The following is a 204,205-nucleotide window of genomic DNA, read 5'->3' as shown; positions in this document are numbered from 1 at the left end:
TGCCGAACTCAGAAGTGAAACGCCGTAGTGCCGATGGTAGTGTGGGTATTACCCATGTGAGAGTAGGGTGCCGCCAGACTTTTAAATTAGAGCGAAAGCCCAGCAGCAATGCTGGGCTTTTTTGCATTCTAAGGTTATTTAATTCTTCTGAGGATAGAATGAGTTCATTAATCGCTTTTAATAAACCATTTAATGTCGTGACACAGTTTTCTGCTCATGAAAAATATCAGACATTAAAAGATTATATATCCATGCCTAGATTTTATCCTGCTGGTCGTTTAGATACTGACAGTGAAGGATTATTATTACTGACCAATGATGGTAAATTGCAGTCTAAAATTAGTTCTCCAAAATTTAAATTACCTAAAACCTATTGGGTACAAGTTGAAGGGTTAATTGATAAGCAAGCGATTGATAAATTAATCAGTGGTGTACAATTAAAGGAATTTCACACCGCACCTGCAATCGTGGATTTTTTGGAAGAGCCTATTAATTTGTGGCAACGAGTCCCACCTATTCGAGAACGCAAAACAATTCCCACTTCATGGATAAGTATTACTATAACAGAAGGAAAAAATCGACAAGTTAGAAGAATGTGTGCCGCCGTTGGATTTCCTTGCTTACGTTTAATTCGAGTTCAGATTGGCAAGTATAATTTATTTACTCACAACCTACCCCAAGGCGAATGGCGATCTATTACTCTCAACGATCTTTATATTAAATAATTAAATTTAATTCACGATCCTTAAAAGATTCAAGGATCAAATAGATCAATAATATGACTCTCTTTGATCGAATACGTTGGGCTTTATAATAAAATAAGATAAAATGATCATTGATATTGATCATGGGATAAGTTATTTATGATTGAACAAAAAAAAGAAGGTTTTTTTTCTCGTTTAAAAAAAGGTCTTTTTAAAACTAAACAAAATATAGGATCTGGTTTTCTTAGCTTATTTAAAGGAAAAAAGATCGATGATCAACTGTTTGAAGAATTAGAAGAGCAATTGATCATTGCTGATGTTGGTTTCGATACCACACAAAAATTAATAAGCACATTAACACAACAAGCTTCAAGAAAAGAATTAAAAGATGCTGATGCATTACATGATCTATTAAAAAATGAAATGAAATCTATTTTAGATGGTGCTCAACAACCTCTAAATATAGAAAGTCATAAACCTTTTGTTATATTGATGGTTGGTGTAAACGGTGTTGGAAAAACGACGACAATTGGCAAATTAGCTCGTCAATTTCAACAACAAGGTAAATCAGTTATGCTTGCAGCTGGCGATACTTTTCGTGCTGCTGCTGTTGAACAATTACAGGTTTGGGGTGAACGTAATAATATCCCAGTAATCGCACAACACATTAATGCTGATTCTGCATCGGTAATTTTTGATGCCATTCAAGCTGCAAAAGCGAAAAATATTGATGTATTAATTGCTGATACTGCAGGACGTTTGCAAAATAAATCACATCTGATGGATGAATTAAAAAAGATTGTACGAGTAATTAAAAAACAAGATGAAACTGCTCCTCACGAAATCATGTTAACAATAGATGCTGGAACAGGCCAAAATGCTATTAGCCAAACTAAATTATTTAATGAAGCTGTTGGTGTAACAGGGATGACATTGACTAAATTAGATGGTACTGCGAAAGGTGGTATTATATTCAGCATTGCTGATCAGTTTAATATTCCAATCCGTTATATCGGTGTCGGTGAAAAAATAGAAGACCTAAGACCATTTGTAGCTGATGATTTTATTAACGCACTGTTTGATGAAGCAGAAGAATAGAGATAAATCATGATTCGATTTGAACGTGTTAGTAAAGTTTATTCTGGTGGAAAGCCAGCTTTGCAAAATATAACATTTACTTTATCGCAAGGGGAAATGGCTTTCTTAACAGGCCATTCAGGTGCAGGTAAAAGCACATTAATGCGTTTGATTTGTGGTTTAGAAAAAGCGAATGATGGTAAAGTATTACTTAATGGTGTTGATGTTTCTCGTTTAAAAAAACATCAAGTGCCGTTTTTGCGTCGTACAATAGGTATGATATTTCAAGATCACCAATTATTATTAGATCATACTGTTTATGAGAATGTGGCTTTTCCATTAATCATTTTAGGAAAGCCAGCCGAAGAAATTAAAAGACGAGTTTCAGCAGCATTAGATAAAGTTGGATTGATTGATAAAATGAAATTTTATCCAATACAGTTATCTGGCGGGGAGCAGCAACGCGTAGGAATAGCTCGAGCTATTGTTAATCGCCCAACCGTATTACTTGCTGATGAACCTACTGGTAATTTAGATGATAAACTTTCAAAAGATATATTGAAATTATTTGAAGAGTTTAACCAGACTGGTGTAACTGTACTGATGGCAACGCATAACATGGGGCTTATTCGTCGAAAACACCATCGAATACTCAATTTAAATCAAGGACGTTTAGAGGTTAAAAGTTGATGATAAAGGCCAAGATTAAACCATCTAAACAAAAAAAGAATAATAGCTTTTTAGGGCGTTGGAAAAGGCAGATTGGCTATGCATGGCATAATGTATTTAACTATTTTTATCAAAATATATTTGCCTCTTTGCTGACTATTTTTGTTATTGCTATTTCAATTACTTTACCGACAATAGGCTATTTACTATTGAAAAATGCAAATCAAGCAGCAGAGCAATGGTATCCAACTCCTAACGTAACAGTTTATATAAACAAAACACTAACGCCAGAGCAAACTAATAATTTAATTGACCAATTTAAAACGATTCCTGAAGTTCAAAATGTGACTTATCTTTCTCGAGATGAAACACGCGATGAATTCAAAACTTGGTCAGGATTTGATGATGCACTTGATTTACTTGCTGACAATCCATTGCCTGCAGTTGCTATCATTTTTCCAGTTGAAGAAGCTAAACAAACTAATAAATTACACAATCTACAAGCACAATTGCGAAATATAGATGGTGTCGATGATGTACAGCTTGATGACAGCTGGTTTACGCGATTAACGGCATTAACCAATATGGTCAAATCAATAGTATGGACGATTTCAATCTTTATGATCATTGCTGTGTCACTGGTTATTGGGAACAGCATTCGGTTAAATATATTTGCTCGCAGGCAAACGATTACGGTTATGCAATTGATTGGGGCAACGGAAGGCTTTATTTTACGACCATTTTTATATAATGGTATTTTTACTGGATTAATTAGTGCTATTTTGGCTTTGGTTCTATCGAAAGTATTTATCCTTCAAATAGATTCAACCATGTTGCATGTATCGGATGTTTTTGGAACAATAGTTAATATAAATGGTCTTTCATGGGATGAAAGCTTATTAATTATTTTATTCTCGATGATTATAGGTTGGTTTTCAGCATTTATTGCTACTAAAAAGTATTTGAATAAAATGGTTATAGCTTCATAATGGTGGATTAAATATTTGCCATTTTTACCAGATCCTACATAATAAAAATTATGATAAAAATGTGAACTAAATCACATTTTAGTGGTCTAAATTAAAAGAAAGAATTTAACTTGTTACACAAGTAAGATGTAACAAAATTAGTCTAATTTAAGGGGGGAATTAAATGAGTACTGATTTAAAAATGCAAGCAGGTGCTTTAATCCCACAAGGAAATATTGAATCATATCTTCGTATGATAAATACTTATCCGATGCTAACAGCTGAGGAAGAAAAGTCTCTAGGTGAAAGACTTTATTATTATGATGATGTTGATGCAGCAAGACAATTAATTTTGTCTCACTTACGCTTTGTTGCGCATATTGCGCGTGGATATTCTGGTTACGGTCTACCACAAGCTGATTTGATTCAAGAAGGTAACATTGGTTTAATGAAAGCGGTACGTCGTTTTAATCCAGGAATGGGAGTACGTTTAGTCTCTTTTGCGGTACACTGGATAAAAGCTGAAATTCACGAATACGTACTAAAAAACTGGCGTATTGTAAAAGTCGCAACCACTAAAGCGCAAAGAAAATTATTTTTTAATTTGAGAAAAAATAAACAACGTTTAGGTTGGTTTAATAGTGCTGAAGTTGATATGGTTGCTGATGAGCTTGGCGTAAGTCGTAAAGATGTACTAGAGATGGAATCACGAATGTCAGCGCAAGATATGTCATTTGATATTGATAGTGATGACGATGATAATTCAATTGTTGCTCCTGCGCTTTATTTAGAAGATGTTAATTCTGATTTTTCTAAATCAATTGAAAATGATAATTGGGAAAATGATGCAACTGATAAATTACATGATGCATTATCTCAATTAGACGAGCGTAGCCAAGATATTATTAAAGCGCGTTGGTTAGATGCTGATGATAGCAAATCAACATTGCAGGTTTTGGCTGATAAATATAGTGTTTCGGCTGAGCGTATACGCCAACTCGAAAAAAATGCAATGAAAAAACTACGTGTTGCTATTGAAGCATAAATAATTAGTTAATTTTTTGAAGCCTTGCCGTTAAACAGCAAGGCTTTTTTATAATCACAAATAAGTGAATAGCGATAAATTATTATCGTTTCACTTTAATAAATTGTTGTTTTTTTATTTCCCTCAGCTTATACTCTATTTGGTAAATTTAACCAAAAGGAAATAAAAATGAACACAGATATAGCTAAAAATCAGACTCGCTTAAATCAATATTGTAAATTGATGTCAGTATTAATTTTGATCCCTATCTTATTATGTATGCTGATTGGAACGATATCGCCTTTGTTATTTTACTTTTTTGATAAGAACAATATTGGGTTTGGATCGGATGGATATTCTTTTTTCATTTCCACGACAATGGATGATAGCATCGACATTTCTACAGACCTAAACTTTTGGCAAGCTGCCTTAGCAACACTTATTGATACCGGCAGAATTGTTATTTTAATTTATGCTTTTAATCAACTACGATTAATGCTGGTTAATTTTGCGCAAGCAGACTATTTTTCTGTTAAATCAACAAAATACTGTTATAACTTTGGTAAATTTTTGGTGATTTGGGCGGTAATGGGCGTACTTTCAGAACCGGTAATAACGGCAATATTAAGTTACAATCAACCTGAGCGTTATTTTACGGTATCGTTTACTAGCGAAGATTTTATGACATTACTTTTAGCAATCAGTATTATGCTAATTGGTCAGATCTTAAAAAAGGCCTGTCAGATCGCTGAAGAAAATAGACAGTTTATCTAAATATGGCATATAAATAATAACGTTGAGTACGATACAATGACGTTAACCTAGAAAACGATTTAATAGGATCTTAATGTGGCAATTATTATAAATTTAGATGTAATGCTGGCTAAACGCAAAGTTAAATCCAAAGACTTGGCAGCCGCAATCGGTATTACTGAACAAAATTTATCATTACTAAAGCAAGGTAAAGTAAAAGGATTCAGACTGGCAACCCTCGAGGCAATCTGTAAACACTTAGATTGCCAACCGGGTGATATATTAGAATATACTGATAAAGAGTAAATGATTAACTTATTGCAAATAAGGCGGCTTCCTCGGCATGCAATAAAGCGGTATCAAAAAATGGCGTCAGGCAATCTGCCTGTTGGATTAACAAGCCAATTTCAGTGCAACCCAGTATAACGCCTTGTGCTCCTTGCTTAACAAGTTTATCAATAATATCAAGATAAGCTTGTTTAGCGCTTGGCTTAATTATGCCATGGCAGAGTTCATCATAGATAATTTGATTGATGATCATTCTATCTTGCTCATCGGGAATAAGCACTTTTAAACCTTTATTAATCAGTTTTGATTTATAAAAGTCTTGTTCCATCGTATATTTTGTTCCAAGTAAAGCAACGGTTTGAATATTTTCTTTGATTAAGTGCTGTGCCGTAACATCAGCAATATGAAGAATGGGAATATCAATGGCAGCTTTAATCTGATCTGCGACTTTATGCATAGTATTAGTACAAATCACGATGAAATCTGCCCCAGCTAATGCTAGTCTTTTCGCTGCATCAATTAAAATAAGCGCACTTTTATCCCACTCACCATTGGACTGACAATGTTCAATTTCTTGAAAGTCGACACTATATAAAAGCGTCTTGGCTGAATGTAATCTTCCTAATGATTTTCCTACCATTTGATTGATCACTTGATAATAAGTCACTGTGCTTTCCCAGCTCATCCCGCCGATTAAACCTATTGTTTTCATTTTATCCATTTCCTAAAAGTATTAAGCGAACTGTATGATTAAAATTATGTCGAAAAGATTAAATTTGTTTAATGTTAAGGTATTTTGGTAAATAAACCAAAGCGTCTTGTAACAATCTTTTAAACTTAAGAAACTTATATAACATAGTATATAAATCTTTTGATGCTATAATCGATATTAGTAGAATATAAGGAAAAAGCAATAATGCGAAAGCCGTTATCCAGTTATCATCCCTTACTTTATTGGTTAAGGGTAAATCAGCGTCGCATGTTTCGTCATTTGTTCTGGTATTGTTCTTCACGTCAATATAGCTTAGAACGTAGTCATGATTTACGTTTACCATATCGCTATAAAAAACATACATCCAAATTAATACGTCGATTGGGTAACAGCGATATTCAGCTTCAATACAATAAAGTCATAAATCTAAAAATTGCAGTTGATTCGTTAAATGGAATCTTAATTAAACCAGGTGAATATTTTTCGTTTTGCCGATTAGTCGGAAAACCAACTAAAAAGCGAGGATTTGTGAATGGAATGGAACTTTCATTTGGTGTAGCTCGTTCAGGTATTGGCGGTGGTATATGTCAGATCAGTAATTTAATTCATTGGTTAGCTCTCCATTCAGAACTCCAAATAGTTGAGCGAGCAAATCATAGCTTTGATCCTTTTCCTGATGATGGTCGAGTGTTACCTTTTGGTTCGGGTGCTGCTATTTTTTATAATTATATTGATCTTATTATTCATAATCCTACCGATAAAACGTTTCAAATTATGCTTCATGTTGGCGATCACCAACTAGAGGGTGAGCTATTATGTGATGCAGAAAGACTATACAGTTATCATGTTTATGAAAAGCAGCATGTCTTTATTAAAAGGCAAGGTGTTATCTATAGAAAAAATGAAATCTGGAGAGACACCATGACCAAAAACAATGTCGGTGGTGCCCCGGCATGTATTCGTTCTGAAATGATGTATAAAAATAATGTAATTGTAAAATACGAAGTGAATGGAGATTTGATAATAAATGGAGAAAATGAGTAAATATCTATTATTAATACCAATAATGTGTTTAGTTTTATCTTTTTCATGTTTTGCTGATTCAAAAGTGATTCATGTTGTTGTCGCTTTATGTGATAACAAATATCAGCGAATAGCTCCGGTTCCTAAAGCAATTGGTAATGGTCAAGATCCAAAAAATAATCTTTATTGGGGGGCGGCCTATGGTTTTAAAACCTATTTTGATAAACAAAAAGAGTGGCAACAGATAAAAATAAATAAACCAGAGAATAGTAAAATTTTGGAAGAAATAATTTATAAACATAAAACAAAAGATGTTTATATTATAGCACAGGCTTATGATGGTAAATATATTGATGATGCTGTTAATGATTTTATAACCTATTCAGCTGGGAAGAAAGAAGCGTCTTATTCAATCGATAATACTCAAATTATCGCAGGGGGAAAAGCCAATTTAGTTATTTATATTGGTCATGACTCCTTAATGGAGTGGTCATGGCGAAATTATTTACCCGATAATTTACGCTGGGACACTTTGCCCAAAAATGTACAAGAAAAACAAAAATCACGCTATGCGGCAGTATTTGCTTGTAAAAGTCAGAAATATTTTACACCACCACTATCTCGTTTAGGTATTAAACCGTTGATCTTAACCTTGCACCGTATGGCGCCAGAAGCTTATAGTATTCATGCTATGATAAATAGTTGGTTGGATGGTAAATCAAAAGATGAAATAAAATTTGAAGTAGCAACAGCTTATAGTCAATATCAAAAGTTAAGCAAACCAGCCTTACATATATTTACGACAGAATATAGTCAATAATCTGTTTCATTGATAATAAGGCTTATTAATAAGAAGGAAGATAGATATGCTGCAAAAACCTAAATTTGTTATCTTAACTGGTGCGGGTATTTCTGCGGAATCTGGACTATCGACATTCCGTGCACAAAATGGATTGTGGGAAGGGTATGATGTTAATGATGTTGCAACCTATGAAGGTTATAGTCGCGATCCCATTGCGGTCCATTCTTTCTATAATATGCTACGAAAAAAATTACAAAGCCCTGAGGTAAAACCAAACTTAGCGCATTTTGCTTTAGCTGAGCTTGAACATAAGCTCGGCAGTGAAAATGTATTAATTGTGACACAAAATGTTGATAATCTTCATGAGCGGGCGGGTTCTAAAAATATTATTCACATGCATGGCGAATTATTGAAAGTTCGTAATGAGCAAACCGGGCAAATTATTGATTGTCATCAAGATGTGGATTATGTAAAAAATAAGCTTATTCGTCCTCACATAGTATGGTTTGGTGAAATCCCATTAGAGATGAATAAAATTTACCATGCGCTTTCACAAGCTGACTATTTTATTTCGATTGGTACATCGGGCAATGTTTACCCAGCAGCGGGTTTTGTAGAGGTTGCTAATCAATCGGGGGCAAAAACTTTTGAGCTCAATTTAGAGCCGAGTTTGGGGGAAAGTTTATTTCAAACCAAAATTTACGGCCCAGCAAGTAAAATTGTGCCTGAATTTGTAGAAACATTAAGCGTTAATTAATTAAGTTTCTTCAAATATTTTTTCGTATTTAAATTTTCCATTTGGCCTAGGATCCATTTTGCTTTTTTTTGTGTAAGGATATTAGGATTAACTGGACTCCATTTTCTAGGATTAGGTAAAATTGCAGCCAGTAAACTAGCTTGCTCTTTGGTTAATTGCTTTGCACTGACACCAAAGTAGTGGCGTGAGGCGGCCTCAATACCAAAAATCCCTTCCCCCCATTCAACGCTATTTAAATAAATCTCAAGTGTCCGTTGCTTTGACCAAATAAGCTCAATCCAAACTGTGAACCATGATTCAACACCTTTGCGGATCCAATTTCGCGATGACCATAAAAAAATATTTTTCGCAACTTGCTGAGTGATGGTACTGGCGCCACGGATTTTTCTATTATTTTTATTATAATTTAGCGCACGGTTTATTGCCTTAAAATCAAATCCCCAATGATTGGCAAATTGCTGATCTTCAGCAGCTATAACGGCAATCTTAATATTATCTGAAATTTGATCCCAATCTTTCCAAATTCGTTGTTGATTAATATTCCAGTTAGCGATCTTTCTTTCGACCATCAGCATGGAACCCCCAGGATTAACCCAACGCATAAGCAGAATAAGAAAAACAGAGAAAAGCATTAATCCAATTAGGACTTTCTTGGCAATGCTTATAGTTTTTCTTAGTCGAAATTTCATAATGATAATATTAGTTAAAAAAACAGTTAAGTAAAATACGATATATTAACGGCAAAATAAATAATTATTTATAAAATTCACAATTTGTTCAGGTTGATTAATATCTAATACAGGTAAAGATGTTATTAGCGGCTCATCACTAGCAACAGCGATGGTAAAATCATCAATAAATAAGGGTTTTTGACATTGTTTTAGATGACACATAATTTTAGGAATTTGTTCATCTTTAAATCCCTCAATTAATATCACATCAACATCGGTAAACCGATTAATAAGCGTTTTTAGATCTGCTGGGGTATCTGGTGTTTCCTCAATCAATGCGTAACGTTTATCGCAGGCAACAATAGTTTGTAATGCCCCCGATTTGCGTAGCTCATAACTATCCTTACCAGGGATATCTAACTCAATATCATGATGGGCATGTTTTAATGAGCCTAATTTAATATTTTGCAAAACCATTAACTGAATAATCTTTTTTAGCAAAGTGGTTTTACCACATCCACTATATCCAGTGATACCAATAATTTTTTTATTATTCATAGATTCTCAACAATAACGTGCTATATTTAAACGTAAATATTATTTTATACAAGATTAATGATATGTACGATTTTTTAAATGATTATAATCAAACAGTACACCCTAAATTGTTAGAAGAATTTATCAATATCAATAATAAAAAGTTGATTGGATATGGCTTAGATGATTGTTGTAATGATGCAATCGATCAGATTAGGAAAAGATTAAAATCCCCGAATGCAGACATACATTTTATGGCTGGTGGGACAATTACCAATTTAACAACCATTTCACATATACTAAAACCATATCAGGCTGTGATTGCAGCGGAAACTGGACACATCAATGTGCATGAAACGGGTGCAATTGAAGCCACAGGGCATAAGGTTGTAACGGTGAAAACTGAAGATGGAAAATTAACACCAGAATCCATAAAACCTGTTTTAGATTATCATTGTGACGAGCACATGGTCCAACCAAAGCTCATATACATTTCCAATACTACCGAATTAGGTACCCTATATACCAAACAAGAGCTAAAAAAACTGTATCAATTTTGTCAAAAAAATCATTTATATCTTTATTTAGATGGTGCGCGTTTAGCTATGGCATTTGGCGCTAAAGATAATGACATTACTTTCCCTGATTTAGCCAAATATACCGATGTATTTTATATTGGTGGCACTAAAGTTGGTGGTTTTGCTGGTGAAGCGTTGGTATTTAACAATCATACTATTAATCGCGACTTCCGTTTTAATATGAAACAAAAAGGAGCAATATTAGCTAAAAGTTGGATTATAGCTGTACAATTTAAAGCGTTAATGCAAAATAACCTTTATCTTTCATTAGGCAAACATAGCAATATGATGGCTGAAAAACTTACAAACTTATTTGAAAATGAGGGATTCACCTTTGCAGCCAAACCACAAACCAACCAGCTGTTTGTCAATTTACCGAATCAATTAGCCAAAAAAATTACTTCACGTTATGCTGTGGATAATTTAGGGCAAAGTGATCCAAACCATATTTGTTTACGTTTTTGCACTTCGTGGTCAACACAAGAAGTTGAAATAGAAAACTTTGCTCAAGAATTAAAAAAATTGCTTAAAAAATGGCAGTAAGTTTTTATCTATCAAACTGTTAATAATTAAAATATAAAAAAAGTTGAGGAACGGGGTTTTTAAACACAAAAATCAATAAGCTAACGTATAAAAAAGGCTCGATTTGTGATTTATTTATTCGCCTCAATTGCCAAATTGGCACTTTCTAGCATATCAACTGTATTAATATTGATAAAACTAGTAGGCGTATCGCTAAAATCAACAGCAGTTGCATGAATCTTCTTTAAAAACAGCATCAGTTTGCGATCACCGTTTTCTAAATATTTTTTTAGTTGAGTAATGACAGATTTATTGATTAATAAAATGGTTGGATGATTATCCTTACCATCAAAAGGGAAAATAGCTTGATGAGTAGCTGAAAATTTTGCTAAACGAGCGAGCAAATCATGTGGTAAAAAAGGGGTATCACAACTAACAAATAAGTTCCAATCTGTATTGCTTCGTAATAAGCCACTATAGATTCCGGCAAGCGGCCCTAAAAACCCTGTTAAATCATCACCAAAGATAGGGTAGTTTAGCGAGCCATACTGATCATCATGCCGATTACAATTAATCATTATAAAATCGACTTGAGGTTTAATGCGATCAATTACATGCTGAAAAAGTGGTTTCCCAGCTAATAACATCAAGCCTTTATCCACACCATTCATGCGGTTACTTTGACCACCAGCTAAAATAATAGCAGTAATAGGCAGTTTTTCCATAAATTCTTTCTCTTTTACATTGCCAAAAAGCAAAATAACATTACTATATAGCAAAGTTATTTTTTAGACATAAAATATATATGTTTATGAATCTCTCTAAATGGACAATTGAAATTTAAAGCCGAGTATATACTAGAAGCTTATTAATATATAGATTGTAAAGTAAAGATTAACATAAAGGTTTATGTCATCACCTATCAACTTAGTTGAATAATTAAAAGGTAGTTATTATGAAATGTCATCGTATTGATGAGTTAATTGAGTTATTACAACCAGCTTGGGAAAACGATTCAGATCTCAATTTATTACAGCTTTTAGATAAATTGGGTAAAGAAGCTGGTTTTGATGGAAATTTAAAAGATCTTAGTGATGAAGTTTTAATTTATCATTTAAAAATGCGTAATTCAGATAAAAACGAAGCTATACCTGGATTAAAAAAAGATTATGAAGATGATTTTAAATCAGCAATATTAAAAGCTCGCGGAATTATTAAAGAATAAGGAGAATAAATTAAATGAAAAAAACGCTTATTGCTATTGGAGTATTATTAACTTCTATAACCTGTTTTGCGCAAGAAGCGCCGGCAGATAATAAAAATGATACTCAACCAACTACAGCAAATGTTGCTGAGCAATTAAAACCGATTGAACAAGGTGAACAATATGGTGTTTTACCATTTGAACCCTCTCCAGATAAAGAAGTTGTAGAGTTTTTCTCATTCAATTGTCCTAGCTGTTTTAAATTTGAAAGCGAATTTCATGCAACAGACTCGATTGCTAAAGCTTTACCAAATGGTACTAAATTTAAACGTTATCATTTAGACAATTTTGGTCCGTTAGCTAAAGAGCTAGCTGAAGCATGGGCGGTGGCTAATGTATTAGGTATTGAAGATAAAGTGTCAGATGCACTTTATAAAGCTGTACAAACCGAGCGTAAATTAAAAACTGCTGATGATATTAAAGCTGTCTTTGCAGACTTAGGTGTTGATGCTGAAAAGTTTGATAAAACCAAACAAAGTTTTTTAGTTAAAGCGTTTATGACACAACAAACTGAGGCCTATAACCAATTAAGACCTGAGTCAATTCCAACTGTTGTGGTTAATCGTAAGTTTTTTGTGAACTCGCGTGGCCTTAATACTAAAAATACCACTGATTATGTCAAAGATTATGCGAGAGTTACTGCTTACTTAGTGGATTTAGATCCGCATGTTAAAATAGAAATTGATAAAAAAACTGAAAGTGAAGAACAAAATAATTAATTTTTAAACGTTTATTAACAAATTGTCATCCCTTTGCAGTTTATCGTGCAAAGGGATTTAATTTTAACAGCGCTTTTTATTCTCTTTCTAATGCATAAATTGGATCAAGTTTTGCGGCTCGTTTTGCTGGAAAATACCCAAAAATTATGCCAATTATACTTGAACAGCTAAAGGCGGCGATAATTGAAATGATTGAAAAACGCATTGCAAATGATGTGACAAAATAATTAAAAATCCCACCGACCACAAATGATAATAAAATACCTAATGTTCCGCCGATCAAACACACTAATACCGCTTCGATTAAAAACTGTTGCAATATATCACTCGAGCGTGCTCCAACAGCCATGCGCACACCAATTTCTCGAGTTCTTTCGGTAACCGATACTAGCATGATATTCATTACCCCAATACCACCGACTAACAGTGATATAAATGCAATGGTTGAGATTAATAATGTTAACACCCAAGCCGAGGAATTAACCGTTTCACGGATACTATCTGAATTAAAGATAAAAAAGTCTTTAACACCATGCCGTTGTATCATGATTTTATTAATCGCTTGTTCAGCAACTGATAAATCAACATTATCATTAATCCGAACCGTAATACTTCTTAACGATGTTTGTCCAACCATGCGATTAATGACAGTGGTATAAGGTAACCAGATATTAAGACTCTCATTATTACCAAATCCCTGTTGTTGTTTGGCGGCAACACCAATTATTCTTACCGGTAATTGACCCACCATAAGAATTTTTCCAATTGGATTTTCATTCTTAAATAACTGTTTAACGGTATTTTCATCGATAACGGCATCTTGTGCTGATGATGCAACGCTAGCTTGGTCAAAAGCAATGCCTTGGGTGATGTTATAACCACGAACGGCAAAAAATTGCTCTCCCACACCATTTACTGTACCAGTCATCGCCAAATTTTTGACTCGAAAATAGACTGATGTTGCCAGATTTGGGGTTGTGCTATGAACAAAATTCTGTTTCGCTAAAAAGTCAGCATCGGATGAGCGTAGGGTGGTAATTTTATCTGCATTACGATCCCCAAATCCGCTACCGGGATAAATCTCTAGCGTGCTTGTTCCTAATGAGTTTATATTCGAGAGTATTTTTTGTTTTGTGCCTTCTCCTAATGCAACCATGGAAACGACAGAGGCTATGCCAATGATGATACCAAGCATGGTTAGAAAAGTGCGTAATCGTTGAGAACGCATCGACAATATCGCCATATTAAAGGCATCTCGAAAGCGATTGTATTTAGCTTGAAAGTTGTCTTGGGTTTTAGTGGTTTCGATCTGTTTAACTTGGCGATTATCTTTTTTTTCTTCTACCTGATAATTAGGATTGATTGAATCTGAGATAATATTTCCGTCACTGATTTCAATAATTCGCTCTGCACTTTGGGCAATATTGCTATCATGCGTTACAATAATCACAGTATGCCCTTGTTTATGAAGTTCTCGCAAGATAGCCATAACTTCTAATCCGCTTTTACGGTCAAGTGCGCCTGTTGGTTCATCTGCTAAAATAACCTGTCCGCCATTTATTAAGGCTCGAGCAATACTGACACGCTGTTGTTGACCTCCCGATAATTGACTGGGTTTATTATTAATTTTATCTTCAAGCCCTAAACGCGTTAATATTTCAATAGCTCGTTTTTTTCGTTGTTCATTAGTGATTCCTGCATAAATGGCGGGAATTTCAACGTTACCTTGTGCAGTTAAGGCGTTTAATAAATGATAGCGTTGAAAGATAAATCCAAAATGTTCTCGACGTAATTCAGCTAATTCATCGGGTGATAATTTATTGGTGGTTCGACCTCCAATTGTATAGACTCCCGAGCTTGGTTTATCTAAACAACCTAAAATATTCATTAACGTCGATTTGCCTGAGCCAGATGCACCAATAATGGCAACCATTTCACCGGCATTAATCGTTAAATTGATATTTTTAAGCACTTGTATGGTTGAATCACCGGCTGGAAATTCACGAACAATATTTTCAAGTTTGATAAGTGGATTATTTGTCATATCAAAATCTTATCCTCGGCGTGCGTCCATTTGGATTAAATAATGCGCCATTGTTACTACCAATAATGACGACTTCACCTTCTTTAAGTCCCGATTTGATTTCCACATTGATATTATTATTGATACCTAGACTGACTTCTCGTTCTTCAACATTATTATGTTGATCAAGTAGATAAACAATCGCTTTATTATCTGCTAAATTTTTTTGAACAGCTTGGGATGGAATAGTCAGTACATTTTTCGCTTCAGCTAACACAATATATACTTGAGCTGTCATTGAAATACGTAAAAGATGATCAGGATTATCAACATCAAATAAACCATTGTAGTAAATTGCACTTTTGGTGGTAGATGATGCGTTTAACGTAGAGTTTTCAGTATTAATTGAGTCAGGTGCAGGCTCAATCGATCTTAATGTTAATCCCTCAAACCGCTTGTTTGGTTGTCCTAATATAGTGAAATAAACGGGCATACCTTTTTTAACACCAATAACATCGGCTTCCGAAATTTGTGCTTCAATGGTCATTTTATCCAATTGAGCGACTTTAACGATAGTCGGAGCACTTTGTACCGAGTTTACCGTTTGCCCTTGGTCGACAGGAATGGCAACAATAACACCATCAATTGGTGAGCGTATTTTGGTATAACCTAAATTAACTTTTGCAGTATCAACCGCCACTTGAGCGCTAACAATATCTGCATCAAGCGCTGCAATATCAGCTTTGATTGCATCAAGATCGGCTTTTGCTGAATCTAAATCTGATTGGACACCAACCCCTTTTTTAACCAGTTTTAATTGGCGTTCATAAGTTAGTTGATAGTTAACTAATTTTGCTTGCTTAGATGTACGCTGAGCTTCCAAGCTGTTTAATTTTGCTTCAGATTGTTTGAGATCGTTACTTTGTTTAAGATCATCAATCTCAGCTATCATATCTCCCTGCTTAACTTCATCGCCAAGTTCAACATACAATTTTTTGATTTGTCCAGAAACTTGTGCACCAACACTAACTTGTTTAAAAGCGCTTATAGTGCCATCAGCAAGAACCGTTTTCTCAACATTTCCTTTCGTTACTGGCGACGTAATATAATTAACGGCCTGCTCTGAAGGAAAAAAAATTAATTTTCCTAAATAAAGCACAACTAAAGTGGCAATAAAGATAACGATATATTTGAATCTAAAGAATTTTGCCAATTTTTCATCCTTTCGTTTTTGTTATTTTTTGAGCATTGTATCGTATTAATTTCATTTGCAATGATAACTAAAGATAATAAATTGTAATTTTTATGAAAATTTTTAACTGTATTAAAGATATTTCTGAATTGATAGAAAAAATCACCTTTCTTTTAATATGTACTTAAAAATTTGATTATAAATATCATTAGATAATCATACATAGGAATACTTGTTTATTGCACAAAAAAGTAGGCAATTCCTAATTAACTTACTAATGGAAATTAGTGAAGCTTTGAGCCGTTCCTTTGTTCAATTTACTAATAAAACTATTTTCGCGTCAAGCTGATAATTTTTTAAAATAATTCTAAAATTCCAATAACTATTTAGGTGGATGATATGATTAGGAACACTTATTTTGATATGCATTAGGCTTTAATTTCCAAATTTATGCAATTTTAGACCTTCAAAAACCCCGTTCCTCAAAATTTTTTGCAAAAGTTTTGTCAATACTCAATGTAAATGTAGATCCGTATTAGGATTTATTTAGGATTGCGTTATAATGGCGCAAATTTTTTATTCGTTAAAGATATTGTAGCAATGGCGTTAAAAATAACTGATAAGTGTATTAATTGTGATATGTGTGAACCTGAATGTCCAAATGAGGCCATTTCAATGGGGTTCGATACTTATGAAATTGATCCAAATAAATGCACTGAGTGTGTCGGTTATTATGATCATTCTACCTGTCAACGCGTCTGTCCAATTCAAAATGCGATTATTGCTGATCCAGAGCATGTCGAAACCCAAGAAGAGTTATTAGAAAAATTTAAGCAACTAACACATGCTTCTTAATCAGTTGTTTTAACTTCTATACGTAACTCTTTGGGAATTTCAAAAGTAATATTTTCTGAAATACCTTCGGTTTCAATCATTGATGTGCAACCTAAACTTTTTAGATGCTCAATAACTTGTTTAACTAAAATTTCTGGGGCAGAAGCGCCAGCGGTGACACCAATAGTTTGAGCATTTTCTAACCATTTAAGATTGATGTCTGAGGCGTAGTCGATTAAGTAGGCATTTTTGCTGTTTCGTCTTGCAAGCTCTGCTAATCGACTGGAGTTTGATGAATTTTTAGATCCAACCACTAAGACAATATCGGCTTGAGATGATAACTGCTTAACTGCTTGTTGGCGGTTAGTGGTGGCATAACAAATATCGTTTTTACGAGGGCTACGAATATTGGGAAATCGATTTTTTAACGCTTCAATGATTTCTGCGGTATCATCAACCGATAAGGTTGTTTGTGTTGTAAAACAGAGATGATTGTCATTTTTTACTTGCAAGTTTTGTACATCTTTAATTGATTCGACTAAATAGATTCCACCTGCTGGATTACTATATTGTCCCATCGTGCCATCTACTTCAATATGGCCAGCATGACCAATAAGAATAACCTCTTCACCTCGATAGCTTGCTCTGGCGACTTCCATATGAACTTTAGTTACTAAAGGGCATGTTGCATCGAATATTCGTAGCTGGCGACGTTTGGCTTCATCACGAACTGTTTTAGATACCCCATGGGCAGAAAAAATAAGGATACTGTCATCTGGGACATCATTGAGATCTTCGATAAATATTGCGCCAAGTTCTTTAAGACGGTTAACTACGTAGCGATTATGTACAACTTCATGGCGAACATAAACAGGAGCACCAAATAGCTCAAGCGCGCGTTCAACGATAGTAATAGCTCGATCTACTCCAGCACAAAAGCCACGAGGATTAGCGAGTATAATCTGCATATTAGTCAGTCTTTTTAGCATAATTGCTTAGGATGTAAAATCCAATACCTAAACAAATCGCACAATCAGCAATATTAAAAGTTGGGTAGTGCCAATCACCAAAATTGACATCTAGAAAGTCGACAACAAATCCATGGTAAAGACGGTCAAATAGATTTCCTAATGCACCACCTAAAATTAATGCTAATGAAAAATTTTCTAATTTTTGCTTATGGTTACTGCGATATAACATATAAACAATTACGACACTAACAGCAAAAGCTACGGCAGCAAGTATCCATCGTTGACCTTCAAAAATACTGAAAGCTGCGCCAATATTATGTACATAGGTGATAGAGAAGAAGGGTAAAAGATTCACAGATTCAAATAAGTAAAAATTATTTATAATCCAGAATTTACTTGCGATATCGATAATAAAAACTACAACCGCAAATAATAACCAGTGAAGTCCGTTATCTTTTTTCATATAGTTTATGCTCATTATTATAATACCGCCGACAATCGTCGGCGGTAAGTGTTCTTAATTGCTATAAAATTATTTTTATAGCCCTATTTATTTTTATATCACTTAGGCAAAATGTCTAACTTCACCATTACCATGAATGTTTTGTTCACAACGTTTACATAAGTGAGTGGTTGGGTTGTTATCAACTGTAAAATGCCAGCAACGAGGACATTTATCGCCTTGTGCTTTAGCAAGCTCAATTTTAAGACCTTGAATATCACTTTGTACCGCATGTTGTGGTGCATTTTCTAAAGGTTTCACCGTCGCTTGTGAAGTCAGTAATACAAAGCGTAATTCGTTTTCTAATTTAGCGAGTGCCGTTGCTATTTCGCTATTAGCATAAAGGGTTACCGCTGCTTCAAGTGATCCCCCGATAACTTTATCATTACGGCCTTGTTCTAAAACTTTATTGACTTCACTTCGAATAGCTAAGATTTGAGCCCAATAAGCACTGTTTAATGTTTCACTATCTGATAAGGTAAATAGCAAGGTATACCATTCATCTTCAAATACAAATTCAGATTTTTCAGAAGCAGGTAGATATTGCCAAATTTCATCAGCAGTGAATGATAAAACTGGTGCAATCCAACGAACCATTGCTTGAGCGATATGATATAACGCAGTTTGACAACTATGGCGCGCAACACTATCGCTTTTTGCTGTATATTGACGATCTTTGATAATATCTAAATAGAATGAGCCCATTTCGATTGAGCAAAATTGCATAATACGTTGTACGACTCTATGGAAATCGTAGTTTTCATAAGCTTGAATGATTTGCTCTTGAGCTTCTTTAGCTATACTGACAGCCCAACGATCAAGTACTACCATATCTTCTGGTTTAACCATATCTTTAGCTGGATCGAAACCATTTAAGTTAGCCAGTAAGAAGCGTGCGGTATTACGAATACGACGGTAGCTATCGGCTGCACGTTTAATGATTTCATCTGAATAACTCATTTCGCCTGAATAATCAGTCGATGCAATCCACAAACGTAAAATATCTGCCCCAAGTTTATTCATCACTTCTTGTGGGGTCACAATGTTACCAAGTGATTTAGACATCTTACGTCCTTGTCCATCGACCACAAAACCGTGAGTTAATACTTGTTTATACGGTGCTTTGTTATCAATTGCCGTTGATAGCATTAATGAAGACATAAACCAACCACGATGCTGATCTGAACCTTCTAAGTACATATCGGCTTCGTGCCCTGCAAATTCAGGACGCACGCCAACCACTGAGTAGAATGTTGAGCCTGAATCAAACCATACATCTAGTGTATCGGGCACTTTACGATAATCATCAGCATCAGGACCTAATAAATCTTTAATATCGGCATCCCACCATGCTTGAATACCGTTTTGTTCAACCAATTTAGCCACTTTCTCAACTAATTGTAGTGTGTCTGGATGTAACTCTTCAGTTTCTTTATGCACAAATAGCGTCATAGGCACGCCCCATGTGCGTTGACGTGAAATACACCAATCAGGACGGTTCGCTACCATAGTTTCAATTCGAGCTTGTCCCCAATCTGGAATCCAACGAACTTGTTTGATCTCTTTTAGTGATTGAGCACGTAAACCTTGTTTATCCATACTGATAAACCATTGTGGTGTTGCACGGTAGATAACAGGCGTTTTATGTCGCCAGCAACAAGGATAGCTATGTTCAATATTTTCAAAGTGTAGTAAAGCATTGCGTTCTTTTAATAGTTCAACTACCACTTTATTGGCTTTGAAAACAAATAAACCATCTAAACCAACACCTGTTCCAGGTAAATAACAGCCATTGCCACCAACAGGGTTAGCAACTTCAAGCCCATATTTTTGACCAACTAAAAAGTCTTCAACACCGTGACCAGGCGCAGTGTGCACTGCACCTGTACCTGCGTCAACTGTCACATGTTCACCAAGTACAATTGGTTCATCAAACTCAAGGAAAGGATGTTTAAAGCGTAATAGCTCAAGCGCATCACCTTTACAGCTGCCAAGTACTTTCCATTCTGAAATTTCGGCACGTTTCATGACTGATTCGACCAGATCAGCGGCTAAAATTAAGCATTCTTTATCGTTTATTTGTACTAGTTGATACTCAAATTCAGCATTTAAGGCAATACCTCGGCTGGCAGGTAATGTCCAAGGTGTTGTCGTCCAAATCACGGCATAAATAGTTAGGTCGGTATTAACACCAAATTTACTTGCAACAGCTTGGTTATCTACGGCTTTGAATTTTACATCTATTGCGGGCGATGATTTATCATAATATTCGACTTCAGCTTCCGCTAAAGCTGACATACAATCTGTACACCAATAAACTGGTTTAGCACCTTTGACTAAATGCCCATTTTGAATCACTCTACCTAAAGCACGAATAATATTCGCTTCAGTATCATAGTCCATTGTACGGTATGGATTTTGCCAATCCCCAAGCACACCCATGCGAATAAAATCAGCTTTTTGTAATTCAACTTGTGAAGCAGCATAATCACGACAAATTTGGCGAAACTCAGCCGGTGTTACTTTTACACCTGGTTTACCGACTTGCTCCTCGACTTTTTGCTCAATCGGCAAACCATGACAATCCCATCCTGGAATATATGGGGAGTCATAACCACTTAAGCCTTTTGATTTGATAATAATGTCTTTAATAATTTTATTAACGGCATGACCAATATGAAGTTTTCCGTTTGCATAAGGAGGGCCATCATGCAGAATAAAAGCTTTTTTGCCTTTTTTGCCTTGACGGATTTTGCGATAAAGTTCTTTATCGTACCAATTTTGCAACATCGCCGGTTCACGTTTAGCAAGATCACCTCGCATAGGGAATCCGGTTTCCGGTAAATTCAATGTGTTTTTATAGTCTGTCATGCTGATTTATTCCAGTTAATTTTTGTTGAAACTACTTTTTAATTGGTTAATTTTGCACTGATCTGTTTCGCAGTGCAAACATCTTGTGCAATTTGTTGTTTTAAATCGGTTAGCGAATCAAATTTTTTCTCGTCGCGTAACTTATGAACGAATATAACGTCTAAATATTGTCCATAAATATCACCTGAAAAGTCAAATAGATTAACCTCTAAAATAGCCTTTTTGCCTTCAATGGTTGGTCTTATACCGATATTGGCAATGCCATGATAATGCTGATTACTACAACAGTTTTTGACTTTTACAAAATAGACGCCTTGTAAAGCGGGTTTTTTTCGATTTAAATGAATATTGGCTGTCGGAAATCCTAATTTTCTGGCTAACGCATTGCCATGAACCACTTTCCCTTCAATGGCATAATTACGGCCTAAAAGGCAATGAGCCAATTTAAAATCACTATTAAATAATGCCTCACGAACAGCCGTACTGCTGATCCTTAAATCATTCCAAACAAACGTAGGCATACTCTCAACTACAAATTGATTGTTATGAGTATATTGTTGTAAAAGATTAATATCACCTTTACGCTCACGACCAAATCGGAAATCATCACCAATAACAATATATTTAGCTTGTAATTTGTTTATCAACCAATCTTGAATAAAATCTGGGGCTAACATATTGGCAAAGGTTTGGGTAAATGGCACCGCAATAATATAGTCGATACCCAATTTTTTAATTAATTCCACTTTTTCTTTAAAAGACGTTAACCTAGCGGGAGCATTTTGTTTGCAAAAAAACTCTAAAGGTTGAGGCTCAAATAACATAACCACTGTTGGTAAGTTTAATTTCTTACTTTGTTTTATTAAATGGTTAATTAATTGTTGGTGTCCTAAATGCACGCCATCAAAGTTGCCCAATGTAAGTACACATTGAGTAAATTGATTGTTTAAATTATCAATACCGCGAATGATCTTCATGAAAGCGTGCTATTAATTGTGATGTTTTAACTAAAATAGCTGTGAATTATACCAATCTTTCTTAAAGATGCACGTAATATAAAGTTGATTTGTATTTGATTTTGGGATTTTGATGAATAATCAATTCCCATACAACTGTCACAAAAATCCACTGAATTTAGATTGTTACCAAAAAATCCGACAATAAGCCAGTTCTTTTGCCCGTTTTTTATATTCAGCTTGTTGCTCATTAGGAATAAAAAATCGGTTTTTTTCTATCTCTTCGCACTCTTTTACATCGCGTTTAATGTGCTCTGCTTCTTCTTTTGAAATTCGAAAGAAATGGGTATTAAATATACCGATTTTTGTATCATCATCCATAGTCACTTTGTTTTCTAAACCAAAATTTCTTTCTGATGGATAAGCCAGTCCGTCGAAATAGTCTTGTGATTTTGTGAGTTTTCGCATCGCAATGGTTTGACCATTACCATAAACGTAGTTTTCATTGATAAAGTAATTGTCTCCTTGTTTACTTATTTCAACAAGATTGGCGATCGACGCCGTATGTTTATAATCCGGACCACCTTCAACCCAAAAACCAATAAATTTATCATTATGATTAGATTCCTGTTCAGAACATGCTGTAATAAACAGTATCATAAACATGAGTGATAAATATTTCATTCAATATCCTTATATTATTAATGATTTAATGCGCGCAAAAACTCTTGTCGGGTGCTTGGATTCGTTTTAAATCCTCCCCCTAATGCGGTCGTGGTCGTTAAACTATTGGAATCTTTAATACCTCGAGCTTTAACACAATAGTGAGTAGCATCAATTGAAACAGCAACATTAACTGTTCCTAATAGCGTTTGTAGTGCCACCAAAATTTGTTGGGTTAATCTTTCTTGCACTTGCGGGCGCTGGGAAAAAAATTCAACAATCCGATTGATTTTTGATAAACCAATCACTTTATCTTTTGGGATATAAGAAACGGTGGCTTTACCGTCAATGGTCACAAAATGGTGCTCACAAACACTGGTTAAAGTAATATCACGAACGGTAATCATTTCATCAACCTGCATTTTGTTTTCAATCAGGGTGATTTTGGGAAAGTTATGATAGTTAAGTCCGGAAAATATCTCATCAACATACATTTTTGCAACGCGATGCGGAGTTTCAGCAAGGCTATCATCACTCAAATCAAGTTCCATAAGTTTCATGATTTCTCGGAAATGCGCTTCTATTTTTGCTTTCCGTTCGCTATTGTCCATAGGTAAACGACATGATGGGGTTTCAAGATTTTTAGCTGCTAGTGCTTTTTTGACCTCTAGTGCTGCAGGACTTAATTCTGTCATTTATTTGATACTCAGACGAAAATAGATATCAGTATTATATAATAGTGATATAGCGATATACAGTATTTTTAATTAATCAATTTGACTTAAAGATCGATGCGATCTCGAATATTTTTACACTATATTATCGGTGTTCACAAGAATATTGTTACTAATTAGGTTATACTAATAATAACTGTATTAAATAACATTTGGGTAACTATTAATGCCAAATAATACGCCAATTATTTTGATTGATGGCTCTTCTTATCTTTATCGTGCTTTTTTTGCATGTCCTCCATTAACTAATTCCAAAGGTGAGCCAACAGGGGCTATTTTTGGTGTGGTCAATATGATACGCAGTCTAATGAATCAATATGATCCAACTCATATTGCTGTCGTTTTTGATGCGAGTGGCGGATCTTTCCGTAATGAACTTTATAGCGAGTATAAAGCGACTCGAGAAGAAATGCCTGAAAATTTACGGCCCCAAATCGAACCAATTCATACTATTTTAAAAGCGATGGGATTACCACTGCTTTGCGTAGATGGTGTAGAGGCTGATGATGTGATAGGCACATTGGCTAGACAAGCAGAAAAAGAAAACCTAGAGGTACTAATCAGTACTGGTGATAAAGATATGGCACAATTAGTCAGTGATAAAATCACACTAATAAATACCATGAATAACACAATTCTTGATCCAGAAGGTGTTATGAAAAAATTTGGTGTGCCGCCAGAAAAAATGATTGATTATTTAGCATTAAGAGGTGATACGTCTGATAATATTCCTGGTGTTCCGGGAATTGGTGAAAAAACGGCACTAAATTTATTAACGCATTTTGAAAGTTTAAATGATATTTATAGCCATTTGGATGAAATTGAAAAATTGCCTATTCGTGGTGCTAAATCATTGAAAAGTAAATTGGCTGATCATAAAAAAGAAGCTGACCTTTGTTATTTATTGGCGACAATTAAAACGGATGTTCCATTAGATTTCACGACAGAACAATTACTTATAGGTGATATCGATGCAACTAAATTAGTTGAATTGTTTGCTTATTATGATTTCCATCGTTGGCAAAAAGAATTAATCGCTGGTAACTTTTTAAATCAGCAAAGTCAAATTCCTGTCGAAATTGCAGGGGAATTGCCCTCAATTGACCAAGAAGAGCTAGAGACTGAAGTACACGAAAAGGATTATCAATGTATTTTAACCAATACACAATTAGATGAATGGATTGCAACATTAACTAGTTGCGAAGCCTTTGCATTTGATACGGAAACGGATAATGTCGATCATTTCCATGCTAAGCTTGTTGGAATATCGCTAAGTGTTACTCCAAATCAAGCTGCTTATATTCCTCTAGCTCATCAATACCTAGATGTTCCAGAACAGCTACCGCTTAATGATGTATTGGCAAAATTAAAACCAATATTAGAGAATCCTCAAATCAAAAAAATCGTCCAAAATGCCAAATTTGACTACAGTGTATTGGCGAACTATGGCATCCAAGTGCAGGGTATTGCTTATGACACGATGCTAGAGTCCTATGTATTAAATAGCACTCAACGACATGACATGGATAGTATGGCAAAACGCTATTTGAAATATAAAACAATTACTTATGATGAATTAACTAAAGTTGGTAGAAAGCAATCAAGTATTGATACTATTGATATTGAAAAAACAACTCAATATGCAGCAGAAGATGCGGATATTACTCTTCAATTACATCAAAAATTATGGCCACAGCTAGAAAAAAATGAAAAACTCACTAAGTTATTTTCAGACATTGAAATGCCACTAGCAATTATTTTAGCTAACATGGAAAGAACTGGGGTTCTTGTTGATGCTGAACAATTAAAAGCGTATTCAAAAGAACTTAACAAAATATTAAAGGATACTGAAGAAGAGTTACAATTCCTTGCGGGTGAAAAATTTAATCCGGGTTCACCAAAACAAATTCAAGCAATTTTATTTGATAAACACCAATTACCCGTACTCAAAAAAACGCCTAAAGGTGATCCTTCAACCAGTGAAGAAGTATTAAATGAATTAGCAAATACATATGTATTACCTCGTAAAATTTTATATTACCGAGGGTTAGCCAAATTAAAAAATACTTATACCGATAAACTACCGTTGATGATTAGCCCAATTGATCACCGAATTCACACCAATTATAACCAAATTGGTACTGTAACAGGACGATTATCATCAAACGATCCTAATTTACAAAATATTCCTGTTCGAACCGAGGAAGGTCGCCGTATTCGCCAAGCGTTTATCGCCCCAAAAGGTTATAAAATTATTTCAGCTGATTATTCACAAATTGAGCTACGTATTATGGCGCATTTATCGCAGGATAAAAGTTTGCTAAATGCTTTTGCTCATGATAAAGACATTCATCGGGTGACAGCGAGTGAAATTCTAAGTAAACCAGAGCCAGAAGTTACCGCAGAAGAGCGAAGAAGAGCTAAAGCTGTAAATTTCGGATTAATTTATGGCATGAGTGCTTTTGGGTTATCTAAACAAATTAATATTCCTCGTAAAGAAGCAAAATTCTATATTGATCGTTATTTTGAACGTTATCCTGGTGTACAAGTGTATATGGACAGAATTCGTCAACAAGCATCCGAGCAAGGCTACGTTGAAACCTTATCAGGAAGACGATTATATTTACCAAAAATTAGCTCATCTAGAGTTAATGAAAAACGAGGTGCTGAGCGTGCGGCAATCAACGGACCAATGCAAGGTACAGCAGCTGATATTATCAAAATAGCAATGATCAAAATGAGTGAATGGATTAAAACCCAGTCTAACGGTAATATCAGAATGTTAATGCAAGTACACGATGAACTTGTATTTGAGGTTAAAGAAGAGTTTGTTAGTGAATATAGTAAATCTATTAAATCTATCATGGAAAATTGTTATCAACTCTCAGTACCATTAAAAGTGGATGTCGGTATTGGTAATAATTGGGATGAAGCTCATTAATCGCTTTGATAATTTATATTTTTATACTCGATTTTATATTGAGTAACTACTTAAATTAGTTGCTAATTTTGTCTATTACTGACGGCTTGCTGAAACCTTTTGACGTGTTAAAATAAGCAACTAAATTGAACTTATTGCAATTGCCTTTCCTATCTATGGAAAGCGGTTAAATAAAAAGAGCATAAGTGATAAATTGACATTTTAGGGCTCTTTATTAATAGGATTATTTCATGAAAATTAAAACCCGTTTTGCACCAAGCCCAACTGGTTACTTACATGTTGGTGGTGCACGTACTGCGCTTTATTCTTGGCTATATACCCGCCATGCGCATGGCGCCTTTGTATTGCGTATTGAAGATACCGACCTTGAACGTTCAACACCAGAAGCGATTGACGCGATTATGGAAGGTATGAATTGGTTAAAATTATCATGGGATGAAGGCCCATATTTCCAAACTAAACGTTTTGATCGTTATAATCAAGTTATTGACGAAATGTTAGCCAATAAAACGGCTTATCGTTGTTATTGCTCAAAAGAGCGCTTAGAAAAATTGCGCGAAGAGCAAATGGCGAAAGGTGAAAAAGCCCGATATGACGGCCATTGTCGTTGTGATGAAGTGCAAAAACAGCATTCACACACTGAGCCACATGTTGTCCGCTTTGCTAACCCGGTAGATGGCGTAGTTGTTTTCAATGATCTGATACGTGGTCCAATTGAAATTGCCAATAAAGAGCTTGATGATTTAATCATACGCCGTACTGATGGTTCTCCAACTTATAACTTTTGCGTCGTTGTTGATGATTGGGATATGGAAATTACCCATGTTATTCGTGGTGAAGATCATATTAATAATACGCCTCGCCAAATTAATATTTTAAAAGCACTAGGCGCACCATTACCTGAATATGGTCATGTATCAATGATTTTAGGTGACGATGGACAAAAACTCTCTAAACGTCACGGCGCAGTGAGTGTGATGCAATACCGTGATGATGGTTATCTGCCAGAAGCCTTGCTTAACTATTTAGTTCGTCTAGGCTGGTCTCATGGCGATCAAGAGATATTTTCTGTACCAGAAATGATTGATTTCTTTTCATTGGATGCAGTAAGTAAATCTGCCAGTGCATTTAATACTGAAAAATTACTTTGGTTAAATCATCATTATATTAACCATTTAGATGCTGATTATGTTGCACAGCATTTAGTTTGGCATATAAATCAGCAAGGTTATGATTTAACACAAGGTCCTGATTTAATTACTATAGTGAAACTATTTGGTGAACGTTGTAAAACATTGAAAGAAATGGCAGAGTCATGTACTTATTGCTATCAAGATTTTGATGAGTTTGATGCTGATGCAGCTAAAAAACATTTACGACCTGTTGCAAAAGAACCTTTAGAGCTAATCAAAGCTAAAATTGCAGCAATTTCAGATTTTGATTGGCAAATTGATAAAATTCATCATGCTATTGAGGCAACAGCCACCGAGCTTGAAGTCGGGATGGGTAAAGTAGGTATGCCACTTCGTGTTGCAGTGACGGGAATTGGGCAATCGCCTTCTGTTGACGCAACTGTTTATGCTGTTGGTAAAAAACGTACATTAGCAAGAATTGACAAGGCATTGGCTTATATTGCTAACAGAGAACAGGCATAATAATCGCCGATACTATTCGGCGATCCACTTGTTGAGAGTTTATTATGGCTCGCTTAAAAAAACGTTATTGGATTCCATCTCTTATATTACTCATAATAGTGATATTAAGCTTATATGGTTGGCGATATTGGTTATCATTCAAGGATGAACATAATCTTTCTATAGATTGGCAAGGTATTGATATCGGCCTCGGCGGATTATCTTTTGATGAACTAACTATTTCACAACAGCCACAATTATCGTTAAAAGCGAGCAATGTCAAACTATCGTTGTCAACCTTTACGGCAAAAAGTATTGATATTTACTGGTCCGATTCAACTGATAAATCAGGCTTGCCAAAGGTGACAGATACACAAGAGCTCAATCAATCTTCTCCTAATTCTTCCACTGTATCGACTATCATTTATTGGCTTCCAAATAATATCAATGTTGACTCTTTAACATTTTATCAACAGAAAAAAGAGTTAGTTAACCTGAAGGTTCAGGCCACTAAAGAGCAAAATACAATACAACTTAATCTATCAAGTAATAATCAACACACATTAACTGCTAACCTTTCGTTTGATCAGTTAAATTCTTGCTTCGAAATCAAAGAGGGGGTCTTGACGACTTCCTTGAATCAATTTGGAATAGAAAAAGGTAATCTGACTTTACCATTTACTGGGGTTTTAACTAGCGATAAAGTTATTTTAAAGAGTTCAGACAACGCTTTATTTAATATTGAAAAAGCGAAATTTTCAGATGACTTAATTGTTAAACCATTAGTAGGAAAGCTGACCTTTGATGTAACAATACCTATTTCGCTTGAATCGAAACAAATTAATGCAAAATCAACATTAACAATTAATAAATTTGATGGCATATTTAAAGCGACTGAATTTAAATCCGCAGTTGGCAACATCGATATTTCATTTAATAACAATCAATTTACTATTTCAACGCCCGCATTAACTATTCAACAAGTTAATATTGGTGTTAATTTCGAGAAGATTAGATTAGCAGGTAGTTATTCAGCATCGCTAAATGCTCCGAGTAAAGGATTAGTGAAATGGACGAAAGCGCAAGCCGCTATTTTTTCTGGCTCAGTTTTTCTTGATCAGGGACAATTGAATTTAGCTAAATTACCCCAACAATTTAATTTAAGGCTAAAAAAGATACAATTGAAAGATATCTTGGCTAAATATCCTGCTGATGGTTTAGCTGGAGATGGGGCAATTGATGGCACTTTGCCAATAACATTATTACCGTCCAGTAAAAAAGGGACAGCTTTTAATGAAGTCGTCATAAAAAACGGCCAGTTAGTTACGGTTAATGAGGGATATTTACAGTTTGAAAATACGGCACTGAAAAATTATGCCCAAGCTAACCCGAATATGAAAATTCTCACTGATATAATCAAAAATTTTCATTATACTAAGTTGTCGGGTATGGTGAGTTATCAAAATGAAATTGCTAAATTAGGACTAAATATTCAAGGTAATAACCGTGATGTTGAAAATGGTAAAGCGGTGAATTTGAATATAAATCTTGAAGAGAATATTGCAAAACTATTAATAAGTTTACAACTTTCCGATCAAATTAACGAACCTATTCGTAAACGTATTGAAGCGTATTTAAAAAGGAAATCTTGATAGATAAGAGGTTATTCTATGATTAAAACTATTATTACAATTATAGTGTGTAGTGCTGTACTAATGGGTTGTACGCCAACGGTTAAAGTGCAAGCACCAAATGAACCAATTAATATCAATTTGAATGTTAAGATTGATCACGAAATTAATATCAAAGTGGACAAAGCGCTAGATAATATTATTAATAAATCAGGTTTATATTAATATTAATGAGTGCATAAACACGACTTTTATAGCTAAACATTAAAATTTCAACCGTTTTTACATATTTAATTCATCTTAATATGATGTATTTAATAAGGAGTCTGTTATGAATATCTATAAAAAAGCAACAGTAGCATTATTATCAATCCTATTAGCTTTGCCTGTTTTTGCTTTAAATTTAGATCAAGCGATTAATTCACTGCCTCAAGCAAAAGCAAACGGTCTAGTGGGAGAACAAACCGATGGTTATTTAGGCGTTGTAAAAAATGAAGGTAATGCAAGCGAAATTGCCCAATTAATTAATCAGGCTCGTAAACAAGAGTACCAAAAAGTATCAGCTGAAAGTAACGTGCCACTAGTTGAAGTTCAAAACAAAGCAGGAAGTAAAGCTCAAGAAAAAACGCCTGCTGGTCAATACATCAAACAGCAAGGGCAGTGGATAAAAAAATAAAAGCAATCTTTATTATAGGAAAAGTATAACGATATTGTACTTTAATTGTTAATCAATAATGTGTATCCTGTTATTTTTGTGATTTGCTTGCAATAATATTTAATATAAATTTTATTAGTAAATAGTATCGCTATAGCGATTTTAAATGGAGAAATTCAATGTGTTCGATTTTAGGTATTCTTGATATTAAATCAGATCCGGAACAGCTACGAACAAAAGCATTAGAGCTATCAAGCCTGCAACGTCATCGTGGCCCTGATTGGTCTGGTATTTTTGCTTCTGATAAAGCGATTTTAGCTCATGAACGTCTATCAATTGTAGATGTTAATACTGGATCTCAACCGCTTTATAATAAAGATAAAACATTAGTTTTAGCGGTTAATGGCGAAATTTATAATCATCAAGAACTCCGAAATCAGTACAAAGATCGTTATGAATTCCAAACAGGCTCTGATTGTGAAGTCATCTTAGCTTTATATCAAGAAAAAGGTATACACTGTCTTGATGACTTACAAGGTATGTTTGCGTTTATTCTTTATGATATTAATAAAGGCACCTATTTTATTGGTCGTGATCATATCGGTATCATTCCGATGTATATGGGACATGATGAAAACGGCACGTTTTACGTTGCGTCTGAAATGAAAGCATTGGTTCCGGTTTGTAAAACGATTGAGGCTTTTCCACCTGGAAGTTACTTATCAAGTACAGAAGGTGAAATTAAAACATATTACAAACGTGATTGGATGGAATATGATAACGTCAAAGATAATAAGACAGATATCAATGAACTTCGTGTTGCACTAGAAGAGTCTGTAAAAAGTCATCTTATGTCAGATGTTCCTTATGGCGTTTTATTATCTGGTGGACTTGATTCTTCTGTTATTTCAGCAATTACTAAAAAGTTTTCTGCTCGTCGCGTTGAAGATCATGAAAAATCAGAAGCATGGTGGCCACAATTGCACTCATTTGCGGTTGGTTTAAAAGGTGCCCCAGATCTTAAGGCTGCACAAGCAGTTGCTGATCATCTAGGTACTGTTCACCACGAAATTAACTTCACCATTCAAGAAGGTATTGATGCAATCCGTGATGTTATTTATTTTATCGAAACGTATGATGTAACAACGATTCGTGCCTCAACCCCAATGTATTTAATGGCAAGAAAAATTAAAGCAATGGGCATTAAAATGGTCCTATCAGGTGAAGGTGCTGATGAAGTGTTTGGTGGTTACCTCTATTTCCACAAAGCGCCAAATGCCAAAGAGTTTCATGAAGAAACTGTCCGAAAATTAGCCGCGTTACACATGTACGATTGTGCACGTGCTAATAAAGCAATGGCTGCATGGGGCGTTGAAGCGCGTGTACCTTTCTTGGATAAAAAATTCTTAGATGTGGCAATGCGTATTAATCCGAAAGATAAAATGTGTGGTAGTAACGGTAAAATGGAAAAACACATTGTTCGTGAAGCATTTGAATCTTACTTACCAGCATCAGTGGTATGGCGTCAAAAAGAACAATTCTCTGACGGTGTAGGCTACAGTTGGATCGATACCTTAAAAGAAATTGCTGAAAGCAAAATTACGGATCAACAGCTAGAAAATGCAAAATTCCGTTTCCCATACAATACGCCAACATCAAAAGAAGCGTATATGTATCGTGAGATTTTTGACGAATTATTCCCTGTTGAAAGTGCAGCACACTGTGTACCAGGTGGTCCAACCGTTGCTTGTTCAACTGCAAAAGCAATTGAATGGGATGAATCATTTAAAAATCTAAATGATCCGTCAGGCCGTGCAGCAGTTGGTGTACATAATGATGCTTATAAAAAATAGCAATCTTAAATTTTATAAAGGGCATGATTGCCCTTTTTTTATGTCTTGAACTCGCTAATGCTACATTCCTAAAGCTATATTCTTAAAGTCCTCCAGCATTATTAGTATATTTTCTGATAGAAAATAAATATCCCCTTATCAAAGCTGATTTTTATAATATTTGTTAAATATGTGATCTAAATTCACTTTTTTTAAATCATTTTAATTATAATCAATGTTACCTGTCACATTTAAGTCAGAAAAAGGATGAATAACGTTCATTTTAAATAAAAAGCAGTGACGTTTATCATTCATTGATTAGGAGTATGGAGTGGATAATTATAAAATTGCGATAATTAACTCAAGTAGTTTTGGAAAGTATTTTCCAGATCATTTAAAACGATTAGAAAAAATTGGCGAAGTAAAGCATTTTACTTTTGATAATGACATACCAGGGAAGGAATTAGCAAAGGCTTTAGAAGGTTTTAATATTTTTATTGCTAGTGTTAGACCTTTTTTTAACAAAGATTTTTTTGATAATAAAAAAGACCCTTTGTTTTTAATTTCTCGTCATGGAATAGGTTTTAATAATGTTGATGTTGCTGCTGCAAGGGAACATGGAACAATTGTAACTATTGTACCCCCTCTAGTGGAGCGAGATGCTGTAGCCGAAAATGCAGTGACTAATTTACTTGCATTAATTAGGCAAACAGTTCAGTCACAAGCTGCAGTGAAATCAAATGATTGGAAAAAAAGAGCCTCTTTTTTGGGTATCGATGTTACGGGTAAAGTTGTTGGCGTTATTGGCTGTGGGAATATTGGAAGCCGTGTGGCAGAAATTTTTAAACACGGTTTTAATGCGCGCTTACTTGTTGTAGATCCAAACGTAAATAAGCAATGGGCTAATCAACATAATATTGAAATTGTTGATTTAGAGTATTTACTAAAACATGCTGATATCATTTCTCTAAATGCTTCATTAAATGAAACTAGTTATCATATCTTAAAAGATCACCAATTTTCTTTAATGAAAAAAGGCGTTTACATCACCAATACTGCTCGAGCTGAATTGATTGATGAAAATGCACTATTACACGCATTAAATGAAGGTATTGTCGCTGGTCATGCAACTGACGTAATGTATGTCGAGCCTTCATATAACGATAATCCTTTAGTTCAACACCCAAAAGTTCTTGTTACTCCACATACATCCGCTTATGCCATTGAGTGTTTGCAAGGTATGGGGGAGAAATGTGTCGAAGATGTAGAGAAATTTGTCAATAAGCAAGAATTACAATCAATTGTTTCATAAAATTTTTTAAACATTATAAAAAAATCGAGGAGTTTATATATGCAAGAAATGCATGTAACGTTTCTTCAAGCAACCATTATTTCAATATGGGTTGCAATGGTAATGTCTCGGGGGCTGGGTGGAGCAACATTAACACTCAGATTCTCACCGATGATGACGGGGTTAATTGTTGGAATAGTCTTTAATGATATTTCAAACGCGATGATAATAACCGCAGCAATACAGTTAATTTATATGGGGGTGTTTTCTCCTGGCGGACAAATGCCATCAGAACCCGCAATTGCAACAGCTGTCGCTGTACCTGTCGCATTACTCGGCGATATGCAACCAGCAGCAGCTGTGGCGGTAGCCGTACCTGTTGGTTTGTTAGGATCGTATTTATACCAATTAAGATTTTTCCTCAATACAATGATTATGAAATTAACTGAACGATATGCTGACGAAGCTAACAGTTCGGGATTAACTTTATCAATTATTATCTTACCAATCATTTGTAGTGTCGCACTCTTTTTACCATTTATGTTTGTCGCACTCTATTTTGGTGCGCCAATAATTGCAGATATCATTAAATCCAATGCTGGTGGACTTGTTTTCCATATTCTTAATGTAATTGGTGGTGGTCTTGCAGCAGTAGGTATAGCTCTGACTATTTATGTTATCGGTAAGAAAAATTACATCATTTTCTTCTTATTAGCTTACTTCATGGCCGTAATTGCAAAACCACTGAATATCACAATGGTTACCTACGCAATTGTCGGCGCTATTGTTGCGTTTATCTTTGTCCTTGCAAAGAATGAAGCGGTTAATTCTGCGGCTGAGCAACCTAGAAGTAATTCAAATAACCAAGTAGATGATGACGATTATTAATCTTTAATTGATTAATAAATTAAAAAGAGGAATTTATAATGACTGAAATCGTACAAGAAAGTATTGATCTCAAACCAGAAGCAATAACTAAAAAAGATATCACTATTGCATGGTTACGTTGGTATTATGCAAATGAAATCCCACACTCATTTGACCGCTATCTAGCCGCTTCTTTAATGTGGGGATTGATGCCAATTCTCAAAAAATTATATAAATCAAAAAGTGAGCTTTCAGCAGCTTATCAAAGACACTTATTGTTCTTTAACACTCAATTAACCTGGGGTGGGGGAACAATTTCAGGAATTATGGCGTCACTAGAAGCTGTAAGAGCAGATGAAGTTTATCAAAAGAAACCGATCAGTATTGATAACGACGTTCTCTATAATACAAAAGCTGGTTTAATGGGGGCTTTAGCCGGAATAGGTGACGCAATCGACTCTGGAACAGTGCAATATATCTTTATTGCAATTGCGCTTCCTTGGGCTCAAGAAGGCCTAGCAATTGGTGCTTTATTTCCTTTCATTGCATTTGTTATCTATCAACTTTTTGTTGGGTACTATTTTGCTCAGTTAGGATTCAAATTGGGTAGAAATGCAGCTACTGAAGTGGTTGGTAATAAAATGCAAATGGTCATTGAGGGCTTATCCATTCTAGGTCTATTCATGATGGGGATTTTAGCTGCTAACTACATAAAAGTATCATCAAGTTTGAAATTCAATTTATCCGGTAAAGAATTTGTCATCCAAGATACGTTGGATAAAATCCTACCAGGTGTATTGCCTCTTATGGTCGTGATGGGATTATATTTCTATTTTTCTAAGAAAGGGTTAAAAGTAACTCAAGCATTAGTTGGATTAACCATAATACTTGGTGTATTAGCAGCCATTGGAATTTTATAAAATTAAAAAAATATAGAGGTAAAATTATGGGAAAAGTAGTGTTAGCGCGTGTAGATAGCCGCCTTATTCATGGTCAAGTTGCAACTAATGTCTCTAAAGCAGCTGGAGCAAATGCGTTATTTGTAGCCGATGATTACTCAGCAAATGATGAATTTACTAAAAATATTATATTAGGTGCTGGGGCAAGTACAGGACACAAAATAAGAGTATTAAAAGAAGATGGCGCGGTAAGATATTGGAATGATCGCCAGTATGATGATTTTAATGTTATTTTGATAACAAAAAATATAGAAGTTATGTATAAAATCATTAAAGCGGGTGTGCCAATAACTAATCTTAATATTGGGGGTTTACCGCTAGTACCTGGAGCAACTTCAATAATTAAAGAAGTATCGATTAATAAAGAACAACTTGATTTACTAATCGATTTACAAGACAGCTTCCCTAATATGGATATCTATTTTCAAGCGACGCCTTCGTTGAAAAAAGTCACATTAAACGAAGCGATTAAGATGTTTGAATAATATAGGTATCGAAAATATGATAGGTGTTTTATTAGTTAGTCATGGCAAAATGGCTGAAGGGATTAAAGATAGTGTATCAATGATTGTTGGAGAACAAGATAAATTTGAATCACTATCACTCAATCCAGGACAAGATATTGAACAATTAAAAGATAATTTATTTGATTGTTCAAAATCTCTAGACTCAGGGCAAGGTGTCTTAATTTTTGTTGATTTATTGGGTGCCTCGCCTTATAACGCATCAATGCGATGTTTGCCAGAATGGGAAAAATTAGGTATGAATGTCCGCGTCATTACCGGTATGAACTTGCCAATGGTAATTAATGCTGTATGTAATAGAGATTCATTATCACTACTTGATTTGGCAAAAGAGTGTGTTGAAACTGGACATGAGAATATCCAAGAAGCGATTAGCAATATGGCTAATTTCTCCCAATCTCAAAATGAAGATGATTATTGATTAAACTAACATCTTCTATAGATAATATTATTTGATAATCATTATTTTAATATTATCTATTTGTTTCGCTGTTAGTGTGACTAATATCGCACTAACAGTTTTTCTAAATTAAAATAATTATTAAAAATGGATAAATTTAAAGACCTTGTACTAAGATACTGTGTCATTTTTGGCAAAAGATTTACGTCTAAAGAAAAAATCACTTTTTTAAGAGTGATATCTAAAGAACTTACTCAATTGGGCTATATAGTTGATGCTAAATTAGCAAAATTAAAGTTAGCAACAAGACGGTATGAAAATTATTACAACGCTTATATTGGTAATTTAGATCAAGCTGAATTAATCATTTGTACCTATTATGATACTGGTATTAAAAATTTTAATTTTAATAAAAAATATGCATTCACGCCTCACTTTAGTAAATTAGGCTATTTTATAAGTATTTCGCCAATTATTTTCTTATTCATCACCTCATTGGTATTAAATTACTGGGTGTTCATACCCAAAATTCAGTCGCAGGGTTTTTTTAGTATTCCCGGCGTATCGTCTATTGTTTCGACTATTTTATTATTTTGAAATACAAAAGTGGCATTCCGAATCAAAAGAATTTTGTTTGTAACTCTTCAAGTATTATTACAATTATCAATTTAATTAATAAATTAGATAAAAAAGAAAAGAAGAAAATTGCTTTTGTTTTATATGATGATGGTAATAATGGACAATATGGCCTAAAGATGCTGGAAAGCTATGCAAAACAATTGAAAAATAAAAAATTCATATTTATAGATAGCATTGGAAATGGTGATGAATTGATTTATTTAAAACCTGAAGAGTCAAACATTCATTTAGAAAATATTTTTTTTAAACAAGGAACAATGGACATCCAATTTCCAAATTACATTATGATGACATCGGGAACAATGGATAACAGTGGTAAAATTATGATAAATAACGCTTTTAGCTCAAAAGATAATAATTTATCTGAAGAAACAATAAATAAACATACCCAGTCTCTTTTAAATGTATGTAAATCATTGATAAATTAAAATAAAAATTAAAAGCTAGATTTTTTATTTTCTTTTTCAAAAAAATCACATCTACCAATTTTGTTAGTAGATGTGATGTTCTTATCAATGCTGAGATTTTGCACCAACTGGTAAAATTGTACGTCCATATTGTTCATTAAGCGCTTCAGCCATCGCTAAATAAATAGCACTGGCACCGCAAATAATACCCTCAAAACCGGCAATATGAATGATGTCATGGTTACCACAAATGTTACCAATTGCTAATAAAGCAAATAAAACAGTTAAACTTGCAAAAACAAATTGTAATACTCGATTACCTTTTAAAGTACCGATAAACATAAATGCGGTAAAAATTCCCCATAATGCCAGGAATATACCCACAAAGGTTGCATCAGTTGGAGCGGTTGCTGGTGATGTCGGTAAATACCAAATACCAACAAGAGAGATCCAAAAGAAACCATATGAAGTAAACGCTGTAGTACCAAAAGTATTACCTTTACGAAATTCTAAAATTCCAGCGATCACCTGTGCCAGTCCACCATAAAAAATACCTATTGACACAATGGCCGTCATGACAGGAAAAAAACCTGCGTTATGAATATTTAATAAAATTGTAGTCATACCAAAACCCATTAAGCCGAGAGGGCCAGGGTTTGCTAATTTAGTTTGTTCCATAAAGATCCTATAAATTAATTCTCATAATAAAAAAGGCGGCAATAATAAGTGTAGAGAGGCCTATAATCAAGATTTAAGAAAAAATAATTTATTTTGCCCCTTGATATTAAAAATATTGTTCCCATTTATGTGAAAACAATTACATATCTTTGTCAAAATAAGGACTTGAAATTAAATATTTAAGACTTATATACAAAGAATAAAATACAGGTTTGAGGAGAAACGATTATGGGTAAAATTATTGGTATCGACTTAGGTACAACAAATTCATGTGTTGCAGTAATGGATAACGGCCAAGCAAAAGTATTAGAAAATGCCGAGGGTGATCGCACAACCCCATCGATTATTGCTTACACACAAGATGGCGAAATTCTAGTTGGTCAACCAGCTAAACGCCAAGCAGTAACCAATCCACAAAATACATTATTTGCGATTAAACGTTTAATCGGTCGTCGTTATGAAGACGCTGAAGTACAACGTGATGTTGGCATCATGCCATATAAAATTGTTAAAGCAGACAATGGCGATGCATGGGTTGATGTTAAAGGCCAAAAAATTGCTCCACCACAAATTTCTGCTGAAGTATTGAAGAAAATGAAAAAAACAGCAGAAGATTATCTTGGTGAGCCAGTAACTGAAGCAGTAATTACTGTTCCTGCTTATTTTAATGACGCACAACGTCAAGCAACTAAAGATGCTGGTCGTATTGCTGGTTTAGATGTTAAACGTATCATCAACGAACCAACAGCAGCAGCATTAGCGTATGGTTTAGATAAAGATGTCGGTAACCGCACCATTGCAGTTTATGACCTTGGTGGTGGTACATTTGATATCTCAATTATCGAAATTGATGATGTTGATGGTGAAAAAACATTCGAAGTATTAGCAACTAATGGTGATACTCACTTAGGTGGTGAAGACTTTGACTCTCGTTTAATTAACTATTTAGTTGATGAATTTAAACGTGAACAAGGATTCGATCTTAAAAATGATCCACTTGCAATGCAACGTCTAAAAGAAGCAGCTGAAAAAGCGAAAATTGAATTATCATCAGCACAACAAACTGATATTAACTTACCATATATCACTGCTGATGCAACTGGACCAAAACACTTAAATATCAAAGTGACTCGCGCTAAACTTGAATCATTAGTTGAAGATTTAGTTAAACGCTCAATGGAACCAGTTAAAACAGCATTAAAAGATGCAGGTCTTACTGTTTCTGATATTAAAGATGTGATTTTAGTTGGTGGTCAAACACGTATGCCAATGGTACAAAAAGCCGTTGCAGACTTCTTTGGCAAAGAACCACGTAAAGACGTTAACCCTGACGAAGCAGTAGCAGTAGGTGCTGCGGTACAAGGTGGTGTATTAGGTGGTGATGTTAAAGATGTATTATTACTTGACGTAACACCATTATCATTAGGTATTGAAACAATGGGTGGTGTAATGACTACCTTGATTGAGAAAAACACAACTATTCCAACTAAACATAGTCAAGTGTTCTCAACTGCTGAAGATAATCAATCTGCGGTAACCATTCATGTGTTACAAGGTGAACGTAAACGTGCAAGTGATAACAAATCATTAGGTCAATTTAACCTTGATGGAATTCAAGCTGCACCACGCGGTATGCCACAAATTGAAGTAACATTTGATATCGATGCTGATGGTATATTGCATGTATCAGCAAAAGATAAAAATACTGGTCGTGAACAAAACATTACCATTAAAGCTTCTTCAGGATTAAGTGAAGAAGAGATCCAAAAAATGGTAAATGATGCAGAAGCAAATGCTGATGCTGACCGTAAATTTGAAGAATTAGCTCAAATTCGTAACCAAGCTGATCATCTTGTTCACTCAACTCGTAAACAAGTGACTGAAGCTGGCGATCAATTATCAGCTGATGACAAAACCGCTATCGAAAGCGCCGTGAGTGATTTAGAAAATGCTGCACGCGGTGAAGATAAAGCAGAAATCGAAGCTAAAATTAATGCATTAATGGAAGCTTCAAAAAAATTACTTGAGTTAGCTCAACAACAAGCTCAAGCTGATCAATCTGCAAGCCAAGCAAATAGCGCAAACTCTGCTGATGATGTAGTTGATGCGGACTTCAAAGAAGTTGATGATGATAAAAAATAAGCATTAACTAATATGTTTTTTAATGAGTTATTTCAACGAGTTTTAAACATGTAAAACATTAAACGGGCGCGAGGTAACTCAAGCCCGTTTAGTTGTTTATATAATGACTAAAGTTAAAGGTTAATTATGGCGAAGAAAGATTATTATGAAACATTAGGCGTAAGTAAAAGTGCTACTGAAGCTGAGATAAAAAAAGCCTACAAACGCCTAGCCATGAAATATCATCCGGATAAAAATCAGGATAATAAAGCAGAAGCTGAAGCGAAATTCAAAGAAGTCAAAGAAGCTTATGAAATCTTAACCGATCCACAAAAGAAAGCTGCTTATGATCAGTATGGACATGCTGCTTTTGAACAAGGTCAAGGTGGTGCTGGAGGCGGTGGCTTCGGCGGATTTGGTGGTTTTGGTGGAGGTTCTGCATTTGATGATATCTTCAGTGATTTCTTCGGTGGTGGGCGCGGACGTGGTCAAACCGCGTCACGAGGCGATGATTTACAATACAACATCTCATTAACGCTAGAAGAAGCAGCAAGTGGCGTAAGTAAAGAGATAAAAGTACCAACATGGGTAACTTGTGATGTATGTCATGGACAAGGAACAGAAAAATCATCAGATGTCGTAACGTGTGATACATGTCATGGCGCTGGTGTTGTACAAATGCGACAAGGCTTCTTTGCTGTACAGCAAGAGTGTCCAACCTGTCACGGTCGTGGAAAAATCGTTAAAAATCCATGTAAAAAATGTCATGGTGAAGGACGTATTCAGAAAACGAAAACACTATCTGTTACCATCCCTGCTGGCGTGGATACCGGAAACCGTATTCGACTTTCAGGCGAGGGTGAAGCGGGACTTAATGGCGCCCCAGCCGGAGATTTATACGTCCAGGTACAAGTAAAACCACATGCAATCTTTGAACGTGATGGTACAAACTTACATTGTGAAATTCCAATTAACATTGTTTTAGCATCACTTGGTGGTGAAGTAGAAGTACCAACACTAAATGGTAAAGTCAGCTTAACCATACCAGCTGAAACTCAAACAGGTAAAATGTTCAGATTGCGTGGAAAAGGAATTAAATCATTACGCGGTAGCGCAGTAGGTGATCTATACTGCCACGTAGTGGTTGAAACCCCAGTAAACTTAACTGGCAAACAAAAAGAGCTACTAAAAGAATTGGGTGAAAGTTTCAAAGCTGACAAAAACTCAAAACACAGCCCAAAAGAAAAAAGCTTTTTTGATAAAGTGAAAAAGTTTTTTGGATAAAAAATATCACTTAATAGCGAAGTAGGGTTTCCTGCTTCGCTATTTTTTTGACACTCAAATAAGACTAAATGTATCTGTAAATATTGAATGTAAATTTGACACAGCGCAATATTTAACTTGGGTGCAATAAAACCTAAATTAAAAGTTAAAAAAAACCCAGCATAAAGCTGGGTGAAACTTATTGTCAAATAAGAAACTTAGATTTTAGTTGTAAAAGTACGAGCAATAACATCGCGTTGTTGTTCAGCTGTTAACGAGTTAAAACGAACAGCATAACCAGAAACACGAATAGTTAATTGTGGATATTTTTCTGGATGTTGAACTGCGTCTTCTAAAGTCTCACGACGAAGAACGTTCACATTTAAATGTTGACCACCTTCAACTTTAATTGTTGGTGCTACATCTAATGGAATTTCACGATATTCGATTTGACCAAGTTCAGCAGTTGGGACAACTTGATCTTCTTTATAAACTGATTTAGCAGCAACACAACGAGCTTCTTTTGTTGAATCATCTAATAACCAGAATGAGTTAAGTAGTGCTTTATTATCAGCTTTAGTAATTTGGATACCTGTAATCATTTTAAATCCTCCTAATGGATCTGGACGTTATTGTCCTAAACTATTGAGACTAATATAGCACTTTCAAAATTTGATTAAAATCAAAAAAAGCTATTAATCTGATAAGTTTTACCGTTGATTAGCTTTTTAGCAACTGGTCAGTAAAAATATCAATTATATCTGGGAGTTAATAATCAATATAGATATGCCTGTTCGAAAATGTTTCATTAGGTACTGCAATGGGCAGTGACTTAGAATATTACAAACAAATACCATTAACATCGATGACATATGGTCAATCCATGGCAATTTTGTGTTTAACTGAATATTTAAGAGTATTTATTTAATATCATCCAGCATTGATTAGCATTAGGTTTATTATTATTTTTAGGTATAATTATTATCAATGCAGTACCAGATAAAATAATAGTAAAGGTAAAATATGAGTAATCAATTAACCTGGAACGATGTTATTGGCTCTGAAAAAGAGAAGCCCTATTTTCAACATATAATGCAATTTGTTGCCACACAACGCGCTGAAGGTAAAACCATTTATCCTCCTCAGCGCGATGTGTTTAATGCATTTCGTTTCACTGAATTTAATAACATCAAAGTGGTAATCCTAGGGCAGGACCCTTATCATGGCCCAAACCAAGCTCATGGTTTATCCTTTTCTGTATTACCGGGAATCAAACCACCGCCATCACTACTCAATATCTATAAAGAACTCTCAACGGATATTGATGGATTTACTATTCCAAATCATGGTTACTTAGGTTACTGGGCAACTCAAGGCGTACTACTACTTAACAACGTATTAACGGTTGAAGCTGGTCAGGCCCACTCTCATGCCAAAATAGGTTGGGAAACCTTTACCGATCATGTTATTGCTGCGATCGATAAACATTTGGAAGGCGTGGTATTTTTACTTTGGGGCTCGCCGGCTCAGAAGAAAGGTCAATTTATTGATCGGCAAAAACATCATGTATTAACCGCGGTACATCCATCACCATTATCTGCACATCGTGGCTTTTTTGGATGTAAACACTTCTCAAAAGCAAATGCGATCATTATACAGCATGGTAAAACACCCATCGATTGGCAACCAAGATTACCGGAAAATAAACAATGAGTAAAAAACGTCGTCCAGGCTTACAAGAAATCGCCAATTTAATTGGCATCAGCAAAATGACAGTCAGTCGCTTTTTGCGAGATCCCAACCTAGTATCAGAATCACTTCGGTTAAAAATCTCATCGGCTATTGATAAATTAGGATATATTCCTAATAAAGCGCCTGACATGCTATCTAATGCCAAAAGTTATGCTATCGGAGTGGTATTACCCTCATTAACCAACCAAGTCTTTGCTGATATTTTAAAAGGTATCGAAATGGTTACTGATGTAAAAGGGTACCAAACCATGATCACCCACACCGGATACAGTGCGGATAAAGAAGAGCTACGGGTTCGTTCATTACTCTCATACAACATCGATGGACTCATATTAACAGAAAGAATACACAATCCGGCTACGCTCAAAATGATCGAAATATCTGGCGTACCTGTAGTTGAAATTATGGACAGTGTCTCACCCTGTATAGATATGGCTGTTGGATTTGACAACTTTACAGCCACCAAAAATATGATCCATCACATGATAGACAAAGGCCGACGCAACATAGTTTACTTCAGTGCAAGGCAAGATCAGCGAAGCATCATACGTCAGCAAGGATATGAAAAAGCCATGCAAGAGGCAGGATTAACGCCTAAAACATTAGCAACCAAAGAAGCCTCATCCTATGAACTAGGCGCAAGATTTTTACACCAAATACTAAAAGAGTACCCAAGTGTCGATGGTATATTTAGTACTAATGATGATTTGGCGCTAGGTGTGCTACTTGAATGTCAACGTATTGGTATTAAAATACCGAAACAAATAGCCATCGTTGGATTCCATGGTCATAAAATTGGTCAATATATGAATCCCAAGCTAGCCTCAATTCAAACACCAAGAATCGAAATGGGCAAAATTGCTGCTGAATTACTACTAAAGCGTATCAATGGCGAAAAAATAGACCAAAAAGTTATCGATTTACCAGTTGAATACCTCGAAGGTGAAAGTTTATAAAAAAATGACAAGCAAGTATTCACATCATCAATAATAATGCCTTTATTGGGATTTCTGGTTTTCATGATTTGATAACTCTGCTATAATTACCTCTCAGTGGTTATTTATACCTACTAATTAGATCATCGAAAAATAACACTGAGGCCCCCATGAAAATTGTTGAAGTAAAACACCCTCTAGTTCGCCATAAAATCGGCTTAATGCGTGAACACGATATTAGCACAAAAGATTTCCGAGACCTTGCTAGTGAAGTTGGTAGCTTATTAACTTATGAAGCGACAGCCAATCTACCGACTGAAAAAGTCACAATTCAAGGTTGGTGTGGACCTGTTGAAGTAGAACAAATCAAAGGTAAAAAAATCACCGTTGTGCCTATTTTACGTGCTGGTTTAGGAATGATGGATGGTGTCTTAGAACATATACCTAGTGCAAGAATTAGTGTTGTTGGTTTTTATCGTAACGAAGAAACGCTTGAACCAGTTCCTTATTTCCAAAAACTAACTTCTGATATTGAAGAACGAATGGCATTAGTCGTTGATCCAATGCTTGCTACCGGTGGTTCAATGGTTGCAACTATTGATCTGCTCAAAAAAGCAGGATGTAAAAATATCAAAGTACTTGTATTAGTTGCTGCGCCAGAAGGAATCAAAGCATTAGAACAAGCTCACCCAGATGTCGAACTTTATACCGCATCAATCGATGAACGGTTGAATGAAAAGGGCTACATTTTACCAGGACTTGGTGACGCCGGAGACAAAATATTCGGCACTAAATAAAATCTCAAATTTTAGACCGGTTTTAACCGGTTTTTTTATGCCTACTATTTGATTATAAATAGATATGATTAACATTAAGTGGAATAAGAGAGGACAATGTGTCTAAAACTACCAATATCAATAATGATGCATCACAACATTCGTGGCAAGATATTTTTACCGGCGCTCAAATGCTATTTGTTGCATTTGGTGCATTAGTACTTGTGCCATTATTAACCGGATTAAATACCAATGTTGCTTTATTCACAGCCGGATTGGGCACACTATTATTTCAACTCACCACCAAAGGAAAAGTCCCGGTATTTTTAGCATCATCCTTTGCTTTTATTGCACCGATCTCTTTTGGCGTTGCACAGTGGGGAATTCCTGCAACATTGGGTGGACTTGTTGCAGCCGGTTTTGTGTTTATGTTTTTTGCCTTTTTGGTCAAAATTAACGGAAAGCACGTAATTGATCGCATTTTACCGCCAGTGGTTACTGGACCGATCATAATGGTTATCGGTCTATCACTTGCACCGGTAGCCGTCAAAATGGCAATGGGAACCGACAGTGGAATACCCGCCGAAAACTATCAATTAATTTTGATCTCAATGGCGTCACTATTAACCACCTTAATTGTAGCAATTTGGGTCAAAGGCTTTTTTAGATTAGTCCCGATCATTGCAGGTATTGTTGTGGGATACGCATTGTCTTGCATAATGGGCATAGTCAATTTTCAACCCATTATTGATGCGCCATGGTTTAAAGTACCAGATTTCACCTTTCCAGAGTTTCACTGGCAAGCTATCTTATATATGATCCCAATTGTAATTGCACCGACGATCGAGCATGTTGGTGATATTATGGCGATCAGTGCCGTAACCGGAAAAGATTATACCCGAGATCCGGGCTTACAAAGAACATTGCTTGGTGATGGATTAGCAACCTCAAGTGCAGGCTTCTTTGGTGGTCCACCTTGTATCACTTATGCCGAAGTTATTGGCGCGGTCACATTAACCCGTAACTTCAAAACACGAGTAATGACTTGGGCGGCAATTTGGGCAATTTTCATGTCATTTGTTGGAAAGATCGGCGCTTTTTTAAGTACGATCCCAACAGTTGTTATGGGCGGGATTATGGTGCTTTTATTCGGCTCGATTGCATCAGTAGGTATTAATATATTAATTAAACATAAAGTCGATCTCTCTATACCACGCAATATGTGTATTGTTTCATTAGTATTAGTCTTTGGGATCGGTGGAATGATATTTGATTTTGGGTCTTATGCACTACAAGGCATTAGCTTATGTGGAATTTTAGCGATTTTGTTAAATTTAATTTTACCTAAAAAAAATCAACTGACTAATAACTAGCTGTCAATTATCAAATTGATTAACGGCTAAAAAGTTACTGATTTTACACAAAAAAAGTTGAGGAGCGGGGTTTTTAGCATTTACCCCCCCTTAAAATCAATAAATTGAAAAAAATTCCAAAAAAATAAAATTTTTCTAGAATTAAAAATTATGGTTTTTAAGGATTTGTAAATTTGATATTTATCAATTAAAACATAATTTAATTAACAATTGTTTAGTTCTTTTTCTGAAGAGCTTTACAAAGATTAACGATATAAAATGAAAAATTTATTGCGCCATATTTTTCCCGTTATTATACTCCCGAGTCATTTTAGCTGAGTAGCTAAAATTCAACCAATAAATATAAATTAGTAAATAAATCAAATATTTACTTGACAGGATAGTCGAATATGTATTACAATTTACAAAAGCCTAGGGCAACCTATAATTTAAATTTGCCTAATTTAAACTCTCAGTCTTTTTTTTTTCACTCTAGCTTATTAATCGACGAAAATTTAAGATCACGCATTAGATCGTCACGCGGATTATCATTCCGATCATCTCTCAGATCTAAATTACGCCGGCAGATCTTTTTACCGCTAGGCCTTTTACTAATACCTTTTTATTCAAGCCATGCATTAACTTCACAGACAACAAGAAATCATATTCAGGGCAGTGCGCCTTATTTTGTTTATAAAAATGTCGGCGCTAGCATACTTGCGGTTGATACTGATGGTTTACTCAGTATTGCTTTTAACAATGGTGTGCAATACACGCCTTCAACTAATACTTCATCTTCTTCTGCACCAATCGTCTTGCCTATTGCTAACCAACCTGTTAGTGGCATTCACATGTTTATTCCAGTTGACAAAGATTCAGTGGAATTCAGTATGCTTGGTTGGAAGGATGATGATGGCGATACAGACGTTACAGCTACAGGTACTTTAAGTTTATCTGTCACCGATAAATACAACCGAGCTGTACCACGTGATCGAACATTAGGGCCTTGTGGTGCCCCTTATCGTCTTAAATTAACCAGTACGAATGGTAATCTATCCACACGTTATGGGGTTCCTCGTAGTCGTAGTTTTAATGCAAGTACTGTGACTTATTATGTTACTCCTAACCCTGATACTGAACCAGAAGTTTGTTTTGCCAAACCTGTTTTGGTTGCAGATAAAGAAAAGAACGCTGGTCCGGCTTCTATTTGGAATCCTTATAAGGGGTTTTTCACTCATAATAAGCCAGAGTTTTATGATAGAAACTTTCCGACTACGGGTGCTAATAACATGTACTTTGATTTAGAAATTGCTGGTAATAGTCAGCTATTGGCCTGGTCTTCTGTCACTCGGGGAGGTATTACTGCTACTGTGGGCAATTTTACACCGACAAGTGTACGCATAACCTTAACCGGCCCAGTTGCGACTGCATCCCAATGGAATTCTAGTAACCCTGGTCTTATTGCTAAGCCTACTTTGCCGCAGACTTTCGAGTTAATAGGTCATTATGTCCATAATGGTAAGAAAGCTGTCAAGTATGGGTTTGAGATAAAACAATGGTTTGTCAACCGAGGTAAAGCCTATTACACCTATCCTAGTATGGAGTCCTGGTGTAATAAAATTGGTTATCGTATGCCTACGGTTAAAGATTTAACTAATGCAAAACGTTATGAAGTGACTGGTGCTACACCTTCCTCATCAGGTGATTATTATCAGCGTAGAATTGGTGCCAGCTTTATTGCGGAGTGGGGTGATCTAAGCAAATATGAAAAAGCCGACTTTGGTACTAACTGGTTCTGGACCAATGTTATAACTCCTAGCAATGAGTATAATCGGTTTATTGTTCACCCTGATGATGGTCATACACATTGGGCTTATATTGGCTCTGCTGTCACTTCGGTAGGGCTTTGCACTTATCCTTAACACTTATTTTTTCGTTCTTAATTATACTAAGGTTTAGGGGAGGGATTAGGAATGGAAACGATTTTGTGGCTTAACGACACATAAGCTTACGCTTAGGCGGGTTTATTTTTGTGATGCTTTATAACAAAAAAGTTGAGGAACGGGGTTTTGGCATTTAAAACCCCGCCTAAAAATCAATAAATTGAAAAATTCCAATAAAATAAAATTTTCCTAGAATTAAAAATTATCGTTTTTAAGGATTTGTAAAGTTGATATTTATCAATTAAAACTTAATTTAACTAACAGTTGTTTAGTTCTTTTTCTCTGAAGAGCTTTACAAAGATTAACGATATAAAATGAAAAATTTATTGCGCCATGTTTTTCCAGTTATTATACTCTCGAATAATTTTAGTTGAGTAGCTGAAATTTAACCAATAAACACAAATTAGTAAATAAATCAAATATTTACTTGACAGGATAGTCGAATATGTATTACAATTTGCAAAAGCCTAGGGCAACCTATAATTTAAATTTTCCTAATTTAAACTCTCAGTCTTTTTTTTTTCACTCTAGCTTATTAATCGACAAAAATTTAAGATCACGCATTAGATCGTCACGTGGATTATCATTCCGATCATCTCTCGGATCTAAATTATCCCGACAGATCTTTCTACCGCTTGGATTGTTACTAATACCTTTTTATTCTAGCCATGCATTAACCTCTAAAACCTCAAATATGATTCAAGGTAATGCACCTTATTTAACTTTTGATGGTGGTAAGACTCGTGCTCCTAATATTGAAGATTTGCTCGGCATTAAGCTATCTAACGGAAAGCAGTACACGACTAAAACTAATACCTCCTCATCTTCAAAACCCATTGAGTTACCTGTTGAAGGTCAAAGTTTTGCTGATATAGATATGATCTTTCCAACGAATGTCGATTTAATCACTTTAAAAACGCTTATTGGTCCGCCCAATAATTATTGGTGGGATGATGACGGTGATGGTGAGATTAATGTTAATGGTTTTTTAGAGTTATCTCTCGTTGATTATAGAAATAGAACAGTATCACGTAATACAGTGTTAAGGCCTTGTAACGCGCCTTATGAGGTTATATTAACTAGTACAAATGGTACATTAACAACGCGTTATGGTTTTCCCAATAGTAGTGATTTCAATCCTAGTCGGATCACTTATTTTGTCAAACCTAAGGGGCAGGAAATTTGTTTTGCCAGTCCAAGTCTATCTTTCGAAGGCAATGGAGGTGTAAAAGCGGGTCCACCTGAAATTTTTGATCCATCTCTTGGTTTTTTACCTCAATCAACTGACTCATATGGTAAAAACTTTCCGACTACAGGTGCTAACAACATGTACTTTGATTTAAAGATTGCAGGTAATAGTCAAGCATTGTCTTGGGGTTCTGTCTCGCGTGGTGGTATCACGGCGACTATGACCAACTCTACAGCGACAGGCGTACGGGTTACCTTAACTGGCCCTGCAGCAACTGAATCCCAATGGAATTCCAGCAATCCCGGTCCTATTACTAAGCCTACTTTGCCTCAGACCTTCGAGTTAGTTGGTCGAGATAGTAGTGGTAAAGCTATCGTTAAATATGGTTTTACGTTAAAACAATGGTTTGTTAACCGAGGTAAAACTTATTACAGCTATCCTAGCATGGAATCCTGGTGTAACAGTATTGGTTATCGCCTGCCTAAAGTTAAGGATTTAACTAATGCAAAACGTTATGAAATTGCTGGAGGTACACCTTCATCATCAGGTGATTATTATATGCGTACAATTGGTGCAGGCTTGCTTGCGGAGTGGGGTAATATAGGTAAATATGACCGAGCCAACTTTGACGCCGCCCGATGGTACTGGACCAGTGATATAAAAGGTTTAAGCCGGTTCGTTGTTTTTCCTAAAGATGGTCATGTACATTGGGCTGAGCCCTCGTATGATAAATCGGTAGGGCTTTGCACTTTGCCTTAGCATGGTCGTACAATAAAAGCAATTTTGTGGGCAATAGCCCACATAACCCCCACCTTGGTGGGGTTATTTTTGCGTTTTTTATTGCAATAAAGTTGAGGAACGAGGTTTTTGGCATTTAAAACCCCACCTAAAAATCAATAAATGAACAAAATTTAAATAAAATTATATTTTCTTGGGATTAAAAACTATAATTTCAAAGATTTGTAAAGCCCTTATTTATCAATTAAAACATAATTTAGCTAACAGTATTTTAGATCTTTTTCGGATCATTTTAGTTGGATAGCTAAAATGTAATCAAAAAACATAAAATAGTAAATAAATCATAAATATACTTGACAGGATTGTCGCATATGTTCTATAATTTTCAACAGGCAACAGGCAACAGGCAACTTGGCCAACCTATAATTTAAATTCGCCAAATTTAAACTCTCAGCCTCTTTTTTTACACTCCGGTTTATTAATTGACAAAAATTTAAGATCACGCAGTCGATCGTCGTTCCGATCGTCATTTGGATCATTTTGTCGATCTAAATTATTTCGAGAGATCTTTTTACCGCTAGGCCTTTTACTCATACCTTTTTACTCCAGCCATGCATTAACTTCACAGACGACAAAAAATCAGATTCATGGTAGTGCGCCTTATTTAACTTATGACGGTGGCCTTACACGTGCGGTTGATACTGATGGTCTGCTCAGTATTACTTTATCAAATGGTGTGCAATACACGCCTTCAACTAATACTTCATCTTCTTCAGAACCAATCGTCTTACCTGTTGCTGGTCAAAGTCTTGCTCGCGTTAACATGTTTGTTCCAGTTAATACAAATTCAGTCACATTAACTAGGCTTGTTGATACTTATAAATATTGGGGGGATAATGATGGCGATACAGATGTTACAGCTACAGGTAATTTAAGTTTATCTGTCACCGATAAATACAACCAAACTGTATCACGTCATGCAGTATTAGGGCATTGTGGTGCCCCTTATCGTCTTAAATTAACTAGTACGAATGGTACACTATCCACAAGTTATGGGGTTCCTCGTAGTCGTAGTTTCAATGCAAGTAGTGTGACTTATTATGTTACTCCTAACCCTGATACTAAACCAGAGGTTTGTTTTGCCAAACCCGTTTTGATTGCAGATAATCTAGAAGAGAACGCTGGTCCGGCTTCTATTTGGAATCCTTATAAGGGTTTTTTCACTCAGGATACTAGGCCTGATTATTATGGTAAAAACTTTCCGACTACGGGTGCTAATAACATGTACTTTGATTTAGAAATTGCTGGTAATAGTCAGAAATTGGCTTGGTCTTCTGTCACTCAGGGAGGTATCACCGCTACTATGAGCAATCCCACACCGACAAGCGTACGGGTTACCTTAACCGGTCCAGTTGCAAAGGCATCCCAATGGAATTCTAGTAACCCTGGTCTTATTGCTAAGCCTACTTTGCCACAGACTTTCGAGTTAATTGGTCATTATGTCCATAATGGTAAGGACGCTGTCAAGTATGGATTTAAGATAAAACAATGGTTTGTCAACCGAGGTAAAGGTTATTATACCTATTCTAATATGGAGTCTTGGTGTAATAAAATTGGTTACCGTATGCCTACGGTTAAAGATTTAACTAATGCAAAACGTTTTGAAGTGATTGGTGCTACACCTTCCTCACCTGATAATCATTATCAGCGTAGAATTGGTGCCAGCTTTATTGCAGAGTGGGGTAATCTAAACAAATATGAAAAAGCCGACTTTGGTACTAACAGGTTCTGGACCAATGTTATAGCTCCTGACAACGATAATCGGTATGTTGTTTTCCCTGATGATGGTCGTATACATTGGGCTTATACTGGCTATGAAAGCATTTCGGTAGGGCTTTGTACCATCACCGCTCCCGAGCAATAAAAAGCAATTTTGAGCATAACCCACATAAACCCCCACCTTGGTGGGTTTATTTTTGTCTTTTTTATAGCAAAAAAAGTTGAGGAGCGGGGTTTTTGATATAAAAAAACTCACTTATTGGTGAATAAGTGAGTTTGATTAACTTTGTCGAAACTATTTAACTGGACGCATTGTTGGGAATAAAATGACGTCCCGAATGGTATGGCTATTGGTGAATAGCATTACGGTTCGGTCAATCCCAATTCCTAGCCCTGCTGTTGGCGGTAAGCCATGTTCTAATGCGGTGATGTAATCTTCATCATAAAACATTGCTTCATCATCACCCGCGTCTTTTTGTGATACTTGGTCAGCAAAACGTTGTGCTTGGTCTTCGGCATCATTAAGTTCTGAGAAGCCGTTACCAATTTCACGTCCACCAATAAAGAATTCAAAGCGGTCTGTTACAAATGGGTTTTCATCGTTTCGACGAGCAAGTGGTGAGACTTCTGCCGGGTATTCGGTGATAAATGTTGGTTGAATGAGGTTAGCTTCAGCCACTTCTTCAAATATTTCAGTTACCACTCGACCAAGTCCCCAGCCTTTTTCCACTTTGATTCCCACTGCTTTTGCAATCGCACAAGCTTTGTCAAAATCATCTAAATCAGCATTATTGGTTTCTGGGCGATAATGGCAGATTGCTTCACGCATGGTCATTTTGATAAATGGTTTGCCGAAATCAAAAGTGTGTTCGCCATATTGCACTACTGGATTCCCCGTCACGGCAATGGCTAAACGACGGAATAACGCTTCAGTTAATACAATCAAATCTTTATAATCGGCATAAGCCATATACATTTCCATCATGGTGAATTCAGGATTATGTCTTGGCGATACCCCTTCGTTTCGGAAATTGCGGTTGATTTCAAATACACGCTCAAATCCACCTACCACTAGACGTTTTAAGTAAAGTTCTGGCGCAATTCGTAAATACATGTCTAGATCAAGCGCATTATGGTGCGTAATAAATGGTTTGGCTGATGCACCACCTGGGATGACTTGCATCATTGGGGTTTCAACTTCCATAAAGTGGTTTTCTAACATGAAGTTACGGATTTCAGTTACCACTTTTGAGCGCGCAATAAAGGTGTCACGTGATTGTTGATTAGTAATTAAATCAAGGTAACGTTGACGATAGCGCATTTCTTGATCTGCTAAACCGTGGAATTTATCGGGTAATGGGCGTAATGCTTTTGTTAGTAGGCGGATTTCTTCACAGTGGATTGATAGTTCACCTGTTTTTGTTTTGAATAAGTAGCCTTTAGCACCAACGATGTCACCAAGATCCCATTTTTTGAATTGTTCGTTGTAGTAATTTTCGGGTAGATCATCACGCGTGACATAGAGTTGGATTTGCCCTGCAACATCTTGTAATGAGACAAATGAAGCTTTACCCATAATACGGCGCATCATCATTCGACCCGCAACGGTTACAATAATTTTGTTTTCAATTAACTCTTCGTTAGTTTTTTCATCATACAATTTATGAAGATCGCTTGAAATTGCGTCACGACGGAAGTCATTCGGGAAAGCAATGCCTTGTTCGCGAATTGCAGCTAGCTTTTCACGACGTATTGTAAGCTCGTTATTTAACTCTTCAATATGGTTTTGTTGCTCTTGCTGTGTTGACATAATTTTACCTTTTATTTATTACCAGTTATAAACCGGCTTTTAAGCTTTCTTCAATAAATTGATCTAAATCGCCGTCTAATACGGCTTGAGTATTGCGTGTTTCAACGCCTGTGCGTAAGTCTTTGATTCGTGAATCATCAAGTACATACGAACGAATTTGGCTGCCCCAACCAATGTCGGATTTGTTTTCTTCCATTTGTTGTTTTTCGGCATTCTTTTTGTGCATTTCAAGCTCATACAGTTTTGCTTTTAACTGTTTCATGGCCTGATCTTTATTGCTATGTTGTGAGCGGTTATTTTGACATTGTGTCACAATTCCGGTTGGTACGTGGGTAATACGTACAGCAGATTCGGTTTTATTGACATGCTGACCACCCGCGCCCGATGCCCGATAAACGTCGATACGTAGATCGGCTGGATTGATGTCGATATCAATATTGTCATCAACCTCTGGATAGACAAATACCGATGCAAATGAAGTATGACGGCGGTTTCCTGAGTCAAATGGGCTTTTTCGTACTAAGCGGTGGACGCCGGTTTCAGTGCGTAACCAACCATAAGCATAATCGCCGGTTACTTTGATTGTGGCTGATTTTATGCCAGCTACATCGCCGTCTGATACTTCCATCACTTCGGTTGTAAAACCTTTCGATTCAGCCCAGCGTAAATACATTCGCAGTAACATTTCAGCCCAATCTTGGGCTTCAGTACCCCCTGAGCCTGATTGGATATCTAAGTAACAGTCAGCACTATCATAATCACCCGAGAACATTCGGCGAAATTCAAGACCGGCTAGCTTTTTTTCGAGTTGTTCAACTTCTTGATTGGCTTCGTCAAAAGTGTCTTGATCTTCTGCTTCAATAGCAAGTTCAAGTAGCCCTTCGACGTCGTCCAGACCTTGTTCTAAGGTATTGATGGTATTGATGATCTCTTCTAGCGCAACGCGTTCTTTGCCTAATGCTTGTGCCTTTTCTGGATCGGCCCAAACTTCGGATTGTTCTAGTTCGGCATTGACTTCCTCTAGACGCTCTTTTTTGAGGTCATAGTCAAAGATACCCCCGAATGACATTCGTTCGTTCGGTTAATTCGGTTATTTTTGATTTGATAGGATTAATTTCAAACATGTTTTGCTGTTTTTGCTGTTTTTGCTGTTTTTAACTAATCGTACATTGTAACGGATTTAAGTATAACTTAGCAATGACTTTGCTTTAGCCATTTGAGTAAATGCGATCGTTTAACGCTATGCTAAAAAATAAAAATGACGCCTAAAGCGTCATTTTTTTAGGTTTATTTGAGATGATTATTTTTTTGCTTCTGCATATAATTGAGCGACTTTGTCCCAATTGATGACATTCCAAAATGCACCAATGTAATCCGCACGGCGGTTTTGGTATTTTAAGTAGTAAGCATGTTCCCAAACATCAAGCGCTAGAATTGGTGTGCCTGAAACGCCGGCAAATTTTTCGCCCATAATTGGGGTATCTTGATTCGCGGTTGACACGACTTCAAGTTTGTCATTTTTCAATACTAACCACGCCCAACCTGAACCAAAACGGGTTGCAGCCGCTGCTGAGAATTTTTCTTTAAACGCATCAACCGAACCAAAATCTTTTTCTATTGCCGCTTTAAGTTCGCCCTTAAGCTCGGTTCCAATTTTTAGCAGTTCCCAAAATAGGGTGTGATTAACGTGACCACCGACATTGTTTTTAATTCCAGTCAATTTGTCTGCTGGTACTTTGTCTAAATTTTTTAATAATGTTTCTGGACAAAAATCGTTTAATTCAGCAGGTAGGGTTTCTAATAATGCGTTGGCATTGTTTACGTAAGTTTGATGATGTTTATCATGGTGTAGATGCATTGTTTCAGTATCAATATAAGGTTCTAAAGCATCATAAGCATAAGGTAGAGGGGGTAGTGTGTAAGCCATGGAATCGCTCCTTTCATCTAATCGGAATTATTAACTACATTATTTTATGAGTATACGAACTATCAATATATCTCACAAACTATTACTTAGATAGCTGGTGGCTATCCTAATTTTTGTTTAATTTTCGTTACTTATGATTTTTTGATGATATAGCTTTGGATTGTTTCTATATCATCATCAAATTTATTATTTTTGGGTCTGTGATAAAAGGCTTAACTTGTCTAGAAATCCAAAAAGCTTTTGATTCATTTCAGAATAGTCATGTAAACGAAGTTGCTGGGGAGTATCAATAAAACGGTATTTCTCGGCTTGTCTTAGGTCATTTTCAGAGTGAGCAATAAGTTGTTCAACCACGTCATGGGTTAACTCCATATGACATTGGAAACCATACACGAATTGACCATAGGCAATGATTTGCCGTGGACAGCCTTCACTATAGGCAATGATTTGGGCATTTGGGGTTAAACCCGGCATATCATTGTGCCAGTGGCCGACCGCCAAACTATCACCGAAATGCGCAAAAAGCGGATTTTTTTTGCCTGCTTCGGTCAACGTAATTGGGAATTTACCAATCTCTTTTTCCGGACTATGCTCGAAATGTGCACCTAAGGCTTCACCAATTAATTGCGAGCCAAGACAGACACCGATGACTATTTTTTGTGATTTGATTGCCGTAGATATGATGGCTTGCTCGGCTAATGAGTCAAAATGTGGACACTCTTTTTTGGTCGTTGCTGGTGATTGAGGACCACCCATAATAATCAACATATCAATCTTATCTATCTTATCGGGAAGCGGCTGACCAAGATAAACACGAGAATAACTAATGGTGTGTTGATGCATTTTTGCCCATTGCTCATATGCGCCAGGTGCTTCGAAATCTTCGTGGATGATAAAGTGCACATGCATTGGTAAATCTCCTTTAATCTTATCGTTCTGGGTTCTATTTTATATCGAATATGGACAATTAAACGCGAAGTTTATTATGAATCTTTTATTATGAAATGTGAAGATTTGGCATTTTGTGGGAGATATTTGGCATAAAAATCTGCTTTAGTCGGATTTAGAATTCGTAAAATTGGTTCTTGTGAGAGATTTTATGGTTTTAGCGCGAAAATGACAGTCGCTTTTGTTTGATGATAGATGCACATAATTTCTAATACGTTATTTTTGGATAATAAATACTGGGACATTTAAAAAACAATGTCATTTTTTAATTTTAAACTTTTTCTTAAACACTTTTATCCTTCTGAATTTTTATTAATAAATTTTTTAATTACTAATTAAGGTACCTAATTTAGCTAGGCAAAAGAAGCGAAAGCCAATATAAAATTATTAGATAATTTTTCGATGAAGTTCGAGTAAAAATATTGGTCAAATACAACCAATGTACAAAATTGCAATTTTGTCAATAAATTTTAAAAAATATATATATTTCATTTCACTAATAAAAAATAATGCTCTATATTTCCTCAATAGTTTGATCTTAACGATAAATAAATTAGTTGGAATTTCTTAATTAAAAAGACAAGGTTTGATTAGATGAAAAGTATAAAAATAACAGGAGCTCGCATTCACAATCTTAAAGACGTTGATATTACTATTCCCAAAAACAAATTAACCGTTGCTACCGGTATAAGTGGATCAGGAAAGTCTAGTCTGATGTTTGATATTGTGTTTGAAGAAGGACGTAAAGGGTATCTTCAATCATTAGGAATATTTCCGGGACTTGAAAATGAGAGAAAATTTGCAAGCATAGAGGGTATTGGCCCGACAATTGCAGTTAAACAAAGTGTTGTACGTCAGAATAACCCAAGATCAACAGTCGGTTCAAAAACAAATATATTCAACCTTCTTGCCCTACTGTATTCAAGTGAAGGGCAGGTTAAATGTTCAGAGTGCAACGAAACTATTGGACAAGATAAGGTCTGCGCTAAGTGTGGATATGAGGAAGAGCGCCTTGAATTAGGCTATTTTTCCTATAATAACCCTAACGGAATGTGTATGAAATGCGCTGGCAGAGGCGCATATTATCACGTTAATATGGAAAAGCTTATTGCAAATAAAAATCCCACCGTTCGAGAGTTATTCAATTTTATCGGGGTAACCCCCGGTATACTTCGCGTCTTGGAAAGGAATTTCAAAGGCTATATGGATCAGCCTTATTTAGAAATACCGGATGAAATAAAAGAAGAAGTGGTAAACGGCCATTATGTCAGCAATAACAGTGCAAATCAAAGCTTCTGCTTATCAAGAATTTTGCAAGCTAAACACAAAAGAGGCGAATATTTAAATGGTCTGTACGAAATAACCCTCTGCTCAGAATGCCACGGATATCGCATAGGTGAAGAAGCTCGCAACATATTAATTAATGATAAACATATTGGTCAAGTCGGCAAAATGACTTTAGACGAGGCTAAAACGTTTTTTGAATCGGCATTGGAACTAAACGAAATAACGCAATTTGGGAAAAATCTTCTTAAAGATATTTTGGGTAAAACAAACTCATTAATTGCTTCTCGTTTAGGTCATTTGTCACTTTATAGAGAAATGTCCTCACTAAGTGGCGGGGAAATTCAACGACTCTTCCTTAACTCGCACTTGGAATCCAAACTTGAGTCACTTATCTATATTCTTGATGAACCCACGGTAGGTCTACATGAATCAGAAAAACTTGAACTTTTACAATCTATAAAAGCGCTTAAAGATTTGGGCAACACGGTTATTGTCGTGGAACATGACAGAAGTACGATAGAAATAGCTGAACATATCATTGATATTGGCCCAAAAGCGGGGATTGAAGGCGGAGAAGTGATTTATGAAGGTGATTATGCAGGTCTGTTAAAATGCGATAAATCATTGACAGGACAATATCTTTCCGGCAAAGCAAAAATGCCGGTAAGGATGTTAAAACAAAATATCGATGATTCTGCTATTCCCCGTTTAGTCATTCGACATGCAAAAACCAACAATTTAAAAGATATTTCAGTCGCATTTCCATTAGGCGTTCTTATTGGGGTTTCGGGCGTTTCCGGAAGTGGAAAAAGCTCCTTGATATCGAACACACTTACGCCCCTGTTAAAAAGTTATTTTCGCTTAGACGCCAATAAGAACAATACCAATGGAGAAGAAGTAGATCTTGAAGAAGAATCACTGTTAATCGAAACAATAGCCGAAAGGCTTGATGGCGCAGAAAATATTTCTGGCTTTGCTGAAGTATCGCAGGCACCAATAGGAAGAAATATAAATTCGAATCCTGTTACTTTTACCAAAATATGGGACAAGATACGAAGATTATTTGCAGAACAACCCGAAGCAAAACAGTTAAATTTAACGGCAGGACACTTTTCCTTCAATTCCGAGGGCGCTTGTCGAGAGTGTCATGGTAGTGGACGTAAAGCTATTTTTCCTGAAGGTAGCTTAAAGATGTACGCAACGTGCGAAAAATGTAAAGGTAAAAGATATAACAACGAAGTTTTAACGGTCACGTATAAAGGGAAAAATATTTCAGAAATTCTTGATATGCAGATTTCTGAAGCGATAGCCCTATTTAGTGATAATGATTTCATCGTTCGTCCGTTACAGATAATGGAACGGATTGGTATGGGATATATAAAGCTTGGGCAACCCACTTCAACAATGAGCGGGGGGGAAACCCAAAGACTAAAACTCGCGAAGGAATTAGGACGGCAACGAAAAGGTCATATCTTGTATATCATGGATGAACCCACTACTGGTTTAAGCCTTTATGATACAGCTCAGCTGATAAAACTGTTGGATGAATTAATCAAAAGCGGAAACTCTGTGATTGTTGTTGAACATAATCATGAAGTTCTTGAATCGTGTGATTGGATCGTGGAGCTTGGCCCTGAAGGAGGATTAAAAGGCGGTGAAATCATTGCCGAAGGAACCCCTAAAGACTTGGTGAAAAATCCAAAATCACTAATCGGAAAATATTTAACTCCTACGACTTAAAAAGTGGATACTTGATTATGGCTAATATAAAAGAATTAGAAACCATTGATGCAGAATCGGTGGATATGAATCCAGATAAATTGAGAGAGCTGGATGTCGCCTTGAATTTTCAACTAGGTATTATTAAAGGAATCGCAATTTTGCGAAAAGGCGGCATTGTGTTTGAAAAATATTTCAAAGGTTACCATGCTGAAAATACTCATCATCTCACTTCAGTAACACAAAGCGTTACTTCCGCTTTAGTGGGAATAGCCATTGATAAAGGATATATAAAAAGCGTCGATCAACCAATACTGGATTTCTTTCCAGAAACAGAATCCAAAGCTAGTGATATGTTAAAGCGAAATCTAACAATCAAACATTTACTAACCATGACTACACCCTATTCTTGGAAAAAGAGTGAGCCATTAGATAGGTTGAGAAGGCAAAAGAATTGGACGATGTTTATGCTTGAAATGTTGGGACAAAAAGGCCAGCTTGGGGAGTTTCAATTCAATATGTCTAATGCCCACCTTCTTTCAGCGATTATTACGCGGAGTACGGGGCTATCAACCCGAGAATTTGCCAATAAATCATTATTCAGCCATTTAGGGGTGAAAGAGATCGATGACCAACAGATGAAATCCTTTTCTAAAGAAGAGGTCTATGGTGAAAATATTACCGGTTGGATAAAAGATCCTCAAAATATTAATACCGGAGGCTGGGGGCTGTCTTTAACTCTGCGTGATATGCTTCGTTTGGGATATTTGTATTTGAATAAAGTCCATTGCAATGACAAGCCAATCATTTCAGAAAACTGGATAAATGAATCGCTAAAACAGCATACGGAAGATTGTGGCTATATGTGGTGGCTTAGAGAAGATAAGGGGATTAACACTTTTCTTGCGGCAGGCATAGGCGGAACTTATCTCTATTGTGTTCCCGAAAAGGATCTGATAGTGGCAATCGTATCGAAAGTCGACAAGATGATAATCGACAGGTGGGAACTCATGGCGGATTATATCATTCCATCGATAACAGACAGTTAATTTTAAGTCGTTAACAAAATTTTGTTTCTGCAATTCATTCCACCAAAAGGCAAGAAGGTTTTACCGCCATGAACTGTCTAACAAAACGTTTTAGGTTGGGATAGGTGCTGTTCGGGCAGGTGCTATAAAGTGAAAAATATAATGGATATTTTGCTCTCGATAACATGTCGATTAGACGCTTTTTTGCGCTAGAGAAAAATAACATCACTATTTATTAAAAAATAAACTTAAAGAGAAATCTATGTCAAATTTTCAAGAAAAATTGCAAAAAGGCATGTTTGAAGGTCCAATCATGCCAATAATTATAAAAATAGGGATTCCCATTCTTATTGGTCACTTATTAAATTATGCTTACTTAATAATAAATACCTATTTTATTTCATTGATCAATCCGACTTCTTCAGCCCCATTGTCGGGAACCGGTCTTTTATTTCCATTATTTTTTGTCTTTGAAGCTATCGCCTCAGGTTTAGCCGTTGGACTCAGTACCACAACGGGGCGATTGATCGGTGAAAAAAGATTTAATCATTATCAAAATCTAGGTGTTACAGGTGTCGTCATAGCTTTACTGCTAACCGTGCCATTTATGATTATGTGTTATGCTTTTGGCCCACAAATTATTAATTTATTATCAGGTAATAAATTAAGCCTAGAAGCTACAGTCTATAGTCTACAGTTTTTATATTCATTAGCCCCAGGTTTACTGTTCATAATATTATTACAGGTTTATGGCGGTATTCTTATTGGCGAAGGCCTGACATATGTTACTGCAATATCATTTATGATTATGGTAACGCTCAATATCGTACTTGATCCGATATTGATATTTGTACTCGATATGGAAGTGGCTGGTGCAGGTTTAGCCACAACAATATCGTTATTTATGGCTTTTATCTATTTAATCCGCTTTATACACAAGGGAAAATCAAGAATTCCGTTAACATTTAACTTTGCTCACTTTAACGGAAAAATTGCCAGAGAAATCATACGGATTGGATTGCCTCAGTTTTTAATGACAGCCTCAACTTATATCATTATCGTTGCATATAACAAAATGATCACCAATACCTTTGATGAAAATGCAATGAATGCATGGACATTGGTTGGGAGAATTGATCAGATTTTAGTTATTCCGATGATTGCTATTGCTGGTGCAATGACGGTTTTTATTTCGCAAAATTATGGACGTAATCAACTTGATCGGATTAAAGAAGCTTTAAATCTAAGCTTAAGGACAATAATGATATTATGTAGCATCATTGCAGCAGTGTATGTATTACTTTCTCCTTGGTTATTTTCAATATTTACTTCAATAGCAGAAGTGATTGATCTTGCCAGAAAACAAGTGCTAATCGTATCATTTACCTTTTGTTTTATGGCAATAACGTGGATAATCGCATCATTCTTTCAAGCGACAGGAAAACCCCTACCTGCGGTAATTATCCTTTATATTAGAATGATCATTATTTTTTCTATAGGACTATATTTAGTCTATGTTCAAAAAATGGGAATGAATGGCATTTTTATCTCTATGGCAATCGGAAACCTAATTTCATGTTTATTGTCATTTTTGTGGGTGAAGAAAAGGCTGAAATCATTAAAATTCAAATCAATTTTGGAATAAGTTATTTTCGTCTATTGCTACGCTATTATCTCAAACAATATTAAGCAAATAAGCTAAGTACAAAAGTTAATCAAGTAGAAAAAAGACACATTGTAAAAAATAATTGGGTAGATATTGAATATCATTATATTATTGGAAGAAAAGAATAGGGAAAAAGTAATATTTATGAAGGATATCCCCGAATTAAAGTCGAAATTCAATCAGTTCAATAAGATTATAAATGGATGACAATATGAAATTATTAAAGATCTTAATAATACTATTACTATTAATTAAAGGTTTTACCCAAATTCTTATTTGCAACGATGATCCTACTGTCTTTTTGGCGCTAAAATTGAATCCTCTTTCTGAAAATTATAATTATATTAATTATTTAAGTCACAATAGTTATTATGTTTTGTTTTCTGATGAAAATGAAATGATAGGACAAAATATCATTGATATGATTTATAAGATTCCTTTAATTCTTTATATTTCAGTTTTACTTATACTGTTTTTTTTAAAACGTAAAAATACAAAAGAGAAAACCCTATGAAGCAATTTTTACCACATATTACTTTTTGGGGTTTAAATTTTTTTGCTTTTCCTGTCAGTCGACTTAATAGTAAAAGGAAACAATTTTAAAATGAGAATATTATTACTGATTCTATTGTCTTTGGCTAACATAGCGTGTAGTCAAAAAATTGAGAGTCAACAAGCTGATGATCATGTCACTCCCATTGAATATGATTACGTAGTTACTGAGGTTTTTTTAGAGTCTCCTCCTTCTTCTACTCCTAAGGTTTCTCCTAAGATAGATCTGCAGTCTGATACGCATTTATCTGGTCAATCAGGCTATGCCTATAAACTAAAAATCAGCGATCAAGAAGAATTAATCTTCTTAAATTATATTAAAGATTACAAACTTTATTCAGAACCAAGACTAAGTAGAAATGGTGTTATATCTAAAATCGAAGGATATGAAGGATACGATGACGTATATGCAGGTATTTATTCAATTGATTTTAAAATATCTGAAAATAAACATTATGTTGAAATGGATACTATTAGCAAAGGTTATGTTGGAACATCAGAGGAACTAAACGGAAACTATCAATGTATCATTATCGATATCAAAAACTCAAAAGTTATTAGGTCAGGGGTAGATATGTGTGACGGCGAGTGGAAAGATAATCAATGGATAAGTCAAGGAAAAGTTGAATTTGATGGCAAATGAAGTTTAAGTTCGAAAGAAAGATAAACAACTAAAAAACATGGGAATTTTAAAATGAGAATATTATTACTGATTCTATTGTCTTTGGTTAACATAGCATGTAGTCAAAAAATAGAAAATCAATCAGCAGTGACTCAAACAACCCCACATTTTGATGCTACGGTTTATCAACTTATTGACCTTTTTAATAAAAAGAATTTTAAAGAAATTAACCAATATATTGATAAAGATATAGGTCTTTTCATTGTATATAATGCGAGTACCAGTCCCACAATGAGAAGAATTGAACAATTTAAATCGAATAATAAAATAACTGAAAATACAATACCATCTTGGGTAGACGATGAATTGCTAGGGTTTTCAATATCTGGCAATCCTAAAATACAATATGAACAATATCCTACATTTGATCCATGTAGTGAAAAAGTCACTAAACTAGGTCTGTATGCCAATTCAAAAGAAAAAAATATTGAGGCTTTAAAAATAGCGCTTGATTATTATCATTGGGAACTAAAACACTATCAATTTGAAAAAAATCCTGTTTGGGAGGAATATCAAGCCATTGCCGATAAAATAGCCCCTAAAACAGTTAAAGTTGTCTATATAGAAAACTTTCCAGGTATAATACCGAATCATGAAAAAAATATTTTTATATTTTATCTAACCCGATTAGATAATAAATGGTATTTAACCATTCTAGATTTTTATACTATGGATTGCAGTGCATAAAATGCGTGGTAATAAAAAAATATATCGGCAAAAATTAGACTAAATTCCTATAATACCAAAGATGAAGATGATGAAAATGAAAATAAACCGCACTAAAATTAAAAACTATTTGATTAGTTTATTTTTAGCAATTTTTTTACCATTCAGTTGTAATGCCTACGAAAATCAATATATAGATACAAAATTTGTCTATGAAGAATATGATCGAAATAATGATTATTTTAAATCAAAAGAGTTAGACAAGCTTTTTAATCTTAATAATGAAGACTATTTGCTTCCAGATACTTTTGGTCTTGATACAGAGTTTTATTATGTTCGACCCATTGAAATTAAAGATAATCATAAAAATTATTATATTCTCTTATATGATAAAAATGACATTTTAAGAGATGTGCTCCCCGTTGCTAATAAATATGTATATTCTATTGATGTTCGATTAGAAAATAATAAAAATGGAATTTGTTTGGGGACATTTGATGAAGAAAATGTTTTTTTTGAGATTGAAAAAATTTATGAAGTCACTAAGGAAATAAAATTAAAACCTTTACCAATTGAGACCAAAATATTGGACTGCCCTATACCTGCTGATTATAATACTGAGGATAATATAGGTATGGAAGATTACTTCAAATATGGCGTATTAGGCAATAGAAAATTATAGTTTTAAAAAAGAATTAGTTTTAAATAGTTTTATAGAAAATCAACATAAAAATCCTGAATAATGATATACCAATTTATTGCGACTAAATGATATATAATTATTCAGGATTTTTTTACTATGGATTGCCGTGCATAATATGCGTGATAATAAAAAAATATTCTGGCAAAAATTGTTAATATTCATAGTAAGTTATCAATTAAAAATCCACCTAAAATAAAGCGGAAATAAATTCACTATTATCTGAAATTAGGTATATACTCTCCATAAATTCTGAAAACCGCACTCATATACTGCACCCGTTATTCTATACAAGCGTTTTTTAAAGTACGGGGGAAACATTGTAAAAAATAAACAAGGAATATTGGCAATGAGATTGATAATAGCATGTATAACCCTCTTATTTATGAGTAATCAAATAGCGAATAGCCAACCGATTAATAAAAATAAAAAAGACGATCTTATTACCCAAATTATGCAAGCTCCACTTGCCAGCCCGCCAATTGGTGATAAACATGTTTTATATCCTTTTGCCACACATTGGCAAGATGCAGAAACAGAAAATGAACGTTCGGGGAGTGAAAAAGCTTTTGATGAATTGGCCAGAAATTTATATAAGCAGTCCCAATCAGAACAATCCTATAAGATTACTTTAACCCAAGAAAATTTAAAGCAGATTGTTCAGGATTCCTATGATATCCCATTTAATATCAACGATATTTTAAACCAGAAGATTACAGTTCATGTGGAAAAAATAGCCGGCTTTCCTCAGTTTGATCTGTTTCTACTCACCACCGAGAACCTTGAGTTAGAATGCAACCATTGCGAGTATGGAAATCATCTTGTTTTTCAATCCATTATATCTATCAGCTCTCATCAAATTGTGGATAGATTAGTAGCCACTTACGAATATGGAAATGATCTGAGTAGAGGCTATCGATTTTTCTATTATGATAATGGGAAAATAATTATTAGGAGATTTGGCAGTAATGAGACAGACAGTGCTGCTAAAGAAAAAAGAACATATCAACTCACCCCCCAAGGCAAATTCATCCGTTATTATGATACTAATGGTTCTTTTCAAAATACAGATCTTAATGTTACAGAGGAAGGTTTAGTTCAAAACCATACTCGTGAGGGGGTATGGATAGAGATAACAGGCAGTAAATATGCGCCTCTAGATATCGGTTATATTTATCTCGAATCGGAATATAAAAATGGTTTACTTGATGGTGTCCGGAAATGTTATCAATTAGACTATCAAAAGAAATTAGATGGTTCTAAGGATCTATCTTCTGCTAAAAAAGGCAAACTTTTGTACACAGAAACCTATAAAGACGGTGAGCTTGTGAATCGGGTGTTTATAGATGATGAAGTGGCTAAAATTAAAAAGAGGTAATATAGTATGAAAACGATAGTTATACCCTTTATCATCATCTTCTTGATGATAGGTTGTAATCAAATGGCGAATAGCCAACCGATTAATAAAAATAAAAAAGACGATCTTATTACCCAAATTATGCAAGCTCCGCTTGCCAGCCCGCCAATTGGTGATAAACATGTTTTATATCCCTTTGCAACACATTGGCAACATGCAGAAACAGAAAGTGAACGTTCGGGGAATGAAAAGGCTTTTGATGAATTAGCCAGGAATTTATATAAGCAGTCCCAATCAGAACAATCCTATAAGATTACTTTAACCCAAGAAAATTTAAAGCAGATTGTTCAGGATTCCTATGATATCCCATTTAATATCAACGATATTTTAAACCAGAAGATTACAGTTCATGTGGAAAAAATAGCCGGCTTTCCTCAGTTTGATCTGTTTCTACTCACCACCGAGAACCTTGAGTTAGAATGCAACCATTGCGAGTATGGAAGACACCTTATTTTTCAATCCATTATCTCTATCAGCTCTGATCAAATTGTGGATAAATTAGCAGCCACTTACGAATATGGAAATGATCTGGGTAGAAGCTATCGATTTTTCTATTATGATAATGGGAAAATAATTATTAGGGATTTTGGTAGTGATGAGACAGACAGTGCTGCTAATGAAAAAAGAACATACCAACTGACACCCCAAGGCAAATTCATCCGCTATTATGATACTAATGGTTCTTTTCAAAATACAGATCTTAATGATACAGAGGAAGGTTTAGTTCAAAACCATACTCGCGAGGGGGTATGGATCGAGATAACAGGCAGTAAATATGCGCCTTTAGGTATCGGTTATATTTATCTCGAATCGGAATACAAAAATGGCCTGCCTGTTGGTATTTGGAAATGTCATCAATTAGAACAACAATATAATGAACTGTATGAACCCATCTTATCCACTCGCAAAAAAGGCAAACTTTTGTACACAGAAACCTATAAAGACGGTGAGCTTATCGAACGCAAATTTGTGGATAAAGAAATTGATGAATTGAAGTAACGATAATATATTAAACAAACAATTATTATGCTTATCACCCTCATAAATATGAACGGTGGTAAGTAAACAATAAATAAAAAAATAAACATAACAACTTAAACATCCTATAATGGAAAACGAAAGCCTTCCGACAGAAAATATAAAATCCTCTAACGATCAATCCGAAATAGTGGATTCTTATTCAGCCAATCCTAACCAAATTGTTTATGATTTGCTACATCAATCTGATTTTGATATTAATGTAACGGATGCCTATTTTGCAAAAAAAGTAAATGCTCCGAATAAACCAAATGAATATACCTATTTAAAATTAAATCAAGCCTGTTTGGGTGACAAAATTTATCTTGTAGTTAAATGTTACGGTAAGCCCCCTAAAGGATCTTTGGTTATTAGCATTCGTGAACTTGAAAAAAAAGGTAATGAGCAAAACTTATATCCACAAAAATCTATTCCCTTTTTAGTGAATGGAGTTGAAAAAACCGAACTACAATTTACCATTGATGAGAAAATTGAGTATATCCAAGAGATTGAAATTCGTCCTAAAAATGATAAAGAGTATCAGGAATTACAAAACAAATTAAATAATCTTGAAAATAAAAGTACCCGTTTAACCATAAGAACAGAAATAAAAGATACCAACGCAACTAAGGTAAATTTTAAAGGTATTCTTACAGGTGAATTCGATACGGTTAAGGGTTCAAGATATTATGATTTTTTAATCGGTGAAAATGAAAGTTTTCAAATTACCCCCATTATATGGCATGATCCAATCGATAATCCTCAAAGAACATATTATAATTCCTCAGGTGTTCATAAGGAACAAAATGGAGCATTTGGTATGGTACGAAAATACGCTGATGGTTCAGATAAAGCTCATCAAGGATTAGATATTTTTGCTAATATAAATACACCATGTAAAGCATGTTTAGATGGTGAAATAGTGAGTTATTGAAATGAAGGTCAAAAAGGTTATGGTAATGTTCTTGTTTTAAAAGTTAAAGGAAAAGATTTAAGAGCGTCTAAAAGAGACTATCAACTAGAATTTACTAAAGAAATAGAATCTGGACCAGAATTTGATATTAATGCTGATTATATTTATTTAAGATATGCTCATTTAAACTCTGCTGTATTAACATCTGGTGAAGTAAAAAGTGGAAGTATCATAGCTTATTCTGGAGATACAGGAAATGCAGAAGGTGTAATAAATCCTCATTTACATTTTGAAATCGCAAAAAAACCTTTGGGTAATGGTAAGGGTTTAATAAATAGATATAATCCTGCTTTTTTCGTAAGATTAAAAACTATAAATGAAGAAGAACAAACTAAAGTAAAAAAGGAAAGACAAAGAAAATGAATAAATTAATTATATTTCTTTATATTTTATTATTATTTGGGTGTAAAGGAAATTCTACATCCAACCAAATATCTAAAATAAATAATGACAAGCAAAAATATAGTCAGACAGCTAGAATTGATTTTAATCAATTCAAAGTGTTAGATTCTGATGAGTCCGGAAATTTATTTAAAAGTAAAAAATATAGGTTTACCTACAGTGATACAAGCGAAACCTTTAACCTGTTTACAAATAACAAAAAGATAGGGGTGATCGATTATGCTCCCCTAAAATATGACGGTCCTGGTTTCAAGATCTATCAATATTCATCTTCACAACAATCTCCTTATATAGTTTTTGTCATTGAAGCAACAGCAGATATAGGTACTGAATGGTATAAGGTTATCATAATTAAAAATGAGAAAATCATATCAGATTTTTTAATTAATGAACCAAGAAGTGACTCAAATAGATATTTATTAAAAGAATTTATGTCTATTTCATTTCAAAAAGATACATTTACCTTTAAGTTAAAGAAAAAATTAATAGTAAGTTATTCATATATACCTCAAGATTATCAGCAAGATAAAAATTACATTTATATAGATAAAGATATTAGCTTGATACAATTATCACCAACTATATCCATTGATAGTACTCCATGTCAAAAACCTATAACAGAGTATTTTCCAAATGGAAAATTAAAATTATCAGGTTGCCAAGGGATTTTTAATGGAACAGGAATCCAAGTTGGGTTATGGAAAAAATACGATGAAAAAGGCGAATTGATCGAAACGACGTATTACCACCCCGACGAGTTCGGTAAAGACTACAAAATCATTACGCAATATGAAAAAAATAAAATAATATCTAAAAAAATATACAACTTTGATGATTTGTACGAAGTCGAGTTAAAAGAACTTTCAACTATACCTAAATAATAATTCAATGTTAGGATATTAGTCCAATCAATAGGTTAATCTTAATATAAAATGATAAAAAAATAACAATGTAGATTGGAAATAATGAATAAATTTTTAATACTTTTAATTAGGTTTCGTAACTTCTCCAAAAGAACTAATGAAAGTTATTTATTCCATTTTCATACACCCGAAGGCTCTGACGCTTTAGAGGTGATAGATTAGTGATGAAAAAAATGAGCATTTTTGCTTACCCACATTTGAACCCGAAAAAATATAACACATTGACTTATAATCAAATAGAGATGTATAGATATGAGATGAAGTGAAAAGTTGGCTCCTCCAACAGGACTTGAACCTGTGACATACGGATTAACAGTCCGCCGTTCTACCGACTGAACTATGGAGGAACCGAAATGTAGCGCGCATATTATAGATTTAATCGCTCCATGTCAACTGTTAAATTTTTTTTACTGTATTTTTAACGCATTTATGATGATTCACGATTGTTTTGAATAAGGCTTTTTGTCTAAGTAATTGCTGAGGGTGTGAGCCAAGTTCGCCTTGCGGGATGGGTTGTTTTTGGTAGTATTTGATCCAATAAGGAATAATTTGACCAGTCGCAGAATCTTTGAAATTCATTGGATAGCGCTGAAAATAGTCTTCACCTGATGGGTATTTAAAGGCATAAGTAATTAATTCGCTACAGTAAAATCCTTCATCTTCAGCACGGAAACTATGGTTATAGGGCAATCCTAAACACGTTTTAACACGGGTTAATGCATTTTTGATGACTGAATCATCATAAATGGTTGCGACCAGATTATATTTAGCTCTCGCTAAAAAGTCATTAAGAGGTTGTTGAATCACGCCATGCTGTTGAGTGGCTTCTATGACGATATTATTACCAATATATAACCCAACATGGTTTATCTGTTTGATTATTTCATCCGTGTCGGCACCAGAATGCGTCACTGCGGTATTGAATTCGCTTTCTTCATTCTGGGCTTGGAAAATAATATCGCCAATTTGCATGGTTATTTGCGTGCGTGGTGGCGCCATAATGAGAACATTACGCAAGTTGCAATAATAAATTTAACTGCATCAACACCAACGAAAGGTAAGTAGCCGACTTTTAGTGCTTCGATAAGTGAAATATGCATATATCCCATTAGATAAACGACACCAAATACAAATAAGAGTTGATGTGCACAAGCGAAGGCAATTAAACCTAAAATAAAGTGACGATCGTATCCTTTTTCGGCAGCAAAACCGGCTAAATAAGCACTAAATATATAACCATACAAATAACCTGATGACGGTGAAGCTAATGCCATAATTCCACCGCTACCGTTAGCGAATAGTGGTAATCCCATTGCACCTAAAAAGAGATATTGAAGTATGGTTAATGTACCTAGTTTACGACCTAAAAAAGCGCCAATTAACAATACGGCTAACGATTGAAGTGTGAATGGTACTGGGTAGGTGGGAATACTGATATTAGCTGCTAACCCTAGCAGTAGGGCCGCCCCTGTAGTTGCACACAGTTTGCGTTGCCAAGATGATAAGTTAAATAGTGTATTGATATAAGTTGGATAATATGTTGTGAGTTTCATTATTTTCTACCATTAAAAGATAAACAGTAGTGCAATAATAATACAAAAATTTATAATGTAAACTTTTTTGTTTCAAAAATGTTTACATTATTCTTTAATCTATTTAAACAAATAGTGACGTTATAGTAAGTAAGGGTTAGTCATTCGTTCATTACCAAAGCTCGACATCGGGCCATGACCAGGTACAAAGATAAAATCGTCGCCTAATGGAAAGAGTTTATGGGTAATTGATGAGATCAGATCTGCATGATTTCCGCGAGGAAAGTCGGTTCGTCCAATACTGCTTTTGAACAGCACATCACCCACAAACGCAATTTTATCTTGTTTGTTAATAAATACGATATGACCCGGAGTATGACCTGGGCAGAATAAAACATCTAAAGTGACATTTCCTACTTTTATTTGTTCACCTTCGGTTAACCAGCGATCGGGTAAAAAGCTATCAATATGAGGAAAACCAAATTGTATGCATTGTTGTGGTAAGCCTGACAGTAAAAATTCATCTTCTTGGCTAGGTCCAATAATTTTAACGTTATAGTGTTTAGCTAATTCCACCGCTGCACCAACATGATCTAAATGACCGTGGGTAAGCAGTATTTGTTTAATATCTACATTAAGCTTTTCAACTGCTTTTTTTAGTAGTTCTGGCTCACCACCTGGGTCGATAAATGCAGCTTGATTTGTTTCATCACACCAAATAATGCTACAGTTTTCTTGAAAAGCTGTAACGGGAATGATTTGATACTGAAACATATTGTTATCTCCTTGTTGTTTAGTGCCGAGCCGTTAAATTTTGACCATCTTCTTTTGTTAATTGAGCAAAGATTATGCTTGATAGCATAGTTACCACACCTAGTATAACAAAGGATAGCTGAAATGCGTGAATAGTCGTTGTTGAGTTGCTAAATAATCTAACCAATACCGCACCAAAGCCAGTACCAAAACTGATAGCTAATTGTTGATTGACCGCCATTAAACTATTGCCACTGCTAGTGTTTTCGCCTTGTAGGTTAGCTAAAGTTATACTATTCATTGAGGTAAATTGCATTGAGTTAACGCCACCAATACAAAATAGTAAAATACCTAATATGACTAGTGGTGTGGTTAGATTTAATAATGACAGTAAAAGAATCAATATTCCCGCTAAAATAGTATTTGCAACCAACACAAAACGATAGCCTAATCGAGCCAATAATTTGGTAATAAAAAATCGCGTAAAAATTGAAGCGATTGCCATTGGTACTAACATCATTCCGGCAAACATGGCTGAATAGCCAAATCCAACTTGTAAAAATAACGGAATAAGAAAAGGTACACCTGAAATACCTAAGCGACAAACTAAATTCCCGATAATGCCAATTTTGAATGTACGGATATTGAATAATGAGAGTGGAAACAGCGGTGCTTGTCTCTTTTTGGCGTAGCTACGATAAATAAAGAGAAATACGATGCTAATAACAGCAAGCGATAGCGGTAAATAATATTGTTGGCCTTCATTTAAACATTCAATACTCAGCGTCGCGCTGATGAAGGTAATAACAATAAAAATAAATCCAAATGCGTCAAAAGGCATGTGTTCACCTTTTAGGTTCGGCATATATTTTAAGCTGACAAGTACGCCTAAAATACCAATGGGCAAATTAATCAAAAAGACCCAATGCCAACTTACCATATCAACCAAATAACCACCTAAAACAGGTCCGAGTACTGGTCCAATTAATCCGGGAATGGTGGCAGTATTTAATGCGGATAAAAACTCATTACGTTTAAATGCCTTAATTAAAACCAAACGGGAAACGGGGACCATCATTGAGCCACCAATGCCTTGAATTACTCTTGATATATCTAAGAATATTAACGAATTAGATAGCGCACAAAGCAATGATCCTAATGTAAAGAGTGCGACCGCCATGACAAACACGTTTTTGGTACCAAATTTGTCAGATAAAAACCCACTTACCGGAATAAATAGTGCTAAGGTTAATGCGTAACAAATTACCGCTGATTGCATATTTAATGGCGATTCATTGAGATCTTTAGCCATGGTTGGCAGCGCAGTATTTAAAATCGAGGTATCAAGCGATTGCATAAAAAAAGCAAAGGCTGCAATCCAAGGTAATATTCGATAGACAAAAGGAGGTAATTCGCGATTCATTTTATTCAGCCTAATATTATTAAATTGCACGAACGATATGCTTAGCGCTAAGATTATGCTCTCTTACCTTTATGATTGGGTAAGAGAGCCCATGAATGCTATTTTATGATAATTAATTATTAGCTTTTTTCTTATTTTTAACCGGTTTGCCTTGCCAATAACCCGCCAAGAGTGAGCCAGAAATATTGTGCCAAACAGAAAATACCGCAGCTGGCAGTGCTGATAAAGCTGAAAAATAGGTGGTACCCAGTGTTGCAGCTAACGCTGAGTTTTGCATTCCCACTTCTAAAGACATGGTTCGGCAGGTCGATTCATCAAATCCAAATAAACGTCCTCCCCAATAACCACCTAACAAACCAATTCCATTATGGATGATTACTGCAAAAATGACCGTGATACCGACTTGACCAATGAGCGCATGACTACCCGCTACAACTATGCAAATAATTAATAAAATACATAGCATTGAGAGTAATGGTAGGAAGCGCTCACATTTTTTTACTACTGAATATAAAAAGTGGTGAACAATTAATCCCAATAATATTGGAACAAGTACTATTTGGACAATATGCACTAACATATCCCATACTGGCACTTCAACAGTGGTGCCGACTAATAGTAGTGTAAGTAGTGGGGTGACCACGACACCAACAAGTGTTGATACTGATGAGATGGTAACCGATAAAGCCACATCACCCTTAGCTAGATAAATCATTACATTCGAGGCGGTTCCACTCGCTACACTACCAACTAAAACCATGCCAACTAATAACTCAGGTCGCATGGTAAATAATTTAGATAAGATCAATGCGGTTAGTGGCATAACAATATAATGCAGTAGGGTGCAAATTATTACCGCTTTAGGTTTGGTAACGACGCGTTTAAAATCATCAATACTTAACGTTACGCCCATGGTAAACATGACAAACATTAATAGTTGTGATGTATGAGGGCGAACTGGTAGGAATACGTTAGGTAAAAAATAGGCGATTATTGCGCAAAGCACTGCCCATAGAGGAAATAATCGAGTAAGTGAAATAAGGGATTGTACAAATAACTGACTATAGCGTCGAGACATAAGCACCACCTTGTGGCTGAATAATTTTTTAATAATTATATGGTTAAGTTTGATTTAGTATTTCCATTTTATTGATTCTATTAAATAGCGTCAAGGTATTTGTTAGAATTGTGTCGCGTATTTCTATCGGATTTTCAAGACGTAATTGACAAAGAATCTTAAAAATATCGACAATATTTTCTGGTCGATTGATTTGTCCTTGCCGGCCACTTAAAGGCATGTCAGGTGCATCGGTTTCTAACACTAAACTTTCGAGCGGTAATTTGGCGATGGTTTGACGAGTTTTATTGGCTCGCGCATAGCTTATTACGCCACCCACACCAATGTAATAGCCTAATTTAACAAATTGCATGGCTTGTTGATAACTTCCAGAAAAACCGTGGATCACGCCACGACAGGGTAAATTGGCTTGATGTAATTCATGATAGATAACATCGTGTGTTTTGCGGGAATGGATTAAAACCGGTAAATCAAAGCGCTTGGCTATACTCAATTGTGCTCGAAAAAAATCAAGTTGCTGTTGCCACGCAATCGAGTTGTCATAACGATCCAAACCGATTTCGCCAATAGCGACTATTTTTTTTGAGTGAGTACTAACTTTATCTACTAATATTTCAAGGTCAGTAGGGGAGTGTTGATATATAGGATGTAGGCCAAGTGCAGCATAAAGTTCATGATACTGTCCGCTGAGTTGCAAAATTTCGCTAAAATGATCGGCACATACGGCCGGAATAATTAAACCAGTAATCTGAGCTTGGCGAATGTGGTTGATTGAATTATCTAAATCGGTAACAAAAGCAGGAAAATTGAAATGGCAATGTGTATCAATAAACATAATGCCTCCTATTCTTCGACTTGATGTAATAATACCGGTAATAAAAATCGCTGAGCAAGATGGATTATTTGCTCAATTAATTCATTGTTCAACTCAGGGTATAATCTTGCGTAATAACTATCACATTCAGCGGAGTGAAATTGTCCACCTTGCCATGCATTTAATAATTTACTGATAGCTTTTTCACTCGGCTCAATTTCTGCTGTTTTTGGATTATATGCGGTAATTAACCAACTCCATGCACTTTGTAATGGTAACAACATCGGTTGATTAATACCTTGTATATAACCGTCAACCAAATCAGTTAATATTGCTAAAGCTTGGTTAGCATCAATGTGTGAAAAACGCCATTGATTGTCTTCTCGCCCATATAATCGACTTTGGCTTTTATCTGTATTTAAAATACAATAAATTAAATGGTCAATCCATAATGATATACCATCACGAATAGAGAGATTAGTCGGTCGCCAAGTTAAAATGCCATCTTGTTGAATATGAGTTAACCATCCTTGTAATTGATAATGTTGTTTATTTATCGAAATGGTTAAATTCACCTCTGACGTTGAAAGATCGGTTCGCTCTTTAAGGATTTTGTTAGCTAATGGCTGTAATAATTCACATTGTTCATCATAAATAATCTCACCAAAAGCCCCATCTGGTAATTCACCCGTCAATGTTAGGCGTTGATACAAATTATCAGTTGAGTCCTTAGTGATCATCTCATTTAGAATCTGTAAATTGAGTTGATAGCGTTTCAAGCTATCTAGGCTAAAGTTTTCGGCATCGGGTAATGTGTCATCTAAATAATTGATATAAAAATTAAAGCGTTTTTGTAAAAAGAATCGAATAGAGTGTTGATAAAATCGCTTTAGTTCATCCAAATTGATGTTATCAACAACCATATTGGTGATATCACTGATAAATGATTGGCTTTCCCCTGCTTTTAACGCTGCTGGTAACCACTCATCGGCATAACTTCTTGGCTCATTTAAGAAATTTAGCGGATTAAATGGGGTGCGGGTATGCAATGTTTTTAATTTATCTATTAGATGATTTTTTTTAGTGGAATTTTCATCCGTTGCATAATACTGCACAATATAATCCCAAAGTTCATCAACCAATACCGATGGATAACGTTCGCTATCATCTTTCATATCACGGCCAATATAACTGATATAGAGTTGATTTTGTGCCGATAAAATAGCTTCCAAAAATAGATAACGATCATCAATGCGTCGACTACGATCGCCGCGTCTTGGATTTTGTGCAATTAAATCAAAATCTAAAGGTAATGATGTTCTTGGGTAGTCACCATCGTTCATACCTAATAAGCAAACCAATTTAAACGGAATAGAACGCATTGGCATCATAGTACAAAAGTTTATTTTACCAACTAAGAATCGATGCGCTAAGTGGCTTTGTTCCAATCGGGTTTGCATTGCATCATGTAAGACGGTTATCGAAATATTGTCGGTAAAATTGGCATTTAAACCACTGCTGATCAGTTTTTCCCACTCTTCTTGGATCATGAGTAAAATTGATTCACGCGATGTATTGCTAACAAAGAAATCATTGATAAGCTCAATACAGCAACTTTGCCATTCAGATAACGGTTTGTCTTCACTTAAAATATTTAGCCATTTACGTACAGATTTTATAAATTCTGCTAATTGACCGATTAATTCGGCATCTAATCCTGTAGCCCCATCATAAGGTAATATCTGTTGCCAGCCACCTTGTTCACTATTCATGGTGTAACCAAGTAGTAAGCGCTCAATACCAAATAGCCAACTGTGAGCATTTTCGAGACCAAAACGAATGCCAGACTCAATAATCCAAGTATGTAATAAAGTTAGTTGTGGCTCACTTATGGCAAATTTTTCAGCAATTGCTGGGATTTCTAGCAGGTTAAATAACTCTTCGGCAGTAAAGCGACTTTCAGTAAAGTTTAAAATAGCAAAAAATCCTTGCACAATTGGATCGATGTTACGCGCTTTTTGATCGGAAATAGTGAATGGTAAATGACGTTGTCCTTCAGCATTACCAAATACGGATCGAATATAAGGTACATACTTATCAATATCTGAAACCATGACAATACAATCACGTAATTCCAGTGTAGGATCAGCATCAAATGCCGATAATAGATAATCATAAAGTACTTCGACTTCCCGCTGTTCGCTATGACAAGCATGAAATGTTATTGATCTATCTTGGTTATCGATTTCATCTACTGGTGCTTCACGGTAGAGCTCTAAAATATCTTGCTGAATAGCATGTAATAGACAATTACGTTCATTGTCGACAAAGAGATCAATATCCTGCTTATTTTGAAACTCTTGCAATAAAAATAGGTTATCGCGTCCCAATTTTCCCCACGATGTCAGTAGTGGGTTTTGTGTATCCGATATTTCAACAATATCTCCCCAATACCATTTACAAGGGTTGTTAAACATGAGGTGAACATCTATATGTTGTCCAAGTGCGGATAATAGTGATAGATAAATTGGGGGCAAAGAGGTGATGCCAAAAATATAAATCCGCTTAGGTAAATTGTTTAATCGGGCGCGATCAAAGTCACTATCTAACATAATCTCTAACATTTGTTGATAAATGTTGGCACGATGATAGGGTTGGCTAATCGAGATGAGTTGACGCCATAATTCCGCTTGCCATTTCTCATCCGGATGGTTGTTTAATTCAGTGACTGTTTGATTGGCTTCCCATTTGGCTAGCCAGTCTGGGCGATAAACTAAATACTGGTCAAATAATTTTGCTATGCGAGTTGCTAATTGGTACTGTTTTCGTTCTTCTTTATCAATATCAAGATAATATTTGATTGTTTCAAATTCTGGCCGCTCAATAATTTTTGGTAACAGATAATATAAACGCCAAGTCATTGATTCGACATTATAACTATTTTCAATTGGTGCCTCAGGCAGAAGGGCTTGGTATAACTGCCAAATAAATTGACTCGGAAAGGGAAAATCAACATTAGCCACAATACCAAGATCGTTAGCCAATTCAATTTGTAACCACTGCGCCATCCCTTGGCTTTGCACAATGACCATATCAGGTGTAAACACTTGTTCTAAGGGGTCTCTGCGCATTAATTCGCTGACTAATGATTTGAGTAAATCGACTTGATTAGAATGATAAATAGTAAACATGGTTACATTAGTTTTAATATTATTAAATTGATTATCGCCGATTGTTATTAATAAATCCAGTTACGTATAGGCGGTGTTTTTTATATCGTAATAATTCTTATAACATCCAACTCGCTTTTGTAAAAAAAGTTGAGGAGTGGGGTTTTTGGGGTCTAAATTCTGTTTTGAAATATTATCTCAAATAAATAATTCTGCTCTAACTATGGCGCTTTTTAGTAGCTGTATTTTTCCATTAAAAAAAGTTGAGGAGCGGGGTTTTTGAGGTTTTAAATTTTACTTAAAAAATTATTCAAATATCAAAATCACTGAATTTCTAATTCAAAGCTCTAAAATAAAATTTTTGAGGATCAATCGCTCTAATTTTAAAGATTTGTAATTGCAATATCTTTAATTAAAACATAAGTTAATCAAATACCGGTTAGATCCTTTTTAGATCCTATTTACAAAAGTTAACGTAAATGAGCGAAAAAAAGTGTTGCATCGTGTTTTTCCAATCACTATACTTTTTACACGGTTTTAGCTACTAGGCTAAAATTTGACAGAAAAGTATAAAATCGCAAATAAATCAAAAAATTACTTGACAAGGTAGTCTAAAATGCATTATAATTTTCAACAGGCAACAGGCAACAGGCAACCTGGCCAACCTATCTTTTAAATTCGCATAAGTCCAACACCCAGTTTAATTTTTTCACTAAAACTTATTTTTCCACTCAATCAAGTGAAATTCTGCGAATTTTAGCGCGATCGCTTCCGCGCTCCTCTTCTCGATCTTTTTTCCGATCGTTTTTCGGATCCTCTTTCAGATCCTGTTTTCGATCCTTCGGCTTTTCCAAATTATCCCGGCAGATTGTTTTTTCCGTGGTTCTTTTCCTTCCTTTTTCCAGTCATGCATTGACATCACAGACAACTAGGAATGCGATACAGGGTAGTGCACCTTATCTGACTTTCGACGGTGGTCGTACACGTGCTGTCGATGCTAACGGTCTGCTTGGGATTACACTATCTAACGGAGCTAATTACACGCCTTCTAACAATCCTTCATCTTCTTCAAGACCTATCGTCTTGCCGGCTGCGGGTCAGAGTTTTGCTGATATAGGTATGTTGGTTCCTACTGATACTAATTCAGTCGCTTTAAGTTCTCTTATCGGTCCTCCTTATAATTATTGGGGAGATGATGATGGAGATAGTGACGTTACTGCTACTGGTCGTTTAAGTTTATCTATCGTCGATAAAAACGGTCAATCTGTATCACGTAATACTGTGTTAACGACATGTACTGATTCTGCACCTTATAGGGTTACGTTATCTAGTACTAACGGTGCATTATCTACTCGTTTTGGTTTTCCTAATCGTAGTACTTTCAGTGCCAGAAGTGTGACTTATTACGTCAATCCTAAGCCTGGTTCCTCAGTTTGTGTTAAATTTGCCAGACCTAATTTGACTTACGGTACAGGTAATTATGCTGGCCCAGCTTCAATGTGGGACCCTGCTAATGGTTTTATCCCTCAGTCAACTGGCCCATCCTCTTACGGTAGAAGCTTTCCTACAACTGGCGCTAATGGATTGTCCTTTGATTTACTCATTAGTGGTAGTAGTCAGCCATTGTCTTGGTCTCCTGTTTCTCATGGAGGTATCACTGCTACTATGTCTAATCCTACTGCTACAAGCGTACACGTTACTTTAACTGGTCCTTACGCTACCCCATCCCAGCATAGTTCATCCACTCCTGGTCCTCTTCCCACTATCTCTTTGCCTCAGACATTCGAGTTGGTCGGTCGTGATAGTAATGGTGCTCCTGTCGTCAAATATGGATTTACTTTGAAGCAGTGGTTCGTCAACCGAGGTTCTGTGAGGAAAAATTATTCTAATACATTATCTTGGTGTAATAGTCTTGGTTATCGAGTGCCTAGCGTAAGGGATTTAACCAATGCATCTTGTCGTGGTACTAATTCAAGTTCTTACTGTCAGGGTTCCGTCGGCGCCACTCCTTCTTCTCCTAATAATCTTTACATGCGTCATATAGGTTCTGGCTTTTTCACGGAGTGGGGCTCTATGGACGGTTACTCTGGCGTTGGCTCCTACAGTTGGTACTGGACTAGTGACCCGCATGGTAGTAACCAGTTTGTCGTGAACACCAGCAACGGGCGCGTGACTTGGTACTACAACGGCGACTACGGGCTTTGTGCCTATCCTTAGTTCTTATTCCTTCGTCCTTAATCCTTAGGGTGGGGGTGATAAAAAATAGTGTTGAGTCATTAAAAGTAAGCTGACTCAAGGAGTCAACGTCGTTTAGCCATAAAAAGCGATTTTGCGGCTAAGCGGCAAAAATGCTGGGCACCGAGTGTGGTGGTTAAAAATATAGATATTAAAGGAGTAATATAAAATGAATATTGAAGATAAAATCGCGTTAAGTAAAAGGCCGGTTCAGTTTATTGCTGAAGGTAATTTTTTAAAGCTTTATAATCAATCATTATATGTGGTTCAGCAATTATTGGGTTTTAACTTAAAGGTAACGGCAAAGTATATAAAAAAAATTGATGAAATTATTATTTGCGGTGGATTTCCTACCCGTTCTATTACTAAACGCTATCCCAATGCCAGCCCTAATTTAACGGGTTATGAGTTATTGGGTGATTATGATTTAAGTGGTTATGAATTATGGTACCAAAAGCATTGCCAAATACCGAAGCAGAAAACACCACAATCCCTTCTCACAACATCCCAAGAGATAAACGAACAGTTAAACGAATTTCGCGATATGAATAAACCCTTAACGGTTCAGCATCTATTATTTTTACAATCATGGCAGGCAAATAAATACCCTGCCATGGTAGATAGTGCGTTTATTCAGGAGTTGAAGAATTATTTTAGCGAATTGCATTAATAGCAGAGCACACTGTGCCTGATGGCGCTATCGGATAGGATTTATCAAATCCGCTGATAGAAAAAAGGCTATAAATAAGGTCTGTATATTTTACGTAGAGCTTGATGTCGAAGATAAATCATACACCCCAACTAGGGTGTTTTTTTATGTTTTTTATCTAAAAAAAAGTTGAGGAGTGGGGTTTTTGGGAGGCTAAATTCTGCTTTGCAATGTTGTCTCAAATAAATAATTCGGCTTTAAGCTATGGCGTTTTAGCCGTTTTTTACACCAAAAAAAGTTGAGGAGCGGGGTTTTTGGGTTCAAAATTCTACTTAGCAATGTTGTCTTAAATAAATAATTCTGCTTTAAACTGTGGCTTTTTTTAGTAGCCGTTTTTTTACATCAAAAAAAGTTGAGGAACGGGGTTTTTGAAGGGAAAGTTGTGTTTTTTAGTTATCAAATGATGTGATTAAGTCGCTAATAAAAAAGGCTACAATTTATTAATTTGTAACCTTTATTGCTTTGTTGAATGATCAACGTATATTTTATTGACCCATACGACGCGTTAATTCGATAACACGTATTTTTGCTAAGGCTTTTGACAGTTCAGCAGATGCTTGAGCAAAAGACATATCATCGCTTGGGTGATTAATGTGTTCTTGTGCTTGTCTTACTGCTTCTTGCGCCCTTGCTTCATCTAAGTCTTCACCACGAATAGCGGTATCAGCTAAGATTGTGACCAAAGTTGGTTGTACTTCTAAAATACCACCTGATAGATAGATAAACTCTTCTTCACCATTGGCTTTTACAATCCCGACCATTCCCGGCTTTATGGTGGTCAGTAACGGAGTGTGACCGGGATAAATTCCGAGTTCACCTTCTCGCCCTGTGACTCTGATTCGCTGAACATCACCTGAAAAAAGGTGAGATTCAGCACTAACAACTTCTAATTGATAGGAAGTTAGTGCCATAATGCTCTCTCCGTTCTATAAATCTCTTAGAGAGATTTTGCTTTCTCAATCGCTTCGTCGATTGAACCAACCATATAAAATGCCTGTTCAGGAATATGGTCATAATCACCGTTCATAATACCTTTAAATGCACTGATGGTGTCTTTTAATGGTACGTATTTACCTGGTGAACCTGTGAACACTTCCGCAACGAAGAATGGTTGAGATAAGAAACGTTGAATCTTACGTGCACGAGCAACAGTTAATTTATCATCTTCCGATAATTCATCCATACCAAGAATTGCAATGATATCTTTTAATTCTTGATAACGTTGAAGAATTGACTGTACGCCACGAGCACAATCGTAATGTTCTTGACCAACAACAAGTGGATCTAATTGACGACTTGTTGAGTCAAGTGGGTCAACCGCTGGGTAAATACCTAATGATGCGATTTGACGACTTAATACGATTGTTGCATCTAAGTGAGCAAAGGTTGTTGCCGGTGATGGGTCAGTTAAGTCATCGGCTGGTACGTATACTGCTTGGATTGAGGTAATTGAACCGGTTTTCGTTGAGGTGATACGTTCTTGTAATAACCCCATCTCTTCTGCTAATGTCGGTTGGTAACCTACCGCAGATGGCATACGACCTAATAGTGCAGATACTTCGGTACCGGCTAAGGTATAACGGTAAATATTATCGATAAATAATAGTACGTCTTTACCTTCGTCACGGAATTTTTCAGCCATGGTTAAGCCAGTTAACGCTACGCGTAAACGGTTCCCTGGTGGCTCATTCATCTGACCATAAACTAACGATACTTTATCAAGTACGTTTGATTCTTTCATTTCATGATAGAAGTCGTTACCTTCACGAGTACGTTCACCCACACCAGTAAATACTGAGTAACCTGAGTGTTCGATCGCGATGTTACGAATTAATTCCATCATGTTAACGGTTTTACCTACACCCGCACCACCAAATAGACCAACTTTACCACCTTTTGCAAATGGACAAATTAAGTCGATTACTTTGATACCGGTTTCAAGTAATTCTGTTGAGTTAGCCAACTCTTCGTATGTTGGTGCTGCACGGTGAATCGCCCAACGCTCTTCTTCACCAATAGGACCTGCTTTATCAACAGGATCACCAAGTACGTTCATAATTCGGCCAAGTGTTTTGGTTCCTACAGGAACTTCTATGCCGTGACCTGTATTTACTACTTTAAGTCCACGTCTTAAACCATCAGATGAGCCCATTGCAATACAACATACAACGCCACCACCTAATTGTTGCTGAACTTCCAGAACTAATTTTTCAGTGCCAGTTTCCACTTCTAATGCATCATATACCTTTGGTACTGCATCTTCTGGGAATTCGACATCAACCACCGCACCGATGATCTGGACAATCTTTCCAGTAGCCATTTTTATTCCTCTACGTCTTTTTCTTAACTATAAGCCAATATTTAGCACTAACCTGAAACAGCCGCTGCACCCGATACAATATCAATTAATTCGTTGGTAATCGCACCTTGACGTGCTTTGTTATACACAATTTGTAATTCATTAATTAAATTTGCACCGTTATCGGTTGCTGCTTTCATGGCCACCATTCTTGCTGCTTGTTCACTCGCTAAATTGTCAACCACCGCTTGATAGACTTGTGATTCAATATAACGACGTAAAATCACATCTAATAATGATTTTGCATCTGGCTCATAAATATAATCCCATGATGAAGCTTTTAGCTCTTTATCTTCTGAATGTGGTAATGGTAATAATTGCTGTATTGTCGGCTTTTGGGACATGGTATTAATAAATTTATTGGTTACTATATATAATTTATCAATTTTACCGTTGTCATATGCCTCAAGCATTGTTTTTACCGGACCAATTAAATCAGATAAAGTGGGTTCGTCACCTAAATTAGTTACTTGGGTTAAAATATTCGTTTTTACTGAAGAGAAAAACGATACCCCACGTGAACCAATTAAAGCCACATCTGCTTCAACACCTTTCTCTTGCCATGCTGACATATCAGCAATGACAGTTTTGAAAAGATTGATATTTAATCCACCACACAAACCACGATCGGTTGATATGATAAGATAGCCAACTCGCTTTACATCTCTTTCTTCTAAATAGGGATGTTTGGCGCCTATTTGAGCTAACGCTAAATGTCCAATTACTTCGCGAATCATTTCAGCATATGGACGACTAGCAGCCATTCTGTCCTGCGTTTTACGCATTTTAGAGTTGGCTACCATTTCCATCGCTTTGGTGATCTTTTGCGTACTTTGGATACTGGCAATTTTCGTTCTAATCTCTTTTGCATTAGCCATTTGTTACCTCACCCTTACCAAGTTTGAGTTGATTTAAAGCTTTCAAGCAATGCTTTTAACTTACTTTCAATCTCATCGTTGTAATTGCCTGTCTCGTCGATCTGTTTTACAAAATCGGCATATTGACTATGGGCATAAGATAGAAGTGCTGTTTCAAATGATAATACTTTAGCAAGTTCAACATCTTCTAGATAACCACGCTCAGCGGCATAAAGTACAATTGATTGCTCTGCAACAGTCATTGGTGAATATTGCTTTTGTTTGAGTAATTCAGTTACTTTTTCACCGTGGCTTAATTGGTTTCTTGTTGCTTCGTCTAAGTCAGATGCAAATTGTGAGAAAGCGGCTAATTCACGATATTGTGCAAGCGCTGTACGAATACCGCCTGATAATTTTTTCATTATCTTAGTTTGAGCAGCACCACCCACACGAGAAACCGAGATACCTGGGTTTACCGCAGGACGGATACCCGAGTTGAATAAGCTGGTTTCAAGGAAGATCTGACCATCTGTAATCGAAATTACGTTAGTTGGTACGAATGCAGAAACGTCACCCGCTTGAGTTTCGATAATTGGTAACGCAGTTAATGAACCGGTTTTACCTTTTACTTCGCCTTTGGTGAACTCTTCAACATAAGCTTCGTTAACACGAGCTGCACGTTCAAGTAAACGTGAGTGAAGATAGAACACGTCACCAGGGTAAGCTTCACGCCCTGGTGGACGACGAAGTAGTAATGAAATTTGACGATAAGCAACGGCTTGTTTAGATAAATCATCATAAACAATTAGTGCATCTTGTCCGCGGTCACGGAAGTATTCTCCCATAGCACAACCCGCGTAAGGTGCTAAGTATTGTAATGCTGCTGATTCAGACGCTGATGCAACAACCACAATGGTATTTTTAAGTGCACCGTGCTCTTCAAGTTTACGCACTACGTTAGCAATAGTTGATTGTTTTTGACCGATTGCGACGTAAATACATTTAACACCAGAATCACGTTGATTAATAATGGCGTCGATGGCTAATGCGGTTTTACCGGTTTGACGGTCACCGATGATAAGTTCACGTTGACCACGACCAATTGGAATCATTGAGTCAACCGCTTTATAACCAGTTTGTAACGCTTGGTCAACAGATTGACGATCGATAACGCCTGGCGCAACAACTTCTACAGGTGAGAAGCCGTCATGTTGAATCGAACCTTTACCATCAATTGGTTCACCAAGTGTGTTAATAACACGGCCTAATAAACCATCACCTACTGGTACCTGTAAAATACGGCCAGTACATTGTACTTTCATCCCTTCAGATAAGTCTTCGTATGGTCCCATGACCACCGCACCAACAGAATCTCTTTCAAGGTTTAATGCCATTGCATATCGGTTGCCTGGTAATGCAATCATTTCGCCTTGCATGACATCAGTTAATCCGTGGATTCGAAGGATACCATCACTTACTGAGATGATCGTTCCTTCATTGTGAGCATCACTCACAATATTGAACTGAGCTATCCGCTCTTTAATTAGTTCACTTATTTCAGTTGAATTTAGCTGCATTATCAGTCCCCTTAAGACTGTAGAACGTCATTTAGTCGATTTAGACGTCCTCTGATACTACTATCAATAACCATATCGCCCGTACGAATAATAAAACCAGAAATGAGCGATTTATCAATATGACATTTTAGTTTTACTTTTCGTGATAAACGTTTTTCGACAGCGACAGAAATTTTATCAAGTTGTTCACTAGTAAGCTCATTGGCAGAAATTACATCAACGTCTGCTTGGACTTCTCTTTCTAAACAGTATTGCTCAAACAATGTTAACACTTCAGGAAGAAGGGATAAGCGTTTGTTTTCAGCCATCACTTTAATAAAATTAGTGCTAAACTCATCAAGCACATCTTTACAGATGTTGATGAGTAAGTTAGCCACTGAATCGGTTTTCATGTCAGATGTTAAAATGCTTTTTATTTGAGCATCTTTGCTCACTTCAGCAGTTAACACTAACATTTTGTGCCATGATTCGATGCTATTTTTTTCAACAGCAAAGTCGAAAGCGGCTTTAGCATAAGGGCGAGCAATCGTAATTAAGTCAGCCATTGCTCTATTCTCCTTATAGTTCAGCTACGAGTTTATCAATGATGTCGCTGTTAGCGGCTTCATTAACAGAACGTTCAATAATTTTTTCTGCACCGGCAATAGCGAGTGTAGCGACTTGTTGTTTAAGCTCTTCACGAGCGCGTTTACGCTCAGCCTCAACTTCAGCAAGTCCTTGAGCAACAATCCTTTCTTTTTCACGAGTAGCTTCTTGTTTAGCTTCTTCTAGAATGGCTGCTTTGCGTTTATTCGCTTGCTCAATAATTGCATTAGCCTCAACCTTAGCCTGTTGCATTATGTCAGATGTATTTGCTTTGGCTAATTCCAAATCTTTTTTTGCTGTTTCTGCTGAAGCTAATCCTTCCGCTATCTCTTTTTGGCGTTTTTCAATCGCTCGGATAACCGGAGGCCAAACAAACTTCATACAGAACCAAACAAACAATACAAATGTAATTGCTTGGCCGAGGAGAGTTGCGTTCATATTCATGAGACAATTCCTCTTAAATTATTATTAACCAGCAACAGCAAAAATAACATATAGCGCAATACCCACACAAATCATAGGAATCGCATCAACTAAGCCCATAACGATAAAGAATTGTGTACGTAACATAGGCATTAATTCTGGTTGACGAGCAGCACCTTCTAAGAATTTACCACCTAATAGACCGATACCAACTGCACCACCGATTGCAGCTAATCCCATCATTATGCCAGCGGCTACAAATAACATACTCATACTATCCATTATATACTCCAGTTTATTATCTAAAAAAAAGTTAAAATTAATGATCTTCTGTTGTTGAGGCCATCGCTAAATAGACGATAGTCAACACCATAAAAATAAATGCTTGTAAGGTGATTATCAAAATATGGAAGATAGCCCATGGTAGTGATAATACCCATTGTGACCACCAAGGTAATAATGCTGCTATTAAGATGAAGATAAGTTCACCAGCATACATGTTACCGAAGAGTCGTAATCCTAAAGAAACAGGTTTAGCTAATAAGCTAACAAGTTCAAGGACTAAATTGATTGGTGCAAAAGCCCAATGATTAAATGGATGCAAGGTGTATTCTTTAATAAACCCTGAAATCCCTTTATATTTGATTGAATAAATGATGATAAGTGCAAAGACACCGAGTGACATTGACATTGTGATACTCACGTCAGCTGTCGGTACGACTCTTAAATGAGATAGACCTAAATATTGTCCCGCATAAGGTAGGAAATCAACAGGAATTAGATCCATTAAGTTCATCAAAAATACCCAGATAAACACAGTAAGTGCTAAAGGGGCAATGAGTTTATTTTGACCTGTGAACATGTCTTTGACAGTATTATTTACAAATTCAAAGATCATCTCTACCGCACATTGAAGTTTACCTGGTACGCCACTCGTCGCTTTCCTTGCTACACGATGGAAAATCCATAAGAAAAGCACACCAAGTACAATTGAGAAGAACAAGGAATCAAGATTAAAGGTCCAAAAACCAGAACCAACTTGTAAGTTCTCCAGATGGTGTTTTATATAAGCTTGCGGTGAAGCTGGAGAGGAAACTGCCATATAACCCTCTTACCTATTTTAAAAATGAAAACTACAGTTTGCTTTTCCTTAAAAGGTATAAACAATCACTGCAATAACCGAAGCTATTATTTTAAACCTAATTCCCTATAATAAGTCAACAACTGATTAAAAAAATAAAGAATTTAGACACTTTTTACTAATTTTGTGTAAAGAATAACAGCTTTACCGCTCACTTTATTAGAAATATTGTTCATCAATAGCTTAATTAATGATGAAAAAACAGGCTAATTTGATGCTTTAACTGCATTGGCAATTTGTTCCGCTAATTTTTGCACTTGAGAGTGATTACTACCTTCTACCATTACGCGGATAAGCGGTTCGGTGCCGGATTTGCGTATCAATACCCGACCTTCATTGCCAAGTTGCGTTTCTGCCTGTTCAATTGCAGATTTGACCGCAGCATTGGCTAATGGGTTTCCTGTATAACGAACGTTAATTAATATTTGTGGTAGCATGGTCATGCCTTGACATAATTCAGCGAGTGACATGTTATTTCTTATCATTGCAGCCAGAACTTGTAAGCCTGCAACAATACCATCGCCTGTTGTGGTTTTATCAAGTAAAAGGACATGGCCTGAATTTTCAGCACCTAATCGCCAATTTTTTTCAACCAGCATTTCAAGCACATAACGGTCACCCACTTTTGCTCGTACAAATGGGATGCCAAGATTTTTAAGGGCGATTTCAAGTCCCATGTTGCTCATCAATGTCCCGACAACGCCACCTTTAAGTTGACCTTGCCTTAAGGCTTCACGAGCAATAATGTAAATAATTAAATCACCATCAATTTTATTGCCTTTATGATCGACCATAATGATGCGGTCACCATCACCATCAAGAGCAAAGCCCAAGTCAGCTTTTTCTTCAAGGACAGTTTTAGTTAATGCTTTTACATCAGTAGCACCACAGTTTTCATTAATATTGACTCCATCCGGTTCGCAACCAATTTTTATTACTTTAGCACCAAGTTCTCGAAGTACTTTTGGGGCAATGTGGTAAGTGGCTCCATTGGCACAATCCACAACAACTTTTAGTCCTGATAGACTTAAGTCGTGATCAAAGGTGCTTTTACAAAATTCGATATATCGGCCAGCTGCATCGGTTATTCGGCTTGCTCGGCCAAGTTGTTTTGATTCAACACAGTCGATCTGTTTTTCAAGCTCGGCTTCGATTTCTAATTCAATGGCGTCATCGAGTTTTCGCCCTTCAGTTGAGAAAAATTTAATACCGTTATCATAAAATGGGTTATGAGAGGCCGATATGACTACACCCGCATCAGCCCGAAATGTGCGAGTTAGATAAGCAATGGCAGGTGTTGGCATTGGTCCAGTAAAAGCAGCAGCGACGCCCGCGGAGGCAAATCCTGCTTCTAAAGCCGATTCAAGCATATAACCTGAAATACGAGTATCTTTACCGATGAGGACTTTTTTAACACCATCTTTAGCCAGTACTCGTCCTGCTGCCCAGCCTAACTTGAGGGCGAAATCAGGCGTGATAGGATATTCTCCAACTTTTCCACGAATACCATCTGTCCCAAAATATTTCCGATTAGACATGTTATTTCCTCATACTAAAGTTTTTTATTTGACCAATTGCCTTTCTTATAAGTCGTTTTTTATCCTATAAAAGGAAGCGAAGTAAAATTATTCTCGATTGTCATTAGCAAATTTTAATAATACTTGGCTCTCTTTTATAAAACGTTCAGCATAACTGCCAAACCATTTAGTTACTTCATTAAAATTTTCAATGAATTTAGTTTTATCTCGTTGTTCAATTAATTTAACCATTTGCCCAAAACATTCATAATAGCGTTTGATTAACTCAATATTTTCATCTGACGCCATGATGATATCGGCATAAAGAACGGGATCTTGAGCAAATAAGCGACCAACCATCATTAACTCCAAGCGATAAATAGGTGATGATAAGGTAATTAATTGTTCTAAATCAGCGTGTTCTCGTTGTAAATTTACACCATATGAGAACGAAGTAAAATGGCGTAATGCTTGAATAAACGACATACATTTGTCATGCTCTTTGGCATCAATCGCGCACAAATTGGCTCCCCAAATTCGCATCTGTTCAATTAACCATTGATATTGTTCAGGATATCGACCTTGGCAGTAGACAATGACTTGTTTGGCTAAATTTGGCACGTCCGGACCAAACATTGGATGCAATCCAACCACAGGCCCCGCGTGTTTGGCTAGCATGGCTTGTAAAGGTTTGACTTTGATTGATGTAAAATCGGTTAAAATGCAATCTTTAGGTAACGGCGGTAATTGTTCAATGATTTCGCATGTTTTGTTGATAGGTACTGTAACAATAACGGCAGCGGCATCAGCGACAACTTCGGCTGCTTGATGCATGGTTTTGGAACCTAAAGTTTTAACTTCATAACCTGATAGGGTAAATAGTTTGGCAAATAGTCTACCCATTTGTCCATTACCGCCAATGATGACAATCGAGCCTTTGCCGTTGTAAACTTTTTTAAAACCTTTGTCGTTTTCACTGATATAGGATTCACGCATTAATCGGCGTAAAATATCCTCAATTAATGCGGGTGATATACCTAAATTTTCGGCTTCTTGCTTACGTTTAGCTAACATATCGGCTTCACGTTTAGGATCATAAATCGGAATTCCATGCTCGCTTTTTACCTCACCAACTTCGGCAACTAATGCTAGTCGTTGACTAATTAAAGCTAAAATTGATTTGTCAACTTCATCAATTTTATGACGCAATGAAAGTAATTCCTTAGACATATTGTTGATCCTTTAATCACTAGTTATAGCTTTCGCTGTAATTGCTTAACAGTATAACGTATTTTTGGTAGCATGGGTCAATTGCAAAATTAAATCAAATACAATAAATTTATGATTAAAGTTTTATCTTTTAATATTAATAGTATTCGTATTCGAATCCATCAATTAGCTGCGATTATTGAAAGACATCAGCCCGATATCATTGGTTTACAAGAGACTAAAGTTCATAATGACCAATTTCCAATCGAGGAACTTAAGCAATTTGGCTACCATTTATATTATCACGGTCAAAAAGGTTATTACGGTGTAGCTTTATTGACTAAGCAAAAACCGTTATCGGTCGAGTGTGGGTTTCCGACCGATGAAGATGGTGCACAATGTCGATTAATGGTAGCTGAGTTTCCGACTAGCAAAGGTAATTTAACCGTCATTAATGGTTATTTTCCGCAAGGTGAAAGTTTGCATAATGAAATTAAATATCCAGCTAAGCGTAAATTTTATCAAGATTTAGTTGAATATATACAGGATCGACAGCTGAATAGCCAATTATCACTCGTTATGGGTGATATGAATATTTGTCCAACTGATTTAGATATTGGGATTAATGAAAATAACCGCAAACGGTGGTTAAGTGCGGGTAAATGCTCTTTTTTACCTGAAGAGCGTGAATGGATAAATAATTTAATGGCAGCAGGTTATACTGATGCTTACCGTCATGCCAACCCAGATACACAGAGATTTTCTTGGTTTGATTATCGTTCCAGAGGTTTTAGTGTAAAAACCGGATTAAGAATCGATCTTATTTTAGCTAGTGAAAAACTTATGCAGTATTGTGGTGAAACCGGTATTGATTACGATATTCGTGGTATGGAAAAACCTTCCGATCATGCGCCAATTTGGGCCGACTTTGATTTAGATTAAACTTGTTAGGATAATAGTATGCACAATAGTTCGATTTTATCGGTAAAAGATCTTAATCAAATAGTTAGAGATTTGCTTTCTGATGCTATTGGGCAAGTTTGGTTAGTTGGTGAAATTTCCAATTTTTCTCGTCCAGCTTCAGGTCATTGGTATTTCACTTTGAAAGATGATATTGCGCAAGTGCGTTGTGCCATGTTTCGTAATAATAATTATCGTACGGGATTTACCCCTCAAAATGGTCAACAAGTTTTAGTTAATGCCTCGGTAACTCTTTATGAAGCACGTGGTGATTATCAATTGGTTATTAATCAATTGCAACCAGCTGGTGCTGGTTTGTTACAACAAAAGTTTGAGCAACTGAAGCAAAAACTGTCAGAAGAAGGATTGTTTGATCCGATTTATAAAAAGTCGTTACCTGATAATATTCGTACGGTTGGGATTATTACTTCGTCAACAGGTGCAGCACTACATGATATTTGTCAGATATTAAACCGGCGCGATCCAAGTTTGAATTTGATTATTTACCCAACGTCGGTACAAGGTACCGAAGCAGCGGCACAAATTGCCAGAATGATTCAAATCGCAAATATTCGCCAAGAATGTGATGTTTTAATTGTTGGGCGAGGAGGGGGATCGCTTGAAGATCTTTGGTCATTTAATGAGGAGCTTTTAGCTAGAGCTATTTTTGCTAGTCAATTACCTATTATTAGTGCTGTTGGTCATGAAGTTGATTTCACCATTGCTGACTTTGTTGCTGATGTGCGCGCAGCTACCCCATCGGCAGCAGCTGAGTTGGTTAGCCGGGATAAGCTAGAGCAGATAAAAAGTTTACAAGTTCAAGAACAATACTTATGTATGGCGATTGATTACTATTTAGTACGTCGACGAGAATTATTAAATAAGCGTTATCAACGATTGCAATCACAACATCCTCAAACTAAATTATCTAAGCAATTAAATCGTTTATTAACTAGTCGTCATGCTTTATTTGAAAATATGCAGCACTATTTATCTAAACAATCCTATCGACATAATATGCTGGATAAATATTTGTTACGTGTTTCACCACAACATAAAGTGCTCTATTATGGTCAAAACCTAGAGAGAAAACAGCAGCAACTGATTAATCTGGTTCAAAAAAGGTTAACGGACGCTAAGCATGAATTTGTATTAAAAACATCTCAGCTTAATAGTGTTAGTCCACTTGCTACTTTAGATCGTGGTTATTCAGTAACGACTAACCAGCAACAACAAGTGATAAGAACGGTTGAACAAGTGTCTATTGGTGACTTTATTTTAACCCAGCTTAAGACAGGTAAATTAATCAGCCAAATTGTTGAGATAGATAAAAAAAATAAGTAAAACTGCTCTTTTTTCAATAATGTTTAACTCAACACATTGGATAAAATTGCACCTCAAATAGTATTAAGGATATAATATCTGACATGTTGGAAAATACTAAGAGAATAAAGTGGTTATACATCCTCCAATAGGTATTGATTTAGGTACTACCAATAGTTTAATTTGTGTTTGGCAAAATGGCCAGCCGACACTAATTCCCAATTCAATAGGTGAAGTTGTTACTCCTTCAGCTGTCAGCATTGATGAAGATAATACCATTTTGGTTGGTCATGCGGCTTTATCTCGTTTAACTACTCACCCTAGTCGTAGTGCAGCAGCATTCAAACGTTTTTTAGGTTCAAGTAAAGTTTTTGAGTTGGGCGATCAAAAATTTACCCCAACAGAACTTTCAGCATTAGTTTTAAAATCATTAAAAGCGGATGCTGAAGCTTTCTTGAAACAAGAAATTCGTGATGTCGTGATTTCCGTTCCCGCTTATTTTAATGACGAACAGCGTAAACAAACTCGCTTTGCTGCTGAGCTTGCAGGATTAAACGCAGTCCGTCTAATCAATGAGCCCACAGCTGCTTCAATGGCGTATGGATTACATGAAGAACAATCAGGAAATACGCTGGTTTTTGACTTAGGTGGTGGCACATTTGATGTGACAGTATTGGAATATGCAATGCCAATCATTGAGGTTCATGCATCAGCAGGCGATAACTACTTAGGCGGTGAAGATTTTACCCATGAAATAGTTAAAGCATGTTTGAGTGAATGGGAACTTAAACAAGAAGATATTCCTGTCGATGATTATGCGCGTTTATTGGATTTAGCTGAACAATTAAAATGTAAGCTAAGTGGCGAGCAAATGCATAATTTGACATGGTTTTGGCAAGATAAGCAATGGCAATTTTCATTAAATGAAGTAAGAGCTAAGTCAATTTGGTTGCCATTACTCAATCGATTACGAGCGCCAGTTGAACAAGCATTAAGTGATGCTCGCTTAAAGGCTAATGAACTCGAACATATTGTTTTAGTTGGTGGTTCATCGCAATTAGGTGTGGTTCGTGAGTTAGTGACAAAGTTATTTGGTAAACTGCCTTATCGTCATATCAATCCAACTACTATTGTTGCACAAGGTGCAGCTGTTCAGGCGGCATGTCGTTTGCGAAATGCCGATGTTGAAGAGGTTATTCTAACCGATGTTTGCCCATATACACTTGGTATTGAAATTTCTTCGGGTAATATTAAAGGGTTATTTTCGCCAATTATTGAGCGTAATACGATAGTTCCAACTTCAAAGGTAAAAACGTTTTACACTTCATACCCTCAACAAAAAAGTATTATGCTTTCTGTTTATCAAGGTGAGAATCCAAAGGTTGAAAATAACGTTCTAATTGATGAATTTGAAGTGCCCGTCACACCTATGGAAAAAATACAAGGTATTGATGTTCGCTTTAGTTATGATTTAAATGGTTTGCTTGAAGTCGACGTGGTATTACTTGAAACAGGGGCATTGCATGGTAAAGTGATTGATCACAGTCCGATTGGATTAACCGATAAACAAAAACAAGAAAGCCATGACCGATTAGCGGCACTTAAAATTCATCCTCGTGATGAAATGTTAAATCGTACTTTATTAGCAAGGTTAGAGAGAGCATGGGCACAATCATTGGGTGATGAACGACTACTCATTGGCTCTTATATCGAAGCTTTTATGGAAGTCTTAAATCAGCAAAATCTTGAAGAGATAGAACAGGTTCGAAGCGAAATTGAATCGAATCTTAACGATCTTAATCGATAATCAGATAGATTTAAAATATCCCCTTTGGTCATAATTAAATAGCTTTTCAAAGGGGATTGTATACAAACGAGATAGTATACAAAGATGATAGTATACAAAGAAGATAGCATAAGCCGTATCTTTGCTTAGCTATCTAACGTTGGTCCATAGCGATTAGTTTGATTAATTGAGGGTGAGAAAATAGAAAGACGATATTTTCCGCTACTATATGCATCATTTGAACGTCGCCTAATTGCAAAAATAATATTAATTATAATTAATGCAAATAATATATAGTAAATCATATGATGAGATGATTTCACCCCACTTAACTTTATTATCAAAAAACTTAATATCGTGGTGACGCAACATATTTGATTATAAAAACCTTTGCCATTGGTTCGACCATTCCAACGCCATATTTGATGCGATTTATTTTTAGGCAGTGATTTTGCTTCAAGATTTTTTTGATTTTCAATATTTTTTGCTAGAAGCAGTGTAGAGCATAAACGTAATATTAGATCATTATCCGTATCACTTCTAATATTCTCCAATTTATTACTTTTATCATCATTAAAAATCATATTATCTTCAGATAAATTTTCATTAAGGGTTTTCAATTGGTTTAATAATTGATAAATATCACGATTTTCTTTCCTAAATGAGGAGGAGATTGATAGTTTGTTCTCAAATGCTTTAGCTAATTGTTGCAATGCTTCATCATCACCAGCTAATTTTTGTAAGACCTGATGTAACTCCTCTTTTTGATTCAGTTTATTTAAGATTATTGTATGGAGTAGCATTAAATATGCTGGTGAGTGGTTAGCTAATTTAGCTTGCCATAATTGATCTATATTTTGTTTGATATCGGTAAAATTAACATCCTCAGGTATATCAATAAAATATTCAATGGCATTAGGGTAATTACATAACATACTACTAGTTAGCTTGTTATTACAATCGATCAGATTATATAACTCAACTTCATTTTGCCATTCATTAGACTTAAAAGTATTTAATAGTGGTGTGAGTTGATCATCATCAGGCAAATGAAATAACTGATTATTTTTCCTAATGAAATTTGCAGCTTTAAACGGCGAATTACCAATAGTCACGACCAATAGACAATGACGATACCATTGCCAATATGCATCTTTATTATCAGTAATTAACTCGACTGGTAATTTGGGTAAATTATCTCGCCCTCTGAAATGAAAATATATTGGCCAGTCAAACATCTCCATATTGCGATAGCTAATATTTCTATATAAATTTAGTTTAGCTGTGTCTGGAATATCATCGAATCTATCTAGCCATAAACGACCAAATAAAACATATTCACCATTTTCGTCAGGGTCAAACTGAGTTGGAATAATAGTATCATCATAATATAACCAAGCTTTAAATTCTTGGACTGGTGAAAGTTTTGTTAGCCATTCAAGGTGCTGTTTAGCCTGGCGTTGTAGATTTTGTAAGATAAATTGTTCAAATTGATCTTCAAAGTGATCATTTAAGATTGCATGTAATAATGTTTCATTACCGTGTCGTAACATAATTGCATGACGATATAAGCGATAAAAGCTACTGGTTCCATCATCATGTAATAATGTATATAACACTTGGCGATAATTCCAATTAATATCAGTTGCCCATCTAATAACATTAGCAATTTCTTCTGGGTAATCTTCTATTTTTAATTTAAACAATCGCGAGTTTGTAGATGTAGTAAGCTGGGGTATCGCATATAAATATTTATTATCAGTTTCAGCGGGTAGACAATATGATTGATTAAGTGCAAGGAGCAGTAAAGGTAAATAATTTTGATGTTTTTTGGTACACCACTCAATTAACCAAATAGTAGCTTGCTCTTGATATTGTGGTAAATGATATAACTCTATCCAGAATTGAAAGGCATTTTCTTCATCTTCAAGTAAAGAGTATTGTATTGCTGCAACAACTTTCCATTGATTAGCTTCATCTTGATTGGAATTAGCGATGCGAGTTAAAGCATACTCTAATAAACTTTTATTTTTCACTTTAGCAAAGCTATGCCAATGAGCTAAATCTTCCATCAATTCCTGGTTATTGGGTAAGTAAATCACAGTATGAATAGAAAAATACTTATTTAATTCCTTATAAGGTTTATCCCAAAAAATCCATTGCGCATTACGCACATAATTGATAGTTTCATTTTGTACTGCTTTATTATTTTTAGGTAGGCAGTTATAGTCAAACAAATCACCTCGTTCAATGTGATCGAAAAAATTCTCGTACATTTCAATCTTATCAGGATAGTGATCCATCACTTGTTGGCGCCAACGTAAATTTTCTGCCAATATTTTTAAGCAAGTAAGTGATATGGTTAATGTATCATAACTGATATTTAACATTTTCCATTTGGCAATATCTAATACAGACATTGGGTAATCAAAAAAGGAGGCAATAAACTTTTGCCATTCATCAACATCATTGCAGCGAGCAGGATCATCTAGTAAAGCTTGATAATTATCGCAGATCTCTTTGACTTGGCGTTCTTCTTCGGTAATTCTTACTTCCTCTTGCTCTTGATTGGACTGTTCATCTGTTTCTTCTGGTGACTTTGCGTATTGCATCGCCAATTCATAAGCTTCCCGTAAAGCTTTGAAGCCTACTGGATCTGTTTCGGGGTGATATTGCGGAAGTTTTGCTCGATAAGCATTACGAATTTCTGTTATATCAATGGTTTTATCAATACCCAATAATTGCCAAAAATTATTATTCATGACCAAGCATACTCCATTAAAGATTGTGGTTTTTCTATTTCTTCAAGTTCGATATACCAAGGTAAGTGATGATAGGGGGAGTCTTCATTGGAATATAACTTGGACATAGTCCAATTACGCGATGAGCGACATAATTCGCAACGTAGCTGCTCTAAATCTTCTTTATTGGATAATGATTCCCAATATTGATACCCAATAAACCATCCTGAAAAATAGTTTTGCCAAGATGAATAATAGTGTTGAGCTCGTAGCGCTATTCTATAAAAAATCCATAGTGCTTCATCTTCAGTAATGAACATATTGCTGGTGCCATTGCGTAATAGATAGCCCATTCTTGCATAATCAAAACTACGTATGCCACCAACACCACACTCGGAATAGGTTTTTTCTACATATTCAATTAAGACTTTATCGTAATCGCAGTGTTTTTCAATATATTTAAGCCAATGAGGAGCGGTTAATCTTGGGTACATAAAATAGTGTTTGGATAAAGCCGGCGCATGACCATCATCAACCATATCAAAAATCATTGATAATAGGCTTTCTCGAGAGTCAATGCCCCAATCTTTTTTCATATCAGTATAATTTCGTTCTGGATAAAAATAAGGTGAGGTATAACTTGCGCCTTCTTCTTTATTTAATGCAACCATTGGTGCAGATAATCCAAATAACCAATCGATACAATCTTGATGCATAGCTTAACTCTGTTAATGTTTATTATTAATCTGTGTAAAAAGATAGCAGATTTTATAGAAAAATAAATGTTTGTTTTAACAAGTAGAGTAATTGCTTTATTGAGATATGTTAATTAAAAATAATCAAATAACTTTTACATTTCAGAATAATAAAATTATTTTGCAAATCATTATCTACAAGGCATAATAAAAAGAATTTATCAGTATTTGAATTTTACTGAGCTGTAAATAAAAGGAGTAATAATGAAAAAAATTGTCTTAGTTGCTGTATTAGTATCGGGTGCTTTAATGCTACAAGGTTGTGTCGCGGCTGTTATTGGTGTCGGCGCTGGCGCTACAGCAAAAGTTGCAACCGATCCACGTACTACTGGAACGCAAGTTGATGATACAACGCTCAATACCAGAATGAATAATAAGCTAAGCGAAAATGGTCCTTTCTTTATAGGCTCTCGTATTTCTTCAAGTACCTATGATGGCAATATTATTTTAACTGGCCAAGCGAATGCAGAACAAATTGAAAAGGCTGAACGTCTTGCATATCAAGTTGAAGGTGTGAAGAAAGTTTACAACCAAATTCGTTCAGGTGAGCCTGTCGGTGCTGGAACTATCAGTAATGATATGTGGATAACAACAAAAGTTAAATCACAACTTGTCATGAATTCCAAAACAAAAGCACGTAATATCAAAGTGGTAACTGAAAATAGCGAAGTGTTTTTAATTGGCATTGTTACCAGTGAAGAAGGGCAAGAAGCCGCTAATGTTGCAAGTAAAGTTGCTGGCGTGAAGAAAGTTGTTACATTATTCACCCAACGCTAATCATAAATAGTTAAAAAAAGGAGAATTTATTCTCCTTTTTTTACATCATTAGTTAACAATTTAATTCGTTCAATTATTTTATCTAGTCCTTGCTGCCTGGATTGACTCAATTCATCAATAATTTTTAACTGATTTAATATCGCGTGAAAATCAAGGGCCTTAATTTGTTCTGCATTTTTATTATTGGCAATCATAATTAAAACGGCGAGTAATCCTTTAACAATTCGCCCTTCGCTGTCACCTTGAAAAATAAATGAATCATCAGGTTGTTTTTTGACTGTTAACCATACTCGGTTTTCACAGCCATCAATCTGATTAGCCTCAGTTTTTTGGTCATCAGGAAACGCTGGTAATTGCTTTGATAAAGCAATTAATTGCCGATAACGATCTTGCCAATTATGTTGCTTAGAAAATAAATCAAATAGTGGTGATAGCATAATAAAACCAGTTAATAATTAGAGAGTTTGTTAAAAGATAAGCGATTATTGTAAAACTCTAAGTTAATATCTCAATAGCATTTTCCAGTGCTGTAACAAAACTATCAATGTCTTGCTGATTATTATATGGCATTATTGAAATGCGAATAACCCCATGACAGCCAAGTTTATCCATCAACGGCTTTGCACATAATCCACCTGTTCGAATTGCTATGTTTTGTTCACTTAATAAAATAGCGATATCATTATGATGAATGTTACGCATATTAAAGCTAATTATTGGACTATTCTTAACACTGTAGAATTGGATATGGTTCAATTCACTTAATTTTGATTCAGCGTAATTTGCCAATTGTGTTATATAACAATTTAATTGTGCTTCATCCCATTTTTTTAGCCAATCTAATGTTGCTTTAAAACCAAGTATTCCTGCAATATTTTGGGTACCAGCTTCGAATTTATAAGGCAAATCTTCGACTTCAAAATCTGAAAATGTTGTATTTTTCAACATTTTACCGCCACCTTGCCAAACGTCCATCTGTTCTAAGAAATGTTTTTTTCCATATAGAACGCCAAGCCCCGTTGGGCCATATAACTTATGGGCAGAAAAAGCGTAAAAATCGATATCTAGCTTTTCAACATCAATTGGCTGATGAACAACACCTTGTGCACCATCTACCACTAAAATGGCATTATGCTGATGGACTAATTGACTAATTTTAACTAAATCTGGGCAAAAGCCAGTAACATTAGACATCTGGGTTATGGCCACAATTTTAGTTTTGGGTGATAGTAATGATGAAAGTTCATTAACATCGGCAGTCCATTTAATTACCTTTGCGCCAGTTTGTTTGGCTACGATCAGCCAAGGTAATAGGTTGCTATGGTGCTCTAATTCGCTGACAATTATTTCATCATCGGCCTGTAGTAAAGGTCTCGCATAACTTTGCGCAATTATATTTATTGATTCGGTGGTTCCACGAGTCCAAACAATTTGATGGCTTGATTGACTATGAATAAACTTAGCCACACTTTGCCGAGCTTCACTAATAGCTGTGGTAACTTTTAGTGCATCTTGGTGTAAACTGCGCTGTGCGGTTGCGGTATTATGTGCATAATATTCAACCGTTGTATCAATCATAGTTTGCGGTTTTAATGCAGTAGCAGCCGAATCAAGATAAACAGAGTTACTTAGAGCGGGGAAATCTGCTCTAAATTTTTCAGGTAGTTTATTGTGTAAGTTCAAGTCCAGCAATCCCATTCCAATAACCATTACAGTCTCGTTTATGTTCAATATGTAATGGGTTTGTGCCGTCTTCATTGGCTTTAAATTGTTTAACTATATCAAGCGTTTCAATACCAAGTGGTGAAATACGCACAATATCGACTAACCCTTTCATATCTTTAAGATTATTACCTAAATTGTAACAATAACCACTTTGAGTTTGAATGCCATTTAGTACAAACACCTTTTGTTGTTCTTGAGAAAAGACTTCTCGTCCTACAGGATATTTTATACAGCAAGTTTCACATTTATCTTTTGGTCTATCTTCTGATCTGGCTGTAAAACAACGAGCAGAATAAGCTAATGGCAAATAACCATAACTAAATACTTCAACCTCAAATTTACGATCAATTTTTAAAGAATCAAATTGGTTGAGAACATTATTTAACCAATCACGAGACAGTTCAACAGGCATACACCACCGCACCATACCTTGTTTTTGTAATAATTTTAGCGTAAATGCGTTGTAACAGTTAATCGCTGGGCCAGCGACGAAAGGTACTTTATTATCGTGGGCAATATTAATGGCAGCCAAATCATTAGCTTCAACTAAAAAGTCACCATTATTTACTAATTGTCTTAAATCGTTCAGTTCTGATGGCGCTTCCAGTAATGCAAGGGTAGAGAGTACTACTTGTTTACCAGACTTAGCAATTTCTTTGGCTAAATCTAACCAATTAGGTACTTTCATTTCACGGCGTTTGGTGCATACCGTTTCGCCCATATAAATAATATCAGCTTCACTATCTTTAGCGGCTTGATAAAAAGATTCAGTTTCAATTTTAGGCCAATAATAAAGCACTGGTCCTAATGCATATTTCATAGTTTTGCTCACTATATTTAAATTCTTGAATAGTCAATTGGCTAGCACATTAATATTGAAAACTACTAAGATTATTATATGTTTATTTTAAAATTTCAATATCAATGCTGACCAATTATTGCCATTTACGGTGATAAGCACCTAAAGTTGTTTGAGTCCCTTCTGAAACAGAGCCTAAGGTATCCATCCAATTCTTTTCAGCTTGGAATGCTTGTGGATTCGCTTTATAGCGATCAATAGCTTGTCTCCATACTTTTGTGACTTGTTCTACATAAGCTGGACTGCGTTGCCTTCCTTCAATTTTAACGGAAGCGATATTTGCAGCAAAAAGCTCCGGTAATAGTTCAATTGTATTTAAACTGGTTGGCTCTTCAATTGGATGATAAAGTGTATTTCCAACAAAATAACGTCCCTTACAAAGTGTTGGATACCCAGCATTTTCACCTTGTTTATGACAATCAATTAAAACATTGTTGAGTCTTGATTCAAGCCCTTTATCGGTCTCTTCCCAACGGACAAATTTTGCAGGAGAGCAAGCGCCAACAGTATTTGGCGATTCACCTGTTAGGTATGAAGATAAATAGCAGCGACCTTCCGCCATAATACATAAACTACCAAACGCAAAAACCTCTAAAGGTACGGGGGATACTTGTGATAACTGTTTAACTTGATGCATAGATAACACACGAGGTAAAACAATACGATGCACCTGAAAGTTATTATAATAAAACTTAATTGACTCTTCATTGGTTGATGACGCTTGCACCGAAACATGACGCTCAAGATTCGGATATTTTTCTGCAGCATAATCAAGCATTGCTAAATCAGCAATGATTAAAGCATCAGCACCAATGTTAGCTGCAGTATCAACAGCATATTGCCATCGCTCAAAGTTTTCAGGATGAGCAAAGGTATTAATAGCTATATGTAATTTTTTACCGCGCTTGTGAACATAATCTGATGCTTCAACAAGTCGCTTTTCATTAAAATTTAAACCAGCAAAATGGCGAGCATTGGTATCATCTTTTAAACCAATATAGACAGCATCAGCTCCATTATCAATCGCCACTTTTAGGGATGGTAATGAGCCAGCGGGGCAAAGAAGTTCCATAATTATTCCTAACTTAAGTTCGGTATTTTATACGCCATATATTATGCAATAATTCCTAATTTAATGCGACTAATAAGCGAATTCCCAGACAAAAAAACATGTAACTTTATTTTTAATTTAAGTGTATGTATTAAATGATATTTTTACTAAAGGAAATGATTATGATTAATAATCATATTGAATTCAAACGGTAATAGTTAATATATGATAATTTACGATGTGATGAATAAAAAACCAGATATTTATAATTTAAATTTCTGGTTTTTATAATCAAAAAAGAATTTTATAACCGATTGATTAAAATCAATTTTTTATATGGTTAGCATACTATATTGCTAATAATTAATTCTTATTTAAAAGCATCTTCAAGTTGTATGAAATTTTTTTCTGAATTTAATTGAGTTATACAATTATTGATTAATTTTGAAGTAATATTTTGGACCAACTGATAGTTATTACTTTCCCATGCATCAAAAGTTTTGGTTTTATCATCTAGCGGTAAACTATCGCTAGAACAAGTAAAAGTAAATCCATTGGTTTTAATGAATGTTTGGTAAATAAAATTGTATTTATTATCAGTTATACCATCATAAATTAGTTTAAATTTATAAGGTTGAATAGTTATGGTGTGTTCTTTTTGTTTGTTGGCTTTTATTTTTTTTAATATTGTATATAACTTAGGTTTCAAAAGCTCCATGGTTTTATTTGGTACTGAATTTACATAACTACCTTTTAAATCTGTTTTTGAAAAAGTATTTACATTTCCACCAAGGTTACCAAAAAATGCAGTGGCAAATTGAACCATTTTTACTCCAACAGCTTGTGCTGTATCACCTCGGGTAACAACATTTAAATAATTATTAGTATCATTAATTACCTGCCCATTAATGGCATTTTCAGTTATTACATTAATATTCGTGCCATTATTTAAGGTAATTACTTCTGTTTCTACAATCTTTGTTCTTGGTAATGATTCTCTATTTCCAGAACATCCAAATAATATGAACAAACTACAACTTAATAAAGCGTATTTAAAAATTTTCATAATTTTATGTTTCCTTTTGTATATTTTTATTTCATCAAATTATTTTTTATCTCCATAAATAATAAGTTAATATTTGAAGCATCTTTATTATTGTATTGAATATGACATTTGTCTAGATTTTGTTCATTATATTTCTGAAGAACATATTAGTGTGCTAGCTAAAGCAATTTAATTTGTGAGGGGTTTTATTTTTCAAAGAGCGCTAATCTTTTTTCCATATTCCGTTAATTCTTTATCTTTCCAGTTTCATTTTACCCAAGCTAGATAAGCTTTTCGTCTAGCTTTAAAACATTTAGGTTTTATGCAAATAATGTGCTTCTTTAAATGGGGAGGGGCTTAGTTTACAAGACGAGAAAGTCTAAACTTAAAATATGCATTTTCATTCGAAAACTTCACAATTTGATATTTACGCAGGTATTACACAAAATTTATAGTTTCATATTAAATCCATTAAATTCAAGTAAGTATGTTAAATTCATTAAATAGTATAATTATAACTTTTATTATTAAATTTTGTTTTTTTATTACGCACCAGCTTATTTATTGCCCAAATTTTTACTTTTGCGATTTCAAATCTAGATCCCAACATAATCTGGCAATAAATCGATAAAACCTTTATACTATGCCCTAAATTTTAGTATGACTTTGTAAGTTTGCTAAATTAACCCGTTCTTTAACATCATCAATTGGAAGAAAATTATGCATCCGATGCTTAATATTGCTATTCGTGCTGCTCGTAAAGCAGGTAATGTTGCCATTAAGGCCTATGAAAATCCTAGTTCAATCGAAATTGATACTAAAGGTGCTAATGATTTTGCGACTAATGCAGATCGTGCCGCTGAAGCTTTGATTATCGAAACAATCAAAAAAGCTTATCCAGATCATACTATTATTGCCGAAGAAAGTGGCCTTGCTAAAGGTAGTGATGCTGATACGCAATGGATAATTGACCCAATTGATGGTACTACAAATTTTATTAAAAATATTCCACATTTCGCTGTGTCTATTGCTGCTCGTGTCAAAGGTAAAACCGAAGTGGCGGTCGTTTATAATCCAATGAGTAATGAGTTGTTTACTGCTGCACGTGGTAAAGGTGCTCAACTTAATGGTTATCGTATTCGTGTAAGTAATGCTAAAGATTTAGAAGGTAGTGTGCTTGCAACAGCTTTCCCTTTTAAAGCGAAACAACATAGTGATAGTTATTTTGCGGTTTTACAAAAGTTATTTACTAAATGTGGTGATTTCCGTCGTACTGGCTCAGCTGCGTTAGATTTAGCTTATGTTGCATCTGGGCGTTTAGATGGCTTTTTTGAAATTGGTTTAAAACCATGGGATATTGCTGCTGGTGAATTGATTTTACGTGAAGCTGGTGGTGTGGTTACCGACTTTGCTGGCGGTAATAATTATATGGTTTCTGGTAATATTGTTGCAGGGAATCCGAAAATTGTTAAAGATTTGCTGGTGACGACTCAAAACGATTGGCCAGAAAAATTGCGTAATTAATTTTAATTTCTTTCTTTAAATGCAGGGATGTATTGTCCCTGTATCTATACTTGTCATTAACCACAAACAGTAATTTATTGATCTAATGCGGTCATTGAACAATTAACTTGTAAACCTTGATTATTTAAATAGTCACTGCCCCATAAATACATTGATTCAAGTACTGGTTTTATACTTTTGCCAAAATTAGTTAAAGAATATTCAACTTTAGGTGGTACCACCGGAAAAACGTGTCGATGAATTAAGCCATTTGATTCAAGTTCGCGTAGTTGTTGGGTTAGCATTTTAGCTGTGGCTGTTGGAATTTCTTTGTGTAACTCAGAAAATCTCATGGCGCTTTTGGACATCAATTTCCATAGTATTAGCGATTTATATTTACCACCAATCATATTAATTGTGACATCAACTGGGCAATAGGTAATTGTCTGGTCTTGTTTTTCACAATGGGGGTTGATAATCGAATTATTTTTCACTTGGTTATCTTTACAGTATCTTTTTGGGTAGTATATATCAAAAAGGTGCATTCTTGTTAAAAAGATAATTAATACTACAATATCTACCATACCTAAAATCAAGGAATGCCTCAAATGAAAACTATCGAATATAATTTTTTTGTTGAAGAGATGAGCTGCGCATCATGTGTTAGCCGTGTAGAAAAAGCATTAAGAAAGATTGATGGTGTGATTGATGTTAGTGTAAACCTTGCAACTGAAAAGGCCACCGTTAAGGCTAATGCTGATGTTAAATTAGAAACTTTAATGGCAGCAGTTGATAAAGCTGGTTACCATGCAGTGAAGATTTCCGAGCCGGAAATTCACGCTAAAGACGTGAGTAAGCAAGCATCAGTTTGGCCGATTATTATTTCGGTTATATTAGCACTTCCTTTTGTTTTGCCGATGTTACTTGAATTATTTGGAATTCATTGGATGATGCCCGCTTGGCTGCAATTAGTGATTGCTTCGATTGTACAATTTGGACTTGGCGCTAAATTTTATCGTAGTGGTTTTAATGCAGCTAAAGCATTGTCTGGGAATATGGATTTACTTGTTGCTATTGGTACCAGCGCTGCTTATGGACTTTCTCTTTATCAGCTTATTATTGGTCATGCCGATCACCTCTATTTTGAGTCATCAGTGGTTATTATTACTTTGATCTTGATTGGTAAATGGTTAGAGTCAAGGGCCAAACATCAAACGACTCAAGCGATTGAGGCACTTTCTGCGCTTCGCCCTGAAGTGGCATTAGTTCGACAAGGGGAGCAAGAGGTGAGTTTGCCAATAAGTCAGGTTAAGGTTAATGATGTGGTGGTTATTAAACCCGGTGAGCGAATACCCGTTGATGGTATTGTTCTTGAAGGCGCATCAAGTTGTGATGAGTCTATGTTGACTGGGGAAAGTTTTCCGGTTACTAAAACACTCAATAGTACCGTAACCGGTGGAACTATAAATTGTGAAGGACTATTAATTGTAAAAACAACCGCTATTCAAGCTGATTCTATGTTGTCTAAGATTATTGCTATGGTTGAGTCAGCCCAAGCGAAAAAAGCACCAATTCAGCGTATTGTGGATCGGATTAGTGCTATTTTTGTACCCGTCATTTTATTGATTGCTTTAATTACACTGCTTGCTTGGGGCTTTATTTCTCATGATTGGCAGCAAGCTTTACTTCATGCGGTTGCGGTGTTAGTGATTGCTTGCCCATGTGCGCTAGGGTTAGCAACGCCAACGGCCATAATGGTTGGTACGGGAGTTGCTGCCCGTCATGGTATTTTGATTAAAGATGCCGAAGCACTTGAGACCTTACACAATATTAATACTGTAGCATTTGATAAAACTGGCACATTAACAATCGGTAAACCAGAGTTAGTTGAGCTAGATGTGCTGGGCATGGAAACAGCCGATCAAATCCTTTCTGTTGCAGCATCTATGCAAGCAGGTAGTGAACACCCACTAGCTAAAGCAATATTAGCTAAGGCTAAATCCTACAGTTATGCACAAAATATTACATCAATCGCGGGTTCAGGAGTGATGGCAACGATTGATAGCCATGAATATTATTTAGGCAGTCTGCGTTGGATGAAAACGTTAAATGCCTATTTTGTAGATATGCAGGATAAAGTTAATGAGCTTACGCAAAAAGGTTACACAATCTCATTTTTAGCCAAACAGCAATCAGAAAATAGTATTGTGATATTAGCCATATTCGGTTTTTCTGATGTTATTAAGCCTGAAGCGAAAAGTGCTATTGATGCATTACGTCAATTAAAGGTAAATACGGTTATGTTAACCGGTGACAATCAACAAGCTGCTAATTATGTAGGACAGCGATTAAATTTAGATAAAGTTATTGCTGAAGTTTTGCCTCAAGATAAAGCGAACTATATTTATCAATTACAAAAAGATAGCCAAAACAATAATCAAAACAATAATAAAGTTGCCATGGTTGGTGATGGTATCAATGACGCACCGGCTTTAGCTGCCGCTGATATTGGTATTGCAATGGGGACGGGAACTGATGTGGCAATGCATACGGCCAGTATTACTTTAATGCGTGGCAATCTATTTTTAATTGCCGATGCTATCGATATTTCTCGAAGAACTTATAATAAAATTAAACAAAACCTATTTTGGGCGTTTTTCTATAATTTAATTGGCATACCTCTCGCTGCTTTAGGCTTTTTAAATCCAATGATAGCCGGTGCAGCAATGGCACTGAGCAGTGTGAGTGTGGTGACAAATACGTTGTTGTTGAAGCGATGGAAAGCTCGTTCTGAATAATTTGATATTTTATAAATTGAGGAGACGGATTGTCTCCTTATTTTTTATTTATAAGGTTAAACCCAACTTGTGATCCTTTACCTTGCTCAGTAACAAATACCCCAACTGCGGTAATGAGTTGTTCATTATAATAAATTAAGGGAATACGCGTGCGCATCCAAGGTGGAATATGATGCTCTTGCCACAATTTTTTTATCGATCGCGATCCCTTGCGTTGAACAATTTGAAATTCTCCTTGAGCATGAAATCGGACTGATACGGTTTCATCATTTTGTGGTAAACGACAAGTTAAATCGGTTTGGTTATTGAGTTGTAATATACCTAAATTATCCGGCAAGGTTAGTGAAGCGGTTAAATCCCAAGGTAAAATTTGTTGCTCAATATCTTGATACAAAGGTAACAAATACAGCTGATTTTGATATCGGCGAATTTGCCAATTATGCAAAATAAATCGCGGATTAGCATCTTGTTTAGCTTGAATAACCGTATGCCAAATTAGTGAAAGTTGCTTTTGGCTTGGCATTCCAATATGTTGCTCTTTGAACCACATTCGCAACATTGCATTACGTTTATATTCTGAATAATCATATAATGGTTGAAGGCTAAGTTGCTTCTTATCACCAATAATATTTTTAAATTCTGGAAATAAAATTTCATGTATTAATGCTTCTTGCTGTTGGCATAATTCTGCACTACGAGCAACCATTTGTGAAAAATGAGGCCAACGATGATTAAGTGTTGGTAGAACATTTAAACGTAAAAAGTTGCGATCATAATGGTCATCTTGATTACTTTCGTCCTCTATCCAACTTAATTGGTGTTGATTGGCATATTGCTCAATTTCTTGACGTGAAATTGTGAGTAATGGTCGAAGGTGTTGACCATTTTCAAGTGGCATACTTGATAATCCAGCTGGACCACTGCCACGTTTTAAGGCTAGAAAAAAAGTTTCACTCTGATCATCAAGATGCTGAGCAGTACATAAAAACTCATTATTTTTTAAATGTTGATAAATGGCTTGATAACGGGCTTCTCTAGCTTGTTCTTCAATATTGCCTGCCGTTTTATCAAGTTTGACTTTTTCAATAATCAAAGGGACTTGCCAAACTAGGCATTGTTGTTTGCAATGTTCAGCCCAATTATCGGCATTTTGACTCAAACCATGATGGATATAAATTGCTCTGAGTTGTAAATTTTGCAACTGTCGCTTTAAATTGACTAATGCTTGCATTAAAACGGTTGAATCGACCCCACCACTAAAAGCGACTAGTAGCGATTGCCGACCGTTTAGATGTTGTAAAATAGTTTGTTCAATCACATTGTCGCTCTTTGTTTGATGACCCATCTGCTATCCATTTATACTAAACTTTGTAATGCATTAACCTTGTTTTTATGTAGTTTGATTCTATCCAAACCAGCAGCCAAATCGGCAATTAAATCATCAGGATCTTCAAGACCGATATGTAATCGGATTAACGTACCAGTGAAATCAATGCCGGATATTGGTCGTATTTTTGCCAGATCTTCGGGTTGGTTGGCCAATATTAGTGATTCGAATCCACCCCATGAATATGCCATTGAGAAGTGAGTCATATTATCTAAGAAATCAGATAATTGCACTTCGCTTAAATGATCGTTAAGTACAAATGAAAATAGACCACTAGCGCCACTAAAATCACGTTTAAAAAACTCATGTCCTTTACAACTTTCAAGTGCTGGATGATTAACGGTTGCCACTTTGGGGTGATTAGCTAACCAATTTGCCACTTTTATACTGCTTTCATGATGTTGTTTTAATCTAACGGCTAAAGTTCGCAATCCTCGTGCTGCCATATAAGCGGTATCTGCATCACACATTTGCCCCATCAAATAAGAACGTTCACGTAATTTATCCCAACAGCGTTGATTAGCAACAGCCGTTCCTAGCATGGCATCTGAGTGACCAATTAAATACTTTGTACCGGCTTGAATTGAGATATCAACATCATGCTCTAATGCTTTAAATAAAACACCTGCTCCCCATGTATTATCCATCATAATTACAATTTCTGGATTCACGCTGCGGATTGCTTTAACAATTGTAGGCACATCATGCAGTTCCATGGTAATTGAGCTTGGTGATTCAAGAAATACCACTTTAGTATTCGGTTTTATATATTTAGTAATATATCGACCAATGAGTGGCGGGAAATAATCAGTTTCCACTCCAAAATCTTTAAGTATATGCTCGCAAAATTCTTGGGTTGGTTCGTAACTGGCTTCCGATACCAGAATATGATCTCCTGCTTTTACAAAAGCTAAAATGGCATTTGCAATTGCTGCTGCTCCACAAGGATATAGGTAACAGCCTGCTCCTCCCTCTATTTCTACCATGGCATCTTGCAAAGCAAAATGAGTTAAAGTGCCACGACGACCGTAAAATAGAGCCCCTTTAGTACGATTTTCCATTGCTTCTTTTTTTGCTTTGATTGAATCAAAAACTAGCGATGAAGCTCGCTGAATAACGGAATTGACTGCACCTTGGGTATAGCGTTTTTTTCGACCAGCATGAACTAATTTTGTTTGTAATGACATGATGCATCCTTAGTGATCTGATAAATTTCGATAACAGTTAGCATAGCATGCTGTTAAAATAGTAAAAAATAATTTTTGTTTAAACTGGTTTACACACATGGTAATTGTCAAACTTGCCCATTTAGATTCGGTGGAATTAAATTATTCTCTGTTATCACCACAAGTGATTAATGATGCGGAATCGTTAAATGGAACACGTAAAAAACAGTTTTTAGCTTGCCGTTCAATATTAGCGAGTTTGCTTAAACAGTATTGCCATATTGATACTTTGCCGAGGATGATAATTGCCGACAATAATCGCCCAGGCTTTTTAGATAGTCATCTTCCTGATTTTAATATCAGCCATAGCCAAGATTGGGTAGCAGTTGCAATTTCGCTTAATGGTAAAGTTGGGCTCGATATTGAAGTTTCTCGACAACGTCAAAATTATCTGAATGTTGCCAAAAGTTTTTTTGCTAATGATGAATATCAATGGATGTTAGCGCAGAGTGATACTTTAAACGCGTTTTGGCAACTTTGGACATTAAAAGAATCGGCACTTAAACTATATGCCAAAGGGGTTTGGCAAATGAAATTGGTAAAAGTAGATATTGAAAACCAATTAATTAGCGCGCCGTTTGGTCAGCATTTTTATTATCATTATCAACAACAGGCACCAGTTCATCTTGCTGTAAATCATGATAAACCTATCACAAATTTTGTCTTACAATCTTAATGCATTAGCAATTACTTACTGACAGCTTTTTGATAAACGTAAGGTGGCTGTCCAAACATTAAGCTAATTTAAATCAAATAAATATCTTGAAGAATTTTTCTGTTTTTATCGTCCAATTGATATTCTTTTGCTAACCAATTATCGATAGTGTCATAACGTTTTTTTATTTCCTCAATAGCTGCGGTTAAAAACTCTTTTTTAGCCGCAAAGATGATCTTATGTTTTTCAAGTTCTTCTGGCGATAATTTACTTTTATTTTCGCTAAGTACGGCTTCACGATAGTCGTTTAAATAGCGTTCGGTAAGCAAATAATCTTGCATAACAATTTCTTCACTCACACCTAATGCAAATAAGGTTAAAGCGACACCGATACCAGTTCTATCTTTACCTACAGCACAGTGTTGGACTAAAGGTCTTCCGTTAGCATTAAGTAATAGTGATGTTAACTTTTTATACGCAAGATTATTAAAAGGTAACAATTGATAAAGCTTAACCATAAAATCAAACGGTGAGTATTTTTTTAACACAAAAATATCCTTACCTTGTTCACTCGTTAAGCTTGCCGTAAATTCATCACTTAATGGATTGGCTGGGATATTAATATATTGGCTATTGTTCCAAAGATTATCTGGATGACGATCGATTTCATGTTGATCGCGATAATCTAAGACATAATGTAAATTAAGCTCATCAGATAAAAAATCTTTTTCATCATCACTTAGGCGTGAAAACTCACCTGAACGATACAACATTCCAGTTCGAATTTTGCGACCATCACTAGTTTTAATTCCACCTAAGTCACGAAAATTGATTCCATTTTTGATCGGTACAACTGATGTCATTATAGGTCCTTATTTATGCTTAACTTTGCTTGCTATATTAGCATGTTTCTGATTAGAATTGATTCATTGTTTTCGCATTATTATTGCTTGAGGAATTTATTATGTCGATGTTATCTATATTACTTTCGGAAAAACCTGCTCCATCAAAGTGGGGTAAAGATGCATTACTCAGTTTTTCAGAAGATGCTGTTACTATTCATTATCGACCTGAGCATCGGCATGGTGCTATTCAACGAGCTGCACGAAAACTAGATAATCAAGGTATTAGATCGGTTAAATTGAGTGGTGACAATTGGGATTTAGAGTCATGTTGGCATTTTTGGATGGGTTATCGTAATGCCAAGAATAATAATAAAATCAGTTGGCCAAAGCTAAGTAATAAAGATAAACAAGAACTAAAAAATCGCTTAGCCATTATTGATTGGTGTCGAGACATTGTTAATCAACAAGCGGAAACATTAAGCCCTTTCGAACTGGCAAAGCAAAGTGCAAACTTAATTAGCCATTATACCTCTGATGTAGCTTATAACATTATTTCAGGTGAAGCATTAAAAGAGCAAGATTATATGGGGATCTACACAGTTGGCAAAGGGTCTCAACGACCGGCTGCCTTGCTTGAGCTTGATTATAATCCTACTAAAAATCCTAAAGCACCAATCATTGCTTGCTTAGTTGGCAAAGGAATTACTTTTGATTCAGGTGGATATAGCTTAAAACCAAGCAGTTTTATGGAATCAATGCGATCGGATATGGGGGGAGCTGCATTGGTGACAGGGGCTCTAGCCCTTGCGATTGCACGTGGAGTTAAACACCGTATCAAACTTTATTTATGCTGTGCAGATAATTTGGTAAGTGGTAACGCTTTCAAACTTGGCGATATCATTCGTTATCGTAATGGTAAAACAGTGGAAGTTGATAATACCGATGCCGAAGGGCGTTTGGTTTTGGCTGATGGATTAATTAGTGCTGATAATGATAACCCCAATTATATCATTGATTGTGCAACCCTTACTGGGGCAGCAAAGATTGCTGTAGGTAATGATTATCAATCATTACTTTCATTTGATGACAAATTTGCTAATCAGTTATTAGCAAGTAGTCAAGCTGAACATGAAGCCTTTTGGCGATTACCATTAGCTGATTTTCATCGAGCCCAATTCCCATCTTCGTTTGCAGATATGGCAAATTCTGGATTACCGAACACCGCTGGTGCAAGTACGGCAGCGGCATTTTTATCCTATTTTATTAAAAATTATAAAAAAAATTGGCTCCACATTGACTGTTCAGCAACCTTTCGTAAAAGCGCAACCGCATTATGGGCAACAGGTGCAACAGGTATTGGCGTAAGAACGCTTGCTAATTTATTAAGCAAATTGAAGTAAACTGTAATAAAATTGAATCGCTAAGTTATTTATAAATATATAAGGAATGAGGAATAGTATGAAAAAGTTATTAACACTGATACCCCTTTTATTTTCAGTTTCTGTCTATGCAAGTGATTGTAAAACAGAATTTGAAAAAGAAAATTTTGAAAAAGCTTTTGAGGCATGTACAAAAGAAGCGCCGAATGGTGATTCTGTTGCACAGTTTTATTTAGGGGTTATGTATGATAAAGGCGAAGGTACTGAAGAAGATAAACAAAAAGCTTTTAATTGGTACTCTAAAAGTGCTGAACAAGGTGACTCTGATGCGCAATTTAATTTAGCAGTTCTGTATGATGATGGCGAGGGTGTAGAGCAAGATAAAGAAAAAGCTGTATTGTGGTATACAAAATCGGCAGAACAAGGTGATGCCGATGCTCAGCATAATTTAGCTATTATGTATGATGAAGGTGATGGTATAGCTCAAGACAAAAAAAAGGCAGCATTTTGGTATAAAAAAGCAGCAGATCAGGGCAAAGCTGAATCAATGAATAATTTAGCTGTTATGTACTATGAGGGCGAAGGTGTTGAAAAAGATAAAGCTTTAGCCAAAAAGTATCTAAAACAAGCTTGTTCATTGGGGCTACAAATTGCTTGTGATAATACTTTGTAGAAATAATTAAATAAATTAGAAAAACTATCTTCAATATGAAGATAGTTTTATACAAAAGCATTTATTTCAATTAATTGAAAAGCGTTTGATTATCTTTAATCTTGATAATTAAAGGTGAATTTAAGAATTGTTTATAATATTTATCAATAATTTTATAGGTACTAAATTTCTAATTAAGCTATTGTTGATTATAGTGAAATAAGGAAAGCCATGAAAAAAATATTATGGATTATATTATTATTTTTTCCCGCCGCTCACGCTAGCCAGTGTGAACTAAATTTTCATAAAATAAATTTTGAAAAGTTTTTCGCTCAATGTCATCAAGAAGCAGAACAAAATAACCCTAATGCTCAATTCAATTTAGCACTTGTATATGATGAGGGTAAAGGCGTTGGGCAAGATAAACAAAAAGCAGCTTATTGGTATACTAAAGCGGCAGAACTAGGTCACCTTGAAGCCCAATTCAATTTAGCGCAGATGTATTATCAAGGCGATGGAATTGAGCAGGATAAACAAAAAACTCTTTTTTGGTACACTAAAGCTGCAGAACAAGGTTACTTAAATGCTCAAAACAATTTAGCAGCTATGTATTTTAATGGTGAAGGAACCGAAGCGGATAAACAAAAGGCATTTTTCTGGTTTGAAAAAGCGGCAGCACAAGGTAATCCTTTTTCACAGTACAATGTCGCTATCATGTACTATAATGGTAACGGAGTGGAGCAAAATAGATCGTTAGCTAAAGAGTATTTCAAGCAGTCTTGTGATCAAGCTTTTCAAAAGGCTTGTGACGAATTAGAAAAATAATACTATTATTTGATGATTTGAGAAAAACCACCTTAAATCATTAAGATGGTTTGCATGAAATATTTATTGGTTTTAAATAAACTTATTGTTTATCTTCAACAACTGTAACTTTTTTAATATAAACTGGCTCAACAGGCACATTTTGATGTGGTCCCATACGTTTAGTTGGTACATTCACAATTTTATCAACAATATCCATTCCTTTGGTGACTTTTCCAAAAACAGCATAGCCATATTTTTCTGGTCCTTTGTAGTTGAGGAAATCGTTATTCACAACATTAATGAAGAATTGGCTAGTTGCGCTATCTACTGCATTGGTTCTTGCCATTGCGATAGTTCCACGATCATTTTTTAAGCCATTATTAGCTTCATTTTTGATGGGTTGTTTAGTTTCTTTAAATTTTAATTGATCATCAGCACCACCACCTTGAATCATAAATCCAGGAATGACACGATGGAATGTTAGATTTTCGTAATAACCACTATTAGCATAATCAAGAAAGTTTTTCGTAGTGATTGGAGCATGTTCGCTATCTAACTCAACTTCAATATCGCCCATGCTGGTTTGAATTAATACTTTAGTATCAGCCAAAGTAATGGTTGAAAAGAGGGTTAATAATATTCCTATAAATAACACTTTGATTTTTTTCATTTTATAAATCCTTATTATTATGTTGCCGGAAAATTATACCGAATATTGGTTTAATTGAAATCATAAATATGCAAAATCAATTAAAATTTTGTGTGGTAAATCGCAATATTTTTCTAAACCAGTAAAAAATGACTTATATTCACTATAATCCAGAATATTATTAAATTTATATTCTTCTTTATGACTATTTTTAAACCATTAATTAGCTCAAAAACCCCGTTCCTCAACTTTTTTCTGAATGATGATGCGATGTATTTTATGTAATATGCCTTTGGTGCTATCTCACCATGGAATTTGCAGCCAATGTATAGAAAACTTACCGAAGCTAAATAAAGTTTGCCATCAATGTTGCCTTCCTCACTCATTATCAACAAATGAATGTTACCGATGCCGAGAGAAAAAACCTTATTGGGATGAAATGGTGGCTGTAACAGGCTATATCGATCCATTAAAAAAATTAATTCAACATTTAAAATTTCATAATAAAATCGAATTAACCAACGCATTAGCTAGGCTAATGTTTTTAGCCTGGTATCAACGTCGATTAAATGATGGTCTTGCTAAACCTGACATTGTGACTTGTGTCCCTTTACACCATTTTCGTTATTGGTCTAGAGGTTTTAATCAAGCGGCATTATTGGCTAAGCCAATAGCTAGATGGTTAAATCGAGAATTTAAGCCTTACCTATTGTCGCGAAAATTTGCAGCTCGCGATCAGAAGAACCTATCGCTTAAGCAAAGAATGAGTAATGTAGAAACACTTTTTCGATGTCACTCTGATTTAACCAATCAATCGGTAATGCTTATTGATGATATTGTTACTACCGGTAATACGATAAATGTTATTAGCCAGCAATTAAAAGAGAGTGGTGCCGCTTATGTGCAGGTAGTTTGTTTGTGTCGGACCGTCTTGTAAAATCCAAAACACCCCCTATAATAACCAAGAGAGTAAGTCAACTATTATCGATGATGTTGAGGATTATCAATGTCAATCGTGTCAAAGTGAGGGATTATGTCTATTATTACCATTTCTGAATCAGCTCAACAACATTTTAAAAAATTGCTTGCGAATCAGCCTGATGGTACTCAAATTCGGGTTTTTGTTATTAATCCTGGCACGCCATCTGCTGAATGTGGGGTTTCCTATTGTCCGGCAGATACTGTTGAAGATGGTGATATCGAAGAAGAACAACAAGCAGGTTTTTCTGTTTATATCGATGAAATTAGTGCACCTTTTTTAGAAGAAACCGTGATTGATTATGTGACAGATGAATTAGGTTCACAGTTAACTTTAAAAGCGCCAAATTCAAAAATGAAAAAGGTTGCGGATGATGCCCCATTAATTGAGCGCGTTAATTATGTTATTCAAGCTCAGGTTAATCCTCAATTAGCTAGTCATGGTGGCCATGTTAGCTTAGTGGAATTGACTGAAGATAATTATGCTATATTGCAATTTGGTGGTGGTTGTAATGGTTGTTCAATGGTTGATTTTACTTTAAAAGAGGGTATTGAAAAGCAATTGCTTGCGGAATTCCCTGAATTAGCAGGCGTTAAAGATATTACTGAACATCAAGCGGGAAGCCATTCTTATTGTTAAAAATTTTTCGATTTAAATCTTGCTTATTGCTGGGATTAAGTCATAATCGCATGATGTCTGCCAATTCACTTTATGATGGGGTTTTATGAATCAAGTTAGTATTATTTCAGATCTTATCGTTTGGATTGAAAAAAATTTGGAGCAGCCCTTATCTATTGATAATGTTGCCCAAAAATCAGGTTATTCAAAGTGGCATTTACAACGGATGTTTAAAGAAGTAACCGGTCAAGTGCTCGGTACTTATATTCGTCACCGCAGATTAACTTATGCGGCATTATCTTTGCGAATGACAAGCAAACCTATTTTAGATATTGCTATGCAATATCGTTTTGATTCACAACAAACTTTTACCCGATCTTTTAAAAAACAATTTAATGAAACACCAGCCAGCTATCGACGAGGTGAATTTTGGGATCCAACTGGCTTAACCCCGGCTATTGAATTAAATAAAAATCGACTCTCTTTACCTGAACCTAAATTCGTTAATATGCCAAAGCAAACATTTTGGGGAATTTCATATAAGAATAACTGTAATTTGAGCCAAATTTTAGATGAAGAAAATAAATTAAGATCGCAGTTTTTTCATAATTATCTGTCTCATTATGAGAACAAGAGTGAATGTTTACCCGACAAAATCTTTGCTTTTAGTCGTATTTTAAAAAGTAAAGATAATGCTAATGAGCAAGAACTTTTATATACCATTGCTTTAGATCACAATAACAATTTGGAGCATATTGAGCCTTTTGTTAGTGAAGGTGGTTTATATCTTTGTTTTAAATATATTGGTCCACCAGAAAATTTTAGTGATTTTATTTCTCAAGTCCATTTAGCGGCGATGCCAGCCTTAAAAGTGCGATTGCGTAGTTCAAGCTGTTTAATTGAAATCCATCATAATCACCATGATGATTCTGTAAAATGTTTTGAAGATATCCTTAGCATGGAATGTGATTATTGTGTCCCTGTTGTGGCGGATGAAGAAGTCAATATTCAATCAAACCTATCGTTATAACATGCTATCGTCATGAATATTGACGATAGTTTTTAGTCATTAGAGTTCAATAAAATCTTTTCTAGCCATGCTTTAAATTCAGGTGTTGCTTCTTTTAAACTGTTTGAACCTCTGGTGACTGTTGCAATACCGATTTTCAGTTGATCTTTAAGCTGGCGCTGATTAATTGATCCATCAAGTAATGAGCGTACAATTTTGACTCGTGTAATTAAAGCATCACGTTCATCAGATGTCATCAGTAGTTTTAAAATATCTAATGAATAACCGTTATTAAATGCTTGGTGTAATATTTCAACCGTTTGGTTCCATTCTTTAGTTTTCATGTAATGCACCATTAGTATTGTCTATTAAATTCTTTTTTTGTCAGTATATGTGGGGTTTGTTCCCCTAAAATGTGCTGATAAATATAATCATATACTAATACACTTTTGACATAATTTCGTGTTTCATTGAAAGGAATACTTTCAATAAATTCGACTGCATCAAGTTTTCCGTTGCTATTATTCAACCATTTTTTTACTCGGCTTGGACCTGCATTATAGGCTGCTGAAGATAAAATACGGTTATTATCATTTTGTAAATAAACGCTGTTTAGAAAATAAGTGCCTAATTGTACATTAGTCATAGGCTCAAATAATTGGTTTGGTGAATTATAGCTAATGTTGGTGACTTTTTTGGCCGTTTCTTTTGCTGTTGCTGGCATTAATTGCATTAAGCCACTTGCTCCGACAGGAGACTGTATTGCTGCATCAAAAGCACTTTCTTGACGCGTGATGGCTAAAGCGTAAGATAGCGGAATAGCTTTATCTTTTAAAGCTTCATTATATAGCTTTTTGTACATGATAGGTAATCGTTCTGTCCAATTATCCCATAATTTTCCAGATATTGTTGCTTGAATACTAAGATCTCCCCAGCCCTTGTGGTAAGCATATTGAGCTAAATCGAGATATTCATTTTCTTTTGCTTTAAGTATATAACGCCATTCTTGTTTTGATTCCGCTAGCATACCTAAAAACCTTAGCTCTTTGATTCGAATGGCAAATGGTTTTTGATCATATTTGGCTTTCAAAGAATTTACTTCTGTTGTTGGCAGTTTTTTAGATAAATTATTGATTATATATGGTTGATTAAGTGCTTGAGCACTGATCATTCCATAAAAACCTCGGTTGTTGCTCAATGTTTTTAAAATATTTTTGGCTTCATTGGTTTTCTTATTTTTAAGTAATACTCTGGCTTGCCAGTATTGCCATTCTTCTTTTAATTGGTCTTCTGGCTTTAATTGTTTTATCCAATGAGCAATATCTTTGTAGTTATTTGCATCAATAGCCATGCGAATACGTTTTTCAACTAATGCAGTATCATGGCTTTTAGTTAGGTAATTATCTCGCCATTTGCTCTGTTCTGTTGTTACTGAATCACTAAAATAGCTATTTGCTAAGCTACTTTGTAATCTATTTTGTTCCTCATCAGTTAGATTCTGTTTTTTTATCAGTTGTGGTAACAATGCTGCCGCAAGATTTTTGTCGGCTTTGACTAAACGAGGGTAAGATGCTAAGACTATTTTTTTGGTAAATGTGCTGGTTTTAATGTTTTTGGAAAATTCGTCAAGTTTTCTTGGATTATCAAGCACGGCCAATAAATAATTTGTTTGATTATTGTCATCTAATAAGTTGGTTAAATGACGAGCGAGTTTTAAATTATTGCTTTCAAATGCAAGCTCAATACGAGATAAAATAAGATTTGATGTACGTTTTCCACTTTTTGACCATGCATCCAACAATGGATCACACGCTGAAGGTAATTCTTTCCCCGTTAACCATAGCGATTCGACACTATCTAAAACCGATTTGTCATTATTTTTTTGTAATTTTGCATATTGATATCGACAATTAGAGCTAATTGAATTGTCTTTAGGAAAAGAGACTATGGCATTCCAATCTTTGCGATTTGATAGTTCATTCAAATAAGCTTGAGTTAATGATGAAGTTAATGGAAAGTCATCATATTTTTTTACAAAACTACTGACGAGTTGTGGTGGTACCGTTTTGATATTTTTTTGAAAAAACTGCACAGCCGCATAAGGATAAAGTGAGTAATTATTTAATTGTTTTAGTAATGCTTGTTGCTCATCATAGTTTAATGATTGATAAGTGTTTTGCCATCTTTGATAATTTTGGCGCAACTCATGTTGTGATGCTTCTACAAATAGACTGTTTGCCAATAAAGTGCTTGATATTAAACACCAACGTATTACTAAATTCATTCCTTAACTCCAGTATCAAATCAGCCTATTAGATTAGCATATTTGGTTATATTTCGTCGATGATGAACTGATAACTTAATTCCCACTAAAATAGTCAACTAAATACTTGACTAAAATTAAAGGATATATAAAATATTTATTATTAAATATAGAGGAATGATTAATGAAATTGACATCAAAAGGGCGTTATGCGGTTACAGCTATGTTAGATGTAGCGCTGCATTCTGGTTCCGGCCCTGTATCACTTGCTGATATTTCAGAACGTCAGGAAATTTCACTATCTTATTTAGAACAACTTTTTTCTAGGTTGCGTAAAAATGGTCTAGTCTCAAGTGTAAGAGGTCCTGGCGGTGGTTATGTACTTGGTCGTAGTATGGATCAAATTGCGATTAGTTCGATTGTTAAAGCAGTAGACGAAACTGTTCATGCAACCAAATGCCATGGGCATACTGGATGTCAAAAAGGTGTAAGATGCCTTACTCATAGTTTATGGAATGATTTAAGTGAACGAATAAACGATTTTTTGACCAGCATCACGTTAAGCGAACTAGTGAATAATCAGGAAGTAAGAGCTGTCGCAAATCGACAAAGTCATCTCCATCACGCCAGAATTAATTAAAGAAATAGAATACAGAATTTGTAATTGGGAGTAATTAATGAAATTACCTATTTATATGGATTATGCAGCCACTACGCCTGTTGATCCAAGAGTAGCTGAAAAAATGATGCAGTATTTAACACCGGATGGTGTTTTTGGAAATCCCGCTTCACGTTCTCATAAATTTGGTTGGCAAGCAGAAGAAGCTGTTGACATAGCGCGTAACCAAATTGCTGATTTAATTGGTGCAGATTCACGAGAAATTGTTTTTACATCAGGAGCGACAGAAGCAGATAACTTAGCCATTAAAGGTGCAGCACATTTCAATCAAGCTAAAGGTAAACACATTATTACCTGTAAAACTGAACATAAAGCCGTACTTGATACTTGTCGTCAATTAGAACGAGAAGGTTATGAAGTTACTTATTTAGCGCCAGAATCAGATGGTATACTTAACATTGATAAATTAGCTGCGGCAATGCGTAGTGATACAACAGTGGTATCTATTATGCACGTTAATAATGAAACTGGCGTTATTCAAGATATCGAAAAAATTGGTGAGATGTGTCGTGAAAGAGGTATTGTATTTCATGTTGATGCAACCCAAAGTGTTGGTAAGTTGCCAATTGATCTGTCTAAATTAAAAGTCGATCTTATGTCATTTTCTGGACATAAAATCTATGGACCAAAAGGGATTGGTGGTCTTTATGTTAGACGTAAACCTCGTGTGCGCATTGAAGCTCAAATGCATGGTGGAGGTCATGAACGCGGTATGCGCTCTGGTACATTACCAGTTCATCAAATTGTTGGTATGGGCGAAGCTTATCGCATAGCCAAAGAAGAAATGGCTACAGAAATGCCCCGCCTTTTGGCATTAAAAAACCGTTTATGGAATGGTTTAAAAGATATCGAAGAAGTCTACCTTAATGGTTCATTAGAACATAGTGTTCCTAATATCTTAAATGTAAGCTTTGCTTATATTGAAGGTGAATCACTTATGATGGCTTTAAAAGACTTAGCAGTATCATCAGGTTCTGCATGTACATCTGCAAGTTTAGAACCGTCTTATGTATTGCGAGCATTAGGACTTAACGATGAGCTTGCACATAGCTCAATTCGATTCTCACTTGGGCGATTTAGTACCGAAGAAGAAGTGGATTATGTTATTAAGTTAATTAAAGATTCTATCGGTAAATTAAGGGATCTTTCTCCACTTTGGGAAATGTTTAAAGATGGTGTTGATCTAACAAAAATTAAGTGGTCAGCCCATTAAAATTAGGAGCAAATTATGGCATACAGTGATAAAGTCGTCGATCATTATGAAAATCCCCGCAATGTTGGCTCTTTCGATCAAAATGATCCTAATGTCGGTAGTGGAATGGTTGGTGCCCCAGCGTGTGGCGATGTAATGCGATTACAAATCAAAGTTAATGATGATGGTATTATTGAAGATGCTAAATTCAAAACTTATGGTTGTGGTAGCGCCATTGCTTCAAGTTCATTAGTGACTGAATGGATCAAAGGTAAATCGTTAGATGAAGCTGAAGCGATTAAAAACACAGATATCGCTAAAGAACTTGCCTTGCCACCAGTTAAAATTCACTGTTCAATTTTAGCCGAAGACGCAATTAAAGCGGCAATTGATGATTATAAATCCAAAAAAGGACAACGTTGATGGCAATCACATTAACTAATAGTGCAGCCAATCGAGTTCAAGCTTTCTTAGCTAATAGAGGTAAAGGGGTTGGACTCAGATTAGGAGTGAGGACCTCTGGTTGCTCAGGTATGGCTTATGTCCTAGAATTTGCTGATGCTATTAATGACGATGATAGTGTATTTGAAGATAAAGATATCAAAGTTATCGTTGATAAAAAGAGCTTAGTTTATATTGATGGAACAGAGCTTGATTTTGTCAAAGAAGGCCTAAACGAAGGCTTTAAATTCAATAATCCTAATTCTAAGAATGAATGCGGTTGTGGCGAAAGCTTTAATGTTTAGTTGGGACATGAATTTTGACTAATTATTTTGAATTATTTCAATTACCGATTAAATTGCCAATTGATAATGGCCAGTTAACGGTCAACTATCAACAGTTACAACGGCAATATCATCCTGATAATTTCGCTCAGGTAGCTGATAATGAAAAAGTGGCAATTATTCAGAAGTCGGCAATGATTAATGATGGCTATCAAACATTAAAAAATCCGATAAAAGCGGCTGAATATTTGTTATCTTTGCAGGGATTTGATGTCGCTACAGAACAGAATATTATTCACGATGCTGATTTTTTAATGGAACAATTCAGTTTGCGAGAAAAATTGGATGATATTGAAAGCCAAAATAATCTTGATCTTTTAGATAATTTTTATTCGGAAATTTCAGAACGAAAAAAACAAGTCTATCAGCAATTATTGGATTATATTTCGAAACAAGATTGGCAAACCGCACTTAATCAAATCTATAAAATCCGTTATCTGGCTAGGTTGATTGAACAAATCGAAAAGTTACAAGAAAAGCAATTTGCTTTATAATTTAAGATTAAGTCACACATCAATTAGAGATAGATCAAATGGTATTATTACAGATTAGTGAACCAGGGCAAACACCAGAACCTCACCAGCGTCGTGTAGCAATTGGTATCGATCTTGGAACAACTAATTCCTTAGTCGCAACAGTTCGTAGCGGACAATCCGAAGTATTGCCTGATTTAGAAGGCGATGCCTTATTGCCTTCAGTTGTGCATTATGGTGTTGATCATGATGATAATACTATTATAACTGTCGGAAAAAATGCTAAAACTAATGCGGCAAGTGATCCATTAAATACTGTTAGTTCTATAAAACGTTTAATGGGAAGAAGTTTATCTGATATTGATATTTCGCGTTTTCCTTATACGTTTTCCCAAACTGATAATGGTGTTCCTTTATTAAATTTACCTAATCAACAAGTTAATCCCGTACAAGTTTCATCTGAAATTTTGATTGCTTTAGCTGAACGTGCTAAGCAGAGTTTAGCAAGTGAAATTGATGGGGCGGTAATAACCGTACCGGCTTATTTTGATGATGCGCAAAGACAAGCAACTAAAGATGCAGCTAAATTAGCTGGACTGCATGTTTTAAGATTATTGAATGAACCAACCGCTGCTGCGATTGCTTATGGTTTAGATTCAGGCAAAGAAGGGGTGATTGCTGTTTATGATTTAGGGGGTGGTACGTTTGATATTTCTATCTTGCGCTTACATAAAGGGGTATTTGAAGTTTTAGCAACGGGGGGCGATTCTGCGCTTGGCGGTGATGATTTTGACCGACTACTTGCAGATTATTTAAAAAGACAAGTCGGTTTAGAAAATAACACTGATCCCCATATCAACCAAAAAATTATTGATGAAGCGGTTAAAGTCAAAATTGCACTAAGCCAGAAAGATTCTGTTTTAGTCAACATAGAAGATCAATCTTTAACTATAACGCGTGAGCAATTTGAAACGCTAATTGAACCTTTAGTCAAACGAATGTTGGCGGTTTGTCGTCGAGCATTAAAAGATGCTCAAATTAATGTTGAAGAAGTTAGTGAAGTTGTGATGGTCGGTGGTTCAACACGAGTGCCATTAGTAAGACAATTGGTTGGTCAATATTTTGAAACCGAACCTTTAACTTCAATAGATCCAGATAAAGTTGTTGCCATTGGTGCAGCAATACAGGCGGATATACTGGTTGGCAATAAGCCTGATTCGGATATGTTATTGCTTGACGTGATTCCTTTATCATTAGGTATTGAAACGATGGGCGATTTAGTAGAAAAAATCATCCCTCGTAATAGCACAATACCGTGTGCGAGAGCACAAGAATTTACCACATTTAAAGATGGCCAAACGGCTATGATGATTCATGTTTTACAAGGTGAACGAGAAAGTGTTAATGATTGTCGATCATTAGCAAAATTTACTTTAAGGGGCATTCCTCCTATGCCAGCAGGTGGAGCTCATATTCGAGTTACCTTTCAAGTTGACGCTGATGGCCTATTAAGTGTCACTGCAATGGAAAAATCGACAGGAGTTGAGGCTGCAATTCAAGTTAAACCATCTTATGGACTGACAGAAAATGAAATTGCGACCATGATTCAAGATTCAATCAATTATGCAAATCAAGATAAACAAATAAGAATGCTTGCAGAGCAGAAAGTGGAAGCAGCACGAGTTCTTGAAACATTGCAAAGTGCTTTAGATAAAGATGCCGATTTATTAGATGAAGAGGAACTTAACCTCATATTACAGGCTAAAAATCAATTACAGCAAGCGACTGGATCTGATGATTATTATTTGATTGAGCAAGAAATTAAACATGTTGATAATGCAACGCAAACTTTTGCAGCAAAACGCATGAATAGATCAATACGCCATGCCTTAACCGGGCATAGCGTTGATGATATTTAACCAAAGAGATTATTATGCCAAAAATTACCTTTTTACCAAATGCTGATCTTTGTCCTGAAGGAAAAACTGTTGAGGCAGAAGAAGGCGAATCTATTTTAGAAGTTGCTTTGCGCAATGACATTGAAATTGAACATGCTTGTGAGATGTCTTGTGCTTGTTCAACTTGCCACTGTATAGTTCGAAAAGGATTTGATTCACTTGAAGAGAGTGATGAACAAGAAGATGACATGCTCGATAAAGCTTGGGGCGTTGAGCCTCATAGCCGTTTAAGTTGTCAAGCTCGAGTGACCGACGAAGATCTTGAAGTCGAAATTCCAAGATATAGCCTAAATCACGCCAAAGAAGATCATTAATTAGTCGCCTTTATGGCGACGTGATTTCCTCAAAAACCCTGCTCCTCAACTTTTTTAATTGTGATAGTTATCACATTTTATCAATCTAGTTTATTTGTTTGCTTTTAACCTTTTCATAATTCTGCTATTGTCAAAAAATAAACATGTGTTTAAAAATCGACAGGTGTTTATGAATAAAAGAGAAAAATAGATCCTCACAATTATTCGCAATAATCCTTTCATTCAACAGCATGTTATTGCTGGTATGTTAGGCATTACCCGTTCTAGTGTGGCAGGTTATATTATGACGCTGACTCAAAAAGGCTATATAAAAGGAAAAGGGTATCTTTTATCTGAAAATAATCATGTTGTTGTCGTTGGTTCATGTAATATGGATGTGACTGGTTATTCAGATAAGAAATTAGTTTATGGAGATTCTAATCCCGGTAAAATTCGTTGCACACCTGGTGGTGTAGGGCGAAATATTGCTGAAAATTTAGCGTTATTAGGGCTTGATACATACCTTATTTCAATGATAGGTGATGATTTTTATGGTGCGCAACTTATCGAACATACTCGAAAATCCGGCGTTAATATGGATCATTGCCACGTGGTAAAAGGAGATCGTACTTCAACCTATCTTTCTTTACTTGATGAGTCAGGTGAAATGGTGATAGCTGTTAATGATATGGATATTATTAATAAGTTAAACCCAAGCTTATTAAATGAATCAAAACAGTTAATTCAACATGCTAAATTACTGGTTATTGACTGTAATTTGCAACAAGAAGCTCTGACATGGCTATTTAGTAATGCTGGCTCTATTCCGATTTTTGTTGATACTGTTTCAGCATTTAAATCCTATAAAATCAAAGATTGGTTATCATATATTCATACCTTAAAACCAAATCGTTTAGAGGCCGAAATTTTAAGTGGAATAAAAATCGAAACCAATGATGATACTCCTAAAGTAGTTGACTGGTTCCATCAGCAAGGTGTTCAGCGAATTGCCATTAGTGCTGGAGCTGATGGCGTTTACTATAGTGAAATCGATGGTGATCGTGGTTGGTCCGCGCCAATTCCTACCGACATTGTTAGCGTAACTGGTGCTGGTGATGCGATGCTGGCAGGGCTTGTACAAGGTTATTTGGATGGACTGAATTTTTATCAAAGTGTGAAATTTGGTCAAGCCTGTTCATCATTAACATTATTATCAGAATTTACTAATAATCCTAATTTATCAATTAATTGTGTTCAAAATATTTTGGAGTCCCTTTCATGAACAATATGTCTAAGTATAATCAATATCTTGATATTTCGCCTGAAGTTAAACGAGCGCTTGAAAATAATCAACCTGTCGTTGCTTTAGAATCTACTATTATTTCACATGGTATGCCTTATCCACAAAATGTGGAAACAGCATTAAAAGTGGAAGAAATAGTCAGAAAAAATGGCGCAATTCCTGCAACGATTGCGGTAATTAATGGTCGTTTAAAAGCGGGATTATCCAAAGAAGAGATCACCATTCTTGGTAAAGAAGGGTTAAATGTAACAAAAGTGAGTCGTCGTGATTTACCTGTTGTTGTTGCCAATAAACAAAATGGTGCGACAACGGTTGCAGCTACAATGATTATTGCTGAATTAGCTGGTATTCGAGTTTTTGCAACCGGCGGGCTTGGTGGTGTTCATCGAGGTGCTGAGCATACCTTTGATATTTCAGCCGACCTTCAAGAACTCGCTAATACTAATGTTGCGGTAGTCTGTGCTGGGGCGAAATCAATTTTAGATTTAGGTTTAACAATGGAATATCTTGAAACATTTGGTGTACCTGTGGTTGGTTATCAAACAGAAAAACTGCCATCGTTCTTTAGCCGAACTAGTCCGTTTGATGTTAGCGTAAAACTAGATAGCGCTAAACAGATTGCTGACATGATTAAAGTAAAATGGGATTTAGGTTTAAATGGTGGAGTTGTGGTTGCAAATCCTATCCCGACACAATATGCAATGGATGAAGCGTTAATTACGGCAGCAATTGAAAAAGCATTAAAAGAATCAGTTGAGCAAGGAATTAAAGGTAAAAAGACTACCCCATTCTTGTTAGCGAAGGTGGTTGAGTTAACTGGTGGTGATAGCTTAGAAGCAAATATCAATCTTGTTTTTAATAATGCAAAATTAGCATCTGAAATCGCGATGAGTTATTGCAATATTAAATAAAAATGATGTATTGAGGCGCATTTTGATAGTCAGACTTGAGTGACTGATAGCGACATAAATATGTCAAAAAACCCCGTTCCTCAACTTTTTTGATAGCTATTAATGATCATATTTTCTCTATCTGTATGATAATTAATACTTGATGTTGATTAACTAACGGGGTATAATCCCGCCACTTTGTTTATTGTCTTTATGTAAGCAAATGAGTAAAAAGATATAATCTTTATGTAAAAATATTGAATTATATCAACAATATTCCCGATTTGGGAATTACGAAAAAGAACGGATTACACTCTCCTGTCAATCGAAACAGGGCAAGAGGAGTAATCTTTTGTTATAACTTTTAAATAGTGGAGCTCTGGTCTCATGTCGAACCAAAGAATCCGTATTCGGTTAAAAGCGTTTGATCATCGTTTGATTGATCAATCAACTGCTGAAATTGTAGAAACTGCGAAGCGCACAGGCGCACAAGTTCGTGGTCCTATTCCATTACCGACACGCAAAGAACGTTTCACCGTATTGATTTCTCCGCACGTAAATAAAGATGCGCGTGATCAATATGAGATTCGTACTCACAAACGTCTAGTTGATATCGTTGAGCCAACTGAAAAAACAGTTGATGCTTTAATGCGTCTAGACCTTGCTGCCGGTGTTGATGTGCAGATCAGTTTAGGTTAATCCTAAGCTGAATGATTGAGAGGTCTAAACAATGATTGGTTTAATCGGTCGTAAAGTAGGAATGACACGAATCTTCACCGAAGAGGGTGTTTCTATTCCTGTCACCGTAGTTGAAGTTCAAAGCAACCGCGTTACTCAAGTTAAAACTCTTGAGAATGATGGTTATCAAGCTATTCAGGTTACTACTGGCAGCAAAAAAGCAAGCCGCGTAAATAAACCTGAAGCAGGTCATTTCGCTAAGGCTGGCGTTGAAGCTGGTCGTGGTCTATGGGAATTCCGTTTTGAAGAAGGCGAATATACTGTAGGTCAAAGCATTAACGTTGATATTTTTACAGACGTTAAAAAAGTTGATGTTACTGGAACATCTAAAGGTAAAGGTTTTGCTGGCGTAACTAAACGTTGGAATTTCCGTACTCAAGATGCAACACATGGTAACTCTTTGGCACACCGTGGTCATGGCTCTATCGGTCAAAACCAAACTCCAGGTAAAGTGTTCAAAGGTCGTAAAATGGCAGGTCACCTAGGTAATGAACGTGTAACTGTTCAAAACTTAGATATTGTGCGTGTTGATGCAGAACGTAACCTTTTATTAATTAAAGGTGCAGTACCAGGCGCAATCAATAGTGACGTAATTGTTAAACCGGCAATCAAGGCTTAACGTCGAGGAGATAGAGATGGAATTAGTAGTAAAAGACGCGCAAGCGCTTTCTGTTTCCGAAACTACCTTCGGACGTGAGTTTAATGAAGCGTTAGTTCACCAAGTAGTTGTTGCTTATGCATCTGCTGCTCGTCAAGGCTCTCGCGCACAAAAAACTCGTGCAGAAATCGCTGGTTCAGGCAAAAAACCATGGCGTCAAAAAGGCACTGGTCGTGCTCGTTCAGGTTCTATTAAGAGCCCAATCTGGCGTAGTGGTGGTGTAACATTTGCAGCAAAACCACAAGATCATAGCCAAAAAGTTAACCGTAAAATGTATCGTGGTGCATTAAAGAGTATTTTCTCTGAATTAGTGCGTCAAGAACGTTTAATCGTGGTTGAAACATTTACTGTTGAAGCACCTAAGACTAAATTATTAACTCAGAAATTAAATGATATGAACTTAAATGATGTTCTAATCATTACCTCTGAAGTTGATGAAAATCTTTTCTTAGCAGCACGTAACTTATATAAAGTTGATGTGCGTGATGTGGCAGGTATTGATCCAGTTAGTTTGATTGCATTTGACAAAGTGGTTATCACTGTTGATGCCGTTAAACAAGTAGAGGAGATGTTAGCATGATTCGTGAAGAGCGTCTGCTTAAAGTCCTGCGAGCACCACATGTTTCTGAAAAAGCATCTATTTCAATGGAAAAAACAAATACATTAGTATTGAAAGTTGCTAAAGATGCTACTAAGAGAGAGATTAAAGCCGCAGTTGAACAACTATTTGAAGTTAAAGTAGATGACGTAAATACTCTTGTTGTTAAAGGCAAAGTAAAACGTCGTGGTCAACAAATCGGTCGCCGTAGCGACTGGAAAAAAGCTTACGTTACTTTAGCAGAAGGTCAAAACTTAGACCTTGCTGGCGTCGCTGAGTAATTCGGAGGAGTAAGAACAATGGCAGTTGTTAAGTGTAAACCTACATCTCCGGGTCGTCGCCACGTTGTTAAAGTGGTTAACCCAGAGTTGCATAAAGGTAAGCCTTATGCACCGTTGCTTGATTCAAAAAGCAAAACTGGTGGTCGCAATAATAATGGTCGTATCACTACCCGTCATATCGGTGGTGGTCATAAACAACATTATCGTATTGTCGACTTTAAGCGTAATAAAGATGGTATTCCAGCAGTTGTTGAACGTTTGGAATATGATCCGAACCGTAGTGCAAATATTGCATTGGTTCTATATAAAGACGGTGAACGTCGTTATATTTTAGCGCCTAAAGGCTTAAAAGCAGGTGATCAGATCCAATCTGGTGTTGATGCATCAATTAAAACAGGTAACTGTTTACCGATGCGCAATATTCCAGTCGGTTCTACCGTGCATAATATTGAAATGAAACCAGGTAAAGGCGGACAACTTGCTCGCTCTGCTGGTAGTTATGTTCAAATCGTTGCTCGTGATGGTGCTTATGTAACATTACGTCTACGTTCAGGTGAAATGCGTAAAGTATTATCTGATTGCCGCGCCACTATTGGTGAAGTGGGTAATTCAGAACATATGCTTCGCGTATTAGGTAAAGCGGGTGCTTCGCGTTGGCGTGGTGTTCGTCCTACTGTTCGTGGTACAGCAATGAACCCGGTAGACCATCCACATGGTGGTGGTGAAGGTCGTAACTTTGGTAAACATCCTGTGTCTCCATGGGGTCAAAAAGCCAAAGGATTGAAAACGCGTAGCAACAAACGTACTGATAAGTATATTGTTCGCCGTCGCAATAAGAAATAATTAATATAGAGGATTAGCTATGCCACGTTCTCTCAAGAAGGGTCCTTTTATTGACCTACACTTGCTGAAGAAGGTAGAGAAAGCGGTGGAAAGCGGGGACAAGAAACCAATTCGTACTTGGTCCCGTCGTTCAACGATCTTTCCTAACATGATCGGTTTGACCATCGCTGTCCATAATGGTCGTCAGCACGTTCCAGTTTATGTTTCCGACGAAATGGTTGGTCATAAATTGGGTGAATTCGCGCCGACTCGTACTTATCGCGGCCACGCTGCGGATAAGAAAGCTAAGAAGAAATAAGTAGGAGAAAGAGATGGAAACAATTGCAAAGTACCGCCACGCTCGTTCTTCTGCACAAAAAGTTCGCTTAGTTGCAGATCTTGTTCGCGGTAAAAAAGTGTCTCAGGCACTTGATATTTTAACGTACACCAATAAAAAAGCGGCTGTACTAGTTAAAAAAGTATTAGAGTCTGCTATTGCTAATGCAGAGCATAACGATGGTGCTGATATTGATGATCTGAAAGTCGCGAAAATTTTCGTAGACGAAGGCCCAACCATGAAGCGTATTATGCCTCGTGCAAAAGGTCGTGCAGATCGAATTTTGAAGCGTACGAGTCACATCACCGTGATCGTCTCTGATCGCTAGGCTGGAGAATAGCAATGGGTCAAAAAGTAAATCCAAATGGTATCCGACTAGGCATCGTCAAGCCTTGGACATCTACATGGTATTCGGGTACAAAGACATTCGCTGATAATTTAGAAAGTGATTTTAGAGTGCGTGAATTCTTAAATAAAGAATTAGCACAAGCATCTATCTCTAAAATTGTGATCGACCGTTCAGCAGAAACTAACGTTCGCATTACTATTCACACTGCTCGTCCAGGTATTGTGATTGGTAAAAAAGGTGAGGACGTTGAAAAATTACGTAATGCCGTAGCTTCTATTGTCAATAAATACAAAGACAAAAGAGAGAAACGTGATGTTGCAGTACAAATTAATATTGCTGAAGTTCGTAAACCAGAACTTGACGCTAAATTAGTTGCTGACAGTATTACCTCTCAGTTAGAACGCCGTGTTATGTTCCGTCGTGCTATGAAACGTGCGGTTCAAAACGCAATGAAAGCGGGTGCTAAAGGTATCAAAGTTGAAGTAAGTGGTCGTTTAGGCGGCGCTGAAATCGCTCGTAGTGAATGGTATCGTGAAGGTCGTGTGCCTCTACATACTCTACGTGCTGATATCGATTATGGTACATCTGAAGCATTAACTACCTATGGTATTATTGGTGTTAAAGTGTGGATCTTCAAAGGTGAGATCCTTGGTGGTATGGCTGCCGTTGAACAAGCAGAAAAACAACCTGCTGCTCAACCGAAAAAGCAGCGCAAAGGCCGAAAACAATAAGGAGCGTCGCTGATGTTACAACCAAAGCGTACAAAATTCCGTAAAGTGCACAAGGGCCGCAATCGTGGTCTTGCTGTAAGTACTGACGTTAGTTTCGGTACATTCGGTCTTAAGGCTGTGGGTCGTGGTCGTTTGACTGCGCGCCAGATCGAAGCGGCACGTCGTGCAATGACTCGTGCAGTTAAGCGTCAAGGTAAAATCTGGATTCGAGTTTTCCCTGATAAACCAATTACTGAAAAACCACTTGAAGTGCGTATGGGTAAAGGTAAGGGTAACGTTGAATACTGGGTTGCTCAGATTCAACCAGGTAAAGTCCTTTATGAAATGGACGGTGTACCGGAAGAAGTTGCTCGTGAAGCATTTGCGTTGGCAGCTGCAAAACTGCCAATTAAAACCACCTTTGTGATTAAGACGGTGATGTAAATGAAAGCAAAAGAGCTACGCGAAAAAAGCGTTGAAGAGTTAAATACTGAACTTCTTAATTTATTACGTGAGCAATTTAACTTACGTATGCAATTAGCTGGGGGTCAGTTAACACAAACTCATATGTTAAAACAAGTGCGTCGTAATATTGCACGAGTTAAAACGTTATTAACTGAGAAGGCGGGTGCGTAATATGACTACTGAAGTAAAAATTCGTACTCAGCAAGGTCGTGTTATTAGCGACAAAATGGATAAATCTATTACTGTAGCTATTGAACGTAAAGTGAAGCATCCGTTATATGGTAAGTTCATTAAACGTACGACTAAATTGCATGTACATGATGAAAACAACGAGTGTGGTATTGGTGATACTGTTGAAATTAAAGAGTGTCGTCCATTATCAAAAACCAAATCTTGGACTCTTGTTCGAATCGTTGAAAAAGCAGTTAGTTAATCTTTTTGATTAAAAACTATACATAATATAATAAACGGCTCATCGGCCGTTTATTTTATGCTATCCATTTTATTTGAGTGGTGTTATACTATGCGCCCTCACATATGTGGGTTTTTGGTTGTCTATTCTTATCCATGGTAGTTGAGGTGGATGAAGGTAGATTAGACAATAATTAATTTATACGGAGCATTAAAATGATCCAAGAACAGACTAGGCTCGATGTTGCTGATAACTCTGGCGCACGTAGCGTAATGTGTATCAAGGTTCTCGGTGGATCGCATCGTCGTTATGCAGCTGTCGGTGATATCATCAAAGTTACCATTAAAGAAGCAATTCCACGTGGTAAAGTTAAAAAAGGTGATGTACTTAAAGCTGTCGTCGTGCGCACTAGAAAAGGTGTTCGTCGTCCTGATGGATCTGTCATTCGTTTCGATCGCAATGCTTGCGTTATTTTAAATAATAACAGTGAGCAACCGATTGGTACGCGTATTTTTGGACCGGTCACTCGTGAACTTCGTTCTGAGAAGTTTATGAAGATCATTTCATTAGCACCAGAAGTACTGTAAGGAGCGGGTAATGGCAGCTAAAATCCGTCGAGAAGATGAAGTTATCGTGTTAGCCGGTAAAGATAAAGGTAAACGCGGTAAAGTAAAAAGTGTTTTGTCTACTGGTAAAGTGATTGTTGAAGGTATTAATTTGGTGAAAAAACACCAAAAACCAGTACCTGCATTAAATCAAGAAGGTGGAATTGTTGAGAAAGAAGCGCCAATTAACGTTTCTAACGTAGCAATTTTTAACCAAGATACAGGCAAAGCAGATCGCGTAGGCTTTCGTTTTGAAGATGGAAAAAAAGTCCGTTTTTATAAGTCTACTAATAAATTAATCAATTAAGTAATTTGGAGTGTACGATGGCGAAACTGCATGATTACTACAAAGCACAGGTAGTAAATAAACTGCAAGAACAGTTTGGCTACAAATCTGTCATGCAAGTCCCTCGGATCGAAAAGATCACCTTGAATATGGGTGTGGGTGAAGCAATTACTGATAAGAAATTATTAGATAATGCGGTTGCTGATTTAGCAGCAATCAGTGGTCAAAAACCACTTGTCACTAAAGCACGCAAATCAGTTGCTGGTTTTAAAATCCGTCAAGGGTATCCTATTGGTTGTAAGGTCACTTTACGTGGCGAACGTATGTGGGAATTTTTTGAACGTCTAGTTTATATTGCTCTTCCTCGTACTCGAGATTTTCGTGGCTTAAGCGCAAAATCTTTCGATGGTCGTGGTAACTATAGCATGGGTGTTCGTGAACAAATCGTTTTCCCTGAAATCGATTATGATAAAGTTGATCGTGTTCGTGGTTTAGATATTACTATCACAACTACTGCACAATCTGATGAAGAAGGCCGAGCTTTATTATCTGCCTTTAACTTCCCATTTCGTAAGTAAGGTAGGGCATAATGGCTAAACAATCAATGATTGAACGCGATAAGAAACGCGTAAAGCTAGCAGAAAAATATTTTGCAAAGCGTCAAGAATTAAAAGCGATTATCTCTGATCTTAATGCATCAGATGAAGATCGTTGGAATGCAGTGCTTAAATTGCAAACGCTTCCTCGTGATTCTAGTCCATCACGTCAACGTCGTCGTTGTCGTCAAACCGGTCGTCCTCATGGCGTCCTTCGTAAATTTGGTTTAAGCCGTATTAAGGTTCGTGAGTCAGCCATGCGTGGTGAGATTCCTGGTCTTAAAAAGGCAAGTTGGTAATCAGGGGAGTGTTATAGATGAGCATGCAAGATCCTATAGCAGATATGTTGACCCGTATTCGTAACGGTCAAGCTGCGAATAAAGTTGCAGTCACCATGCCTTCCTCTAAGCTAAAAGTGGCAATTGCCAATGTGCTAAAAGAAGAAGGTTATATCGGGGACTATAAAGTAGTTGGTGACACTAAACCAGAATTGGAAATCACTTTAAAATATTTCCAAGGTAAGGCTGTTGTAGAAAGTATTAAACGTGTTAGCCGTCCAGGTTTACGTATTTATAAACGTAAAGATGAATTACCAAAAGTAATGGCTGGATTAGGTATTGCAGTTATTTCTACTTCTAAAGGTGTTATGACTGATCGTGCAGCACGCCAAGCTGGTCTTGGTGGTGAAATTATCTGCTACGTAGCGTAAGGGAGAAAAAAATGTCTCGTGTTGCAAAAGCACCTGTCGTTGTTCCTGCTGGCGTAGAGGTAAAACTCAATGGTCAGGTAATTACGATTAAAGGTAAAAATGGCGAGTTATCTCGCACAATAAATAATGCTGTTGTAATTAATCAAGAAGAAGGTCAAATTAAATTTGCACCTCGTGACGGTTTTGCTGATGCTTGGGCTCAAGCAGGTACAGCTCGTGCATTGATTAATGCAATGGTAATTGGTGTTACTGAAGGTTTTACTAAAAAACTTCAGCTAGTTGGTGTCGGTTATCGTGCACAAGTTAAAGGTAATGCAATTGGTTTATCTCTTGGATATTCACATCCAATTGAACATCAATTACCTAAAGGTGTAACAGCTGAATGTCCTTCTCAAACTGAAATCGTACTAAAAAGTGCTGATAAACAGTTAATCGGACAAGTGGCAGCAGATATCCGTGCTTATCGTCGTCCTGAACCTTATAAAGGTAAAGGTGTTCGTTACGCAGATGAAGTTGTGCGTACTAAAGAAGCTAAGAAAAAGTAAGGTAACACTATGGATAAGAAATCAGCTCGTATCCGTCGTGCAACTAAAGCGCGTCGTAAGATGCATGAACTACTTGCAACTCGCTTAGTAGTTCACCGTACTCCGCGTCATATTTATGCGCAGATTATCGCACCAAACGGATCAGAAGTACTGGCAGCCGCTTCTACATTAGAAAAAGCTATCAGTGAAAGTTTAAAATACACTGGAAACAAAGATGCAGCAGCAGCAGTTGGTAAAGCAATTGCAGAGCGTGCATTAGCGAAGGATATCAAAGAAGTTTCTTTTGATCGTTCAGGTTTCCAATATCATGGTCGAGTTCAGGCGCTAGCAGATGCTGCTCGCGAAGCTGGCCTACAGTTCTAAGGTAGGAGTTAAAGATGTCAAACATCGAAAAACAAGCTGGTGAACTGCAGGAAAAATTAATCGCAGTTAACCGAGTCTCTAAAACCGTAAAAGGTGGTCGTATTTTTAGTTTTTCTGCACTAACTGTTGTTGGTGACGGTAATGGCCGCGTAGGTTTTGGATATGGTAAAGCACGTGAAGTGCCAGCAGCAATCCAAAAAGCAATGGAAAAAGCACGTCGCAATATGATCAATGTTGCGTTAAACAACGATACTTTACAGCATCCAGTTAAAGGTGCTCACACAGGTTCTCGTGTTTATATGCAACCAGCATCAGAAGGTACTGGTATTATCGCCGGTGGTGCGATGCGTGCTGTATTAGAAGTTGCTGGTGTTCGTAACGTTCTAGCTAAAGCATATGGTTCTACAAACCCAATTAACGTGGTTCGTGCAACGATTGATGGCTTAGAAAATATGAAATCTCCAGAAATGGTTGCTGCTAAGCGTGGTAAAACCGTCGAAGAAATTTTGGGGTAATTAGCCATGGCAAAGACAATTAAAATTACACAAACTCGTAGTTCTATTGGTCGTCTACCGAAGCATAAAGCAACGTTAGTTGGTTTAGGATTACGTCGTATTGGTCATACTGTTGAACGTGAAGATACACCTGCAATTCGCGGTATGGTAAACCAAGTTTATTACATGGTTAAAGTTGAGGAGTAATAGTAATGCGTTTAAATACTTTATCTCCTGCTGAAGGTTCAAAGCATGCACCTAAGCGCGTAGGCCGTGGAATCGGTTCAGGGCTTGGTAAAACTGGTACTCGTGGTATCAAAGGTCAAAAATCTCGTTCAGGTGGCGGCGTTCGTCGTGGCTTTGAAGGTGGTCAAATGCCTTTATATCGTCGTTTACCAAAATTTGGTTTTACCTCACGTAAAGCTATGGTAACAGCACAAGTTCGTCTTTCAGATTTAATGAAAGTTGAAGGTGATATTGTTGACCTAAATAGCTTAAAAGTTGCTAATGTGATTAATTCACAAATCGAATATGCAAAAATCATGTTATCTGGTGAAATTTCTAAACCAGTAACAGTTCGTGGTATTCGAGTAACTAAAGGTGCTAAAGCTGCAATTGAAGCTGCTGGCGGAAAAATTGAGGAATAATTAGAAAGATGGCAAAGCAACCAGGATTAGATTTTCAAAGCACACGAGGCGGTAGTAGTGAGCTTAAAAGACGTTTATTATTTGTGCTTTTAGCGCTTATTGTTTTCCGTCTTGGTTCTTACGTTCCGGTTCCTGGTGTTGATACTAAAGCGTTATCGGACTTACTACAAGCATCATCTAATGGTATTGTTGGTATGTTCAATATGTTCTCTGGTGGTGCTTTAAGCCGTGCTTCAATCTTTGCTTTAGGGATAATGCCTTATATTTCTGCATCAATCATTGTGCAGTTATTGACATCAATTAATCCTAAATTAGCTGAATTGAAGAAAGAAGGTGAATCAGGTCGTAAGAAAATTAGCCAATATACTCGTTATGGCACACTAGCTTTAGCGATTGTACAGGCAGTCGGTATTGCGACTGGTTTACCGAATATTCCTGGTTATAGTCAGGTTGTGATTAACCCAGGATTTTCTTTCTATTTTATTGCATCGGTTAGCTTAGTTACTGGCACTATGTTTCTTATGTGGTTGGGTGAACAGATCACAGAGCGCGGTGTAGGTAATGGTATTTCTATCATTATCTTTGCGGGTATTGTGGCAAGTCTTCCTCATGCGATATATGAAACAATTGAACAAGCTCGTTCTGGTGATTTGCATCCGATTTTATTATTAGTAATCGCTGCATTAGTGGTTGGTGTGACTTACTTTGTCGTTTTTGTTGAACGTGGTCAACGACGTATTGTCGTTAATTACGCTCAAAGACAACAAGGTCGTCGTGTGTATGCCGCACAAAGTACGCATTTACCTCTTAAAATTAATATGGCAGGTGTAATTCCAGCAATATTTGCTTCAACAATTATTATGTTACCATCAATGATGGCTTCTTGGTTTCAAGGAAATGGTGAAGGATGGAGATATATCTTTGTTCTTATTGGGCAATATTTCTCTCATGATCAACCGTTATACATAATTTTTTTTGCAGCTGCGATTATTTTCTTCTGTTTCTTCTATACCGCATTGGTTTTCAATCCGAGAGAAACAGCAGATCAGTTAAAAAAATCTGGTGCATTTATTCCAGGTATCCGTCCAGGTGAACAAACATCGAAGTATATTGATAAAGTAATGACACGTTTAACGCTAATTGGCGCTATCTACATTACTTTTGTATGTTTGGTACCAATGTTTATGACAAGTGCGATGAAAGTTCCAGTTCAATTTGGTGGAACATCTTTATTAATTGTGGTTGTTGTAATCATGGATTTTATGGCACAAGTACAGACTTTAATGATGCCAAATCGTTATGAGTCAGTGTTAAAGAAAGCGAACCTTAAAGGCTACGGCCGATAAGTTAGCCAGAAGTTACGGAGAAAAACATGAAAGTTCGTGCTTCAGTCAAGAAATTATGCAGAAATTGTAAAATCATCAAACGCAATGGCATCGTTCGTGTTATTTGCATTGAAGGTAAACACAAACAACGTCAAGGTTAATATTATTTAACTGCGAAATTGAACTTTTGCATATTTTACTTGCCAAAGTATAGTAAAGCTGGCTAGAATAGCCAGCCTAAAATTTTTTTGTAGATCCGCCGTTTGAGTATCCTGAAAACGGGCTTTTCAGTATGGTGGATTTGCTGAACATTAACAATAAAGGAGTGCATAGTGGCCCGTATAGCAGGCATTAACATTCCTGATCAACAACATACTGTTATTGCGTTACAAGCAATTTATGGTATCGGTAATACCCGTGCTAAGACAATTTGTGCTGAAGCTGGTATTCCTGAACATGTTAAGATCAGAGAACTATCTGAAGATCAGATTGAAAAGTTACGTGAACAAGTCGCTAAATTCACTGTTGAAGGTGATTTACGTCGTGAAGTAACTATGAGTATCAAGCGTTTATTAGACCTTGGTTGTTATCGTGGTGTGCGTCATCGTCGTGGACTTCCTGTCCGTGGTCAACGCACTAAGACTAACGCTCGTACCCGTAAGGGACCGCGTAAGCCAATCAAGAAATAATTGAGGTGATAATAAATGGCAAAGACACCTGTTCGTACACGTAAACGTGTTAAAAAGCAAGTTTCTGATGGTATAGCTCATATTCATGCATCATTTAACAATACAATCGTAACAATTACCGATCGTCAAGGTAATGCGTTGGGTTGGGCAACCGCTGGTGGTTCTGGTTTCCGTGGCTCTCGTAAGTCAACTCCGTTCGCAGCTCAAGTAGCAGCAGAGCGTTGTGCAGAAGCCGTAAAAGACTACGGAATTAAGAATCTAGAAGTTATGGTAAAAGGACCTGGTCCTGGTCGTGAGTCAACAATTCGTGCATTAAATGCAGCGGGTTATCGCATCACTAATATTACTGATGTAACTCCGATTCCTCATAACGGTTGTCGTCCACCAAAGAAACGTCGTGTTTAATTTTTTATTAAACATTGAATGTTTATAGGATTATTGGAGAAAAAAAATGGCAAGATATTTGGGACCAAAGCTCAAATTAAGTCGTCGTGAAGGTACAGATTTATTCCTTAAGTCTGGCGTCCGAGCGGTTGACAGTAAATGTAAGTTAGAACAAGCTCCTGGACAACATGGTGCGCGTAAACCGCGTTTATCAGATTATGGTGTTCAGTTACGCGAAAAACAAAAAGTTAGACGTATTTATGGAATTCTAGAACGTCAATTCCGTAATTACTACAAAAATGCAGCGCGTATTAAAGGTAATACAGGTGAAAACTTGTTAGGTCTTTTAGAACGTCGCTTAGATAACGTTGTTTATCGTATGGGATTCGGTGCAACTCGTGCTGAAGCTCGTCAATTAGTTAGTCATAAAGCTGTTCTTGTTAATGGTCACGTTGTTAACATCGCATCTTATCAAGTTTCACCTGAAGATGTGATTAGTGTTCGTGAAAAATCTAAAAAACAAGCACGTATTAAAGCCGCTTTAGAGTTAGCTGAACAACGTGAAAAACCAACATGGTTAGAAGTTGATGCTAGCAAAATGGAAGGTGTGTTCAAACGCTTACCAGAACGTTCAGATTTATCTGCTGACATCAACGAACATTTGATCGTCGAACTTTACTCTAAGTAAAGTTTAGCACTTAAGAGAGGACATAATGCAGGGTTCTGTAACAGAGTTTTTAAAACCTCACCTAGTTGACGTTGTTCAATACAGCCCAACTCATGCAAAAGTGACTTTAGAGCCACTTGAGCGTGGTTTTGGACATACTTTAGGTAATGCACTACGCCGCATTTTATTATCATCTATGCCGGGATATGCAGTGACCGAAGTTGAAATTGACGGTGTTCTGCATGAGTATAGTACTAAAGAAGGCGTTCAAGAAGATGTGCTTGATATTCTGCTTAATTTGAAAAAATTAGCAGTACGTGTACATACTAAAGATGATGTTATGCTGACTTTAAATAAATCAGGGGTAGGTGCGGTAACTGCATCAGATATCACTCACGATGGTGATGTTGAAATTGTTAATCCTGATTTAGTAATTTGTCATCTTACTGATGCCAATGCTTCAATTAGTATGCGTATTCGTGTACAACGAGGACGTGGTTATGTCCCTGCTTCTGCTCGCGTTAAGTCAGAAGATGAAGAGCGACCGATTGGTCGTCTATTAGTTGATGCATGTTATAGCCCAGTCGAGCGTATCGCTTATTCTGTCGATGCGGCTCGTGTGGAACAACGTACCGATTTAGATAAATTAGTTATTGATATGGAAACTAATGGTACGATTGATCCTGAAGAGGCTATTCGTCGTGCTTCAACTATTTTGGCTGAACAACTTGAAGCTTTCGTTGATTTACGTGATGTACGTCAACCTGAAGTTAAAGAAGATAAACCGGAATTTGATCCGATTCTTCTACGTCCAGTAGATGATCTCGAATTAACTGTTCGGTCTGCTAATTGCTTAAAAGCAGAAGCAGTTCATTATATTGGTGATTTAGTACAACGTACCGAAGTTGAGTTACTTAAAACCCCTAATCTTGGTAAGAAATCACTTACTGAAATTAAGGATGTGCTCGCATCTCGTGGTTTGTCTTTAGGCATGCGTCTTGAGAACTGGCCACCAGCAAGTATTGTTGAAGACTAAAATAAAATTTATATAAGAAGGATAAAGTTATGCGCCATCGTAAAAGTGGTCGTCAACTGAACCGAAATAGCAGCCATCGTCAAGCAATGTTTCGTAACATGACTAGTTCACTTGTTGAACATGAAATCATCAAAACTACATTGCCTAAAGCAAAAGAGTTGCGTCGTGTTGTTGAACCGTTAATTACGCTAGCCAAAAGCGATAGCGTAGCTAATCGCCGTTTGGCTTTTGCTCGTATCCGTGATAAAGATACAGTGAAAAAATTATTTTCAGATTTAGGCCCACGTTTTGCTACCCGTCCTGGCGGTTATGTACGCATTTTAAAATGTGGTTTCCGTGATGGAGATAATGCTCCAATGGCTTATATTGAATTAGTTGATCGCCCTGCTGTAGAAGCAGAAGCAGCAGCTGAATAAATAATTAAAGCTTAAAATTAAAACCGGCTAATGAGCCGGTTTTTTATTAGCTAATTATTATAGATTTATCAACCAAAGTTTAATATAAGTACCAGCAATTTTAAACGAAATGGCAAATGATATAGCCACCATTTTGTCCGTAATTAGCAGGAATTTTTCAAAACATTTTAATGCTATAAGTTAATAATGTGGGGGCGGAGTTTCTTCTGATAAACTTGCTATGTTCGATGTTTGGTTTGCTTGTAATTTTTGTGATAATAACGTTAATTGTTCTTTAAGTTTGCTGATATCGGCTTGTAGATTAACCACCATTTGATTTAATTCTTCAATGGTCATCTCTTGAAATGCAACTTTTGTTTCTAATAATTCCAATTGTTGGTTCATAGTCTGTTACTTAATGGCTATTTAATTTTATATTGTAAGTAAAAGTTATTATAAAATCCATCCTCGTTCCGCAAAAGAGACGTATTCACCTTTACCGATGACGAGATGATCGATAACTCGGACATCAATTAATTCACAAACTTGTTCGATTTTTTTAGTTAATGCACGATCAGCTTGACTTGGTTCAGCTAAGCCTGAAGGATGGTTATGTGCTAAAATTAATGCTGCCGCATTGTATTGTAAGGCTTTTCTAGCGACTTCTCTAGGATGAACCTCAACGCAGTTGTATGTTCCTACAAACATCTCCTCACAATTAATCACGTGATTCTGGTTATCTAGAAAAATAACCATAAAAATTTCACGATCTTTATCCATTAAACGATTAGCTAGATAATGATGAGTTAAAGTAGGTGATGTAAGATAATTTTCTTTGGTCATTTTAACTTTTAAATAACGATGAGATAGTTCAACCACCGCTTTCAATTGAGTGTATTTAGCTGTTCCCAAACCTTCTTTTTTACAAAATTCATCATGACTTGCATTCATTAAATGGTAAAAGGAACCGAATTCATTTAATAATTTTTGGGATAACGTTAATACTGGTAAATTACGAGTTCCCGTACGTAAAAAAAGAGCAAGTAATTCAGCATCTGACAGCGCTTCAACACCAAATTGTAATAATTTTTCTCGTGGCATCAAAAGTCTGCATTGTGTTGACATAATTATTGGTATTTCCATTTTTTTTAAAATGAGATTATTGATTAATTTTTATAAATTGATAACGAAACAGATGAAAAGTTGTGAAATGGTTCGCAAAGATCGAGACTATTTTACAAAAAAAGCGCTAATCAGCGCTTTTAAAATTCTATTTTATTTAAATATTAGTGACATCCGCAACTGCCGTTTCCACCGCCACAACAACCGCTTTCTTCATCATCGTCATGATCATCGTGACCACCACAACCACAGCCACCATGTCCATGATCGTGTGCACCATGAATATGACCATGAGATATCTCATCAGGTGTCGCTTCACGAATAGCAAGTACTTCAACATTAAAATTTAAGTCTTGGCCAGCTAACATATGGTTACCATCAATAGTAACGGTATCGCCATCAATAGCCGTGATTTCAACGGGTAAAGAACCTTGGTCAGTATCAGCAAAAAAACGCATACCAACTTCGAGGTCATCAACTCCAACAAAAACATCACGCGGTACATTTTGTACCAATGCATCGTTAAAATCACCATAAGGGTTAACTAATTCCACATCAAATTTATCACCAACTTGATGGCCTTCTAACGCATTTTCAAGGTCTTGTAATAAGTTTCCTGCACCTTGTAAATATTCAAGTGGCGCAGCTGCTGTAGCTTCATCAACTAACACGCCATCTTTTGTACGAACTTTATATGCTAAACTTACAACTGTATTTTTTGCTATTTTCATGTTTTCTCCAACAAACTGTTACTGAGCAAATAATGTTAAATTTTAACGGAAAAAAACGCTTCTGTATGCTATTTTCTTTGTAATTTAGGAAGTTTTAATATTATCTTAGTTATTGATGCGATTTTGGTTTAAAAAAATAACTTTTAACTAATAAATAATCGTTGGATAGCTAATTGAAATCAATTAAGCTGATAATAATAAGTTTAATAAAATTTATAAAAAAAGTTGAGGAGAGGGGTTTTTATGTTAGAAATTAATGATTATTTTGATGGGAAAGTGAAGTCTATAGGTTTTGAAAATGGCTCAACGGGTAAAGCCTCTGTTGGTGTGATGATGCCTGGCGAATATGTTTTTAGTACCAATAATCCAGAAGAAATGACAGTGATAACTGGTTCGCTCAAAGTTTTATTACCTACTGCAACTGATTGGCAAATTTTTGAAGCCGGGCAGATTTTTCATGTCGCCAAAGAGAGTCAATTTGATGTGCAAGTCAGCGAGACAACAGTTTATTTGTGTCGTTACTTAGCAAAATAGGCATTCATATTAAATCTAAGAAAGCTTAATCATTGATAGATTTACTTTTATGCAATAAAAAAGGCTAATTTTACAATTAGCCTTTCATTAAAATATTCTACTATATTACTTAAGTTCTAATTCATTCATCGCTGCGATGCTAAAGCCACCATCAACATGAATGACTTCACCTGTAATACCTGACGATAAATTTGAACATAAGAATGCAGCTGAATTACCTACGTCTTCAATGGTTACTGTACGACGAATAGGGGTTACTGATTCACAATGTGATAACATCTTTTTGAAATCTTTAATTCCTGATGCAGCTAAAGTACGAATAGGGCCAGCAGAAATTGCATTTACACGAATACCTTCAGGTCCCATTGCATTTGCCATGTAACGTACATTTGCTTCTAAAGATGCTTTAGCAAGACCCATAACGTTATAATTAGGAATTGCACGTTCAGCGCCTAAATAAGAAAGAGTGACTAATGCTGAGTCAGGATTTAGCATTGAACGACAAGCTTTAGCCATAGCAACAAAGCTATAAGAGCTAATATCATGTGCGATGGCAAAACCTTCACGAGTTACCGCATTAACATAATCACCATCTAATTGATCACCAGGAGCGAAGGCAATTGCATGAACAAAACCATCGAATTTATCCCAAGTTTTAGCTAGCTCTGTAAATAATGTTGTGATGCTTTCATCATGCGCAACATCACAAGGTAAAACGATTTTAGAATTAAAATCAGCAGCAAACTCTTCAACACGGCCTTTTAATTTTTCGCTTTGATAAGTAAAAGCTAATTCTGCGCCTTCACGGTGCATCGCTTTTGCAATACCGTAAGCAATAGAACGATTACTTGCAACGCCGGTAACCAGTATGCGTTTACCTGTTAAAAATCCCATAAATTGTTCCTCTAATATTTTTTACTATATATTCTAGAATGCTGATGATTATATGTTGATATAGTTAACTTCGCTACTATAAATTTATTTTTCCTTATTTAATCGTCATTTTATTTCTAAAAAATAAGTTGTTTATTTAATTAATACTTGACTATAATACTAAACTATTAGATGACATTGTTGGTACTTCATGATGAAAGATAAAGATTTAGTTTGTTATAAAACGTTACCTGTTTGGGATACAAAAACTTTACCCGATTTGTTTCGTGAAAAACATAATACACAACTAGGTACTTGGGCAAAATTAAACATCATAAAAGGTCATATCAATTTTGATATGTTAACCGAGCAAGGCGATATTGTTTCTCAATATGTTTTTGATGTTCAGCATCAGCCTCCATTTATTGAGCCTCAGCAATGGCATCGAATAGCTCAAGTTTCAGATGATTTGCAGTGCCAGTTGGCTTTTTATTGTCAACCTGAGGATTATAGTCAGAAAAAATATCAGATGACTAAAACCCATTCTGACGTGTTGGAAGTCTGTCAAATCATTCAGGTCGGAAAAGCGTTAGATTTAGGTTGTGGCTCAGGCCGTAATTCACTCTATTTACAGCTACTTGGTTTTGATGTTGATGCCGTTGATAAGTCAGAAATGAGTATTAGTAATTTACAAGAAATTATTGCAAACGATCATTTATCGCATATCAATGCATCTATTTATGATATTAACCAGGCTAATTTAAAAGGTAACTACGATTTAATTATTTCAACTGTTGTAATGATGTTTTTACAACCAGATAGAATTCCCGATATCATTCATAATATGCAAAACATAACTAAAACGGGTGGTTATAATTTAATTGTTTGCGCTATGTCAACTGATGATTTTCCTTGCACTGTAGGATTTTCGTTTACGTTTAAAGAGAATGAGTTACTTAATTATTATCAAAATTGGGACATCCTAAAATACAATGAAGATGTTGGCGAACTGCATAAAACGGATATCAATGGCAACCGAATAAAGCTCCGCTTTGCGACGCTAATAGCCAAAAAACGATAATATTACAGGAATTTATCCTGTAATATCTTTTTAACTAGTTCCCCAGTATCTTACCTACTTCAAACCATGCTTTGCGAGAGTTCAATAGATCTTGAGCAGACATTGGTTTTTTACCAGCAGGTTGTAAAAGTGTCATATTTAATGCGCCATCACTTGTTGCAATACATATTCCTTTTTTATCCGCTTGTAAAATAGTGCCAACAGGTCGATTGTGGGATGTTTTTATCACTTCTGCTTGCCATACCTTTACTGGCTCGCCATTAACGTCAAAATAACTAACAGGCCAAGGATTAAAGGCGCGAATGCAACGTTCCAGTTGCTGTGCCGATAGGTTCCAATCAAGTTTAGCTTCTTGTTTAGATAATTTTTCAGCGTAAGTGACCTGTGATGGATCTTGTTTTTCAGGTTGGATTTTTCCTTCGGTAATTAGTGTTAAGGTATCAAGTAGTCCTTCTGGACCTAATTGCGCCAATTTGTTATATAACGTTGCACTGGTATCAGAAGGTTCTATTGGACAGGTGAGTTTATATAACATATCACCCGTATCAAGCCCTGCATCCATTTGCATAATTGTGATACCAGTTAAAGTATCACCAGCCCAACAAGCGCGTTGAATAGGAGCTGCGCCTCGCCATCTTGGTAATAATGAACCATGCACATTTAAACAACCTAGTTTAGGCATATCAAGCACAGCTTGCGGTAAAATAAGACCATAAGCCACCACAATCATAATGTCGGCATTGAGCTCAGCAATGATTTTTTGATTTTCTTCAGTTTTGAGTGTAGCAGGTTGATAAACAGGAAGATGATTTTCGATTGCTAATTGTTTAACCGGACTTGAAGTTAACTTATTGCCACGTCCAGCAGGGCGATCGGGCTGAGTAAAAACTGCAATAACATTATGTTTAGCATCAATTAATGCTTTTAAATGGGTAGCGGCAAAATCAGGCGTGCCAGCAAAAATAATCTTTAGGGGATTTGTTGTGTGTGACATGTGTAATATATCCATAATCAAAATATGACAGATATTATACTTTAAATTGACCTAATAATCCTTAATCACATCACTGTACTCATAATGGATATCATATGTATACCGAGTAAAGGTGGTTATAGTGTTAAGTGATCTTGAATCATAGCGAAATCTCATAATAGCTGGTGAAAAGTTTGTGGATAAAATAATAGTAAAAATCCACAAACAACTTAGTAACCTTATATTTAACCAATTAATTATGTTTTTATTTTACTTAAAATGGAAAAAATATTGGTACCAACGCTATATCAACTAACATAACCAAGAAGGTTAACGGCACACCAACTTTAACAAAATCACTAAAGCTATATCCACCAGGTGCAACAACCATTGTTTTTACAGGTGATGAAACAGGTGTAATAAACGATGCAGATGTCGCAATAGCAACGGTCATAGCAAATGGATAGGGTGAATATCCAAATTTTATTGCTAAATCAATCGCAATTGGTGCAATTAAAATCGCGGTTGCGGTATTAGAAATAAACAATCCTACCGTTGAGCATAATAAAAAGATAAAAGTTAACACCATGTAAGGGCCAAATGAACGTAAGTGGATTTCAAGCCATTGTGATATGAGCGAAATCCCTCCCGTCTTATTTAATGCTACCGCGAAAGGCATCATACCGATAATTAGAATTAATGTTGGCCAATGAATTGATTTATAAGCATTTGCCATATCAATACAGCGGGTGGCTCCCATTAATAAACAAGCAATCAGTGCAGCAACAACATTTGGGACAATACCTGTCACCATTAAAATAATCATTACTACTAGATTAAATAGTGCGATAAAAGCCTGAGAGCTTGCTGGTGCAACATCATCAATGTCTGATGGGTAATCAAGTACCACAAAATCACTAGTCCGAGTTTGTAGTTTTTGTATAGATCCCCAGTCTCCGCATACCAAAAGTGTATCGCTCATTTCTAGTCGTTCTTGGAATAGGTTATTGGTTTCAACTGGTGCATGGTTTCGCCAGATTCCAATAACGGTCAGAAAATATTTTTCCCTAAAATCAATTTCATTAAGAGTCTTTCCACATAATGATGATTCAGGCAGCAACGCAACTTCAGCCATACCGACTTCTTTGACTTGTTCTGAAAAATATTCACCACGTAATACTTTTGGTTCAAGATTGTTAGTGGTTAGAAATGTGCGATAGTCAGCTTCGGAATGAGACATGTCCAATAAAAGAATATCGTTTTCTCTAAATTCAGTACTACCATTTACAGGGATGAGCACTTTTTGGAATTTTCGCCAACGTTCAATACCAATTACATTTACACCATGCTCAGTACGTAAATGTAATCCATCAATGGTTCGCCCAACAAAAGGAGAACCAGCAAGAATTTGTGCGCGGTGAGCTCGGCCAATTAATTTATAATCTCTAATTAAATCGGTAATTTTACGTCTTTGAGGTAAACTATTGTTAGCGGTGACTTGGTCCGCTGTCAGTAACCAATTGCGTGTTAATAAACAATAAATCACACCAACAACTAATACGCCAAGGCCTATTGGCGTAATTGAAAAGAAGCCAAACTCGGTTAATGCAGCTCGGCTAAGTTCACTATTTACTACAAGGTTTGGAGCTGTTGCGACAAGAGTCATCATGCCACTAATTAATGCAGCAATACACAGTGGCATCATCAATTTTTTTACATGGATACCTGTATGGTTAGCAATACTGATAGCGACAGGAATAAAGATTGCAACTACACCAGTTGAGCTCATAACCGAACCCAGTAAAGCTACACCTAACATAATAAAGCTAATAATTCGAATATCATTTTTACCTGCTGCTTTTAAGATATATTCACTCATTTTGTAAGAGATACCCGTTCTTACTAAACTTTCACCGATTACGAATAACAGTGCAATGAGGATAATATTGGGATCACTAAATCCCGCAAGCGCTTCAGCCGGAGTTAATACACCCGTGACGGTAATTGCAGTTATCGTCAATAACGCAATAATATCCATTCTTAATTTACTGAATGAAAACAATAAAATCGCAATAAAAAGTAACAAACAAACAGTAATGAGTGGGTAATATTCGATTATATAATTAGGTAAAAGAGCAGACATTGATGATAAAAAACTATGTCCAGATGACGAATGTTCCACAAAAGGTAGCTCATGAAGTTGATTATATTTTTGACATAATACCTTGATTTATTGTAATAGGGAATATCTTGAAGTAAAGATTCTCAAGTATCAATTATGGTTAAAATGACATTTTTAACATTTTTTGCTGTTTTGTTTTTAAACTATTCGCATTTATAAAACTTAGGTGTAATTTAGTCAACTTGATGCGTTTAATTTTAAAACCATATTTAGGAGTCAGTATGTCATCAAAAAAGTCAGTTGCGGAAATTATTATTGAAGTGTTATCTCAAGCGGGGGTTAAACATTGTTATGGTATTGTTGGAGATACCTTAAATCAAATTACGTCTGCTATCAAAAAAAGCGATATTGAATGGGTACATGTTCGTCATGAAGAAGTGGGTGCTTTTGCTGCAGGGGCTGAAGCTTATCTTACCGATCAAATAACCGCTTGTGCTGGTTCTTGTGGACCAGGAAGCCTACATTTTATAAATGGTATTTATGAAGCACAACGTAATAAAGTACCGTTGGTTTTACTGGCTAGCCAGTTAGTTACCTCTCAACAAGGAACTGATTTTCCGCAAGAGGTTGATTTTGAATCTATTTATAAAAACTGTTCTGTCTTTTGTCAGCAAATTTCGGATCCAACACAAGCACGACGAATTACTACAGCGGCTGTACAAGCAGCAATAAATCAACGAGGTGTTGCTGTTATAGTTATTCCTTATAATATAAGTTTAGTCAAAGTTGAAGATAATAGTGGACATAAAATTTTTCACCCGAAACCAGTAATTCGGCCATCTGATGAAGAGCTTGCACAAATTTCCGAAATTCTAAATAAAAATAGTAAAGTGGCAATATTTGCAGGTCATGGAGTATCAGAAGCTCATGATGAATTAGTTGCGTTAGCAAAAAAATTAAAGTCACCAATTGTTCATACTTCAAGAGCTAAAGATTTCGTCGAATATGATAATCCGTATAACGTTGGTATGACAGGGATGTTTGGTATGGAGTCTGGCGCAACGGCGATAAAAGAGTGTGATGTGCTTTTGATGTTTGGTGTTGATTTTGCGTGGTCACAATTTTATCCAGATGACGCAACAATTATTCAAGTAGATATCGATGCAACTCATCTTGGTCATCGCCATAGTGTAGATATTGGTGTTGTAGGTGCAAGTAAACCAACCCTAGCCGCTTTATTGCCATTAGTTAATGAAAAAGCAGACAGTGCATTTTTAGATAAATGTCGTGAATTACACACTAAAGCAATTGATAAATTAGGTAAGAAAGCGATACCATCAAAAACGGTTATTCACCCTCAATATTTAACCGAATTGATTGATAAATATGCCAATGATGATGCCGTACTATGTGCAGATGTTGGTTCTGCTATGGTTTGGGCTTGCCGTCATTTTTCAACCAATGGTAAAAGACGGACCGTTATTAGTTTAAAACATGGCACTATGGCCAATGCGATGCCACAAGCATTAGGTGTACAAAAAGCTTTTCCTAATCGTCAAGTCATTACCTTATCAGGAGATGGTGGTATTAGTATGTTGTTAGGCGATTTGTTAACCACAATCCAAGAAAACCTGCCAATTAAAGTTGTTGTGCTTAATAATAGCTCACTTAACTTTGTTGAATTGGAACAAAAATCAGAAGGGCTTGTCGATCACTATACTGATTTAAAAAATCCTGATTTTGCTAAAGTAGCTGAAGCGATGGGATTATTTGCAATTCGTGTCGATAGTTCAGATTTGCTTGAAGCCGCAGTGCAATCATTTTTAGCTCACCCTGGACCTGCATTATTAGATGTTAAGACAAACGAATATGAATTAGTTATGCCACCTGAAATTCATACTTCACAAGTAATGGGAATGGCGCTTTATAGTGTAAAAGCATCATTGAGTGGCAAAATGAAAGATGTGGTTAATTTGTTGGTTGATAATTTTGTAAAAAAATAGACTAAGCAATAGATAAAAAAAAGTTGAGGAACGGGGTTTTTAGAGGGATTTTTACGATATCTGCCGCATTTTGCGGCAGATAAGTTGGATTAAAAACTAACAGCGCCTTCTTCAGCTGAAGATAAATTTTCTCTAACAACTGTATAAAGTTCTCGACCAAAACCTTGATGGGAATCGGTTAAATCGATTGGTGCTGGACTGCGTTTTGCGAGTTCACTTTCATCAACTAATAGTGTTATTTCACCGGTTTGACCATTGACTCTGATCATATCACCTTGTTCAACTTTGCTTAATAATCCACCGGCATAGGCTTCAGGTGTAACATGAATAGCTGCCGGTACTTTGCCTGATGCGCCAGATAGCCGTCCATCAGTTAATAACGCAACTTTATAGCCGCGATCTTGTAAAACACCCAATGGTGTTATTAATTTATGTAGCTCTGGCATACCAATAGCTTTTGGACCTTGATAACGAACAACTACAACACAGTCTTTGTTGAGGTTGCCAGCTTTATATTCTGCATCTAAATCATACTGACTATTAAAAACTACTGCAGGTGCTTCGATAATTTGGTGCTCAGCGGTAACTGCAGACGTTTTCATTATCGCTCTCCCTAAATTGCCAGACATCACTTTTAAGCCACCATGAGAGTTGAAAGGTTTTTTTATTGAAGCAATCACATTTTCATCTAAAGATTCTTTAGGACCTTCGCGGAAGATGAGTTTACCATTTTCTAAAATTGGCTCTTTCGTGTAACGGCTCAGTCCATGGCCAACTACAGTTTCAACATCTTCATGTAACAAACCACCGGATAATAGTTCTCGGACCAATAATGAAGTTCCACCTGCTGCTTGGAAGTAGTTAATGTCGGCCGGCCCATTAGGGTATATTCGGCTCAATAACGGAACAACTGTTGATAAGTCTGAAATATCGTCCCAATTAATAACAATACCAGCCGCTTTAGCCATAGCGACAATGTGCATAGTCAAATTGGTTGAGCCACCTGTAGCTAAAAGCGCAACTAAACCATTAACAATTACTTTTTCATCCACCATTTTACCAACGGGCATATAGTTTCCTGATTGGTTAGTTAAACGAGTGATCTGTCTTGCAGCGGCATTGGTTAGTTCATTGCGTAATGTTGTTTCAGGGTGAACAAAAGCGGCTCCAGGTAAATGTAATCCCATTAACTCAATGACCATTTGGTTACTATTTGCCGTGCCATAAAACGTACAAGTTCCACTGGTATGGTATGAGGCTGATTCAGATTCTAATAAATCTTCGCGAGAAGCTTTTCCTTCTGAATAAAGTTGACGAATGCGAACTTTCTCTTTATTTGGTAAACCTGAAGGCATCGGTCCAGAAGGAACAAAGATAGCGGGTAAATGCCCAAAAGATAGGGCCCCAATAAATAATCCTGGTAAAATTTTATCGCAGACTCCTAGATACAGTGCGCCATCAAACATATTATGTGATAACCCAACGGCAACAGACATTGCAATTACATCTCGACTCATTAGCGAAATTTCCATACCCGGTTCGCCTTGAGTTACACCATCACACATAGCCGGTACCCCTCCAGCCATTTGGCCAACAGCGCCGACTTCATGTAGCACTTTTCGAATTTGTTCTGGATAAAATTCATAAGGTTTATGTGCTGATAACATATCGTTATAAGAACTGATAATACCGATATTACTTTTTAATATATTTTTAAGATCATTTTTCTCATCGAGGCAACAAGCGGCAAAGCCATGAGCTAAGTTACTACAAGGCAAACTTGCTCGGGTAACTTTCTTTAACATAGCATGTTCTATTTTTTGCAGATAAGCTTCACGTGTTGCTTTAGAGCGATTAATAATGCGCTGAGTTACAGCTAAAATAGTGGAATTCACATTAACCTCTTAGATTATATTTATTATAATTTCTAAACTTTTATAAATTTATTCACAATGACATATCGAATTAATAACCTTCATGCTATCTTCAATAACACCATTTAGTGATTGTTCAATATTGATAGCATAAACATCTTTTTCATTGGCTGTTGGTTCTTCTAATGCATCAAATTGCGACTGTAGCATTCCTGTTTTTTGATAATGTCCTTGGCGTTTAGCTAAACGCTGGGAGATAACATCAAAACTTCCTTTTAAATAAATAAAGTGCACATTTTCATTTTCTCCACGAATAATGTCTCGATATTTTTCTTTTAATGCTGAGCAGATAATAATCGAAATATCATTGACATTACTCATTGCAAATGCAGCATTACTAATTAAGTTTAACCAAGGCATCCTGTCGTTATCATTTAGCGGGGTACCGCTGCGCATTTTCAATATATTGGCTTTGGGATGTAAAAAGTCACCATCTAGAAAAGCGGCATTTAGGTTATCGGCTATTTGTTTTGCAACAACCGATTTACCGCTACCTGATACACCCATGAATACGAAAACATTTTTCCTTTGTTGTGTCATTACGTTATTCTCCAAAATAACCTGTTACGGGTAACATTTTGACATTTTAATCCATTATTGCAATTCAAAAAAGTTGATTTTGTGATCTGGATCATACTTTGTTTTGGGTAAAGGTCTTTATCACGATTTGGGATCTCAAGTTTATATTAAAAAATAGATTTCGATCACAAAAATATAAAATCTTATTTGTTTTTTATTTCGAAAGTATTTAATCTTTCGATATTGTTTTTGTTTTCGAAAGTTATAATTTAAAACGTAATATTAAAAAGATAAAAAATGGAGAGTAAATATGAATAAATGTCAGCTTCTTTTCGAAGACAATCTTAAATTTGACAATGAGTTAGCCTTACTGACTTATTTAAGTCAACATTTACAAAAAAAAGGGATTGTCAAACAGAGCCATTTGAAAGCTTTACTTGATCGGGAAGCATTATATCCAACCGGTATTTTGCTCGATGGCTATGCGGTGGCTATTCCACATTGTGAAGCTGAACATGCTAACAGTCCTGCGATTTTTATTCTTCGTACCCAATCTCCGGTTTCGTTTCAACGTGCAGATGAAGATGGCACCGTTGATGTTTCATTGATTATTTCATTGGTAGTGACTTCACCAGCTGATCAACTATCACTGTTGAAAGCACTTTTTACCCATTTACAAGATAAAGAATTTTATCACTTTTTATTAAGTCGTTCACAAAACGAAGTGGTCGAACGTTTTAATGAAGTGATATTTAATCAATAAGTTGTTTAGGAGGCATTATGAAAAAAAAGATTATTGTTGCATGTGGTGGCGCCGTTGCGACGTCAACTTTAGCAGCAGAAGAGATAAAAGAGCTATGTAATGAAAATAATATTGAGCTCGATTTAGTGCAGTGTCGTATTAATGAAATTAATACCTTTATTGATGATGTCGCCCTGATCTGTACGACGGCAAAAATGGATCAAACATTTGGCGATATTCCGATTGTGCATGGTATGCCTTTTGTGTCTGGCGTTGGAATTGAGCAGTTAAAAGCAAAAATATTGTCAATTTTAAAAGGATGAACCTATGTTTACTGAAATTATGCAGTACATCTTAGATTTGGGACCGTCTGTAATGCTACCCATTGTGATTATTCTGTTTTCACTTTCGCTAAGAATGAAAATTGGTGATGCATTAAAAGCCGGGATTCATATTGGGATTGGCTTTGTCGGTATTGGTTTGGTGGTTGGCTTATTAACCAGCTCAGTTGGGCCGGCAGCTCAAGCTATGGCAGAAAGATTTGATATTAGTTTGAATGTTGTCGATGTTGGTTGGCCTGGCGCAGCCCCTATGACGTGGGCATCGCAAATTGCGCTGGTTGCCATTCCCATTGCCATTGCAGTAAACATTGCCATGTTACTTTTAAGATTAACCCGTGTTGTTAATGTTGATATTTGGAACATTTGGCATATGACCTTCAGCGGGGCGCTGGTTTATATTGCAACCGGCTCTTACTGGCTAGGTATTGCTGGCGTGGTTGTACATGCAATTATTGCTTATAAATTGGGGGATTGGTTTGCTAAAGATACCAAAGATTTTTTTGAACTTGACGGCATTGCCGTGCCACATGGTACTTCGGCCTATTGTGGACCGATAGCGGTATTTGTCGATGCGGTGATTGAAAAAATACCTGGCATTAGAAAGATTAATTTCAATGCGGTAGATATGCAAAAAAGATTTGGCGCATTTGGCGAGCCAGTCACAGTTGGTCTATTTATGGGGATTTTATTAGGCGTATTAGCCGGTTATGGGGTTAAACAGACCTTGCAACTTGCGATTCAAACCGCAGCGGTAATGCTATTAATGCCAAGAGTAATTAAACCTATCATGGACGGTTTAACCCCAATATCTAAACAAGCACGTAAACATCTTCAATCAAAATTTGGTGGGCAAGACTTCCTTATCGGTTTAGATCCGGCACTATTGTTAGGTCATTCAACTGTTGTTTCTGCCAGCTTAATTTTTATCCCGTTAAGTATTTTTATTGCCATTGTGCTGCCCGGTAATGAAGTTCTTCCTTTTGGTGACTTAGCAACTATCGGCTTTTTTATCGCAATGGGTGTGGCGATTCATCAAGGCAATCTGTTTAGGATTATTATTTCCGGTTCAATCATTATTGCTATTACCTTATGGATTGCAACGCAAATGGTGCCACTAACCACTCAGCTTGCCGTCAATGCCGGTACTATTACTGCTGGTAATGGCATCTCGGTTGGTGCGATGGATCAAGGTGGTTCGCCAATTACTTATATCTTAGTTCAACTGGTTAATTTAAAACAACCGATCGGGTTTGCCTGCATTGGTCTCTTTTACCTGTTTTGCCTATTTTTGACCTGGCAACGCGCGCAAAAATACAAATTGTTATTAAAACAGCAATATGTAGAAGGTGCAAATAGCGTAAATGAGCAATAAAAAAGCCATTTTTTAAATCCATTAAGTAACGTTCACTGTTAAACCAGTGGACGTTAGAACAGCAACCTATTTGATTATTAACATAGGAAAATAATATGAAAGCAGTCGTTGTTAATGATGAGGGGACTTTATCTGTAGAAGATATTGAGATGCCCAAAATCACTTCACCAGATCAAATTCTGGTGAGAGTGGCGTATTGCGGGTTATGTGGTTCTGATATTCCACGCATTTTTCATCATGGTGCACATTTTTACCCAATCACACTTGGTCATGAATTTAGTGGTACGGTTGTCGAAATGGGCAGCGATGTGACAGAGTTTGAGATTGGTGATCTGATCTCTTGTGTACCTTTATTGCCTTGTTTTAAATGTGATGAGTGTCAAAAACATTACTATTCACTTTGTAAACATTACACCTTCGTTGGCTCAAGAATTACTGGCGGATTGGCACAGTATATCGTCATAAATAAGAGAAACGCCTTTAAGTTACCGAAAAGTGTTAGCCCTATCGAAGGGGCATTTTTTGAGCCAATGACTGTTGGGATGCATGCACTGTTATTGGCTGACGGTTGTCAAAATAAGAATGTGGTGATTGTTGGTGGCGGTACCATTGGTTTGCTTGCTATGCAGTGCGCCAAAGCGATGGGAGCTAAATTTGTTGCGGTATTAGATATTAATCAAGAGCGTTTAGATCTGGCTAAAAAGCTAGGAGCTGATGCGGTTTATCACTCTAAAAATATGACAGCTTCGGCGATCTATGAAGCACTGATGCCACATCGATTTGATCAGGTGGTGTTAGAAACCGCCGGCACACCAGCGACAGTAAGCTTAGCCATTGAAATAGCTGGCGCTAGAGCCAAAGTCGGTTTGATTGGCACATTGCATCATGATGTGACCCTTTCAGAAAAAACATTCGGGATGATTTTACGAAAAGAGCTTGAGATCTTAGGAAGCTGGATGAATTACTCTGCACCATGGCCAGGCAAAGAGTGGCAACTCGTTAGTCAGTTTTTTGTTGACGGTAAAATCAGGTTAGATGAGCTAATTGCAGGGGTGGGTGATTTTAATGAATTTACTCAACAAGTTAGTGCATTAAACGGTCATCCAATGAACGGTAAAATTTTATTAAATTGCATTTAATTATCTGATTTAGATCAGCTATTAAAAATGAGCGCTTATCTTTTGATTTTGTTTGTTATACACTGCTGAAGAATTTTCGAAAAAGGAAATATTATGAATGCAAGTGAAAGACGTCAACAAATAGTCGAACTTATTAATGCGAAAGGAACTGTTTTGGTTAGTGATTTATCAGGACAATATGATGTTTCGGAAGTGACAATCAGAACAGATCTTCGTTTGCTGGAAAAACAAGGTGTTTTGACTCGATTCCATGGCGGGGCAACCAAAATCATGAGTAAAGGCGATTTAAAATCATTTAAAGAATTGCAATTAGAAGAACGTTATCAGCGTTTTATAGAGGCTAAAAAACGTATTGCAATTGAAGCAGTTAAACATGTCAAAGAGGGTGATACCATTATTTTAGATAGTGGTAGTACTACAATGTTGATAGCTGAAGAGTTAGTAAAACTCAAGCATATCACTGTCATTACCAACAGCCTTACTTCTGCATTTATTTTGTCGGATAACAGTGACATTATGTTATTTATGTGTGGTGGTACGCTGAGGCATAAGACTCGTTCTTTTCATGGAAAAATTGCTGAGCAATCGTTAGACGGCATTTCTGCTGATATTTTGTTTGTTGGTGCAGATGGAATAGATGCAAAAAGAGGAATAACAACGTTTAACGAAGGCTACACTATCAGTAGTGTGATGGCTAATGCGGCAAGGCAGGTTATTGCAGTTTTAGATTCATCAAAATTTGGACGAAATGGCATTAATATCGTATTACCACTTAATAAACTAAGTACCATTATTACCGATACTGATGTCGATAACAGTTATAAACAACAATTTGAAGAAAAAGGCATTGATTTTATAGCTGTTTAAATTCTGACTGGTGATTGTGTATCTTTTTGAATAAAGCTTAAAAGATTTTTTAGCTAAATAGTTGATTTTATATAGTTAACGTAATAATGACAATGGATTGTTGTTGGCTATTATGTTGATTAATATTATTAAACTAATTTAATTGATTAAGCTTGTTATTTCTCCCAACGATATGATTTTGCAATCAATATGTAGGCGAGAATATGATATTAACAATTACCATGAATCCTTCTGTGGATATCTCTTATCCACTCAATACACTCCATATTAATGACATTAATCGTGTTACAAATGTTAAAAAAACCGCCGGTGGTAAAGGGCTAAATGTCACACGAGGTGTGAAATTTTCGGGCATCAATGTGTTAGCCTCAGGTATTGTTGGCGGTACAACCGGCCAGTATATTCAAAAACAGTTAGATAGTGACAATATCCATTACCATTTTTATGTTACTAAACATGAATCACGTAATTGTATTGCGATATTACATGAAGGTAATCAAACCGAAATTCTAGAATCTGGGCCAACACTCGAACAAAAAGAGGTGGATGCCTTTTTAGCGCACTATCAAACGTTAGTGGATAAAGCCAAGGTAATGACCATTTCAGGATCTCTACCACAAGGTTTCCCGGTTGATTTTTATGCCACATTAATTCAAATCGCCAATAAAAAAGCCATTCCTGTTTTACTAGATTCCTCCGGCAAAATGTTATTAGCTACGTTGGTCTCTGAACATAAACCTTACTTAATTAAGCCGAATAAAGATGAATTACAACAAATAATTCAGATGGATATTGATGTTAATGATACTGCTTCGTTGATTAAGGCGGTTGATCATCCACTGCTGAATGCAATCCCTTTTATCATCATTTCACTGGGTAAAAATGGAGCTTTTGCTCGTTGTCATCAGCAATATTATCAAGTTTCAATTCCTAAAATTGATGTTGTCAATCCGGTTGGGTCTGGCGATGTGACGTTAGCGGGTCTTGCAGTAAGCATTCATGAAAACGAATCGATAGAAACCATGCTCAAAAGGGCGATGACGATGGGCATGTTAAATGCCATGGAATCGCAAACCGGCTTTGTGAATATGCACAATTATGATGATTATTTCCAACAAGTTATTGTTAACCAAATTTATTAAATATTAATTAAGGAGTTATTATGTATCTTATTTCAAGTCAAGAGATGTTAAAAAAAGCGCAACGTGAAAATTATGCTGTTCCGGCATTTAATATTCACAACCTTGAAACAATTCAAGTTGTGGTTGATACCGCAAAACAGTTGCAGTCTCCGGTTATATTAGCCGCGACACCCGGCACTTATCGTTATGCCGGCACAGAGTATTTAATCAACATTTGTAAAACAGCGGCCCAAATTAAACATTTCCCGTTTGCTTTGCATCTTGATCACCATGAAGATGTCGATGATATTCAAGCTAAAATTGCCGGCGGTATTCGCTCGGTTATGATAGATGCTTCACATCATCCCTTTGAAGAAAATATTGACATTGTGCGTAAAATGGTCGAATTTAGTCATAAATTTAATGCCAGTGTTGAAGCTGAATTAGGGCGTCTGGGTGGACAAGAAGACGACCTTGTTGTGGATGATAAAGACAGCGCCTTTACTGATCCGGATGCGGCAAGGGAATATGTCGAGCGAACAGGCATCGATTCTTTAGCGGTGGCAATTGGATCGGCTCATGGTATGTATAAAGGTGAGCCTAAATTGGATTTTGATCGATTAGCCAAAATACGCGATAAAGTTGCGATTCCTCTGGTGTTGCATGGCGCTTCGGGAATACCTGAAGCAATGGTGAAAAAATCGATTTCATTAGGTATCTGTAAAGTGAATGTGGCAACTGAATTAAAAATTGCTTTTTCAGATGCGTTGAAACAATACTTTCAAGCTCAACCGGATGCTAACGATCCAAGGCACTACATGCAACCGGCTAAACTGGCAATGGCGAAAATTGTGGAAGATAAAATTCGTATTTGTGGAAGTGCAGGTAAACTATAATATGAAAGCTAAAGGTATTTTGTTTGATTTAGATGGTACTTTGGTTAACTCTCTACCAGCAGTTGAGCGCTGCTGGTTGAAATTTGCTCAGCGGCATCATTTAGATGCCACTAAGGTATTAACAACCATTCATGGGCGTAAAGCTATCGATAATATTAAGCTGTTTTTACCTGATCAGCCCACTAGTTTGATTGAGCAAGAATATCATTGGATGGAGCAATTAGAGTCAAATGATGTACAAGGGATTGATGAAATACCGGGCGCAAGCGATTTTCTGCAGCTATTATCATCAATGAATATCCCTTGGGGGATTGTCACTTCCGGCACTAAAATTGTGGCTGAAGCAAGATTTAGTTTGCTACAGGTTGCTAAACCGCCGGTATTTATCACCGGCGAAATGGTGGCTAACACCAAACCAGCTCCAGACGGCTATTTGCAAGGCGCAAAACTGTTAGATTTAGCAGCCAGTTCGTGTATTGTTTTTGAAGATTCCGCTGCGGGCATTGAGTCAGCAAATAAGGTTAATTGTCAGGTGATTGGTGTCAATACGTCTAATTTGATTAATCATCATGCTCAGCTAACTATCGATAACTTTAATGATCTGATTGTTGAAAAAATCACAGGTAGCGATCAATTCATTATTAATAAAAAAACGTTTTGCTAATAGGATAACACCCGGCAACCTGCTTTTGCTCCACACAAGCGCAATCTATTTAACCGTCTTTAGATTGAAAGCATACAAAATTTAGCATAAATTTATGCATACTTTCAATCAGATAAAGGTTATTGCGTTGCCTTACTCATCGCTTGTTTAAAGGTTGAAAAAGTACAAAAGCCCTGCATGTTAATTGGGAAATTCCCCATTTCTAACGTCACTTTAGGTGGTGGGTTTCGCCGGTTTAATTTGGTTAAATGACGAATTTGAACGGTGGATTGATAAAAATATTCAATTTTCATCATCACTGGTCGCTTGGAATAATAGTAAAGAAGAAAGTTATTGAACCGCGGAAGCGTTTCAATAACTTATGTATGAATAAATTAATTAATTTGCGTTTGATTGTCTGGTTTTTTCAAGCGATTAACAAACATCATCACGATAAAAGCAATAACGGTTAAATAAATAATGAATATCCCATATGTTGATAACATATCGACAAATGAGCGTCCTCGTATACCTATATCGCGGAAAAAGCGGAAGAGCCAAACTAATGGAAATGCGTGGCTGACATAAAATGCCCAGATTGGCATAATGCCTACCGCCATGGTTGAGCCACCCATAATGAATCCCGGTGGAACAAGGAAAATCATTCTGCTAGCCCCTTCGCCTGGATGATTGGTATTCCAAGATAATAAGAAGCCTAACCAGCCAAAAGCGAGTCCAGTCATAAATACACTAGGTACAAAAATAAAGTAATTACCATCAAAACGTAATTGTCCAAATAAAACCAGTATTGCAGTAATTAAAGTTAAAGCAGTGGTATAAAATAGGGCATAAGGCACGGTTCTCGCTAATAGTGGTACAAAACCACGTTCTATTACGGTATTCCACATCCCCATTGTTTTTAATCGGCCAATTATCATTAATGATGTTAATCCATACGTTAATGACGAGAAGAAGTAAACGAAATAGATTATAGTGGATATTGTTGATGAACTAGATGGATTAAACATGGTCCTAGTTTTCAATTGCATTGGTGATAAGGTTGCTTCAGTTGCTTCTCTTCCAAGTCCTAATGCTGCAACTTTACCAACGCTCAATTCAGCACCTGATTCAGGGATGATTTCATTAAGACTTTGCATTACCTTGGCATTTTGTGCATCATTTGAATCATCAGCAAAATAACCTAATTTAACGGTTTGATCCCCTTTTTTTAGAGACTTTTCAAGTCCTTTAGGAATATATAACACTCCTAAATTACGGTCGTGTGATACTAATGTAATTGGATTTATTGGTGAGCGAATTACTTCTGTTATTTCAATAAATGGTGAAGTATTTACTTTACTGATTAATTCAGTTGAGTAATTGGAACCATCAAGATCAATAACAGCAATTTTTCCTTCAAAAACTGAACCATGGCTTAGCACAATTGAAAAAACAAGTGATACGATAGCAGCTAAACCTAAGCACACTTTATAATAAGGAATGAAGTGGCCTGATAACATAGCATCAAGCTCTTCAAGCATAGATTTAATGATGTTTTGCATCATTGATCAACCTCAATTGTCATACCAGTTAATAAATGCGGTATAGGTTCTATATAAATTCTGACTTGATAAGATGTTAAATCTGCCTGTCCTCGTTCCCGAGTCATTCGTAAATCAGCAAATGAAGGCGCCGCTGTTGCAAAACGGACAGTACCTTTTACTGTTTTGTCCAGGGCAATCACATTAGCTTTTACTTTAGTTTCAGGTTGATAATCATTAACCATTTTTTCGTTAACATAGATGTCAACATATTTACGGTCTGTTTCTAACAATACTGCTGGTGCGCCAGCAGGCACCATTTCACCATCTTCAAACATTAGTTTTAGTACTTTTCCATCTTCTGGTGCAACTAATGTAAGGCGGCTATAATTTACTTTCAGTTGCTTTAAATCAGCTTCGGCTTGTGCGAGTTGAGCACGGATTTGAGCAAGCTGATTTTGGCGATTTTGCAGTTTTTGTCTAGCAATAGTAATCGACTGCAATGTCATTCCCGTTGCATTTCTAGTTTGTTCAAACTGGGTGATTTGCTCAGGTGATGCACCAATCATCAATGTTGATAATTGACTTTCAATCTGTACAACTTGCATTTTTGAATTAATGTAGGCATTGCGTGCAGCATCAAGTTGTGATTGTGAAGAGCCTCCAGTTTTTCTTAATTGAGTATGACGTTGAAATTCAGTATTAGCTAAGTCTCGAGAAGATATTGCAGCTTCTAAGTTCGCTTTAACTTCTTCTATTTTCCGCCACGTTGATAATTCATTGAGGTTAGTTTCATTTTCAGTGATTTCGATTGCTGCTTGTTCTTGATTAACTGCGGCTGTTTGACTATCAACTAGCGCTTGTAAGCGATCTATTGATAGCTGCGTATCAGTATCTTCAAGTTGCATTAATGGATCGCCTTTTTTTACAAATTGTGATTCTTGGACAAACCGTTTAATGACTTTGCCACCTACATTTTGAAATGCAACATTGATTTCATCAGCAGTTAATACGCCTGATTTGATACTTTTAGCAACAGTTACTGCATCGTTCCTTGAACCAAGACAAATCAATGTTGATCCAATTAGAAGTAGCAATAAAAATATAGCAGGAATTTTAATGTTTTTTGGTAAATCGAAGTTTAGTTTATTTTTCATTTATTTAGTCAGCTAAGTATATTGTTAGAATATCATGATTTTTAGTGATTAAAAGCAATTATTTACGTAATAATTTACGTAACATTGCAATTAAAGATTCCTGCTCTTGTGCATTTAAAACCTGAGCAAAAGCACGAATCGATTTTAAGTGATTAGGTAGCGCTTTTTGTATAAGATTTACACCAGTTGTGGTGAGCCTGATTAGTCGAGAACGACCATCTTCCCCACTTTTCGTCATCGATATTAAAGGATCTTGCGCAGCTAACATCCGTTTAACCATTACTGAGACAGTTGCAGGAGTGACGCCAACTTTCAATGCTAGCTCGCTAGCGCAGGTTTCACCTTCACTATACAATGACATTAGCAATGCAAATTTTCCTTCAGAAACATCATAATCTTTTGCAAGTTGTGCATAAATATTAGAACGAATTAAATCGGCAGTAGTAATTAAACTTAGGACCAGATCAACGCCTGAAACCTCGATAATTTCATCATTAAAACTTTGTGCTTTTGCTAAAGTTTCGCGCGAAGGAAGTATTCTTGAGTTGTAATTCAATTGCTTTACCTAATTTATTTAGTCGGCTAATTATACTGGTTTGTCCTAAATTGGCAATTGTTTTTTTACTTTAGTTTGAGAGGTTGATCTCATTAATTTGTTAATTTTCATTGATATTTAGTTAGTCAAGAATGATAACTTATTGTTTTAAAGCTTATTATTTAATCTACTACTAAAGTGGTAATCCTTGAGGGTAATTATATTCTATTTAAAGTTCCTTAAAATATCGTATAGATAAAAATTAAATAATTGAATTAAAAATAAATTTGGAGCTTTTTATGAGTAAAACCAATCTCGTTATTATAGGCAATGGGATGGTTGGACATCGTTTTGTCGAAGAAATTATCGAAAAAATGCAGTCTGATAATTTTAAAATTACCATCTTTTGCCAAGAACCAAGAGTAGCTTATGATCGTGTTCATCTTTCTTCCTATTTTTCAGGCCATACTGCAGAAGCTCTGTCTTTAGTTCGGGAAGGCTTGTACCAAGAAAATGATATTAATATTTTACTTAATGAACGGATTATTTTGATTAATCGCCAACGTAAAGAGGTGCATTCACAAACTGGGCGTATTGTTTCTTATGATAAGTTGATTATTGCAACGGGCTCTTATCCATGGGTTCCTCCAATTAAAGGTGCTGAAGGGGCGAATTGTTTTGTTTATCGTACCATTGAAGATCTCGATGCGATTCGTGATTGTGCTAGTAATTGTAAAATAGGTGCAGTTGTCGGTGGAGGTTTACTTGGACTTGAAGCTGCTGGTGCATTGAAAAACTTAGGTGTTGAAACTCATGTTGTCGAATTTGCTCCAGTCTTAATGTCAGAGCAACTTGATGCAATGGGTGGTGATCAACTTCGTAGAAAAATCGAAGAGATGGGAGTTGGAGTTCATACAAGCAAAAATACTCAAGAAATTATTCATACCCCATCAGGTAAAGTTATGCAATTTTCTGATGGTTCATCACTTGAAATTGATTTTATTGTTTTTTCAACTGGCATCCGTCCCAATGACCAATTAGCTAAAGCGTGTGAATTAGATATTGGACCTAGAGGAGGTATTGTTATTAACGATTATTGCCAAACTTCAGATCCGGATATTTATGCCATAGGTGAATGCGCCTGTTGGCAAGGTAAAGTTTACGGTTTAGTTGCACCTGGTTACAAAATGGCACAAGTTGCCTTAGCACATTTAATCGGTGAAAGCGCTAAATTTGAAGGTGCCGATATGAGTGCTAAACTCAAATTAATGGGAGTCGACGTTGGTAGTATTGGTGATGCAAAGGCTAAAACAATAGCTAGCAGAAGCTATGTTTATTTAGATGAAAGTGTACCAGTTTATAAAAAGTTAGTGGTATCTAATGATAATAAAAAACTATTAGGTGCTGTTTTAGTTGGTGATACATCTGATTATAGTAACTTGCTGCAATTGATGCTTAATGATATGGATTTACCTGAACATCCTGATTCTCTAATTTTACCATCACATGCAGGTGCTAAGCCTGCATTAGGCGCTGACGCATTACCTGATAGTGCACAAATATGTTCTTGTTTTGATGTGACAAAGGCAAAAATTGTTCAAGCTATTCATGCTGGTTGTCATACTGTTGCTGCAATTAAAGCTGAAACTAAAGCGGGTAGTGGATGTGGTGGTTGTATACCACTAGTAACGCAAATCCTTAATTTGGAATTAGCGAAACAAGGTATTGAAGTAAGCCATGCACTTTGTGAACATTTTAAATATTCTCGGCAAGAGCTTTTTCACTTAATTCGTGTTGAAGGATTAACTTCCTTTGATGAAGTGATAAAAAAACATGGTACCGGCTATGGCTGTGAAGTTTGTAAACCAACAGTTGGCTCTATATTAGCTTCATGTTGGAATAATTATATTCTTAAACCAGATCTTGTACCGTTACAAGATAGTAATGATATCTTTTTAGGTAATATTCAAAAAAATGGTACTTATTCAATTATTCCTCGTAGTGCTGGTGGTGAAATTACTCCGGAAGGATTGATTGCGGTTGGTCAGATTGCTAAGAAATACAATCTCTATTCAAAAATTACTGGTTCACAACGTATAGCGTTGTTTGGTGCGCAAAAAGATGATCTTCCTGCTATCTGGAAAGAACTGATTGATGCTGGTTTTGAGAGTGGTCACGCTTACGCTAAGGCATTACGTATGGCAAAAACTTGCGTAGGTAGCACTTGGTGTCGGTTTGGGGTAGGAGATAGTGTTAGTTTAGGTGTCGAATTAGAAAACCGCTATAAAGGTATTCGAGCGCCTCATAAATTCAAACTTGGTGTTTCAGGTTGTACCCGTGAATGTGCCGAAGCTCAGGGTAAGGATATTGGCGTTATTGCAACTGAAAAAGGTTGGAATCTTTATGTTTGTGGTAATGGTGGTATGAAACCTCGTCATGCCGATCTTTTAGCTGCAGATTTAGATCGAGAAACCCTTATTCGCTACCTAGACCGTTTCCTTATGTTCTATATTCGTACAGCGGATAAATTACAACGGACTTCTGTCTGGTTTGAAAACCTTGAGGGGGGGATCGAATATTTGCGTAGTGTCATTATTGATGACAAATTAGGTATCAATGACGAACTTGAAAAAGAGATGGCTCGCATTCGTAAGCTTTTTGTTTGTGAATGGAAAGAAACTGTTAATAATCCAGAAGCACAAATCCGATTTGCTCATTTTATTAATAGTCCTAAACGAGACGATAATGTTCAGTTTGTACCTGAGCGACAACAACATCGTCCCGCCACCCTTGAAGAACGTCAAGTTATGTCAGGAGAGTAGATTATGAGTCAATGGGTAACTATCTGTAAAATTGAAGATATTTTTCCTGAAACAGGAGTTTGTGCTTTAGTTGGTAAAGAGCATGTCGCTGTTTTTCGTCCTTTTCATTCTGACGAGCTTTATGCGATTAGTAATATTGATCCTTTTGCTAATGCTAGTGTGCTTTCTAGGGGGATTATTTGTGAGCATGAAAATGAATTATGGGTTGCTAGTCCTCTGAAAAAACAACGCTTTCGTTTAAAAGATGGTTATTGTTTTGAAGATGCAAGTTATTCCATCGCACACTATGAGGTCAAAATTGATAATGATGGATTTGTTAAAGTTAAATTTAGCTAATAAATAAAAATAGGAATAATAAATGTATACAGAAACAATTAATAAATGTGCTGTTAATGCAGCACGTATTGTTAAATTAGCTAAAACCAATCCTATAGGGTTTTGGCTAAGTTCTGCTATGGCTGGTGCTTATGTTGGTCTGGGTATCATATTAATTTTTACTCTGGGTAATTTGCTTGATGCATCAGTTAGACCTTTAGTTATGGGAGCAACATTTGGAATTGCATTAACTTTAGTTGTTATAGCGGGCTCGGAGTTATTTACTGGGCATACCATGTTTTTAACATTTGGTGTTCAAGCTAAAAAGATTACACACTTTCAAATGTGGTGGGTATTACCACAAACGTGGCTAGGCAATTTACTGGGATCTATTTTTGTTGCTGCTTTATTTTATTGGGCTGCAAGCCCATTATTGGCAACAGATACTTCCCTTATACATACTGCGGCATTAGCAAAAACATCCACTCCCGCAATGGCGCTGTTTTTTCGTGGAATTTTATGTAACTGGTTAGTTTGTTTAGCTATTTGGATGGCAAATCGAGTTGAAGGTTCAGCTAAATTTATTGCTATATGGTGGTGTTTATTGGCATTTATTGCTTGTGGGTATGAGCATAGTGTTGCTAATATGACGTTATTTTCTCTTTCTTTGTTTGGAAATCATACTGATGCCTATACTTTAGGTGGTATTGGGCATAACTTGTTATGGGTTTCATTGGGTAATTTAGTATCTGGAGCACTGTTTATGGGCTTAGGATATTGGTTTTCAACACCTAAAGCAGATCGACCTTAATCATTATTGAATAAGGTTGTAATTGTTTAGCTTACTGTTTTTAAGAATTATTGGATTATTAACAGTAAATTTTTTAGATCAATAAGATATTAATGGTTGTTTTTAAAGTCTATGGATTATTTACCTTTATTTTGTAAATTAGAAAACCGTGATTGCTTATTAGTTGGTGGTGGGGAAATAGCCGAGCGTAAAGCTCGGTTATTGCTTGAAGCTGGCGCAAATTTAACTGTCAATGCTCTTGAATTTACTCAGCAATTTGTCTGTTGGCAAGAACAAAAACAATTGGTTTTAATACAAGGTGAATTTGATACACAACTACTCGATAATAAATGGTTAGTTATTGCTGCAACAGATTGTCAACAAACCAATCAGCAAGTCAGTATAGAATCAGAAAAGCGACGTATTTTTTGTAATATCGTTGATTCACCTAAAGGTGCTAGTTTTATTATGCCTTCTATTATTGATCGCTCTCCAATAATGGTTGCGATATCTTCAGAAGGTCATGCTCCTGTATTGGCACGGTTATTACGTGAAAAATTAGAAGCGATTTTACCGCAAAATATTGGAAAACTAGCAAAATATGCTGGTTATTTACGTAATAAAGTAAAAGCAACTTATCAAAGCATGACTGAACGTAGAAGATTCTGGGAAAAGCTATTTACACATGATAGGTTAGCTCAAGCTATAGCTAATAATGATTCAGAAAAAGTTGAAATGTTAACTAATGAATTATTTGAAGAGCCAGTTGATTATCGAGGTGAAGTGGTTTTAGTTGGTGCCGGTCCGGGTGACCCAGGGTTGTTGACATTAAAAGCTCTTCAACAAATTCAACAAGCCGATATTATTGTTTACGATCGATTAGTATCCGATGAAATAATGAATTTAGCTCGACGAGATGCTCAGCGAATTTTTGTCGGTAAGCGGCCTGGTTTTCATTGTGTGCCACAAGAACAAATTAACCAAATATTACTTGAGCAAGCCCAAAAAGGGTTGCGAGTAGTAAGACTTAAAGGTGGTGACCCCTTCATTTTTGGTCGAGGCGGAGAGGAGCTTGAAACACTATTTGATGCTAATATTCCTTTTTCGTTAGTACCAGGAATTACAGCTGCTTCAGGATGCTCAGCTTATAGTGGAATACCATTAACTCATCGTGATTATGCTCATAGTGTTCGTTTAATTACGGGTCATTTGAAAGATGGCACTCATTTGGATTGGCAAAGTTTAGCTGCTGAAAAACAGACTCTCGTTTTTTATATGGGGTTATCACAAGCAGAAAATATTAAAACACAATTAATTAAACATGGTATGGATAGTAATATACCTGTGGCTATAGTAGAAGAAGGTACAAAAGCCAATCAGAAAGTTGTAGAGGGATTGTTATGTGATCTTACTCAACTTGCATTACATGCTTGTAGTCCTAGTTTAATTATTATTGGACGTGTAGTTGCATTACGCAAAAAGTTAAATTGGTTTTCTAAACTTTAATGTTAGATAAAGTGAAGAATGGCATAATTAGTACTAGCTATTCTTTACTTTGTAAATACCATACAGTCATTTCCATTCTTGATTTAAAATTTAGTTTTTTAAATATACTTTTTATATGGACTTTTACTGTGTTTTCGACAATATCTAACTCTTTCGCTATTAATTTATTTGATAATCCTTGAACTAATAAATTAAATATTTCTCGTTCTCTTGGTGTGAGTAAATTAATATTATGGGACTGGCTTGTAGTCGTGCCTCCACCATGACGCATATAATCAAGAATAATAGGTGAAATTGCTTCATCCATGGTGATTTTGCCTTCAGAAATATCTATTAATGCTTTCAGAAGGTTTTCCGGTTCCATATCTTTTAATAAATAGCCATCAGCACCGGTTTTGATAGCAGTAATGATATCTTCTTTTGCATCTGATACAGTAAATATAATGATTCGTGCAGAAATATTTTTTTCTCGTAAATAACGCAAGATTTCTAATCCATTCACATCATTCATATTGATATCTAATAAAATAATGTCCGGATCAAGTGTTTCTGCAAGCATAACCCCTTCTAAGCCAGAGCCTGTTTCACCGATAACCTCAAAATTATTGATTGTTTTTATAAGTTGCTTAACCCCATTTCTTAACATGGGATGATCATCAATAAGTAATATTGAACTTTTAACTTGTTCCATTTGTTATTCTTCTATCATTTTAAATGGGATCATTGTAGTTGCTTTAAACGTTATTACAATCTCAGTGCCTAGATTAGGCTTACTATTAATGGTTAAATTGCCATTTAATATTCCAACTCTATCACGCATAATTATTAATCCATAATGATTATCTTGATTAGCATTATTTTGTAAACCAATACCATTATCTTTTATGCTGACACTAATAATCTGATTATCATCAATAGTTAAACTTATTTTAACTTGTGTTGCATTAGCATGTTTATAAATATTATTTAAAGATTCGCGTACACATTGCAATAGATGGAATGCATATTTGCTCTTAATGATATTGAGAGGTAGTTGATATTCAGCTTGTATTTTAAATTTCAATTTTTGATTAAATTCTTCGATCAACTCCATTAAGCTGGCATAAAAACCGGTTTGATTAAGTCGTAAACGAAAAGAAGTTATTAATTCTCTTAATTGAGAATAAGTAATATTAACTTCTGTACGCATTATAGCTAGCAAATCACTACTTGTTTGTGAGGTTAAATCTGGTTGCATTTGTAAGCAACTAAGATGAATTTTTAAACAAGAAAGAGATTGTGCTATAGAGTCATGTAACTCTCTGGCCATTGCTGAGCGCTCTTTCATTAATAGATATTGTTTTTGTTGTTCTATTTGCCTATCAAGCATTAGTGCTGTCGTCATTTGCTCGACTAAGGCTGTAATTAAATTTTCTTGTTCTGCACTTAGATGCATTGTTGATGGTTGTAGAGCAAATAAAATACCAAATTTTTCACCTTTTTCTTGAAGATACCAATAACGTTGAAATCCATTTTCTTGATAAGATTTTGATGGAATAAGGCAAGCGTTACATTCTGAATTTTGGCAATAAGGTAGTCTTTGTTGGTTGGCATAGCTGATTTGTTGATAATGTTCTATATTATCCGACTCATAAAAACGAATTTGAAACTGTGTTAATGGCACTAATTCCTCAAGCTGGCGGAGTATAATTAAAAAGCGTTCACATAATGGATCTGATGTGTGCAGTTGTTTTATAGCTTGATACTGAAACGACAATATTTTATTGATTTGTTGTAATTCGGCAGTTTTTTCTGTGACACGTTCTTCTAATAATTGGTACTGCAATTCAATTTGTTCTGCCATTTCATTGAAGGCTTGCCCCAATAAATCAAATTCGTTCTTTTTACTTTTCTTACTGTTAAATCGTTGGCTAAAGTTATGTTGCGAAATAGATTCAGCCATATTAATTAATTTGCGCCAAGGCGCAAGAAGATAACGACGTAAATAGTAAATTTGCGCAAGAAGAAATAGAACAATAAGAATGATAAAAACAAATTGCAATTGTGATATATAATGGATTTGATTTTCTGTTTTTTGATCAATTTGATGGACTAATTTATCGGTCTGAGTTACAAACTTATCAATTTCATTTTTTATTTCATCTATACTGTTTGCTTGTTTAATTTTGGGGACAATATCAGTTATCCATTGAGACTGTAATTGGTTAAGCTCATCAATTAAATGGTAACGTTCAAATAATTTTAATTGCTCAGAAGACGGAATATCATTAAAAATATTAAGTCGATCATAGTCCTTTTTTTCAATCGGGATCATGGCTAAAAATTGATAGCTTTTCATCCTAATTAAACCCAATTGGTTTATCATATAAGCACTGCCTTTAGTATCATTAGCTACTTGTATTGATAAAAACAAAGCTAATAACGCCATGGCACCTAAAGAAAACATTAAAAGTGTTAAACGATTTAAAATAGATGCACTGTAGCGAAATTTTCTTTTTAGCATATCGATACTCAATATTTTTGTGTTAAATATTGTTTAAATAAATAATAATTTAGCTCTATTGTATCGTGAAAACCGTTGATCAAAGATCTTTTTTATGACTTTTTGCGATCTTTTATTAAACAGCGCTTGCAACAAGCATAAATTTTGCGTAAAATTCACGCCCTATAAGATTAATCAATGCAGACATATATGTTAAATCAGGAATCGTCTGCTTTTTATTGCGGAGTTAAGTATGTACGCAGTTTTCCAAAGTGGTGGTAAACAACACCGAGTTAGCGAAGGACAAGTCGTTCGCTTGGAAAAAATTGAAGTCGAAACAGGTGCAGAAGTTGTTTTCGATAAAGTTTTAATGGTAGCAAATGGTGAAGACATCAAAGTTGGTGCTCCGTTTGTTGAAGGTGCAACAGTTAAAGCAGAGATTGTTGAGCACGGTCGTGGCGAGAAAGTGAAAATTGTTAAATTCCGTCGTCGTAAACACTATCGTAAACAACAAGGTCACCGTCAGTGGTTCACTGATGTGAAGATCACTGCAATCGCTTAATAGGAGTATCGAACAATGGCACATAAGAAGGCTGGTGGTTCATCACGTAATGGTCGTGATTCCCAGAGTAAACGTTTAGGTGTTAAACGTTATGGTTCTCAAGAAGTTCTTGCTGGTAATATTTTAGTTCGTCAACGTGGAACTCAATTCCACCCAGGTACTAATGTAGGTTGTGGTCGTGATCATACCCTATTCGCGTTAGTTGATGGACAAGTTAAGTTTGAAGTTAAAGGACCTAAAAACCGCCGTTATGTTAGTGTAGTTGCTAACAGCTAATAAACCAGCGGTTCATAAGTTATAGAAGCCTCACAGTTATTGTGGGGCTTTTTTCATTTCTTGAAATTTATATAAATTAATTCATTATGATAAAACAGCAAAATGTTAAATTAGGTTTTGCACTAGCCATGTTGACGTCAGTGATGTGGGGACTCGTGCCAATTGCTATGAAATATGCATTAGTTGTTATTGATCCATTAACGTTAGCTTGGTCACGCTTAAGTATATCAGCAGTAGGTATAACGCTTTGGTTGGCTTATAAAAAACAATTTCCTAATTTGATGATGTTTAAAAAACGACGCCGTTTTATTCTATTAATGATTGCCGGATTTGGTTTATTAGGTAATTTTGCGCTTTTTGCTACAGCTGTTCAGTATTTATCTGCAACTACAGCTCAAGTTGTTGGACAAACTGGCATTGTCATATTTATGATTTCTAGTGCTTTTATTTTCAAAGAGAAATTAAGACCAACACAAATTATTGGTATTACTATATTGTTAATTGGTTTAGCGCTATTTTTTAATGAAAATCTAGCAGATCTCTTTGCCAATATGTCTTCATATGGTATAGGTGTGTGGCTGGCCTTATTAGCCTCTATATCATGGGCATGTTATGCATTAGCGCAAAAAGTATTATTAAGAAAATTAAGAGCAGAGCAGCTACTTTGGTTGATTTATCTTATATGTAGTATCTTTTTATGGCCTCTAGCATCGCCGACTAAAATTGCTAATGCTGATTTTAGTCAATTGTTTGCAATTATTTTTTGTGGTTTAAATACTATTATTGCTTATGGTGCTTTAGTTATGGCAATGGAGCGTTGGCAAGCTGCGCAAGTAAGTGCTATAACAACACTGACACCACTTTTTGCACTGATTTTCTCAGATTTATTTGCTTTACTATGGCCAGAAAAGTTTGTAATGCAATATTTAAATATTATAGGTTATATTGGCGCGGTATCTGTTGTAGCAGGTGCAATGTTTGCAACAGTTGGACATCATTTATGGCAACCTAGAAAGGGCTGGCTGATTAACCGAAAAAAGAGGACAAATAATGAAATTTGTAGATGAAGCTTCAATTCGAGTGGAAGCTGGTGACGGTGGCAATGGTTGTGTTGGTTTCCGTCGTGAAAAATATATACCTAAAGGTGGTCCTGATGGTGGCGATGGTGGAGATGGTGGCGATGTATTTTTTATTGCCGATGAAAATCTAAACACACTCGTGGATTTTCAATTTGAAAAGAACTATCGCGCTGAACGTGGTCAAAATGGACAAGGTTCTGATTGTACCGGCAAGCGAGGTAAAGATATTACCGTTAAAGTACCTGTTGGGACTCGTATCACTGACAAATATACTGGTGAAATTATTGGTGATCTAACTCATCATCAACAAAAAGTTCTTGTGGCTAAAGGTGGTTTTCATGGGCTTGGTAACGCACGTTTTAAATCATCAGTGAATCGCGCACCAAGACAAAAGACTGATGGTACGCCGGGTGAAAAACGTGATGTGCTACTAGAACTTTTACTATTAGCTGATGTTGGTATGTTAGGTTTGCCTAATGCAGGTAAATCAACGTTTATTCGTTCAGTTTCAGCAGCAAAACCGAAAGTCGCTGATTATCCATTTACAACTTTAGTACCTAGTTTAGGGGTAGTTAGAATGGATAATGAGCAGAGTTTTGTTGTTGCTGATATTCCAGGGTTGATTGAAGGAGCATCGGATGGCGCAGGACTTGGTATTCGTTTTTTAAAACACTTAGAACGCTGTAGGATTTTAGTTCATCTAATTGATATTGCACCAATTGATGAATCAGATCCAATTGAAAATGCTAAAGTTATTATTCAAGAACTTCACCAATATAGTGAAAAATTAGCCAATAAACCGCGCTTGTTAGTTTTCAATAAAATGGATGTATTGGGTGAAGAAGAAAGTGCCAAATGTGCAGCAGAAATTGCAAAAGCACTCGATTGGAATGATAAATATTATGTGATTTCAGCAGTTAATCATGAAGGGGTAAAAGCTTTATGTTGGGATCTAATGGACTACATGAATGCGCATCCTCGTGAAGCAGAAGAAGCAGAAACGGCAGCAGAAAAAGTTGAATTTATGTGGGATGATTATCACCAACAAGCGATGGATGAGGCTTTTGATGACGATGATTTTGATGATTGGGATGACAGTGACGAAGAAGGGGTTGAATTTATCTATCAAAAATAGTAATAACCTAAAATAAGTTAAACTTATCATTTCAAATTATCAACTAAAAAATCACCATTACAAAAATACAGGGTGACATAGCCCTGTATTCCTCTCTATTATTCTAAAGCTAACACAATGATTTCATATTAAAAAAATTGGTGGTTTACATTTTTCTTTTATTTTTTGAAAAAAGTCAAAAAAAACGCTTGCTTTTAATAATGAGAATTATTATCATTAAGATGTACTTGATTAGAGCGTCGCAAGACTTCTGAAAAAGTATGACATTGCTCACATTGCTTCCAATGTTTGCCAGCCTAGCGCAACTATGCTGGCTTTTTTATTTTAAAGTGATTAAAAATACGATGTTTTGATAACTAATTGATCATCAATGACCATTTTCCATTGACCGTCCTCAAAATAAGGAGGCTTACTTACTTTGAATAAAGAATTTAAACCTAAAACCCCTACTTTAAAATCATCACCAATAAATTCTTGTATCGGCCCTTCAACGCTTTTAGTTACCCCATCTTTTTTATAATTGTAAATAACTTTGGCGTCTTTAGTGATAGTTATCACCATATATTCACCTTGCCATTTGCCAATATAGTTACTTTTTTCTGAAGGAATTGCATCAAGCCCGCCACATGCAGTTATAAAGATAGCAAGTATTAGAAATAGATAAACATGTTTTATTTTTTTTAATAATTTCATTTTTTTATTCCTTATATATTTAAAATTTATTTTTTAGTTATTGATGGTATCAAATAAAATAAGTAATGCTGCACTGCCGCCAAATTCTTTCGGTGCTTGATGAAAACAAATGATATTAGGATGCTGGGCTAACCACATTGGGGTTTGTTTTTTTAATATGTTTTTACCGTGCCCATACATGATGCAAGCGCAATTGGCATTTTCTTTTAAACAAACGGCGATTAATGCTGCTATTTCTTTTTTCGCTTCTTGCAGAGTTAATCCATGTAAATCTAAAAAGAATTCAGGTGCATAAAATCCACGTCGTAATTTTTTCAATTCATTAGGATCTGAGTTTTCACGACTATAACGAATCGGATCTTCTTGTAATAGAGGTTGGTAATCATCAGAAAAGTAAAATTCATTATTTACTTTTTCATGTTGAATTTTTTGATTTTCTATTAGCTTTTGAGATCGTTTTTGAGGTTTATGAATCACAGTATCTTGTTTGAGCAGTTTTGTTTTACCAATACTATTTTTAAACAAGTCTATGTCTTCATGATCTAATATAAATTTATTCGACATTGATTCTCACTCTGGATAAACTTTTTCTTTAAATTCACACAAATCTTCGATAACACAAGATCCACAACGAGGTTTTCTAGCAATACACGTATATCTACCATGTAATATTAACCAATGGTGACAATTTATTTTGTACTCCTTTGGTACCACTTTCAGTAACTTCTCTTCAACTGCTTCAACGGTTTTACCTGGAGCAAAACCAGTTCGATTACTTACCCTAAATATATGTGTATCGACCGCAATAGTTGGCCAGCCGAAAGCTGTATTTAACACAACGTTGGCTGTTTTTCTACCCACACCAGGTAGCGCAATTAATGAATCAAAGTTTTCTGGGACTTGTCCTTGATATTTATCAACCAAAATCTGACAAGTTTTAATAATGTTTTCAGCTTTACTATTATATAAACCTATTGTGCGAATATAATCTTTTAATTTATCGACGCCTAACGCTAAAATTTGCTCTGCAGTGTTTGCAATCGCAAATAACGGTTTTGTAGCTTTATTAACACTAACATCTGTAGCTTGGGCTGAAAGTACAACGGCAATAAGTAGCTCGAACGGTGTTTGATACACCAATTCGGTTGTAGGATCTTTAATATGATCTTTTAGTCTTTCTAAAATTTGTATTCGTGTTGATTGTTTCACAATATATTATAAACATAAGATGGTTAATTAATATTATATACTTTTATTTTAGATTTAACCGTAGGATCTATTGAGTTTTTATAAAAGTTAAGACTATTAAAAATCTATCTATTGGAAAATAATAAAATATTTTTACTTTTGAATTGTTTTTTCTTTTTTATTTAACATTTACCTGCAGAAATCACCTGCTTTTTAGCATTGGCTTTTTGTGGTAAGCTAGCCAACTATTTTTTAATTTCATCATTCAAGGTTTATTATAAAAATGTCATTACCAATGATTGTCACCTTTGCTGTTTACATATTAGGAATGATTGCTATCGGTTTTTTTGCATTCCGTGCAACGCAAAATTTTGGTGATTACATATTAGGTGGGCGACGTATCGGTAGTGTAGTGACTGCACTTTCTGCTGGTGCTTCTGATATGAGTGGTTGGTTATTAATGGGATTGCCGGGTGCAGTCTTTTTATTTGGGATTTCACAAAGTTGGATTGCAATAGGTTTAATAATTGGTGCTTATTTAAATTGGCTTCTTATTGCGGGTAGGCTAAGAGTTTTTACTGAAATAAATCATAATTCATTAACTTTACCTGATTATTTTTCTCGTCGATTTGACGATAACAGCTCATTACTAAGAATTATTTCGGCAGTAATAATTTTAATCTTTTTCACAATTTATTGTGCTTCTGGTGTAGTTGCTGGCGCTAAATTATTTGAAAGTACATTTGGCCTTAGTTATGGCTGGGCTATGCTTGCTGGTGCAGGTGCAACCATTGCTTATACTTTTATCGGTGGTTTTTTAGCGGTCAGCTGGACAGATACTATTCAAGCTAGTTTAATGATGTTTGCATTAATTTTAACCCCAATCATGGTTATGATAAATGCTGGGGGTTTTTCAGATGCGTTGGCTAATATTCAATCATTAAATCCCGATTACACAAACATCTTTTCACATATGGATTTTATTGCCATTATCTCTTTATTAGGATGGGGACTTGGTTATTTTGGTCAGCCCCATATTTTAGCAAGGTTTATGGCTGCTGATTCACATGAAGTAATGAAAAACGCTCGTCGAATTAGTATGACATGGATGATTTTGTGTTTAGCCGGTGCTATTACAGTTGGTTTCTTTGGTATAGCTTTTTTTGCTAACAATCCAAATTTAGCTTATTTAATTGATGATGGTAAGCATGAACGTATTTTCATCGAATTATCTAAATTACTTTTTAATCCGTGGATTGCAGGTATTTTGCTTGCAGCTATCTTAGCTGCAGTAATGAGTACCCTAAGTTGCCAATTATTAGTTTGTTCAAGTGCATTAACTGAAGATTTCTATCGAGCATTTATCAGACCAAAGGCTAAACAACGAGAATTAGTTTGGGTTGGGCGTGTTATGGTCTTATTAGTTTCAGTTATTGCTATTTTACTCGCAATAAACCCAAATAACAGTGTGCTTGATTTAGTCAGTCATGCTTGGGCAGGATTTGGAGCGGCATTTGGCCCTATTGTTGTATTTTCGGTTTTCTGGGCTCGAATGACTCGCAATGGTGCACTAGCAGGAATGATAACGGGAGCAATTACCGTTTTACTTTGGATAAATTTCAATTGGTTTAATTTGTATTCCTTGATTCCAGGTTTTTTATTTGCGTCAATAGCAATAGTTATTTTTAGTTTATTAGACAAAAAACCAAATGAAATAGTCGAAGATCATTTTGAACAAGCGTATAAAAGATATCATAATAAATAAATGTAATTAAATAGAATAGAAACGTTAATAGGTAAAATATCATGACAAAAAATGTGATCAAACAACTGCAAGAGCGTGGGCTTATTGCTCAACTTACTGATGAAAACGCGCTAATGGAATTAATCGAAAAAAATCCTATTGCGCTATATTGTGGTTTTGATCCAACAGCTGACAGTTTGCATCTTGGTCATTTAGTTCCATTACTTTGTTTAAAACGTTTTCAATTGGCTGGTCATAAACCAATTGCATTAGTTGGTGGTGCAACAGGACTAATTGGGGATCCAAGTTTCAAAGCAGTTGAACGTAAGCTTAACACTGAAGATACTGTTATTGAATGGAGTGAGAAAATCAAACAACAAGTATCGCCGTTTTTGGATTTTGAATGTGGTGATAATGCAGCTATTGTAGCCAATAACTATGATTGGTTTGGTGGCATGAATGTTTTATCTTTTTTACGGGACATTGGTAAATATTTTTCCGTCAATTCAATGATTAATAAAGAATCTGTTAAGCAACGTATTGACCGCGATGAGTCAGGTATTTCATTTACTGAGTTTTCTTATAGCTTGTTACAATCTTATGATTTTGCAAGCCTAAACCAAGCACATAATGTCGTGTTACAGATAGGTGGTTCTGATCAATGGGGTAATATTACCGCAGGTATCGATTTAACTCGTCGTTTACATCAAAAACAAGTTTATGGTTTAACCGTACCATTAATTACTAAATCGGACGGAACCAAATTTGGTAAAACTGAAAGCGGTGCAGTATGGTTAGATCCTAAAAAAACCAGCCCGTATAAATTTTATCAATTTTGGATTAATACTGCTGATGCCGATGTTTATCGTTTCCTTAAATTCTTTACATTCATGTCATTGGAAGAAATTGATGCATTGGAAGAAGAAGATAAGAATAGTGGCTTAGCCCCTAGAGCTCAATATGTACTTGCTGAGCAAGTTACTCGTTTAGTTCATGGCGAAGATGGCTTAACCGCAGCGAAACGTATCACTGAAAGTTTATTTTCTGGTAAGTTAACTGACTTATCTGAAGCTGATTTTGAGCAGTTAGCTCAAGATGGTATGCCTACATTGGCTGTTGAAGAAGAGCTAGATTTGCAACAAGCAATCGTTAATGCAGATTTTGCACCTTCAAGAGGCCAGGCAAGAACAATGATTGAATCAAATGCTATTTCTGTTAATGGTGAACGTAACTCCACAACAGATTATCGTTTTTCTAGTAGTGATAAACTCTTTAATCGTTATACATTATTGCGTCGAGGTAAAAAATACTACTGCTTACTCATTTGGAGATGATTTCATGAAAAATATTTTATCGATTCAGTCTCATGTCGTATTTGGTCATGCAGGTAATAGTGCAGCTGTATTTCCAATGCGTCGTTTGGGTGTGAATGTTTGGCCTCTAAATACGGTTCAATTTTCAAATCATACCCAGTATCGTCAATGGACTGGATCGGTAATGTCAGCATCTCATTTGGTAGATATTGCTGAAGGAATTAATGCTATTGGGGAATTAGAACGATGTAATGCTGTATTAAGTGGGTACATGGGATCTCCAGAGCAAGGTAATGCAATCATCGACATAGTTAAGAAAGTAAAGGCAGTAAATCCTGAAGCAATTTATCTTTGTGATCCGGTAATGGGACATCCTGAAAAAGGTTGTTTTGTTGCGCCAGGTGTATCCGAATTTTTATGTAATACCGCTTTGCCTATTGCAGATATGATGGCTCCAAATATCTTAGAGCTAGAGGAACTTAATGGTAAACAACCAATCAGTAATGTTAATGAAGCAATTTTAGCCTGTCGTTCAATTTGTCAAAAAGGGCCTAAAGTGGTGTTAGTTAAACATTTAAGTCGCGCTGGTTATCAAAAAGATCGTTTTGAAATGTTGCTTGTAACTATGGATGAAGCTTGGCATATTGAGCGCCCGTTAGTCGATTTTGGTGTTAAGCAACCAGTAGGTGTTGGCGATGTGACTAGCGGGCTATTTTTAGCAAATATAATGCTTGGTAAATCAATGGTTGAAGCTTTCGAACATACTACCTCTGCAGTTTATGCTGTTATGCTTGAAACATTAAAACAAAATGAATTTGAATTGCAATTAGTCGCTGCACAAAATGAAATTGAAACACCGAAACAATGGTTTAATGCAAAAAAAATTGATTAATTTTTAAAGTATGTAAAAATATATAAAATTATGCAAAAATAAGTTAAAAATACGTTAATTGATGGAAGGCGAAATAAGAGAGAATGATGGAAAACAATATTACTTTGGGTAAGATTCTTTCCGATTTAAGGGATAACATGGGCTTAACCCAAAAAGATATCTCTGCTCAACTTCATGTTAGAACTCAAGTTATTTCAGAAATAGAAAATAATCAGTTAGTTCATGCCCCTTATGTTCTTGTTAAAAGCTATATTCAAAACTATGCAAAAATTGTTGGTTTACCTAGTGAAGAATATCAACCTTATCTTGAGGCATTAGCAAAGCAATATTCAGTAAAAAAACCTTTCAAACTTGAATCAATAGATAATAAAAAAAATCATAGTAAAAAGATTATCTTCATTGCTTTATCCATTTTTATTTTGTTATTAGGTGTTGGATTATATTACGCTACCTGTCAAAACAAAAATAATTATGTTGAAGTTAGCCATTATATTTCTCCTGGCGCCTCTGATCGTGTTAACAGTTAGCAAATTTTCGAATTCACATACAGACATTTGCCCCAAATCTTGTTAAGATCGCGACCTAGTTATTTTGTAATGTGATTAGGCATCTTATGAGTCATCAAGAATCACCAATTGTTAGGAGAGAATCTACCCGAATTTATGTCGGTGATGTGCCAATTGGAGGCGGAGCTCCGATTGCTGTCCAATCCATGACCAATACACGAACAACAGATGTAGAGAAAACAGTAGCTCAAATCCAAACGCTTGAGCGTGTTGGTGTTGATATTGTGCGCGTTTCTATTCCAACGATGGATGCTGCTGAAGCATTTAAATTTATTAAGCAACAAGTAAAAGTTCCCTTGATTGCCGATATTCACTTTGATTATCGAATAGCTTTAAAAGTTGCTGAATATGGTGTTAATTGTTTAAGGATTAATCCTGGTAATATTGGTAATGAATCGAGAATTCGTTCAGTAGTTGATTGTGCTAAAGATAAAAATATTCCAATACGTATTGGTGTTAATTCAGGTTCGCTGGAAAAAGATATCCAAGAAAAGTATGGTGAACCAACACCGGAAGCGATTGTTGAGTCTGCGATGCGCCATGTAGATATTCTTGATCGACTTGATTTTGATCAATTTAAGGTAAGTGTTAAGGCGTCAGATGTTTTTACCGCAGTTGATTCGTATCGATTATTGGCAAAACAAATTAAACAGCCTTTACATCTAGGAATAACTGAAGCCGGAGGCATTCGTACAGGTGCTGTAAAATCAGCAATTGGGCTCGGTTTATTGCTATCTGAAGGTATAGGCGATACATTAAGAGTTTCACTAGCTGCCGATCCGACGGAAGAAGTCAAAGTTGGATTTGATATTTTGAAATCTTTACGTATCCGATCTAGAGGGATTAATTTCATTGCTTGTCCAACTTGTTCAAGACAAGAATTTGATGTAATTAGTACCGTTAATACGCTAGAGCAACGACTTGAAGATATTATAACACCGATGGATGTCTCTATTATTGGCTGTGTTGTTAATGGTCCAGGTGAAGCGTTAGCTTCCACAATGGGTGTTGCTGGTGGGCACAATAAAAGCGGTTTTTATGAAGATGGTGTGCGCATAGGGCGTATAGATAATGAAAAAATGATAGATGAGTTGGAAGCTAAAATACGGGCTAAAGCCTTAATTTTGAAAAATAGAATAGCAACCACTGAACTATAATCTTATTAGATAGCGAATAAATATATGACTGAAAAAAAAATCCAATCAATACGGGGAATGAATGATTTACTCCCGAGTGATAGTGCAACATGGCAACAAATTGAAAAAATTGTCAAAGGTGTGCTAAATAGTTACGGTTATAATGAAATTAGAACCCCAATTGTTGAAGATACTGGATTATTTAAACGAGCAGTTGGTGAAGTGACAGATATCGTTGAAAAAGAGATGTATACTTTCAACGACCGTAATGATGAAAGTCTTACTCTTCGCCCAGAAATTACAGCAGGTTGTGTTCGAGCAGGAATTGAACATGGCCTGTTTTATAATCAAGAACAGCGCTTATGGTATTTAGGGCCTGCATTTCGTTATGAAAAACCTCAAAAAGGGCGTTATCGCCAATTCCACCAATTTGGTGTTGAAGTATTTGGCCTTGAAGGACCGAATATTGATGCAGAGCTTATATTATTAACCGCTCGTTTTTGGAAAGCTCTTGGTATTGAAAAGCATACTACACTTGAACTCAATTCAATTGGCTCAGTTGAAGCTAGATCCAATTACCGTAACGCGTTAGTTAGCTTCTTAGAACAACATAAAGATAAATTAGATGAAGACTGTTTACGTAGAATGTATACTAATCCATTACGTGTGTTAGATTCAAAAAATCCTGTTGTACAAGAATTGCTTAATCAGGCGCCAAAATTATTTGATTATTTAGATGAAGAATCTAAAAATCATTTTGATGGATTATGTCATTTATTGGACAACGCAGGAGTAAAATATAATATTAATCAAAGATTAGTTCGTGGTTTAGATTATTATAATCGAACTGTTTTTGAATGGGTTACTACCAGTTTAGGTGCTCAAGGTACCGTGTGTGGTGGAGGACGTTATGATGGGCTTGTTAGTCAGCTTGGTGGACAACCAACCCCTGCTGTAGGTTTTGCCATGGGCGTTGAGCGTTTAGTATTGCTTGTACAAGCGGTTAACCCTTCTTTAAATCGTGATAACTCGATTGATATTTATATGATATCTTCTGGTGATGAGCAAACAATATCTGCTGCACAAAGAACGGCGGAAACATTACGTGATGGTTTACCTGATAGAAGAATTGTTACAAATTACGGTAGTAGTAATTTTAAGAAACAATTTGCCAAAGCTGACAAATTAGGTGCTAAAATAGCTGTAATCATTGGCGAAAATGAAATTGCCAATCAAACAGTAACAATTAAAAATTTACAAACAGGCGAACAAGTTGAAGTTGCACAAAAAGAGATTGTTCAAACGTGTTTGGCAATATTGTAAGTTAAGGAAAATAGGAGAAAAACGTGAGTTATCAATTATCTGGCGAAGAACAAGTTTCAGAGATAAAAGAATTTCTTGCTAAAACGTGGAAAATCATTGTTGCAGTTATAGTAATTGGATTACTAGCTTTTTATGGCTGGCGTTACTGGCAATCTTACAAATTAGAAAAAACGATTGAATCTTCCGAACGGTATGAACAATTAATAGCTAATTTAGACAAAAATAATCCAGATTCAGCAAATGAATTAGTCTCTTTCGCGGAGAGTGATAATACTATTTATAGTGTTTTTGCTAATTTAAAAGCAGCTAAATTTTACGTTGAAGAATTGAAAGATTATCCAAAAGCTGAAAAGTTACTCACTGATTCATTAAGTAAGACTGATTCAGAAGTTATTAAATCAATCAGTTATATTCGTATTGCAAAAATACAATATCAACTTGAACGTTATCAAGATGTTTTAGCGACCTTAAATAAGGTAACTGAAAAAAGTTGGGTACCTGTCGTTAATGATATTCGTGGTGATGCCTATATGAAATTGAATAATTATGCTGAAGCTGTTGCAGCTTATAATGTTGCATTAGCTCCTTCTCCAGCTGATCAATCAGGGGAAAATTATTCTAAAGCTTCATTGCCTACAGAACAGTTAGATAAAAATATCAAAATGAAGTTAAATCAGGCTCAATACCTTAAAGATAAGCAACAAGCTGAACAAGAAGCTCAAGCCGCCAAAGATAAAGCAAAGCAAGAAGCAGAAGCTAACGTAAATGCAGCGCAAGAAAATAAAAATTAATTTATCCTAATATAAGGGTTTATACAATGAAGTTAACAAAATGTCTTTCTATTAGTGTTTTTATGTTTTCACTTGCTGGATGTTCATTGTTTGGTGGAGAAGAAGAGATAGTACAAGTATCACCTTCACCGAAAGTAAGTAACCAATTTTCAATAAAAGAAGTATGGCGAAATAGTACATCAGGCAATACACATATTTATTCATTATTAGGTCCTATTAATTATGATAATGCTATTTATGCTGCTAGCCGAAGCGGACAAGTTAAAGCTATTGATCTATTAAATGGTCATACAATATGGGATAAAAATTTGTCAAAAAGTACATTATTTAGCAGCAAAACAGCGCTATTTTCTGGCGGTGTAAGTGCAGATGATAAATATGTATATGTTGGAAGTGAACGTGCTGTTGTATATGCTTTAGATCGTAATGATGGTAATGTTATTTGGGAAAAACCGGTAAAAGGCGAAGTACTTGCTCGTCCTATTTCTTCTGAAGACAAACTCATTGTTTATACCGCAAGTGGTAATTTACAAGCTTTGAATCGTAATACCGGTGAGGATGTATGGGATGTAATGCTTGAAGTTCCACCTCTTTCATTAAGAGGTAATTCAACCCCAACAATTGCACATGGCGCAGCAATACTTGGTGATGACACTGGCCATGTAAATGCTTACTACTTAAACGATGGACAACTGATTTGGCAACAACGTATTTCACACCCAAGTGGATCAACTGAAATTGCAAAATTGAATGATGTTGATTCAACCCCTGTCATCGAAGGTAATTTAGCTTATGCAATTGGGTATAATGGAAATGTTGTAGCACTTGACTTAAGTAATGGTCAGATTGTATGGCGTAAAGAGATGGGGTCAACGCATAGTTTTGCAGTTGATAGTCAACATTTATTTGTTGTAGATCAAGATGATAATGTACAAGCCGTCAGCAAAAATGGTGGTACAGTACTATGGACTCAAGCTGATTTGTTACATCGTCAATTAACCGATCCTGTTTTATATGAAAACTATATTGTTCTTGGTGATTTTGAAGGTTATCTATATTGGTTAAATAAAGATAACGGTGAAGTCGTTGCTAAAACACAAGTTAGTAGTAGTGGATTGATTTCGAAACCATTAGTTGTCGACAATAAAGTTATTGTCCAAGCTAAAAATGGTGATATTTACGCATTCACAAAAAATTAAGGTAATTAGAGAAAAAATATGGTACCTGTTGTCGCACTAGTTGGTCGTCCGAATGTAGGAAAGTCGACTTTATTCAATCGATTAACTCGAACTCGAGACGCCTTAGTCGCTGATTTTCCGGGATTAACTCGTGACCGTAAATACGGACGAGCAGAAATCAAAGAGCATGAATATATAGTCATTGATACTGGTGGTATTGATGGCACCGAAGATGGGGTTGAAAGCTTTATGGCGGAACAATCCCTACAAGCAATTGAAGAAGCAGATATTGTCCTTTTTTTAGTTGATGCAAGAGCTGGTGCTATGCCTGCTGATCATGCAATTGCTAAGCATCTTCGTGCTCGTGAAAAAGCAACATTTTTAGTTGCTAATAAAATTGATGGTATTGATGCAGATAGCGCAATATCTGATTTTTATAGTTTAGGATTAGGGGACATTCATCCGATTGCAGCAAGTCATGGTCGTGGTGTAAATGTTTTAATTGAAACTGTACTCGATCCTATTTTCCATTTTGAAGATGATCAGCATGAAATCTTATCAAATGATTCAGAAGATGAAGAGCTTCCTGAATCTTATGATGACATTGAAGATGAAGCTGACTCACTCATCAACCAGCCAATCAAAGTTGCTATTGTTGGAAGACCAAATGTAGGTAAGTCAACACTAACTAATCGAATTTTAGGTGAGGAGAGAGTTGTCGTTTATGATATGCCCGGCACAACACGCGATAGTATTTATATCCCCATGACGCGTGATGATCGTGAATATATCTTGATAGATACAGCGGGAGTTCGTAAACGAGGTAAAGTAACAGAAACCGTCGAAAAATTCTCTGTTATTAAAACCCTGCAAGCGATAGAAGATGCTAATGTTGTTATTTTAGTAATAGATGCCCGAGAAGGCATATCTGATCAAGATTTGTCCTTGCTTGGTTTCATTATTAATAGTGGGCGCTCACTTGTTATTGCAGTCAATAAGTGGGATGGTTTATCACAAGATATCAAAGAGCAAGTAAAAACGACGTTAGATGATCGGCTTGATTTTATCGATTTTGCTCGTTTACATTTTATATCTGCACTTCATGGCAGTGGTGTAGGAAACTTATTTGACTCGATCCAAGAAGCATATGATTGTGCGACACGTCGTGTTAATACTGCATTATTAACCAAAATCATGCAAATGGCGCAAGATGACCATCAGCCACCATTAGTGAAAGGGCGTCGAGTAAAATTAAAATATGCTCATGCAGGTGGATACAACCCACCAATTGTTGTTATTCATGGTAATCAGGTTGAAGATTTACCTGATTCTTATAAACGCTATTTAATGAATTATTTTAGGCGCTCATTAAAAATTATGGGATCACCAATACGAATTCAATTTAAAGAAGGCGCAAATCCATTTGAAGGTCGAAAAAATAGTTTGACGGCTTCCCAACAACGTAAACGTCGTCGTTTAATGAAACATGTACGAGGGCGTAAATAACGTATGACAACAAAAAAGAGTATTGATGAGGGGCAAGAAGGTATTTGTCCGAAATGCCATAATAAAATGGACATTGTGTCGCCACAACATTATGACTGTCCTTATTGCAAGCAACATTATCTAGAACAGTATATCTGTCCAATTTGTCAGCAAAGTGCTCAAATAGTTAAAGGTTGTGGTGCTATAAACTACATTTGTCACACTGATGGCTTAATCTCCAGCAGTAAAGTGATATTTCATTATTTACCAGAATAGAAATTTATATTTAAAGCCATAAGAGGTTATTTTATGCGAATTATTTTGTTAGGCGCACCAGGGGCAGGAAAAGGAACTCAAGCTCAATTTATTATGCAAAAATATGGCATTCCCCAAATTTCAACGGGTGATATGTTGCGTGCAGCGGTAAAAGCAGGTAGCCCGCTAGGTCTACAAGCAAAAGAGCTTATGGATCATGGTAAGCTTGTTACTGATGAGTTAGTTATTGCTTTAGTTAAAGAGCGTATTGCACAAAGCGACTGTGAAAAAGGCTTTTTATTAGATGGTTTTCCTCGCACAGTTCCACAAGCGGATGCAATGAAAGAAGCCGGAATTAATGTAGATTATGTGCTTGAATTTGATGTACCTGATGAAGTTATTATTGATCGTATGAGTGGTCGCCGTATTCATGCTGGTTCAGGACGTGTATATCATATTCGTCATAATCCGCCGAAAGTGGAAAATATTGATGACGTAACGGGTGAACCATTGACTATCCGTAAAGATGATAATGAAGAGATTGTTCGTAAACGTCTTGTTGAATATCATGATTTAACTAAACCTTTAGTTAACTATTATCAACATGAAGCGAAAGAAGGTCGAACTAAATATTACCGCATTGATGGAACACAAGCTGTTTCAGCTGTGACTAATGAATTAACTAAAATTTTAGGTTAATTTTTAAAAAGAGGGATTATACTCATCCCTCATATTATCAAATTTATTATTTAGCTGAGTTAAGTGCTTGCTCTAAATCTTCAATAATATCATCGATATGTTCGATACCAATTGATAAACGTATCATTTCTTGGCTTACACCAGCTTTTTGCAATTCTTCATCATTGAGTTGCCTATGCGTAGTTGATGCTGGGTGACAAGCTAATGAACGCGTATCGCCAATATTGACTAAACGAATAATCAATTTTAAGGCATCAATAAATTTTGCACCAGCTTGCTTTCCTCCTTTAATGCCAAAAGACAAAATCCCGGCAGGTAATCCATTATCCATTTGTTTTACGGCTAAATGATGTTCAGGATGATCAATAAGCCCTGCATAATTGACCCACTCAACTTGAGGATGTGAAGCCAAATACTTAGCAACTTTAAGTGTATTTTGGCAGTGACGTTCAATACGTAAAGAGAGTGTTTCAAGACCTTGCAATAATAAGAACGTATTAAATGGCGATAAAGCTGCTCCCATATTTCTAAGAGGTATTACTCGACAACGTGCAATATAAGCTGCATCACCAAAGCTTTCAGTATAAGAAACGCCATGATAAGAAGGGTCTGGTTGGTTTAACATAGGATACTTATCGGCATGATCTTTCCAACGAAATTTACCAGAATCAACTATCATTCCACCTAAACTATTGCCATGCCCACCGATATATTTAGTTAATGAATGTACAACTATATCAGCGCCAAATTCAAATGGTCGACAAAGGGCAGGGCTGGCAACTGTATTATCAACAATTAATGGTATACCATGCCGATGGGCAATATCAGCAAGTGCAGTCAAATCAACAAGGTTACCAGCCGGATTACCTATACTTTCACAGTATATTGCTTTAGTTTTGTCATCAATTTGGTTTTCGATAGCGTTTAGATCATTGTGTGGTGCAAATTTAGTTGTAATACCAAAATTAGGCAATGTATGAGCAAGTAAATTATATGTGCCACCATAAAGTTTAGACACTGAAACAATATTTTCTCCAGCAAATGTGATGGCTTGTATTGCGTAAGTAATAGCAGCCATACCAGATGCTACCGCAAGAGCGCCTATACCACCTTCAAGAGCAGCAACACGTGCTTCAAGTACTGCATTTGTTGGATTTGTTATTCGAGTATAAATGTTCCCCGCGACTTTTAAATCGAATAAATCGGCACCATGTTGTGTGTCATCAAAAGCATAAGATGTCGTTTGATATATTGGAACAGCGACGGAGTGAGTGGTTGGTTCAGGAGTATAGCCTGCGTGCAAAACAATTGTTTCTGGTTTCATATAAGAGCCTCATATTTACAACTATAAGACTCTTATTTTGTGCAAAAAATTACCAAAAAGTAAAGAATTATAAAACCATTCTCACTATATCTATTTCACCTAATTCTTTGTATAAACTTTCCACCTGATCAATATGTGTTGCATTAATCGTAATTGAAACAGAATGATAATTACCTTTACTACTTGGTTTAATCGACGGTGTATAATCTCCAGGCGCATGGCGCTGAATAACTGACACCACTTTATCAACTAATTCAGGTTTTGCTTCACCCATTACTTTATAAGTGAAAGAACAAGGGAAATCTAATAATTCATTTAATTTTGTTTGTTGCATAATAGTCTTTTTCTCGTTTTATCAATATAACTACTAACTTTTGCTAATATATATAGTCAATTTATTATTCTTCAAGCCATAAACATCACTTTTTAAAGCTTATAATTTGATCTATGATAAGCAAATTCTAACATAGCTTAGTAAAACCTACCTTACTATTATTCTAAAAGGCTAAAATAACATGTCATCCCAATCCGCTAATAAAGATAAAGAACCTTTTGGTACATTACTTGGTTATGCACCAGGTGGTGTCGCAATTTATTCATCTGATTATGAAACATTAGATCCTGAACAATTTCCTAATGATGCTTCATTTCGAAGCTATTCTGGTCATGAGTATATGGGGTACAAGTGGCAATGTGTTGAATTTGCCAGAAGATTTTTATTTTTAAATTATGGTATTGTTTTTACTGATGTTGGCATGGCACATGAAATTTTCTCGTTAAGGTTTCTTCGCCAGGTTATCAATGAAGCAATTTTACCATTACAAGCATTTGCTAACGGCAGTAAAAAAATGCCAGAAGCAGGAGCATTATTAATATGGGATGATGGCGGTATATTTGATAGAACAGGCCATGTTGCTATTGTTACTGAAGTTTTTGATAATAAAATTCGAATTGCGGAACAAAATGTTATCCATACCCGACTTCCTATTGGTCAGCAATGGACGCGTGAGTTGGAGATGACCGTATCTGATGATGGTTTTTATTTACATGATACTTTTGATGATACCAAAATTTTAGGTTGGATGATTCAAACAGATAATACACTTTATAGCCTACCACAACCTGAAGTTAATAAGCACTTACTTGATATCCACAGCGTACACATTGAAAATCATGGTCAATTTGATGGCAAATGGCTAAACGAAAACGATCCATTAGAAAGCGCTTATGTGTCAGCAACTGGCCATGCTATTAGTCATGATGATCAATATCGCTATTTCACTATTTCTGAAAGTGCAGAACAGGAACTTATTCGTGCCACAAATGAACTTCATTTAATGTATTTATATGCTACAGATAAAGTATTAAAAGATGACAATTTATTATGCAATTTCAATATTCCTGAAATTCTTTGGCCTAGACTTCGGTTATCTTGGCAGCAACGACGTTATCAAATGATCACCGGCCGATTAGATTTTTGTATGGATGAGAGAGGCTTTAAAGTTTATGAATACAATGCTGATTCTGCATCATGTCATACCGAAGCTGGAAAAATATTGGAAAATTGGGCAATCCAAGCCGAATTAAATGTTGGGGTAAACCCGAGTGCAGGATTACTCAATGCTTTAGCTAGTTGTTGGAAGCATAGCGACGCAAAAGCATTTATACACATTATGCAAGATAATGACAATGAGGAAAATTATCATGCACTATTTATGCAAAAGGCCCTGACCCAAGCTGGATTTAAAAGTAAAATTTTACGAGGACTAACCGGGCTAAGATGGGATAAACGCGGACGTTTAGTTGATGATGAAGATCGTCAAGTTACCTGTGTCTGGAAAACGTGGGCATGGGAAACTGTACTTGAACAATTACGCCAAGAAAGTGAAGCACAAGTAGCAGGATTGCCGATTCGAACATGGCATCCTGAAAATGCGGTTAGATTAATTGATGTATTGCTGCGGCCTGAGGTATCTGTTTTTGAGCCTTTATGGACTGTAATCCCAAGTAATAAAGCTATTTTACCTGTATTATGGTCTCTATTTCCGAATCATCGTTATTTGCTTGAATCTACATTTGAACTTAATGACAACTTAATCAAAAAAGGCTACGCAATTAAGCCTATTGCTGGGCGAAGAGGTAGTGATATTGAGTTAGTTGGTAGTCATGAACAAGTGTTGGATAAAACTGTTGGACGATTTGCAAAACAGGAAAATATTTATCAAGAATTATGGTGTTTGCCAAAAGTTGATGATCGTTATTTGCAAGTTTGTACTTTCACCGTTGGTGGTCATTATGGAGGTGCGTGTTTACGTTCTGATCCTTCTTTGGTTATAAGAGGAGAAAGTGATATGCAACCACTACGAGTGTTAACGGATGAAGAATTTTTAAAAGAAAAATCAAAAAAAAGTTGAGGAACGGGGTTTTTGAGGTCTAATTTAACAATTTAGTCATTAATTAGTTGAATATTTATAACTTAAATCATTATAAAGAATTAAATATGACAAAAAAATCATATTATCTTTTGGGTTAACAATGACAACAACTTGCTATTTCTGATAGAATTGATTTAATTAAATAATAATTACAAAAAATATAAGTAATTTAAAGGAATATCAGGAAATATATGGCAAACACATTACTCCGAAGTGGTGATATAAAAGATTTTAAAATGCTCGGGCATGATGGTAAAGCAGCTTATCTTGTTGCTTCTCAAATTCGAGAAATGTTTCGAGTCAAATTAGGGCGTCAATACTCAGATTGTTTAGCTATCCCACAACGTAATGATCAGGGTAATATTGTTGATTGGTATATCCCTTTCGATTCAGACTCACCTGATGGGGAATATGATATTGTTCCTTGGACGTCGGCTAGTGAATCAGAAAAAGAATCTGCCCTAGTTTTGCTTAAAGATTTTGAAAACAAAGTTATCGAATTAGGTCAAAAATTATCTAGAAACCCCAATTTAGAAGGTGACCAACTACTTTTTAGTCGGCTTATCTATGATCCTAAACAAAGCGCAGATAGCCTTGAACCTAATTTGATGGCGATACGCTTTCCTAGCAATCAGTTTGTTTATATTGTTAATGGCAAACCCGTTATTACTTTTTGGGGCTTTGTTAATCCGCAAACACCACAAGCGACCTCGCCATTTTATTGTTTAGAGGCCTTTAGAAGTACAGCACCTGCACCTTCTCAAAAAATACCTGTTGTTGTTAAAAAGCCTTGGTGGAAGCGTTGGTGGGTTTGGTTATTGGGATTATTACTCCTTTTATTACTATTGTTAGCGTTGCTGTGGTTAAAAGGTTATTGGTTAAAACCAAGTATAACTTTAGATCCAAATGTCTCGATAGATAATAAAGTTAATTCTTCTGTTGTTAACAATGAAAAGAAAGAAGAAAAACCAGAAGAACTCAAAAAACCAGAGGATAATAAACAGGATCCTGAGGGAAAACCTAAAGAAGTTATCATAGATAACAGGCCTGTTGGTGTGGTTAATGGTGTCGTATCAAATCGGACTGTTGCTGTAGATCCTAATGCAGTGAATGTTGTTTCTACCGATTCTGCTGCTGTTGATAATTCAGCCGTACCGCCTGCTGCTCCAAACGAAACAGTAGAAAATATTGCAAATGGTGTTACAGATCCACTTCAACCTACGCCTCCTGATGCAAATAATCCTGATGATAAAGGAAATAACGGTGATCAAGGTGATCAAGGTGATCAAGGAAATAAAGGGAGTGAAGATAATAATACCCCGAATAATCCTAATTCGCCTGATGATAAAAACGTGGATCAAAATGGTCAGAATAATGACGATAAAAATGCTCAAACGACACCACCAGATGTCGTTAATAATTCTGAAGCTAACACTTCTAATCAAGGTAATTCACCTGCTACCAATGCTAATCAATCCCAAAATTTAGCTTTACCTACTGATGCATTAAAGCAAGGGTCAACAAACTTTTTAAATGGCCAATGGTCAGTTGGAGCCGGTATTCAAGATAAAGCAACCGGTAAACCATTACAATTAAGTTATAATTTTAATCAAGGCAATGGTGAAGTGACGCTTACTCGTAGTGATGGCGTCAAATGTGTTGGTAAGGTCGGTAGTGGTATTCAAAACGCGAATTTAAATATTGTGGGTAATACCGAAGCTACTTGTAGTGATAATACTAAATATAAATTACCAAATATTCAGTGTAAACCTGGCAAAAATAATCAAGCTGATTGTCAGGGAGTTTATGATAACGGGACTTCATTCCCAATTACGATGAAAAAACAATAGGTTTGTATATGCTTCCAGAAATACGCAATTATGGTCAAGAAGTCACACTTATCATGAATAGTGGAATTCAGTTTCTTGATTTTGCATTAAAAATAGATTGGAAAGATAATAAATGGCGAAGTAAAGTTAATGGCTGTTTTATTGATCCATCAGAAAGCGGAGCACTAGTTAGATTAATTGAAGATATCGATAGTGGTAAATTTTTTGCGCCGGATAATCTCTCTTTTGCTGTTACGCCAACTCAAGAGATAAGTGTTGACCAATCATTAAAACTGTTTGATGGCATTTGGTTGCCTGTGCCAGTTTTAAGATCAATGCCACCAGAGCGTTTTGATAAAGGCCCGCATAACTGGAGTCGAGTTCGAATTGTTAGTATTCCAGAAGGTGAAGATGCTGATGGCAATACACACCGCATTACATTCGCCTTAGATACAAAAATTTTCAGCAATATGCAGGACGTTGCTTATTTAGCGCCGACTGAAAATGATGTCAAAACAGGAGCTGTTTTTAGTTTAGCTCATCGTTCAGATCAAGTTGCTTGGTACTTAGAGCAAAAGTGGATCACCAGTTGGTTAATTGATCTATTTCAAGAGTTAGCGCCCCAACCAGAGCGACTAAAAATTCATAAAGATGATATTGAGTTAGAAATAAATAATAAAGCTTACTATGGTCATTATTTAAATATTCTTAATTTGCTTGCTGATTCATTACAGTTACCAAAAATCAAAATTGTCTCAAATAATCGAGATGATGTGGTTAAATCAATTCCTGTTGATATGATTTTAGATGTTGGTAATTCTAGAACATGTGGAATACTAATTGAAGATCACGTTCAAGATAAAGATAGCTTAAATCGTCGCTATGAGCTTGAAATTCGGGATTTAACTCAACCTGAACATATCTATAATGAACCTTTTGAGAGCCGAGTAGAATTTGCACAAACCTTTTTTGGTAAAGAGCACTTTTCTTTACAAAGTGGACGACGTGATACTTTCCGCTGGCCTAGTATTGTACGAGTTGGAAAAGAAGCCAGTCGTTTAGCAAGTCGTCGTGAAGGGAACGAAGGTGCAACGGGGCTTTCAAGTCCAAAACGTTATTTATGGGATCAGGAGAAGTATGAGCAAGGTTGGCGATTCAATTCTCATTATGTGAAGAGCGATCATGAACCCTTTGCAACGGCAGAGCCGTTCTCTAGCTTAATTAATGAATATGGTGAAGCACTGCATGTCCTCAGTAATGAAATTGAGGAAGAATTTGATCGTAAAATGCCTGTGTTTCATCCAAAATATTCACGTAGCTCACTGATGACATTTATGCTATGTGAAGTATTAATGCATGCTTTAATGCAAATAAATAGTGTTGCTCAGCGTAATAAGCTTGAACACGCTAGAACGCCTCGTAATTTACGTTCAATTATTCTTACTATTCCTCCAGCGATGCCAAAACCAGAACAAGCTATCTTTAAAAGCTGTGTTTATCAAGCTATCGGTTTGGTATGGAAAAGTTTAGGTTGGGATAGTTCTGACGATGATATAGATTTTAGTGATCCTGAACAATTAAAAAGTATATGGCCAAACATCCCTGAAATTTACATTCAGTGGGATGAAGCGACCTGTGGCCAAGTGGTCTATCTCTTTAATGAAACTCAAAACAATTATAATGGTCGATCAGAAGAGTTTATAGCTTCAATGGTCAGACCTGATAAAACCAATAAACAAAAATTAACGATTGCGACCGTTGATATTGGTGGTGGCACAACTGATTTAGTTATAAATGATTATGAACTTGATTATGGTGCTAATAAACAGCTTAGTGGCAGTAATGCTTACATTGTTCCGACACAACGTTTTCGTGATGGATTTAAAGTCGCTGGTGATGATATTTTACTTGATATTATTCAAGATACCGTTTTATCTTCGCTAAACAATGGCCTAAAACAAGCTGGGCTTGCAGATCCTAATCCGATTTTATCTACTATTATTGGTTCTCAGCAGGTATCAATACAAGATGCAGTACTGCGCCAACAATTAACTTTACAACTGTTTACGCCAGTAGGCTTGCATGTATTAAAGCTTTATGAGCTTTATGATCCATTACATGCTGAGCAGCATGTTTATAACATGACATTTAGTGAATTACTGCAAAATAATGCGATGACCGATCATGTTCTGAATTTTATCAATGAACCGATTAGTCGAGCATTAAATAATCCTGAATTTTCTGTGCTTGATTTAAATGTGGAAATTGACCTTAAACGTATTCATCACTTATTTATTCGTGGTGATTATTACAATATTTGTAAAACGTTTGATGCGTTATCAGAGATTATTAGTTGTTATCAATGTGATGTATTGTTATTAACTGGCCGTCCTTCGCGGCTGCCTGGTGTACAAAGTTATTTCCGTTCACGATTATCAATGCCAGTAGGACGTATATTACCATTACATGGTTATTATACAGGTGGATGGTATCCATTCCATAAACAAGAACGTATTGATGATCCAAAAACAACGGCTGCTGTTGGCGCTATGTTATGTTTTCTAAGTAAAAACTTAAGATTACCGAATTTCTATTTTAGATCATCGAATATGGATTTATATTCAACAGTCAAATACATTGGTTTATTAGATAATCTAAACATGATAAAGAAAGAAAATATTTATTATCAAGATATTGATTTAGATGATCCTGATTATGATTTTCCTGACCATTCTTTCGAAATTAGAGGCACAACAAGGCTTGGTTTTAAACAGCTTGAAATCGATCGTTGGCCGGCATCACCAATTTATATTTTGACTATTGAAAATAGTGATGTGGCTAAACGGTTAAGTGCTGAGGGTGTGGTTTTAGAGGTAACTTTAGGCATTAAAAATCGACAAAAAACTGTTGAGAATTTTTATATTAAAGATGTCAAAGCTTCAGATGGACGTGCTTGTAATAAAACCAAGGATATCAAACTTAATTTAAACACAATGGTAAATTCAGGTTTAATTAGCACACAATATTGGCTTGATAGTGGAATGATAAAACGATGAAAAATTTAAATGAACAACTCCCTAAATCTTGGGAACAGGTTTATCAAGCATCAGAACAGGCAATAGAGTGGGTGAGCCAAACCCGAGATTCATCAAAGCGTTTGAACAATGAGGCTGATAATTTAATTCTAGATCTACGTCGTTTGCGTAATAGCGCAAAACGATTGGGTGATGTGTCAACCAAGTCTGTTGCAGTGGGCTTTTTTGGATTGTCGCAAGCAGGTAAATCTTATCTCATTTCAGCGTTAGCTGCGGGTGAGAATGGTAAGCTTGAAACCGTTGTCGATAATGAAATTTTAGATTTTATTGATCATGTCAATCCTGTTGGCGGTGGTAAAGAGGCAACGGGACTTGTTACTCGATTTAGTCGTACCGCTAAAGGTGGCATTGCCAACTATCCGCTAGAGCTTAAACTTTTTCAAGAAATCGAAATTGTTAAAATTTTAATTAATGCATATTTTAAAGATTTTGATCAACAGAAAGTTGTGAATAAGATTGAATTTTCAGAGTTAAATCAACTTATTCAACAATCTGAAAATAAAAAACAATCTGATTATACGGGTGGTATAACTGAAGATGATATTGTTGATCTCTATGATTATTTATCTGAAAACTTTGGTAATTCACTTGAAGGTTTAAAAGGAGGGTATTGGGAGAAAGCTGTGTCTTTACTACCTTATCTTTCGACTGTAGACCGAGGTGCTTTATTCTCTGTGTTGTGGGGAGGCATAAGTGAACTCACTGCAATTTATGTGCAGTTAGCTACGACCTTGTCAAGTTTAAACCATGCTAATACTATTTATGCACCTCTTTCAGTATTGGTGAAGGAGCATGATGGTAAAAAGTCACAGATTGATAGCATAATGAATGTTGATATGCTTGAAAGGTTAAATACGGAGAAAGATTCATCTGTATCCGTTACACCACTTAATGGAATACCAACTTCGATATCATTAGCTCAATTAGCTTTTTTAACCGCAGAATTAATCTTCCCCTTAGTAAATCAAACTCGAGTACCAACTTTTGAGAAGGTCGATTTACTTGATTTTCCTGGATATCGAGGTCGATTAAATTTAATTTCTATCTCTGATGTTAAAGAAGGTAATCCAATTGCTCAACTTTTATTGCGTGGTAAAGTTGCTTATCTATTTGAGAAATATACTGATAGCCAAGAAATGAATGTTTTGGTTGTTTGTACTCCATCAGATAAACAGTCAGATGTTAATGATGTTGGTCCAGTATTAGAACGTTGGATTGATAAAACGCAAGGTGAAACTGCTGAGAAAAGAGCCACTAAAAAAGCTGGCTTACTATGGGCTATTACCATGTTTGATAAAAGAATTGGAGCATCATTACATCAATCAGAAGATAATCTAAGTAATACTTGGGGTAAAGGCGGCTTATTACAACAGACTATTTTAGAACGTTTTGGTAGCTATGATTGGTTATCCAATTGGTCAAATAATGGTAAATTTAATAATGTTTTTTTGGTTCGTAAACCTGGATTTGATGTACCGTTTTTAAATGTCGACGCCAAGGCAAATCTTGAACTATCTTATAATGATAATTATCAACAAGAAATGTCAATTTTGAAAAAGACATTTGTTGAAAATCCAGATATTAAAGAGTATGTAAGCGATCCAGACCAAGCTTGGGATGCGATGTTGAAGCTAAATGATGGTGGAATTGGTCGAATTAGTCAATATTTAGAACAAGTCGCTATTACTGAAGTTAAACAACAACGAATTGTTGAGCAACTCAATGAAAAAATAGATTATATCATCAATATGCGTTTTGATACTTGGTATCAATCGGGTAGTGATGAGGAGCTTGGTAAGAAAAAGCAAGTCATTAGTGGTGTAGTAAAAGAACTGCAAGGTAAAGCGTTATTATTAGGCGAACTACTTAAAGTTTTAGAATTGCCTGATCAAACTATTCGAGCCCTTTATCATTCAAGCCATATAAATAATGAAGTTAGCAGTACTGGTGGTGATGATATAACCGATAATTCTTCAAACGATTTTGGTTTAAATACTGAATTTGAGCTTTTCCCCGATTCTAGCTCTCCTCTAAAACCTAAAGCTGTTGCGAGTTTACCTACTGAATCAAAATTTGCGAAAAACGTATTTACTGCATGGTTGGAGCATTTAAGAAATATTGTATTAGATAAACATATATTACAATTTTTTGGACTTGAACAAAAATCACTCTCTTTTATTGTTGAAGAATTAATAACTGCCGCTAACCGTTTAAAACTTGAAGCAAGTTTAACGCAGAAAATTTTAGATATCGAAAATATGGGAAGTAAACGTGATGATCTTGAGTCTCGACAAATTAGCTCTATTCATCTCTTTTTGACCGACTTTATTGCTTGGCTTGGGTTTATTCAAGGGCAAGCAAATGAAATACCGACAAGCCGTGTTAATGAAGGTAAACCTATATTTTCTTCACCGTTGAGCCAATTTTCAAGTCAATTATCTCATCCACTTCCAGTGCTTGATGATAAGACTAAAAATTATTCTCAGTTTGCTATATTTGATTGGTTTATTGCATTTGCTGTACTGGCTCAAGAAAATGTTGGTCATCATGCTGGACGTGAAATCAGCCAAGAACAAAACTCTCAACTTGGTGAGGTTTTAACTATCTTTAAACAATCACAAATAAAATAATATGTTGTGATTATATTAGATGGTTATCATTTAATAATTATAAAATAAGGTAGCTTAAACTACCTTCTATTATGAAAGATTTATCAATTCATATTGATAACATTATAATTGTGAGATAGAGGATATCATGGCATTAAAAATTGAATTAGAAGGCTACAAGCCAGGTATTGCTAAATTTTTGGCACAAAAATGGAATGGTAGTGCTGATATTGATATGCTTATTCAACGTAACCAGGATGGTTATTATTTATCAGGTCTTAATCAGTGGGGACCAGAAAAAAATTGGCATACATTAACTAATATGTCGGTAGATAATGAGCAATTAACTGGCCAAGTTGATGAGTGGTTAGTTGACTCATTATTGTCTCAAGAAAACCGTGTTAGATTTCTTATTCAGATCCGTGATAAGCAAAATGAAAGTTATACCGATAGTGGTGTTGTTAATATTGGTGAAACAGTATTTCCATCATCTGCTCTAAATACTCAACAATCTGATGCTATAGAAGAAGATAAAATTGAGCCTGATGAGATTGTTTCGAATTTTACTGAATCAGATTCTAAAGCACCTTCAGAATCTGACGTTCCTCAAACTGAATTGCCTGTTGCTGAAGAAGAAAATCAGGTAATTGCCGAGCCTGAAGTTGAAATAGAAGCAGCTCCTGAGCCTGAGCCTGAACCAGCGATTACACCAGAAGAAGTTTCTACTCCACAACCAGTTAAATCAAAAAGTAAAAAGGGAATAATTATCCTAATTTTTATCACATTATTAGTTTTAGCTGGTCTAAGTGTAGCGGCATGGTATTTCTTCTTTTCAAAAGATAAGAGTCCTTTGACTGCGACAATGAATAGTCAGTGTGACGTTACAAATGCAAACAGTAATGATTTATCTTTTATTCAACAGTGTTTACAGTCAAAACCTGATACGGACGCAATAATTGAGATAATAAATCAAGCAAAACAAACAAATAAATGTAATATCGCTCAGCGTTTATATGCTAATCAGTCTTTGCTGAATGCTAAAATTGCTTTGCTTTATGCTAAAGAATATGATGAAAAATTTTATCAAGATAATCAGTGCTTTAAAATTGATAAAGGTACCGCAATTTATTGGTATGAAACATCATTGAATAATGATCCTAATAACGTTTTAGCTAAAGAACGCCTAGCTGAATTGCAAAAATAATAAGGTGCAGGTATGAAAAAAACATTAATTTCAATATTGATTATCGGATTTAGTCTTACTTGCTTACCTTTAGTTACGTCAGCTTTAGAACCATTAAAGCAAGCAGGTAAAACAACACTTTATCAGCGAGTTCTTAGTACTCCGACGTGTGAATTGAAGAAGAACATTAATGATGCTAAAGGCCAATCAGTACCTGCGTTTTCTCGTTATTATGTCTATGAACGTAAAAATGAGAATAATCAAGAATGGTTGAATGTTGGTCCAGATTCTTACGGCAATACAGTTGGTTGGATTAATAATTCATGTGCGGTTGAGTGGAATATGCAATTGACGTTAGTGTTCACAAATCCAGTTGATCGTGACCCTCTGTTATTTTTTAAAGATAAAGCCTCATTATCCTCAATTGTTGATGCGGATAATCCTGAAACGTTATTAAAACCCATTCGAGACGCACTAAAAGAGAATAAAGCCGTACCACAGATTCTGGCTCAAGAACCTAAGGAATTTGTTGATTTCAAGAATAATTTTTATTTATTACCGATTTTACAAGGCGAGGAGGTAATGAATGGGCAAGGTTTTTATGAACGAATTTTAGAGGTGGCTTCAGTTAGTAAACAACAAGCGGTGGTTAAAAGTAATAATAAACCATCTACCTCATCTTCGGATGATAATACTAACCAAGTTGCTCCATTTAAAGCTGCAATTGTGTTTGTTATTGATTCAACGATTTCGATGGATCCTTATATATCGAGAACAAAAGAGGCTGTTGAACGAGTTTATCAGCGTATTGAAAAAGAGCAGTTACAAGATCAGGTTAAATTTGGATTGGTATCCTTTCGTTCAAGCTTAAAAGCTTCGGATAAATTGGAGTTTGTCAGTAAGATATTTGTAGATCCAAATCAAGTAAAAAATAAGGAAGAATTCAAAAAACTTAGTGCTTCTCTTAAACAAGCCACGGTCTCAACAACTTATTTTGCTGAGGACTCTTACGCGGGCGTTGCACAAGCGTTAAATGATATTAATTGGAATAATTTTGGCGCTCGATATATGATTCTAATTACTGATGCAAGCGCTATTCCTGGCGATGATAAGCTTTCAAGTACAGGTATGGATGCTGCTCAATTACGACTTGAAGCACAGCATAAAGGTGTTGCAATTTATGCTTTACATTTAAAAACGCCAAGTGGTGAAAAAGATCATCAAGTGGCCGAAAAGCAATATTCTGATTTGACCTATAACGATTTTATTCATAAATCACTTTATTATCCTGTTAATGCTGGCGATGTAAATGAGTTTGGTAAAAAAGTAGATTCATTATCTCAAGCATTATCAGAGCAAGTTAAATTAGCCTATAAAGGTGAGTCTTCAGTTGGTAATGCCCTTAATGCCAAAGATGATAATGACTCCAATATGTTAAAAGATGCTTTACTATTAGGTAAAGCAATGCAGCTAGCTTATTTAGGTGATACTAACGGCACTAAGGCTCCGTCAGTTTTTAAAGCCTGGATAGCTGATAAAGACTTTGTTAAACCGACAATTCCAACAGCAGAACCTAGAATTTTACTAACTAAATCACAATTAAGTGATTTAAGCGATATTGTAACTAAAATCGCTAATGCTGCTAATGATGGGTTAATTTCTGCCGATGATATGTTCTCACAATTACGTTCTGTTGCTGCTGCGATGGGGCAAGATCCAAGTAAATTAAAATCAGATTCAGTCACAAAAATTGCTGATTTAGGACTATTAGGTGAATATTTAGATAATATTCCGTATAAAAGTGATGTAACTAGTCTTGATCAAGAGACATGGAAAAGTATGAGTGGGATTGAACAAGAAAAATTCATACGTAATCTAAATAGTAAAGTACGTTATTACCAAAAATGTAATGCTGATGTTGATCGTTGGATATCACTATCTGAAGGTAGTGACCCTAGAGAAAACGTTTACCCGATTCCATTAGAAATGTTGCCATAAAATATGTTAACTATAAATAATTTGGTGATTTCTAGACCGATCGGTAAATCTTTTTTTAAGGTTTGTTTACCTGAGCTTTCGGTGAAAGTAGGGCAAGTGGTTGTCATTAAAGGTGATAGTGGTTGCGGTAAAAGTACTTTACTTGAGATGATAGGCTTGATTCTTAAGCCAGATGAAGTCGATTGTTATAATCTTATGGTTGATAATGAAACTTATGACATTGCTAATGTGATTCATCAGAATAATATTAATCAATTAGCCAATATCCGAGCGCAATATTTGGGTTTTATGTTACAAACTGGTGGATTACTTCCATTTTTAAATATTAAAAATAATATTTTGTTATCAGCTAAAGTATTGCGAAAACCTGTTGATTCTAATCGATTTGACTATTTGGTTGATAAACTTAATATTGCTCATTTATTGAATAAATATCCGAAACAACTATCTATAGGTGAAAGGCAACGGGCATCTTTTATTCGATCTATTATTCATAAACCCGCGTTATTATTAGCTGACGAGCCAACCTCTGCTCTTGATCCTTATAATGCAAATTTGTTA

At 35.8% G+C, this 204,205-nt stretch carries 204 protein-coding genes, 1 tRNA gene and 2 pseudogenes (1 of these 207 running past the window's edge); 138 read left to right on the top strand and 69 right to left on the bottom strand.

The window, feature by feature from the left end:
* Nucleotides 1-158 precede the first annotated feature (158 nt).
* The 7 genes and pseudogenes from J3U00_RS08575 to J3U00_RS08545 all read left to right on the top strand — a co-directional run bounded on the left by J3U00_RS08575 (nt 159) and on the right by J3U00_RS08545 (nt 5,501).
* A complete protein-coding gene (locus J3U00_RS08575) occupies nt 159-725 on the top strand; it encodes a pseudouridine synthase (protein ID WP_065733537.1) in 567 nt (188 codons plus the stop codon).
* Between the two features lie 153 nt (nt 726-878).
* Nucleotides 879-1,802, top strand: a pseudogene (ftsY, locus tag J3U00_RS08570) (signal recognition particle-docking protein FtsY); the annotation flags it as partial.
* 9 nt (nt 1,803-1,811) lie between these two features.
* Nucleotides 1,812-2,471 (top strand): cell division ATP-binding protein FtsE, encoded by a 660-nt coding sequence (gene ftsE, locus J3U00_RS08565; protein WP_065563843.1) that lies wholly within the window; start codon nt 1,812-1,814, stop codon nt 2,469-2,471.
* Nucleotides 2,471-3,439 (top strand): permease-like cell division protein FtsX, encoded by a 969-nt coding sequence (ftsX, locus tag J3U00_RS08560; protein WP_267332156.1) that lies wholly within the window; start codon nt 2,471-2,473, stop codon nt 3,437-3,439. Before ftsE ends, ftsX begins: the two co-directional genes overlap by 1 nt.
* Nucleotides 3,440-3,602: 163 nt before the next feature.
* A complete protein-coding gene (gene rpoH / locus J3U00_RS08555) occupies nt 3,603-4,463 on the top strand; it encodes an RNA polymerase sigma factor RpoH (protein ID WP_267332155.1) in 861 nt (286 codons plus the stop codon).
* Nucleotides 4,464-4,631: 168 nt separating this feature from the next.
* Nucleotides 4,632-5,216, top strand: a complete 585-nt coding sequence (locus J3U00_RS08550; protein WP_267332154.1) for a DUF2975 domain-containing protein — start codon at nt 4,632-4,634, stop codon at nt 5,214-5,216.
* A 75-nt stretch (nt 5,217-5,291) separates the two neighbouring features.
* Nucleotides 5,292-5,501 carry a helix-turn-helix domain-containing protein gene (locus tag J3U00_RS08545; protein WP_065733542.1) on the top strand — a complete coding sequence of 70 codons (210 nt, stop codon included), beginning with the start codon at nt 5,292-5,294 and terminating at the stop codon, nt 5,499-5,501.
* Nucleotides 5,502-5,505: 4 nt separating this feature from the next.
* Here J3U00_RS08545 and J3U00_RS08540 read toward each other — a convergent pair whose 3' ends face one another.
* On the bottom strand, nt 5,506-6,195 hold the full coding sequence (locus tag J3U00_RS08540) for an aspartate/glutamate racemase family protein (protein WP_267332153.1): 690 nt from the start codon (nt 6,193-6,195) through the stop codon (nt 5,506-5,508).
* Between the two features lie 204 nt (nt 6,196-6,399).
* On the opposite strand from J3U00_RS08540, the gene J3U00_RS08535 reads away from it, so the two are divergent.
* From J3U00_RS08535 to cobB, 3 genes are read left to right on the top strand one after another with little or no spacing between them, the layout of a single operon-like run.
* Nucleotides 6,400-7,239 (top strand): VanW family protein, encoded by an 840-nt coding sequence (locus tag J3U00_RS08535; protein ID WP_267332152.1) that lies wholly within the window; start codon nt 6,400-6,402, stop codon nt 7,237-7,239.
* Nucleotides 7,232-8,038: a hypothetical protein gene (locus J3U00_RS08530; RefSeq protein WP_267332151.1), complete on the top strand. Its 807-nt coding sequence runs from the start codon at nt 7,232-7,234 to the stop codon at nt 8,036-8,038. Before J3U00_RS08535 ends, J3U00_RS08530 begins: the two co-directional genes overlap by 8 nt.
* Before the next feature lie 46 nt (nt 8,039-8,084).
* Nucleotides 8,085-8,777, top strand: a complete 693-nt coding sequence (gene cobB / locus J3U00_RS08525; protein ID WP_267332150.1) for a Sir2 family NAD+-dependent deacetylase — start codon at nt 8,085-8,087, stop codon at nt 8,775-8,777.
* Here the strand turns inward: cobB and mtgA are convergent.
* On the bottom strand, nt 8,774-9,466 hold the full coding sequence (gene mtgA / locus J3U00_RS08520; RefSeq protein WP_267332149.1) for a monofunctional biosynthetic peptidoglycan transglycosylase: 693 nt from the start codon (nt 9,464-9,466) through the stop codon (nt 8,774-8,776). The two genes, cobB and mtgA, sit on opposite strands and share 4 nt — an antisense overlap.
* Nucleotides 9,467-9,511: 45 nt before the next feature.
* Nucleotides 9,512-10,006: a molybdopterin-guanine dinucleotide biosynthesis protein B gene (mobB, locus tag J3U00_RS08515; protein ID WP_267332148.1), complete on the bottom strand. Its 495-nt coding sequence runs from the start codon at nt 10,004-10,006 to the stop codon at nt 9,512-9,514.
* Nucleotides 10,007-10,068: 62 nt separating this feature from the next.
* Here mobB and J3U00_RS08510 point away from each other — a divergent pair, with 62 nt between their 5' ends.
* Nucleotides 10,069-11,106, top strand: coding sequence for a threonine aldolase family protein (locus tag J3U00_RS08510; RefSeq protein ID WP_267332147.1), 1,038 nt, complete (start codon nt 10,069-10,071; stop codon nt 11,104-11,106).
* A gap of 110 nt (nt 11,107-11,216) precedes the next feature.
* Here the strand turns inward: J3U00_RS08510 and mobA are convergent, their stop codons facing one another.
* The gene (gene mobA / locus J3U00_RS08505; RefSeq protein WP_267332146.1) at nt 11,217-11,810 is read right to left on the bottom strand and encodes a molybdenum cofactor guanylyltransferase MobA; all 594 of its coding nucleotides are present in this window, start codon (nt 11,808-11,810) and stop codon (nt 11,217-11,219) included.
* Nucleotides 11,811-12,040: 230 nt separating this feature from the next.
* On the opposite strand from mobA, the gene J3U00_RS08500 reads away from it, so the two are divergent.
* Together J3U00_RS08500 and J3U00_RS08495 are read left to right on the top strand one after the other, a co-directional pair.
* Entirely contained in the window at nt 12,041-12,310 is a 270-nt protein-coding gene (locus J3U00_RS08500) for a YihD family protein (protein ID WP_065563832.1), read from the top strand.
* 14 nt (nt 12,311-12,324) lie between these two features.
* Nucleotides 12,325-13,068 (top strand): DsbA family protein, encoded by a 744-nt coding sequence (locus tag J3U00_RS08495; RefSeq protein ID WP_267332145.1) that lies wholly within the window; start codon nt 12,325-12,327, stop codon nt 13,066-13,068.
* 76 nt (nt 13,069-13,144) lie between these two features.
* On the opposite strand, the gene J3U00_RS08490 is transcribed toward J3U00_RS08495, so the two are convergent.
* Nucleotides 13,145-15,112: a MacB family efflux pump subunit gene (locus J3U00_RS08490; RefSeq protein WP_267332144.1), complete on the bottom strand. Its 1,968-nt coding sequence runs from the start codon at nt 15,110-15,112 to the stop codon at nt 13,145-13,147.
* 1 nt (nt 15,113) lies between these two features.
* The gene (locus J3U00_RS08485; RefSeq protein WP_267332143.1) at nt 15,114-16,304 is read right to left on the bottom strand and encodes an efflux RND transporter periplasmic adaptor subunit; all 1,191 of its coding nucleotides are present in this window, start codon (nt 16,302-16,304) and stop codon (nt 15,114-15,116) included.
* Nucleotides 16,305-16,883: 579 nt separating this feature from the next.
* Between J3U00_RS08485 and J3U00_RS08480 the strand changes: the two genes are divergently transcribed.
* Nucleotides 16,884-17,138, top strand: a complete 255-nt coding sequence (locus J3U00_RS08480; RefSeq protein WP_065733593.1) for a YfhL family 4Fe-4S dicluster ferredoxin — start codon at nt 16,884-16,886, stop codon at nt 17,136-17,138.
* Here J3U00_RS08480 and ispH read toward each other — a convergent pair.
* The 6 genes from ispH to folE all read right to left on the bottom strand — a co-directional run bounded on the left by ispH (nt 17,135) and on the right by folE (nt 23,775).
* A complete protein-coding gene (gene ispH / locus J3U00_RS08475) occupies nt 17,135-18,085 on the bottom strand; it encodes a 4-hydroxy-3-methylbut-2-enyl diphosphate reductase (protein ID WP_065563829.1) in 951 nt (316 codons plus the stop codon). The two genes, J3U00_RS08480 and ispH, sit on opposite strands and share 4 nt — an antisense overlap.
* A 1-nt stretch (nt 18,086) precedes the next feature.
* Nucleotides 18,087-18,551 carry a signal peptidase II gene (gene lspA / locus J3U00_RS08470; RefSeq protein WP_065733549.1) on the bottom strand — a complete coding sequence of 155 codons (465 nt, stop codon included), beginning with the start codon at nt 18,549-18,551 and terminating at the stop codon, nt 18,087-18,089.
* Nucleotides 18,552-18,653: 102 nt separating this feature from the next.
* Complete coding sequence (ileS, locus tag J3U00_RS08465) at nt 18,654-21,461, bottom strand: isoleucine--tRNA ligase (RefSeq protein WP_220225365.1); 2,808 nt, start codon at nt 21,459-21,461, stop codon at nt 18,654-18,656.
* Nucleotides 21,462-21,499: 38 nt separating this feature from the next.
* On the bottom strand, nt 21,500-22,438 hold the full coding sequence (gene ribF / locus J3U00_RS08460) for a bifunctional riboflavin kinase/FAD synthetase (protein WP_267332142.1): 939 nt from the start codon (nt 22,436-22,438) through the stop codon (nt 21,500-21,502).
* 165 nt (nt 22,439-22,603) lie between these two features.
* Nucleotides 22,604-23,101, bottom strand: a complete 498-nt coding sequence (locus J3U00_RS08455; RefSeq protein WP_065563825.1) for a hypothetical protein — start codon at nt 23,099-23,101, stop codon at nt 22,604-22,606.
* Between the two features lie 17 nt (nt 23,102-23,118).
* On the bottom strand, nt 23,119-23,775 hold the full coding sequence (gene folE, locus J3U00_RS08450) for a GTP cyclohydrolase I FolE (protein WP_267331093.1): 657 nt from the start codon (nt 23,773-23,775) through the stop codon (nt 23,119-23,121).
* Nucleotides 23,776-23,980: 205 nt separating this feature from the next.
* Here folE and polA point away from each other — a divergent pair, with 205 nt between their 5' ends.
* From polA to J3U00_RS08385, 13 genes are all read left to right on the top strand, one after another.
* Nucleotides 23,981-26,755, top strand: coding sequence for a DNA polymerase I (gene polA / locus J3U00_RS08445; protein ID WP_267332141.1), 2,775 nt, complete (start codon nt 23,981-23,983; stop codon nt 26,753-26,755).
* 230 nt (nt 26,756-26,985) lie between these two features.
* Nucleotides 26,986-28,410 carry a glutamate--tRNA ligase gene (gltX, locus tag J3U00_RS08440; protein ID WP_267332140.1) on the top strand — a complete coding sequence of 475 codons (1,425 nt, stop codon included), beginning with the start codon at nt 26,986-26,988 and terminating at the stop codon, nt 28,408-28,410.
* A gap of 44 nt (nt 28,411-28,454) precedes the next feature.
* Nucleotides 28,455-30,041: an intermembrane phospholipid transport protein YdbH family protein gene (locus tag J3U00_RS08435; RefSeq protein WP_267332139.1), complete on the top strand. Its 1,587-nt coding sequence runs from the start codon at nt 28,455-28,457 to the stop codon at nt 30,039-30,041.
* An 18-nt stretch (nt 30,042-30,059) separates the two neighbouring features.
* On the top strand, nt 30,060-30,245 hold the full coding sequence (locus tag J3U00_RS08430) for a YnbE family lipoprotein (protein WP_065563820.1): 186 nt from the start codon (nt 30,060-30,062) through the stop codon (nt 30,243-30,245).
* Nucleotides 30,246-30,351: 106 nt separating this feature from the next.
* A complete protein-coding gene (locus tag J3U00_RS08425; protein WP_220225359.1) occupies nt 30,352-30,696 on the top strand; it encodes a YdbL family protein in 345 nt (114 codons plus the stop codon).
* Nucleotides 30,697-30,854: 158 nt separating this feature from the next.
* Nucleotides 30,855-32,528, top strand: a complete 1,674-nt coding sequence (gene asnB / locus J3U00_RS08420) for an asparagine synthase B (RefSeq protein WP_065563818.1) — start codon at nt 30,855-30,857, stop codon at nt 32,526-32,528.
* 310 nt (nt 32,529-32,838) lie between these two features.
* Nucleotides 32,839-33,819: a D-isomer specific 2-hydroxyacid dehydrogenase family protein gene (locus J3U00_RS08415; protein ID WP_267332138.1), complete on the top strand. Its 981-nt coding sequence runs from the start codon at nt 32,839-32,841 to the stop codon at nt 33,817-33,819.
* A gap of 48 nt (nt 33,820-33,867) precedes the next feature.
* Nucleotides 33,868-34,686: a PTS mannose/fructose/sorbose/N-acetylgalactosamine transporter subunit IIC gene (locus J3U00_RS08410; RefSeq protein WP_081303305.1), complete on the top strand. Its 819-nt coding sequence runs from the start codon at nt 33,868-33,870 to the stop codon at nt 34,684-34,686.
* Between the two features lie 38 nt (nt 34,687-34,724).
* The gene (locus tag J3U00_RS08405; RefSeq protein ID WP_065563815.1) at nt 34,725-35,585 is read left to right on the top strand and encodes a PTS system mannose/fructose/sorbose family transporter subunit IID; all 861 of its coding nucleotides are present in this window, start codon (nt 34,725-34,727) and stop codon (nt 35,583-35,585) included.
* Nucleotides 35,586-35,611: 26 nt separating this feature from the next.
* Nucleotides 35,612-36,109: a PTS system mannose/fructose/N-acetylgalactosamine-transporter subunit IIB gene (locus J3U00_RS08400; protein ID WP_267332137.1), complete on the top strand. Its 498-nt coding sequence runs from the start codon at nt 35,612-35,614 to the stop codon at nt 36,107-36,109.
* 16 nt (nt 36,110-36,125) lie between these two features.
* Complete coding sequence (locus J3U00_RS08395) at nt 36,126-36,569, top strand: PTS sugar transporter subunit IIA (RefSeq protein WP_065733560.1); 444 nt, start codon at nt 36,126-36,128, stop codon at nt 36,567-36,569.
* 126 nt (nt 36,570-36,695) lie between these two features.
* Nucleotides 36,696-37,145 carry a hypothetical protein gene (locus J3U00_RS08390; RefSeq protein WP_267332136.1) on the top strand — a complete coding sequence of 150 codons (450 nt, stop codon included), beginning with the start codon at nt 36,696-36,698 and terminating at the stop codon, nt 37,143-37,145.
* On the top strand, nt 37,142-37,615 hold the full coding sequence (locus tag J3U00_RS08385) for a hypothetical protein (protein ID WP_267332135.1): 474 nt from the start codon (nt 37,142-37,144) through the stop codon (nt 37,613-37,615). Before J3U00_RS08390 ends, J3U00_RS08385 begins: the two co-directional genes overlap by 4 nt.
* Nucleotides 37,616-37,699: 84 nt before the next feature.
* Here the strand turns inward: J3U00_RS08385 and satP are convergent, their stop codons facing one another.
* The gene (satP, locus tag J3U00_RS08380; protein WP_267332134.1) at nt 37,700-38,272 is read right to left on the bottom strand and encodes an acetate uptake transporter; all 573 of its coding nucleotides are present in this window, start codon (nt 38,270-38,272) and stop codon (nt 37,700-37,702) included.
* Between the two features lie 228 nt (nt 38,273-38,500).
* Between satP and dnaK the strand changes: the two genes are divergently transcribed.
* Nucleotides 38,501-40,414: a molecular chaperone DnaK gene (gene dnaK / locus J3U00_RS08375; protein WP_065733563.1), complete on the top strand. Its 1,914-nt coding sequence runs from the start codon at nt 38,501-38,503 to the stop codon at nt 40,412-40,414.
* 126 nt (nt 40,415-40,540) lie between these two features.
* Entirely contained in the window at nt 40,541-41,677 is a 1,137-nt protein-coding gene (dnaJ, locus tag J3U00_RS08370) for a molecular chaperone DnaJ (RefSeq protein WP_065563809.1), read from the top strand.
* A 197-nt stretch (nt 41,678-41,874) separates the two neighbouring features.
* Here dnaJ and grcA read toward each other — a convergent pair whose 3' ends face one another.
* Nucleotides 41,875-42,258, bottom strand: a complete 384-nt coding sequence (gene grcA / locus J3U00_RS08365) for an autonomous glycyl radical cofactor GrcA (RefSeq protein ID WP_065563808.1) — start codon at nt 42,256-42,258, stop codon at nt 41,875-41,877.
* A gap of 197 nt (nt 42,259-42,455) precedes the next feature.
* On the opposite strand from grcA, the pseudogene J3U00_RS11685 reads away from it, so the two are divergent.
* The 8 genes and pseudogenes from J3U00_RS11685 to J3U00_RS08330 form a co-directional block, all read left to right on the top strand.
* Nucleotides 42,456-42,584, top strand: a pseudogene (locus J3U00_RS11685) (glycoside hydrolase family 88 protein); the annotation flags it as partial.
* A gap of 95 nt (nt 42,585-42,679) precedes the next feature.
* Nucleotides 42,680-43,369: a uracil-DNA glycosylase gene (ung, locus tag J3U00_RS08360; protein ID WP_267332133.1), complete on the top strand. Its 690-nt coding sequence runs from the start codon at nt 42,680-42,682 to the stop codon at nt 43,367-43,369.
* Entirely contained in the window at nt 43,366-44,364 is a 999-nt protein-coding gene (gene gntR / locus J3U00_RS08355; protein ID WP_267332132.1) for a gluconate operon transcriptional repressor GntR, read from the top strand. Before ung ends, gntR begins: the two co-directional genes overlap by 4 nt.
* A 149-nt stretch (nt 44,365-44,513) precedes the next feature.
* Entirely contained in the window at nt 44,514-45,140 is a 627-nt protein-coding gene (gene upp / locus J3U00_RS08350) for a uracil phosphoribosyltransferase (RefSeq protein ID WP_220225352.1), read from the top strand.
* Nucleotides 45,141-45,256: 116 nt separating this feature from the next.
* Nucleotides 45,257-46,492 carry a uracil-xanthine permease family protein gene (locus J3U00_RS08345; protein WP_416379899.1) on the top strand — a complete coding sequence of 412 codons (1,236 nt, stop codon included), beginning with the start codon at nt 45,257-45,259 and terminating at the stop codon, nt 46,490-46,492.
* A 389-nt stretch (nt 46,493-46,881) separates the two neighbouring features.
* Complete coding sequence (locus J3U00_RS08340) at nt 46,882-48,393, top strand: hypothetical protein (protein ID WP_267332130.1); 1,512 nt, start codon at nt 46,882-46,884, stop codon at nt 48,391-48,393.
* A 715-nt stretch (nt 48,394-49,108) separates the two neighbouring features.
* Nucleotides 49,109-50,362: a hypothetical protein gene (locus tag J3U00_RS08335; RefSeq protein WP_267332129.1), complete on the top strand. Its 1,254-nt coding sequence runs from the start codon at nt 49,109-49,111 to the stop codon at nt 50,360-50,362.
* Nucleotides 50,363-51,077: 715 nt separating this feature from the next.
* Nucleotides 51,078-52,265 (top strand): hypothetical protein, encoded by a 1,188-nt coding sequence (locus tag J3U00_RS08330; protein WP_267332128.1) that lies wholly within the window; start codon nt 51,078-51,080, stop codon nt 52,263-52,265.
* A 150-nt stretch (nt 52,266-52,415) separates the two neighbouring features.
* On the opposite strand, the gene lysS is transcribed toward J3U00_RS08330, so the two are convergent.
* From lysS to J3U00_RS08310, 4 genes are all read right to left on the bottom strand, one after another.
* On the bottom strand, nt 52,416-53,930 hold the full coding sequence (gene lysS, locus J3U00_RS08325) for a lysine--tRNA ligase (RefSeq protein ID WP_267332127.1): 1,515 nt from the start codon (nt 53,928-53,930) through the stop codon (nt 52,416-52,418).
* 25 nt (nt 53,931-53,955) lie between these two features.
* A protein-coding gene (gene prfB, locus J3U00_RS08320; protein ID WP_141677433.1) for a peptide chain release factor 2 occupies nt 53,956-55,054 on the bottom strand; the annotation gives its coding sequence in 2 pieces (ribosomal slippage) (nt 53,956-54,978 and nt 54,980-55,054; 1,098 coding nt in all).
* A 176-nt stretch (nt 55,055-55,230) separates the two neighbouring features.
* Nucleotides 55,231-55,857, bottom strand: coding sequence for a Fe-Mn family superoxide dismutase (locus tag J3U00_RS08315; protein ID WP_220225348.1), 627 nt, complete (start codon nt 55,855-55,857; stop codon nt 55,231-55,233).
* Nucleotides 55,858-56,043: 186 nt separating this feature from the next.
* Nucleotides 56,044-56,766 carry a type 1 glutamine amidotransferase gene (locus J3U00_RS08310; RefSeq protein WP_267332126.1) on the bottom strand — a complete coding sequence of 241 codons (723 nt, stop codon included), beginning with the start codon at nt 56,764-56,766 and terminating at the stop codon, nt 56,044-56,046.
* Nucleotides 56,767-57,399: 633 nt separating this feature from the next.
* Here J3U00_RS08310 and J3U00_RS08305 point away from each other — a divergent pair.
* From J3U00_RS08305 to J3U00_RS08255, 12 genes are all read left to right on the top strand, one after another.
* The gene (locus J3U00_RS08305; protein ID WP_267332125.1) at nt 57,400-59,832 is read left to right on the top strand and encodes an excinuclease ABC subunit UvrA; all 2,433 of its coding nucleotides are present in this window, start codon (nt 57,400-57,402) and stop codon (nt 59,830-59,832) included.
* A gap of 17 nt (nt 59,833-59,849) precedes the next feature.
* On the top strand, nt 59,850-60,860 hold the full coding sequence (locus tag J3U00_RS08300; RefSeq protein WP_267332124.1) for a serine hydrolase domain-containing protein: 1,011 nt from the start codon (nt 59,850-59,852) through the stop codon (nt 60,858-60,860).
* Between the two features lie 241 nt (nt 60,861-61,101).
* A complete protein-coding gene (locus tag J3U00_RS08295; protein ID WP_267332123.1) occupies nt 61,102-62,484 on the top strand; it encodes an MATE family efflux transporter in 1,383 nt (460 codons plus the stop codon).
* 232 nt (nt 62,485-62,716) lie between these two features.
* Nucleotides 62,717-63,019 carry a hypothetical protein gene (locus J3U00_RS08290; RefSeq protein WP_267332122.1) on the top strand — a complete coding sequence of 101 codons (303 nt, stop codon included), beginning with the start codon at nt 62,717-62,719 and terminating at the stop codon, nt 63,017-63,019.
* A 90-nt stretch (nt 63,020-63,109) separates the two neighbouring features.
* On the top strand, nt 63,110-63,700 hold the full coding sequence (locus J3U00_RS08285) for a hypothetical protein (protein ID WP_065563792.1): 591 nt from the start codon (nt 63,110-63,112) through the stop codon (nt 63,698-63,700).
* 51 nt (nt 63,701-63,751) lie between these two features.
* Entirely contained in the window at nt 63,752-64,426 is a 675-nt protein-coding gene (locus tag J3U00_RS08280; protein ID WP_065563791.1) for a hypothetical protein, read from the top strand.
* A gap of 76 nt (nt 64,427-64,502) precedes the next feature.
* Nucleotides 64,503-65,087 (top strand): hypothetical protein, encoded by a 585-nt coding sequence (locus tag J3U00_RS08275; protein WP_141673979.1) that lies wholly within the window; start codon nt 64,503-64,505, stop codon nt 65,085-65,087.
* Between the two features lie 367 nt (nt 65,088-65,454).
* The gene (locus J3U00_RS08270; protein WP_267332121.1) at nt 65,455-66,483 is read left to right on the top strand and encodes a hypothetical protein; all 1,029 of its coding nucleotides are present in this window, start codon (nt 65,455-65,457) and stop codon (nt 66,481-66,483) included.
* Between the two features lie 6 nt (nt 66,484-66,489).
* Entirely contained in the window at nt 66,490-67,521 is a 1,032-nt protein-coding gene (locus tag J3U00_RS08265; protein ID WP_267332120.1) for a hypothetical protein, read from the top strand.
* A 109-nt stretch (nt 67,522-67,630) separates the two neighbouring features.
* Entirely contained in the window at nt 67,631-68,473 is an 843-nt protein-coding gene (locus J3U00_RS08260; RefSeq protein ID WP_267332119.1) for a hypothetical protein, read from the top strand.
* A gap of 102 nt (nt 68,474-68,575) precedes the next feature.
* Entirely contained in the window at nt 68,576-68,875 is a 300-nt protein-coding gene (locus J3U00_RS11680) for a M23 family metallopeptidase (protein ID WP_416380192.1), read from the top strand.
* Nucleotides 68,872-69,795, top strand: a complete 924-nt coding sequence (locus J3U00_RS08255) for a hypothetical protein (protein WP_065563787.1) — start codon at nt 68,872-68,874, stop codon at nt 69,793-69,795. The genes J3U00_RS11680 and J3U00_RS08255 overlap by 4 nt, the downstream gene beginning before the upstream one ends.
* A gap of 313 nt (nt 69,796-70,108) precedes the next feature.
* On the opposite strand, the gene J3U00_RS08250 is transcribed toward J3U00_RS08255, so the two are convergent.
* From J3U00_RS08250 to recC, 8 genes are all read right to left on the bottom strand, one after another.
* Nucleotides 70,109-70,184, bottom strand: a tRNA-Asn gene (locus tag J3U00_RS08250).
* A 49-nt stretch (nt 70,185-70,233) separates the two neighbouring features.
* Nucleotides 70,234-70,836, bottom strand: coding sequence for a YiiX/YebB-like N1pC/P60 family cysteine hydrolase (locus J3U00_RS08245; RefSeq protein ID WP_220225339.1), 603 nt, complete (start codon nt 70,834-70,836; stop codon nt 70,234-70,236).
* Nucleotides 70,812-71,390 (bottom strand): biotin transporter BioY, encoded by a 579-nt coding sequence (locus J3U00_RS08240; protein ID WP_267332118.1) that lies wholly within the window; start codon nt 71,388-71,390, stop codon nt 70,812-70,814. The genes J3U00_RS08245 and J3U00_RS08240 overlap by 25 nt, the downstream gene beginning before the upstream one ends.
* Before the next feature lie 120 nt (nt 71,391-71,510).
* A complete protein-coding gene (locus J3U00_RS08235; protein ID WP_267332117.1) occupies nt 71,511-72,143 on the bottom strand; it encodes an MBL fold metallo-hydrolase in 633 nt (210 codons plus the stop codon).
* Between the two features lie 19 nt (nt 72,144-72,162).
* On the bottom strand, nt 72,163-73,545 hold the full coding sequence (locus J3U00_RS08230) for an MFS transporter (RefSeq protein ID WP_267332116.1): 1,383 nt from the start codon (nt 73,543-73,545) through the stop codon (nt 72,163-72,165).
* 112 nt (nt 73,546-73,657) lie between these two features.
* Nucleotides 73,658-74,623 carry a ketopantoate/pantoate/pantothenate transporter PanS gene (gene panS / locus J3U00_RS08225; RefSeq protein ID WP_267332115.1) on the bottom strand — a complete coding sequence of 322 codons (966 nt, stop codon included), beginning with the start codon at nt 74,621-74,623 and terminating at the stop codon, nt 73,658-73,660.
* A 43-nt stretch (nt 74,624-74,666) separates the two neighbouring features.
* Nucleotides 74,667-75,458 (bottom strand): TatD family hydrolase, encoded by a 792-nt coding sequence (locus J3U00_RS08220; RefSeq protein WP_267332114.1) that lies wholly within the window; start codon nt 75,456-75,458, stop codon nt 74,667-74,669.
* An 8-nt stretch (nt 75,459-75,466) separates the two neighbouring features.
* Complete coding sequence (recC, locus tag J3U00_RS08215) at nt 75,467-78,628, bottom strand: exodeoxyribonuclease V subunit gamma (RefSeq protein ID WP_267332113.1); 3,162 nt, start codon at nt 78,626-78,628, stop codon at nt 75,467-75,469.
* 891 nt (nt 78,629-79,519) lie between these two features.
* Between recC and J3U00_RS08210 the strand changes: the two genes are divergently transcribed.
* Nucleotides 79,520-80,824 (top strand): hypothetical protein, encoded by a 1,305-nt coding sequence (locus J3U00_RS08210; protein WP_267332112.1) that lies wholly within the window; start codon nt 79,520-79,522, stop codon nt 80,822-80,824.
* A 187-nt stretch (nt 80,825-81,011) separates the two neighbouring features.
* The gene (locus tag J3U00_RS08205) at nt 81,012-81,512 is read left to right on the top strand and encodes a hypothetical protein (RefSeq protein ID WP_267332111.1); all 501 of its coding nucleotides are present in this window, start codon (nt 81,012-81,014) and stop codon (nt 81,510-81,512) included.
* 524 nt (nt 81,513-82,036) lie between these two features.
* On the opposite strand, the gene J3U00_RS08200 is transcribed toward J3U00_RS08205, so the two are convergent.
* From J3U00_RS08200 to tyrA, 10 genes are all read right to left on the bottom strand, one after another.
* Complete coding sequence (locus J3U00_RS08200; protein ID WP_065734998.1) at nt 82,037-82,462, bottom strand: F0F1 ATP synthase subunit epsilon; 426 nt, start codon at nt 82,460-82,462, stop codon at nt 82,037-82,039.
* A gap of 26 nt (nt 82,463-82,488) precedes the next feature.
* Nucleotides 82,489-83,871 (bottom strand): F0F1 ATP synthase subunit beta, encoded by a 1,383-nt coding sequence (atpD, locus tag J3U00_RS08195; RefSeq protein ID WP_025314341.1) that lies wholly within the window; start codon nt 83,869-83,871, stop codon nt 82,489-82,491.
* 47 nt (nt 83,872-83,918) lie between these two features.
* A complete protein-coding gene (atpG, locus tag J3U00_RS08190; protein WP_065563776.1) occupies nt 83,919-84,788 on the bottom strand; it encodes a F0F1 ATP synthase subunit gamma in 870 nt (289 codons plus the stop codon).
* A 14-nt stretch (nt 84,789-84,802) separates the two neighbouring features.
* The gene (atpA, locus tag J3U00_RS08185) at nt 84,803-86,344 is read right to left on the bottom strand and encodes a F0F1 ATP synthase subunit alpha (RefSeq protein WP_065563775.1); all 1,542 of its coding nucleotides are present in this window, start codon (nt 86,342-86,344) and stop codon (nt 84,803-84,805) included.
* A gap of 11 nt (nt 86,345-86,355) precedes the next feature.
* Entirely contained in the window at nt 86,356-86,889 is a 534-nt protein-coding gene (gene atpH, locus J3U00_RS08180) for a F0F1 ATP synthase subunit delta (RefSeq protein WP_267332110.1), read from the bottom strand.
* Nucleotides 86,890-86,902: 13 nt separating this feature from the next.
* A complete protein-coding gene (atpF, locus tag J3U00_RS08175) occupies nt 86,903-87,373 on the bottom strand; it encodes a F0F1 ATP synthase subunit B (protein ID WP_065563773.1) in 471 nt (156 codons plus the stop codon).
* A gap of 24 nt (nt 87,374-87,397) precedes the next feature.
* Nucleotides 87,398-87,634 carry a F0F1 ATP synthase subunit C gene (gene atpE, locus J3U00_RS08170; RefSeq protein ID WP_065563772.1) on the bottom strand — a complete coding sequence of 79 codons (237 nt, stop codon included), beginning with the start codon at nt 87,632-87,634 and terminating at the stop codon, nt 87,398-87,400.
* Between the two features lie 37 nt (nt 87,635-87,671).
* Complete coding sequence (gene atpB / locus J3U00_RS08165) at nt 87,672-88,454, bottom strand: F0F1 ATP synthase subunit A (RefSeq protein WP_065734997.1); 783 nt, start codon at nt 88,452-88,454, stop codon at nt 87,672-87,674.
* A 245-nt stretch (nt 88,455-88,699) separates the two neighbouring features.
* Nucleotides 88,700-90,031, bottom strand: a complete 1,332-nt coding sequence (gene glmM / locus J3U00_RS08160; protein WP_220225331.1) for a phosphoglucosamine mutase — start codon at nt 90,029-90,031, stop codon at nt 88,700-88,702.
* A gap of 87 nt (nt 90,032-90,118) precedes the next feature.
* On the bottom strand, nt 90,119-91,240 hold the full coding sequence (gene tyrA / locus J3U00_RS08155) for a bifunctional chorismate mutase/prephenate dehydrogenase (RefSeq protein ID WP_065734995.1): 1,122 nt from the start codon (nt 91,238-91,240) through the stop codon (nt 90,119-90,121).
* Between the two features lie 114 nt (nt 91,241-91,354).
* On the opposite strand from tyrA, the gene xthA reads away from it, so the two are divergent.
* From xthA to J3U00_RS08140, 3 genes are all read left to right on the top strand, one after another.
* Complete coding sequence (gene xthA, locus J3U00_RS08150) at nt 91,355-92,161, top strand: exodeoxyribonuclease III (RefSeq protein WP_416379901.1); 807 nt, start codon at nt 91,355-91,357, stop codon at nt 92,159-92,161.
* An 18-nt stretch (nt 92,162-92,179) separates the two neighbouring features.
* On the top strand, nt 92,180-93,523 hold the full coding sequence (gene xseA, locus J3U00_RS08145) for an exodeoxyribonuclease VII large subunit (protein ID WP_267330538.1): 1,344 nt from the start codon (nt 92,180-92,182) through the stop codon (nt 93,521-93,523).
* A 109-nt stretch (nt 93,524-93,632) separates the two neighbouring features.
* A complete protein-coding gene (locus tag J3U00_RS08140) occupies nt 93,633-95,309 on the top strand; it encodes a molecular chaperone HscC (RefSeq protein ID WP_220225328.1) in 1,677 nt (558 codons plus the stop codon).
* Nucleotides 95,310-95,434: 125 nt separating this feature from the next.
* On the opposite strand, the gene J3U00_RS08135 is transcribed toward J3U00_RS08140, so the two are convergent.
* Together J3U00_RS08135 and J3U00_RS08130 are read right to left on the bottom strand one after the other, a co-directional pair.
* A complete protein-coding gene (locus J3U00_RS08135; protein ID WP_267332108.1) occupies nt 95,435-98,050 on the bottom strand; it encodes a J domain-containing protein in 2,616 nt (871 codons plus the stop codon).
* A complete protein-coding gene (locus J3U00_RS08130) occupies nt 98,047-98,745 on the bottom strand; it encodes a DUF1266 domain-containing protein (RefSeq protein ID WP_267332107.1) in 699 nt (232 codons plus the stop codon). The genes J3U00_RS08135 and J3U00_RS08130 overlap by 4 nt, the downstream gene beginning before the upstream one ends.
* Before the next feature lie 243 nt (nt 98,746-98,988).
* On the opposite strand from J3U00_RS08130, the gene dolP reads away from it, so the two are divergent.
* Nucleotides 98,989-99,561 (top strand): division/outer membrane stress-associated lipid-binding lipoprotein, encoded by a 573-nt coding sequence (gene dolP / locus J3U00_RS08125; RefSeq protein WP_065734991.1) that lies wholly within the window; start codon nt 98,989-98,991, stop codon nt 99,559-99,561.
* Nucleotides 99,562-99,587: 26 nt separating this feature from the next.
* On the opposite strand, the gene csdE is transcribed toward dolP, so the two are convergent.
* From csdE to J3U00_RS08100, 5 genes are all read right to left on the bottom strand, one after another.
* Nucleotides 99,588-99,998 (bottom strand): cysteine desulfurase sulfur acceptor subunit CsdE, encoded by a 411-nt coding sequence (gene csdE, locus J3U00_RS08120; protein WP_267332106.1) that lies wholly within the window; start codon nt 99,996-99,998, stop codon nt 99,588-99,590.
* A 58-nt stretch (nt 99,999-100,056) separates the two neighbouring features.
* Entirely contained in the window at nt 100,057-101,271 is a 1,215-nt protein-coding gene (csdA, locus tag J3U00_RS08115; protein ID WP_267332105.1) for a cysteine desulfurase CsdA, read from the bottom strand.
* Nucleotides 101,228-102,106 carry a U32 family peptidase gene (locus J3U00_RS08110; RefSeq protein WP_065563762.1) on the bottom strand — a complete coding sequence of 293 codons (879 nt, stop codon included), beginning with the start codon at nt 102,104-102,106 and terminating at the stop codon, nt 101,228-101,230. The genes csdA and J3U00_RS08110 overlap by 44 nt, the downstream gene beginning before the upstream one ends.
* Before the next feature lie 115 nt (nt 102,107-102,221).
* Nucleotides 102,222-103,217 (bottom strand): ubiquinone anaerobic biosynthesis protein UbiU, encoded by a 996-nt coding sequence (gene ubiU, locus J3U00_RS08105; protein ID WP_065563761.1) that lies wholly within the window; start codon nt 103,215-103,217, stop codon nt 102,222-102,224.
* 349 nt (nt 103,218-103,566) lie between these two features.
* On the bottom strand, nt 103,567-104,262 hold the full coding sequence (locus J3U00_RS08100) for a hypothetical protein (RefSeq protein WP_267332104.1): 696 nt from the start codon (nt 104,260-104,262) through the stop codon (nt 103,567-103,569).
* A gap of 699 nt (nt 104,263-104,961) precedes the next feature.
* On the opposite strand from J3U00_RS08100, the gene suhB reads away from it, so the two are divergent.
* The gene (suhB, locus tag J3U00_RS08095) at nt 104,962-105,765 is read left to right on the top strand and encodes an inositol-1-monophosphatase (protein ID WP_065734990.1); all 804 of its coding nucleotides are present in this window, start codon (nt 104,962-104,964) and stop codon (nt 105,763-105,765) included.
* Nucleotides 105,766-105,839: 74 nt separating this feature from the next.
* Here suhB and J3U00_RS08090 read toward each other — a convergent pair whose 3' ends face one another.
* Nucleotides 105,840-106,154, bottom strand: coding sequence for a winged helix-turn-helix transcriptional regulator (locus J3U00_RS08090; protein ID WP_370632634.1), 315 nt, complete (start codon nt 106,152-106,154; stop codon nt 105,840-105,842).
* Between the two features lie 198 nt (nt 106,155-106,352).
* Between J3U00_RS08090 and J3U00_RS08085 the strand changes: the two genes are divergently transcribed.
* A complete protein-coding gene (locus tag J3U00_RS08085) occupies nt 106,353-108,542 on the top strand; it encodes a heavy metal translocating P-type ATPase (RefSeq protein WP_267332102.1) in 2,190 nt (729 codons plus the stop codon).
* 37 nt (nt 108,543-108,579) lie between these two features.
* Here J3U00_RS08085 and tilS read toward each other — a convergent pair whose 3' ends face one another.
* Both tilS and metC read right to left on the bottom strand, forming a co-directional pair.
* Complete coding sequence (gene tilS, locus J3U00_RS08080; RefSeq protein ID WP_065562964.1) at nt 108,580-109,887, bottom strand: tRNA lysidine(34) synthetase TilS; 1,308 nt, start codon at nt 109,885-109,887, stop codon at nt 108,580-108,582.
* Between the two features lie 11 nt (nt 109,888-109,898).
* The gene (metC, locus tag J3U00_RS08075; protein WP_267332101.1) at nt 109,899-111,116 is read right to left on the bottom strand and encodes a cystathionine beta-lyase; all 1,218 of its coding nucleotides are present in this window, start codon (nt 111,114-111,116) and stop codon (nt 109,899-109,901) included.
* Between the two features lie 97 nt (nt 111,117-111,213).
* Between metC and J3U00_RS08070 the strand changes: the two genes are divergently transcribed.
* Nucleotides 111,214-111,831, top strand: coding sequence for a 4'-phosphopantetheinyl transferase family protein (locus tag J3U00_RS08070; RefSeq protein ID WP_267332100.1), 618 nt, complete (start codon nt 111,214-111,216; stop codon nt 111,829-111,831).
* A gap of 68 nt (nt 111,832-111,899) precedes the next feature.
* Here the strand turns inward: J3U00_RS08070 and J3U00_RS08065 are convergent, their stop codons facing one another.
* Entirely contained in the window at nt 111,900-112,673 is a 774-nt protein-coding gene (locus J3U00_RS08065) for a tyrosine-protein phosphatase (protein WP_267332099.1), read from the bottom strand.
* Nucleotides 112,674-112,774: 101 nt separating this feature from the next.
* On the opposite strand from J3U00_RS08065, the gene pepB reads away from it, so the two are divergent.
* The 3 genes from pepB to J3U00_RS08050 all read left to right on the top strand — a co-directional run bounded on the left by pepB (nt 112,775) and on the right by J3U00_RS08050 (nt 115,511).
* Nucleotides 112,775-114,055 carry an aminopeptidase PepB gene (gene pepB, locus J3U00_RS08060; protein WP_267332098.1) on the top strand — a complete coding sequence of 427 codons (1,281 nt, stop codon included), beginning with the start codon at nt 112,775-112,777 and terminating at the stop codon, nt 114,053-114,055.
* A 58-nt stretch (nt 114,056-114,113) separates the two neighbouring features.
* Complete coding sequence (locus J3U00_RS08055) at nt 114,114-114,707, top strand: tetratricopeptide repeat protein (protein WP_065734983.1); 594 nt, start codon at nt 114,114-114,116, stop codon at nt 114,705-114,707.
* A gap of 210 nt (nt 114,708-114,917) precedes the next feature.
* Complete coding sequence (locus J3U00_RS08050; protein ID WP_267332097.1) at nt 114,918-115,511, top strand: tetratricopeptide repeat protein; 594 nt, start codon at nt 114,918-114,920, stop codon at nt 115,509-115,511.
* 82 nt (nt 115,512-115,593) lie between these two features.
* Here J3U00_RS08050 and J3U00_RS08045 read toward each other — a convergent pair whose 3' ends face one another.
* On the bottom strand, nt 115,594-116,163 hold the full coding sequence (locus tag J3U00_RS08045) for a peptidylprolyl isomerase (RefSeq protein ID WP_416379898.1): 570 nt from the start codon (nt 116,161-116,163) through the stop codon (nt 115,594-115,596).
* A 244-nt stretch (nt 116,164-116,407) separates the two neighbouring features.
* Between J3U00_RS08045 and J3U00_RS08040 the strand changes: the two genes are divergently transcribed.
* The 3 genes from J3U00_RS08040 to robA all read left to right on the top strand — a co-directional run bounded on the left by J3U00_RS08040 (nt 116,408) and on the right by robA (nt 118,769).
* On the top strand, nt 116,408-117,079 hold the full coding sequence (locus J3U00_RS08040) for a phosphoribosyltransferase family protein (protein WP_267332096.1): 672 nt from the start codon (nt 116,408-116,410) through the stop codon (nt 117,077-117,079).
* A 102-nt stretch (nt 117,080-117,181) separates the two neighbouring features.
* A complete protein-coding gene (gene nfuA / locus J3U00_RS08035) occupies nt 117,182-117,760 on the top strand; it encodes a Fe-S biogenesis protein NfuA (protein WP_065562971.1) in 579 nt (192 codons plus the stop codon).
* An 85-nt stretch (nt 117,761-117,845) separates the two neighbouring features.
* Nucleotides 117,846-118,769: an MDR efflux pump AcrAB transcriptional activator RobA gene (gene robA, locus J3U00_RS08030; protein WP_065562955.1), complete on the top strand. Its 924-nt coding sequence runs from the start codon at nt 117,846-117,848 to the stop codon at nt 118,767-118,769.
* Nucleotides 118,770-118,801: 32 nt separating this feature from the next.
* Here robA and trpR read toward each other — a convergent pair whose 3' ends face one another.
* Both trpR and sltY read right to left on the bottom strand, forming a co-directional pair.
* A complete protein-coding gene (trpR, locus tag J3U00_RS08025; protein ID WP_218058433.1) occupies nt 118,802-119,092 on the bottom strand; it encodes a trp operon repressor in 291 nt (96 codons plus the stop codon).
* Nucleotides 119,093-119,103: 11 nt separating this feature from the next.
* On the bottom strand, nt 119,104-121,032 hold the full coding sequence (gene sltY / locus J3U00_RS08020; protein WP_220225315.1) for a murein transglycosylase: 1,929 nt from the start codon (nt 121,030-121,032) through the stop codon (nt 119,104-119,106).
* 163 nt (nt 121,033-121,195) lie between these two features.
* On the opposite strand from sltY, the gene iscR reads away from it, so the two are divergent.
* From iscR to rplQ, 37 genes are all read left to right on the top strand, one after another.
* A complete protein-coding gene (gene iscR, locus J3U00_RS08015) occupies nt 121,196-121,651 on the top strand; it encodes a Fe-S cluster assembly transcriptional regulator IscR (RefSeq protein WP_065562952.1) in 456 nt (151 codons plus the stop codon).
* Nucleotides 121,652-121,688: 37 nt separating this feature from the next.
* Entirely contained in the window at nt 121,689-122,903 is a 1,215-nt protein-coding gene (locus J3U00_RS08010) for an IscS subfamily cysteine desulfurase (RefSeq protein WP_065562951.1), read from the top strand.
* A 15-nt stretch (nt 122,904-122,918) separates the two neighbouring features.
* Complete coding sequence (iscU, locus tag J3U00_RS08005; protein WP_065562950.1) at nt 122,919-123,305, top strand: Fe-S cluster assembly scaffold IscU; 387 nt, start codon at nt 122,919-122,921, stop codon at nt 123,303-123,305.
* Nucleotides 123,305-123,628 carry an iron-sulfur cluster assembly protein IscA gene (gene iscA / locus J3U00_RS08000; protein WP_065562949.1) on the top strand — a complete coding sequence of 108 codons (324 nt, stop codon included), beginning with the start codon at nt 123,305-123,307 and terminating at the stop codon, nt 123,626-123,628. Before iscU ends, iscA begins: the two co-directional genes overlap by 1 nt.
* A gap of 14 nt (nt 123,629-123,642) precedes the next feature.
* A complete protein-coding gene (hscB, locus tag J3U00_RS07995; RefSeq protein ID WP_065562948.1) occupies nt 123,643-124,161 on the top strand; it encodes a Fe-S protein assembly co-chaperone HscB in 519 nt (172 codons plus the stop codon).
* Between the two features lie 38 nt (nt 124,162-124,199).
* Nucleotides 124,200-126,059: a Fe-S protein assembly chaperone HscA gene (hscA, locus tag J3U00_RS07990; RefSeq protein ID WP_267332095.1), complete on the top strand. Its 1,860-nt coding sequence runs from the start codon at nt 124,200-124,202 to the stop codon at nt 126,057-126,059.
* Nucleotides 126,060-126,073: 14 nt separating this feature from the next.
* Entirely contained in the window at nt 126,074-126,412 is a 339-nt protein-coding gene (gene fdx / locus J3U00_RS07985; RefSeq protein WP_065562946.1) for an ISC system 2Fe-2S type ferredoxin, read from the top strand.
* Between the two features lie 190 nt (nt 126,413-126,602).
* The gene (locus J3U00_RS07980; RefSeq protein WP_324169896.1) at nt 126,603-127,673 is read left to right on the top strand and encodes a PfkB family carbohydrate kinase; all 1,071 of its coding nucleotides are present in this window, start codon (nt 126,603-126,605) and stop codon (nt 127,671-127,673) included.
* Entirely contained in the window at nt 127,670-128,605 is a 936-nt protein-coding gene (locus tag J3U00_RS07975) for a pseudouridine-5'-phosphate glycosidase (protein ID WP_267332094.1), read from the top strand. The genes J3U00_RS07980 and J3U00_RS07975 overlap by 4 nt, the downstream gene beginning before the upstream one ends.
* A 366-nt stretch (nt 128,606-128,971) precedes the next feature.
* Nucleotides 128,972-129,283 (top strand): 30S ribosomal protein S10, encoded by a 312-nt coding sequence (rpsJ, locus tag J3U00_RS07970; protein WP_006120582.1) that lies wholly within the window; start codon nt 128,972-128,974, stop codon nt 129,281-129,283.
* A gap of 31 nt (nt 129,284-129,314) precedes the next feature.
* Entirely contained in the window at nt 129,315-129,941 is a 627-nt protein-coding gene (gene rplC / locus J3U00_RS07965) for a 50S ribosomal protein L3 (RefSeq protein WP_034902384.1), read from the top strand.
* 16 nt (nt 129,942-129,957) lie between these two features.
* On the top strand, nt 129,958-130,560 hold the full coding sequence (gene rplD / locus J3U00_RS07960; RefSeq protein ID WP_065562944.1) for a 50S ribosomal protein L4: 603 nt from the start codon (nt 129,958-129,960) through the stop codon (nt 130,558-130,560).
* Nucleotides 130,557-130,859: a 50S ribosomal protein L23 gene (rplW, locus tag J3U00_RS07955; protein ID WP_034885052.1), complete on the top strand. Its 303-nt coding sequence runs from the start codon at nt 130,557-130,559 to the stop codon at nt 130,857-130,859. Before rplD ends, rplW begins: the two co-directional genes overlap by 4 nt.
* 18 nt (nt 130,860-130,877) lie before the next feature.
* Complete coding sequence (gene rplB / locus J3U00_RS07950; protein WP_065562943.1) at nt 130,878-131,702, top strand: 50S ribosomal protein L2; 825 nt, start codon at nt 130,878-130,880, stop codon at nt 131,700-131,702.
* A 19-nt stretch (nt 131,703-131,721) separates the two neighbouring features.
* On the top strand, nt 131,722-132,000 hold the full coding sequence (gene rpsS / locus J3U00_RS07945) for a 30S ribosomal protein S19 (RefSeq protein ID WP_024496505.1): 279 nt from the start codon (nt 131,722-131,724) through the stop codon (nt 131,998-132,000).
* 13 nt (nt 132,001-132,013) lie between these two features.
* Nucleotides 132,014-132,346 carry a 50S ribosomal protein L22 gene (gene rplV, locus J3U00_RS07940; RefSeq protein ID WP_034884235.1) on the top strand — a complete coding sequence of 111 codons (333 nt, stop codon included), beginning with the start codon at nt 132,014-132,016 and terminating at the stop codon, nt 132,344-132,346.
* 14 nt (nt 132,347-132,360) lie between these two features.
* Nucleotides 132,361-133,098, top strand: a complete 738-nt coding sequence (gene rpsC, locus J3U00_RS07935) for a 30S ribosomal protein S3 (RefSeq protein ID WP_065562942.1) — start codon at nt 132,361-132,363, stop codon at nt 133,096-133,098.
* A gap of 12 nt (nt 133,099-133,110) precedes the next feature.
* Complete coding sequence (rplP, locus tag J3U00_RS07930) at nt 133,111-133,521, top strand: 50S ribosomal protein L16 (RefSeq protein WP_025314389.1); 411 nt, start codon at nt 133,111-133,113, stop codon at nt 133,519-133,521.
* Complete coding sequence (gene rpmC, locus J3U00_RS07925; RefSeq protein WP_034902373.1) at nt 133,522-133,713, top strand: 50S ribosomal protein L29; 192 nt, start codon at nt 133,522-133,524, stop codon at nt 133,711-133,713. It abuts the gene before it with no gap.
* 1 nt (nt 133,714) lies between these two features.
* Nucleotides 133,715-133,975, top strand: a complete 261-nt coding sequence (gene rpsQ / locus J3U00_RS07920) for a 30S ribosomal protein S17 (RefSeq protein WP_025314391.1) — start codon at nt 133,715-133,717, stop codon at nt 133,973-133,975.
* A 194-nt stretch (nt 133,976-134,169) separates the two neighbouring features.
* On the top strand, nt 134,170-134,541 hold the full coding sequence (gene rplN, locus J3U00_RS07915) for a 50S ribosomal protein L14 (RefSeq protein WP_025314392.1): 372 nt from the start codon (nt 134,170-134,172) through the stop codon (nt 134,539-134,541).
* A 10-nt stretch (nt 134,542-134,551) separates the two neighbouring features.
* A complete protein-coding gene (gene rplX / locus J3U00_RS07910) occupies nt 134,552-134,866 on the top strand; it encodes a 50S ribosomal protein L24 (protein ID WP_034884230.1) in 315 nt (104 codons plus the stop codon).
* 17 nt (nt 134,867-134,883) lie between these two features.
* Nucleotides 134,884-135,423, top strand: a complete 540-nt coding sequence (rplE, locus tag J3U00_RS07905) for a 50S ribosomal protein L5 (RefSeq protein WP_025314394.1) — start codon at nt 134,884-134,886, stop codon at nt 135,421-135,423.
* A gap of 11 nt (nt 135,424-135,434) precedes the next feature.
* Nucleotides 135,435-135,740 carry a 30S ribosomal protein S14 gene (gene rpsN / locus J3U00_RS07900; protein WP_025314395.1) on the top strand — a complete coding sequence of 102 codons (306 nt, stop codon included), beginning with the start codon at nt 135,435-135,437 and terminating at the stop codon, nt 135,738-135,740.
* Between the two features lie 17 nt (nt 135,741-135,757).
* The gene (rpsH, locus tag J3U00_RS07895) at nt 135,758-136,150 is read left to right on the top strand and encodes a 30S ribosomal protein S8 (protein WP_034884228.1); all 393 of its coding nucleotides are present in this window, start codon (nt 135,758-135,760) and stop codon (nt 136,148-136,150) included.
* 11 nt (nt 136,151-136,161) lie between these two features.
* Nucleotides 136,162-136,695, top strand: a complete 534-nt coding sequence (rplF, locus tag J3U00_RS07890) for a 50S ribosomal protein L6 (protein WP_065562941.1) — start codon at nt 136,162-136,164, stop codon at nt 136,693-136,695.
* A 9-nt stretch (nt 136,696-136,704) separates the two neighbouring features.
* Nucleotides 136,705-137,058, top strand: coding sequence for a 50S ribosomal protein L18 (rplR, locus tag J3U00_RS07885; RefSeq protein ID WP_025314398.1), 354 nt, complete (start codon nt 136,705-136,707; stop codon nt 137,056-137,058).
* Nucleotides 137,059-137,072: 14 nt separating this feature from the next.
* A complete protein-coding gene (gene rpsE, locus J3U00_RS07880; protein ID WP_025314399.1) occupies nt 137,073-137,573 on the top strand; it encodes a 30S ribosomal protein S5 in 501 nt (166 codons plus the stop codon).
* A 6-nt stretch (nt 137,574-137,579) separates the two neighbouring features.
* Complete coding sequence (gene rpmD, locus J3U00_RS07875; protein ID WP_025314400.1) at nt 137,580-137,759, top strand: 50S ribosomal protein L30; 180 nt, start codon at nt 137,580-137,582, stop codon at nt 137,757-137,759.
* 5 nt (nt 137,760-137,764) lie between these two features.
* Nucleotides 137,765-138,199, top strand: coding sequence for a 50S ribosomal protein L15 (gene rplO / locus J3U00_RS07870; protein ID WP_065562940.1), 435 nt, complete (start codon nt 137,765-137,767; stop codon nt 138,197-138,199).
* 8 nt (nt 138,200-138,207) lie between these two features.
* On the top strand, nt 138,208-139,545 hold the full coding sequence (secY, locus tag J3U00_RS07865; RefSeq protein WP_065562939.1) for a preprotein translocase subunit SecY: 1,338 nt from the start codon (nt 138,208-138,210) through the stop codon (nt 139,543-139,545).
* Between the two features lie 26 nt (nt 139,546-139,571).
* A complete protein-coding gene (gene rpmJ, locus J3U00_RS07860; protein ID WP_034884218.1) occupies nt 139,572-139,685 on the top strand; it encodes a 50S ribosomal protein L36 in 114 nt (37 codons plus the stop codon).
* A 171-nt stretch (nt 139,686-139,856) separates the two neighbouring features.
* Nucleotides 139,857-140,213 (top strand): 30S ribosomal protein S13, encoded by a 357-nt coding sequence (rpsM, locus tag J3U00_RS07855; protein WP_034884217.1) that lies wholly within the window; start codon nt 139,857-139,859, stop codon nt 140,211-140,213.
* 15 nt (nt 140,214-140,228) lie between these two features.
* Nucleotides 140,229-140,618, top strand: a complete 390-nt coding sequence (rpsK, locus tag J3U00_RS07850; protein ID WP_025314405.1) for a 30S ribosomal protein S11 — start codon at nt 140,229-140,231, stop codon at nt 140,616-140,618.
* 46 nt (nt 140,619-140,664) lie between these two features.
* A complete protein-coding gene (gene rpsD / locus J3U00_RS07845; protein WP_065558591.1) occupies nt 140,665-141,285 on the top strand; it encodes a 30S ribosomal protein S4 in 621 nt (206 codons plus the stop codon).
* Nucleotides 141,286-141,310: 25 nt separating this feature from the next.
* Complete coding sequence (locus J3U00_RS07840) at nt 141,311-142,300, top strand: DNA-directed RNA polymerase subunit alpha (RefSeq protein WP_065562938.1); 990 nt, start codon at nt 141,311-141,313, stop codon at nt 142,298-142,300.
* Between the two features lie 29 nt (nt 142,301-142,329).
* The gene (gene rplQ, locus J3U00_RS07835; protein ID WP_034884211.1) at nt 142,330-142,716 is read left to right on the top strand and encodes a 50S ribosomal protein L17; all 387 of its coding nucleotides are present in this window, start codon (nt 142,330-142,332) and stop codon (nt 142,714-142,716) included.
* 180 nt (nt 142,717-142,896) lie between these two features.
* Here rplQ and J3U00_RS07830 read toward each other — a convergent pair whose 3' ends face one another.
* The 3 genes from J3U00_RS07830 to slyD all read right to left on the bottom strand — a co-directional run bounded on the left by J3U00_RS07830 (nt 142,897) and on the right by slyD (nt 144,548).
* Nucleotides 142,897-143,100 (bottom strand): SlyX family protein, encoded by a 204-nt coding sequence (locus tag J3U00_RS07830; RefSeq protein WP_220225311.1) that lies wholly within the window; start codon nt 143,098-143,100, stop codon nt 142,897-142,899.
* 48 nt (nt 143,101-143,148) lie between these two features.
* Nucleotides 143,149-143,820 carry a RadC family protein gene (radC, locus tag J3U00_RS07825; protein ID WP_065562936.1) on the bottom strand — a complete coding sequence of 224 codons (672 nt, stop codon included), beginning with the start codon at nt 143,818-143,820 and terminating at the stop codon, nt 143,149-143,151.
* 161 nt (nt 143,821-143,981) lie between these two features.
* On the bottom strand, nt 143,982-144,548 hold the full coding sequence (gene slyD / locus J3U00_RS07820) for a peptidylprolyl isomerase (protein WP_065562935.1): 567 nt from the start codon (nt 144,546-144,548) through the stop codon (nt 143,982-143,984).
* Nucleotides 144,549-144,791: 243 nt separating this feature from the next.
* On the opposite strand from slyD, the gene ppnP reads away from it, so the two are divergent.
* Nucleotides 144,792-145,082, top strand: a complete 291-nt coding sequence (gene ppnP, locus J3U00_RS07815; RefSeq protein ID WP_065562934.1) for a pyrimidine/purine nucleoside phosphorylase — start codon at nt 144,792-144,794, stop codon at nt 145,080-145,082.
* A gap of 105 nt (nt 145,083-145,187) precedes the next feature.
* On the opposite strand, the gene fabI is transcribed toward ppnP, so the two are convergent.
* Nucleotides 145,188-145,976 carry an enoyl-ACP reductase FabI gene (fabI, locus tag J3U00_RS07810; RefSeq protein WP_065562933.1) on the bottom strand — a complete coding sequence of 263 codons (789 nt, stop codon included), beginning with the start codon at nt 145,974-145,976 and terminating at the stop codon, nt 145,188-145,190.
* Between the two features lie 190 nt (nt 145,977-146,166).
* On the opposite strand from fabI, the gene tehB reads away from it, so the two are divergent.
* The gene (gene tehB / locus J3U00_RS07805) at nt 146,167-147,036 is read left to right on the top strand and encodes an SAM-dependent methyltransferase TehB (RefSeq protein ID WP_267332093.1); all 870 of its coding nucleotides are present in this window, start codon (nt 146,167-146,169) and stop codon (nt 147,034-147,036) included.
* A 34-nt stretch (nt 147,037-147,070) separates the two neighbouring features.
* Here the strand turns inward: tehB and fmt are convergent, their stop codons facing one another.
* Nucleotides 147,071-148,030 carry a methionyl-tRNA formyltransferase gene (gene fmt / locus J3U00_RS07800; protein ID WP_267332092.1) on the bottom strand — a complete coding sequence of 320 codons (960 nt, stop codon included), beginning with the start codon at nt 148,028-148,030 and terminating at the stop codon, nt 147,071-147,073.
* A 253-nt stretch (nt 148,031-148,283) separates the two neighbouring features.
* Complete coding sequence (locus J3U00_RS07795; protein ID WP_416380191.1) at nt 148,284-150,152, bottom strand: SLC13 family permease; 1,869 nt, start codon at nt 150,150-150,152, stop codon at nt 148,284-148,286.
* A 260-nt stretch (nt 150,153-150,412) separates the two neighbouring features.
* On the opposite strand from J3U00_RS07795, the gene J3U00_RS07790 reads away from it, so the two are divergent.
* Entirely contained in the window at nt 150,413-152,134 is a 1,722-nt protein-coding gene (locus J3U00_RS07790) for a thiamine pyrophosphate-dependent enzyme (RefSeq protein ID WP_065562929.1), read from the top strand.
* Nucleotides 152,135-152,223: 89 nt separating this feature from the next.
* On the opposite strand, the gene edd is transcribed toward J3U00_RS07790, so the two are convergent.
* Both edd and J3U00_RS07780 read right to left on the bottom strand, forming a co-directional pair.
* On the bottom strand, nt 152,224-154,029 hold the full coding sequence (gene edd, locus J3U00_RS07785) for a phosphogluconate dehydratase (protein ID WP_267332090.1): 1,806 nt from the start codon (nt 154,027-154,029) through the stop codon (nt 152,224-152,226).
* Nucleotides 154,030-154,077: 48 nt separating this feature from the next.
* Nucleotides 154,078-154,608 (bottom strand): gluconokinase, GntK/IdnK-type, encoded by a 531-nt coding sequence (locus tag J3U00_RS07780; RefSeq protein ID WP_267332089.1) that lies wholly within the window; start codon nt 154,606-154,608, stop codon nt 154,078-154,080.
* Nucleotides 154,609-154,897: 289 nt separating this feature from the next.
* Here J3U00_RS07780 and gatA point away from each other — a divergent pair, with 289 nt between their 5' ends.
* From gatA to J3U00_RS07740, 8 genes are all read left to right on the top strand, one after another.
* Nucleotides 154,898-155,350 (top strand): PTS galactitol transporter subunit IIA, encoded by a 453-nt coding sequence (gatA, locus tag J3U00_RS07775; protein ID WP_267332088.1) that lies wholly within the window; start codon nt 154,898-154,900, stop codon nt 155,348-155,350.
* 17 nt (nt 155,351-155,367) lie between these two features.
* The gene (gene gatB / locus J3U00_RS07770; RefSeq protein ID WP_267332087.1) at nt 155,368-155,652 is read left to right on the top strand and encodes a PTS galactitol transporter subunit IIB; all 285 of its coding nucleotides are present in this window, start codon (nt 155,368-155,370) and stop codon (nt 155,650-155,652) included.
* Between the two features lie 4 nt (nt 155,653-155,656).
* Entirely contained in the window at nt 155,657-157,042 is a 1,386-nt protein-coding gene (locus tag J3U00_RS07765; RefSeq protein WP_267332086.1) for a PTS galactitol transporter subunit IIC, read from the top strand.
* Between the two features lie 95 nt (nt 157,043-157,137).
* On the top strand, nt 157,138-158,181 hold the full coding sequence (locus J3U00_RS07760; RefSeq protein ID WP_267332085.1) for an alcohol dehydrogenase catalytic domain-containing protein: 1,044 nt from the start codon (nt 157,138-157,140) through the stop codon (nt 158,179-158,181).
* Nucleotides 158,182-158,274: 93 nt separating this feature from the next.
* Nucleotides 158,275-159,048 (top strand): DeoR/GlpR family DNA-binding transcription regulator, encoded by a 774-nt coding sequence (locus J3U00_RS07755; RefSeq protein WP_065734965.1) that lies wholly within the window; start codon nt 158,275-158,277, stop codon nt 159,046-159,048.
* Between the two features lie 203 nt (nt 159,049-159,251).
* Nucleotides 159,252-160,190: a tagatose-6-phosphate kinase gene (lacC, locus tag J3U00_RS07750; protein WP_220225301.1), complete on the top strand. Its 939-nt coding sequence runs from the start codon at nt 159,252-159,254 to the stop codon at nt 160,188-160,190.
* A gap of 20 nt (nt 160,191-160,210) precedes the next feature.
* Entirely contained in the window at nt 160,211-161,065 is an 855-nt protein-coding gene (locus J3U00_RS07745; RefSeq protein ID WP_220225300.1) for a tagatose bisphosphate family class II aldolase, read from the top strand.
* A 1-nt stretch (nt 161,066) separates the two neighbouring features.
* Nucleotides 161,067-161,729, top strand: a complete 663-nt coding sequence (locus tag J3U00_RS07740) for an HAD-IA family hydrolase (RefSeq protein ID WP_267332084.1) — start codon at nt 161,067-161,069, stop codon at nt 161,727-161,729.
* Between the two features lie 119 nt (nt 161,730-161,848).
* Here the strand turns inward: J3U00_RS07740 and J3U00_RS07735 are convergent, their stop codons facing one another.
* From J3U00_RS07735 to J3U00_RS07720, 4 genes are all read right to left on the bottom strand, one after another.
* Nucleotides 161,849-162,025, bottom strand: a complete 177-nt coding sequence (locus tag J3U00_RS07735) for a hypothetical protein (RefSeq protein WP_176713967.1) — start codon at nt 162,023-162,025, stop codon at nt 161,849-161,851.
* A gap of 78 nt (nt 162,026-162,103) precedes the next feature.
* Complete coding sequence (locus J3U00_RS07730; protein ID WP_218060058.1) at nt 162,104-163,273, bottom strand: ABC transporter permease; 1,170 nt, start codon at nt 163,271-163,273, stop codon at nt 162,104-162,106.
* Nucleotides 163,270-164,406 (bottom strand): HlyD family secretion protein, encoded by a 1,137-nt coding sequence (locus J3U00_RS07725; RefSeq protein ID WP_267332083.1) that lies wholly within the window; start codon nt 164,404-164,406, stop codon nt 163,270-163,272. The genes J3U00_RS07730 and J3U00_RS07725 overlap by 4 nt, the downstream gene beginning before the upstream one ends.
* A gap of 58 nt (nt 164,407-164,464) precedes the next feature.
* Nucleotides 164,465-164,962: a MarR family winged helix-turn-helix transcriptional regulator gene (locus J3U00_RS07720; RefSeq protein WP_065562925.1), complete on the bottom strand. Its 498-nt coding sequence runs from the start codon at nt 164,960-164,962 to the stop codon at nt 164,465-164,467.
* Between the two features lie 278 nt (nt 164,963-165,240).
* On the opposite strand from J3U00_RS07720, the gene nirB reads away from it, so the two are divergent.
* The 4 genes from nirB (at nt 165,241) to cysG (ending at nt 170,374) form a co-directional block, all read left to right on the top strand.
* Complete coding sequence (gene nirB / locus J3U00_RS07715) at nt 165,241-167,763, top strand: nitrite reductase large subunit NirB (protein WP_220225296.1); 2,523 nt, start codon at nt 165,241-165,243, stop codon at nt 167,761-167,763.
* Between the two features lie 3 nt (nt 167,764-167,766).
* Nucleotides 167,767-168,099 carry a nitrite reductase small subunit NirD gene (gene nirD / locus J3U00_RS07710; RefSeq protein WP_267332082.1) on the top strand — a complete coding sequence of 111 codons (333 nt, stop codon included), beginning with the start codon at nt 167,767-167,769 and terminating at the stop codon, nt 168,097-168,099.
* Nucleotides 168,100-168,121: 22 nt separating this feature from the next.
* Nucleotides 168,122-168,889: a nitrite transporter NirC gene (gene nirC / locus J3U00_RS07705; protein WP_267332081.1), complete on the top strand. Its 768-nt coding sequence runs from the start codon at nt 168,122-168,124 to the stop codon at nt 168,887-168,889.
* Between the two features lie 111 nt (nt 168,890-169,000).
* Nucleotides 169,001-170,374, top strand: a complete 1,374-nt coding sequence (gene cysG, locus J3U00_RS07700) for a siroheme synthase CysG (protein WP_065562921.1) — start codon at nt 169,001-169,003, stop codon at nt 170,372-170,374.
* Between the two features lie 37 nt (nt 170,375-170,411).
* On the opposite strand, the gene narL is transcribed toward cysG, so the two are convergent.
* Together narL and narX are read right to left on the bottom strand one after the other, a co-directional pair.
* On the bottom strand, nt 170,412-171,065 hold the full coding sequence (gene narL / locus J3U00_RS07695; protein WP_065562920.1) for a two-component system response regulator NarL: 654 nt from the start codon (nt 171,063-171,065) through the stop codon (nt 170,412-170,414).
* A 3-nt stretch (nt 171,066-171,068) separates the two neighbouring features.
* Entirely contained in the window at nt 171,069-172,877 is a 1,809-nt protein-coding gene (gene narX, locus J3U00_RS07690; protein ID WP_267332080.1) for a nitrate/nitrite two-component system sensor histidine kinase NarX, read from the bottom strand.
* 232 nt (nt 172,878-173,109) lie between these two features.
* Here narX and rplU point away from each other — a divergent pair, with 232 nt between their 5' ends.
* The 4 genes from rplU to cgtA all read left to right on the top strand — a co-directional run bounded on the left by rplU (nt 173,110) and on the right by cgtA (nt 175,908).
* A complete protein-coding gene (rplU, locus tag J3U00_RS07685) occupies nt 173,110-173,418 on the top strand; it encodes a 50S ribosomal protein L21 (protein ID WP_065562918.1) in 309 nt (102 codons plus the stop codon).
* A 15-nt stretch (nt 173,419-173,433) separates the two neighbouring features.
* A complete protein-coding gene (rpmA, locus tag J3U00_RS07680; protein WP_034883716.1) occupies nt 173,434-173,694 on the top strand; it encodes a 50S ribosomal protein L27 in 261 nt (86 codons plus the stop codon).
* 86 nt (nt 173,695-173,780) lie between these two features.
* Nucleotides 173,781-174,761: a DMT family transporter gene (locus J3U00_RS07675; RefSeq protein ID WP_065562917.1), complete on the top strand. Its 981-nt coding sequence runs from the start codon at nt 173,781-173,783 to the stop codon at nt 174,759-174,761.
* Nucleotides 174,745-175,908 (top strand): Obg family GTPase CgtA, encoded by a 1,164-nt coding sequence (cgtA, locus tag J3U00_RS07670; protein ID WP_065734956.1) that lies wholly within the window; start codon nt 174,745-174,747, stop codon nt 175,906-175,908. The genes J3U00_RS07675 and cgtA overlap by 17 nt, the downstream gene beginning before the upstream one ends.
* Before the next feature lie 333 nt (nt 175,909-176,241).
* On the opposite strand, the gene J3U00_RS07665 is transcribed toward cgtA, so the two are convergent.
* Genes J3U00_RS07665 through nth form a run of 3 tightly spaced genes read right to left on the bottom strand, consistent with a single transcriptional unit; the run spans nt 176,242 to nt 177,810 of the window.
* A complete protein-coding gene (locus tag J3U00_RS07665) occupies nt 176,242-176,601 on the bottom strand; it encodes a hypothetical protein (protein WP_065562915.1) in 360 nt (119 codons plus the stop codon).
* Nucleotides 176,602-176,634: 33 nt separating this feature from the next.
* Nucleotides 176,635-177,165 carry an endonuclease SmrB gene (gene smrB / locus J3U00_RS07660; RefSeq protein ID WP_267332079.1) on the bottom strand — a complete coding sequence of 177 codons (531 nt, stop codon included), beginning with the start codon at nt 177,163-177,165 and terminating at the stop codon, nt 176,635-176,637.
* A 6-nt stretch (nt 177,166-177,171) separates the two neighbouring features.
* Nucleotides 177,172-177,810: an endonuclease III gene (gene nth, locus J3U00_RS07655; protein WP_065562913.1), complete on the bottom strand. Its 639-nt coding sequence runs from the start codon at nt 177,808-177,810 to the stop codon at nt 177,172-177,174.
* Nucleotides 177,811-178,066: 256 nt separating this feature from the next.
* On the opposite strand from nth, the gene putP reads away from it, so the two are divergent.
* From putP to adk, 11 genes are all read left to right on the top strand, one after another.
* Nucleotides 178,067-179,554, top strand: a complete 1,488-nt coding sequence (gene putP, locus J3U00_RS07650) for a sodium/proline symporter PutP (protein ID WP_416379903.1) — start codon at nt 178,067-178,069, stop codon at nt 179,552-179,554.
* A gap of 41 nt (nt 179,555-179,595) precedes the next feature.
* On the top strand, nt 179,596-180,867 hold the full coding sequence (gene tyrS / locus J3U00_RS07645; protein ID WP_267332077.1) for a tyrosine--tRNA ligase: 1,272 nt from the start codon (nt 179,596-179,598) through the stop codon (nt 180,865-180,867).
* Between the two features lie 4 nt (nt 180,868-180,871).
* Nucleotides 180,872-181,738 carry a pyridoxal kinase PdxY gene (pdxY, locus tag J3U00_RS07640; protein ID WP_267332076.1) on the top strand — a complete coding sequence of 289 codons (867 nt, stop codon included), beginning with the start codon at nt 180,872-180,874 and terminating at the stop codon, nt 181,736-181,738.
* Nucleotides 181,739-181,824: 86 nt separating this feature from the next.
* Nucleotides 181,825-182,265, top strand: coding sequence for a helix-turn-helix domain-containing protein (locus J3U00_RS07635; protein ID WP_267332075.1), 441 nt, complete (start codon nt 181,825-181,827; stop codon nt 182,263-182,265).
* An 86-nt stretch (nt 182,266-182,351) separates the two neighbouring features.
* Nucleotides 182,352-183,461 carry a flavodoxin-dependent (E)-4-hydroxy-3-methylbut-2-enyl-diphosphate synthase gene (gene ispG, locus J3U00_RS07630; RefSeq protein WP_065734952.1) on the top strand — a complete coding sequence of 370 codons (1,110 nt, stop codon included), beginning with the start codon at nt 182,352-182,354 and terminating at the stop codon, nt 183,459-183,461.
* A gap of 24 nt (nt 183,462-183,485) precedes the next feature.
* Nucleotides 183,486-184,763, top strand: coding sequence for a histidine--tRNA ligase (gene hisS / locus J3U00_RS07625; protein WP_267332074.1), 1,278 nt, complete (start codon nt 183,486-183,488; stop codon nt 184,761-184,763).
* 23 nt (nt 184,764-184,786) lie between these two features.
* Nucleotides 184,787-185,554 (top strand): YfgM family protein, encoded by a 768-nt coding sequence (locus J3U00_RS07620; protein WP_267332073.1) that lies wholly within the window; start codon nt 184,787-184,789, stop codon nt 185,552-185,554.
* Nucleotides 185,555-185,580: 26 nt separating this feature from the next.
* Nucleotides 185,581-186,753 (top strand): outer membrane protein assembly factor BamB, encoded by a 1,173-nt coding sequence (bamB, locus tag J3U00_RS07615; RefSeq protein ID WP_065562905.1) that lies wholly within the window; start codon nt 185,581-185,583, stop codon nt 186,751-186,753.
* Nucleotides 186,754-186,771: 18 nt separating this feature from the next.
* On the top strand, nt 186,772-188,238 hold the full coding sequence (der, locus tag J3U00_RS07610) for a ribosome biogenesis GTPase Der (protein WP_267332072.1): 1,467 nt from the start codon (nt 186,772-186,774) through the stop codon (nt 188,236-188,238).
* A 3-nt stretch (nt 188,239-188,241) separates the two neighbouring features.
* On the top strand, nt 188,242-188,493 hold the full coding sequence (locus tag J3U00_RS07605; protein ID WP_220225282.1) for a zinc-ribbon domain-containing protein: 252 nt from the start codon (nt 188,242-188,244) through the stop codon (nt 188,491-188,493).
* Nucleotides 188,494-188,526: 33 nt separating this feature from the next.
* Nucleotides 188,527-189,171 carry an adenylate kinase gene (gene adk / locus J3U00_RS07600; RefSeq protein WP_220225281.1) on the top strand — a complete coding sequence of 215 codons (645 nt, stop codon included), beginning with the start codon at nt 188,527-188,529 and terminating at the stop codon, nt 189,169-189,171.
* A 46-nt stretch (nt 189,172-189,217) separates the two neighbouring features.
* On the opposite strand, the gene J3U00_RS07595 is transcribed toward adk, so the two are convergent.
* Nucleotides 189,218-190,495, bottom strand: a complete 1,278-nt coding sequence (locus tag J3U00_RS07595) for a bifunctional O-acetylhomoserine aminocarboxypropyltransferase/cysteine synthase (protein WP_267332071.1) — start codon at nt 190,493-190,495, stop codon at nt 189,218-189,220.
* A gap of 67 nt (nt 190,496-190,562) precedes the next feature.
* Entirely contained in the window at nt 190,563-190,829 is a 267-nt protein-coding gene (gene ybeD / locus J3U00_RS07590; RefSeq protein WP_034883735.1) for a DUF493 family protein YbeD, read from the bottom strand.
* 181 nt (nt 190,830-191,010) lie between these two features.
* On the opposite strand from ybeD, the gene gss reads away from it, so the two are divergent.
* The 7 genes from gss to J3U00_RS07555 all read left to right on the top strand — a co-directional run.
* The gene (gene gss / locus J3U00_RS07585) at nt 191,011-192,909 is read left to right on the top strand and encodes a bifunctional glutathionylspermidine amidase/synthase (protein ID WP_267332070.1); all 1,899 of its coding nucleotides are present in this window, start codon (nt 191,011-191,013) and stop codon (nt 192,907-192,909) included.
* Between the two features lie 212 nt (nt 192,910-193,121).
* On the top strand, nt 193,122-194,780 hold the full coding sequence (locus J3U00_RS07580) for an SrfA family protein (RefSeq protein ID WP_267332069.1): 1,659 nt from the start codon (nt 193,122-193,124) through the stop codon (nt 194,778-194,780).
* A gap of 8 nt (nt 194,781-194,788) precedes the next feature.
* Nucleotides 194,789-197,815, top strand: a complete 3,027-nt coding sequence (locus tag J3U00_RS07575; protein WP_267332068.1) for a virulence factor SrfB — start codon at nt 194,789-194,791, stop codon at nt 197,813-197,815.
* Complete coding sequence (locus tag J3U00_RS07570) at nt 197,812-200,484, top strand: putative virulence factor (RefSeq protein ID WP_220225275.1); 2,673 nt, start codon at nt 197,812-197,814, stop codon at nt 200,482-200,484. The genes J3U00_RS07575 and J3U00_RS07570 overlap by 4 nt, the downstream gene beginning before the upstream one ends.
* A 127-nt stretch (nt 200,485-200,611) precedes the next feature.
* A complete protein-coding gene (locus tag J3U00_RS07565; protein ID WP_267332067.1) occupies nt 200,612-201,667 on the top strand; it encodes a hypothetical protein in 1,056 nt (351 codons plus the stop codon).
* 12 nt (nt 201,668-201,679) lie between these two features.
* Nucleotides 201,680-203,644 (top strand): vWA domain-containing protein, encoded by a 1,965-nt coding sequence (locus J3U00_RS07560; RefSeq protein ID WP_267332066.1) that lies wholly within the window; start codon nt 201,680-201,682, stop codon nt 203,642-203,644.
* Between the two features lie 3 nt (nt 203,645-203,647).
* Nucleotides 203,648-204,205: the 5' portion of an ABC transporter ATP-binding protein gene (locus tag J3U00_RS07555; RefSeq protein WP_267332065.1), read on the top strand. It continues 156 nt past the right edge of the window; only the first 558 of its 714 coding nucleotides appear in the window; the start codon lies at nt 203,648-203,650; the stop codon falls past the right edge of the window.

The sequence above is a fragment of the Gilliamella sp. B3127 genome, from assembly GCF_026536935.1.
Lineage (GTDB): Bacteria > Pseudomonadota > Gammaproteobacteria > Enterobacterales > Orbaceae > Gilliamella > Gilliamella apicola_E.
This window is presented reverse-complemented; position numbering and strand designations above follow the sequence as displayed.

What these genes read in the sequence shown, in the direction of transcription:
- hscA (WP_267332095.1), top strand. Translation starts at nt 124,200, where the DNA reads ATGGTATTATTACAGATTAGTGAACCAGGGCAAACACCAGAACCTCAC.
- atpA (WP_065563775.1), bottom strand. Translation starts at nt 86,344, where the DNA reads ATGCAGCTAAATTCAACTGAAATAAGTGAACTAATTAAAGAGCGGATA.
- atpD (WP_025314341.1), bottom strand. Translation starts at nt 83,871, where the DNA reads ATGGCTACTGGAAAGATTGTCCAGATCATCGGTGCGGTGGTTGATGTC.
- atpH (WP_267332110.1), bottom strand. Translation starts at nt 86,889, where the DNA reads ATGGCTGACTTAATTACGATTGCTCGCCCTTATGCTAAAGCCGCTTTC.
- mtgA (WP_267332149.1), bottom strand. Translation starts at nt 9,466, where the DNA reads ATGAAATTTCGACTAAGAAAAACTATAAGCATTGCCAAGAAAGTCCTA.
- J3U00_RS07840 (WP_065562938.1), top strand. Translation starts at nt 141,311, where the DNA reads ATGCAGGGTTCTGTAACAGAGTTTTTAAAACCTCACCTAGTTGACGTT.
- hisS (WP_267332074.1), top strand. Translation starts at nt 183,486, where the DNA reads ATGACTGAAAAAAAAATCCAATCAATACGGGGAATGAATGATTTACTC.
- J3U00_RS08010 (WP_065562951.1), top strand. Translation starts at nt 121,689, where the DNA reads ATGAAATTACCTATTTATATGGATTATGCAGCCACTACGCCTGTTGAT.
- polA (WP_267332141.1), top strand. Translation starts at nt 23,981, where the DNA reads ATGCCAAATAATACGCCAATTATTTTGATTGATGGCTCTTCTTATCTT.
- cgtA (WP_065734956.1), top strand. Translation starts at nt 174,745, where the DNA reads ATGAAATTTGTAGATGAAGCTTCAATTCGAGTGGAAGCTGGTGACGGT.
- J3U00_RS08085 (WP_267332102.1), top strand. Translation starts at nt 106,353, where the DNA reads ATGAAAACTATCGAATATAATTTTTTTGTTGAAGAGATGAGCTGCGCA.
- nirD (WP_267332082.1), top strand. Translation starts at nt 167,767, where the DNA reads ATGAGTCAATGGGTAACTATCTGTAAAATTGAAGATATTTTTCCTGAA.
- J3U00_RS08055 (WP_065734983.1), top strand. Translation starts at nt 114,114, where the DNA reads ATGAAAAAGTTATTAACACTGATACCCCTTTTATTTTCAGTTTCTGTC.
- rpmJ (WP_034884218.1), top strand. Translation starts at nt 139,572, where the DNA reads ATGAAAGTTCGTGCTTCAGTCAAGAAATTATGCAGAAATTGTAAAATC.
- pepB (WP_267332098.1), top strand. Translation starts at nt 112,775, where the DNA reads ATGTCGATGTTATCTATATTACTTTCGGAAAAACCTGCTCCATCAAAG.
- J3U00_RS08205 (WP_267332111.1), top strand. Translation starts at nt 81,012, where the DNA reads ATGAATATTGAAGATAAAATCGCGTTAAGTAAAAGGCCGGTTCAGTTT.
- rplD (WP_065562944.1), top strand. Translation starts at nt 129,958, where the DNA reads ATGGAATTAGTAGTAAAAGACGCGCAAGCGCTTTCTGTTTCCGAAACT.
- mobB (WP_267332148.1), bottom strand. Translation starts at nt 10,006, where the DNA reads ATGAATAATAAAAAAATTATTGGTATCACTGGATATAGTGGATGTGGT.
- J3U00_RS07575 (WP_267332068.1), top strand. Translation starts at nt 194,789, where the DNA reads ATGCTTCCAGAAATACGCAATTATGGTCAAGAAGTCACACTTATCATG.
- J3U00_RS08335 (WP_267332129.1), top strand. Translation starts at nt 49,109, where the DNA reads ATGATTCAAGGTAATGCACCTTATTTAACTTTTGATGGTGGTAAGACT.
- rpsC (WP_065562942.1), top strand. Translation starts at nt 132,361, where the DNA reads ATGGGTCAAAAAGTAAATCCAAATGGTATCCGACTAGGCATCGTCAAG.
- J3U00_RS07975 (WP_267332094.1), top strand. Translation starts at nt 127,670, where the DNA reads ATGAACAATATGTCTAAGTATAATCAATATCTTGATATTTCGCCTGAA.
- xseA (WP_267330538.1), top strand. Translation starts at nt 92,180, where the DNA reads ATGCACAATAGTTCGATTTTATCGGTAAAAGATCTTAATCAAATAGTT.
- J3U00_RS08500 (WP_065563832.1), top strand. Translation starts at nt 12,041, where the DNA reads ATGAAATGTCATCGTATTGATGAGTTAATTGAGTTATTACAACCAGCT.
- ubiU (WP_065563761.1), bottom strand. Translation starts at nt 103,217, where the DNA reads ATGGAACTTCTTTGCCCCGCTGGCTCATTACCATCCCTAAAAGTGGCG.
- J3U00_RS07595 (WP_267332071.1), bottom strand. Translation starts at nt 190,495, where the DNA reads ATGAAACCAGAAACAATTGTTTTGCACGCAGGCTATACTCCTGAACCA.
- J3U00_RS08135 (WP_267332108.1), bottom strand. Translation starts at nt 98,050, where the DNA reads ATGAATAATAATTTTTGGCAATTATTGGGTATTGATAAAACCATTGAT.
- folE (WP_267331093.1), bottom strand. Translation starts at nt 23,775, where the DNA reads ATGACAGAATTAAGTCCTGCAGCACTAGAGGTCAAAAAAGCACTAGCA.
- J3U00_RS08290 (WP_267332122.1), top strand. Translation starts at nt 62,717, where the DNA reads ATGAAATTATTAAAGATCTTAATAATACTATTACTATTAATTAAAGGT.
- ung (WP_267332133.1), top strand. Translation starts at nt 42,680, where the DNA reads ATGAGTAATCAATTAACCTGGAACGATGTTATTGGCTCTGAAAAAGAG.
- J3U00_RS08200 (WP_065734998.1), bottom strand. Translation starts at nt 82,462, where the DNA reads ATGGCACTAACTTCCTATCAATTAGAAGTTGTTAGTGCTGAATCTCAC.
- J3U00_RS08285 (WP_065563792.1), top strand. Translation starts at nt 63,110, where the DNA reads ATGAGAATATTATTACTGATTCTATTGTCTTTGGCTAACATAGCGTGT.
- J3U00_RS07605 (WP_220225282.1), top strand. Translation starts at nt 188,242, where the DNA reads ATGACAACAAAAAAGAGTATTGATGAGGGGCAAGAAGGTATTTGTCCG.
- J3U00_RS08295 (WP_267332123.1), top strand. Translation starts at nt 61,102, where the DNA reads ATGTCAAATTTTCAAGAAAAATTGCAAAAAGGCATGTTTGAAGGTCCA.
- trpR (WP_218058433.1), bottom strand. Translation starts at nt 119,092, where the DNA reads ATGAAAACTAAAGAATGGAACCAAACGGTTGAAATATTACACCAAGCA.
- J3U00_RS08065 (WP_267332099.1), bottom strand. Translation starts at nt 112,673, where the DNA reads ATGACATCAGTTGTACCGATCAAAAATGGAATCAATTTTCGTGACTTA.
- rpsK (WP_025314405.1), top strand. Translation starts at nt 140,229, where the DNA reads ATGGCAAAGACACCTGTTCGTACACGTAAACGTGTTAAAAAGCAAGTT.
- dolP (WP_065734991.1), top strand. Translation starts at nt 98,989, where the DNA reads ATGAAAAAAATTGTCTTAGTTGCTGTATTAGTATCGGGTGCTTTAATG.
- gntR (WP_267332132.1), top strand. Translation starts at nt 43,366, where the DNA reads ATGAGTAAAAAACGTCGTCCAGGCTTACAAGAAATCGCCAATTTAATT.
- J3U00_RS08430 (WP_065563820.1), top strand. Translation starts at nt 30,060, where the DNA reads ATGATTAAAACTATTATTACAATTATAGTGTGTAGTGCTGTACTAATG.
- J3U00_RS08100 (WP_267332104.1), bottom strand. Translation starts at nt 104,262, where the DNA reads ATGAAAATTTTTAAATACGCTTTATTAAGTTGTAGTTTGTTCATATTA.
- J3U00_RS08305 (WP_267332125.1), top strand. Translation starts at nt 57,400, where the DNA reads ATGAAAAGTATAAAAATAACAGGAGCTCGCATTCACAATCTTAAAGAC.
- J3U00_RS08050 (WP_267332097.1), top strand. Translation starts at nt 114,918, where the DNA reads ATGAAAAAAATATTATGGATTATATTATTATTTTTTCCCGCCGCTCAC.
- ppnP (WP_065562934.1), top strand. Translation starts at nt 144,792, where the DNA reads ATGTTAGAAATTAATGATTATTTTGATGGGAAAGTGAAGTCTATAGGT.
- slyD (WP_065562935.1), bottom strand. Translation starts at nt 144,548, where the DNA reads ATGAAAATAGCAAAAAATACAGTTGTAAGTTTAGCATATAAAGTTCGT.
- J3U00_RS07830 (WP_220225311.1), bottom strand. Translation starts at nt 143,100, where the DNA reads ATGAACCAACAATTGGAATTATTAGAAACAAAAGTTGCATTTCAAGAG.
- J3U00_RS07730 (WP_218060058.1), bottom strand. Translation starts at nt 163,273, where the DNA reads ATGATGCAAAACATCATTAAATCTATGCTTGAAGAGCTTGATGCTATG.
- J3U00_RS07565 (WP_267332067.1), top strand. Translation starts at nt 200,612, where the DNA reads ATGGCATTAAAAATTGAATTAGAAGGCTACAAGCCAGGTATTGCTAAA.
- narL (WP_065562920.1), bottom strand. Translation starts at nt 171,065, where the DNA reads ATGGAACAAGTTAAAAGTTCAATATTACTTATTGATGATCATCCCATG.
- tilS (WP_065562964.1), bottom strand. Translation starts at nt 109,887, where the DNA reads ATGGGTCATCAAACAAAGAGCGACAATGTGATTGAACAAACTATTTTA.
- J3U00_RS07665 (WP_065562915.1), bottom strand. Translation starts at nt 176,601, where the DNA reads ATGAAATTATTAAAAAAAATAAAACATGTTTATCTATTTCTAATACTT.
- rpmC (WP_034902373.1), top strand. Translation starts at nt 133,522, where the DNA reads ATGAAAGCAAAAGAGCTACGCGAAAAAAGCGTTGAAGAGTTAAATACT.
- secY (WP_065562939.1), top strand. Translation starts at nt 138,208, where the DNA reads ATGGCAAAGCAACCAGGATTAGATTTTCAAAGCACACGAGGCGGTAGT.
- rplQ (WP_034884211.1), top strand. Translation starts at nt 142,330, where the DNA reads ATGCGCCATCGTAAAAGTGGTCGTCAACTGAACCGAAATAGCAGCCAT.
- dnaK (WP_065733563.1), top strand. Translation starts at nt 38,501, where the DNA reads ATGGGTAAAATTATTGGTATCGACTTAGGTACAACAAATTCATGTGTT.
- ispG (WP_065734952.1), top strand. Translation starts at nt 182,352, where the DNA reads ATGAGTCATCAAGAATCACCAATTGTTAGGAGAGAATCTACCCGAATT.
- J3U00_RS07780 (WP_267332089.1), bottom strand. Translation starts at nt 154,608, where the DNA reads ATGACACAACAAAGGAAAAATGTTTTCGTATTCATGGGTGTATCAGGT.
- J3U00_RS08435 (WP_267332139.1), top strand. Translation starts at nt 28,455, where the DNA reads ATGGCTCGCTTAAAAAAACGTTATTGGATTCCATCTCTTATATTACTC.
- tyrA (WP_065734995.1), bottom strand. Translation starts at nt 91,240, where the DNA reads ATGTCTAAGGAATTACTTTCATTGCGTCATAAAATTGATGAAGTTGAC.
- rplF (WP_065562941.1), top strand. Translation starts at nt 136,162, where the DNA reads ATGTCTCGTGTTGCAAAAGCACCTGTCGTTGTTCCTGCTGGCGTAGAG.
- rpsJ (WP_006120582.1), top strand. Translation starts at nt 128,972, where the DNA reads ATGTCGAACCAAAGAATCCGTATTCGGTTAAAAGCGTTTGATCATCGT.
- J3U00_RS08490 (WP_267332144.1), bottom strand. Translation starts at nt 15,112, where the DNA reads ATGACAAATAATCCACTTATCAAACTTGAAAATATTGTTCGTGAATTT.
- rplE (WP_025314394.1), top strand. Translation starts at nt 134,884, where the DNA reads ATGGCGAAACTGCATGATTACTACAAAGCACAGGTAGTAAATAAACTG.
- J3U00_RS08040 (WP_267332096.1), top strand. Translation starts at nt 116,408, where the DNA reads ATGCGATGTATTTTATGTAATATGCCTTTGGTGCTATCTCACCATGGA.
- J3U00_RS08255 (WP_065563787.1), top strand. Translation starts at nt 68,872, where the DNA reads ATGAATAAATTAATTATATTTCTTTATATTTTATTATTATTTGGGTGT.
- suhB (WP_065734990.1), top strand. Translation starts at nt 104,962, where the DNA reads ATGCATCCGATGCTTAATATTGCTATTCGTGCTGCTCGTAAAGCAGGT.
- lspA (WP_065733549.1), bottom strand. Translation starts at nt 18,551, where the DNA reads ATGAAAAAAGATAACGGACTTCACTGGTTATTATTTGCGGTTGTAGTT.
- dnaJ (WP_065563809.1), top strand. Translation starts at nt 40,541, where the DNA reads ATGGCGAAGAAAGATTATTATGAAACATTAGGCGTAAGTAAAAGTGCT.
- gss (WP_267332070.1), top strand. Translation starts at nt 191,011, where the DNA reads ATGTCATCCCAATCCGCTAATAAAGATAAAGAACCTTTTGGTACATTA.
- recC (WP_267332113.1), bottom strand. Translation starts at nt 78,628, where the DNA reads ATGTTTACTATTTATCATTCTAATCAAGTCGATTTACTCAAATCATTA.
- J3U00_RS08495 (WP_267332145.1), top strand. Translation starts at nt 12,325, where the DNA reads ATGAAAAAAACGCTTATTGCTATTGGAGTATTATTAACTTCTATAACC.
- J3U00_RS08405 (WP_065563815.1), top strand. Translation starts at nt 34,725, where the DNA reads ATGACTGAAATCGTACAAGAAAGTATTGATCTCAAACCAGAAGCAATA.
- glmM (WP_220225331.1), bottom strand. Translation starts at nt 90,031, where the DNA reads ATGTCTAATCGGAAATATTTTGGGACAGATGGTATTCGTGGAAAAGTT.
- J3U00_RS08530 (WP_267332151.1), top strand. Translation starts at nt 7,232, where the DNA reads ATGAGTAAATATCTATTATTAATACCAATAATGTGTTTAGTTTTATCT.
- J3U00_RS08315 (WP_220225348.1), bottom strand. Translation starts at nt 55,857, where the DNA reads ATGGCTTACACACTACCCCCTCTACCTTATGCTTATGATGCTTTAGAA.
- J3U00_RS08270 (WP_267332121.1), top strand. Translation starts at nt 65,455, where the DNA reads ATGAGATTGATAATAGCATGTATAACCCTCTTATTTATGAGTAATCAA.
- J3U00_RS08510 (WP_267332147.1), top strand. Translation starts at nt 10,069, where the DNA reads ATGTACGATTTTTTAAATGATTATAATCAAACAGTACACCCTAAATTG.
- J3U00_RS08280 (WP_065563791.1), top strand. Translation starts at nt 63,752, where the DNA reads ATGAGAATATTATTACTGATTCTATTGTCTTTGGTTAACATAGCATGT.
- J3U00_RS08110 (WP_065563762.1), bottom strand. Translation starts at nt 102,106, where the DNA reads ATGAAATATGCATTAGGACCAGTGCTTTATTATTGGCCTAAAATTGAA.
- rpsH (WP_034884228.1), top strand. Translation starts at nt 135,758, where the DNA reads ATGAGCATGCAAGATCCTATAGCAGATATGTTGACCCGTATTCGTAAC.
- J3U00_RS08300 (WP_267332124.1), top strand. Translation starts at nt 59,850, where the DNA reads ATGGCTAATATAAAAGAATTAGAAACCATTGATGCAGAATCGGTGGAT.
- rpsD (WP_065558591.1), top strand. Translation starts at nt 140,665, where the DNA reads ATGGCAAGATATTTGGGACCAAAGCTCAAATTAAGTCGTCGTGAAGGT.
- adk (WP_220225281.1), top strand. Translation starts at nt 188,527, where the DNA reads ATGCGAATTATTTTGTTAGGCGCACCAGGGGCAGGAAAAGGAACTCAA.
- rplV (WP_034884235.1), top strand. Translation starts at nt 132,014, where the DNA reads ATGGAAACAATTGCAAAGTACCGCCACGCTCGTTCTTCTGCACAAAAA.
- J3U00_RS08260 (WP_267332119.1), top strand. Translation starts at nt 67,631, where the DNA reads ATGGAAAACGAAAGCCTTCCGACAGAAAATATAAAATCCTCTAACGAT.
- grcA (WP_065563808.1), bottom strand. Translation starts at nt 42,258, where the DNA reads ATGATTACAGGTATCCAAATTACTAAAGCTGATAATAAAGCACTACTT.
- rpsN (WP_025314395.1), top strand. Translation starts at nt 135,435, where the DNA reads ATGGCTAAACAATCAATGATTGAACGCGATAAGAAACGCGTAAAGCTA.
- J3U00_RS07675 (WP_065562917.1), top strand. Translation starts at nt 173,781, where the DNA reads ATGATAAAACAGCAAAATGTTAAATTAGGTTTTGCACTAGCCATGTTG.
- atpF (WP_065563773.1), bottom strand. Translation starts at nt 87,373, where the DNA reads ATGAATATGAACGCAACTCTCCTCGGCCAAGCAATTACATTTGTATTG.
- nirC (WP_267332081.1), top strand. Translation starts at nt 168,122, where the DNA reads ATGTATACAGAAACAATTAATAAATGTGCTGTTAATGCAGCACGTATT.
- J3U00_RS07580 (WP_267332069.1), top strand. Translation starts at nt 193,122, where the DNA reads ATGGCAAACACATTACTCCGAAGTGGTGATATAAAAGATTTTAAAATG.
- J3U00_RS08400 (WP_267332137.1), top strand. Translation starts at nt 35,612, where the DNA reads ATGGGAAAAGTAGTGTTAGCGCGTGTAGATAGCCGCCTTATTCATGGT.
- cysG (WP_065562921.1), top strand. Translation starts at nt 169,001, where the DNA reads ATGGATTATTTACCTTTATTTTGTAAATTAGAAAACCGTGATTGCTTA.
- J3U00_RS08265 (WP_267332120.1), top strand. Translation starts at nt 66,490, where the DNA reads ATGAAAACGATAGTTATACCCTTTATCATCATCTTCTTGATGATAGGT.
- pdxY (WP_267332076.1), top strand. Translation starts at nt 180,872, where the DNA reads ATGAAAAATATTTTATCGATTCAGTCTCATGTCGTATTTGGTCATGCA.
- ftsE (WP_065563843.1), top strand. Translation starts at nt 1,812, where the DNA reads ATGATTCGATTTGAACGTGTTAGTAAAGTTTATTCTGGTGGAAAGCCA.
- lacC (WP_220225301.1), top strand. Translation starts at nt 159,252, where the DNA reads ATGATATTAACAATTACCATGAATCCTTCTGTGGATATCTCTTATCCA.
- J3U00_RS07745 (WP_220225300.1), top strand. Translation starts at nt 160,211, where the DNA reads ATGTATCTTATTTCAAGTCAAGAGATGTTAAAAAAAGCGCAACGTGAA.
- rpmD (WP_025314400.1), top strand. Translation starts at nt 137,580, where the DNA reads ATGGCAAAGACAATTAAAATTACACAAACTCGTAGTTCTATTGGTCGT.
- J3U00_RS08455 (WP_065563825.1), bottom strand. Translation starts at nt 23,101, where the DNA reads ATGAAATATTTATCACTCATGTTTATGATACTGTTTATTACAGCATGT.
- rplU (WP_065562918.1), top strand. Translation starts at nt 173,110, where the DNA reads ATGTACGCAGTTTTCCAAAGTGGTGGTAAACAACACCGAGTTAGCGAA.
- J3U00_RS08220 (WP_267332114.1), bottom strand. Translation starts at nt 75,458, where the DNA reads ATGTTTATTGATACACATTGCCATTTCAATTTTCCTGCTTTTGTTACC.
- sltY (WP_220225315.1), bottom strand. Translation starts at nt 121,032, where the DNA reads ATGAATTTAGTAATACGTTGGTGTTTAATATCAAGCACTTTATTGGCA.
- J3U00_RS08340 (WP_267332130.1), top strand. Translation starts at nt 46,882, where the DNA reads ATGTATTACAATTTACAAAAGCCTAGGGCAACCTATAATTTAAATTTG.
- rplW (WP_034885052.1), top strand. Translation starts at nt 130,557, where the DNA reads ATGATTCGTGAAGAGCGTCTGCTTAAAGTCCTGCGAGCACCACATGTT.
- J3U00_RS08535 (WP_267332152.1), top strand. Translation starts at nt 6,400, where the DNA reads ATGCGAAAGCCGTTATCCAGTTATCATCCCTTACTTTATTGGTTAAGG.
- fdx (WP_065562946.1), top strand. Translation starts at nt 126,074, where the DNA reads ATGCCAAAAATTACCTTTTTACCAAATGCTGATCTTTGTCCTGAAGGA.
- ybeD (WP_034883735.1), bottom strand. Translation starts at nt 190,829, where the DNA reads ATGCAACAAACAAAATTAAATGAATTATTAGATTTCCCTTGTTCTTTC.
- J3U00_RS08130 (WP_267332107.1), bottom strand. Translation starts at nt 98,745, where the DNA reads ATGCATCAAGATTGTATCGATTGGTTATTTGGATTATCTGCACCAATG.
- gatA (WP_267332088.1), top strand. Translation starts at nt 154,898, where the DNA reads ATGAATAAATGTCAGCTTCTTTTCGAAGACAATCTTAAATTTGACAAT.
- rplN (WP_025314392.1), top strand. Translation starts at nt 134,170, where the DNA reads ATGATCCAAGAACAGACTAGGCTCGATGTTGCTGATAACTCTGGCGCA.
- rpoH (WP_267332155.1), top strand. Translation starts at nt 3,603, where the DNA reads ATGAGTACTGATTTAAAAATGCAAGCAGGTGCTTTAATCCCACAAGGA.
- asnB (WP_065563818.1), top strand. Translation starts at nt 30,855, where the DNA reads ATGTGTTCGATTTTAGGTATTCTTGATATTAAATCAGATCCGGAACAG.
- J3U00_RS08425 (WP_220225359.1), top strand. Translation starts at nt 30,352, where the DNA reads ATGAATATCTATAAAAAAGCAACAGTAGCATTATTATCAATCCTATTA.
- J3U00_RS08395 (WP_065733560.1), top strand. Translation starts at nt 36,126, where the DNA reads ATGATAGGTGTTTTATTAGTTAGTCATGGCAAAATGGCTGAAGGGATT.
- J3U00_RS08390 (WP_267332136.1), top strand. Translation starts at nt 36,696, where the DNA reads ATGGATAAATTTAAAGACCTTGTACTAAGATACTGTGTCATTTTTGGC.
- rplP (WP_025314389.1), top strand. Translation starts at nt 133,111, where the DNA reads ATGTTACAACCAAAGCGTACAAAATTCCGTAAAGTGCACAAGGGCCGC.
- J3U00_RS07760 (WP_267332085.1), top strand. Translation starts at nt 157,138, where the DNA reads ATGAAAGCAGTCGTTGTTAATGATGAGGGGACTTTATCTGTAGAAGAT.
- csdA (WP_267332105.1), bottom strand. Translation starts at nt 101,271, where the DNA reads ATGGTTATTGGAATGGGATTGCTGGACTTGAACTTACACAATAAACTA.
- J3U00_RS07755 (WP_065734965.1), top strand. Translation starts at nt 158,275, where the DNA reads ATGAATGCAAGTGAAAGACGTCAACAAATAGTCGAACTTATTAATGCG.
- J3U00_RS08540 (WP_267332153.1), bottom strand. Translation starts at nt 6,195, where the DNA reads ATGAAAACAATAGGTTTAATCGGCGGGATGAGCTGGGAAAGCACAGTG.
- rplC (WP_034902384.1), top strand. Translation starts at nt 129,315, where the DNA reads ATGATTGGTTTAATCGGTCGTAAAGTAGGAATGACACGAATCTTCACC.
- J3U00_RS08230 (WP_267332116.1), bottom strand. Translation starts at nt 73,545, where the DNA reads ATGAATCGCGAATTACCTCCTTTTGTCTATCGAATATTACCTTGGATT.
- J3U00_RS08235 (WP_267332117.1), bottom strand. Translation starts at nt 72,143, where the DNA reads ATGTTTCAGTATCAAATCATTCCCGTTACAGCTTTTCAAGAAAACTGT.
- iscU (WP_065562950.1), top strand. Translation starts at nt 122,919, where the DNA reads ATGGCATACAGTGATAAAGTCGTCGATCATTATGAAAATCCCCGCAAT.
- atpE (WP_065563772.1), bottom strand. Translation starts at nt 87,634, where the DNA reads ATGGATAGTATGAGTATGTTATTTGTAGCCGCTGGCATAATGATGGGA.
- J3U00_RS07570 (WP_220225275.1), top strand. Translation starts at nt 197,812, where the DNA reads ATGAAAAATTTAAATGAACAACTCCCTAAATCTTGGGAACAGGTTTAT.
- rpsE (WP_025314399.1), top strand. Translation starts at nt 137,073, where the DNA reads ATGTCAAACATCGAAAAACAAGCTGGTGAACTGCAGGAAAAATTAATC.
- rplX (WP_034884230.1), top strand. Translation starts at nt 134,552, where the DNA reads ATGGCAGCTAAAATCCGTCGAGAAGATGAAGTTATCGTGTTAGCCGGT.
- ispH (WP_065563829.1), bottom strand. Translation starts at nt 18,085, where the DNA reads ATGCAGATTATACTCGCTAATCCTCGTGGCTTTTGTGCTGGAGTAGAT.
- satP (WP_267332134.1), bottom strand. Translation starts at nt 38,272, where the DNA reads ATGGAACAAACTAAATTAGCAAACCCTGGCCCTCTCGGCTTAATGGGT.
- gltX (WP_267332140.1), top strand. Translation starts at nt 26,986, where the DNA reads ATGAAAATTAAAACCCGTTTTGCACCAAGCCCAACTGGTTACTTACAT.
- fmt (WP_267332092.1), bottom strand. Translation starts at nt 148,030, where the DNA reads ATGTCACACACAACAAATCCCCTAAAGATTATTTTTGCTGGCACGCCT.
- robA (WP_065562955.1), top strand. Translation starts at nt 117,846, where the DNA reads ATGAATCAAGTTAGTATTATTTCAGATCTTATCGTTTGGATTGAAAAA.
- panS (WP_267332115.1), bottom strand. Translation starts at nt 74,623, where the DNA reads ATGTCTCGACGCTATAGTCAGTTATTTGTACAATCCCTTATTTCACTT.
- nirB (WP_220225296.1), top strand. Translation starts at nt 165,241, where the DNA reads ATGAGTAAAACCAATCTCGTTATTATAGGCAATGGGATGGTTGGACAT.
- ileS (WP_220225365.1), bottom strand. Translation starts at nt 21,461, where the DNA reads ATGACAGACTATAAAAACACATTGAATTTACCGGAAACCGGATTCCCT.
- J3U00_RS08575 (WP_065733537.1), top strand. Translation starts at nt 159, where the DNA reads ATGAGTTCATTAATCGCTTTTAATAAACCATTTAATGTCGTGACACAG.
- der (WP_267332072.1), top strand. Translation starts at nt 186,772, where the DNA reads ATGGTACCTGTTGTCGCACTAGTTGGTCGTCCGAATGTAGGAAAGTCG.
- radC (WP_065562936.1), bottom strand. Translation starts at nt 143,820, where the DNA reads ATGTCAACACAATGCAGACTTTTGATGCCACGAGAAAAATTATTACAA.
- J3U00_RS07735 (WP_176713967.1), bottom strand. Translation starts at nt 162,025, where the DNA reads ATGATGAAAATTGAATATTTTTATCAATCCACCGTTCAAATTCGTCAT.
- J3U00_RS08045 (WP_416379898.1), bottom strand. Translation starts at nt 116,163, where the DNA reads ATGAAAAAAATCAAAGTGTTATTTATAGGAATATTATTAACCCTCTTT.
- J3U00_RS08410 (WP_081303305.1), top strand. Translation starts at nt 33,868, where the DNA reads ATGCATGTAACGTTTCTTCAAGCAACCATTATTTCAATATGGGTTGCA.
- J3U00_RS07725 (WP_267332083.1), bottom strand. Translation starts at nt 164,406, where the DNA reads ATGAAAAATAAACTAAACTTCGATTTACCAAAAAACATTAAAATTCCT.
- atpB (WP_065734997.1), bottom strand. Translation starts at nt 88,454, where the DNA reads ATGGCAGTTTCCTCTCCAGCTTCACCGCAAGCTTATATAAAACACCAT.
- smrB (WP_267332079.1), bottom strand. Translation starts at nt 177,165, where the DNA reads ATGTCGAATAAATTTATATTAGATCATGAAGACATAGACTTGTTTAAA.
- ribF (WP_267332142.1), bottom strand. Translation starts at nt 22,438, where the DNA reads ATGAAGATCATTCGCGGTATTGATAATTTAAACAATCAATTTACTCAA.
- gatB (WP_267332087.1), top strand. Translation starts at nt 155,368, where the DNA reads ATGAAAAAAAAGATTATTGTTGCATGTGGTGGCGCCGTTGCGACGTCA.
- J3U00_RS07790 (WP_065562929.1), top strand. Translation starts at nt 150,413, where the DNA reads ATGTCATCAAAAAAGTCAGTTGCGGAAATTATTATTGAAGTGTTATCT.
- J3U00_RS08275 (WP_141673979.1), top strand. Translation starts at nt 64,503, where the DNA reads ATGAAAATAAACCGCACTAAAATTAAAAACTATTTGATTAGTTTATTT.
- J3U00_RS08090 (WP_370632634.1), bottom strand. Translation starts at nt 106,154, where the DNA reads ATGATTGGTGGTAAATATAAATCGCTAATACTATGGAAATTGATGTCC.
- rplR (WP_025314398.1), top strand. Translation starts at nt 136,705, where the DNA reads ATGGATAAGAAATCAGCTCGTATCCGTCGTGCAACTAAAGCGCGTCGT.
- J3U00_RS08480 (WP_065733593.1), top strand. Translation starts at nt 16,884, where the DNA reads ATGGCGTTAAAAATAACTGATAAGTGTATTAATTGTGATATGTGTGAA.
- rpsQ (WP_025314391.1), top strand. Translation starts at nt 133,715, where the DNA reads ATGACTACTGAAGTAAAAATTCGTACTCAGCAAGGTCGTGTTATTAGC.
- tehB (WP_267332093.1), top strand. Translation starts at nt 146,167, where the DNA reads ATGATGAAAGATAAAGATTTAGTTTGTTATAAAACGTTACCTGTTTGG.
- bamB (WP_065562905.1), top strand. Translation starts at nt 185,581, where the DNA reads ATGAAGTTAACAAAATGTCTTTCTATTAGTGTTTTTATGTTTTCACTT.
- J3U00_RS07560 (WP_267332066.1), top strand. Translation starts at nt 201,680, where the DNA reads ATGAAAAAAACATTAATTTCAATATTGATTATCGGATTTAGTCTTACT.
- atpG (WP_065563776.1), bottom strand. Translation starts at nt 84,788, where the DNA reads ATGGCTAATGCAAAAGAGATTAGAACGAAAATTGCCAGTATCCAAAGT.
- lysS (WP_267332127.1), bottom strand. Translation starts at nt 53,930, where the DNA reads ATGTCAACACAGCAAGAGCAACAAAACCATATTGAAGAGTTAAATAAC.
- iscA (WP_065562949.1), top strand. Translation starts at nt 123,305, where the DNA reads ATGGCAATCACATTAACTAATAGTGCAGCCAATCGAGTTCAAGCTTTC.
- tyrS (WP_267332077.1), top strand. Translation starts at nt 179,596, where the DNA reads ATGACAAAAAATGTGATCAAACAACTGCAAGAGCGTGGGCTTATTGCT.
- rpmA (WP_034883716.1), top strand. Translation starts at nt 173,434, where the DNA reads ATGGCACATAAGAAGGCTGGTGGTTCATCACGTAATGGTCGTGATTCC.
- J3U00_RS08070 (WP_267332100.1), top strand. Translation starts at nt 111,214, where the DNA reads ATGGTAATTGTCAAACTTGCCCATTTAGATTCGGTGGAATTAAATTAT.
- rpsS (WP_024496505.1), top strand. Translation starts at nt 131,722, where the DNA reads ATGCCACGTTCTCTCAAGAAGGGTCCTTTTATTGACCTACACTTGCTG.
- J3U00_RS07635 (WP_267332075.1), top strand. Translation starts at nt 181,825, where the DNA reads ATGGAAAACAATATTACTTTGGGTAAGATTCTTTCCGATTTAAGGGAT.
- iscR (WP_065562952.1), top strand. Translation starts at nt 121,196, where the DNA reads ATGAAATTGACATCAAAAGGGCGTTATGCGGTTACAGCTATGTTAGAT.
- upp (WP_220225352.1), top strand. Translation starts at nt 44,514, where the DNA reads ATGAAAATTGTTGAAGTAAAACACCCTCTAGTTCGCCATAAAATCGGC.
- J3U00_RS07795 (WP_416380191.1), bottom strand. Translation starts at nt 150,152, where the DNA reads ATGTCTGCTCTTTTACCTAATTATATAATCGAATATTACCCACTCATT.
- csdE (WP_267332106.1), bottom strand. Translation starts at nt 99,998, where the DNA reads ATGCTATCACCACTATTTGATTTATTTTCTAAGCAACATAATTGGCAA.
- J3U00_RS07765 (WP_267332086.1), top strand. Translation starts at nt 155,657, where the DNA reads ATGTTTACTGAAATTATGCAGTACATCTTAGATTTGGGACCGTCTGTA.
- mobA (WP_267332146.1), bottom strand. Translation starts at nt 11,810, where the DNA reads ATGGAAAAACTGCCTATTACTGCTATTATTTTAGCTGGTGGTCAAAGT.
- J3U00_RS07740 (WP_267332084.1), top strand. Translation starts at nt 161,067, where the DNA reads ATGAAAGCTAAAGGTATTTTGTTTGATTTAGATGGTACTTTGGTTAAC.
- cobB (WP_267332150.1), top strand. Translation starts at nt 8,085, where the DNA reads ATGCTGCAAAAACCTAAATTTGTTATCTTAACTGGTGCGGGTATTTCT.
- metC (WP_267332101.1), bottom strand. Translation starts at nt 111,116, where the DNA reads ATGTCATTACAAACAAAATTAGTTCATGCTGGTCGAAAAAAACGCTAT.
- rplB (WP_065562943.1), top strand. Translation starts at nt 130,878, where the DNA reads ATGGCAGTTGTTAAGTGTAAACCTACATCTCCGGGTCGTCGCCACGTT.
- J3U00_RS08550 (WP_267332154.1), top strand. Translation starts at nt 4,632, where the DNA reads ATGAACACAGATATAGCTAAAAATCAGACTCGCTTAAATCAATATTGT.
- J3U00_RS08310 (WP_267332126.1), bottom strand. Translation starts at nt 56,766, where the DNA reads ATGCATGTGCACTTTATCATCCACGAAGATTTCGAAGCACCTGGCGCA.
- fabI (WP_065562933.1), bottom strand. Translation starts at nt 145,976, where the DNA reads ATGGGATTTTTAACAGGTAAACGCATACTGGTTACCGGCGTTGCAAGT.
- rplO (WP_065562940.1), top strand. Translation starts at nt 137,765, where the DNA reads ATGCGTTTAAATACTTTATCTCCTGCTGAAGGTTCAAAGCATGCACCT.
- J3U00_RS08245 (WP_220225339.1), bottom strand. Translation starts at nt 70,836, where the DNA reads ATGGCGCCACCACGCACGCAAATAACCATGCAAATTGGCGATATTATT.
- J3U00_RS08240 (WP_267332118.1), bottom strand. Translation starts at nt 71,390, where the DNA reads ATGAAACTCACAACATATTATCCAACTTATATCAATACACTATTTAAC.
- ftsX (WP_267332156.1), top strand. Translation starts at nt 2,471, where the DNA reads ATGATAAAGGCCAAGATTAAACCATCTAAACAAAAAAAGAATAATAGC.
- narX (WP_267332080.1), bottom strand. Translation starts at nt 172,877, where the DNA reads ATGCTAAAAAGAAAATTTCGCTACAGTGCATCTATTTTAAATCGTTTA.